At 64.5% G+C, this 227509-nt stretch carries 210 protein-coding genes, 3 rRNA genes, 1 other RNA gene and 1 riboswitch (2 of these 215 running past the window's edge); of the genes, 75 read left to right on the top strand and 139 right to left on the bottom strand.

Features of this window, described 5'->3' with window-relative positions; translation table 11 throughout:
• Positions 1–472: the start of a methyl-accepting chemotaxis protein gene (locus tag KT882_RS30755; protein ID WP_321170332.1), read on the bottom strand. Its footprint begins 1181 nt before the window's first position; only the first 472 of its 1653 coding nucleotides appear in the window; its start codon is at positions 470–472; the stop codon falls past the left edge of the window.
• Between the two features lie 229 nt (positions 473–701).
• On the opposite strand from KT882_RS30755, the gene KT882_RS07015 reads away from it, so the two are divergent.
• Positions 702–1619, top strand: coding sequence for an AEC family transporter (locus tag KT882_RS07015; protein ID WP_161071582.1), 918 nt, complete (start codon positions 702–704; stop codon positions 1617–1619).
• Between the two features lie 181 nt (positions 1620–1800).
• Here KT882_RS07015 and KT882_RS07010 read toward each other — a convergent pair whose 3' ends face one another.
• From KT882_RS07010 to rnpB, 3 genes are all read right to left on the bottom strand, one after another.
• Complete coding sequence (locus tag KT882_RS07010) at positions 1801–2079, bottom strand: acylphosphatase (protein WP_228895076.1); 279 nt, start codon at positions 2077–2079, stop codon at positions 1801–1803.
• Entirely contained in the window at positions 2079–3584 is a 1506-nt protein-coding gene (glpK, locus tag KT882_RS07005; RefSeq protein ID WP_228895074.1) for a glycerol kinase GlpK, read from the bottom strand. The genes KT882_RS07010 and glpK overlap by 1 nt, the downstream gene beginning before the upstream one ends.
• 29 nt (positions 3585–3613) lie before the next feature.
• Positions 3614–3953: RNase P RNA component class A (gene rnpB, locus KT882_RS07000), an RNA gene on the bottom strand.
• A 187-nt stretch (positions 3954–4140) separates the two neighbouring features.
• Between rnpB and KT882_RS06995 the strand changes: the two genes are divergently transcribed.
• Positions 4141–5850 (top strand): thiamine pyrophosphate-binding protein, encoded by a 1710-nt coding sequence (locus KT882_RS06995; RefSeq protein ID WP_228895072.1) that lies wholly within the window; start codon positions 4141–4143, stop codon positions 5848–5850.
• A gap of 63 nt (positions 5851–5913) precedes the next feature.
• Here the strand turns inward: KT882_RS06995 and KT882_RS06990 are convergent, their stop codons facing one another.
• Both KT882_RS06990 and KT882_RS06985 read right to left on the bottom strand, forming a co-directional pair.
• Positions 5914–6465 (bottom strand): hypothetical protein, encoded by a 552-nt coding sequence (locus KT882_RS06990; RefSeq protein ID WP_161071586.1) that lies wholly within the window; start codon positions 6463–6465, stop codon positions 5914–5916.
• A gap of 80 nt (positions 6466–6545) precedes the next feature.
• Positions 6546–7622: a porin gene (locus KT882_RS06985; protein WP_161071587.1), complete on the bottom strand. Its 1077-nt coding sequence runs from the start codon at positions 7620–7622 to the stop codon at positions 6546–6548.
• A 781-nt stretch (positions 7623–8403) separates the two neighbouring features.
• Here KT882_RS06985 and KT882_RS06980 point away from each other — a divergent pair.
• The 10 genes from KT882_RS06980 (at position 8404) to KT882_RS06935 (ending at position 19529) form a co-directional block, all read left to right on the top strand.
• Positions 8404–9345, top strand: a complete 942-nt coding sequence (locus KT882_RS06980; RefSeq protein WP_228895070.1) for a MerR family transcriptional regulator — start codon at positions 8404–8406, stop codon at positions 9343–9345.
• 107 nt (positions 9346–9452) lie between these two features.
• Positions 9453–10496 (top strand): signal recognition particle-docking protein FtsY, encoded by a 1044-nt coding sequence (ftsY, locus tag KT882_RS06975; RefSeq protein WP_161071589.1) that lies wholly within the window; start codon positions 9453–9455, stop codon positions 10494–10496.
• Positions 10497–10518: 22 nt separating this feature from the next.
• Entirely contained in the window at positions 10519–11202 is a 684-nt protein-coding gene (locus KT882_RS06970) for a cell division ATP-binding protein FtsE (RefSeq protein WP_161071590.1), read from the top strand.
• Entirely contained in the window at positions 11199–12113 is a 915-nt protein-coding gene (gene ftsX / locus KT882_RS06965) for a permease-like cell division protein FtsX (protein ID WP_161071591.1), read from the top strand. The genes KT882_RS06970 and ftsX overlap by 4 nt, the downstream gene beginning before the upstream one ends.
• 313 nt (positions 12114–12426) lie before the next feature.
• Positions 12427–13326: an RNA polymerase sigma factor RpoH gene (gene rpoH, locus KT882_RS06960; RefSeq protein ID WP_161071734.1), complete on the top strand. Its 900-nt coding sequence runs from the start codon at positions 12427–12429 to the stop codon at positions 13324–13326.
• 150 nt (positions 13327–13476) lie between these two features.
• A complete protein-coding gene (locus KT882_RS06955; RefSeq protein ID WP_187358641.1) occupies positions 13477–13920 on the top strand; it encodes a hypothetical protein in 444 nt (147 codons plus the stop codon).
• Positions 13921–13962: 42 nt separating this feature from the next.
• Positions 13963–15717 (top strand): gamma-glutamyltransferase, encoded by a 1755-nt coding sequence (gene ggt / locus KT882_RS06950; protein ID WP_228895068.1) that lies wholly within the window; start codon positions 13963–13965, stop codon positions 15715–15717.
• A gap of 61 nt (positions 15718–15778) precedes the next feature.
• Positions 15779–16456 (top strand): signal peptidase I, encoded by a 678-nt coding sequence (gene lepB / locus KT882_RS06945; protein WP_161071593.1) that lies wholly within the window; start codon positions 15779–15781, stop codon positions 16454–16456.
• The gene (locus KT882_RS06940; protein ID WP_228895066.1) at positions 16453–17187 is read left to right on the top strand and encodes an ABC transporter ATP-binding protein; all 735 of its coding nucleotides are present in this window, start codon (positions 16453–16455) and stop codon (positions 17185–17187) included. The genes lepB and KT882_RS06940 overlap by 4 nt, the downstream gene beginning before the upstream one ends.
• On the top strand, positions 17184–19529 hold the full coding sequence (locus KT882_RS06935) for a CPBP family intramembrane glutamic endopeptidase (RefSeq protein WP_228895064.1): 2346 nt from the start codon (positions 17184–17186) through the stop codon (positions 19527–19529). Before KT882_RS06940 ends, KT882_RS06935 begins: the two co-directional genes overlap by 4 nt.
• A gap of 7 nt (positions 19530–19536) precedes the next feature.
• On the opposite strand, the gene KT882_RS06930 is transcribed toward KT882_RS06935, so the two are convergent.
• Positions 19537–20343, bottom strand: a complete 807-nt coding sequence (locus KT882_RS06930) for an NAD-dependent epimerase/dehydratase family protein (RefSeq protein ID WP_161071596.1) — start codon at positions 20341–20343, stop codon at positions 19537–19539.
• A 48-nt stretch (positions 20344–20391) separates the two neighbouring features.
• The gene (garD, locus tag KT882_RS06925; RefSeq protein ID WP_161071597.1) at positions 20392–21954 is read right to left on the bottom strand and encodes a galactarate dehydratase; all 1563 of its coding nucleotides are present in this window, start codon (positions 21952–21954) and stop codon (positions 20392–20394) included.
• A 158-nt stretch (positions 21955–22112) separates the two neighbouring features.
• Here garD and KT882_RS06920 point away from each other — a divergent pair, with 158 nt between their 5' ends.
• The 5 genes from KT882_RS06920 to KT882_RS06900 all read left to right on the top strand — a co-directional run bounded on the left by KT882_RS06920 (position 22113) and on the right by KT882_RS06900 (position 30023).
• Positions 22113–22817, top strand: coding sequence for a FadR/GntR family transcriptional regulator (locus KT882_RS06920; protein ID WP_187358642.1), 705 nt, complete (start codon positions 22113–22115; stop codon positions 22815–22817).
• A 205-nt stretch (positions 22818–23022) separates the two neighbouring features.
• Positions 23023–25713 (top strand): TonB-dependent receptor, encoded by a 2691-nt coding sequence (locus KT882_RS06915; RefSeq protein ID WP_228895062.1) that lies wholly within the window; start codon positions 23023–23025, stop codon positions 25711–25713.
• Between the two features lie 29 nt (positions 25714–25742).
• Entirely contained in the window at positions 25743–26615 is an 873-nt protein-coding gene (locus KT882_RS06910; RefSeq protein WP_228895060.1) for a rhamnogalacturonan acetylesterase, read from the top strand.
• Complete coding sequence (locus KT882_RS06905) at positions 26612–28144, top strand: pectinesterase family protein (RefSeq protein WP_228895057.1); 1533 nt, start codon at positions 26612–26614, stop codon at positions 28142–28144. The genes KT882_RS06910 and KT882_RS06905 overlap by 4 nt, the downstream gene beginning before the upstream one ends.
• A gap of 19 nt (positions 28145–28163) precedes the next feature.
• Positions 28164–30023, top strand: a complete 1860-nt coding sequence (locus tag KT882_RS06900; RefSeq protein ID WP_161071601.1) for a glycoside hydrolase family 28 protein — start codon at positions 28164–28166, stop codon at positions 30021–30023.
• Positions 30024–30241: 218 nt separating this feature from the next.
• Here the strand turns inward: KT882_RS06900 and KT882_RS06895 are convergent, their stop codons facing one another.
• From KT882_RS06895 to KT882_RS06860, 8 genes are all read right to left on the bottom strand, one after another.
• Positions 30242–31117: an SMP-30/gluconolactonase/LRE family protein gene (locus tag KT882_RS06895; RefSeq protein ID WP_161071602.1), complete on the bottom strand. Its 876-nt coding sequence runs from the start codon at positions 31115–31117 to the stop codon at positions 30242–30244.
• Complete coding sequence (locus KT882_RS06890; protein ID WP_161071603.1) at positions 31105–32679, bottom strand: aldehyde dehydrogenase (NADP(+)); 1575 nt, start codon at positions 32677–32679, stop codon at positions 31105–31107. Before KT882_RS06890 ends, KT882_RS06895 begins: the two co-directional genes overlap by 13 nt.
• A gap of 15 nt (positions 32680–32694) precedes the next feature.
• Positions 32695–33606: a 5-dehydro-4-deoxyglucarate dehydratase gene (kdgD, locus tag KT882_RS06885; RefSeq protein ID WP_161071604.1), complete on the bottom strand. Its 912-nt coding sequence runs from the start codon at positions 33604–33606 to the stop codon at positions 32695–32697.
• 117 nt (positions 33607–33723) lie between these two features.
• A complete protein-coding gene (locus tag KT882_RS06880; RefSeq protein ID WP_161071605.1) occupies positions 33724–34467 on the bottom strand; it encodes a FadR/GntR family transcriptional regulator in 744 nt (247 codons plus the stop codon).
• A 235-nt stretch (positions 34468–34702) separates the two neighbouring features.
• Positions 34703–35284 (bottom strand): TerD family protein, encoded by a 582-nt coding sequence (locus tag KT882_RS06875; RefSeq protein WP_161071606.1) that lies wholly within the window; start codon positions 35282–35284, stop codon positions 34703–34705.
• Positions 35285–35299: 15 nt separating this feature from the next.
• Positions 35300–35995 (bottom strand): TIGR00266 family protein, encoded by a 696-nt coding sequence (locus tag KT882_RS06870; RefSeq protein ID WP_056398695.1) that lies wholly within the window; start codon positions 35993–35995, stop codon positions 35300–35302.
• A 2-nt stretch (positions 35996–35997) separates the two neighbouring features.
• Entirely contained in the window at positions 35998–36573 is a 576-nt protein-coding gene (locus KT882_RS06865; RefSeq protein WP_161071607.1) for a TerD family protein, read from the bottom strand.
• A gap of 89 nt (positions 36574–36662) precedes the next feature.
• Positions 36663–37709, bottom strand: a complete 1047-nt coding sequence (locus KT882_RS06860; protein WP_161071608.1) for a DUF475 domain-containing protein — start codon at positions 37707–37709, stop codon at positions 36663–36665.
• Positions 37710–37810: 101 nt separating this feature from the next.
• On the opposite strand from KT882_RS06860, the gene nhaR reads away from it, so the two are divergent.
• A complete protein-coding gene (gene nhaR, locus KT882_RS06855; RefSeq protein WP_161071609.1) occupies positions 37811–38722 on the top strand; it encodes a transcriptional activator NhaR in 912 nt (303 codons plus the stop codon).
• Between the two features lie 115 nt (positions 38723–38837).
• Positions 38838–40181: a hemolysin family protein gene (locus KT882_RS06850; protein ID WP_161071610.1), complete on the top strand. Its 1344-nt coding sequence runs from the start codon at positions 38838–38840 to the stop codon at positions 40179–40181.
• Between the two features lie 10 nt (positions 40182–40191).
• On the opposite strand, the gene KT882_RS06845 is transcribed toward KT882_RS06850, so the two are convergent.
• The 8 genes from KT882_RS06845 to KT882_RS06810 all read right to left on the bottom strand — a co-directional run bounded on the left by KT882_RS06845 (position 40192) and on the right by KT882_RS06810 (position 48212).
• Positions 40192–42453, bottom strand: a complete 2262-nt coding sequence (locus KT882_RS06845; RefSeq protein WP_228895055.1) for an EAL domain-containing protein — start codon at positions 42451–42453, stop codon at positions 40192–40194.
• A complete protein-coding gene (locus tag KT882_RS06840; RefSeq protein ID WP_228895054.1) occupies positions 42453–43013 on the bottom strand; it encodes a heme NO-binding domain-containing protein in 561 nt (186 codons plus the stop codon). The genes KT882_RS06845 and KT882_RS06840 overlap by 1 nt, the downstream gene beginning before the upstream one ends.
• Before the next feature lie 78 nt (positions 43014–43091).
• A complete protein-coding gene (locus tag KT882_RS06835) occupies positions 43092–44129 on the bottom strand; it encodes an AI-2E family transporter (protein ID WP_228895051.1) in 1038 nt (345 codons plus the stop codon).
• Between the two features lie 34 nt (positions 44130–44163).
• The gene (locus tag KT882_RS06830) at positions 44164–44751 is read right to left on the bottom strand and encodes an SCO family protein (RefSeq protein WP_161071614.1); all 588 of its coding nucleotides are present in this window, start codon (positions 44749–44751) and stop codon (positions 44164–44166) included.
• Positions 44752–44753: 2 nt separating this feature from the next.
• Positions 44754–45647, bottom strand: coding sequence for a heme o synthase (gene cyoE, locus KT882_RS06825; protein ID WP_161071615.1), 894 nt, complete (start codon positions 45645–45647; stop codon positions 44754–44756).
• Positions 45644–46879, bottom strand: coding sequence for a COX15/CtaA family protein (locus KT882_RS06820; protein WP_228895049.1), 1236 nt, complete (start codon positions 46877–46879; stop codon positions 45644–45646). Before KT882_RS06820 ends, cyoE begins: the two co-directional genes overlap by 4 nt.
• 9 nt (positions 46880–46888) lie before the next feature.
• Positions 46889–47437, bottom strand: a complete 549-nt coding sequence (locus KT882_RS06815) for an SCO family protein (RefSeq protein ID WP_161071737.1) — start codon at positions 47435–47437, stop codon at positions 46889–46891.
• A gap of 40 nt (positions 47438–47477) precedes the next feature.
• On the bottom strand, positions 47478–48212 hold the full coding sequence (locus tag KT882_RS06810) for an SURF1 family protein (RefSeq protein ID WP_161071738.1): 735 nt from the start codon (positions 48210–48212) through the stop codon (positions 47478–47480).
• A gap of 36 nt (positions 48213–48248) precedes the next feature.
• Between KT882_RS06810 and KT882_RS06805 the strand changes: the two genes are divergently transcribed.
• On the top strand, positions 48249–48452 hold the full coding sequence (locus KT882_RS06805; RefSeq protein WP_161071616.1) for a twin transmembrane helix small protein: 204 nt from the start codon (positions 48249–48251) through the stop codon (positions 48450–48452).
• Positions 48453–48628: 176 nt separating this feature from the next.
• Here the strand turns inward: KT882_RS06805 and KT882_RS06800 are convergent, their stop codons facing one another.
• From KT882_RS06800 to KT882_RS06770, 7 genes are all read right to left on the bottom strand, one after another.
• Positions 48629–49489, bottom strand: a complete 861-nt coding sequence (locus KT882_RS06800; protein WP_371869338.1) for a cytochrome c oxidase subunit 3 — start codon at positions 49487–49489, stop codon at positions 48629–48631.
• A gap of 9 nt (positions 49490–49498) precedes the next feature.
• Entirely contained in the window at positions 49499–49702 is a 204-nt protein-coding gene (locus tag KT882_RS06795; protein WP_056398627.1) for a DUF2970 domain-containing protein, read from the bottom strand.
• A gap of 12 nt (positions 49703–49714) precedes the next feature.
• Positions 49715–50257, bottom strand: coding sequence for a cytochrome c oxidase assembly protein (locus KT882_RS06790; protein ID WP_161071618.1), 543 nt, complete (start codon positions 50255–50257; stop codon positions 49715–49717).
• A 7-nt stretch (positions 50258–50264) separates the two neighbouring features.
• Complete coding sequence (locus KT882_RS06785; protein WP_223149313.1) at positions 50265–50381, bottom strand: cytochrome oxidase small assembly protein; 117 nt, start codon at positions 50379–50381, stop codon at positions 50265–50267.
• A gap of 2 nt (positions 50382–50383) precedes the next feature.
• Positions 50384–51994 carry a cytochrome c oxidase subunit I gene (gene ctaD / locus KT882_RS06780; protein ID WP_161071619.1) on the bottom strand — a complete coding sequence of 537 codons (1611 nt, stop codon included), beginning with the start codon at positions 51992–51994 and terminating at the stop codon, positions 50384–50386.
• Between the two features lie 16 nt (positions 51995–52010).
• Positions 52011–53234, bottom strand: a complete 1224-nt coding sequence (gene coxB, locus KT882_RS06775) for a cytochrome c oxidase subunit II (protein ID WP_161071620.1) — start codon at positions 53232–53234, stop codon at positions 52011–52013.
• A 258-nt stretch (positions 53235–53492) separates the two neighbouring features.
• Positions 53493–54425, bottom strand: coding sequence for a methyltransferase domain-containing protein (locus KT882_RS06770; protein ID WP_228895048.1), 933 nt, complete (start codon positions 54423–54425; stop codon positions 53493–53495).
• A 58-nt stretch (positions 54426–54483) separates the two neighbouring features.
• On the opposite strand from KT882_RS06770, the gene KT882_RS06765 reads away from it, so the two are divergent.
• The 3 genes from KT882_RS06765 to KT882_RS06755 are packed head-to-tail and all read left to right on the top strand — an operon-like array spanning position 54484 to position 56696.
• Positions 54484–55263: a ComF family protein gene (locus tag KT882_RS06765; RefSeq protein WP_161071622.1), complete on the top strand. Its 780-nt coding sequence runs from the start codon at positions 54484–54486 to the stop codon at positions 55261–55263.
• A gap of 35 nt (positions 55264–55298) precedes the next feature.
• Complete coding sequence (trmL, locus tag KT882_RS06760) at positions 55299–55769, top strand: tRNA (uridine(34)/cytosine(34)/5-carboxymethylaminomethyluridine(34)-2'-O)-methyltransferase TrmL (RefSeq protein WP_161071623.1); 471 nt, start codon at positions 55299–55301, stop codon at positions 55767–55769.
• Between the two features lie 60 nt (positions 55770–55829).
• A complete protein-coding gene (locus KT882_RS06755; protein WP_321170331.1) occupies positions 55830–56696 on the top strand; it encodes a transposase in 867 nt (288 codons plus the stop codon).
• A gap of 99 nt (positions 56697–56795) precedes the next feature.
• Here the strand turns inward: KT882_RS06755 and KT882_RS06750 are convergent, their stop codons facing one another.
• On the bottom strand, positions 56796–57278 hold the full coding sequence (locus KT882_RS06750) for an adenylyltransferase/cytidyltransferase family protein (RefSeq protein WP_161071625.1): 483 nt from the start codon (positions 57276–57278) through the stop codon (positions 56796–56798).
• Positions 57279–57290: 12 nt separating this feature from the next.
• Positions 57291–58481 carry a PilT/PilU family type 4a pilus ATPase gene (locus KT882_RS06745; protein WP_267478642.1) on the bottom strand — a complete coding sequence of 397 codons (1191 nt, stop codon included), beginning with the start codon at positions 58479–58481 and terminating at the stop codon, positions 57291–57293.
• 128 nt (positions 58482–58609) lie between these two features.
• Here KT882_RS06745 and KT882_RS06740 point away from each other — a divergent pair, with 128 nt between their 5' ends.
• Genes KT882_RS06740 through KT882_RS06730 form a run of 3 tightly spaced genes read left to right on the top strand, consistent with a single transcriptional unit; the run spans position 58610 to position 60852 of the window.
• The gene (locus KT882_RS06740; RefSeq protein WP_161071627.1) at positions 58610–59554 is read left to right on the top strand and encodes a hydrogen peroxide-inducible genes activator; all 945 of its coding nucleotides are present in this window, start codon (positions 58610–58612) and stop codon (positions 59552–59554) included.
• Between the two features lie 54 nt (positions 59555–59608).
• Positions 59609–60463 carry a 4-hydroxybenzoate octaprenyltransferase gene (ubiA, locus tag KT882_RS06735; RefSeq protein WP_161071628.1) on the top strand — a complete coding sequence of 285 codons (855 nt, stop codon included), beginning with the start codon at positions 59609–59611 and terminating at the stop codon, positions 60461–60463.
• 41 nt (positions 60464–60504) lie between these two features.
• Entirely contained in the window at positions 60505–60852 is a 348-nt protein-coding gene (locus tag KT882_RS06730; RefSeq protein WP_161071629.1) for a DUF883 family protein, read from the top strand.
• Positions 60853–60950: 98 nt separating this feature from the next.
• On the opposite strand, the gene proC is transcribed toward KT882_RS06730, so the two are convergent.
• Positions 60951–61820 carry a pyrroline-5-carboxylate reductase gene (gene proC, locus KT882_RS06725; protein WP_228895046.1) on the bottom strand — a complete coding sequence of 290 codons (870 nt, stop codon included), beginning with the start codon at positions 61818–61820 and terminating at the stop codon, positions 60951–60953.
• 67 nt (positions 61821–61887) lie between these two features.
• On the bottom strand, positions 61888–62601 hold the full coding sequence (locus tag KT882_RS06720) for a YggS family pyridoxal phosphate-dependent enzyme (RefSeq protein WP_228895044.1): 714 nt from the start codon (positions 62599–62601) through the stop codon (positions 61888–61890).
• A gap of 68 nt (positions 62602–62669) precedes the next feature.
• Between KT882_RS06720 and KT882_RS06715 the strand changes: the two genes are divergently transcribed.
• The 6 genes from KT882_RS06715 to KT882_RS06690 all read left to right on the top strand — a co-directional run bounded on the left by KT882_RS06715 (position 62670) and on the right by KT882_RS06690 (position 72479).
• Positions 62670–63713 carry a type IV pilus twitching motility protein PilT gene (locus KT882_RS06715; protein ID WP_161071632.1) on the top strand — a complete coding sequence of 348 codons (1044 nt, stop codon included), beginning with the start codon at positions 62670–62672 and terminating at the stop codon, positions 63711–63713.
• A 2-nt stretch (positions 63714–63715) separates the two neighbouring features.
• Positions 63716–64852, top strand: a complete 1137-nt coding sequence (locus KT882_RS06710; RefSeq protein WP_161071633.1) for a PilT/PilU family type 4a pilus ATPase — start codon at positions 63716–63718, stop codon at positions 64850–64852.
• An 8-nt stretch (positions 64853–64860) separates the two neighbouring features.
• Positions 64861–65346 carry a glutathione peroxidase gene (locus tag KT882_RS06705; protein ID WP_161071634.1) on the top strand — a complete coding sequence of 162 codons (486 nt, stop codon included), beginning with the start codon at positions 64861–64863 and terminating at the stop codon, positions 65344–65346.
• 48 nt (positions 65347–65394) lie between these two features.
• The gene (locus KT882_RS06700) at positions 65395–68844 is read left to right on the top strand and encodes an MHYT domain-containing protein (RefSeq protein WP_161071635.1); all 3450 of its coding nucleotides are present in this window, start codon (positions 65395–65397) and stop codon (positions 68842–68844) included.
• 17 nt (positions 68845–68861) lie between these two features.
• Entirely contained in the window at positions 68862–69857 is a 996-nt protein-coding gene (locus KT882_RS06695; protein WP_161071739.1) for an HD domain-containing phosphohydrolase, read from the top strand.
• 108 nt (positions 69858–69965) lie between these two features.
• Positions 69966–72479: a putative bifunctional diguanylate cyclase/phosphodiesterase gene (locus KT882_RS06690; protein ID WP_228895040.1), complete on the top strand. Its 2514-nt coding sequence runs from the start codon at positions 69966–69968 to the stop codon at positions 72477–72479.
• 54 nt (positions 72480–72533) lie between these two features.
• Here KT882_RS06690 and glcF read toward each other — a convergent pair whose 3' ends face one another.
• Genes glcF through KT882_RS06675 form a run of 3 tightly spaced genes read right to left on the bottom strand, consistent with a single transcriptional unit; the run spans position 72534 to position 76378 of the window.
• Positions 72534–73796 (bottom strand): glycolate oxidase subunit GlcF, encoded by a 1263-nt coding sequence (gene glcF, locus KT882_RS06685; RefSeq protein WP_161071637.1) that lies wholly within the window; start codon positions 73794–73796, stop codon positions 72534–72536.
• Between the two features lie 4 nt (positions 73797–73800).
• Positions 73801–74877, bottom strand: a complete 1077-nt coding sequence (glcE, locus tag KT882_RS06680; RefSeq protein ID WP_228895039.1) for a glycolate oxidase subunit GlcE — start codon at positions 74875–74877, stop codon at positions 73801–73803.
• A 10-nt stretch (positions 74878–74887) separates the two neighbouring features.
• Positions 74888–76378 (bottom strand): FAD-linked oxidase C-terminal domain-containing protein, encoded by a 1491-nt coding sequence (locus KT882_RS06675; protein ID WP_228895036.1) that lies wholly within the window; start codon positions 76376–76378, stop codon positions 74888–74890.
• A 97-nt stretch (positions 76379–76475) separates the two neighbouring features.
• Between KT882_RS06675 and KT882_RS06670 the strand changes: the two genes are divergently transcribed.
• On the top strand, positions 76476–77030 hold the full coding sequence (locus KT882_RS06670; RefSeq protein WP_161071640.1) for a cob(I)yrinic acid a,c-diamide adenosyltransferase: 555 nt from the start codon (positions 76476–76478) through the stop codon (positions 77028–77030).
• Positions 77003–79252 carry a hypothetical protein gene (locus tag KT882_RS06665; protein ID WP_228895034.1) on the top strand — a complete coding sequence of 750 codons (2250 nt, stop codon included), beginning with the start codon at positions 77003–77005 and terminating at the stop codon, positions 79250–79252. Before KT882_RS06670 ends, KT882_RS06665 begins: the two co-directional genes overlap by 28 nt.
• Here KT882_RS06665 and KT882_RS06660 read toward each other — a convergent pair.
• On the bottom strand, positions 79232–80131 hold the full coding sequence (locus tag KT882_RS06660; protein ID WP_228895032.1) for a LysR family transcriptional regulator: 900 nt from the start codon (positions 80129–80131) through the stop codon (positions 79232–79234). The genes KT882_RS06665 and KT882_RS06660 overlap by 21 nt on opposite strands.
• A 106-nt stretch (positions 80132–80237) precedes the next feature.
• Here KT882_RS06660 and KT882_RS06655 point away from each other — a divergent pair, with 106 nt between their 5' ends.
• On the top strand, positions 80238–81479 hold the full coding sequence (locus KT882_RS06655; protein ID WP_228895030.1) for an SGNH/GDSL hydrolase family protein: 1242 nt from the start codon (positions 80238–80240) through the stop codon (positions 81477–81479).
• A 51-nt stretch (positions 81480–81530) separates the two neighbouring features.
• On the opposite strand, the gene KT882_RS06650 is transcribed toward KT882_RS06655, so the two are convergent.
• From KT882_RS06650 to KT882_RS06630, 5 genes are all read right to left on the bottom strand, one after another.
• Positions 81531–82283, bottom strand: coding sequence for a M48 family metalloprotease (locus KT882_RS06650; RefSeq protein ID WP_228895028.1), 753 nt, complete (start codon positions 82281–82283; stop codon positions 81531–81533).
• Between the two features lie 69 nt (positions 82284–82352).
• Positions 82353–82880: a gamma carbonic anhydrase family protein gene (locus KT882_RS06645; RefSeq protein WP_228895026.1), complete on the bottom strand. Its 528-nt coding sequence runs from the start codon at positions 82878–82880 to the stop codon at positions 82353–82355.
• A 7-nt stretch (positions 82881–82887) separates the two neighbouring features.
• On the bottom strand, positions 82888–84768 hold the full coding sequence (dxs, locus tag KT882_RS06640; RefSeq protein ID WP_228895025.1) for a 1-deoxy-D-xylulose-5-phosphate synthase: 1881 nt from the start codon (positions 84766–84768) through the stop codon (positions 82888–82890).
• A gap of 2 nt (positions 84769–84770) precedes the next feature.
• On the bottom strand, positions 84771–85670 hold the full coding sequence (locus KT882_RS06635; protein ID WP_161071647.1) for a polyprenyl synthetase family protein: 900 nt from the start codon (positions 85668–85670) through the stop codon (positions 84771–84773).
• Positions 85667–85927, bottom strand: coding sequence for an exodeoxyribonuclease VII small subunit (locus KT882_RS06630; RefSeq protein ID WP_161071648.1), 261 nt, complete (start codon positions 85925–85927; stop codon positions 85667–85669). The genes KT882_RS06635 and KT882_RS06630 overlap by 4 nt, the downstream gene beginning before the upstream one ends.
• Before the next feature lie 325 nt (positions 85928–86252).
• Between KT882_RS06630 and KT882_RS06625 the strand changes: the two genes are divergently transcribed.
• The 3 genes from KT882_RS06625 to KT882_RS06615 all read left to right on the top strand — a co-directional run bounded on the left by KT882_RS06625 (position 86253) and on the right by KT882_RS06615 (position 89248).
• Positions 86253–87353, top strand: coding sequence for an aromatic ring-hydroxylating oxygenase subunit alpha (locus KT882_RS06625; protein ID WP_161071649.1), 1101 nt, complete (start codon positions 86253–86255; stop codon positions 87351–87353).
• A gap of 102 nt (positions 87354–87455) precedes the next feature.
• The gene (locus KT882_RS06620) at positions 87456–88379 is read left to right on the top strand and encodes a DMT family transporter (protein ID WP_161071650.1); all 924 of its coding nucleotides are present in this window, start codon (positions 87456–87458) and stop codon (positions 88377–88379) included.
• Between the two features lie 17 nt (positions 88380–88396).
• Positions 88397–89248, top strand: a complete 852-nt coding sequence (locus KT882_RS06615; protein WP_228895023.1) for a sulfurtransferase — start codon at positions 88397–88399, stop codon at positions 89246–89248.
• On the opposite strand, the gene KT882_RS30875 is transcribed toward KT882_RS06615, so the two are convergent.
• From KT882_RS30875 to polA, 5 genes are all read right to left on the bottom strand, one after another.
• Positions 89249–89548 (bottom strand): type II toxin-antitoxin system RelE/ParE family toxin, encoded by a 300-nt coding sequence (locus tag KT882_RS30875; protein ID WP_407682034.1) that lies wholly within the window; start codon positions 89546–89548, stop codon positions 89249–89251. It abuts the gene before it with no gap.
• Positions 89520–89786 (bottom strand): hypothetical protein, encoded by a 267-nt coding sequence (locus KT882_RS06610; protein WP_228895021.1) that lies wholly within the window; start codon positions 89784–89786, stop codon positions 89520–89522. The genes KT882_RS30875 and KT882_RS06610 overlap by 29 nt, the downstream gene beginning before the upstream one ends.
• Positions 89787–89860: 74 nt before the next feature.
• Positions 89861–90589, bottom strand: coding sequence for a ZIP family metal transporter (locus KT882_RS06605; protein WP_228895019.1), 729 nt, complete (start codon positions 90587–90589; stop codon positions 89861–89863).
• A 131-nt stretch (positions 90590–90720) separates the two neighbouring features.
• Positions 90721–91605: a dienelactone hydrolase family protein gene (locus tag KT882_RS06600; protein WP_228895017.1), complete on the bottom strand. Its 885-nt coding sequence runs from the start codon at positions 91603–91605 to the stop codon at positions 90721–90723.
• A 149-nt stretch (positions 91606–91754) separates the two neighbouring features.
• Positions 91755–94568 carry a DNA polymerase I gene (gene polA, locus KT882_RS06595; protein ID WP_228895016.1) on the bottom strand — a complete coding sequence of 938 codons (2814 nt, stop codon included), beginning with the start codon at positions 94566–94568 and terminating at the stop codon, positions 91755–91757.
• 139 nt (positions 94569–94707) lie between these two features.
• On the opposite strand from polA, the gene KT882_RS06590 reads away from it, so the two are divergent.
• The 3 genes from KT882_RS06590 to KT882_RS06580 are packed head-to-tail and all read left to right on the top strand — an operon-like array spanning position 94708 to position 96918.
• Entirely contained in the window at positions 94708–95103 is a 396-nt protein-coding gene (locus tag KT882_RS06590; protein WP_187358644.1) for a hypothetical protein, read from the top strand.
• A gap of 58 nt (positions 95104–95161) precedes the next feature.
• Positions 95162–96118, top strand: coding sequence for a homoserine kinase (locus KT882_RS06585; protein WP_161071656.1), 957 nt, complete (start codon positions 95162–95164; stop codon positions 96116–96118).
• Positions 96119–96132: 14 nt separating this feature from the next.
• Entirely contained in the window at positions 96133–96918 is a 786-nt protein-coding gene (locus KT882_RS06580; RefSeq protein ID WP_161071657.1) for a BPSS1780 family membrane protein, read from the top strand.
• Between the two features lie 46 nt (positions 96919–96964).
• On the opposite strand, the gene KT882_RS06575 is transcribed toward KT882_RS06580, so the two are convergent.
• The 18 genes from KT882_RS06575 to KT882_RS06490 form a co-directional block, all read right to left on the bottom strand.
• Positions 96965–99274, bottom strand: a complete 2310-nt coding sequence (locus KT882_RS06575; protein WP_228895015.1) for a UvrD-helicase domain-containing protein — start codon at positions 99272–99274, stop codon at positions 96965–96967.
• 54 nt (positions 99275–99328) lie between these two features.
• The gene (locus KT882_RS06570) at positions 99329–101557 is read right to left on the bottom strand and encodes a M56 family metallopeptidase (protein ID WP_228895013.1); all 2229 of its coding nucleotides are present in this window, start codon (positions 101555–101557) and stop codon (positions 99329–99331) included.
• A gap of 177 nt (positions 101558–101734) precedes the next feature.
• A complete protein-coding gene (locus KT882_RS06565; RefSeq protein WP_161071660.1) occupies positions 101735–102841 on the bottom strand; it encodes an S-(hydroxymethyl)glutathione dehydrogenase/class III alcohol dehydrogenase in 1107 nt (368 codons plus the stop codon).
• Between the two features lie 71 nt (positions 102842–102912).
• Positions 102913–103323 carry a response regulator gene (locus tag KT882_RS06560; RefSeq protein ID WP_161071661.1) on the bottom strand — a complete coding sequence of 137 codons (411 nt, stop codon included), beginning with the start codon at positions 103321–103323 and terminating at the stop codon, positions 102913–102915.
• On the bottom strand, positions 103323–103940 hold the full coding sequence (locus tag KT882_RS06555) for a response regulator (protein WP_228895011.1): 618 nt from the start codon (positions 103938–103940) through the stop codon (positions 103323–103325). The genes KT882_RS06560 and KT882_RS06555 overlap by 1 nt, the downstream gene beginning before the upstream one ends.
• 74 nt (positions 103941–104014) lie before the next feature.
• The gene (locus tag KT882_RS06550) at positions 104015–104644 is read right to left on the bottom strand and encodes an ANTAR domain-containing response regulator (protein WP_161071662.1); all 630 of its coding nucleotides are present in this window, start codon (positions 104642–104644) and stop codon (positions 104015–104017) included.
• A gap of 67 nt (positions 104645–104711) precedes the next feature.
• The gene (gene thiE, locus KT882_RS06545; RefSeq protein ID WP_161071663.1) at positions 104712–105350 is read right to left on the bottom strand and encodes a thiamine phosphate synthase; all 639 of its coding nucleotides are present in this window, start codon (positions 105348–105350) and stop codon (positions 104712–104714) included.
• A gap of 28 nt (positions 105351–105378) precedes the next feature.
• Positions 105379–106278 (bottom strand): bifunctional hydroxymethylpyrimidine kinase/phosphomethylpyrimidine kinase, encoded by a 900-nt coding sequence (gene thiD, locus KT882_RS06540; RefSeq protein ID WP_161071664.1) that lies wholly within the window; start codon positions 106276–106278, stop codon positions 105379–105381.
• On the bottom strand, positions 106275–107069 hold the full coding sequence (locus KT882_RS06535) for a thiazole synthase (protein ID WP_161071665.1): 795 nt from the start codon (positions 107067–107069) through the stop codon (positions 106275–106277). Before KT882_RS06535 ends, thiD begins: the two co-directional genes overlap by 4 nt.
• Positions 107070–107105: 36 nt before the next feature.
• Positions 107106–107309: a sulfur carrier protein ThiS gene (gene thiS / locus KT882_RS06530; RefSeq protein WP_161071666.1), complete on the bottom strand. Its 204-nt coding sequence runs from the start codon at positions 107307–107309 to the stop codon at positions 107106–107108.
• Between the two features lie 6 nt (positions 107310–107315).
• On the bottom strand, positions 107316–109196 hold the full coding sequence (gene thiC / locus KT882_RS06525) for a phosphomethylpyrimidine synthase ThiC (RefSeq protein ID WP_161071667.1): 1881 nt from the start codon (positions 109194–109196) through the stop codon (positions 107316–107318).
• 96 nt (positions 109197–109292) lie between these two features.
• Positions 109293–109395: riboswitch (TPP riboswitch) on the bottom strand.
• Between the two features lie 87 nt (positions 109396–109482).
• Positions 109483–109863, bottom strand: coding sequence for a hypothetical protein (locus KT882_RS06520; RefSeq protein WP_161071668.1), 381 nt, complete (start codon positions 109861–109863; stop codon positions 109483–109485).
• 123 nt (positions 109864–109986) lie between these two features.
• Positions 109987–110280 (bottom strand): hypothetical protein, encoded by a 294-nt coding sequence (locus KT882_RS06515; protein ID WP_161071669.1) that lies wholly within the window; start codon positions 110278–110280, stop codon positions 109987–109989.
• Between the two features lie 48 nt (positions 110281–110328).
• Positions 110329–110643: a hypothetical protein gene (locus tag KT882_RS06510; RefSeq protein WP_187358654.1), complete on the bottom strand. Its 315-nt coding sequence runs from the start codon at positions 110641–110643 to the stop codon at positions 110329–110331.
• Positions 110644–110695: 52 nt separating this feature from the next.
• Positions 110696–110923, bottom strand: coding sequence for a hypothetical protein (locus KT882_RS06505; RefSeq protein WP_161071670.1), 228 nt, complete (start codon positions 110921–110923; stop codon positions 110696–110698).
• Between the two features lie 183 nt (positions 110924–111106).
• Positions 111107–112336: a DUF4214 domain-containing protein gene (locus KT882_RS06500; RefSeq protein ID WP_228895009.1), complete on the bottom strand. Its 1230-nt coding sequence runs from the start codon at positions 112334–112336 to the stop codon at positions 111107–111109.
• 45 nt (positions 112337–112381) lie between these two features.
• Positions 112382–112726: a hypothetical protein gene (locus KT882_RS06495; protein WP_161071672.1), complete on the bottom strand. Its 345-nt coding sequence runs from the start codon at positions 112724–112726 to the stop codon at positions 112382–112384.
• Between the two features lie 170 nt (positions 112727–112896).
• Positions 112897–113325, bottom strand: coding sequence for a signal peptide prediction (locus KT882_RS06490; RefSeq protein WP_228895006.1), 429 nt, complete (start codon positions 113323–113325; stop codon positions 112897–112899).
• A gap of 146 nt (positions 113326–113471) precedes the next feature.
• Here KT882_RS06490 and KT882_RS06485 point away from each other — a divergent pair, with 146 nt between their 5' ends.
• Positions 113472–116270 carry a valine--tRNA ligase gene (locus KT882_RS06485; protein ID WP_161071673.1) on the top strand — a complete coding sequence of 933 codons (2799 nt, stop codon included), beginning with the start codon at positions 113472–113474 and terminating at the stop codon, positions 116268–116270.
• Positions 116271–116423: 153 nt separating this feature from the next.
• Positions 116424–116870, top strand: coding sequence for a DUF2147 domain-containing protein (locus tag KT882_RS06480; protein ID WP_228895005.1), 447 nt, complete (start codon positions 116424–116426; stop codon positions 116868–116870).
• A gap of 9 nt (positions 116871–116879) precedes the next feature.
• On the opposite strand, the gene KT882_RS06475 is transcribed toward KT882_RS06480, so the two are convergent.
• The 15 genes from KT882_RS06475 to tyrS all read right to left on the bottom strand — a co-directional run bounded on the left by KT882_RS06475 (position 116880) and on the right by tyrS (position 130172).
• Entirely contained in the window at positions 116880–117341 is a 462-nt protein-coding gene (locus KT882_RS06475; protein WP_161071675.1) for a YaiI/YqxD family protein, read from the bottom strand.
• Between the two features lie 11 nt (positions 117342–117352).
• Positions 117353–118744: a DUF4214 domain-containing protein gene (locus tag KT882_RS06470; protein WP_228895003.1), complete on the bottom strand. Its 1392-nt coding sequence runs from the start codon at positions 118742–118744 to the stop codon at positions 117353–117355.
• A 195-nt stretch (positions 118745–118939) separates the two neighbouring features.
• Complete coding sequence (locus KT882_RS06465) at positions 118940–119728, bottom strand: glutaminyl-peptide cyclotransferase (RefSeq protein ID WP_161071677.1); 789 nt, start codon at positions 119726–119728, stop codon at positions 118940–118942.
• Positions 119729–119774: 46 nt separating this feature from the next.
• Positions 119775–120542: an SDR family oxidoreductase gene (locus tag KT882_RS06460; RefSeq protein WP_161071678.1), complete on the bottom strand. Its 768-nt coding sequence runs from the start codon at positions 120540–120542 to the stop codon at positions 119775–119777.
• 140 nt (positions 120543–120682) lie between these two features.
• Complete coding sequence (locus KT882_RS06455) at positions 120683–121630, bottom strand: LysR family transcriptional regulator (protein WP_228895001.1); 948 nt, start codon at positions 121628–121630, stop codon at positions 120683–120685.
• A 16-nt stretch (positions 121631–121646) separates the two neighbouring features.
• Positions 121647–122702, bottom strand: coding sequence for a Holliday junction branch migration DNA helicase RuvB (ruvB, locus tag KT882_RS06450; RefSeq protein ID WP_161071680.1), 1056 nt, complete (start codon positions 122700–122702; stop codon positions 121647–121649).
• 16 nt (positions 122703–122718) lie between these two features.
• A complete protein-coding gene (gene ruvA / locus KT882_RS06445) occupies positions 122719–123297 on the bottom strand; it encodes a Holliday junction branch migration protein RuvA (protein ID WP_161071681.1) in 579 nt (192 codons plus the stop codon).
• A gap of 24 nt (positions 123298–123321) precedes the next feature.
• Positions 123322–123870: a crossover junction endodeoxyribonuclease RuvC gene (ruvC, locus tag KT882_RS06440; protein WP_161071682.1), complete on the bottom strand. Its 549-nt coding sequence runs from the start codon at positions 123868–123870 to the stop codon at positions 123322–123324.
• A 153-nt stretch (positions 123871–124023) separates the two neighbouring features.
• Positions 124024–125610, bottom strand: a complete 1587-nt coding sequence (gene purH / locus KT882_RS06435; RefSeq protein ID WP_161071683.1) for a bifunctional phosphoribosylaminoimidazolecarboxamide formyltransferase/IMP cyclohydrolase — start codon at positions 125608–125610, stop codon at positions 124024–124026.
• 97 nt (positions 125611–125707) lie between these two features.
• Complete coding sequence (locus KT882_RS06430) at positions 125708–125941, bottom strand: helix-turn-helix domain-containing protein (protein WP_056398400.1); 234 nt, start codon at positions 125939–125941, stop codon at positions 125708–125710.
• A gap of 42 nt (positions 125942–125983) precedes the next feature.
• Entirely contained in the window at positions 125984–127000 is a 1017-nt protein-coding gene (gene dusB, locus KT882_RS06425) for a tRNA dihydrouridine synthase DusB (RefSeq protein ID WP_161071684.1), read from the bottom strand.
• 171 nt (positions 127001–127171) lie between these two features.
• Complete coding sequence (locus KT882_RS06420; protein ID WP_161071685.1) at positions 127172–127813, bottom strand: histidine phosphatase family protein; 642 nt, start codon at positions 127811–127813, stop codon at positions 127172–127174.
• Between the two features lie 10 nt (positions 127814–127823).
• On the bottom strand, positions 127824–128474 hold the full coding sequence (locus KT882_RS06415; RefSeq protein ID WP_161071686.1) for a YbhB/YbcL family Raf kinase inhibitor-like protein: 651 nt from the start codon (positions 128472–128474) through the stop codon (positions 127824–127826).
• 13 nt (positions 128475–128487) lie between these two features.
• Positions 128488–128940, bottom strand: a complete 453-nt coding sequence (gene dtd / locus KT882_RS06410) for a D-aminoacyl-tRNA deacylase (protein WP_161071687.1) — start codon at positions 128938–128940, stop codon at positions 128488–128490.
• Positions 128937–130172: a tyrosine--tRNA ligase gene (gene tyrS, locus KT882_RS06405; protein WP_228895000.1), complete on the bottom strand. Its 1236-nt coding sequence runs from the start codon at positions 130170–130172 to the stop codon at positions 128937–128939. Before tyrS ends, dtd begins: the two co-directional genes overlap by 4 nt.
• Positions 130173–130328: 156 nt before the next feature.
• On the opposite strand from tyrS, the gene KT882_RS06400 reads away from it, so the two are divergent.
• Entirely contained in the window at positions 130329–131714 is a 1386-nt protein-coding gene (locus tag KT882_RS06400) for a M23 family metallopeptidase (RefSeq protein ID WP_161071689.1), read from the top strand.
• 117 nt (positions 131715–131831) lie between these two features.
• Positions 131832–132923, top strand: a complete 1092-nt coding sequence (locus KT882_RS06395; RefSeq protein ID WP_161071690.1) for an anhydro-N-acetylmuramic acid kinase — start codon at positions 131832–131834, stop codon at positions 132921–132923.
• Between the two features lie 110 nt (positions 132924–133033).
• Here KT882_RS06395 and erpA read toward each other — a convergent pair whose 3' ends face one another.
• The 6 genes from erpA to KT882_RS06365 all read right to left on the bottom strand — a co-directional run bounded on the left by erpA (position 133034) and on the right by KT882_RS06365 (position 138640).
• A complete protein-coding gene (gene erpA, locus KT882_RS06390; protein ID WP_161071691.1) occupies positions 133034–133399 on the bottom strand; it encodes an iron-sulfur cluster insertion protein ErpA in 366 nt (121 codons plus the stop codon).
• A gap of 56 nt (positions 133400–133455) precedes the next feature.
• Positions 133456–133800: a hypothetical protein gene (locus KT882_RS06385; RefSeq protein ID WP_161071692.1), complete on the bottom strand. Its 345-nt coding sequence runs from the start codon at positions 133798–133800 to the stop codon at positions 133456–133458.
• A 3-nt stretch (positions 133801–133803) separates the two neighbouring features.
• Positions 133804–134841 carry an N-acetyl-gamma-glutamyl-phosphate reductase gene (gene argC / locus KT882_RS06380; protein ID WP_161071693.1) on the bottom strand — a complete coding sequence of 346 codons (1038 nt, stop codon included), beginning with the start codon at positions 134839–134841 and terminating at the stop codon, positions 133804–133806.
• A 124-nt stretch (positions 134842–134965) separates the two neighbouring features.
• Positions 134966–135358 (bottom strand): 30S ribosomal protein S9, encoded by a 393-nt coding sequence (gene rpsI / locus KT882_RS06375; RefSeq protein WP_056398368.1) that lies wholly within the window; start codon positions 135356–135358, stop codon positions 134966–134968.
• Between the two features lie 9 nt (positions 135359–135367).
• Complete coding sequence (rplM, locus tag KT882_RS06370; RefSeq protein WP_056398365.1) at positions 135368–135796, bottom strand: 50S ribosomal protein L13; 429 nt, start codon at positions 135794–135796, stop codon at positions 135368–135370.
• Between the two features lie 654 nt (positions 135797–136450).
• A complete protein-coding gene (locus tag KT882_RS06365; RefSeq protein WP_228894998.1) occupies positions 136451–138640 on the bottom strand; it encodes an NHL repeat-containing protein in 2190 nt (729 codons plus the stop codon).
• A gap of 233 nt (positions 138641–138873) precedes the next feature.
• On the opposite strand from KT882_RS06365, the gene KT882_RS06360 reads away from it, so the two are divergent.
• Positions 138874–139296, top strand: coding sequence for an OsmC family protein (locus KT882_RS06360; RefSeq protein WP_093552311.1), 423 nt, complete (start codon positions 138874–138876; stop codon positions 139294–139296).
• Positions 139297–139393: 97 nt separating this feature from the next.
• On the opposite strand, the gene coq7 is transcribed toward KT882_RS06360, so the two are convergent.
• Both coq7 and KT882_RS06350 read right to left on the bottom strand, forming a co-directional pair.
• A complete protein-coding gene (gene coq7, locus KT882_RS06355) occupies positions 139394–140038 on the bottom strand; it encodes a 2-polyprenyl-3-methyl-6-methoxy-1,4-benzoquinone monooxygenase (RefSeq protein ID WP_228894995.1) in 645 nt (214 codons plus the stop codon).
• Between the two features lie 35 nt (positions 140039–140073).
• Positions 140074–140529, bottom strand: coding sequence for a hypothetical protein (locus KT882_RS06350; RefSeq protein WP_161071696.1), 456 nt, complete (start codon positions 140527–140529; stop codon positions 140074–140076).
• A 98-nt stretch (positions 140530–140627) separates the two neighbouring features.
• Between KT882_RS06350 and KT882_RS06345 the strand changes: the two genes are divergently transcribed.
• From KT882_RS06345 to KT882_RS06330, 4 genes are all read left to right on the top strand, one after another.
• Positions 140628–141407, top strand: coding sequence for an ABC transporter ATP-binding protein (locus KT882_RS06345; protein WP_161071697.1), 780 nt, complete (start codon positions 140628–140630; stop codon positions 141405–141407).
• A gap of 3 nt (positions 141408–141410) precedes the next feature.
• The gene (locus KT882_RS06340; RefSeq protein ID WP_228894993.1) at positions 141411–142607 is read left to right on the top strand and encodes an ABC transporter permease; all 1197 of its coding nucleotides are present in this window, start codon (positions 141411–141413) and stop codon (positions 142605–142607) included.
• A 167-nt stretch (positions 142608–142774) separates the two neighbouring features.
• On the top strand, positions 142775–143668 hold the full coding sequence (locus KT882_RS06335; RefSeq protein ID WP_161071699.1) for an ABC transporter ATP-binding protein: 894 nt from the start codon (positions 142775–142777) through the stop codon (positions 143666–143668).
• Between the two features lie 10 nt (positions 143669–143678).
• Positions 143679–147251, top strand: coding sequence for an ABC transporter permease/M1 family aminopeptidase (locus KT882_RS06330; protein WP_161071700.1), 3573 nt, complete (start codon positions 143679–143681; stop codon positions 147249–147251).
• On the opposite strand, the gene KT882_RS06325 is transcribed toward KT882_RS06330, so the two are convergent.
• Both KT882_RS06325 and KT882_RS06320 read right to left on the bottom strand, forming a co-directional pair.
• The gene (locus tag KT882_RS06325) at positions 147252–147671 is read right to left on the bottom strand and encodes a hypothetical protein (RefSeq protein WP_161071701.1); all 420 of its coding nucleotides are present in this window, start codon (positions 147669–147671) and stop codon (positions 147252–147254) included.
• A gap of 112 nt (positions 147672–147783) precedes the next feature.
• Positions 147784–149415 carry a methyl-accepting chemotaxis protein gene (locus KT882_RS06320; RefSeq protein WP_161071702.1) on the bottom strand — a complete coding sequence of 544 codons (1632 nt, stop codon included), beginning with the start codon at positions 149413–149415 and terminating at the stop codon, positions 147784–147786.
• A 307-nt stretch (positions 149416–149722) separates the two neighbouring features.
• Here KT882_RS06320 and KT882_RS06315 point away from each other — a divergent pair, with 307 nt between their 5' ends.
• Both KT882_RS06315 and KT882_RS06310 read left to right on the top strand, forming a co-directional pair.
• Positions 149723–150382, top strand: a complete 660-nt coding sequence (locus KT882_RS06315) for a hypothetical protein (RefSeq protein WP_228894990.1) — start codon at positions 149723–149725, stop codon at positions 150380–150382.
• The gene (locus KT882_RS06310; protein ID WP_161071704.1) at positions 150382–151101 is read left to right on the top strand and encodes a hypothetical protein; all 720 of its coding nucleotides are present in this window, start codon (positions 150382–150384) and stop codon (positions 151099–151101) included. The genes KT882_RS06315 and KT882_RS06310 overlap by 1 nt, the downstream gene beginning before the upstream one ends.
• Here the strand turns inward: KT882_RS06310 and KT882_RS06305 are convergent.
• Positions 151085–151501 carry a hypothetical protein gene (locus KT882_RS06305; protein WP_161071705.1) on the bottom strand — a complete coding sequence of 139 codons (417 nt, stop codon included), beginning with the start codon at positions 151499–151501 and terminating at the stop codon, positions 151085–151087. The two genes, KT882_RS06310 and KT882_RS06305, sit on opposite strands and share 17 nt — an antisense overlap.
• 149 nt (positions 151502–151650) lie before the next feature.
• On the opposite strand from KT882_RS06305, the gene KT882_RS06300 reads away from it, so the two are divergent.
• Both KT882_RS06300 and KT882_RS06295 read left to right on the top strand, forming a co-directional pair.
• The gene (locus KT882_RS06300; protein WP_161071706.1) at positions 151651–151839 is read left to right on the top strand and encodes a hypothetical protein; all 189 of its coding nucleotides are present in this window, start codon (positions 151651–151653) and stop codon (positions 151837–151839) included.
• Positions 151824–152132 carry a type II toxin-antitoxin system RelE/ParE family toxin gene (locus KT882_RS06295; RefSeq protein WP_161071707.1) on the top strand — a complete coding sequence of 103 codons (309 nt, stop codon included), beginning with the start codon at positions 151824–151826 and terminating at the stop codon, positions 152130–152132. Before KT882_RS06300 ends, KT882_RS06295 begins: the two co-directional genes overlap by 16 nt.
• 27 nt (positions 152133–152159) lie before the next feature.
• Here the strand turns inward: KT882_RS06295 and KT882_RS06290 are convergent, their stop codons facing one another.
• The 4 genes from KT882_RS06290 to KT882_RS06275 form a co-directional block, all read right to left on the bottom strand.
• Positions 152160–154859 (bottom strand): DNA topoisomerase III, encoded by a 2700-nt coding sequence (locus tag KT882_RS06290; RefSeq protein WP_161071708.1) that lies wholly within the window; start codon positions 154857–154859, stop codon positions 152160–152162.
• A 175-nt stretch (positions 154860–155034) separates the two neighbouring features.
• Positions 155035–155499, bottom strand: a complete 465-nt coding sequence (locus KT882_RS06285; protein WP_161071709.1) for a DUF494 family protein — start codon at positions 155497–155499, stop codon at positions 155035–155037.
• Between the two features lie 52 nt (positions 155500–155551).
• Positions 155552–156802, bottom strand: a complete 1251-nt coding sequence (gene dprA / locus KT882_RS06280) for a DNA-processing protein DprA (protein ID WP_228894989.1) — start codon at positions 156800–156802, stop codon at positions 155552–155554.
• 8 nt (positions 156803–156810) lie between these two features.
• Positions 156811–157911 (bottom strand): LysM peptidoglycan-binding domain-containing protein, encoded by a 1101-nt coding sequence (locus KT882_RS06275; RefSeq protein ID WP_161071711.1) that lies wholly within the window; start codon positions 157909–157911, stop codon positions 156811–156813.
• Between the two features lie 162 nt (positions 157912–158073).
• Here KT882_RS06275 and def point away from each other — a divergent pair, with 162 nt between their 5' ends.
• From def to KT882_RS06260, 3 genes are all read left to right on the top strand, one after another.
• The gene (gene def, locus KT882_RS06270) at positions 158074–158616 is read left to right on the top strand and encodes a peptide deformylase (protein ID WP_228894986.1); all 543 of its coding nucleotides are present in this window, start codon (positions 158074–158076) and stop codon (positions 158614–158616) included.
• A 65-nt stretch (positions 158617–158681) separates the two neighbouring features.
• Positions 158682–159641 carry a methionyl-tRNA formyltransferase gene (gene fmt / locus KT882_RS06265; RefSeq protein ID WP_161071713.1) on the top strand — a complete coding sequence of 320 codons (960 nt, stop codon included), beginning with the start codon at positions 158682–158684 and terminating at the stop codon, positions 159639–159641.
• Between the two features lie 3 nt (positions 159642–159644).
• A complete protein-coding gene (locus tag KT882_RS06260; protein ID WP_228894984.1) occupies positions 159645–160565 on the top strand; it encodes a LysR family transcriptional regulator in 921 nt (306 codons plus the stop codon).
• Here KT882_RS06260 and KT882_RS06255 read toward each other — a convergent pair.
• Positions 160562–160975: a tautomerase family protein gene (locus KT882_RS06255; protein WP_161071714.1), complete on the bottom strand. Its 414-nt coding sequence runs from the start codon at positions 160973–160975 to the stop codon at positions 160562–160564. The genes KT882_RS06260 and KT882_RS06255 overlap by 4 nt on opposite strands.
• A gap of 105 nt (positions 160976–161080) precedes the next feature.
• The gene (locus KT882_RS06250) at positions 161081–161899 is read right to left on the bottom strand and encodes a glycosyltransferase (RefSeq protein WP_228894982.1); all 819 of its coding nucleotides are present in this window, start codon (positions 161897–161899) and stop codon (positions 161081–161083) included.
• Between the two features lie 113 nt (positions 161900–162012).
• Here KT882_RS06250 and metH point away from each other — a divergent pair, with 113 nt between their 5' ends.
• Positions 162013–165795: a methionine synthase gene (gene metH, locus KT882_RS06245; RefSeq protein ID WP_161071716.1), complete on the top strand. Its 3783-nt coding sequence runs from the start codon at positions 162013–162015 to the stop codon at positions 165793–165795.
• 67 nt (positions 165796–165862) lie between these two features.
• Positions 165863–166249: an SPW repeat protein gene (locus KT882_RS06240; protein WP_161071717.1), complete on the top strand. Its 387-nt coding sequence runs from the start codon at positions 165863–165865 to the stop codon at positions 166247–166249.
• A gap of 104 nt (positions 166250–166353) precedes the next feature.
• Here the strand turns inward: KT882_RS06240 and KT882_RS06235 are convergent, their stop codons facing one another.
• The 10 genes from KT882_RS06235 to rsmB all read right to left on the bottom strand — a co-directional run bounded on the left by KT882_RS06235 (position 166354) and on the right by rsmB (position 176811).
• A complete protein-coding gene (locus KT882_RS06235; RefSeq protein ID WP_228894980.1) occupies positions 166354–167646 on the bottom strand; it encodes an ABC transporter permease in 1293 nt (430 codons plus the stop codon).
• An 8-nt stretch (positions 167647–167654) separates the two neighbouring features.
• Positions 167655–168629, bottom strand: coding sequence for an ABC transporter ATP-binding protein (locus KT882_RS06230; RefSeq protein WP_161071718.1), 975 nt, complete (start codon positions 168627–168629; stop codon positions 167655–167657).
• A 90-nt stretch (positions 168630–168719) separates the two neighbouring features.
• Positions 168720–170000: an EAL and HDOD domain-containing protein gene (locus tag KT882_RS06225; RefSeq protein WP_228894978.1), complete on the bottom strand. Its 1281-nt coding sequence runs from the start codon at positions 169998–170000 to the stop codon at positions 168720–168722.
• Positions 170001–170104: 104 nt separating this feature from the next.
• A complete protein-coding gene (locus KT882_RS06220; protein ID WP_228894976.1) occupies positions 170105–170893 on the bottom strand; it encodes a class II glutamine amidotransferase in 789 nt (262 codons plus the stop codon).
• 49 nt (positions 170894–170942) lie between these two features.
• Entirely contained in the window at positions 170943–171200 is a 258-nt protein-coding gene (locus KT882_RS06215; protein WP_161071721.1) for a BTH_I0359 family protein, read from the bottom strand.
• Positions 171201–171277: 77 nt separating this feature from the next.
• Positions 171278–171736, bottom strand: a complete 459-nt coding sequence (locus KT882_RS06210) for a P-loop NTPase family protein (RefSeq protein ID WP_228894974.1) — start codon at positions 171734–171736, stop codon at positions 171278–171280.
• Positions 171736–172455 carry a response regulator gene (locus KT882_RS06205; protein WP_161071722.1) on the bottom strand — a complete coding sequence of 240 codons (720 nt, stop codon included), beginning with the start codon at positions 172453–172455 and terminating at the stop codon, positions 171736–171738. The genes KT882_RS06210 and KT882_RS06205 overlap by 1 nt, the downstream gene beginning before the upstream one ends.
• Before the next feature lie 83 nt (positions 172456–172538).
• Entirely contained in the window at positions 172539–174842 is a 2304-nt protein-coding gene (locus KT882_RS06200; RefSeq protein ID WP_228894971.1) for a sensor histidine kinase, read from the bottom strand.
• A complete protein-coding gene (locus tag KT882_RS06195) occupies positions 174843–175415 on the bottom strand; it encodes a DUF4390 domain-containing protein (protein WP_228894969.1) in 573 nt (190 codons plus the stop codon).
• Positions 175416–175497: 82 nt separating this feature from the next.
• Positions 175498–176811 (bottom strand): 16S rRNA (cytosine(967)-C(5))-methyltransferase RsmB, encoded by a 1314-nt coding sequence (rsmB, locus tag KT882_RS06190; RefSeq protein WP_407682044.1) that lies wholly within the window; start codon positions 176809–176811, stop codon positions 175498–175500.
• 656 nt (positions 176812–177467) lie between these two features.
• Here rsmB and argS point away from each other — a divergent pair.
• The 7 genes from argS to KT882_RS06155 are packed head-to-tail and all read left to right on the top strand — an operon-like array spanning position 177468 to position 183657.
• Entirely contained in the window at positions 177468–179177 is a 1710-nt protein-coding gene (argS, locus tag KT882_RS06185) for an arginine--tRNA ligase (RefSeq protein WP_228894967.1), read from the top strand.
• Between the two features lie 22 nt (positions 179178–179199).
• Positions 179200–179904: an SPOR domain-containing protein gene (locus KT882_RS06180; protein WP_161071727.1), complete on the top strand. Its 705-nt coding sequence runs from the start codon at positions 179200–179202 to the stop codon at positions 179902–179904.
• Positions 179905–179914: 10 nt separating this feature from the next.
• Complete coding sequence (locus KT882_RS06175) at positions 179915–180586, top strand: thiol:disulfide interchange protein DsbA/DsbL (RefSeq protein ID WP_161071728.1); 672 nt, start codon at positions 179915–179917, stop codon at positions 180584–180586.
• 13 nt (positions 180587–180599) lie between these two features.
• Positions 180600–181379 (top strand): SDR family oxidoreductase, encoded by a 780-nt coding sequence (locus tag KT882_RS06170; protein WP_161071729.1) that lies wholly within the window; start codon positions 180600–180602, stop codon positions 181377–181379.
• The gene (locus KT882_RS06165; RefSeq protein ID WP_161071730.1) at positions 181376–182170 is read left to right on the top strand and encodes a biotin--[acetyl-CoA-carboxylase] ligase; all 795 of its coding nucleotides are present in this window, start codon (positions 181376–181378) and stop codon (positions 182168–182170) included. Before KT882_RS06170 ends, KT882_RS06165 begins: the two co-directional genes overlap by 4 nt.
• The gene (locus KT882_RS06160) at positions 182167–182946 is read left to right on the top strand and encodes a type III pantothenate kinase (RefSeq protein ID WP_161071731.1); all 780 of its coding nucleotides are present in this window, start codon (positions 182167–182169) and stop codon (positions 182944–182946) included. The genes KT882_RS06165 and KT882_RS06160 overlap by 4 nt, the downstream gene beginning before the upstream one ends.
• Positions 182947–182958: 12 nt before the next feature.
• On the top strand, positions 182959–183657 hold the full coding sequence (locus tag KT882_RS06155) for an SPOR domain-containing protein (RefSeq protein WP_161071732.1): 699 nt from the start codon (positions 182959–182961) through the stop codon (positions 183655–183657).
• Between the two features lie 9 nt (positions 183658–183666).
• Here KT882_RS06155 and KT882_RS06150 read toward each other — a convergent pair whose 3' ends face one another.
• From KT882_RS06150 to KT882_RS06125, 6 genes are all read right to left on the bottom strand, one after another.
• On the bottom strand, positions 183667–184860 hold the full coding sequence (locus tag KT882_RS06150; protein WP_308807701.1) for a septal ring lytic transglycosylase RlpA family protein: 1194 nt from the start codon (positions 184858–184860) through the stop codon (positions 183667–183669).
• Positions 184857–185972 carry a rod shape-determining protein RodA gene (gene rodA, locus KT882_RS06145; RefSeq protein ID WP_161071733.1) on the bottom strand — a complete coding sequence of 372 codons (1116 nt, stop codon included), beginning with the start codon at positions 185970–185972 and terminating at the stop codon, positions 184857–184859. The genes KT882_RS06150 and rodA overlap by 4 nt, the downstream gene beginning before the upstream one ends.
• A 9-nt stretch (positions 185973–185981) precedes the next feature.
• Positions 185982–188249 carry a penicillin-binding protein 2 gene (gene mrdA / locus KT882_RS06140; protein ID WP_228894964.1) on the bottom strand — a complete coding sequence of 756 codons (2268 nt, stop codon included), beginning with the start codon at positions 188247–188249 and terminating at the stop codon, positions 185982–185984.
• 20 nt (positions 188250–188269) lie between these two features.
• On the bottom strand, positions 188270–188782 hold the full coding sequence (mreD, locus tag KT882_RS06135) for a rod shape-determining protein MreD (RefSeq protein WP_161075338.1): 513 nt from the start codon (positions 188780–188782) through the stop codon (positions 188270–188272).
• On the bottom strand, positions 188779–189801 hold the full coding sequence (gene mreC, locus KT882_RS06130) for a rod shape-determining protein MreC (protein ID WP_161075337.1): 1023 nt from the start codon (positions 189799–189801) through the stop codon (positions 188779–188781). The genes mreD and mreC overlap by 4 nt, the downstream gene beginning before the upstream one ends.
• Positions 189802–189903: 102 nt before the next feature.
• Entirely contained in the window at positions 189904–190947 is a 1044-nt protein-coding gene (locus KT882_RS06125; protein WP_056398240.1) for a rod shape-determining protein, read from the bottom strand.
• A 274-nt stretch (positions 190948–191221) separates the two neighbouring features.
• On the opposite strand from KT882_RS06125, the gene gatC reads away from it, so the two are divergent.
• The 3 genes from gatC to gatB are packed head-to-tail and all read left to right on the top strand — an operon-like array spanning position 191222 to position 194499.
• Complete coding sequence (gatC, locus tag KT882_RS06120; RefSeq protein WP_228894961.1) at positions 191222–191521, top strand: Asp-tRNA(Asn)/Glu-tRNA(Gln) amidotransferase subunit GatC; 300 nt, start codon at positions 191222–191224, stop codon at positions 191519–191521.
• 11 nt (positions 191522–191532) lie between these two features.
• Complete coding sequence (gatA, locus tag KT882_RS06115; RefSeq protein WP_161075335.1) at positions 191533–193014, top strand: Asp-tRNA(Asn)/Glu-tRNA(Gln) amidotransferase subunit GatA; 1482 nt, start codon at positions 191533–191535, stop codon at positions 193012–193014.
• A gap of 24 nt (positions 193015–193038) precedes the next feature.
• Positions 193039–194499: an Asp-tRNA(Asn)/Glu-tRNA(Gln) amidotransferase subunit GatB gene (gatB, locus tag KT882_RS06110; RefSeq protein ID WP_161075334.1), complete on the top strand. Its 1461-nt coding sequence runs from the start codon at positions 193039–193041 to the stop codon at positions 194497–194499.
• Between the two features lie 233 nt (positions 194500–194732).
• On the opposite strand, the gene KT882_RS06105 is transcribed toward gatB, so the two are convergent.
• From KT882_RS06105 to pyrE, 3 genes are all read right to left on the bottom strand, one after another.
• A complete protein-coding gene (locus KT882_RS06105) occupies positions 194733–195590 on the bottom strand; it encodes an alpha/beta fold hydrolase (RefSeq protein ID WP_161075333.1) in 858 nt (285 codons plus the stop codon).
• Positions 195590–195961 (bottom strand): hypothetical protein, encoded by a 372-nt coding sequence (locus KT882_RS06100; RefSeq protein WP_161075332.1) that lies wholly within the window; start codon positions 195959–195961, stop codon positions 195590–195592. Before KT882_RS06100 ends, KT882_RS06105 begins: the two co-directional genes overlap by 1 nt.
• A gap of 109 nt (positions 195962–196070) precedes the next feature.
• Positions 196071–196736, bottom strand: coding sequence for an orotate phosphoribosyltransferase (pyrE, locus tag KT882_RS06095; RefSeq protein WP_161075331.1), 666 nt, complete (start codon positions 196734–196736; stop codon positions 196071–196073).
• A gap of 47 nt (positions 196737–196783) precedes the next feature.
• Here pyrE and KT882_RS06090 point away from each other — a divergent pair, with 47 nt between their 5' ends.
• Positions 196784–197557: an exodeoxyribonuclease III gene (locus tag KT882_RS06090; RefSeq protein ID WP_228894959.1), complete on the top strand. Its 774-nt coding sequence runs from the start codon at positions 196784–196786 to the stop codon at positions 197555–197557.
• A gap of 3 nt (positions 197558–197560) precedes the next feature.
• On the opposite strand, the gene KT882_RS06085 is transcribed toward KT882_RS06090, so the two are convergent.
• From KT882_RS06085 to KT882_RS06030, 12 genes are all read right to left on the bottom strand, one after another.
• Positions 197561–198469 (bottom strand): pseudouridine synthase, encoded by a 909-nt coding sequence (locus tag KT882_RS06085; RefSeq protein ID WP_228894956.1) that lies wholly within the window; start codon positions 198467–198469, stop codon positions 197561–197563.
• A 1-nt stretch (position 198470) separates the two neighbouring features.
• Positions 198471–199364, bottom strand: a complete 894-nt coding sequence (locus KT882_RS06080; RefSeq protein ID WP_161075328.1) for a M48 family metallopeptidase — start codon at positions 199362–199364, stop codon at positions 198471–198473.
• A gap of 50 nt (positions 199365–199414) precedes the next feature.
• The gene (gene metW, locus KT882_RS06075) at positions 199415–200026 is read right to left on the bottom strand and encodes a methionine biosynthesis protein MetW (protein WP_161075327.1); all 612 of its coding nucleotides are present in this window, start codon (positions 200024–200026) and stop codon (positions 199415–199417) included.
• Positions 200023–201120: a homoserine O-succinyltransferase MetX gene (gene metX / locus KT882_RS06070; RefSeq protein ID WP_228896552.1), complete on the bottom strand. Its 1098-nt coding sequence runs from the start codon at positions 201118–201120 to the stop codon at positions 200023–200025. Before metX ends, metW begins: the two co-directional genes overlap by 4 nt.
• A 126-nt stretch (positions 201121–201246) precedes the next feature.
• On the bottom strand, positions 201247–202992 hold the full coding sequence (ptsP, locus tag KT882_RS06065) for a phosphoenolpyruvate--protein phosphotransferase (protein ID WP_161075325.1): 1746 nt from the start codon (positions 202990–202992) through the stop codon (positions 201247–201249).
• 57 nt (positions 202993–203049) lie between these two features.
• Positions 203050–203319: an HPr family phosphocarrier protein gene (locus KT882_RS06060; protein WP_093552146.1), complete on the bottom strand. Its 270-nt coding sequence runs from the start codon at positions 203317–203319 to the stop codon at positions 203050–203052.
• 24 nt (positions 203320–203343) lie between these two features.
• On the bottom strand, positions 203344–203745 hold the full coding sequence (locus tag KT882_RS06055) for a PTS sugar transporter subunit IIA (RefSeq protein WP_161075324.1): 402 nt from the start codon (positions 203743–203745) through the stop codon (positions 203344–203346).
• Positions 203746–203755: 10 nt separating this feature from the next.
• On the bottom strand, positions 203756–204709 hold the full coding sequence (gene gshB / locus KT882_RS06050; protein WP_161075323.1) for a glutathione synthase: 954 nt from the start codon (positions 204707–204709) through the stop codon (positions 203756–203758).
• A 142-nt stretch (positions 204710–204851) separates the two neighbouring features.
• Entirely contained in the window at positions 204852–206153 is a 1302-nt protein-coding gene (gene gshA / locus KT882_RS06045) for a glutamate--cysteine ligase (RefSeq protein ID WP_161075322.1), read from the bottom strand.
• A 152-nt stretch (positions 206154–206305) separates the two neighbouring features.
• Positions 206306–207856 carry an ammonium transporter gene (locus tag KT882_RS06040; protein WP_161075321.1) on the bottom strand — a complete coding sequence of 517 codons (1551 nt, stop codon included), beginning with the start codon at positions 207854–207856 and terminating at the stop codon, positions 206306–206308.
• 13 nt (positions 207857–207869) lie between these two features.
• Complete coding sequence (locus KT882_RS06035; RefSeq protein ID WP_056398174.1) at positions 207870–208208, bottom strand: P-II family nitrogen regulator; 339 nt, start codon at positions 208206–208208, stop codon at positions 207870–207872.
• A gap of 12 nt (positions 208209–208220) precedes the next feature.
• Positions 208221–208979, bottom strand: a complete 759-nt coding sequence (locus KT882_RS06030; RefSeq protein WP_161075320.1) for a TorF family putative porin — start codon at positions 208977–208979, stop codon at positions 208221–208223.
• 240 nt (positions 208980–209219) lie between these two features.
• Between KT882_RS06030 and KT882_RS06025 the strand changes: the two genes are divergently transcribed.
• On the top strand, positions 209220–209462 hold the full coding sequence (locus tag KT882_RS06025; RefSeq protein WP_161075319.1) for an accessory factor UbiK family protein: 243 nt from the start codon (positions 209220–209222) through the stop codon (positions 209460–209462).
• A gap of 15 nt (positions 209463–209477) precedes the next feature.
• On the opposite strand, the gene KT882_RS06020 is transcribed toward KT882_RS06025, so the two are convergent.
• The gene (locus KT882_RS06020) at positions 209478–211298 is read right to left on the bottom strand and encodes a CHASE2 domain-containing protein (protein ID WP_228894954.1); all 1821 of its coding nucleotides are present in this window, start codon (positions 211296–211298) and stop codon (positions 209478–209480) included.
• Positions 211299–211308: 10 nt separating this feature from the next.
• Positions 211309–212181 (bottom strand): hypothetical protein, encoded by an 873-nt coding sequence (locus tag KT882_RS06015; protein ID WP_161075317.1) that lies wholly within the window; start codon positions 212179–212181, stop codon positions 211309–211311.
• Positions 212182–212379: 198 nt separating this feature from the next.
• Between KT882_RS06015 and KT882_RS06010 the strand changes: the two genes are divergently transcribed.
• From KT882_RS06010 to KT882_RS06000, 3 genes are read left to right on the top strand one after another with little or no spacing between them, the layout of a single operon-like run.
• Positions 212380–213900, top strand: coding sequence for a YifB family Mg chelatase-like AAA ATPase (locus tag KT882_RS06010; RefSeq protein WP_161075316.1), 1521 nt, complete (start codon positions 212380–212382; stop codon positions 213898–213900).
• Positions 213901–213941: 41 nt separating this feature from the next.
• On the top strand, positions 213942–214478 hold the full coding sequence (locus tag KT882_RS06005) for a hypothetical protein (protein WP_161075315.1): 537 nt from the start codon (positions 213942–213944) through the stop codon (positions 214476–214478).
• Positions 214479–214538: 60 nt separating this feature from the next.
• Positions 214539–214883, top strand: a complete 345-nt coding sequence (locus tag KT882_RS06000) for a DUF1840 domain-containing protein (RefSeq protein WP_161075314.1) — start codon at positions 214539–214541, stop codon at positions 214881–214883.
• A 48-nt stretch (positions 214884–214931) separates the two neighbouring features.
• Here the strand turns inward: KT882_RS06000 and rrf are convergent.
• From rrf to KT882_RS05985, 3 genes are all read right to left on the bottom strand, one after another.
• A 5S ribosomal RNA gene (gene rrf, locus KT882_RS05995) occupies positions 214932–215044 on the bottom strand.
• 134 nt (positions 215045–215178) lie between these two features.
• A 23S ribosomal RNA gene (locus KT882_RS05990) occupies positions 215179–218051 on the bottom strand.
• Between the two features lie 200 nt (positions 218052–218251).
• A 16S ribosomal RNA gene (locus KT882_RS05985) occupies positions 218252–219782 on the bottom strand.
• The 16S, 23S and 5S rRNA genes sit together here, the layout of an rRNA operon.
• A 532-nt stretch (positions 219783–220314) precedes the next feature.
• On the opposite strand from KT882_RS05985, the gene KT882_RS05980 reads away from it, so the two are divergent.
• The gene (locus KT882_RS05980) at positions 220315–222264 is read left to right on the top strand and encodes a sigma-54-dependent Fis family transcriptional regulator (protein ID WP_228894952.1); all 1950 of its coding nucleotides are present in this window, start codon (positions 220315–220317) and stop codon (positions 222262–222264) included.
• A gap of 17 nt (positions 222265–222281) precedes the next feature.
• Here the strand turns inward: KT882_RS05980 and KT882_RS05975 are convergent, their stop codons facing one another.
• The 4 genes from KT882_RS05975 to acs all read right to left on the bottom strand — a co-directional run.
• On the bottom strand, positions 222282–223265 hold the full coding sequence (locus KT882_RS05975) for an FAD:protein FMN transferase (protein ID WP_228894942.1): 984 nt from the start codon (positions 223263–223265) through the stop codon (positions 222282–222284).
• Positions 223262–225478, bottom strand: coding sequence for a 4Fe-4S binding protein (locus KT882_RS05970; RefSeq protein ID WP_228894940.1), 2217 nt, complete (start codon positions 225476–225478; stop codon positions 223262–223264). The genes KT882_RS05975 and KT882_RS05970 overlap by 4 nt, the downstream gene beginning before the upstream one ends.
• A 16-nt stretch (positions 225479–225494) precedes the next feature.
• The gene (locus KT882_RS05965; RefSeq protein WP_228894938.1) at positions 225495–226649 is read right to left on the bottom strand and encodes a porin; all 1155 of its coding nucleotides are present in this window, start codon (positions 226647–226649) and stop codon (positions 225495–225497) included.
• Between the two features lie 148 nt (positions 226650–226797).
• Positions 226798–227509 carry the 3' portion of an acetate--CoA ligase gene (gene acs, locus KT882_RS05960; protein WP_228894935.1) on the bottom strand. 1244 nt of this gene lie beyond the right edge of the window, so 712 of the gene's 1956 nt are visible here — the last part of the coding sequence; its start codon lies beyond the right edge, outside the window — the gene reads right to left on this strand; its stop codon occupies positions 226798–226800.

Genomic DNA, 227509 nt, shown 5'->3' with positions numbered 1-227509 from the left:
CGATCAGCTTGTTCGACTCGCCCCGTATCAAGGCCTTGGCGGCGGCGTCGTCATTGGCGCGGGCGGCGGCGCGTATCTTCACATCCTCGGCCATGTAGCGTTCCCACATGGCGACGAAGCCGGCATACAGCGCCTTCTCCTCCGGCGTGGCCAGCAGTTCGACATAGGCCGCCTGCATCTTGCCCAGCTCCACCAGGTCGGCCGCGATCACCTTGTCGTACTTGTCCATGTCGGCCTGCTCGGTCGAAATAATGTACTGGAACTCGCGGGTGCGCACGCGGGCGATCTGGGACTTGATGTCCTGCACCGCGCGCATGCTGGGCATCCAGCGCGAAGACAGCTCGCCGGCCGTGGCGTTGACCTGGGCCAGCTTGAGGATGGAAAACACGCCTACGCCCACCGTCAGCGCCAACACGGCGGCGAACGCCAGGCCCAGCTTGGTGGACAACTTGAGTCTTTTCAACCAATTCATATCATACCTTTTACATAACATTTTTTTCCAGAAGGAAACATGTTACTGCATAGCAAAATTTCCTGCTTATGTTGCGATGCAACATCGTAATATTTCACAATTGGCAAGCTACGTATATTCCACAGTTGGCAAATTCGTGAAATCCAGAATTCCAAATTGCTGCAATGCAGCAACCGGCAGAACAAACCGGCGCCGCCACGCCCTGACCGCCGCCGGTGTATGCTTCTGCATGCTTGCTTCCATCCTTCCCGTTTTCCTCATCATCCTGCTGGGCGTGGCCATCCGCCATTACGAATGGCTGCCCGAGGCCTTTTTCCCCTCGGTGGAAAAGTTCTCCTACAACATCGCCTTCCCCGCCCTGCTGTTCGCCGGCACGGCCCGCCTGAGCTTCGGCGGCGGCCAGGTGGGCGAACTGGCGCTGGCCACCCTGCTGCCGACCTTTATCATCATCGCGGTCGCGCTTGTGGCCATGCCCTTCGCGCGCGGCTTGCCGGACGCCAGTCGCTCCTCCGTGCTGCAGGGCGCCATGCGGCCCAACACCTATTTCGGGCTGGCCGTGTCCTCGCTGTTCTTCGACGCCAAGACCGCCGCGCTGGTGATGCTGGCGCTCGCGCTATGCCTGCCGGTGGTGAATATGCTGTCTATCGTCGCGCTGTCGTGGTGGAGCGGCAGCAAGACCGACTACGCCAAGGTGGCGCAGACGCTGGCGCGCAATCCCATCATCCTGTCCACGCTGAGCGGCATGCTGGTGAGTTTGTCCGGCGTGGCCCTGCCGCTGGCCTTGATGAACACGCTCGACATCCTCGGCAAGGCGGCGCTGTGCCTGGGCCTGGTCTGCGTGGGCAGCGGCCTGGTGTTTTCGCTGCAAGGCTTGCGGCCCGTGGCGCTGGGCTGGACCTCGGCGCTGAAACTGCTGCTGATGCCGCTGGTGGCGGCCAAAGTGTGCCTGCTGTTCGGCATAGGCGGGCCGGTGGCGCTGGCAGCGGTCTTCTTTTGCGCCCTGCCCACCGCGCCCAACGCCTACATCATGGCCCGGCAACTGGGCGGCGACGCCCGCCTGATGGCGGCGCTGATCACCCTGCAAACCCTGCTGGCGGCCGCCACCGTCCCGCTCAGCAAGAACTTCCTGCCGCTGCTGGGCGCATAGGGGCAGCAGCGGCAGGCGTGGCGCTTCAGGCGCGCACGCGCTCGAGCAATTCCGCCGTTGTCAGGATTTCGCTGGCATAGGTCGGGCCGTTGGACTCGTGCGCCGCGCGCACCCGGCACCGCGCGAGCGCGTATTAATCCTTGTAAATGTTCGCTTGGCGCCCAAGCCTAAGCTGGGGGGCTTATTGCGTCGGCAGAATCTTGAACTCGCGGCCGGGGGATGGCGGGGCTTCCAAATCGGTCACGGCGACCTGGTGCACGCGGGCGGCGGGCGGGCCGCGTTTGGACCATTCGATGATGGCCTCGACTGCCTGCGCATCGCCATCGACGGCGGCCTCGACGGAGCCGTCGCGGCGGTTGCGTACCCAGCCGGAGAGGCCCAGGGACTGCGCCTCGTCCGCGAAGGAGGCGCGGTAGCCGACGCCTTGCACGCGGCCTTCGATCAGCAGCTGTTTCGCCATCAGAGCGGCGCCTCCCAGCCCTTGGCGCGCTCGACGGCGCGGGACCAGCGGTCCAGCAGCGCGGCGCGCTGATCGGCGCCCATGGCGGGCTCGAAACGGCGCTCGCACTGCCATTGCGCGGCGATTTCTTCCTTCGATTCCCAGAAGCCGACCGCCAGCCCGGCCAGGTAGGCGGCGCCCAGCGCGGTGGTTTCCGTGACCTTGGGCCGCAGCACCGGCACGCCCAGCAGGTCGGCCTGGAACTGCATCAGCAGGTCGTTGCGGGCGGCGCCGCCGTCGGCCCGCACTTCGGTCACGGGGATGGCGCGGTGCGAGGCGGCCACGTCCTTCTGCATGGCGGCCAGCAGCTCGGCGCTCTGGTAGGCGATCGATTCGACCGCCGCGCGGGCGATGTGCGCGGCGGTGGTGCCGCGCGTCATGCCGGCCAGCGTGCCGCGCGCGTAAGGGTCCCAGTGCGGCGCGCCCAGGCCGGTGAAGGCCGGCACCAGCAGCACGCCGCCGCTGTCGGGCACGCTGCCGGCCAGCGCCTCGACGTCGCTCGATTGCTTGATGATCCCCAGGCCGTCGCGCAGCCATTGCACGGTGGCGCCGCCCATGAAGACGCTGCCTTCGAGCAGGTAGTCGGTGCGCCCGTCCACGCGCCAGCCCACGGTGGAGAGCAGGCGGTTGTGCGACACGGCGGCGTGCTGCCCCGCATGCATCAGCATGAAGCAGCCGGTGCCGTAAGTGTTCTTGACCATGCCCGGCGCGTGGCAGGCCTGGCCGAAGGTGGCGGCCTGCTGGTCGCCCGCTATGCCGGCCACCGGGATCTCGCCGCCGAACAGGGCCGCGCGCGTCACGCCAACCTCCTCGCTGGAGGACACCACCTGCGGCAGCATCTGCTCGGGAATGTCGAACAGCGCCAGCAGGTCGGCGTCCCAGCGCATCAGGTGGATATTGAACAGCATGGTGCGGGCGGCGTTGCTGACGTCGGTGACGTGCACGCCGCACAGCTTCCACGCCAGCCAGGTGTCGATGGTGCCGAAGGCCAGCGCGCCGTGGCGCGCCCGCTCGCGCGCGCCGGGAACGTGGTCCAGCAGCCATTTGATCTTGGTGGCGGAAAAATAGGCGTCCAGCTCCAGGCCGGTGCACTCGGCGATCAGCCTGGCCTTGCCGGCGGCGCGCAGCTGGTCGCAGATGTCGGCGGTGCGGCGGTCCTGCCAGACGATGGCGGGCGCGATCGGCTCGCCGGTCTTGCGGTCCCACACCACGGTGGTCTCGCGCTGGTTGGCGATGCCGATGGCCAGCACCTGCTGCGCATCGACATGGTGGTCGTGCAGCACCTTGCGGGCCACGGTGAGCTGGCTGTTCCAGATTTCGTTGGGATCGTGCTCGACCCAGCCGGGCTGGGGATAATGCTGCGGGAATTCCAGCGCCGCGCTGCCGTGGATTTGCCCCTGCTGGTCGAACAGGATGGCGCGCGAACTGGTGGTGCCCTGGTCAAGGGCCAGGATGTATTTCTTCATCGGCTAGTCCCCTAGCACTGCAGATTGTTAGTTGAAGCAAGCCGGTAGGCCGGATTTTGTTACGGCGCTCGCCCTTGCGGGTCCGCGCTATGACAGCCATTCCTCTAGGCGCTGGATTACTCCAGCGCTCAAGCTTTCTACCCGCACGCTCCGCGAGCAGCATCATCGCGTGCCTATTTGAAATTGCACCAGGTGGAGGTTACCGCGTTTCACCGTAACTTAATACGCTCGTCTCTGTGGCCCTATTCCTCGCCTTATACCTTGCGGCTTTCGACGGACGGCCGTTAACCGTCACCCCGCTCTATGGAGTCCGGACCTTCCTCCCGCCTTTGCATTGCTGCATCGGCCAGCGGCTGTCTGGCTTGCTTCGGGGCGTATTGTAACACGCCGCCCCCACCCGCCAAAAAGGGGTCAGGGTTGATTTTCCCGTATGAGAATATCAACCCGGAAAATCAACCCTGACCCCTTTTTGGAAATTTGATGTCGCCATTTCAAAAGCCGCAGGCGGTGGCTGGCCGTAGAATGCCGCATCACTTTCCCGCATAAAGGTCAGACCATGACGCATCCCTCCCGCACCGGTGGCCAGATATTGGTGGACGCCCTGAAGATCCACGGCGTGGACACCGCCTTCGGCGTGCCCGGCGAAAGCTATCTCGACGTGCTCGACGCACTGCACGAGTCCGGCATCCGCTTCATCATCAACCGCCAGGAGGGCGGCGCGGCATTCATGGCCGAGGCCTACGGCAAGATGACCGGCCAGCCCGGCATCTGCTTCGTCACGCGCGGCCCGGGCGCGACCAACGCCTCCATCGGCGTGCACACGGCCTTCCAGGACTCCACGCCGATGATTTTGTTCATCGGCCAGGTGGGCAGCGACTTCATGGACCGCGAGGCCTTCCAGGAAATCGACTACCGCCGCATGTACGGCCAGATGGCGAAATGGGTCGCGCAAATCGACCGCGCCGACCGCATCCCCGAATACATGGCGCGCGCCTTCCAGGTGGCCACCAGCGGCCGCCCCGGCCCCGTGGTGCTGGCCTTGCCGGAAGATATGCTGACCAATCTGGCCGCCGTGGCCGATACCGGCCGCTACCAGCCGACCCAGGGCGCGCCGTCGCAGCCGCAAATGGCCCAACTGCGCGCCATGCTGGCCGGCGCCAAGCGCCCGCTGGTGCTGCTGGGCGGCGGCGGCTGGAACGCGCAAGCCTGCGCAGACGTGCAGCGCTTCGCCGAGGCCAACGCGCTGCCGGTGGCCTGCGCCTTCCGCTTCCAGGATCTGCTCGACAACAACCATCCGCACTACGCGGGCGACGTGGGCATAGGCATCAACCCCAAGCTGGCCGCGCGCGTGAAGAATGCGGACGTGCTGATCGCCATCGGCCCGCGCCTGGGCGAGATGACCACCAGCGGCTACGAGCTGCTGTCCTCGCCGGTGCCGCGGCAGCGCCTGGTGCATATCCACGCCAGCCCGGAGGAACTGGGCAGCGTCTACCAGGCTGAACTGATGATCGCCAGCGGCATGCCGCAAGTGGCGGCCATGCTGGCGGAGATGGCGCCGGTGGACCCGGCCGCATGGCAGGGCAGCGTGGCCGAGGCGCGCGCCGAGTACGCGGCCTTCCAGCAGCAGCCTCCCATTTTCCAGGACGGCAAGGCGCCGCTGAACCTGTGGCAGCTGGTGCAGGACATGGACGCGCTGACCCCGGCCGATACCATCATCACCAACGGCGCCGGCAACTACGCCACTTGGGCGCACCGCTTCCATCGCTACGGCGGCATGCGCACCCAGCTGGCGCCCACCAGCGGCGCCATGGGCTACAGCGTGCCGGCCGGCGTGGCGGCCAAGATTATCGATCCGTCGCGCACCGTGATCACCTTTGCCGGCGACGGCGAATACATGATGAACGGCCAAGAGCTGGCCACGGCGGTGCAGTACCGCGCAGGTGTCATCATTATCGTGTTCAATAACAGCATGTTCGGCACCATCCGCATGCACCAGGAGAAGAACTATCCGGGCCGCGTGTCGGGCACGGAACTGCATAATCCGGACTTCGCGGCGCTGGCGCATGCCTATGGCGCGCATGGCGAGGTGGTGACGGAAACGGCGCAGTTCGCGCCCGCGCTGCAGCGCGCGCTGGACCATACGCGCGGCAAGAGCTTGCCGGCGGTGATCGAGCTGCGCTACGACGGCAACCTGATTACGCCGGGCGCCACGCTGGAGACCATACGCAAGAACGCGGAAGCGGCGTTGTCCGCTAAAACGGCTTAAACCGGCTCTGCGGCGGCGCGCGCTGCGGCGGGTTACGCGTTCCGCTAACCCGCCCTACCCGCCCTACGCCTGCTGGGGCTGCGGCGCGGCCTGCTTGACGGGGGCCTCGTGCGGCATCTTGGGCGTGGCGGGCGTCTCTTCTTCCGGCTCCAGCGGGGCCGGCTTGGGCGCGGGGCACGGTTTGCAGGCCGGCGCCGCGCGCCCGAAATCCTTCACCTTCTTTAAACGCGACGGCACGTCCGGCTGGCCGCAATAGCCGCCATCGAGCACCAGCGTGTCGCCATTGTCGGCGAACTTGCCGCTAATGGTGCGCTCCTCCTCGTCCACCTGCACGCTGAAATACATCTGCTTGCCGCGCGGGTCGAGGTTGACGTCGTGCGCCACCAGCGGCCAGCTCAGGCCGCCGGCGGTGAATTCATAGATCACCGTGTCCACTTCGGCAAAGCGCTGCAGGCTGATGCGCTGGCCGCCGAACTCGCCTGTTTCAGCATGCACGCACAAGTCCGAATACACGGCCATGCCGTAGCGGGGAAAGCCTTGCTGCGCCTTGGGCGCGGCGATCGCGGCACTGGCCGCCAGCAGGGAGAAACACGCGAGTTGATGGGCAATTTTCATGGCAGCAATTCTAGCACTGGAATAAAAAAACGGCGGCCCGCAGGCCGCCGTTCTCAGCATGTAACTCCGCTTACACGGAATTAGAAGGTGTGCTTGATGCCCACGTTGAATGCTTTGTCGCCCGAACCGGCTTCAGCGTTGTTACCAACGGTGTAGCTGGCGCCGCGCTTGTTCTTGATCTTGGCGTAAGCAACATAGGTGCTGGTACGCTTCGACAGGGCGTAGGAGTAGCCTACTGCCAGCTGGTTCGCATCGCGGTTGGCCACTTCGTTGTCATCCTTGTGGATGTACGAAGCGATCAGGGTGCCTGCGCCGCCGATAGGAGCGGTTGCGCCGATCAGCATGGTGTCGCTGTCTTTCGACGCGGCCACGGCGGTTGCGGTGAAGGCGGTTGGGTTAGGGATAGGCGACGAGCTTGGGCCTTTGTCGCTGCTGTACGCGAAGTAGCCTTTTACAACGTTGAAGTCGTAGTTGGCGGCGAACAGGGTGTTGTGCGCGTATTCGTTGTTCACCACTGGCGCGCCAGCTGCGGCAACGTCGTTGTTGCGGTTGTTGTAAGCCAGACGGGCGTTCAGCGGACCGTTGGTGTACGCCAGGGAGATGCCCAGTTGACGGCCAGCGTCGGCTTTCGACTGTTCGCCCACGCCGTATTGCGCTTCAACGTTGAAACCGTTGTAGGTTGGGGTCTTGTAGTTGACCGAGTTCGAGATACGCACGCTGGCGCCCGAAGCGGAGAACAGGTTCTTGGCGGAACCAGCCAGGCCAGCCTGGAACGGGTCGGCAACTTGCACCAGGGCGTTGTACATTGGGGTGTACTGGCGGCCCAGGGTCAGCGAACCGGCTTCTTTCGAAACCAGGCCAACGTAGGATTGACGCTGGAACAGGCCGGATGCGTCGCCCACGCCGGTGTCGGCTGCGAAGCCCGATTCCAGCAGGAACACTGCGGACAGGCCGCCACCCAGATCTTCGGTACCGCGGAAGCCGATACGGGAAGTGTTGGCAACACCACTGCTTACCTTCGTTACGTTACCTGCTTTGCCGCCACGCTCGGAGACCAGGCCGGCATCAACGATACCGTAGATGGTGACGTTCGATTGGGCAAAAGCAGCACTGCTCATTGCGCCCAGAACTGCGATGGAGATCAGAGTTTTTTTCATTACGAGTTTCCTTCAGTTTGTGTTGCAAAAATGGTAAAGCTGGAACTACGGCTCAATTCTTGTGCTTGTCTGCACCTGATGTTCAGGCGCCACACTTTATTTATGTTGTGACAGCAATCCCCGATTGCCACGCTGCGTATTCGGATAAGAAACGCGTCACTAATATAGGCTGCCGCTTGCTGTCGCCGGCTTCGTCACAGAGCGATACGCTCTGGAGGCGGCACTATACTGGCCGTTTGCTAATCCAGCAAGTGTTATGAATCGTCCAGTGCGCCCGGTGGCGTTACTTGCAAGCTGAACCAAACAGCATCATTTATACAGTAATCAGCGCCGTCCTGCATGGACTTGTTAGTTATAAGTAATTTCCACAATAGAATAGTCGGCGCCGCGCCGGCGGTCTCCCCGCCTCACACAGGCCTTGACTGCCCCGCCAAAAAGCCTATCGTTATATTAACGAGTTCGCCTCCCTCCGCCTTCCCATCCGCCTGCATATACAACACTCGCCAATCTTTTTTTTACAAAAATAAAGACTTTATTGTCCAATACAAAAGCTCGTCTAGGCACGGAATCGCGCCCTGAGTTCCTGCTTGTCCGCCTGTGTCGTGGACAAGCTTGGCTATCAGGCGGTTTGCCGGAAAAGCGCACGTCCGTACTGGACACTTTCTCTAACGAAACGATTGTAGAATGCAGTTCGCAAGCGGTTAAGCATCCGCCCGCACAGAAAGCGCGGCCACCCCGAACCAGTGGCCGCATAGGCACAATGAACACTGAGACTTCCTTTTTGACAGTTCCCAGCACCATCAGCGACGTTGAGCGCGACACCGGCGTGGCCAAAGAGACGTTGCGCGTCTGGGAACGGCGCTACGACTTCCCACAGCCGCTGCGCGATCCGTTTGGCGAGCGCGTCTACCCGACCGAGCAGGTGGTCAAGCTGCGCCTGGTGAAAAGGCTGATCGACCTGGGCTTCCGCCCCGGCAAGGTGATCCAGTACAGCCCCGAAGAACTGCAGGCGCTGGCCGAAAAGGCCGCCGAGGGCAACAAGACGCGCAGCCGCGCCCACCACCCGGAAATGCAGATCTATCTGGACTTGTGCAAATCGCACCAGATGGACGCGCTGCGCCGCAAGCTGTCGCAGGCGCTGCTGGTGATGGGCCTGAAGAGCTTCGTCATCGACCTGGTCACCCCGCTGACGGCCATGGTGGGCGACGCCTGGGCCTCGGGCCGCTTCGCCGTGTTTGAAGAACACCTGTTCGCAGAATCGCTGCAGATGGTGATGCGCAGCGCCATTTTCTCTGTACCGCAGGGCAACGCCAACAACAGCTCGGCGCCGCGCCCGCGCATCCTGCTCACCACGCTGCCACAGGAGCGCCACGGCCTGGGCCTGCTGATGGCCGAGGCGCTGTTCGCCGCCGAAGGCGCGCACGGCATTTCACTCGGCCTGCAGACCCCGGTGCCGGACCTGGCCGACGCCGCCCGCAGCCTGGGCGTGGACATCGTGGCGCTGTCGCTGTCGGCGTCCATGAATCCGCGCCAGGCGCTGGACGGCCTGAAAGAGCTGCGCGCGCGCCTGCCGGAGACGGTGGAAATCTGGGCCGGCGGCAACTGCTCGGCGCTGCGCAAGCGCCCGCCCGCCTTTGTGCGCGTGTTCCAGCTGCACGAAATCGGCGGCGGCATCGCCGACTGGCGCGTGCGGGTGCGCACCCAGGCCATGCCGCTGGGCTGATCGCCCGGCCGCGCTGCGGCTGGCGGCCGGCGCTCTGGTAGAATACTGGCAGTATTTCCCCGTCCGGCGCCGCCGGACCTTCGCTTGAAGCCCTCTACCGCACACCAATGTTCAGCTTCTTCAAGAAAAAACCTGTCCAGCCTGAGACTGCCTCCACCCTGCCCCCGGCAGCCGCCCCCGCCATTGCGCCCGCCGCCGCACCGACGCCGGACATGCCGCTGGCCGCGCCCAGCACCTCCGGCGCGGAACAAGACAAGCCCAACTGGATGGCCCGCCTCAAGGCCGGCCTGTCGAAAACCTCCGCCAACCTGTCCGTGCTGTTCGTCGGCGCCAAGATCGACGACGAGCTGTACGACGAGCTGGAAGCGGCGCTGCTGATGGCCGACGCCGGCATCGACGCCACCCAGTTCCTGCTCGACGCCCTCAAGCGCAAGGTCAAGGAAGACAAGCTGCTGGACGCGGCCGCCGTCAAGGCCGCCCTGAAAACCCTGATGATAGAGCTGCTGGCGCCGCTGCAAAAGCCGTTCGAGCTGGGCCGCCACCAGCCTCTGGTAATGATGATTTCCGGCGTCAACGGCGCCGGCAAGACCACCACCATCGGCAAGCTGGCCAAGCACATGCAGAGCCACGGCCAGTCCGTGCTGCTGGCCGCCGGCGACACCTTCCGCGCCGCAGCGCGCGAGCAGCTGATGGTCTGGGGCCAGCGCAACAACGTCACCGTCATTTCGCAGGAGTCCGGCGACCCGGCCGCCGTGTCCTACGACGCGGTGCAGTCGGCCAAGGCCAAGGGCATCGACATCGTCATGATAGACACGGCCGGCCGCCTGCCGACCCAGCTGCACCTGATGGAAGAGCTGAAAAAGGTCAAGCGCGTGCTGGGCAAAGGCCTGGAAGGCGCGCCGCACGAGACCCTGCTGGTTATCGACGGCAACACCGGCCAGAACGCGCTGGCGCAAGTGAAGGCCTTCGACGACGCGCTGCAACTGTCCGGCCTCATCATTACCAAGCTGGACGGCACGGCCAAGGGCGGCGTCATTGCCGCCATCGCCCGGGTGCGCCCGGTGCCGGTGTACTTCATCGGCATCGGCGAGCGCATCGAGGACTTGCAGCCCTTCAACGCCACGGAATTTGTCGAAGCCCTGCTGGGCTAAACGAAAAGGACAGCCCACGCCCATGATCGAATTCCAGCACGTTAGCAAACAATACTCGGCCGACGCCACCGCGCTGCGCGACGTGTCGTTCACGGTCAACAAGGGCGAGCTGGTGTTTCTGGCCGGCCCGTCCGGAGCCGGCAAGTCCACCCTGCTGAAGATGATCGCCGCCATGGAGCGCCCCAGTTCGGGACGCGTCATCGTCAACGGCCAGGACATCGGCAAGCTCAAGGCGGCCGGCGTGCCCTTTTTGCGCCGCAACCTGGGCCTGATCTTCCAGGAGCAGCGCCTGCTGGCCGACCGCTCCATTCTGGCCAATGTGATGATGCCGCTGATGGTCACCGGCCAGCCGCGCGCGCAGGCCGAGCAGCGCGCCCGCGCCGCGCTCGACAAAGTGGGCCTGGGCGAGCGCGCCAACGCCGCGCCGCTGGCCCTGTCCGGCGGCGAGCAGCAGCGCGTGTCGATCGCGCGCGCCATCGTCAACCGCCCGCAAATCATCCTGGCCGACGAGCCCACCGCCAACCTGGACCGCGCCAGCGCCGACCGCGTGCTCGACGCCCTGCGCGCCTTCCACTCGGTGGGCGTGACCTGTTTGATCTCCACCCACGACGACCACGTGCTGGCCGGCGCGGCGCGCGTGATCCACCTGAAACAAGGCCAGCTGCAAAACAACAGCGACGCGCCGCAAGCGGAGGTGGCCGCATGATCAGCTGGTTCCGTCAACACGGCTTCGCGCTGGGCGCCGCCCTGGTGCACCTGCGCAAGGCGCCCGGCAGTTTCCTGTTCAACATCCTGGTGGTGGCCATCGCCCTGGCGCTGCCCTTCATGGGCCTGACTCTGCTGGACAATGTGCGGCCGCTGTCCGAACAAATGTCGGTCGATCCCGAAATCAGCCTGTTCATGAAGCAGGACGTGGCGCGCGAGCAGTCCGCCGCCCTGGCCACGCCGCTGCGCGAGCTGATGAAGGACGCCAAAATCATCTTCGTGCCGCGCGAAAAAGCGCTGGACCAGCTGAAAGGCAAGAGCGGCCTGTCCGACGTGCTGGCCACGCTGGGCGAAAACCCGCTGCCCGACAGCTACATCATCAAGCTGGACGCCTTCCGCAGCGCCGCCGCCGGCCTGGACGTGGACACCCTGGCCGAGCAGATGCGCACCCTGCCCGGCGTGGACACGGTGCAGATCGACTCGGCCTGGGTCAAGCGCCTGGCCGCGCTGATCGGCGTGCTCAAGCTGGCCCTGCTGCTGCTGGCCGCCACCTTGGGCACGGTGGTGGTGGCGGTTGTGTTTAACACCATACGGCTGCAGGTGCTGACCCAGCGCGAGGAGATCCTGGTGTCCAAGTTGATCGGCGCGACCGACACCTTTATCCACCGCCCCTTTTACTACACCGGCGCGCTGCTGGGCCTGTGCGCGGGCGGCGCGGCGCTGGGCGCGGTGGCGCTGGCGCTGCAGCCGCTGAACAAGGCTATTGCCGAGTTCGCCCGCCTGTACGCCTCCGAATTCCAGCTCGCACCGCTCGAACCGCTGCCCATGGCCGGCCTGCTGGCCGTATCGGCAGCGCTGGGACTGGCCGGCGCCGTGCTGTCGGTGCAGCGCCATCTGGCCCGGCTGAACTGACAGCCGGCGTGCGTTCCCGCACAGTCCCCGCCCCCGCCCCCCACTACCCTGTATTAATTGACGATACGCAAACACCGTGCAGTTTGCCGTGCGTTTGCCAAAAGCCATCGAATAGAATCAGCCCATAGCATTACCGCTATCAGGGGCATAGCAACTGGCGATTGGCACTCTCCGATCGAGAGTGCTAATATATGTCCAACTGATGTCTGAACTCATGCACACAAGCAACATTAAGCTGAGTTTAAGAAGTGTCACGCAAGATGCAAGAATCCGAAACATTCCATGTTCGACGAGCGAGGAAACAAAAATGACTATGATGACCGCACCTGCCGCATTGGTACCAAGCAATAAAAATGCACTGGCATTGGGACTGGGATTCACTGGCAACCTGGGCAACCTGGACGCCTACATTTCTGCGGTCAACCGCCTGCCTATGCTCACGCCTGAAGACGAAAAGCGTCTCGGCCGCAACCTCAAAGAAAACAACGACCTGGGCGCCGCGCAGGAGCTGGTGCTGTCGCACCTGCGCCTGGTGGTGTCGATCGCGCGCGGCTATCTGGGCTACGGCCTGCCGCACGCCGACCTGATCCAGGAAGGCAATATCGGCCTGATGAAAGCCGTCAAGCGCTTCGACGCCGACCAGGGCGTGCGCCTGGTGTCGTATGCCATGCACTGGATCAAGGCCGAAATCCACGAATACATCCTGAAGAACTGGCGCCTGGTCAAAGTGGCCACCACCAAGGCCCAGCGCAAGCTGTTCTTCAACCTGCGCAGCCACAAGACCGGCCTGGACGCCATGTCGCCGGCCCAGATCGACAACCTGGCCAAGCTGCTGGACGTGAAGCGCGAAGAAGTGATCGAAATGGAAACGCGTTTGAGCGGCCGCGACATCGCCCTCGAATCGCCGACCGACGACGAAGACGACAAGTTCGCGCCCATCGCCTATCTGTCCTCCGAGCAGAGCGAGCCGACCCGTGTGCTGGAAGCCGAGCAAGTCACGCGCCTTCACTCCGAAGGCCTGGAAACCGCGCTGGGCAAGCTGGACGCCCGTTCGCGCCGCATCGTCGAAGCCCGCTGGCTGGCCAATGACGACGGCTCCGGCGCCACGCTGCACACGCTGGCCGCCGAGTTCGGCGTCTCCGCCGAGCGCATCCGCCAGATCGAAGCGGCCGCGCTGAAAAAAATGAAAGGCGCGCTCGCCGCCTACATGTAACGCTGCAGCAGCGCAAAGCGCAAAGAAGGGGGCAGGGTTAATTAAATTGGAAACAATTTAATTAACCCTGACCCCTTTTTGCTTTACAGCAAGCGTGCGCCGCACTGGATGTGTTTTAGCTAATATTTCCCTCTATAACGGAGAATAAATATGCAGCTCAGAATCATCAGCCTGCTGGCTTGCTTTGCCGGTTTTGGCATCGTCGGCGCTTGCAGCGTGGTGGCGCAGAATGGCGGAGGCTCGCCAACGCCTGCGCCCACGCCGCCGCGCAAGAGCGCCACCTATACACTGACCGCCGGCCAGACCGTGGCGCTGACGCCGGCTGCCACGTTGAAGCTGGAACGCATCAACGACAGCCGCTGCAAAACCGGCGCGGTGTGCGTGTGGGAGGGCTATATCAGCTACAGCTTTGTGCTAACCAGCAACGGCAACAGCAGCAACTTCGTGCTGTCGGAAAAAATGCCGAACGCCAGCAATAGCGCCACGCAGCAGGGCTTGCGCTTCACGCTGCAAGGGCTGGATCCGCCGGACCCGCCTGCGTTAAATGCTCCTGCGCCAACTTATCGGGTAAGCTTGCGGGTGGAAATTCCTTAGCCACCGCGCCACGCCGGCGCGCTTTGCCCGATAAGAGAGCCCATGACTTCGCCACATCGCCGCGCCCTTCCCTCCCTGCTGGTTTCCTCCATCATCATCACCATCGCCGCCGCGCCGGCTGCCTGGGCCAAGAGCCCGGTGGCCACCGGCACCGGCGGCGCGGCCGCCACCATCAGCGTGCAGGCCACGCAGTCGGCCATGACCATCCTGAACCAGGGCGGCAACGCGGTCGATGCGGCCGTGGCGGCGGCGGCCACGCTGGGCGTGACCGATCCCTTCAGCTGCGGCATAGGCGGCGGCGGTTTCATGATGATTTACCTGGCCAAGGACAAGCGCGTGATCACCATCGACCACCGCGAAATGGCGCCGGCCAATTTCAAGCCCACCATCTTCCAGCAGGACGGCAAGGAGCTGGACTTCGAGCAGACCGTGGCCAGCGGCATGTCGGTGGGCGTGCCGGGCACGGTGCGCGGCTGGCACGAGGCGCTGGAGCGCTACGGCTCCATGCCGCTGAAGAAGGTGCTGCAACCGGCCATTAAAGTAGCGGCGGACGGCTTCAAGGTGAACGCCAATTTCTCGCGTCTGGTGGCGTCCAACGAGGCCAAGTTCCAGCTGTTCCCGGCCACGGCCAAGCTGTACCTGAAGGACGGCAAGGCGCTGCCGGAAGGCAGCCTGCTGCGCAACCCGGACTTGGCCAAGGCTTACCGCGAACTGGCGGCGGGCGGCATCAAGGTGTTCTATGAAGGCAAGATGGCGCGCGCCATCGTCGATACGGTCAACAACCCGGGCGGCAAGGTGCGCGCGGGCGCCATGACCATGGCCGACCTGGCCAACTACGAGGCGCGCATCCGCCAGCCGCTGCGCTCCACCTACCGCGGCTACGATATCTACGGCATGCCCCTGCCCAGCAGCGGCGGCGTGGCGGTGGCCGAGGCGCTCAACATCCTGGAAGGCTACGACCTCAAGTCCATGCCGCGCGACAAGGTGGAGCATCTGTACCTGGAAGCCAGCCGCCTGGCCTTCGCCGACCGCAACGCCTACCTGGCCGATCCCGAATACCTGGAAGCGCCGGTGCAGGGCCTGATGAGCAAGGACTACGCCGCGCGCCGCCGCGAGCTGATCAACCCGATGCGCGCCGCCGCGCACGCGGACGCGGGCGATCCCTATCCCTTCCAGAACGACCAGAGCGTGCCGCTGCGCCCGGCCCAGTCCAAGCTGCTGGCCGAGGGCGCGCACACCACCCACCTGACCGTGTCGGACAAGGACGGCAACATCGTCTCCTACACCTTCACCATTGAATCCTGGGGCGGCAGCGGCATCACCGTGCCCGGCTACGGTTTCCTGCTCAACAACGAAATGACGGACTTCGATTTCAGCGGCCCGCATCCCAACGTGCCGGAAGCGGGCAAGCGTCCGCGCAGCAGCATGTCGCCCACGCTGGCCTTCAAGAACGGCAAGCCGGCGTTTTCGGTCGGCAGCCCGGGCGGCTCCACCATCATCACCACGGTGCTGCAAACCATCGTCAACCACATCGACCTGGGCATGAGCATGAGCCAGGCGGTGGACGCGCCGCGCCTGTCCGAACGCAACAATACCGCCACCAATATCGAGCCCGGCTACGCCGCCAGCGACGCCGCCAAGGCGCTGGAGAAATACGGCCAGCGCTGGAGCCCCGCGCAGGAGGAAATCGGCGCGGCCAACGCGCTGCTGTTCAATGCCGACGGCACGGTCACGGCGGTCAGCGAAGGCTGGCGCCACGGCGTGGGCAGCGCGCAAGTGCAGAAGCTGGGGCACTAAGCATGGTTTAAGAATCGCATCGGATGATGCGATGTCAACTTAACCACTCCGGAGAACCAAGATGAAAAGCTGGCTGCGCGCGAACAAGGGCTTCATCGCCTTCCTGATGCTGTTTGGCCTGTTCCGCACCGCCGTGGCGGACTGGAACCCCATTCCTTCCGCATCCATGCATCCCAACCTGCTCGAGGGCGACGTGGTGTTCGTGAACCGCCTCGCCTTCGACCTGAAAGTGCCGCTGACCGACGTGGTGGTGGCGCACTTGGGCGAGCCGCAGCGCGGCGACATCGTCACCTTCTCCTCGCCGCTGGACAAGACCCGCCTGATCAAGCGCGTGATCGCCCTGCCCGGCGACACCGTCGCCATGCAGAAGGACCAGCTCATCATCAACGGCCAGCCGGCCGGCTACAGCATGCCCGCCGACGCCGTCGAGGCGATCGAGCACGTCGGCAAGCTGCAGGCGCTGCAGCTGACCGAGAAATCCGGCGGCAGCGAACGCCGCATCCAGCTGCTGCCCCAAGTGACGAGCAGCCGGCGCGATTTCGCCCCGCTCACCATCCCCGCCGGCAGCTACCTGATGCTGGGCGATAACCGCAACAACAGCATGGACTCGCGCTACATCGGCCTGGTGCCGCGCGAGATGCTGATCGGCCGCGCCGTGCGCGTGCTGGTGTCGGCCGACATCGTCGGCAACTGGATGCCGCGCACCGAACGCTTCGGCATGGCGCTAGGCGGGCAATGATAGCGTTCCAGGGACTGTCGAAATCCTACGGCGGCTTTGACGCCGTCAAGCCGCTGTCGCTGACGGTGCCGCGCGGCGAGGTGTTCGGCTTCCTGGGGCCGAACGGCGCCGGCAAGACCACCACCATCCGCATGCTGATGGGCATCCTGGTGCCCAGCGCGGGACGGGTGCTGGTGAACGGCCTCGATTGCCACGCCGACGCGGCCGAGGTCAAGCGCCACGTGGGCTACTTGCCCGACACGCCGATTTTTTACGACTATCTGCGCGGGCGCGAAATCCTGCAGTTCGTGGCCGAAATGCACGGCTACTCGCGCTCGGAAGCGGCGGCGCGCGCGCACCGCCTGCTGCGCGAACTGGCGCTGGAGGACGTGACCGAGGAGTTCGCGGTGAACTACTCGCTGGGCATGAAAAAGAAGCTCGGCCTGGCCTGCGCGCTGGTGCATGATCCAAAAGTGCTGGTGCTCGACGAACCGATCAACGGCCTGGACCCGCGCGCCGCGCGCGACGTGCAGGAGCGCCTGATGGCGGCCGCCGCGCAAGGCACCACCATCTTTGTGTCGACCCACTTGCTGGATATGGCGGAGCGCATGTGCAGCCGGGTGGGCATTATCCATCGCGGCGCGCTGGTGGCCAGCGGCACGGTCGACGAGCTGCGCAGCGCGGCCTGCGCCGACGGCTCGCTGGAAGAAGTCTTCCTGAAGATCACCGACGAAGCCGGCGAGCGCGCATGAACGGGCGTTCGTCCGCCGGCGCCATCTGGCTGTTGGCGCGCCTGCGCCTGCTGCGCTTATTGAACATGACGGCCGCCGTCCAGTTCAGCGGTGGCAAGCGCAACGCCGAGGGCAAGAGCCGCGCCGCCTCGCGCGGCAAGAAAAGCAGCCGCTGGCTGCTGGGCCTTATCGTCGGTGCGGCCATGCTGTTCGCCTTTACCACCATGATGCGCACCTCCGTGCTCAATCTGCACTGCAAGTTCGACAGCACGCAGCGCTGCGTGAAGCTGGCCGCCACGCACTCGGCCGAACGCATGCACGAAATGGCCAGCGCCCATCTGCACGCCAATCACTTCAGTCCAGCGCTGGCCGCCGCCGCCACGCTGATGCTGCTGCTCATGTGGCTGGTGAGCTTTCTGCTGCCGCTGGCCAGCAAGGAAATGGCGCAGGCGGACTGGGACCTGGAGTGGCTAGTGACGCTGCCCGTCGAACGCGGCACGCTGCTGTGGGCGCGGGTTCTGGAACGCAGCATCGCCAACCCCACCGGCATCCTGGCGCTCTGGCCGCTGTGCATGGTGCTGGCCTGGTATGGCAATCATGGCGGGTGGGCGCCGCTGCTGGGCGCCGCCGCCGCGTTCGCGCTGCTGATGCTGGCGGCGCTGATGCGCACCCTGGCCGATACCGGATTGCGGCTCTCGCTGCCCGCGTCGCAATTGCGCAACCTGCAGGCGCTGGCGTCGGTGCTCAGCATGCCGCTGATGTATGTCGGGATCTCTTATTCGACGTGGTCCAACAATTCCTTCACGCTGGATTGGGCGCGCAGCTTTCCGGCATGGACCTTGTGGACGCCGCCCGGCCTGGCGGTGCAGGCGCTGACCGCCGCCACCACAACGGCAGCGCTGCAAGCCGCCGCGCTGCTGTGCGCGCAAGTGGGCGCGCTGCTGCTGGCCGGCATGGCGGTGCTGCGCCACCAGTTGCGCGGCGGCGTGCTCGCCAGCGGCGCGCGCGAGGCGGCCAGGCGCGGCAAGAGCGCAGCGGCGGCGACGGCAAGCCCGCAGCGCTGGCGAATCGGCACCGTGCTGCAGCGGCGCGAGCTGATGCTGCTCGGGCGCGACCGCAACTTCCTGGTCCAGAGCCTGCTGATTCCTGTCGTGCTGATCGTCAGCCAGCTGCTGGTAAGCGGCCGCTTCTCCAGCATCACGCTGCTGGGCCAGAACCAGCAGATGATGGCCGCCATCGCCTTCGGCATCGGCAGCTACGTGCTGCTGCTGTCAGCCTTCCAGTCCCTCAACACCGAGGGCAACGCGCTGTGGATGCTGTACACCTTCCCGCGCCCCATCAGCGCGCTGCTGAAGGAAAAGGCCCAGCTGTGGGGCGTGCTGGCCATGCTGTATCCGCTGCTGGTCTTCGCCATCGGCCTGGCTTACACGCCCAGCTTCAACTGGCCCCTGCTGGGCTACATCGCCATCGTGCTGGCCGGGATCCCCATCTACGCCCTGATCGCCGTCTCGCTGGGCGTATTCGCCAGCGACCCGCAAGCGCAGGAAACCCAGGCCCGCGTGCGGCCCGCCTACGCCTATCTCTACATGCTGCTGTGCGGCCTCTACACCTACGCCCTGTATGCCGGCGACTGGCTGCAGGCGCTGGCCATCATCATCCTGACCGCCGCGCTTGCGCTCGCGCTGTGGCAAAAAGCGCAGGACACGCTGCCCTTCCTGCTGGACCCCGGCGCCGCGCCGCCGGCCCGTGTCGCCTTGTCGGACGGCCTGATCGCCGCCATGCTGTTCTTCGTGCTGCAGCACCTCGTGGCCATGCTGATGGGCGGCGCGCCCGGCAGGCTGTCCACCGCCACATTCGCCTTCGCCATCGCGGGCGGCACGGTGTACGCGCTGGTGCGCTACCTGTACTGGCGCCACAAGACCGCCGGCATCCCGGTGATCTTCATCCGCCAGTCCGGCGCATGGGCGGGTACGGTGCATGCGCTGCCCGCCGCGCTGGCCGCGTGCGCCTTCGGCGCCTTGTATATGTGGCTGCTGCGCGACACGCCGTGGTGGCCGAGGCAGCGGCCGCACGGCCTGCACCTGGTGCTGCTGCTGACAGTACTGGCCGCACCGCTGTTCGAGGAGTTTATTTTCAGGGGCTTGATCTTCGGCGGCCTGCGGCGCCTGGGCGGCGCCCTGCCCGCTGCGGCGGCCAGCGCGGCGCTGTTCGCCATCGTGCATCCGGCCGTATCGATGGCGCCGGTGTTCGTGCTGGGGGTGTGTACTGCCTGGGCCTATGAACGCAGCAAGTCGCTGCTGGCCCCGATGCTGGTGCACGCCACCTACAACGCCATGGTGGTCGGCGTGCAGGTGGCGCTGTAGTGCGGACTTAGATGTACTGCGGGCCGTCGTTGACGAAGCCGCCGCCCTGGTAGGTGGTGGCTGCGTCGTCCTTGTCCGGATACACGCCGGTGTCCGGGAACAGGTGCTTGAACTGCTCCGAGCTGTCCTTGGGCTTGAAGCCGATGAAGGCGGCCTTGCTGTTGTCCCACCACACGGCTTCGTTGTTCGACTGGCCGTACAGGATGGCGTGGCCGACGCGCGGCGCCATCAGCGAGCAGCGCAGCGCTTCCACCAGGTCGTCGTAGCTCAGCCAGGTGCGCATCATGCGCGGGTTCTTCGGTTCCGGGAAGGACGAACCGATGCGCAGGCATACGGTTTCAATGCCGGTGCGGTCGAAGTAGTAGCGCGCCAGCTGTTCGCCGAACACCTTGCTGATGCCGTACATGCTGTCCGGGCGGGTCGGGCTGTCCGCGTCCAGCACCTCGGTCACCTTGTGGAAGCCGATGGCATGGTTGGAGCTGGCGAAAATGATGCGGCGGGTGCCTGCCTTGTGCGCGCCTTCGTACAGGTTGTACGTGCCCTGGATGTTGGCCGCCATGATGGCTTCGAAATTGCTCTCGGTGGAGATGCCGCCGAAATGCAGCACCGCGTCCACGCCTTCGAGCAGCTTCAGCACGGCAGGCTTGTCGGACAGGTCGCAGCGCACGATTTCCTCGCCTTCGCGCGCCTCGCCCATGTCGCCGATGTCGCTCAGGCGCACCACGTCCGCCCACGGCTTGATGCGGTCGCGCAGAATCTTGCCCAGTCCGCCTGCTGCGCCGGTCAGCAGGATGCGTTTAAATGGTTTGCTCATGTAAGGTCCACTCAGTCCAGTTGTACGATGTCGTATGATACTAGTAAATCAAGTCACCGGGGCCGGATTGAACAGCACGAGCGCGTTGTGCAGCTTCCATTGTTCAGCCCAGGTCTTGCGGCCGCTGGCCACGTCCAGCATCAGGCGGAACATTTCCCAGCCCACGTCCGCGATGCTCGCTTCGCCGCTGGCGATGCGGCCGGCGTTCACGTCCATCAGGTCGTGCCAGCGCGCGGCCAGCTCGTTGCGGGTGGCGACCTTGATCACCGGCACTTCGGCCAGGCCGTAAGGCGTGCCCCGGCCGGTGGTGAAAATGTGCAGATTCATGCCGGCCGCCACTTGCAGCGTGCCGCAGATGAAGTCGCTGGCCGGGGTGGCCGCGTAGATCAGGCCTTTCTGGGTCAGCTTCTCGCCCGGCGAAAGCACGCCCGAGATCGGCGAGCTGCCGCTCTTGACGATGGAGCCCATGGCTTTTTCAACAATATTGGACAGGCCGCCCTTCTTGTTGCCCGGCGTGGTATTTGCGCTACGGTCCACGCCGCCCCGCTTCAGGTACTGGTCGTACCATTCCATCTCGCGGATCATGGCGGCCGCCACTTCCTCGTTCACGGCGCGCGAGGTCAGCTGGTCGATGCCGTCGCGCACTTCGGTCACTTCGGAGAACATCACGGTGCCGCCGGCGCGCACCAGCAGGTCGGTGGCAAAACCGACGGCCGGGTTGGCGGTCACGCCCGAGAATGCGTCGCTGCCGCCGCACTGCACGCCCACCACCAGCTCGGAAGCGGGCACGGTTTCGCGGCGGCGCTTGTCCAGCGCCTGCAGGTTCACTTCGGCGGTCTTCATAATGGAGGCGATCATCGACTGGAAGCCGACGTGGCCCTGGTCCTGCAGGCAGACGTGGGCCGGATCGGCGCCGCCGCTGTTCTGGATGGGAATCGAGCCTTTCGGGAACAGGCGCGCCGGCTGCAGCTTCTCGCAGCCCAGGCTGACGACCATGGCCTGGCCGCCGAAGTTCGGGTTCAGGCTGATGTTGCGCACGGTGCGGATGGGAATATTGGCGCCGGGGGCGTCGATCGCCACGCCGCAGCCGTAGGTGTGCTCCAGGCCCACCACGTCGTCCACATTCGGGTATTTCGGCAGCAGCTCGGCCTTGATGCGCTGCACCGCGTGCTCCACCACGCCCGCCACGCACTGCACGGTGGTGGTGATGGCCAGGATGTTGCGGGTGCCCACGCTGCCGTCCGGATTGCGGTAGCCCTCGAAGGTGTAGCCCTCCAGCGGCTCCTGCGGCGGCGGCTTCACGGTGGCGATAGGCAGGCCGGTCAGCTCACGCGCGGCCGGCATCTCCACCTGCGCCTCGGCGATCCAGCTGCCCGCTTCGATGTCCAGCGCGGCGAAACCGATAGTTACGTTGTAGCGGATCACGGGATCGCCCTTGGCGAAGGCGCGCAAGGCGACCTTGTGCCCTTGCGGCACCGCTTCGCGCAGCACGAGGCCGTTCGGGAACACCGCCCCGGCGGGCAGGCCGCCGTCATTGACAACGATGGCTACGTTGTCGTTCTCATGCATGAGGATGTAGCGCGGGCTGTTCGCGCTCGGCTCGGTCGTCATTGTTTTACGTCCTTGTTGGTTACTTGCTTTATTACGTGCTGTGTTGCGTGCTATGCGATTCAGTATGGCAGAGAAAAAAAAATTTGGCTAGTCCAGATTGATTATTTGGTCAGACCACCTTAGAATGGCCTGACCAAACGAACACAGCGGAACCTGCCTTGATCCCTAAAAAATCCAGCTCGACCCCGGAAGCCGCCAGCCACGAGCCGCGCCTGTACCGTGTGGTGGCGGACCGCATCCAGCAATTGATCGCCGCCGAAGGCATTGCCGCCGGCGAGCGCCTGCCGTCGGAGCGCGACCTGGCCACCAAACTCAGCGTGAGCCGCGCCTCGCTGCGCGAAGCGCTGATCGCGCTCGAACTGGGCGGCGTGATCGAAGTGCGCGGCGGCTCCGGCGTGTATGTCAGCGCGCTGCCCGAGGCCGACGTGGCGCTGCCCGAAGCCGGCCCCGGCCCCTTTGAAGTACTGCACGCGCGCCGCCTGATCGAAGCGGAGATCGCCGCCATCGCCGCGCGCGTGGCCACGCCCGGCGACGTGGACGCCATCCTGAAAGCGGTGGAGCAGATGGAAGCGAGCCACGCCAACAAGGCCAGCAACGAACAGGCCGACCGCGCTTTCCACCTGGCCATCGCGCGCGCCACCGGCAACAGCGCGCTGGTGGGCGGCCTGGACTACCTGTGGAACCAGCGCGGGCGCCTGTGGCACAAGCTGAAAGAACATTTCCAGACCGAGGAACTGCGCCAGGAAACGCTGAAGGACCACCGCCGCATCCTGGAAGCGATCGCCGCCGGCGATCCGGCCGGCGCCAGGAAAGCCATGCGCTCCCACCTCGAACGCGTGACCCGCACCTTCTCGAGGGGATAAGCGCAGCAAGGCCAACGCAGTCCGGCACGCGCCTGTCCCGCAGAGGACAGCGCCCGGCAAGAACCCATTATCAACCGCCTGCGAGCTAGGCCGCGCCTCACCGCGCAGCCCTCCTCTCAGCGGCACGGAGCACGCGAGGTGCTCCACCCACGGCACGCAGCCATGCGCGCCGAACACTCAATTGAATCATCAGGAGACAAGCTTCATGAACACATACGACAAAGTGCAGCCGCGCTTGCTGCTTTCGTCCATCACCCTGGCGGTGCTGACGCTGATGAACAGCGCCACCGCACAGGAAATGCAACGCGTGGAAGTCACCGGTTCCAGCATCAAACGCATGGCCACCGAAGCGGCCCTGCCGGTATCGACCATCAAGGCGGAAGAATTCGCAGAGCGCGGCATGACCACGCTGGCCGACGTGATGATGGCGCTGCCGCAATCGGCCTCGCTGGCGCCGTCCAACGCAGGCTCGGGCACCAACATCAACCTGCGCGGCCTGGGCGTGAACCGCACCCTGGTGCTGCTGAACGGCCGCCGCCTGGCCAACGAAGCGATCGCCGACGGCTACGCCAACCTGGACGTGATCCCCATGAGCGCCCTGTCGCGCGTGGAGATCCTGCGCGACGGCGCCTCCTCCATCTACGGCTCGGACGCCATTGGCGGCGTGGTCAACTTCATCACCAAGCGCGACTTCGAAGGCGCCTCCGCCACCGCGCAATACATCCAGCCTGAGAAAAGCGGCGGCGGCGACGAACAGCGCCTGACCCTGACCGTGGGCAAGGGCAGCCTGGCCAAGGACGGCTGGAACGTGTACGCCAGCGTGGACATGCACCGCCGCAGCCGCCTGGCGCAGAAGGACCGCGCCGAGCTGAGCTCGACCGAACTGCTGACCAGCATCGGCCGCGCGCCCACGCTGGGCAGCGGCGGCAACGCCATGCCGGCCAACTTCACCACCGCCACCAACAAGACCGCGCAGAACCCCTACTTCGCATCCGGCTGCGTGGCGCCCTACTCCATCATCGGCGGCAAGAACACCTGCATCCTGAACAACCAGGAATACGGCACCGCGCTGCACGAGAACGAACAGCTCACCTTCTACGCGCGCGGCACCAAGCGCTTCAACGAAGACCACACGCTGAGCATCGACTACATGCGCGGCCAGGAATTCATCCTGGCGGCACGCAACCCGACCAACGCGGTGGCCGTCAACGGCGTCAACGCCACCCTGCCGTCCACCAGCAAATGGTATCCGGGCGCCAGCGGCGGCGTGCCTGCGGTGGCCGGCCTGAAAGGCGAGCCGCTGACCGTGACCTGGGCCGTGGCCGACTACGGCGTGGCCGTGCAGAAGGACAAGCAGGTCAACCAGCGTATCGCTGTGGCAGACGAAAACCGCTTCGGCGAGTGGGACGTGCGCACCGGCCTGGTGATCGGCGTGAGCGACCGCGAGAACTACTACGACAACGGCTTCTTCACCGGCCAGGGCCTGCTGGACGGCCTGAAATCGGGCGCGCTGAATCCCTTCGGCCTGCAGGACCAGGCCGGCCGCGACTACCTGAAATCGATCTCGGTGGACGGCCAGAAAAACCGCGACTCGCGCTCCACCTTCACCGGTGTCGACGTCAACGCCAGCCGCAGCCTGATGGAACTGGCGGGCGGCTCGATGGCCCTGGCGCTCGGCGCCGACATCCACCGCGACACCACGCGCGACGACAAGCTGGCGGTGCAGAATTCGGTCACCTACCTGAACTCGACCTCGTCGCACGGCGAAGGCGCGCGCAATGTGTACGCGGCGTTCGCCGAACTGGACGTGCCGCTGACCAAGCAGCTGAACCTGAACCTGGCCGTGCGCGACGACTATTTCAGCGACTTCGGCAACACCATCAACCCCAAGGCCAGCTTCCGCTACGAACCGTCGAAACAGATCATGTTCCGCGGCTCGGCCAACACCGGCTTCCGCGCGCCGACCCTGTTCGACGCCTACGGCTACCGCCTGCCCGGCGCCACCGGCAAGACCTCCGCCAAGTGGGACGACCCGCTGCTGTGCCCAGGCGGCAAACCAGGCGTGGCCGGCACCGGCACCGCGCTGCCGGGCTTCGTGGCCTCGGAAGTGTGCAACGTGGCGCTGCCCAAGCAAGTGGGCTCGAACGCCGACCTGCGTCCGGAAAAATCGCGCGGCTACACGCTGGGCGTGGTGGTGGAACCCATCAAGTCGCTCACGCTGTCGTTCGACTACTGGAACATCCGCATGAAGGACATGCTGGCCAACCTGCCGGAACAGGTCTACTTCACCGACCCGGCTAAGTACCAGTCGCTGATCGTGCGCAATCCCGACCGCACCATCAACTACATCAAGAACGTGACGATGAACCTGGGCGGCCAGAAGGCAGGCGGCATCGACGTCTCGGCCAGCTACGACTTCCCGCGCAGCGACTACGGCAACTTCAAGGTGCAGCTGGACGGCACCTACCTGACCCAGTTCGACAACCAGCTGGAGAAGGACAGCGAGTTCGTGTCCAACGTGGGCCGCTTCGGCCTGGCCAGCAACGGCACCACCAGCAGCCTGCCCATCATTACCTACCGCTGGAAGCACACGCTGAAACTGGGCTGGGCCAAGGGCGACTGGTCGGCGCAGATGACGCAGAACTACAACTCGAGCTACGAAGACCAGAATCTGGTGGCGCAGCAGTACTGGCGCGACATCGAGTCGTATAAAGTGTGGAACCTGACCACGTCGTACAAAGGCTTCAAGAACATCCAGATCACCGCCGGCATCACCAACCTGTTCGACACCAACCCACCGGTGACGAATCACAGCGGCTACGCCAACGGTTATCTGAGCAGCGCGGCCAGCCCTATCGGCCGTTCGTTCAATCTTCGCGGTACTTACAACTTCTGACCGTCCACGTCAGAAAACAGGAGCAGACGATGACCAGTAACTTCAACACTGGTTCCCGTCGCCACTTTGCCAGGGCCGCTGCGGCCCTGGCGCTGAGCACCGCCGCCCTCGTGGCGGCGGCGCCAGCTGCGATGGCGGCCGAGAACAAGCCTGTACGCTTCATCCTGGTGGGCGACTCCACCATGGCCAGCAACAGCGGCTACGGCGACGCGCTGTGCGCCCGCATCAGCCGCAGCGACACCTGCATCAACCTGGCCAAGGGCGGCCGCAGTTCCGGCAGCTTCCGCGCCGAAGGCCGCTGGGACGAAGTGCAAGGCCTGCTGCGCGGCTCGGCCGCCTATCGCGCCACCTATGTATTGATACAGTTCGGCCACAACGACCAGCCGGGCAAGCCCGGACGCTCGACCGATCTGGCCACCGAATTCCCCGCCAATATGGCGCGCTACGCGCGGGAAGTGAAAGCACTGGGCGGCGTGCCCGTGCTGGTGACGCCGCTCACGCGCCGCACCTTCAAGAACGGCGCACTGGAAAACAACCTGCTGCCGTGGGCCGACGCCATCCGCAAGGTAGCGGCGCAGGAAGGCGCGCCGCTGCTGGAGCTGAACGCGAAAAGCCACGCCGCCGTGCAAGCCATGGGCCAGGACGAAGCCGACACGCTTGCCGTGGTGCCGCGTCCAGCCGACTACCTGGCGCCGGCCGTGCTGCCGGGCTCCGTGCCAGCAGCAGCAAGCGGCGCAAACGCAGCGGCGGCGACCGAGCCGCAAGGCGCCGCCAAAACCGCCTTCGACCGCACCCACGTCGGCGCCAAGGGCGCAGCCTATTTCGCCCGCATGGTCGAAGCCGAGATGAAAGCCGTGATTCCCGCCGTGGCCGGCCAATTCCGCGCCGAGGGCCAGCAATGACGGCCCGCGCAGCGCGCCTGGCCGCGCTGATCGCCGCTCCGCTGGCCGTGCTGTTCGCCCAGCCGAGTGTCGGTCAGAGCCAGGCCCAGCCAGCCACGCCTGCGGCCGCAGACAGCAGCACCGCCGCGCGCGCCACGGCCAGCACCGGCACCGCGCGCCCGCAGCTGAGCGCCGCGCAGGCAGCGCAGTACAGCTATAGCGAAGTACTGAAATACGCCGGCCCGTCCGGCAATGAACGCATCGACCCGTGGGACCCGCTGGCCGACCCGCTGGCCAAAGGCGCCGCCTTCACGCCCACCTACATCGTGGACGCCGGCGCCAAGGCCGACGGCGTCAAGACCTTCAGCACCGTGCAAGCGGCCGTCAGCCGCGCCGCCGGCGCAGGCAAGGCCGAACGCGTCTACATCCTGATCAAGCCCGGCGTGTACAAGGAACTGGTCTACGTGCCCGCCGGCGCCGCCCCGATCACGCTGTACGGGGACGGCGCGGACGCCGCCGCCACGAAAATCACCGCCAAGCTGGACGCCGCCACCACAGGCGCCAGCTACACCGCCCAATACGGCGCCCAATTCGCCACCGCGGCGCCGTCCGTGCAAGCCATGCACGCCATCGTGAAAGAGCGCGCCGCAGCAGGCAACGGCAATGTCGGCACCTTCGGCTCCATGACCGTGTGGGTGCAGAACAACGGCTTCCAGGCCCGCAACCTGACCATAGAAAACGGCTACAACAAGGACACCGGCAACGCCCGCGAAGAATGCGGCGAACGCCCCTGCGGCAAGACCGACATCAACCCGCAGAAAAACGTGGTGCACCACCAGGCCGTGGCGCTGCAGGTGGAAGGCGCGGACAAAGTGCAGTTCGAGAACATCCGCCTGATCGGCTTCCAGGACACGCTGTTCCTGCGCGCCGCCGACACGCGCGTGACCGTGCGCAGCTTCTTCAACAAATCCTATATCGAAGGCGACGTCGACTTCATCTTCGGCGACAGCACGGCCTACTTCCATCAGACCGAAATCAAATCCCTGGGCGACCGCAGCACCTCCTACGTGGGCGCGCCCAACACCAACCACAAAACCCGCTACGGCCTGGTGTTCGACCACTGCCGCTTCACGCACGACGGCTCGCCGTTCGCGCTGGCGGGCAAGTTCTATCTGGCGCGCCAATGGTTCCACAACTCGCGCTGCACGCCCTACGGCAAGATCCCCCTGGCCGGCTACTCCTGCGTGATGGGGCAAACCAGCCAGTTCCAGTCCCCGGCCGGCACCATCACGCCCACGGTGCTGGAAACGGTGGGCAAAATGGCGGTGCTCAATTCCCGCATCGGCGCCCACATCAACCGCAACACGCCGTGGTCCGACTGGAACCGCAGCGGCACGCTGTCCTACCGCCCCGCGCAGTTCAACTCGGACGACTACTGGGCCAATCTGAAAGCGGCCGGCTTCGACCCGGCAAAGGACCTCGGCTACACCACGCAGCCCGCACCGGCGGACAGCTACCTGGCCGAATACAACAACACCTATGAGCAATAAGCACAGCAACGGAGACCGCATGAGCAAGCAAATCAACCAACAGCGACGCAGCCTGATGAAAGCCGCCTCCGCCACCAGCGCCGCGCTGGCCGGCGGCCTGCCCGCACTGGCCGGCGCCGCCACGGCGGTGGACCCGTGGGAGCGCGCGGCGGAAATCGTCAAGCGCCTGTCCAAGCCGCCGGTGTTCCGCAAGCAGGACTTCGACGTCACCAAATACGGCGCCGCCACCTGCAAGCTGGTCAAGGTCAAAGCCTGGAAATCGTTCGAGGAACAGGACGAGCTGAACACCCCCGCGCCCGGCTCGAAAGACTGCTACGCCGCCTTCGCCGCCGCCATCGCCGCCTGCAGCAAGGCCGGCGGCGGGCGCGTGGTCATCCCGGCCGGGAACTGGTACTGCGCCGGCCCCATCGTGCTGCTGTCGAACGTGAACGTGCACCTGAAAGCCGGCGCCCACATCTACTTCAGCAACCAGCCGGCCGACTACGCCAAATACGGCGATTTCGACTGCGGCAAGAACGGCAAGCTGTCGATCACGCGCTGGCAGAGCAACGACTGCCTGAACTTCTCGTCGCCGATCTACGCCTACGGCCAGGACAACATCGCCCTCACCGGCGAAGACTGGACCAGCATCATCGACGGCCAGGGCGGCGTGCCCTTCAACAGCAACGGCGACTGCTGGTGGACCTGGAAAGGCAAGACCCGCACCATGAACTCGGTGGCGGAAAACTCGGTGCCCAACTTCGGCCCGGGCAAACTGGCCGGCAATATCGAAAACCCCGCCAACCCGGCCTCGCTGGCCGAAGTGGCGCCCAATCTGACGGAAGAAGAACGGCTGCAGATCCAGGGCGCGGGCGGCAAATGGCGCGCCGACGAGCAGTACCTGCCGGCGCTGTCCGAAGCGGGCGTGCCGCTGGCGCGGCGCGTGTTCGGCCTGGGCCACTACCTGCGTCCGTCCATGGTGCACATCGTCAGCTGCACCAATGTGCTGCTGCAGGGCTACCAGGTGCAGCACACGCCGTTCTGGCAGCACCACCCGGTCCACTGCCGCAACATCGTCATCCGCAAAGTGCACGCCGTCAGCCACGGCCCGAACAGCGACGGCTTCGACCCGGAAGCGTGCGACCACGTGCTGATTGAAGGCTGCACCTTCGACGCCGGCGACGACTGCATCGCCATCAAGGCCGGCAAGAACCAGGACACGCAATTCGGCCCCTCGCAGAACATCGTGATCCAGGACTGCATCATGCACAGCGGGCACGGCGCGGTCACGCTGGGCAGCGAGATGGCGGGCGGCATCCAGAACGTCTACGCGCAGAACCTGGTGTTCGAGAACGTGCACTGGAAGACCAACCCGCTCAACACGGCGATCCGGCTGAAGACCAATCTGAACCGCGGCGGCTACCTGCGCAACTTCTACGTGCGCAACATCAGCATTCCGAACGGCGTGCAGACCAGCCCCTCGTTCTACGCCTCGCTGCCGGGATCGCCGATCCAGTCGCGCACGGTGGCCACGGCGGCGGGCGCGGTGGTGACCTTCGACTGCGACTACGCGCCCATTGCCGACACGGTACGCACCCGTCCACCGGTGGTGGACAACATCCACATCTCGAACGTCAAGGTGGGCAACGTCGCGGCCAAGGGCGGCAAGCAGGCCTCGTGCTACCAGGCCGTGGTAATACTGGGGCCGGTCGCCTCCGACTACAACGGCAGCGCGCCGATGCCGACGGTGGTGCCGGTGACCAACGTCACCATCAGCGACAGCGACTTCGGCACCCCGGCCAGCACCGAATCGCCCTGGTTCCTCTACAACGTCAAAGGCCTCAAGCTGAAAAACGTCACCATAGGCGGCACCGTCCACAACTCGGAACTCTCCGCCTAACCCTCCGCTTCTCCTACAAGCAGCCTGAGCCGCATTTCTTCTACTTCGGGGTCAGACCCCAACGAAGGAAAAAATGCGGCTCAGTCTGCTAAATCCTCCCGTTTTCCTACAAACGAGCTGAGCCGCATTCCACCGAATTCGGGGTCTGACCCCGGGGTTGGTGGGATGCGGCTCAGTTTGCTTGGGGCGAAAAAAAAGCGCCGATCGGCGCTTTTTGCTTAATCTTGGAACGGGGTCTCGACGACGCCCTTGACGCCGGGCCGCAGCAGTATCACCGCGCCGCCCCATTCCGCGTCTTCCGGCTTGCCGGAGGGGATGGAGGTGACCAGCAGCGTCTCCATGTCGGCGCCGCCAAAGGCGCACATGGAGGGCTTGGCGAACGGGACGTCGACACGGCGGTCGAACTTGCCGTCCGGCGTGAAACGCAGCAGGCAGCCGGCGTCGTTGGCGCAGGTCCAGTAGCCGCCTTCGGCGTCCACCGCTGCGCCGTCGGGACGGCCTACGTGCTGGTTCAGGTCGGCAAACACGCGCCGGTTCGACGGCTCGCCCGTGGCGGTGTCGTAGTCGAAAGCCCAGACCAGGCGGCTGCTCGGGTGGGAGTCGGACAAATACATCGTGCGTCCGTCCGGCGACCAGGCCAGGCCGTTCTGCGTGACCAGGCCCGACACCACAGGCGCCGACAAGCCCTGCTCCGCGCTGTAGCTATACAGCTCGCCGATGGCGCGCGCGGCCGACATGTCCATGAACATGGTGCCGCTCCAGAAACGCCCCTGGCGGTCGGTGCGGCCGTCGTTGAAGCGCATGCCCTCACCCAGCGAGGCGGGACGCGCGAGCCGGGTTTCCCCGGCCGACTCGCCCTCGCCCAGCTCCAGGCTGAACAAGCCTGTTTCCATGCCTGCGATCAGCCCGCCGCTGGCCTTGGGGGCCACGCAAGCCACCATTTCGGACGTGCTCCAGTAGCGCGCCGCGCCACTGCGCCCGTCCAGGCGCCAGACCCGCTTCGACACAATGTCCACCCAGTACCAGGCCGCGCTGTGCGCGTCCCAGACCGGGCTTTCACCGACCTTGCATGAAATATCGCTTACGCGTTCCATACCAGGTCGCCGTCTTCCACGCGCGGGATGGCCAGCGGGTTGCCGTCGGCCAGCGCGGCGGCCAGCAGTTCCGCCGGCACGTCCTGGTAGCTCACCGGACGCAGGAAGCGGTCGATGGCGGAGGCGCCAACCGAGGTGCTGCGGCTGTCCGAGGTGGACGGGAACGGGCCGCCGTGCACCATGGCGTGCGAGACTTCCACGCCGGTGCCGAAGCCGTTGAACAGCACGCGGCCGGCCTTGCGCTCCAGCGTAGGCAGCAGGCGCTTGGCGAAGGCCAGGTCGGCTGCGGTGGCGTGCACGGCGGCGGTCAGCTGGCCTTCCAGGTGTTCGGCCACGCGCACCACTTCGTCTTCATTGCGGCAGCGGATCAGCAGCGATGCCGGTCCGAAGATTTCGCCTTCCAGGTCCGGATTCGACAGGAAGGTTTCGGCGGCCACTTCGTACAGCGCGGCTTGCGCGCCGCATGGCAGGGCGCCGGTCTGGCCCTGGCCGACCAGCTTCACGCCTGGGATCGCGGCCAGCTTGGCCACGCCCGACGAGTAGGCCTGGTGGATGCCCGGGGTCAGCATGGTCTGCTGGGCCTTGGCGGCCAGCGCGGCGGCGACGCCTTCGGTGAAGGTTTGCAGCAGCGGGCCGTCCACGCCGATCAGCAGGCCTGGGTTGGTGCAGAACTGGCCGGCGCCCAGCGTCAGCGAATCGACGAAGGCTTGCGGCAGCTTGCTGTTTTCCAGTGCGCCTTGCAGCAGGAACACCGGGTTGATGCTGCTCATTTCAGCATACACGGGAATCGGCTCGTGGCGCGCTGCGGCGGTGCGCATCAGCGCGGTGCCGCCGGCGCGGGAACCGGTGAAGCCCACGGCCTTGATGGCCGGGTGCGCAACCAGGTTCTGGCCGACCGTGACGCCGGAGCCGATCAGCATCGAGAACACGCCTTCCGGCATATCGCATTCAATTGCGGCTTTCTGCACAGCGCGGGCCACCAGTTCGGAGGTGCCCAGGTGTGCCGAGTGCGCCTTGACGACGACTGGGCAGCCGGCCGCCAGTGCGGACGCGGTGTCGCCGCCGGCCACCGAGAAGGCCAGCGGGAAGTTGCTGGCGCCGAACACGGCGACAGGGCCCAGGCCGATCTTGCGCAGACGGATGTCCGAGCGCGGCGGGGTGCGGTCCGGCAGCTTCGAGTCCAGCGTGGCGGACAGGAAGCGGCCGTCGCGGACGACCTTGGCGAACAGGCGCAGCTGGTTGCAGGTGCGGCCACGCTCGCCTTCCAGGCGGGCTTGCGGCAGACCCGTTTCCTGCATCGCGCGCTCGATCAGCGCTGGACCGAGGTCCATGATGCGGTCTGCGATGGTTTCCAGGAAGCGGGCGCGTTGCTCCAATCCGGTTTCACGATAACGGTCGAACGCCTGTTCGGCCAGCGCGCAGGCTTGCTGCAGCTGCGCTTCGCCACCCAGCCCGAAGGCCGGTTCGATTTGCTCGTTGCGCGAAGGATCGATCGCCTTGATCGTGCCTTCCTGGCCGCGGACTACGTTACGGCCGATAATCATTTCACCGGATACTTGCATCACTACTCCTTAGGATTATTGCGCGCCCTGTGCGCGCATCAGTTTTTCCAGCATGGCGACTTCTTCTTCGGTCAGGTCGGTCAGCGGAGCGCGTACCGGGCCTGCGTCGTAGCCGGCCAGTTTGGCGCCCGCTTTGACGATACTGACGGAGTAGCCGGCCTTGCGGTTGCGGATCTCCAGGTATGGCAGGAAGAATTCGTCCAGCATCTTGTTCTGCGCAGCGTGGTCGTCGTTGGCGACAGCGTGGTAGAAGTCCATGGCCAGTTTCGGCATGAAGTTGAACACGGCCGACGAGTACACCGGCGTACCCAGCGCCTTGTAGGCGGCGGCGTACACTTCCGCGGTCGGCAGGCCGCCCAGGTAGCTGAAGCGGTCGCCCATGCGGCGCCAGATTTGCACCATCAGTTCGATATCGCCCAGGCCGTCCTTGAAACCGATCAGGTTAGGGCAGCGGTCAGCCAGGATCTCCAGCGAGTCGGCGGTCAGGCGGCACACGTTGCGATTGTAGACCACAACGCCGAAGTCCACCGAAGCGCACACTTCTTCCACGTGGCGGATCAGGCCGTCCTGGCTGGCTTCGGTCAGGTAGTGCGGCAGCAGCAGCACGCCTTGCGCGCCCAGGCGCTCGGCTTCCTGCGCGAAACCGATGGCGGCGCGGGTGGAACCGCCGGCGCCGGCCAGGATAGGCACTTTGCCTTTGCAGGTGTCGACCGCAGTCTTGATGACGTCGGTGTATTCGCCGTTGGTCAGCGAGAAGAATTCGCCGGTGCCGCCGGCGGCGAACAGCGCGCTGGCGCCGTAAGGGGCCAGCCATTCCAGGCGCTTGGCGTAGGTGTCGGCGCGGAAGTTGCCCTGCGCGTCAAAGTCGGTGACCGGGAAGGACAGCAGGCCGGACGAGAGGATGGTTTTAAGGTCATTAGGATGCATGTCTTCTTCTCCAGTTGGGGACTAAAAAGCGGCAAGGCGCCGTCTTGTTGTATGACATCGTACAACTATAATCAAAACGGGGCAAGCCTTTTGCGTGGCTTTTTGGTCTCTTATCCTTTAGGAAACATTGGCAGGCGTCACTTCCTGCTGGGCGCGGCGCAGGCGCTCGCGGCTGTTGCTCAAATGCGTGCGCATGGCGGCGCCCGCCGCATCCGGATCCTGGCGCTCGATGGCGCGGAAAATATTCTCGTGCTCGCGGTTCACGCCTTCCAGGTAGTGGGCCGGGTCGTCATGCGCCAGCTGCGCCGAATTGACGCGCGCGCGGGGGATGATGTGGGTGCCCAGGTCGGTCAGGATGTCGACGAAATAACGGTTGCCGGTGGCCTGCGCGATCAGCAGGTGGAACTGCACGTCGGCCTCGACCGAGCCGACGTCGAGGATGCGCTGCAGCGCCTCGCCCATGGCGGCCAGCTGCGCCGGGCTGCGGCGGCTGGCGGCCAGGCAGGCCGCTTCGGTTTCCAGGCTGATGCGCAGCTCCAGGATGGCCAGCACGTCGCCGATGGTGCGCACCGTGTCGGCCGAGATGCGCAGCGGCGCCGACGGCGGCTCCAGCACGAAGGTGCCGATGCCGTGCTTGGTCTGCACCAGGCCTGCCGCCTGCAGATGGGAAATCGCCTCGCGCACCACGGTGCGGCTCACGCCGTGCATCTCCATGATGACCGATTCGGTGGGCAGCTTGTCGCCCGGCTTGAGCTGGCCGCCGGTGATGCTGGCCGTAATGCTCTCCACCACGCCCTGCGCAAGATTGCGGTGGCGCTTCTTCGGCGGCTGGAGGGCGTTGGCGGCGGCGATGTCGTTCATGGCTGGCAGGTGTCAAATAGAACTTTGATTATAGCAGTTGTATGACAACCCTTCCCGTCCCTCCTTGCGACGCCGCCTGCGCCTGCATTCATTCCATCCGGTAATAAAAAAACGGCAGCCTGGAACAGGCTGCCGCGAAAAGGCGCGTGACATGGGGAACACGCACCGGGAAGCAAAAGGTCGGGGTGGGCGCCCTTCGGACCGGCCCTCGGGGCGCCCGGTACTACACTTGCTCTTACAGGTGCTGCGCGATCTGCGGCATCAGGTCGTCGAAGGTGCGGCCGGTGCCGTTTTCGCCGATGGCGTGCATCTTCCATTCGCCGTTGTGGCGGTACAGCTTGGCCATGATCTGCGCCGAGTGGCTGCCCTGCACCGACAAGTTGAAGCGCGCCACTTCCTTGCCGTCGGCCGCGTTGAGCAGGCGGCAGTAGGCGTTCTGCACTTGCGAGAAGTTCTGGCCGGTGAAGCTGTTCACCGTGAAGACGATGCTTTTCACATTGGCCGGCACGCTGCCCAGCGAGACGTTGACCTGCTCGTCGTCGCCGTCGCCGGCGCCGGTGCGGTTGTCGCCGCTGTGCGAGATGCTGCCGTCCTTGCTCTTCAGCTGGCGGAACCAGACCACGTCCAGCGGGCGGTTGTCGGTGTCGAACAGGATGCACGAGGCGTCCAGGTCCACTTCCGCGCTGCCGCCGCCGAAGCCGAAGAAGCCCTTGCTCTTGACAGCGTCCCAGCCCAGGCCCATCACCACGCGCGACAACGCGCTGCCGGCTTCCTTGTCCAGAGAGATCTTCTGGCCTTTTTCCAAATTGACTGACATAGCTAACTCCTAGTTTTATTGTCCGGTACCGCGCACCCAGCCCAGGAAGCCCTGGCGGCTGCGCGAACACACCAAAATCTTGCCCTGGCCCGAGAAGCGCAGGACCATGCCCTCGCCGCTGGTCTGGCTGTTCACCAGATTGCTCAGGAAACCGCCGCTTTGCGAGGTCGCCACCGACATCTCGTAGCGCAGCGAACTGTCCCAGCACACCACGTGCGAGTTATCGATCGTCACGTCCTTGCCCGGCTCCACTTCCAGCTGCGAGATCGAACCGAAGCCCGATACCGCCAGCTGGCCGCTGCCCTGCGTCTCCGTGATGAAGAAGCCGCCGCTCTGCGCAAACAGCGCATTGCCCAGGCTTTGCGTGCGCACCTTCAGCTCCACGCCGGAGGTGGCCGCCACGAAGGCGCCGTCGCTGATCATGTACTGGCGCGGACCGACGTCCACCACCTGCATCGCGCCGGGCAGCGTTGGCGACAGCAGGCAATCGCCGTTGCCGCGCACCGCTTCGATGTGCTGCTGGAAGAACGATTCACCGTTGGCAAAGGTGCGCATGATGGCGCTGCCGATACCGCCTGTGATCTTGCCCTTCAGCTCCAGCGCCGATTCCATCATCACCATGGCGCCGGACTCGCAGTAGATCTTTTCGCCCTGCCGCAGCGAGACGTGCAGGAAGGGATCGACATCCCCTGTAACGGTGAAGACCGGCATGCTTACACCGCGACGCCGAAGGACGAAGCCAGCGCGCCCAGGCCGCCTTTGTAGCCCTGGCCTACGGCGCGGAACTTCCAATCGCCGCCGTTGCGGTAGATCTCGCCGAACACCAGCGAGGTCTCGGTGGAGCCGTCTTCGGACAGGTCGAAGCGGGCGATCTCGGTGTTGCCGGCCGCGTTCACGCAGCGCACGAAGGCCTTCTGCACCTGGCCGAAGTTCTGGCGGCGGGCGTCGGCTTCGTGGATGGTGACGCAGACGGCGATGCGGTCCACTTCGGCCGGCACTTTCGACAGGTCGACAGTGACGGTTTCGTCGTCGCCGTCGCCCGCGCCGGTGCGGTTGTCGCCCGAGTGGGCCACCGAGCCGTCGCTCGACTTCAGGTTGTTGTAGAAGATGAAGTCATTGTCGGCGCGCACCTTGCCGTCGACCTTCAACAGGAAGGCGGAGCTGTCGATGTCGAACGCCGCGCCGTCCGTGTTGCGGATATCCCAGCCCAAGCCTACGATCATCTTGGACAGGCCCGGAGCTTCTTTGCTCAGATTAACGTTACCGCCTTTTTGCAGACTGATTGCCATGATTTGTGACTCCTAAAAGTAGTTGAACACCTTGCTGCATGCGCGGCGGGCCGGTGTTCTATGGGCGCGCCGCGTTTTCTTTACATCGCTCAGGCGGTGACGCCGAGCGCTTCCTGCTGTTTGCGGTGGCGTACCGACGACCAGATGGAGGCGCCGATGAAAGCCACACCGATCAGACCCGTGAAGATCTCGGGAATGTGGAACTTGATACTCGCCAGCATGATCACCGCCAGGATGCCGATGGCGTAGTGCGCGCCGTGCTCCAGGTAGACGAATTCGTCCAGCGTGCCCTTCTCGACCAGGAAGATGGTCATGGAGCGCACGAACATCGCGCCGATGGCCAGGCCCAGCATGATGATGACCACGTCGTTGGTGATGGCGAACGCGCCGATCACGCCGTCGAAGCTGAACGATGCATCCAGCACTTCCAGGTACAGGAAGCCGCCGATACCGCCGCGCTTGACCATGTCGCCCACGTTGCTGCCCTCTTCTTCCGATTCGAGCAGGCTGCTCAAGCCGTCAACCGCCACGTAGATCAGCACGCCCCACAGGCCGGCGATCAGCACGATCAGCTTCTGGCCTTCTTCCACCATGCCCAGGCAGGCCAGCAGCGCGCCTATGGTCACCATGACGGATACCGAGGACATCTTGCCCAGCGAGCCCAGTTTCTTCTCCACGTTGCCCAGCCAGTGGGTTTCCTTGTCCTTATCCAGCAGGAAGTTCAGGAACACCAGCAGCAGGAAGGCGCCGCCGAATGCCGCCACTTCAGCGTGGTGGTTGGTCAGGTGGGTGGAATACGCTTTCGGGTCGTTCAGCGCCAGCGTCCACACCTCGGCCATGCTGATGTCGGCGGCCACCGCCACGATCACCAGCGGGAACAGCAAGCGCATGCCGAACACGGCGATGATGATGCCCACGCCCAGGAACAGCTTTTTCCAGAACGCGTCCCAGGTCTTCAGCACGGAGGCGTTCACCACCGCGTTGTCGAAAGACAGCGATACTTCCATCACCGCCAGGATGGTGGCGATGCCCAGTGCCGTGAGCGCGCCGCCCCAGCCCGTATGTGTGTAGCCCCACCAGCCGGCGATTGCCAGGCAGATGAAGGAGACTATGAATGACACTCTGAAGTGTTTCATCTGTATTTCCTTTCTTATTGATGAATGTCATGGAGTGTAGAGAATTCCCTTGCATTAAAAAATAGAAGATAATCGAAGGATTACTTCGGAAAAGCAGAACCATGAAAACCGCAGGCATTAACTTCCGGCATCTATTTTTCTTCTGGAACGTGGCCAAGGAAGGCAGCGTCACGCGCGCCGCCGAGCGCCTCGGCCTGGCGGTGCAGACCGTCAGCACCCAGCTGGCGCAGCTCGACCAGCAGCTCGGCACGGCCTTGCTCACGCAGCAGGGCCGCCGTCTGGTGCCCACCGAGGCCGGCCGCGTGGCGCTCGACTATGCGGACCAGATCTTCCAGCTGGAAGACCAGCTGCAGCAGGCGCTGACGGACGTGGACGCGGGCCGCGTGCGGCTGGCGGTGGGCATCTCGGACTCGCTGCCCAAGCTGGTGGCCTACCGCCTGCTGGAGACCACCCAGCACCTGAGCCGCAAGGTCAAGCTGATCTGCATGGAGAACGAATTCGATTCCCTGCTGGCCGATCTGGCGCTGAACAAGCTGGACGTGGTGCTGACAGACCGCGCCGTGCGCGCCACGCCCAGCCTGCGCGTGTTCAGCCACCTGCTGCTGGAAAGCGGCATGCAGCTGTTCGGCGCGCGCAAGCTGGCGGTCAAGTACCGGCGCGGCTTCCCGCACAGCCTGAACGGCGCGCCGTTGCTGCTCCCCACCCGCAACAACGCGCTGCGCGGCCGCATCGACGCCTGGTTCGTGCAGCACGGCGCGCGGCCGGACGTGGTGGGGGAATTCGAGGACAACGCCATGCTCAACACTTTCGGCCGCAACGGCATGGGCCTGTTCTTCGCGCCCTCGGTGCTGGCGCACGATATCCAGGAGCAGTTCGGCGCCGTGCACGTGGGCGACGCGCCCGAACTGAAGGAGCAGTTCTACGCCATTTCCAACGAACGCAAGATCAAGCACCCGGCGGTGGAGGCCATCCTGGAGGCGCTGCACACGGGCGCGTTCAGCAGCGATATCTGACCGTCCGGCCGCGCCATCCCACCTCCCAGCCACCCCGGCGCCGGGCAATTTTGCGCCCGGATCGCCCGGGTCGGATAAGATGTAGGTTTCAACTACGGTCGCGCAAGCGATTTATATGGCTAATCTATTGCTGGTTCTGTTGGCGCTTTTCCTGGTCGCGCTGAACGGATTCTTTGTTGCCGCCGAATTCGGCATCGTCACTTTGCGCCGCACCCGCGTGCGCGCCATCGCCAAAACGCAGGGCCTGCGCGGCCGCATCCTGGCCAAGGTCCACGGTGAACTCGATGCGTATTTGTCGGCCTGCCAGCTGGGTATCACCCTCGCATCGCTGGGCCTGGGCTGGGTCGGCGAACCGGCTTTCGCCTCGCTGCTGGAACCTGTGTTCGGCGCCTTCGGCGTCACCTCCCCGCAGCTGATCCACGGCATTTCCTTTGTCTTCGCCTTCGTCACCATCTCCTTCCTGCACATCGTGGTGGGCGAACTGGCGCCGAAATCGCTGGCCATCCGCCTGCCAGAAGCGGTGGGACTGTGGAGCGCCATTCCGCTGTACGCCTTCTACTGGGCCATGTACCCGGCCATCTGGGTGCTCAACGCCAGCGCCAATATGGTGCTGCGCCTGGCCGGCCTGGCCGGTTCCGGCGGCCACGGCGACTCGCACTATTCCACCGATGAACTGAAGCTGATCCTGCGCACCAGCCAGCCCGGCGAAAAATTCAACAAGGACGAGCGCAACATCCTGGCCCACTCGCTGGACTTCAGCCAGCTGTCGGTGTCGGACCTGATGCGTCCCATCCACGAAGTGATCGCGCTGCACGCGGCCAAGTCCATGGACGACAATCTGCAAACCGTGGTGCGCAACCGCTTCAGCCGCTACCCGTATTACGACGAGGACGGCGAGACCGTGCTCGGTATGGTGCACCTGAAAGACCTGTTCTTCGCCGAGCAGTCCGGCAAGCAGATCACGTCGATGGCCCCCTTCCTGCGCCCGGTCGAGACCTACTCGGCGCGCACCCCTGCGCTGGAGCTGTTCCGCCGCTTCAAGGACGGTGCGCCGCACTTCGCGCTGATCGGCGAAAAAGGCAAGCGCCCGGTGGGCTTCCTCACGCTGGACAATCTGCTGGGCGCCATGGTGGGCGAGATCCACGACGAGTTCCGCCTCAACGAGAACGACTGGCTCAAGCAGCCGGACGGCGCCCTGGTCGGCAAGGCCAGCCTGCCCATCGTGTCGCTGGAGCGCGCACTGGGCCTGGACATCGAGAACGAGGAGATGGGCCTGGAGGACATCGAGTCCGTGGGCGGCATGGTGATGCTGAAACTGGGCGACATTCCGAAACAGGGCCAGCGCGTGGAGTTCAACGGCTTCGACATCGTCGTCAAGAAGATGAACGGCCCGCGCATCCTGCTGGTGAAGGTGATCCCGCGCCAGGCCCGCCACAGCGAGTCCGACGACCAGGACTGATCACACGGTTCTAGGAAGCCGCCCCGGCCTGGCGCTCGTACTGCTCGAAGGCGCTGGCCAGGGTCTCGAGCACGTGGGCGTCGTCGTCCGGCGCGGCGATGAATTTGTAGACCGCGCCCAGATTGATGGCGTCCGCCAGTCCGGCGGCGCTGTCGCCGCCCTCCGCCTCGCGCGTCAGCAGCACCCGCACCGCCGCCGGATACAGGCGCTTGATGCGCTCGAAGAAGTCCACCCCGCTGCGCCCTTCCGGCCCCCGTCCCGACAGCACCACCCCCACCTCGCGGCTGGCCAGCACCTCGTAGGCATCCTCCATTTTCAGCGCCGACAGCAGCTCGTAGGGCGTGCTGTCGAGCAGGCGGCGGAAATGCGCCTGCGTGCGCGGCTCATGGTCCACCAGCAGCACCGTGCGGCGCAGCTCCGGCTTGCGCTGCCCGGTCAGCGGCACCTCCAGCATGGCGCCGCTGCGCAGCATGGCCACGATGCCCGGCTCGGCCAGCGGACGGCTGAAATAATAGCCCTGGATTTCGTCGCAGCCGTGGCGCGCCAGCAGCTGCATCTGGCCCTCCGTCTCCACGCCCTCGGCGATGGCGCGCAAGCCCAGGCTGTGCGCCAGCCGTATCACCGCCGTCACGATGGAGCGGTCCTCCGGATCGCTGGCCATGCCGCGCGTGAAGGACTGGTCTATCTTCAGCTTGTCGACCGGGAAGCGCTTCAGATAACTCAGGTTGGAATAGCCGGTGCCGAAGTCGTCGATCGACATGGTGATGCCGATCGCCTTCAGGCGGTGCATCAGCGCGATCGACGCTTCCGGGTCCACCATGGACAGGCTCTCGGTGAGTTCGAATTCGATCAGGCCCGGCTCCAGGCTGTAGCGCGCCAGCGCGTCGCGCAGCACGGTTTCCATGTTCTGGTGCGCGAACTGGCTGGCGGCCACGTTCACCGCCACCGGCACCACCGGCACGCCGGCGTCCAGCCAGGCGCGCAGCGTGGCGCAGGCCTTGTCCAGCACCCAGCCGCCGATGGCGGTGATCAGATTGCTTTCCTCTGCCACCGGAATGAACTGCATCGGCGGCACCAGGCCCAGCTCGGGCGACTGCCAGCGCAGCAGCGCTTCCAGGCCGATCACCTTGCCGCTGGCCAGGTCCACCTGCGGCTGGTAGTGCAGCACGAATTCGTCGCGCTGCAGGGCGCGCATCAGGCCCTGCTCCAGCGTCACGCGCGCGTCCAGGCGCTGCTGCATTTCCTGGGTGAAGAACTGGAAGCCGTTGCGGCCGGCCTGCTTGGCGCGGTACATGGCGATGTCGGCCTGGCGCAGCAGGTTCTCGGCCTGGTCGCCGTCGTTCGGGTACAGGCTCAGGCCCATGCTGCCGGTGATGACGTGTTCCTGCCCGGCCAGCAGCACCGGCCGCGCCAGGTGCTCGCCGATACGCTCGGCGATCATGCCCGGCGTGGTCTCGCCCAGCGGACTGTCGAGCAGCAGCACGAACTCGTCGCCGCCCAGGCGGGCCACGGTGTCGAAGTCGCGCACGCTGTGGCGCAAGGTGGAGGCCACCACGCGCAGCAGCTCGTCGCCCACGGCGTGGCCCAGCGTGTCGTTGACCTGCTTGAACTTGTCCAGGTCCAGGAACACCACGGCCAGGCGCTCCTTGCGCCGCTCTGCGCGGCGGATGGCGTGCGCCAGGCGGTCCAGGAACAGCGCCCGGTTGGGCAGGCCGGTCAGCTGGTCGTGTGTGGCCTGGTGCTCGATGGCCTTCTCCTGCTGGCGGCGTTCGGTCACGTCGTGCGCCACGCTCATCACCGAGTCGGCGTTGTTGAACCACAGGCGGCAGCCGAAGTACTCCACGTCCACCAGCGCGCCATCCAGCCTCAGCAGCTGCAAGGCGCTGCGCGGCTGCTGCTGGGCCAGCGAGATGTCGTTATACGTGCCTTCTGCCAGCTGCGCATGGAACTCGGCGGGCACGCGCGCGTCGGCGTCCGTGCCGAGCAGGCTGCCGGCCGAGGCGGCGCCGAACAGGCGCTGCGCGGCCGGGTTCAGGAAGACGATCTTGCCGCCGGTGTGGATCCAGATGGCGTCCGGTATCAGCTCCACCAGCGAGCGGTAGCGCGCTTCGCTTTCTTCGATATGGCTATTGAGCTGGCGCAGGTTCTGGTTGATGTCGTACAGCTCGCGGCTTTTCTGCTCCAGCAGCGATTCCGCCTCCTTGCGCGCGGCGCGTTCGCGCAGCAGGCTGCGCGAGGCGACCGTGCTGACGGGTGCATCCGGCGGCTGCATCACGCCCCTGCGGCCGGCGCGGACACCAGGTGGAAGCGGGTGCGGTGCAGATTGCCCTCCATCGGCAGATCGGTGCGGGTGACGCTGATGGTTTCCTTGAAGTGGGCAATGCAGCCGTCGATCAGGCCCGCCGCCAGGTCGGCAAAGCCGCGCGGGGAGCTGTACATGAGCACCAGTTCGCCCGGCGCCGGACGCTCGCAGGGCAGCTTGGGCAGCTCGGCGTCCGGATAGAGCTTGCGCACTTCGACGTGGATCACGTCGTCGATGCGGCTCAGGAAGTCGTAGGTGTTGCTGGCGTCGGCGAACAGCGCCGGGTAGCCGACCGAGAAGCGCTGGAACAGGTGCTGGCCGAACAGGTGGATCAGCGCCGGAATGGCCAGGCCGCTGGCATTGGACAGCGCCACCACCAGCCGCACCAGCTCCGCGTGGTCGTAGGTGCCGACCGAGGTGTAGGCGCCGTCGTTGGGCAGATTGGCTTCGATGATGATGCGGTCCAGCATATCGAGCCCCATGCGGGCCTCGACCAGCTCCATGAATTCAGTGAATACCACGCCTTTCATACCGCCTCCCTGTCTCCAAAACAGCGCCAGTATAAAACGTGATTTAACAGTCTGTCGGACTGCGGATCCAGCCGCGCCTCAGAGCGTCTTGCCGGTCCAGTTGCGCAGCAGCCCCAGCGCCACCGCCAGCAGCGTCGGACCGATGAACAGGCCCACGAAGCCGAAGGCCAGCACGCCGCCCATGACGCCCAGCAGCACCAGCAGGAACGGCAGGCTGGAGCCGCGGCTGATGATCATGGGCTTGACCACGTTGTCCACGCCGCTGATGACGAATACGCCCCACACCAGCATGAACACGGCCCAGCCGGTGCTGCCCTGGTTGAACAGCCAGACCACGGCGCCGCCCCAGATCAGCGGCGGGCCGACCGGCACCAGCGAAAACAGGAAGGTGGCCACCGACAACAGCGCCACCGCAGGCACGCCGGCGATCAGGAAGCCGATGCAGGCCACCGCCGCCTGCGCCAGCGCGGTGCCGAGCAGGCCGTACATCACGCCGCGCACGGTGCGGCTGACGGTGTCCGCTACCTCGGGCGCGTGCTCGCCCATGATCTTGTCCATGCCCACGCGCAGCGCGCCCAGGATGGCGGCGCCGTCGCGGTACAGGAAGAAGCAAACGAAGGCGGCCAGGCTCACCTGCGCCACGCCGCTGCCCAGCACCACGCCGCTGCCCAGCAGGAAGTGGCGCGCCGGCTCCATATAGCGCTTGGCCAGCGCCACCAGCTCCTCGCGGCTGCCGATAATCTTGCGCACATAGGCGTCCGCCGCCTCGCCCACCATGGGGATGTCGCGCAGCCAGGACGGCGGCGTTACGGTGCCTTCGTCTATCGCCACGCGCAGGTGTTCATATACTTCACGCGCACTGTCGGCGATGTTCCAGGTGACCACGGCCAGCGGGAGGATAATGATGAGTATCAGCGTCAGCGTCATGACGGCGGCCGACAGCGTATGGCGCTGGCGGCAGCGCGTCAGCAGCATCTGGTACAGGGGCCAGCTGGAGATGGCGATGGCGGCGGCGAACAGGATCGCAGCCAGGAAGGGACGCAGCACCGCCAGGCAGCCGATCACCAGGAAGATGATCGCAGCCAGGCGGGTGTAAGGTTGAAAACGTTTTTCCATCGTGCCCCCAAATGTTGTATCGGGGGCTAGCTTATCAGGAAAGCAGCAGTTTCAGGTCGTGCGCAATGGGCGCGGGGCCTTGGCCATGGCGCAGGAACAGGCGGATCTTGCCGTTCTTGTCGAATACATAGCTGCCCGCCGTGTGGTCGATGGTGTAGCTGTCCGGCGTTTTGCCTTCCACCTTGTTGTAGATGACCTTGAACTCCTTGGCCACCTGCGCGGTCTGCTCGGGCGTGCCGTACAGGCCAATGAAGCGCGGATCAAAAGTGGGCGCGTACTGGGCCAGCAGCTCCTTGGTGTCGCGCGCCGGGTCCAGGGTGATGAACAGCACCTGCACCTGGTCGGCCAGCGGACCGAGTTCCTTCATGACGCCGGCCATCTCGGCCATGGTGGTCGGGCACACGTCCGGGCATTGGGTGTAGCCGAAGAAGATCACCACCGCCTTGCCCTTGTAGCTCTCCAGCGTGACCGGCTTGCCGGTGTGGTCGTTCAGCGAGAAGCCCTGGGCGTAGCTCAGGCCGGTCAGGTCGGTGTTCTTGAAGGCCAGGCCGGAACCGGGGGCCTGCTTCTGGCAGGCGCCCAATGCGAGCGCCATGCACAGTACTGCCAGGATTTTTTTCATGCTCAAATCTTCACGTAATGGTCCACCAGCAGCGCGGCGAACAGCAGGGACAGATAGATGATGGACCAGGTGAACGCCTTGCGCGCCACCAGGTCAGTGTAATGGCGGTGCACGCGCCAGCTATGCCACAGGAACACCACGTTCAACGCCACCGCGCTGACCAGGTAAATCAGGCCGCTCATCTTGACTGCGAAGGGCAGCAAGGTGGTGGCGGCCAGGGCGATGGAGTACAGCCAGACGTGGAAGCCGGTGAAGGTCATGCCGTGCGTGACGGGCAGCATGGGCAGGCCGGACTTGGCGTAGTCGTCGCGGCGGTACATGGCCAGCGCCCAGAAGTGCGGCGGGGTCCAGATGAAGATGATCATGACCAGCAGCCACGCCTGCATCGGCACGTCGTTGGCCACGGCGGCCCAGCCCAGCGCGGGCGGCATGGCGCCGGACAGGCCGCCGATGACGATGTTCTGCGGCGTGGCCGGCTTCAAGATCATGGTGTAGATGACGGCGTAGCCAACGAAGGTGACGAAGGTCAGCCACATGGTCAGCGGGTTGACCAGCGCGTACAGTATCCACATGCCCAGGCCACCGATCACGGTGGAGAACACGGCGGTCTGCGCCACCGTGATCTCGCCCTGCGCCATGGGTCGGCGCGCGGTGCGCGCCATGCGCGCGTCGATCTCGCGCTCGGCCAGGCAGTTGACGGCGAAGGCGGCGCCGGCCAGCAGCCAGATGCCGAAGGTGGCGGCCACCACCACGCGCCAGCTGGGCAGCTCGTCGGTGGCGAGGAACATGCCGATGACGGCGCAGAACACCGCCAGCTGCGTTACGCGCGGCTTGGTCAGCGCCCAGTACTGGGCAATGCGGTTGGTCTGTTTATGTAGGGCGGTCTGGGTCGTCATTGGTGGTGTCTGGCTGGCGCAGCGCCTTGCTGGGCCGTGTCGTGTTGGTGCTTAGCCCGATAGTTTAACATGGTCAGCAAAAGCACCAGCAGCGCCGCTCCGGCGTTATGCAGCACGGCGATCGCCAGGGGGAAGCTGAAATAAATGGTGGCCAGGCCGCTGGCCGTCTGCAGCGCCAGCACGGCGGCGATGCCGCGCGCCAGCCTTGCCATTCCGGCCATATTCCACGCGCGCCAGGCCGTGTAGCCGGCCAGCAGCACGACCACGAAGGCGAAGTTGCGGTGCACCCAGTGGATGGCGGTCAGCGCGGAGAAAGGCAGGTAGTGGCCGGCGGCCGTCTTGCCCAGTTCGCGCCACAGGTGGAAGCCGTGCTCGAAGTCCATCTCGGGCACCACCTTGCCCGCGCACAGCGGGAATTCGGTGCAGGCCAGCGTGGCGTAGTTAGTGCTCACCCACCCGCCCAGCGCCAGCTGGATCAGCAGCGCCAGGCCGGAGGCCAGCGCCAGCCAGCGTATGGTGCGCAGCACCGGCAGCGGGGCCGACGCCAGGTAGCGGCGCTGGCGCCGCTGCTGCTGTTCAGCGGCGGGCAGCAGCGACTGGTGCACCGTGTCCTGGCGGCAGCCGAACCACACCAGCATGGACAACAGCCCCATGCCCAGCAGCAGGTGGATGGTGACGATCACCGGCTGCAGCTTGAGCGTGACGGTCCACGCGCCGAACGCGCCCTGCAGGCAGACAAAGAAGAACAGCACCACCGGCAAGGCCGGCGCGTAGGCGCGGCGCATGCCGGCTGCGGCGACGGCGGCGGCGATATCGGCGCCGGCCTGCGCGGCCAGCTTGCCCGCCTTGCGCGACTGGATCAGCGCCACCGCCATCATGGCCACGATCAGCACGCCGATGCCCATGGCCAGGTAGCGGTGGATCATCTCCACCCAGGCCTTGAACAGCGTGACCGGGCCGCTGGGCTGCAAGGCCTCGGCGGCGGCGATGTCGGCATGCGCCAGGAAGGGATTGGCCAGGCCGTAGCAGCCCGGCCAGTCCGGGCAGCCCAGGCCCGAGTCGGTCAGGCGCGTGAAGGCGCCGAACACGATCAGGTCGAAGGTCAGGAACACGCTGATCCAGACCAGCTTGCGGTATTTGTTCTCGTCCGACGACACCCAGACCATAGACAGCGGCAGCAGCGCCACCAGCAGTCCTGTGACGGCCATCTGGGCCAGCGTGGTGTGATGCATAAGGTCCCCTCAGCCGATGGCCGAAGCCTTGAGCAGCTTGGCGATGTCCTTCTTCACCTTGCTCGGGTCGGGCTGTTTCGGGAAGCGCATCATCAAATTGCCCAGCGGGTCGATCAGGTAGATATGCTCGGCGGCCTGGCCGCCCTGCTCCACCGGCAGCCATTTGGTCACCGCCTCGGCCGGTGCGCGCAGCATGCGGGTGCCGTCGTTCACGCGCAGCAGTATGGTCTCCAGCGGCTGGTCGTCGGTGATCAGCCACACGCGCTCGATGCGCTCCATCTCCTTGCCCTGCATGGTGCGCAGCTGGCGCATGGCGAACAGCTGGTCCTGGCAGGCCTGCTGGCAGTCCGAGCCGCCCACCTTCAGCATGATCCACTTGCCCTTGTAGGCATCCAGCCCGGCAGGCTTGCCGTCCAGCGTGGCGCTGGCCATGGCCGGTATGGGATACTGGCGCGGGTCGATCAGCGCGCCGTAATTGGTGCGGCCTTCGGGCTTGATGAAGTAGTAGGTGATGTAGGACGCAATCAGCGGCGCCGCGCACACGGCCAGCACCGCCATCAGCTTCCAGCGTCCGCGGCTGCGCTGCGGCTGGCCCGGTTCAGTTTTGTTTTCCACGTCTATATCCTGTTACGACGAAAAAGAGAGCGGCCATGGCTGCCAGGGCGTACCACTGGAAGGCATAGCCGCGATGCTTGTCCACGCGCGAAGCGGGCGCCGGCCAGTCATGCGACAGGCCGCTGTCCTCCGCACCGGCGGGCGCGGTTTGTTCGATGATAAAAGGCTGCATGCGCAAGCCGCTGGCTTCGGCCACCCCGGCCGCCGTGGCGTTCTGCACGATGGCGCCGGGCTTGAGCGCGGGCGCCGTCCCCAGCTGCATCACATGGCCGGGATGCAGGCGCGCCACGCCCTCCAGCGTCACCTCCCCGGCCGGCGTGCCGTAGGGCGGCAGCTGCTCGCGCACCGCCATATTGCGCGGCAGCCAGCCGCGCGCCACCAGCACGTGCTGGTCCGAGCCGGCGATACGGAAGGGCATCAGCAGGTAGAAGCCCACGCCTTTGGCGGACGGGCGGTTGTCCAGGTAGAGCGGCCAGCCGGCCACAAACCGGCCGGTCACGCGCACGCGGCGGTATTCCATTCCGGCCGCCTCGGCCTCCGGCACGGCGGCGGCGCCCAGCATCAGCGGCGCGCCGGCCTGGCCCGCCTGCAGGCGCGCGTCGGCGGCGCTGGCCTCGGCCGCGCGGCGGCCCTGCCACTGGCCCAGCGAAACGCCCAGCGCCACCACCAGCACGGTGGCCGCAAAGGGCACCCATTTGAAGCGGAAGGCCATTACAATGGTGCCTCTATTCCGACCTGCGGCGCTGCCAATTCCATGAAAATCCTTGTTGCGATTGCCTTCATTCTGATCCTAGCCAGCCTCGGTTCGGCCTTGTACTACATGATGCGCCAAAAGGGCAAGAACGACCAGCGCATGGTGCGCTCGCTGGCCATGCGCGTGGGCTTCTCGATCGCGCTGTTCATCATTATCCTGGTGGCCAACAAACTGGGCTACATCCAGCCTACCGGCATCCGCTAGCGTTGGCGGGTTACGGCTGCGCCTAACCCGCCCTACGGTCTCGCTGCCGGAACGTAGGGCGGGTTAGCGCAAAGCGCGTAACCCGCCACGCCGCCAAGAAAAAAGCCGCGCGCGGGATGCACCTGCGCACGGCTTTTTTTCATTGCGGCGAACAGGGTCGCCGCAGATTATAGCGCTTACAACCAGTAGACGACGATGTACAGGCCCAGCCACACCACGTCCACGAAGTGCCAGTACCAGGCCGCGCCTTCGAAGCCGAAGTGGTGCTCAGGCGTGAAGTGGCCCTTCATGACGCGGAACATCACCACCGCCAGCATGATGGCGCCCATGGTCACGTGGAAGCCGTGGAAGCCGGTCAGCAGGAAGAAGGTGGAACCGTAGATGCCCGAGGTCAGCTTCAGATTCAGTTCGCTGTACGCGTGCATGTACTCGTACACCTGGAAGCACATGAACACGGCGCCCAGCGCCACGGTGGCGGCCAGCCAGCCCACGGTCTTGCCGCGCTTGCCCGCGATCAGCGCGTGGTGGGCGATGGTCAGGGTCAGGCCGGACAGCAGCAGCAGCGCGGTGTTGATGGTCGGGATGGGGAACGGACCCATGGCGGTGAACGACTCCACCACGCCGGCCGGGGTATTGCCCCACTGCGCGGCGAAGTCCGGCCAGATGAATTTATGGTCCAGGTCACCCAGCCAAGGCAGGGTGATGGCGCGGGCGTAGAACAGCGCGCCGAAGAAGGCGCCGAAGAACATCACCTCCGAGAAGATGAACCAGCCCATGGACCAGCGGTAGGAATGGTCGATGCGCTTGCTGTACAAGCCGCCCTCGGATTCCTTGATGGCGTCGCCGAACCAGAAGTACAGCACCGTCAGCGTGCACAGGATGCCGACGATGTTGACGGTGGAACCCCAGGAGGCGTCGTTGACCCAGGCCGACGCGCCTATCATGGTGATGAGCAGGGAAATGCCGGCCAGCATAGGCCAGCGCGAAGGACCAGGCACGAAGTAGTACGGTGCCGCGTTATGTGAACTCATCTTCATCTCCTAAAATTACTGTGAAACTACGAACTTCACTATTGTTATCAGCAAGCCGATGAACAGCGCGACGCCTATCAAGGCCGCGATGATGACGTGGAAGGGATTCAGCCTGGCCCCGTCCTGGTCAAAATCTTTCTTCCTGCGCAGGCCGAAAAACGACCAGATCACCGCTTTCATCGAATACATGAAAGAAGCTGTTTGCTTCTTCTCTTCCATCTTTGCCACCCCTTAATTGGAGGCCAGCCCTGCAATCTCGAAGAAGGTGTACGACAGCGTGATGGTCTTCACGTCCTTCGGCAGCGCCGGGTCGATAAAGAACACCACCGGCATCTGCCGCGCCTCGTTCGCCTTCATGGTCTGCTGCTTGAAGCAGAAGCACTCCACTTTCTTGAAGTACGGCGTCACGCTGTTGGGCGCATAGCTCGGTATCGCTTGCGCGTTCACCGTGCGCGGCTGCGTGTTGACCACTTCGTACACCACCGTGGCCAGCTCGCCCGGATGGACCTGGATGCTGCGCTGCGTGGCGCGGAAACGCCACGGGCCATGCGCATTGCTGTCCAGCTCCACCGTCACCAGGCGGCTGTTGTCCACTTGCGTGTTCTTCGGGTCCAGCGCCACCGTGCCGTCCTTCTGCGTGAGCATATTAATCCCGAGTACTTCGCAAATATGCTTGTACACCGGGATCAGCAGGTAGCCGAAGCCGAACATCATCACCGCGATGACGATCAGCTTGCGCAGCATGCGCAGGTTCTCGGCCTTGACGCTGCCCATGTTCACCTCAGCCCAGCCAGCTGCGCTTGACGAACACGGACACGAAGAACACCAGGGCGATCGAGCCCAGTATCAGCGCCAGCCTCAGATTGCTCTGCTTCTTGTTGCCGCGAGGATCGGCCATGATTATTTCACCTGCGGCGGCGTTTCGAAGGTGTGGAACGGCGCCGGCGACGGCACGGTCCACTCCAGGCCTTCAGCGCCGTCCCATGGCTTGTCGCCAGCGGGCTTGCCGCCGCGGATGGTCGGCAGCACCACGAAGAACAGGAAGAACACCTGGCTCAGGCCGAAACCAAAGGCGCCGATGGTGGCAATCGCGTTGAAGTCGGTGAACTGCGCGGCGTAGTCCGCATAGCGGCGCGGCATGCCGGCCAGGCCCAGGAAGTGCATCGGGAAGAAGGTGATGTTGAACGTGACCAGCGACAGCCAGAAGTGGGTCTTGCCCATGGTCTCGTTGTACATATGGCCGGTCCACTTCGGACCCCAGTAGTAGAAGCCGGCGAACAGCGCGAACAGCGAGCCCGCAACCAGCACGTAGTGGAAGTGCGCCACCACGTAGTAGGTGTCCTGCAGCTGGATGTCGATCGGGGTCACGGCCAGGATCAGGCCGGTGAAGCCGCCGATGGTGAACACGAAGATGAAGCCCACGGCGAACAGCATCGGGGTTTCAAAGGTCATCGAACCCTTCCACATGGTGGCGATCCAGTTGAACACTTTCACGCCGGTCGGCACCGCGATCAGCATGGTGGCGTACATGAAGAACAGCTGCGAGGTCACCGGCATGCCGGTGGTGAACATGTGGTGCGCCCAGACGATGAAGGACAGGATGGCGATGGACGCGGTGGCGTACACCATCGAATGGTAGCCGAACAGGGTCTTGCGGGCGAAGGCCGGGATGATCTGCGAGACGATGCCGAAAGCCGGCAGAATCATGATGTACACCTCGGGGTGGCCGAAGAACCAGAATATGTGCTGGTACATGACCGGGTCGCCGCCGCCGGCGGCGTTGAAGAACGAGGTGCCGAAGTGGCGGTCGGTCAGCGTCATGGTGATGGCGCCTGCCAGGACCGGCATCACGGCGATCAGCAGGTAGGCGGTGATCAGCCAGGTCCAGCAGAACATCGGCATCTTCATCAGCGTCATGCCGGGAGCGCGCATGTTCAGGATGGTGACGATGATGTTGATCGAGCCCATGATCGAGGACGCGCCCATGATGTGCATGGCGAAAATGCCCATGTCCATGCCGGGTCCCATCTGGGTCGACAGCGGCGCGTACAGCGTCCAGCCGGCGGCGGTGGCGCCGCCCGGCACGAAGAAGGAACCGGCCAGCAGCAGCGCCGCAGGCGGCAGCAGCCAGAACGAGAAGTTGTTCATGCGCGCAAAGGCCATGTCGGATGCGCCGATCTGCAGCGGGATCATCCAGTTGGCGTAGCCCACGAAGGCCGGCATGATGGCGCCGAACACCATCACCAGGCCGTGCATGGTGGTGAGCTGGTTGAAGAACTCAGGCTGGAAGAACTGCAGGCCGGGCTGGAACAGCTCGGTGCGTATCATCAGCGCCAGCACGCCGCCGGACAGCAGCATGGTGAAGGAGAACCACAGGTACAGCGTGCCGATATCCTTGTGGTTGGTGGCGAACAGCCAGCGGCGGAAACCGGTGGGGTGGTCGTGGGCGTGGTCATGGCCGTGGTCGTGGCCATGGTCATGCGCGTGTGCGTGATCGACAGTCGTGCTCATAATGTGCAGCTCCTAATTACTTGCGTGCAGCCAGGACTTCGGCCGGTTGAACGATGTTTTCGGCCGGCTTGTTCGACCAGCTGTTGCGGGTGTAGGTGATGACAGCCGCAATGTCGGTGTCCGACAGCTGCTTCCATGCCGGCATTTCGGCAGGGAACTTGCCCGACTTCTGACCGTTCAGCAGCACGTGGATCTGCGCCGCCTTCTCGCCGTTCACGACGGCCGAGCCGTCCAGCGCGGCGAACGCGCCCGGTACGCCCTTGCCGGTGGCCTGGTGGCACACCGCGCAGTTGGCCGAGTACACTTTCTCGCCCTTGGTTTTCAGCTCATCGATGGTCCAGGTCTTGGTTGGATCGTCGGCCAGCGCGGCCAGTTCCTTTTTCTTCTTGTCGGCCCAGGCGGTGTACTCCTCGGCGGTGACCACGCGCACCACGATAGGCATGAACGCATGGTCCTTGCCACACAGTTCCACGCAGGTGCCGCGATAGACGCCGGTGTGCTGCGCCTTGAACCAGGTGTCGCGCACGAAGCCGGGGATGGCGTCCTGCTTCACGCCGAAGGCGGGGATGGTCCAGGCGTGGATCACGTCGTTGGCGGTGGTGACGATGCGGATCTTCTTATTGACCGGCACCACCACTTCGTTGTCGACTTCCATCAGATAGGTGTCGCCGCGCTTTTCGGTCGGCGCCACGCCAGGCGAGCCCACTTGCGAGCGCGGGGTGGACAGGTTGGAGATGAAGGTGATGCCCTCGCCCTCGCCCTTCAGGTAGTCATAGCCCCATTTCCACTGCATGCCGGTGGCCTTGATGGTGATGTCGGCGTTGGAGGTGTCCTTCATGGCCACCACGGTCTTGGTGGCGGGCAGCGCCATGCCGATCACGATCAGGAAAGGCACGATGGTCCAGGCGATTTCCACCGCGGTGGACTCGTGGAAGGAGGCCGATTTGTGGCCCAGCGATTTGCGGTGCTTGAGGATGGAGTAGAACATCACGCCGAACACGGCGACGAAGATCACCAGGCAGATGATCATCATCAGGTTGTGCAGGCTGTAGATGTCCGCCGCGATGGCGGTAGCGGGCGCCTGCAGGTTCAGCTGGTTGACCAGGGGACCGCCGGTACCGCCGGTGGCCTTCGAGTATTCAGTAGCCGCTGCAGCCGTCTCCGCCGCCCAGGACGGGACTGCGGCGGCTGTCATCGACAGCGCGAGCATCAACGATTGAAATCGCTTTGCATGTTTCATGTTTTCCCCAACCACCCAAGAAATAATTAATATTTTTAAAGGCAGCCGTCCGATGTTCTGAATAGCCGCCGTACGCTACAACACCTAAAACCCCCCGACCCGTAATACTTATACAAGACGAAATGATGGCAAAATTAGTCAAGGATTATAGTCAACACCCCTAGGGGCATCAAGGAAATTATCTGTTACGCAAGCCCAAAGCGGCGTGCTTGGACCTTATTTGCCACATATGCGCAGCCGTATTATGGCCAGAGCGGCCTATTTAGAGGGCTTGCGCGGCAGGTCGAAGCGGATAATCGACTCGCCCTGGCTGGTGGTGCGCGGCGCGGGGCGGAACGCGTGGCCGTACAACACCTCGAAGGTCAGCCCCAGCTTGCCGTCCGGGCGGCGCTGGCGCTCCAGGGCCGCCAGCAGGGCCGCATGGCCGGCGCGGCCCAGCAGGCCACGGCGGCGCGTAGCCAGCGGATTGCCGCCCCAGGCGCGGGCGTCGGCCAGCAAGGCCTCGGGCGTGTCATAGGTGACGGTGATCTTCTCCATGTCCAGCACCGGGGTGGAAAAGCCCGCCTCCACCAGCTGGTCGCCGAAATCGTGCATATCCACGAAAGGCAGCGCGTGCGGGAACAGATCCACGTCGGCGAAGGCGGTGCGCAGCTCGGAAAAGGTATCCGGCCCGAAGCAGGAAAACATCAGCAAGCCCTCCACCCGCAGCACGCGGCGCCACTCGGCGAACACGCGGTCCGGCTGCGGATGCCAGTGCAGCGCCAGGTTGGACCAGACCAGGTCCATGCTGTGCAGCGCCAGCGGCAGCTCGGCGAAATCGGCGCAGGCCAGGTCCACCCCGGTCTTCGACGGCAGCAGCCTGCTGATCAGCTGATTCAGGCCGCCGCGCGGCGCCGGGCCGTTGGCGGCGCTGGCCGCGCGCGCCATGGCCTCGGACGCATCCACGCCCAGGATCTGGGCGGCGGCATACATTTTTTGCAACATGGGTAGATCCGCCCCCTCGCCGCAGCCCGCATCGAGCACCCGCTGCGGCACGATCTTCACCAGCTGCAGGCGGTCCTGCATGCGCGAGGAAACCTCGCGGCGCAGGAAATCGGACGGCGCAACGCGCTCCGGGCGGGAAAACAGCGCGCGCACGCGCTCGATATCGATGGGCGCGCTCAATTTAGGCGGCTTGGCGGGAACTTGCATGGTAATGACCGGATGGGTGAGATAATGGGCGCAGTTTACATGGTTAAGGCAAAGTGCGATGCCGAACGCCCAATCCAGGCCCGCCGCCACGCGGCCGGGCGCCCTGTCATGGCTGCCCGCCCTGCTGGCGCGCGCCGGGCACGCCCTGCTGCCGGGCGCCTGCGTGCTGTGCGGAGGAATCGCGGCCATCGGCACGCAAACCTGCCAGCCCTGCCATGCACAGATATTCGGCGCCATGCGGGCGCGCTGCCGCGTGTGCGCCAACCCGCTGCCGGGCGCCGGTGGGGCCGGCGATGCGGTGTGCGGCCGCTGCCTGTCGCATCCGCCCGCGTTCGACGCCACGGTGGCCGGCGCCGACTACGCCATGCCGCAGGACCAGCTGGTGCTGCAGCTCAAATTCGGCGGCCACCTGGCGCTGGCCGCGCTGTTCGGCCGGGTGCTGGCCGAAGCCGCGCTGGGCCAGCCCGGCTTTATCCGTCCCGCCGTGCTGTGCCCGGTGCCACTGGGTCCGCAGCGGCTGGCCGCGCGCGGCTACAACCAGGCGCTGGAAATCGCCCGCGCGCTGGGGCGGCGGCTGGACGTCACCGTGCAGCCGCGGCTGGCCGAGCGGGCGCGCGACACGTTGGCGCAAAGCCTGGTGCAGCCGTCCGAGCGGCGCGCCAACATCGCGCACGCCTTCGCGGTGCCGGACCGCGCGCTGGTTGAAGGGCGCCACATCGGCATCGTCGATGACGTCATGACCAGCGGCCAGACACTGGACGAACTGGCCGCCGCGCTCAAGCGGCACGGCGCGGCGCGCATCACCTGCCTGGTGTTTGCGCGCACGCCGCCGCATTAAAGTTAAAGCAATACATACGTAACAGGAGAAATGCAGTGTTCCACGTCGTACTAGTCAGCCCCGAAATCCCGCCCAACACGGGCAACGTGATACGGCTGTGCGCCAACACCGGCGTGCAGCTGCACCTGATCGAACCGCTCGGCTTCCCGCTGGACGACAGCAAAATGAAGCGGGCCGGGCTCGACTACCACGAATACGCCAACATGCAGGTGCACAAAAGCTGGGATGACTTCCTGGCCAGCGAGCAGCCCGAGCCTGCGCGCATGTACGCCATGACCACGCACGGCTCGTCGCCGTTCGCGCAATGCCGCTTCCAGCCGGGCGACTACTTCGTGTTCGGTTCCGAAACGCGCGGCCTCGACCCGGCGCTGCGCAACCGCTTCCCCGAAAGCCAGCGCATCCGCCTCCCCATGCGCCCCGACAACCGCAGCCTCAACCTCTCCAACACGGTCGCCGTGGTCGTCTTCGAAGCCTGGCGCCAGCACGGCTACGCCGGCGGCGCCTAAATCCCAGGCAGCCTGAGCCGCATTTCCCCCATTTCGGGGTCAGACCCCGAATTGGCGGAAATGCGGCTCAGCTTGATTGACGCAAACTTGCGGCAGCGCAAGGCATCGCTGGGTGATGGAGCATACATTGCTGCTATGAGCAGACCACTCCGGCCCCAGGCGTGCGGCGCCATCTATCATGTCACTTCGCGCGGCGTTCGCCGCATGCCCATCTTTGTCGATGCATTTGACTACAGCGTCTGGCTGGACGTGCTGGCCGAAGCGGCGGCGCGCTATACGCTGGTCATCCACGCTTATTGCCAGATGCCGAATCATTACCATTTGGTGGTGGAAACACCACTGGGCAATATTGCGGCCGGGATCCGCTATCTGAACGGCAAGTACTGCCAATATTTCAACCGCAAGCACAAGCATCTCGGCCATGTTTCGCAATGCCGATACAACGCCGAAATGATCGAGCGCCAGGCGTACTTGCTGGAACTGGCCCGCTACGTTGTGCTCAACCCGGTGCGGGCGCAGCTGGTGTCGGCGGCGGCGTCGTGGAAATGGAGCAGCCACCAGGCCCTGCTCGGCTACGTTCCCCTGCCGGCATGGCTGGACGGCGACTGGATACTGAGCCAGTTCGGCAACGGCACGCGCGAGCGGCATGTCGAGGCCTACACCGAATTCGTCGAACAGGGAATAGGGTTGCCCGATCCCTTGCGCCATCGCCGCAAAGGCGCCAAGCCCAGCGCACCCGCAGTCCCATCCCAGGCCACCGCCACGCCGCCCATCGACGCCTTCTTTGCCCGATTCTCCAGCCCGGATGAAGCCGCATTGCGAGCCTATCTGTCGTCCGCCTATTCAATACGCGCCATTGCCCAGCACTTGCGCATCTCTCCCCGCAGTCTGATGAGGTTGTTACGCCGCCTAGGGAAACTCCTATAGCTTTCCCTGCTATCCTACAAGCGGCCTGAGCCGCATTAACCGCCCCGGGGTCTGACCCCGAATGGGGGTGGGTGCGGCTCAGGTTGCTTGGGGGGGTGGTCAGCCGCCGAAGGTGCGCACCTTGGCCAGCAGCTTGGTGGTGGAGCGGTCGTGCTCGAAGTCGATCGCCACCGCCTGGCCGCCGTAGGCAATCACGGCCTTGCCTTCCGGGATGGCCGCCATGTCGTAGTCGCCGCCCTTGGCGTAGATTTCGGGCCGCGCTTCCTGCACCACCTCCAGCGCCGTGTCTTCGTCGAACGGCACCACCAGGCTGACCGATTCCAGCGCGGCCAGCACCGCCATCCGGTCGCCGCAGGCGTTCAGCGGGCGGTCGTCGCCCTTGCCCAGCCGCTTCACCGACGCGTCGGTATTGGCCGCCACCACCAGCGAGCCGCCCAGCGCGCGCGCCTGCGCCAGATAGGTGACGTGGCCGCGGTGCAGGATGTCGAACACGCCGTTGGTGAGCACCACCGGCTTGGGCAGGGCCGCCACGCGCGCGCTCAGCTCGGCGCGGCTGCAGATTTTTTCTTCGAATTGGGGCATAGGATCCGTAGGTTAATGGCCGGGCTCGGCGTCTTCTTCTTCCGCGTCGATTTGCATGCTCAGCTCGCCAACCGGCCGGCTGGCGCCGCCCTCGCCCGGCTCCTTGCGGTCGCCGCGCAGCTTGATCTGCAGCCGCAGGCCGTTGGCCGAGTCGGCGTTGCGCAGCGCTTCTTCGTAGGCAATGTAGCCCTTATTATAGAGCTCGTACAGGGCCTGGTCGAAGGTGCACATGCCCAGCTCGCGCGACTTGGCCATGATTTCCTTGATGGCGTGGAAGTTGCCCTTGAAGATCATCTCGGCAATCGTCGGCGTGTTGAGCAGTATTTCAATGGCCGCCTTGCGCCCCTTGCCGTCCTCGGTGCGCACCAGCCGCTGCGACACGATGGCCTTCAGATTCGACGACAAGTCCATCAGCAGCTGGTTGCGCCGCTCCTCCGGGAAGAAGTTGATGATGCGGTCCATGGTCTGGTTGGCGTTGTTGGCGTGCAGCGTGCCCAGGCACAAATGGCCGGTCTCGGCGAAGGCGATGGCGTGTTCCATGGTCTCGGTGTCGCGGATCTCGCCGATCAAAATCACGTCCGGCGCCTGGCGCAGCGTGTTCTTCAGCGCGTTGTGCCAGGAATGCGTGTCCACGCCCACTTCGCGGTGCGTCACCAGGCAGCCCTTGTTCTTGTGCACGTACTCCACCGGGTCTTCCACCGTGATGATGTGGCCGGCCGAATTGCTGTTGCGGTAGTCTATCATCGCCGCCAGCGTGGTCGACTTGCCCGAGCCCGTGCCGCCCACCACCAGCACCAGCCCGCGCTTGGTCATGATGACCTCCTTCAGCACCTCGGGCAGGTCCAGCTTTTCAAAATTCGGAATCTCGGAGGCGATGGTGCGTATCACCATGGCCACGTTCTGCTGCTGCATCAGCACGTTGACGCGGAAGCGGCACACGTCCGGCAGCGAGATGGCAAAATTGCATTCCATCTCGGCGGCGAATTCGGCGCGCTGCTTGTCGTTCATGATGGCCATGGCCAGCGCGCGCGTGACTTCGCCGGTCAGGCGCTGCTGGCTGAGCGGTTTCATCGCGCCCTGCGACTTGATGCTGGGCGGGAAGTCGGCGGAGATGAACAGGTCCGAGCCGCCAGTCTGGTGCATCACCTTGAGCAGCTTGTGGATGTAGGCCTGCGCTTCTTCATGGCCAAATGTGGATGACATGCTTGCCTCGCGATGGGGTGGTCGGGCAATTATAGCCATCCCCATACGCTACAATGTATTTTCTTGCGCTGGACAAACGTCCCGATTCCGGCATTGCGCCCAGCCATTGCCTGTGTTCAAATACATTTATGACACTGACCGAACTGAAATACATCGTTGCTGTTGCGCGAGCGAAACACTTCGGCCACGCCGCCGAAGCCTGTTACGTCGCCCAGCCCACGCTCTCGGTTGCCATCAAAAAGCTTGAAGACGAGCTCGGTGTCGTGCTGTTTGAACGCGGCGGCGCCGAAATTTCCGTCACCCCGCTGGGCGCGCAAATCGTGGCCCAGGCCGAGCGCGTGCTGGAGCAGACCGCCGCCATCAAGGAACTCGCCAAGCAGAACAAGGACCCGCTGGCCGGCCCGCTGCGCCTGGGCGTGATCTACACCATCGGCCCCTACCTGCTGCCGCCGCTGGTCAAGGCCATGATAGACAATGTGCCGCAGATGCCGCTCATCCTGCAGGAAAACTTCACCGTCAAGCTGCTCGAGATGCTGCGCCAGGGCGAGCTGGACGCGGCCATCATGGCGCTGCCGCTGCCCGAGCACGGCATGGCGCTGCAGGCGCTGTACGACGAGCCCTTCGTGGTGGCCATGCCGCGCCAGCATCCGTGGGCCGCGCGCAACAGCATCCCGGCCGAGGATTTGAAAACCGAAACCATGCTCCTGCTGGGCAATGGCCATTGCTTCCGCGACCAGGTGCTGGAAGTGTGCCCGGAGATGGCGCGCTACGCCTCGCCCGGCAACGGCATGCAGCGCACCTTCGAGGGTTCCTCGCTGGAGACCATACGCCACATGGTGGCCAGCGGCATCGGCCTGACCGTGCTGCCGCGCGCCTCGGTGCCGGACATGGCGGCCAAGGACGGCATGCTGCAGTTCCGCCCCTTCGACCAGCCCGAGCCTTCGCGCCGCGTGGTCATGGTGTGGCGCAAGAGTTTCACGCGCAAGGCCGCCATCGACGCCATCTGCACCGCCGTGGCCCAGTGCGCGCTGCCGGGCATCACGCCGCTGTGCCAGGACGAGCCTGCGGCATAGAGGCCGGGCTAGGGTCTATAATCGCGGTTTTCCCGTCTTCCGGTCCTGAACGCGATGAACAAGCTGCAGCTCTATTTCCGCCTGGTGCGCCTCGACAAACCCATCGGCACGGTGCTGCTGCTGTGGCCCACGCTGAGCGCGCTGTGGCTGGCCAGCGGCGGCGTGCCGGACTGGCGCCTGCTGTTCATCTTCTCGCTGGGTACCTTGCTGATGCGCTCGGCCGGCTGCGCCGTCAACGACTACGCCGACCAGGATTTCGACCGCCACGTCAAGCGCACCGCCGAACGCCCCATCACCAGCGGGCGCATCAGCGGCAAGGAAGCGCTGGCCCTGGCTGGCTTGCTGACCATACTGGCTTTCCTGCTAATCCTGCCGCTCAACGCGCTGACCAAGCAGCTCAGCGTGGCCGCCGTGATCATCGCCGCCACGTATCCGTATTTCAAGCGTTTCTTCGCCATTCCGCAGGCCTACCTGGGCATCGCCTTCGGCTTCGGCATTCCGATGTCCTTCGCGGCGGTGCAGGGCACGGTGCCGGCGGTGGCGTGGTGGCTGCTGGCGGCCAATGTCTTCTGGACCCTGGCCTACGACACCGAATACGCCATGGTGGACCGCGACGATGACCTGAAAATCGGCATCAAGACCTCGGCCATCACTTTCGGCAGCCACGACGTGGCCATCATCATGCTGTGCTACGCGGTTCACCTGGGCATGCTGGCGGCGGCGGGCCTCCAGTTCGGCCTGGGCTGGCCCTTCCACCTGGGGCTGGCGGTGGCGGCCGGACTCGCCGTCTACCACTACACCCTGATACGCGGACGCGAACGTGCGCCCTGCCTGGCCGCGTTCCGGCACAATAACTGGCTGGGGGCGGCAGTGTTTGCAGGCGTGGCGCTGGATTACGCGCTGCGCTGAGCCGGCCGCCCGGCTTATCCACCCAAGCAGAGAGGTTTTCCATGGACCAGACCACCACCCCAGCCAGCACCTTGCGCAGCGACGCCAGCGCCGACCGCGAACGCCTGCTGAACCACCTGCGCGATGCGGTCACCGACGCCGAGCAATGGCTGAGCACAGCCGTCAAGGACGCGCCCGCCGACGTTGAACACGCGAAAACGGCTTTCAAGGAAACCCTGCAGACCGCCAAGACCGATCTGCTCAGGCTGGAAGGCAGCATGCTGGCGCGCGGCAAGCTGGCCGCCAAGGCCACCGACAACTATGTGCACGAGCACCCCTGGGGCGCCGTGGCGGCCGGCGCGGTGGTCGGCATTCTGGCCGGCATGCTGATCGGCGCCACGCAGCGCTAGGCAGGTCGGCAGCCAGCTAACGCGTAGGGCGCGTAGGGCGCGTAGGGCGGGTTAGCGCAAAGCGCGTAACCCGCCAGAGCCGCCAGAACCGCCAGCGCCTAATCCGCCGCGCCGAACTCCACGCCCATTTCGCGGCCGCGCGCAGCCGCCGCCGCCATGGCGCGGCCGATCGCTTCTGCCACGCCGTCGGCGGCCATGCTGGTCAGCGCGGCATAGGTGGTGCCGCCCTTGGACGTCACGCGCTCGCGCAGCAGCGACACCGGCTCGTCCGATTGCGCCGCCAGCTGCGCCGCACCGGTGAAGGTGGCCAGCGCCAGCGCCTTGCCCTGCTCGGCGCTCAACCCCAGCTCCTCGGCCGCCTTCTGCATGGCCTCGATAAAGTAGAACACATAGGCCGGGCCGCTGCCGGACACCGCCGTCACCGCGTCGATCTTGGCCTCATCGTCCAGCCATACGGTGGCGCCGACGGCTTTCATGATGGCGTCCGCCGCCGCCTTCTGTTCCGCGCTCACGCCGGCCGATGCGGCCAGGCCGGTCACGCCCATGCCAATCAGCGCGGGCGTGTTCGGCATGCAGCGCACAATGGCGCGCCCGCCGCCCAGCCAGCGCGACAAGTCGGCCGCGCGTATGCCCGCCGCGATCGACAGCAGCAGCGGACCACCGCCCTCGCCGCCCGCCGCCGGCAGCAGCGGACGCAGCTGCTCGGCCACCTCGCGCATGCTTTGCGGCTTCACCGCCAGCACGATCACGTCCGCGCTGGCCACGGTCTGGTAGGCTGCGGGGTCCGGCGCCTGCTGCGCGCCGGGCAGCGCGCCCGAGGTGGTCACGCCGAACTGCGCGCTCAGCTTCTCCAGCGCGGCCGGGTTCGGATCGACCACGTGGATATTCGCGCCCGCCGTCAGCTTGCCGGCCAGGCCGGAGACCAGTGCCGCAGCCATATTGCCGCCGCCGATAAATGCAATTTTCATAAAGTCCCTTGTTGTGTCGCCGCGTGCGCGGTGCAGGCGCGCGCCGACATGGTTGTGTCGCCGCGTGTCATTGCGCGGCGTAGCTGCGCGCGCCGAAAATGGCGCTGCCCACGCGCACGATGGTGGCGCCTTCCAGCACCGCCGCCCGCATGTCGCCGGACATGCCCATGGACAGCGTATCGAGCGCAAAGCCCTGCGCGCGCAGCGCCTCGTACAGTTCGCGCACGCGGCGGAACGCCGCGCGCTGCTTGTCTACATCCTCCTCCGGCTCCGGGATGGCCATCAGGCCGCGCAGGCGCAGATTCGGCAGCCCGGCCACGGCCTGCGCCAGCGCCGCCACGTCCTCAGGCGCCGCCCCGCTCTTGCTGGCCTCCCCGCTGATATTCACTTGCAGGCAGATATTCAGCGGCGCCAGCCCGGCCGGCCGCTGCTCGCTCAGGCGCAGTGCGATCTTCTCGCGCTCCACCGTGTGCACCCAGTCGAAATGCTCGGCGATGGGCCGCGTCTTGTTGCTCTGGATGGGGCCGATGAAATGCCATTCCAGCGCCGGGTCCGGCACGGGCGTGGCCGCAGCCAGGGCGCGGATCTTGTCCACGCCCTCCTGCACATAGTTTTCGCCGAAGGCGCGCTGCCCCGCCGCCACCGCCTCCTGCACCGCATCTGCGCCGAACGTCTTCGAAACGGCCAGCAAGCGCACCGATTGCGGCGCGCGGCCGGCTTCGTGCTCGGAGGCAACAATTGTACTGATCACTGCTTGCAAGTTCTGGGCTATTCTGGACATAATCATTGAGCGGGCTGGTTGGGCCGGTTCCGCAGGCCTCCCCCCGAAACGCAGCACTGGGATTATAAATGGACATCTCCGAATTACTCGCATTCTCCGTCAAGAACAAAGCCTCCGATTTGCACCTGTCCGCCGGCCTGCCGCCCATGATCCGCGTGCACGGCGACGTGCGCCGCATCAATCTGCCGCCGCTCGAGCACAAGGACGTGCACGGCATGATCTATGACATCATGAATGACGGCCAGCGCAAGGCCTACGAGGAAATGCTGGAGTGCGACTTCTCCTTCGCCATTCCGGGCCTGGCGCGCTTCCGCGTCAACGCCTACAACCAGGAGCGCGGCGCGGCCGCCGTGCTGCGCACCATTCCGTCCAAGATCCTCACGCTGGAGGAGCTGAACGCGCCCAAGATCTTCGCCGAATTCGCGCTCAAGCCGCGCGGCCTGGTGCTGGTGACGGGGCCGACCGGCTCGGGCAAGTCCACCACGCTGGCGGCCATGGTCAACCACCTCAATGAAAACGAATACGGCCACATCCTCACCATCGAGGACCCGATCGAGTTCGTGCACGACTCCAAGAAATGCCTGATCAACCAGCGCGAAGTGGGGCCGCACACGCTGTCGTTCAACAACGCGCTGCGCTCGGCGCTGCGGGAAGACCCGGACGCCATCCTGGTCGGCGAGCTGCGCGACCTGGAAACCATCCGCCTGGCGCTGTCGGCGGCCGAAACCGGCCACCTGGTGTTCGGCACCCTGCACACCTCCTCCGCCGCCAAGACCATCGACCGTATCGTGGACGTATTCCCGGCCGAGGAAAAAGAGATGGTGCGGGCCATGCTGTCCGAATCGCTGCAGGCGGTCATCTCGCAGACCCTGCTCAAGACCAAGGACGGCTCCGGCCGCGTGGCCGCGCACGAGATCATGGTCGGCACGCCGGCCATCCGCAACCTGATACGCGAAGCCAAGATCGCGCAGATGTACTCGGCCATCCAGACCGGCAGCAATGTCGGCATGCAGACGCTGGACCAGAACCTGACCGAGCTGGTGCGCCGCAACGTGATCTCCTCGGCCGCCGCCCGCAACGCCGCCAAGATCCCCGACAACTTCCCGGGCTAAACATGGAACGCGACCAGGCATCCAAATTCATGTTCGACCTCTTGCGCCTGATGGTCAGCAAGAACGGTTCGGACTTGTTCATTACCGCCGGCTTCCCGCCGGCCATGAAGATAGACGGCAAGATGACGCCGGTGTCGGCCCAGCCGCTGACGGCGGCCCACACGTCGGATCTGGCCCGCTCCATCATGAACGACAAGCAGACCGCCGGCTTCGAGCTGACCAAGGAGGCCAACTTCGCCATCAGCCCCGGCGACCTGGGCCGCTTCCGCGTGTCCGCCTTCGTGCAGATGAGCGCGGTCGGCATGGTGCTGCGCACGATTAATTCGGCCATCCCCAAGCTGGAGGACCTGGGCCTGCCCGAAGTGCTCAAGGACGTGGTGATGTCCAAGCGCGGCCTGGTCATCATGGTGGGCGCCACCGGCTCGGGCAAGTCCACCACGCTGGCGGCCATGGTGGGCTACCGCAACGAGAACAGCTACGGCCACATCATCACCATCGAGGACCCGGTGGAGTTCGTGCACCCGCACCGCAACTGCGTGATCACCCAGCGCGAAGTGGGCGTCGATACCGACGACTGGGAAGTGGCGCTGAAGAACACGCTGCGCCAGGCGCCGGACGTGATCCAGATCGGCGAGATCCGCGACCGCCAGACCATGGACCACGCCATCGCCTTCGCCGAGACCGGCCACCTGTGCCTGGCCACCCTGCACGCCAACAGCGCCAACCAGGCGCTGGACCGCATCATCAACTTCTTCCCCGAGGAGCGCCGCCAGCAGCTGCTGATGGACTTGTCGCTCAACCTGAAGGGCATGATTTCGCAGCGCCTGGTGCCGCGCAAGGAGACCAAGGGCCGCGCCGTGGCCATCGAGATCCTGCTCAATTCGCCGCTGATCTCGGACCTGATCTTCAAGGGCCAGGTGCACGAGATCAAGGAGCTGATGAAAAAATCCCGCGAGCTGGGCATGCAGACCTTCGACCAGTCGCTGTTCGACCTCTACGAGGCCGACGCCATCAGCTATGAGGACGCGCTGCGCAACGCCGATTCCGTCAACGACCTGCGGCTGGCCATCAAGCTGGAAGGCAAGGCCGCCAAGACGCGCGACCTGTCGGCCGGCACCGAACACCTGAACATTATTTAAGGAAGCACATGAGCACAGTCTTCGACTTCAGCGCCGACACCCTGTCCGGCGCACCGGCCGACCTGGCGCAGTACCGCGGCAAGGTGCTGCTGATCGTGAACACCGCCAGCAAGTGCGGCTTCACGCCGCAGTACCAGGGCCTGGAGGCGGTGTACCAGCAGTTCAAGGACCAGGGCGCCGTGGTGCTGGGCTTCCCCTGCAACCAGTTCGGCGCGCAGGAGCCGGGTTCGGCCGACGAGATCGGCGCCTTCTGCGAAAAGAACTACGGCGTGAGCTTCCCCATGTTCGCCAAGGTGGACGTGAACGGCAGCGGCGCGCATCCGCTGTACCAGCACCTGAAGAAGGAGTCGCCCGGCCTGCTGGGCACCGAAGGCATCAAGTGGAACTTCACCAAGTTCCTGATCCGCAAAGACGGCACGGTTTACAAACGCTACGCCCCCACCACCAAGCCGGAAGAACTGGCGGACGATATCGCGCGCCTGCTGGCCGAATAAGTCCCGCACCGGCACTACCCCGGCGGGGCCATCCCCCGTCCGCACATTATGGTTATAGATTACCTGGCGCAGCTGTTCTCGCCGCCCGCCGATCCTTCGATGCTCACCTACGGGAAGTACGATCCCTGGCTGGTGGCGCTGTCCGTGCTGGTGGCCTCCTTCTCGTCCTGGATGGGCTTGCAGATGGCCGGCCAGGCCGGCAACGCCACCAGCGCGCGCCTGCGCCGCGCCGCGCTGCTGACCGGCAGCCTGGCGCTGGGCAGCGGCGTGTGGGCCATGCACTTCATCGGCATGCTGGCCTTCGACCTGTGCACCAGCGTCGATTACGACCGCTCCATCACCATCTGGTCCATGCTGCCCAGCGTGGCGGCGTCGCTGGTGGCGCTGTCGCTGATCAGCCGCCAGCGCATCGGCCGCTGGCAGCTGCTGGCCGGCGGCGTGCTGGTGGGCGCCGGCATCGGCACCATGCACTATGCCGGCATGGCGGCCATGCGCAGCGCCCTGGAGCTGCGCTACGACCCGGCCATGTTCGCGCTGTCCATCGTGGTGGCGGTGGCGCTGGCCACGCTGGCGCTGTGGGTGCGCTTCGGCCTGAGCGCGCTGCGCGACCGCCTGAGCAGCGCCGCGCGCCTGGCCATCGCCGGCGTCATCATGGGCTGCGCCATCGCCGGCATGCACTACACCGGCATGGCGGCGGCGCGCTTCGTCGGCACGGTGCCGCCCGGCACGGCCGGCGGCGTGAGCGACTCCATGTTCCTGGCGCTGGCCATCACGCTCATCACCGTGTCCCTCACCTTGCTGGTGATGTCGGCCAACGGCCTGCTGCGCTACCGCGCCCTGTTCTTCCAGCTGAGCCAGAGCGAATCGTGGATGCGCGCGCTGCTGGCCACCGCCGTGGACGGCGTGATCACCATGGAGTCGGACGGCACCATCCGCGAATTCAACGCGGCGGCCGAACGCATCTTCGGCTGGCGCCGCAACGATATCGTGGGCCGCAACATCCGCCTGCTGATGGCCGACCTGGAGCGCTCGCAGCGCGACGGCCTGCTCAGCCACCTGAACGACGGCAGGGAGGGCGTGATCGGCGAGAGCCAGGACGTGCTGGGCCTGCACAAGAACGGCAGCCATGTCCCGCTGCGCAATGCCTACGGCCATGCGCGCCTGGCCGACAAGGATTTATACGTGTGCTTCGTCACCGACATCAGCGAGCGCAAGGCCATGGAGCAGCAGCTGCGCGCCAGCGAGCAGCAGTTCCGCTCCCTGATCGGCAACATCCCCGGCATTTCCTACCGCAGCCTGATGGCGCCGGGCTGGCCCATGGTCTTCGTCAGCGCGGCGGTGGAGAACCTGACCGGCTACCCGGCCGCCGACTTCCTCGGCTCGCCGCCCAAGCGCAGCTTCGGCGACCTGATCCACCCCGACGACCACGAGCAGGTGGCGCGCGGCCTGGACGCGGCGGTGGAAAAAGGCGAGCCCTTCGTGCTCGAATACCGCCTGCTGCACAAGGACGGCAGCACGCGCTGGATGTGGGAGAACGGCAGCGCCATCTTCACCGAGCAGGGCAAGGTGCAGTGGCTGGACGGGGTGATCCTCGACATCAGCGGCCGCCGCACCATGGAGGAGGAGCTGCGCGCAGCCAAGGAGCGCGCCGAGCAGGCCGCCGCCGCGCGCGCCGCCTTCCTGGCCAATATGAGCCATGAAATCCGCACGCCGATGAATTCCATCCTCGGCTTCACCGACGTGCTGCTGCAGGGCGATCTGGCCAACGACCAGCGCCGCCACCTGAACACGGTGCGCAATTCGGCGCGCTCGCTGCTGCGCCTGCTCAATGAAATCCTCGACACGGCCAAGCTGGACAAGGGCGCGGTGGAGCTGGAGCTGGCCGACTACAACCTGCTGGCCCTGATCGACGAGCTGTCCTCCACCATGGGCAGCAACGCCAGCGCGAAAGGCCTCAAGCTGTCCATCGCCTACGACCCGGCCATGCCGCACTGCCTGCACGGCGACGAACTGCGCGTGCGCCAGGTGCTCAGCAATTTGCTGGGCAACGCCATCAAGTTCACCGACCGCGGCAACGTCACGCTGGCGGTGGCGCGCGAGAACGGCCCGGACGGCGACTGCGTGCACTTCATTGTTAGCGATACCGGCATCGGCATTCCCGCCAGCCGCCTGGCCGCCATCTTCGAGCCCTTCACCCAGGCCGACGCGTCGATGAACCGGCGCTACGGCGGCACCGGCCTGGGCACCACCATCTGCAAGCAGCTCGCCGAGCTGATGGGCGGCCAGATCTGGGCCACCAGCACCGAGGGCCATGGCAGCGCCTTCCACGTGGTGCTGCCGCTCACGCCGGCCGTGAACCTGCCGGCGCTGCAGCGCCAGGCGCCGTGCATCAAGCTGCCGCCGCTGAACATCCTGGCGGCCGACGACGTGCCGCAGAATCTGGAGCTGCTGACGCTGTTGCTGGGCAAGCAGGGCCACAGCGTCACCGGCGCCAGCGACGGCGCCATTGCCGTGCAGCTGGCCGCCGAAGGCCGCTTCGACGTGATCCTGATGGACGTGCAGATGCCGGACGTGGACGGCCTGGAAGCCACGCGCCGCATCCGCGCGCAGGAGGCGCAGCAGGGCCGCGGCCGCGTGCCCATTATCGCCATGACGGCCAGCGTGCTGGAGAAGGACCGCGAGGCCACCAGCGCGGCCGGCATGGACGGCTTTGCGCCCAAGCCGGTGGACATGCACGTGCTGGGCCGCGAACTGGCCATGGTGCTGGGCATAGACATCGCCGAGGAGGCCGCGCCGGACGCGGAGCAGTCGCTGCAGGTGCTCAACCACGCGCATGCGCTGCACCGCTGGGCCGGCGAGGAGCGCGCCTACCACCGCTCGCTGCGCAACTTCGCCGCCGAACGCGCGCAGGCCAGCGGCGACTTGCGCAGCCTGACCGGCGTGGGCACCGGCCATGGCGACGATGCGGCTGCGGCCGCCGACGCGGCCGGCCTGGCCCACCAGCTGAAAGGCGCGGCCGGCAACCTCGGCCTGGAACAGCTGGCCGCCGCGCTGGACCAGCTTGAACGCGCACTGCGCGACACGGACACCCCGGCAGACGCCGTGTCCGGCATGCTGGCGGCGGTGGAGCAGCGCCTGGCCGAGGCCATCACCGCCATCGGCGAGCTGCTGGCCGACGCGCCCCCGTCCGCCCTGCTGCCCACCCCTGCCCCCGTCACTGCCGATGCCGCATCGCGCCCGGCCAGCGGCGCGCCCGCAGCCCTGGACGAACAGCTGGTGCGCACCCTGGGCGCCACCTTGCAGCGCTCCATCGACAGCGGCGCCTTCGATGAAGCCACGATGGCGCAGCTGGCGCAGGCCCTGGCCTCGCACGTTGCGCCGCAGCGCCTGCACGAACTGCAGCAAGCCATTGACGATTTTGATTTCAGCGCGGCCCACGCGCGGCTGGAGGCGCTGCTGGCGTCCGTCCTGCCCGCGGCGGCCGGGAGCACAACATGACCCTCGCACCTGCACAAATGCACAGCGCCCCCAAGCGCCTGCCCGTCATCCTCGCCGTAGACGACGAATCCACCAACCTCCAGCTGCTGCGCCAGATCCTGCAGGACCGCTACAGCCTGCTGTTCGCCAAGGACGGCCCGCGCGCGCTGGAGCTGGCCGCCAAGGAGCAACCCGACCTGATCCTGCTGGACGTGATGATGCCGGACATGACGGGCTACGAAGTGTGCCGCCGCCTGAAGGCCGACCCGGCCACGGCCGGCATTCCCGTCATCTTCGTCACCGCCCTCACCGACAGCACCGACGAGGTGGACGGCTTCGACGCCGGCGCGGTGGACTACATCACCAAGCCGGTCAGCCCGGCCGTGGTGAAAGCGCGCGTGCGCCTGCACCTGTCGCTGGTGCGCCTGGATGAACTGAAAGCAAGCCGCCTGGAGATCGTGCAGCGCCTCGGCCTGGCCGCCGAATACAAGGACAACGAAACCGGCCTGCACGTGATCCGCATGAGCCACTACGCGCGCCTGCTCGGCATCGCGGCCGGCATGGACGAGGACGACGTGGACGACCTGTTCAACGCCGCCCCCATGCACGACATCGGCAAGATCGGCATTCCGGACCGCATCCTGCAAAAGCCCGCCAAGCTGGACGAGGACGAGTGGCGCGTCATGCAGACCCACCCCACCATCGGCGCGGACATTATCGGCCGCCACGCCACCGGCATGCTGGCCGTGGCCTGCCAGGTGGCGCAGAACCACCACGAAAAATGGGACGGCAGCGGCTACCCCAACGGCCTGGCCGGCGAGGCGATCCCGCTGGCCGCCCGCATCGTGGCGGTGGCCGACGTGTTCGACGCGCTCACCTCGGTGCGTCCCTACAAGCAGGCATGGACCGTGGAGCAGGCCTGCGACCATCTGCGCGCACAGCGCGGCCTGCATTTCGAGCCCCGGCTGGTGGACCTGTTCCTGACCCAGCTGCCGGCCGTCGCCGAGATCATGGAAAAATGGGCGGAACGTTAAAAAGGGATGTGCTTTATTTACTTTTACGTAATAATGGGAATAGGAACGATTTAGAGCTGGACGGAAACCATGCCACTGCTGGGGAAATTGCTGTCATTGTGGATGCGCATGGGAATCTACGCGAGGCTGTTCGTCCCTATCTTTTTGCTAGTCACCATCATCATCAGCGTGCGCTATACGCTGCTGACCGAATCCGAATCAGCCGCCGCGCGCCAGCGCTATGAAGTGGAAGCGCAGCAGCTTGGCCAATACCTGGCCGCGGCTCTCAGGCCGCTGCAACGCGAACAGAACGAGAACGCCATCTCCGCCCTGCTGGCCGGCGCAGCAGCGCAGAATCCCGACCTGGCACTGGTGCGCTGGGAGCACGCAGGCGGGCAAGCCCGCGCCGCAAGCGACCCGGACCTGCCCGGCATCGCCCATCCTGCCTGGCTGGGACCGGCCATCGCCATCGAACCGCTGTATCTGAACCTGCGCGTCCCGCTGCGCAGCGGGAGTGAATCCACCCCGGGCGCCAACGCGGCGCCCCATGCCGCCACCGGCACCCTGTCGCTGTGGTTCCGTCCCACCCAGCCACTCAACCGCGTGTGGCGCGCGCTGCGCCAGCAGGCCATTATCTCGGCGCTGAACGTGGTCACCATCTTCGTGCTGCTTGGGCTGCTGGTCTACCTGAACCGCCGCATGCAGCTGCGCCTGGAGAACGCCACCAGCCGGTTCCAGAACGGCGAACTGGGTGTGCGCATGCCGGTTGCCGGCTCGCTCGAAGCGCGCGCCATGGCCACCACCTTCAACAGCATGGCCAGCCAGGTGCAGGCGCTGGTGCATTCGCTGCAGGACCAGAAGGAGCGCATTGAAGTCACGCTGGCCTCCATCGGCGACGCCGTCATCACCACCGGACTCGATGGCCGCATCGGCAGCATGAACGAAGCGGCGCAGCAGCTCACCGGCTACAGCGAGGAACAGGCCTGCGGCAAGCAATTGCAGGCGGTGTTCACGCTGGCCAACAACTTCGGCCACCAGGCGCTCAAGCGCACCATGCACAGCATCTGCGCCGGCGGCGCGGCGGTACGCGCCAAGAACCAGACCCTGCGCCAGCCCTCCGGCGCCAGCTTCGTCATCGAATACACGGTGGCGCCCATCCGCCGCAACGGCCACGGCGAAGCAGGCGCGGTGCAAGGCGCCGTGCTGGTGTTCCGCGACGTGAGCGAGAAAAAGCAGCTGATCCAGCAGATGTCCTGGCAAAGCCAGCACGATCTGCTGACCGGCCTGCCCAACCGCAGCGCCCTGGCGGCGCGCTTCGAGCACGAGCTGGAACTGGCGCGCGAGCAGGCCGGCGGCGCCACGCTGGCCGTGTGCATGCTGGACCTGGACCACTTCCAGCAAGTGAACGAGCGCGGCGGGCATGCGCTGGGCGACGAGATCCTCAAGCAGGCCGCAGGCCGCCTGCACAGCTTTGCAGGCCCGCGCCACTACGCGGCGCGCCTGGGCGGCGACGAATTCGTGTTGCTGCTGCCGGACCAGCCCGGCCAGGGCGCCGTCGAGCACGCGCTGGCGCAGCTGATGGCGCTGCTGGCCAGGCCCTACCATTGCGAGACGCAAACGCTGTCGGTGCCTGCCAGCGCCGGCGTGGCGCTCTACACCGGCGGCGATATCAGCGCCGACAGCCTGCTGCGCCAGGCCGACCAGGCGCTGTACCAGGCCAAGCTCACCGGCCGCAACAAGGTGCACTACTTCGACGCGCATCTGGACGAGGAAGTGCGCACCCACCACAACCGCCGCACCGAAGTGCGCGCCGCCCTGCGCGCCGGGGAACTGTGCCTGTTCTACCAGCCCAAGCTGGACATGCGCGCCGGGCGCATCATCGGGATGGAAGCGCTGCTGCGCTGGCGCCATCCTCTGCGCGGCATCGTCGGGCCGATGGAATTCCTGCCGGTGGTGGAGCACACCGATCTGATCGTGGAGATCGGCGACATGGTGCTGCGCCACGCGCTGCGCCAGCTGGAGGTCTGGCGCGCCAGCCATCCAGGCTGGGTGGTCAGCGTGAACATCGCCGCGCGCCACTTCCAGCGCACCGACTTCGTGCCGCGCCTGACCGCCATCCTGGCCGAATTCCCCACCGTGCCGCCGCGCATGCTGGAGCTGGAGATACTGGAATCATCCGCGCTGGCGGACATCGGCCACGTGCGCGCCATCATGCTGGAATGCCAGGCGCTCGGCATCCGCTTCGCGCTGGACGACTTCGGCACCGGCTATTCATCCATGTCCTACCTGAAGCGCCTGCCGGCCGAAGTGCTGAAGATAGACCAGAGCTTTGTGCGCAATATGCTGGTGGACCGTGACGACCTGCACCTGGTGTCGGCCGTGATCGGCCTGGCGCGGGCTTTCAACCGCAGCGTGATCGCCGAAGGCGTGGAGACCGTGGAGCACGGCGCCCAGCTGATGCGGCTGGGCTGCGAACTGGCGCAAGGCTACGGCATCGCGCGCCCCATGCCGGCGGACGACGTGCTGGACTGGACCGCCAATTTCGCCTCCACGCCCGCCTGGCAGCGCGCCGCGCTGCTGCCCATCGACGGCATGAACGGCGCCCCCAGCATCCCCAGCACCGCACTGCCCGCGGTCCCGTAACGGCGGGTTACGCGGGTACCCCGCTAACCCGCCCTACGGTGATTGTAGGGCGGGTTAGCGCGTAGCGCGTAACCCGCCATCCGCCAGCGCCTGATCGATCAGCTCAATCCAATGCTGCACCGGCGTCTCGGTGCCCGACTGCAGATGCGTCAGGCAGCCGATATTGGCCGACACGATCTTCCGCGCCCCGGTCGCCTCCAGATTCTCCACCTTGCGGTCCCGCAGCTGCTTGGACAGCTCCGGCTGCAGCATCGAATACGTGCCCGCCGAACCGCAGCACAAATGGCTGTCCGCGCACAGCACCACATCCACGCCGACCGCGCGCAGCACGCCCTCCACCTTGCCGCGTATCTGCTGCCCATGCTGCAAAGTGCACGGCGGATGGAAGGCCACGCGCTCCGCGATGCGTCCGCCCATGCGCTGCGCCAGCTCCGCCTCAAAGGCCGGCATCACCTCGCTCAAATCCCTGGTCAGCTCCGAAATGCGCTGCGCCTTCTCAGCATAAGCCGCGTCATGCGCCAGCAAATGGCCATACTCCTTGACGGTCACGCCGCAGCCGGACGCCGTCATCACGATGGCCTCCACCGGCGCCGCGCCAGCCTCGCCCGACACGTAGGGCCACCACGCATCCACATTGCGCCGCATATCATCCAGCCCGCCATCCTGGTCGTTCAGATGGTAGCGCAGCGCGCCGCAGCAGCCCGCCTTGGGCGCCGCGATCAGCTGCACGCCCAGCGCATCGAGCACGCGCGCCGTGGCCGCGTTGATATTCGGCGCCATGCCCGGCTGCACGCAGCCCTCCAGCATCAGCATGCGGCGCGCATGGGTGCGCGAGGGCCGCCTGCCGGCCGCCGCTGCGGGCGGCAGCTTGTCCTGCAAGGCCGGCGACAGCAAAGGCCGGACCATGCGCCCCATCGCCAGCGCAGGCGTGAACAGCCAGCGGCGCGGCAAAGCCTCCTTCAGCACATAGCGCTTCACGCGCTCGGCCAGCGGACGCTGCACACGCTGCTCCACCACCTTGCGGCCGATGTCGGCCAGGCGGCCGTACTGCACGCCGGACGGACAGGTGCTCTCGCAGTTGCGGCAGGTAAGGCAGCGGTCCAGGTGCAGCTGCGTCTTCTGCGTCACGGGTGCGCCTTCGAGCACCTGCTTGATCAGGTATATGCGGCCGCGCGGGCCATCCAGTTCATCGCCCAGCAACTGGTAGGTGGGGCACGTGGCGGTGCAGAAGCCGCAATGCACGCAGGCGCGCAGGATGGCCTCCGCCTCGTCGCCGTCGCGCGTGTTCTTGATGAAGTCTGCCAGATTGGTTTGCATAGTTTTACATGCGGCCCGGGTTGAATATCCCGGCCGGGTCGAAGGCCTGCTTGAGGCGCTGGTTGATCGTAGCCACGGCCGGCGCCATCGGATGGAAAGCGCCGGGGCGCTTGTCGTCTGCACGGAACAGCGTGGCGTGGCCGCCGGCCGCAGCCACGCTGCGGCGGATGTCCTGCGCCGCGTCCGCGCTGGCGGCAGGGTCGACCTTCAGCCAGCGCTGCGCACCGCCCCACTCGATCAGCTGCTCGCCCTTAAGGATGATGGCGCTGGCCGCAGGCGGCACCGAGAGCCGCCACAGCGCGCCGCCCTCGAAATAGCTATGCGTCTGATCGCGCAAGCCGTTCCAGAACAGCGCCGCCTCCGCATCGTCCACGCGGCCGCCGCCCATGCGCAGCAGCGCCGCGCGCACCGCAGCCTCCGCACCGGACAGGCGCAGCGTCAGCACGTCCTGGTGCCAGCAGCTGGCCGACACCGGCAAAGGCTGGCCCGCCCATTCATTCAAGCGCCGCAGCGCCTCGATCTCGCTCATGCCGAAGCGCAGCGTGGCCTCGCACACCGGCAGCGGCAGCACCTTGAGCGACACCTCGAGTATCAGCCCCAGCGTCCCCATCGAGGCCGCCAGCAGGCGCGACACGTCATAGCCCGCCACGTTCTTCATCACCTGCCCGCCGAAGCTGAGCACCTCGCCCTTGCCGTCCATGAGCTTCGCGCCCAGTACGAAATCGCGCACGCCGCCAGCGCTGGCGCGGCGCGGACCGGCCAGGCCGCTGGCCACTACGCCGCCCATGGTGGACGCCTCGCCGTAGCGCGGCGGCTCGAACGCCAGCATCTGCGCGTTGGCGGCCAGCAGCGCCTCGACTTCAGCCAGCGGCGTACCGCAGCGCACCGTGATCACCAGTTCGGTCGGTTCATAATCCACCACGCCGGTGTAGGCGCGCGTATCGAGCACGGCCCCAGCGGAGGCAGCAGTGGCTGCGTTGCCATACCAGTCCTTCGTGCCGCCGCCGCGCACGCGCAAAGGCGTGCCCGCTTCAACGGCCGCCAGCACCTGGTTGCGGAATTGTTCTACGATCGCTTGCAAGATAACTCCGTTAAAAACGCGGCAGGCCCGCGTGCGGCAGCACACCCGCCGTCACGCGCATTTTGCCGAACTCCGCGCAGCGGTTCAATGTGGGAATGGCCTTGTTCGGATTGAGCAGCATGGCCGGATCGAAGGCACGCTTCACGCTGAAGAAGGCCTCCAGCTCGGCGGGCTTGAACTGCACGCACATGGAATCGATCTTCTCTATGCCCACACCATGCTCGCCGGTGATGGTGCCGCCCACTTCCACGCACAGCGCCAGTATCTCCGCGCCAAAGGCCTCGGCGCGGTGCAGCTCGTCCGGCTGGTTCGCGTCGAACAGGATCAAGGGATGCAGATTGCCGTCGCCCGCGTGGAACACATTGGCGCAGCGCAGGCCGTACTTGGCCTCCATCTGCTCGATGCCGATCAGCACCTGCGCCAGGTTCTTGCGCGGGATGGTGCCGTCCATGCAGTAGTAGTCCGGCGAGATGCGGCCCGCCGCCGGGAAGGCGTTCTTGCGTCCGGACCAGAACTTGAGACGCTCCGCCTCGCTGCGCGAAACCTGGATGGCGCTCGCGCCGGCAGCTTCCAGCACCGCAGTCATGCGCGCGATCTCCTCCTCCACTTCCTCCTGCGTGCCGTCCGCCTCGCACAGCAGGATGGCGGCGGCGTCGGTGTCGTAGCCCGCCTTGACGAAGGGCTCGACCATGCGCGAGGAGGTGCGGTCCATCATCTCCAGCCCGGCCGGGATGATGCCGGCCGCGATCACCTTGGCCACCGCGTTGCCGCCGGTGACCACGTCGTCGAACGAAGCCATGATCACGCGCGCGCAGGCCGGCTTGGGCACCAGCTTCACCGTCACCTCGGTGACGATGCCCAGCATGCCCTCCGAGCCGATAAAGACCGACAGCAGATCCAGGCCCGGCGCATCCAGCGCCTCGCTGCCCAGCTCCACCACATCGCCCTCCAGGGTGGCCACGCGCACGCGCAGCACGTTGTGCACCGTCAGGCCGTATTTCAGGCAGTGCACGCCGCCCGAATTCTCCGCCACGTTGCCGCCTATGGTGCACGCGATCTGGGACGAGGGGTCCGGCGCGTAGTACAGCGCATGCTGCGCCGCCGCCTCCGAGATCGCCAGGTTGCGCACGCCGGGCTGCACCACCGCCGTGCGCGAGTAGGCGTCCATGCGCACGATCTGGTTCATGCGCGCGGTCGACAGCACCAGGCCGTCGGCGATCGGCATGGCGCCGCCGGACAGGCCGGTACCCGCGCCGCGCGGCACGATGGGCACGTTCATGTCCCGGCACACCTTGAGCACGGCCAGCACTTCCTGCTCGCTGGCGGGCAGCGCCACGATCATGGGCGGCTGGCGGTAGGCCGCCAGACCGTCGCATTCATAGGGTTTGGTGTCTTCCAGCGCGGACAGGATGCTGGCTGCCGGCAGCACGGCGCGCAGGGCGGCCGCAACGCTGTGCTGGCGCTCGGCCGTGAAGGCCGGCATGGGGGAGGCTATGGTCATGGGTGGAAAGCATATCGCCGATGAAGCACTGATTGTAAGGCACCCGGCCTGAATTTATCGTATGCTCGCTGTCATTCCAGACATTAGGGGCAATACCATGGGCAACCGACTCTCGAAAATCGCTACCCGCACCGGCGACAACGGCACCACCGGCCTGGGCGACGGCAGCCGCACCAGCAAGGACAGCCTGCGCATCCACGCCATCGGCGACGTGGACGAGCTGAACTCCAACCTGGGCCTGCTGCTGTGCGAAGCCATGCCGGACGACCTGCGCGACGAGCTGGTCGGCTTCCAGCACGACCTGTTCGACCTGGGCGGCGAGCTGTGCATTCCGGGTTATCAGATGATCAAGGAAGAGCATGTGGAAAAGCTGGACGCGCTGCTGGCCAAGTACAACGCCACCCTGCCCGCGCTGACCGAGTTCATCCTGCCGGCCGGCTCGCGCGCCGCCGCGATCGCCCACGTCTGCCGCACCATCTGCCGCCGCGCCGAGCGCAGCATCGTCACGCTGGGCAACGCCGAGCCCATCCACGAGCACCCGCGCCAATACGTGAACCGCCTGTCCGACCTGATGTTCGTGCTGGCCCGCGTGCTGAACCGCTACGCCGGCGGCGGCGACGTGCTGTGGCAGCACGAGCGCAAGAGCCGCTGATCAAACAGCTGTTGAATTTTCCGGGTCATGCGCATTGCCTTATTCATAAGTTGTTGATAGGATGGAGTATTGCCTTCAATCAACTTTCCTCCATGCCCCGTCCTTTCCTGTCCCTATGCGTGCAACTCTGCGCCGCGTGTGTTCTTTCCTCGGCCGCCGCAGCGAACCTGGACGGCCTGGCCAAGCGCAGCTGGATCAAGGTCGATAGCCCGAACTTCAGCATCGTCACCGATCAGCCCGAAGCCGTCGCCCTGCGGGTAGTGACCGACATGGAGGCATTCCGCCACTTCAGGCGCGAGTACGGCACCCTGAAGGCGCTTGAGCTGTCCAAGCCGCTGCCCATACTCGCCTTGGGCGAGGATGCCTTTGCCGAAATCGGCTTTCCCGCAACGTGGGCAGGCGTCTTCCAGCTCGACCTGCAAGGCTACTCAGCGGTCGCCAATATCGGCGACTATATGCGCGGCAGCAAGACCGACAACTGGCCGCGCACGGTCCTGCTGCACGAGTATTTCCATTTCCTGTTGCGCATGTCGGAACGGACATTCGCCTACCCGCACTGGGTGGATGAGGGCATGGCGGACTACTGGGCCACATTCAATGTCAACGGGCCAACCATCCGCCTGGGAGACCGCGTCACAAGCGATGGCGGCAGCCGCGACCACGGCCTCTACAACCACCTCGGCCGCCTTTCGCTCGACATGCAAACGACGTTCAATACCGTCGACCTTACACTGGAAGGCAGCTCGCGGGCCGATCACTACGATCTGAGCCGCTTCTACTCGGCCGCATACTTCGCGGTGCACTATTTCAATTCCACTGACGCCTTGCGCGCATCGCTGGCCAGATACGTCACATTCATCAATCGCGGCTACCGCCAGGACCGGGCTGCGGCGCTGGCTTTTCAACAGTCCTACGCGGAGCTGAACAAGGCGATTGCGAAATACGCCTCCCTCCACCTGACGGCGCAGGTCATGACCTATCGGCATGGCGACTTCGTATTCCCCAAGATTTCCCCTTCCGTCACCCGGCTCGATACGCCCGGCCTGTATGCGCAGCTTGCACGCATCCTTCCCAACCACAAAATTTCGCGTGCAGACCTGGAAAAACTGCTCACCAGGAACCGCGAACTGAATCAAGACGACGCCGACGCCAACCTTCTCCCACTGCTGCACGGCCTGGAAAGCAGCACGGCAGGCGCGGCCCTGGAGCAGCGTTTTCCGAAACATCCCATGCTGTTGACGCTGCGCGCCGACATGCTGCGGGGGCAGGCCGAACACATGAAGGACCAGGGCGAAGCCGGCTGGCCGGCCATCGCCTACAAGGCCCGCGACTACTACCGCAAAGCGATCCGCATCGATGCAGGCTATCCCGCACCGTATAACGGCCTGGGACTGCTGTATCAGCTGCTGCCGGCCAGCGAACCGCTGCAGGAAGCGGTGGCGGGCTTCGATACCGCATCGATCTACACGCGCGAGCCGGAGACCTTCAGGCAACTGGCAGGTGTATTCCTGCGCATGGGTAAACCGATGGAAGCACTGGACGCCTTGCGCAGCGCGGTGGCGTTCAGCAAGCCCTCCTTGCTCGGTCCCGAAGCGCTACTACTCGACAATGTCGAATTGCTGAACGACCTGGCCGGCGAGGCGAAAGCCACGGCCACGGGACTCGAATACGCCGGCGGCACACGCTACACCGGCGCCGTCAGCAACGGCAAGCCGGACGGCATGGGCAAAATCAGCCTGCCGAACGGATCGTACTACGAAGGGCCGTTCGTGCAAGGCGTCCCTCATGGCAAAGGAAAACTGGCCAGCGACTCGGGGCTGGTCTACCTCGGGGAATTCGACCGTGGATACGGGCGCGGCCAGGGGGAAGTCAGCTACCCGTCCGGCAGCGAGGCCATCTCTTACAAGGGCCAGGTGGACTATATGCGGCCATCCGGCAAAGGCGAACTGGTGACCAAAACGGGCCGCTACATGGGCGGTTTCGAGGATGGCAACATGCACGGCGCGGGCGAGTTCACGGCAGCAAAAAAACCGGTAACGCTGAGCGGCGCCTGGCGGCGCGGCGGCTTCGAATGGGCGGCAACGGATGGCATAGTCTTCAACGGACCTGCGGACGCGAACGGCCTGCGGCACGGAAAAGGCACATGCCGGGGAACCGACGCCAGCGACATACCCACACCGTGCGTATTCAAAGAAGGCAAGCTATTGTTCGCCGCTGACTGAAGCGAAGCGCGCCTGCAGAAAGTCCATAAACAGGCGCGCGCGCAGCGGCTGGTGGCGGCGGGAGGGATAGAGCAAGTTGAGGTCTTGCGTTGCCCCTTGCCAGGCGGGTAGCACGCGGGTGAGTTTGCGGCTTGCCAGCAGGTCCTGCACCAGCCAGCCAGGGCACAGGCCGATGCCGCCGCCCATGGCAAGGCTTTCGCGTATCGCCAGGGCATTGTTGACGCGGTAGCGGCCATGGGTTTGCACCTGGACGCTGCGCTCGCCGTTGTGCAGTTCGACAGTGCCGCCCGTGCTAAGCCAGGCGAAGCGGATAACTTCATGCGCGGCCAAGTCTTCGGGCTGGCGCAGCTTGGGATGGCTTTTCAGATAGCCCGGCGACGCCACCAGCCAGCGCGGTGAACTGCCGATCTTGCGGGCGATGGCGTTGGGCGGCAGCTCGCTACCGAGCCGCAGGGCGACGTCGACGCCCTCTTCCACCAGATCCACCATGCGGTCGTTCAGTATCAGCTCTATTTCCATGCCGGGGTATTGCGCGAGGAATTCCTGCACCAATGCGTTCAGGCGGAACTGTCCCAGCGCGACCGGGGCATTCACGCGCAGCAGGCCGGATGCGGTTTGCGTTTCGCCGCGCGCGTCGGCCACGGCTTCGGCATAGTCTTCCAGCACGCCTTTGCTGCGCTCGTAGAAGCGCTGGCCTTGCACGGTGGGCGACAAGCTGGAGGTGCTGCGCTCCAGCAGCCGCACGCCCAGGCTGTCTTCCAGCGCGGCGACGATCTTGCTGACGGTGGGCTGGGTGGTGCCGTGTTCGCGCGCAACGGCGGACAAGCTGCCCAGTTCGACGGCACGCACAAAGTATTGCAGGGAGCGGATGGTGTCCATGCCAGGCCTTCATTCGATATTGGAATGAAGCATAGTCCATTTTGGCCACTTCCGCATGATAGTGGAATGAATGAAGATGGCTGCACACTTACTCAAGGAGCAGACCATGTTGAAGACTTTGACCACCATCGGCTTTGCAGCCGCCGTCGCTCTGCCCGCCGTGGCGGAAGAGCAGTGGCAGACCAGCTGGTACGCGGCGCCGCAGCCGGGCTGGGATGCGGGCTTTGCGCTGCCGACCAATATCCCGCTTAGCCTGCAGGATCAAACCGTGCGCGAGACGCTGCGCCTCAGCGCGGGCGGGCAGCGGGTGCGCGTGGTGCTGTCGAACCGCTATGGCACGGAACCACTGGTGATAGGCGAGGCGCGGCTGGCGCGCGCTGCCGCCGGAGCCGCCGCCGGAGCATCGCACGCCATCACTGCGGCGCCGGCGGGCGTCCTGACCTTTGGCGGCCAGCGCTCGGTGACGGTGCCGCCCGGGCAGCAGGCGGTCAGCGATGCGCTGGATTTCAGCGTGCGCCCGCTTGAGCGGCTGAGCGTATCAACTTACTTTCCGCAGCGCACCCTGCCCTCCACCTTTCACTGGGGCGCGCAGCAGACGGGATTTATCGCCAGCGGCAACCAGACTGCGGCGCAGCAACTGCCTGGCGCAGAGACGCTGCAGGGACGCCTGTTTCTGACCGCTGTCCATGTGAGCGGCGGCGCGGACGGCGGCACCGTGGTGGCGCTGGGGGATTCGATCACGGACGGGAATGGCTCGACGCCGGATCACGACCGCCGCTGGCCGGACTATCTGGCCCGGCTGGCGGTGGCGCGCGGCGCGAATGCCAGCGTGGCGAATGCCGGGATTTCAGGGGCGCGCGTACTGGCCGACCGCATGGGCGAGCGCGCGGCGGCGCGTTTTGAGCAGGATGTGCTGGCCCAGCCGGGCGTGCGCAGCGTGATCGTCGCGCTGGGCATCAACGATATCGGCTGGCCGGCCAGCGCCTTTGCGCCGCATGATCCTGCCATGGAGGCGGAAATGCTGATCGCGGGCTACCGCAAGCTGATCGAACGCGCCCATGCAAACAAGGTGAAGGTGATAGGCGCCACCATGGCGCCGTTCGAGAACGCGCTGCAAGGCACGCCCCTGTCGGACCATTACAGCCCGGCCAAGGACGCCGTGCGGCGCCAGGTGAACGACTGGATACGCAGCAGCGGCGCCTTCGACGGAGTGGTGGACTTCGATGCGGTGCTGCGCGACCCCGCGCGTCCGTCCCGCCTGCTGCCGGCATTCGACTCGGGCGACCATTTGCACCCGGGCGACGCGGGCTATGAAGCAATGGCAAAAGCCGCGTATCAGGTTTTGTAAGGCGGGTTAGCGGAGCGTAACCCGCCATGAGCCGTCGAGACGCATGGCGGGTTACGGCTCCAGCAGCCGGGCCATGCCGCGCGACATGCTGATGCGCGAGGCGTGCGAGGGGTGGCTGGCGATCAGCGGCTCGCCGGGGCCGTCGTCGGCATCCGCGTCGGCCAGCTTGCGGTAGAAACTGAGCATGGCGGAGGCAGGCCAGCCGGCGCGGTGCGCGATCACCATGCCCAGCTGGTCCGCCTCGCGCTCCTGCATGCGCGACAGCCCGGCCAGGCGCAGCTGCAATGACAGGTCGCTGTCCAGCCGCAGCATCACCACGTCGACCGGCACCAGCGGGCGGTACGCCAGCTGCGCTTCGGACAAAAACTCGCGGGAGTGTTCAGCGATGGCGTGCGCCACCTCGTGCGCCAGCAGCACCGCCAGCTCGCTGTCGGTCAGCGCCAGCCGCCGCACAAAGCCGGCGCCCACCAGCAGCTTGCCGCCGGCCAGGCAGACCGCATCGATATCCGCTGCACCGGCCAGGTGCACCTCCCAGGGCCAGTCCGCCGCTTCCGGCTTCAGTTCGATGGCGGCGGCGATCAGCGTGGCGCTGACGTAGCGCAGGCGGTGCAGCAGCGTGCGGTCGGCATCGAGCTTGCCGGCGGCGGCCAGGTCCACCACCTGCTCGATATAGCGGTCTTCCATGCGATCGACGACTTCGTCCGCGCCAAAGCGCAGTTCCTGCCAGCGGCCGGAATCCGGCACCTGGGCTTGCGCGCCGGCGCACAGCAGCCATCCGGCCAACAGCATAGCGAGACCGCGCATGACGCCCCCTCATTGGAATAAACCGTTTATACCAATATAGGAGAGCGCGGGCGCAGCCGCAAGAAGGACTTACTTGTTGTAGTTGTTTTTAACGCGGACGTAGTGCTCGGCCGAGTACTTCAGCCAGGTGATTTCCGCTTCGGTGAGCTTGCGCACGCGCTTGACCGGGCGGCCCACGTACAGGTAGCCGCTTTCCAGCACCTTGCCCGGCGAGACCAGGCTGCCGGCGCCCACCATGACGTGCTTTTGCACCACCACGTCGTCCATGACGATGGAGCCCATGCCGATCAGGCATTCGTCGCCGATCTCGCAGCCGTGCAGGATGACGGAATGGCCTATGGTGACGTAGTTGCCTATCTTGAGCGGCGAGCCGTCCGGCTTGGCCGGGTTCTTGTGCGAGACGTGGCCCATGGCGAAGTCCTGCACATTGCTGCACTCGCCGATGGTGATGCGGTTGACGTCGCCGCGCAGCACGGTGTTGCACCAGACCGAGGAATCGCGGCCGATGCGAACGTCGCCGATCACTTGCGCAGTGTCGTGCAGGTAGACGCCCTCGCCCAGTTCGGGCGAGGTGTCGAGGTAGGAACTGACTGGCATGCTGAAACTATCCGTTATTGACGACCAGGCGCGGCTCGCCGTTGCCGTCCGCGTCCAGGAAGCGCGCCTTGATGGACGCTGCGATGCCGCCCGCGTCCAGGCCCACGCTGGCCAGCAGCTTGGCCGGATCGCCGTGGTCGATGAATTTGTCCGGCAGGCCCAGCATCAGCACCGGCTTGATGATGCCCTCGGCGGCCAGCGCCTCGGCCACGGCGGAACCGGCGCCGCCCATGATGCAGCCCTCTTCCACCGTCACGAAGTAATCATGCTCGGCGGCCAGCTGCTTGACCAGTTCCACGTCCAGCGGCTTGACGAAGCGCATATTGGCGACCGTGGCGCCCAGCTGCGCGCCCGCCGCCACCGACGGCGCCACCATGGAGCCGAAGGCCAGGATGGCGATCTTTTCGCCCTTGCGCTTGATCTCGCCCTTGCCGATCTCGATCGAGGTCAGCGCCGGTTCGATGGCCGCGCCTATGCCCGCGCCGCGCGGATAGCGGATCGCAGCCGGACCTTCGTAGTGGTAGCCGGTGGTGAGCATCTGGCGGCATTCGTTTTCGTCCGACGCGGCCATCACCACCATGTTCGGGATGCAGCGCATGAAGGCCAGGTCGTAATTGCCGGCGTGCGTGGCGCCGTCCGCGCCCACCAGGCCGGCCCGGTCAAGCGCAAAGGTCACGTCCAGGTTTTGCAGCGCCACGTCGTGGATCAGCTGGTCGTAGCCGCGCTGCAGGAAGGTGGAGTAGATCGCCACCACCGGCTTCAGGCCTTCGCAGGCCAGGCCCGCGCCGAAGGTGACCGAGTGCTGCTCGGCGATGCCGACGTCGAAATAGCGGTCCGGATATTCCTGCTCGAAGCGCACCATGCCCGAGCCTTCGCGCATGGCGGGCGTAATGCCGACCAGGCGCTTGTCCGCCTTGGCCATGTCGCACAGCCAGTTGCCGAATACTTCGGTGTAGGTGATCTTGCCAGCGGGCGCAGGCTTGATGCCTTCGGCCGGATTGAATTTCGGCGTGCCGTGGTAGAGCACCGGCTCGGCCTCGGCCAGCTTGTAGCCCTGGCCCTTCTTGGTCACCACGTGCAGGAACTGCGGACCCTTTAGCTTTTTGATGTTCTCCAGCGTCGGGATCAGCGATTCGAGGTCGTGGCCGTCGATGGGGCCGATGTAGTTGAAGCCGAACTCCTCGAACATGGTGGCCGGGACCACCATGCCCTTGGCGTGTTCCTCGAAGCGCTTGGCCAGCTCCAGCACGGGGCCGGGCAGCACCTGCTTGCCCACGTTCTTGGCGGCTGCATAGAACTGGCCGGACATCAGGCGCGCCAGGTAGCGGTTCAGCGCGCCCACCGGCGGCGAGATCGACATGTCGTTGTCGTTCAGGATCACCAGCAGGTTCACGTCGTCCTGCACGCCCGCGTTGTTCAGGGCCTCGAAGGCCATGCCTGCGGTCATGGAGCCGTCGCCGATGACGGCGATGGCGTGGCGGTGCTCGCCCTTGATCTTGGCCGCCTGCGCCATGCCCAGCGCGGCCGAGATGGAGGTCGACGAGTGCGCCGTGCCGAAGGTGTCGTATTCGCTTTCCACGCGGCGCGGGAAGCCGGAAATGCCGTCCAGCTGGCGCAGCGTATGCATCTGGTTGCGGCGGCCGGTCAGGATCTTGTGGGTGTAGGTCTGGTGGCCCACGTCCCACACGATGCGGTCGTGCGGCGTGTTGAAGACGTAGTGCAGCGCCACGGTCAGCTCCACCGTGCCCAGGTTGGACGACAGGTGGCCGCCGGTCTTGGAGACCGAATCGAGCAGGTAGTTGCGCACCTCGTGCGCAAGCGGCGTGAGTTGGGTGCGCGCCAGCTTGCGCACGTCTGCCGGGTCGTTAATATTTTCGAGCAAATTCATTCTTAAGCCTTCCGCTGCACGATCAAATCCGCGAGTTCGCGTAAGCGCATCGCTTGTTCACCAAACGGCGCGAGCGCTGCGTGCGCGTCCAACCGCAATTGTTCCGCCAGCACGCGCGACGGTTCCAGGCCCAGTATCGAAACATAGGTCGGCTTGTTGTCGGCGGCGTCCTTGCCGGCCGTTTTGCCCAGCGTGGCCGAATCGGCGGTGGCGTCGAGCACGTCGTCCACCACCTGGAAAGCCAGGCCGATGGCGCGCGCGTAGGCGTTCAGCGCCGCCAGTTCGGCCTCGTCCAGTTCCTTGCCGGCCAGCGCGCCCAGCACCACGGACGCGCGCAGCAAGGCGCCGGTCTTCAGCTGGTGCATGCGTTCGAGCTGCTCCAGCGTCAGGCTCAGGCCCACGCTGTCCAGATCGATGGCCTGGCCGCCGCACATGCCGGCCGAGCCGGACGCGTGCGCCAGCAGGCGCAGCATGGCCGCCAGGCGGGCGGGCGGCAGCCCGGCCACTGCGGCGGCGTCGGCCAGCACCAGGAAGGCCTGCGATTGCAGCGCGTCGCCCACCAGCAGCGCGGTCGCTTCGTCGTAGGCCACGTGCACGGTGGGTTTGCCGCGCCGCAGTTCATCGTCGTCCATGCAAGGCATGTCGTCGTGCACCAGCGAGTAGGCGTGGATCATTTCAACGGCGGCGGCGGCGCGGCTCAGCACCGCCGCATCCGCGCCGAACAGCGCGCCGGCGGCGTACACCAGCAGCGGGCGCACGCGCTTGCCGCCGCCCAGCAGCGCGTAGCGCATCGCCTCGTGCAGCTTGGCCGGTTCGGCGCCGGCGGCGGGCAGGTAGCCGTCCATATCCTGCTCCATGCCGGCCTGGATGGTCTTCATCCAATCCTGGAAGGACGCGCTCATGCCAGCTCCTCCGTGTCCGCGAAGGGCTTCAGCATGCCGCCTTCGAGCACCTTCACCTGCGTTTCCACCTTGTCGAGCTGGCCGGCGCAGTATTTCACCAGTTCCGAACCGCGCGCATAGGCCGCGACGGACGCTTCCAGCGGCAGCTGGCCCGCCTCCATTTGCGTCACCAGTTGCGCCAGCTCCGCCATGGCTTCCTCGAAAGAGGCCGGCGGCGGCAGCACAGGGGCGGATTCAGCGTTCAATTTCTTAGACATAAGCACTCAAATCAGTAAGGCCGGACGGCGTTCAGGGGCCGCCAGCCCAGTTTAGCCCGTTATTTTAGATCAAACCATCCAATGCAGTGGAATTAACAGTTGGCCAAGTGAGCGCGCCGGGGACGCGGTGTTGCAAATCAGTCCACCCTATCGGGACGGCAATCCGCGGCAATCCACCCGCGGACCACCTTAACACAAGCGGAAGATGGGCATTTCACGTTATAATCGCCGGTTCTGTCCGAAATACCGTTTCAAAAACTGAATTCAGGTCTTTACGGATTCTGTCTCTTCTTGGTTTGCAGCACATTAATTAAGGGGGGTTGGGATGTCCGATCTGGCTACCCACGCCAAGCTAGCGCGCTCCAACGCGCAACTTCCGGTTAACGTCTACTTTGACGAAACGCTACTGCAGCGTGAAATGCAGCAACTGTTCAAAGCCGGCCCGCGCTATATCGGGCATGAGCTGATGGTGCCGAACACCGGCGATTTTGCGACCCTCGTTTCCGAAAACGAAGGGCGTATGCTGGTGCGCAACGCCAACGGCCTGGAAGTGCTGTCCAACGTCTGCCGCCACCGCCAGGCGCTGATGTTCAATGGGCGCGGCAACAGCAGCACCATCGTCTGCCCGCTGCACCGCTGGACCTACGACCTGAAAGGGGAGCTGATCGGCGCGCCGCACTTCCCCGAAACGCCATGCCTGAACCTGCCCAAGACCAAGCTGCAAAGCTGGAACGGCCTGCTGTTCGAGCAGAACGGCTACAACGTCATGGAAAAGCTGAAGGAGATGTCGGTCACCAAGGACCTGGACTTCAGCGGCTATATGTTCGACCACGTGGAAGTGCACGAGTGCGACTATAACTGGAAGACCTTCATCGAGGTCTACCTGGAGGACTACCACGTCGAGCCCTTCCACCCCGGCCTGGGCAGCTTCGTCAACTGCGAAGACCTGCGCTGGGAATTCGGCGCCGACTACAGCGTGCAGACCGTGGGCGTGAACCGCAGCCTGCGCAAATCCGGCTCGCCGGTGTACGAGAAATGGCACGAGCAGGTGCTCAAGTTCCGTGGCGGCGAGCCGCCGGAATACGGCGCCATCTGGCTCACGCTCTACCCCAACATCATGGTGGAGTGGTATCCGCACGTGCTGGTGGTGTCCACCCTGTGGCCGGACGGCCCGCAGAAAACGCGCAATGTGGTGGAGTTCTACTATCCTGAAGAAATCGTGCTGTTCGAGCGCGAGTTCGTGGACGCCGAACGCGCCGCCTACATGGAAACCTGCGTGGAGGACGACGAAATCGCCCTGCGCATGGACGCCGGGCGCAAGATCCTGATGCAGCGCGGCGAAAACGACGCCGGCCCCTACCAGTCGCCCATGGAAGACGGCATGCAGCACTTCCACGAGTGGTACCGCAGTAAAGTAACGCTGTAAGTGTAGGGCGGGTTAGCGGCAGCGCCGCGTAACCCGCCACAGCGCCGCCGCATCGCAAACATGGCGGGTCACGACCCGCCCTACGGAAAGACACTGCCGCCTATGCAATCGCTTTGGATGCTGTTTGCCAGTTTCATGTTCGCCGCCATGGGCGTGTGCGTGAAACTGGCCTCGGAAATCTACACCACCTCCGAGATCGTGCTGTGCCGCGGCGTGATCGGCGTGACGGTGCTGTTCTGCATGATACGCATCCAGGGCGGCAGCCTGAAGACCGGCATGCCGCTGGCCCACCTGTGGCGAGGCTTCATCGGCGTCATTTCCCTGTGGCTGTGGTTCTACGCCATCGCCAAGCTGCCCCTCGCCACCGCCATGACGCTGAACTACATGGCGCCGATCTGGATCGCCGTCTGGCTGTTCATGCACGGCTGGTGGCACGCCAAGAACCGCATTGAATGGCCCCTGATACTGGCCGTGTTCATGAGCTTTGTCGGCGTCACCCTGCTGCTGCAGCCGGCCTTCAACTCCCATCTGTTCGGCCCCACGCTGGTGGCGCTGGGCTCCAGCGTGCTGTCGGCCATGGCCTATATGCAGGTGCGCAAGCTGGGCCTGGCGGGCGAGCCGGAATACCGCGTGGTGTTCTATTTCTCGATTGGCAACCTGATCGCCGGCGTGGCGGGCAATATCCTCGAAGCGGGCAGCGGCCCGGTGGTATGGCACGCGGTCGACACCTGGCAGAAATTCTTCCTGATGCTGGGCATAGGCCTGTTCGCCACCGCCGCGCAAATGGCCATGACGCGCGCCTACCGCGTCGGCAAGACGCTGGTGGTGGCCAATCTGCAGTACACCGGCATTGTGTTCTCCAGCTTCTGGGGCGTGATGGTGTTCAACGACTCTTTCGACTGGCACAGCTGGCTGGGCATAGGCATTATTCTCGCCTCCGGCATCGCCGCGACGTTTTACAATACCCGCAGTACGGAACGCGGCAAGGCCATCGCCACGACCGATCCGATTGCCAGCGAAGTATAAAAAACAAAAGGAGCGCCATGTACACCACCCTGATCGACGCCGCCGGCCTGGCGCAGCACCTGACCGACCCGGACTGGGTCATCCTGGACTGCCGCCATGACCTGATGAATCCGAACGCGGGCCGCGACGGCTACGCCATCGGCCATATCCAGAACGCGCAATTCGCCAGCATCGACGACGATTTGTCCGGCCCGAAGAGCCCGGCCGGCGCGCAGTTCACCGGCCGCCATCCGCTGCCGGAGCGCGGCGCGCTGATCGAAACCCTGCGCGGCTGGGGCATCAGCGACAGCACCCAGGTGGTGGCATACGACGCACACGGCGGCATGTTCGCTGCGCGCCTGTGGTGGCTGCTGCGCTGGATAGGCCACCCGGCGGTGGCGGTGCTGGACGGCGGCATGGCCGCGTGGCAGTCGCAGGGCCTGCCGCTGGTGACGCCGGTGGCGCAGCGCGCGCGCGGCCACATCACCGAGCGCCCTACGCTGACGCATACCGTGACCGTGGCGGACGTGGTGGAGAACCTGGGCACCCACCGCCGCACCGTGGTGGATGCGCGCGCGGCGGACCGCTACCGGGGCGAGAACGAGACCATCGATCCGGTGGGCGGCCACATACCGGGCGCGAAGAACCGCTTCTTCAAGGACAACCTGCAGCCGGACGGCCGCTTCAAGCCAGCGGCGCAGCTGAAACAGGAATTCGCGCCGCTGTTCGGCAGCGCATCGGCCGCCATCATGCAATGTGGCTCGGGCGTGACGGCCTGCCACAACCTGCTGGCGATGGAAGTGGCGGGTCTGCACGGCGCCGCGCTGTATCCCGGCTCCTGGAGCGAATGGTGCGCCAACCCCGCCCGCCCGGTCGCCACCGGCGCCTGATCAGGACCGCTTGCGGCGCTGCCTGTACCAGCGGACAACAAGCACCGTGCCTTGTATGATTTGGTACTCCAATGTATGACCGGTTTTGGGAATCGCAAAAGACCTGACTTTGACATCTGCCGTGGGAGTCCCCAAGCTTGGCTGGGTGGCCAATAGGGCAAGAGCCTGAGTCACCCGGCGCTCAAAGATGGCATGGGTCGCATCGTCCTGCATGGCAATGCGGCACAATGTCGCGTTATACGATTTTTGTGCACCGGATGTCCATCGCGCCTTATTTTGCGTTTGAAGGCTGTTTGGCATACAACTCAACTCTAAGCCGAGCTTCGTCCATTACCTCCTTATGCGGAATGGTGCACCCATCCGCAAACTCTTGCTCAGCAAGTAACGACGCCTGCACGCATTCCTCGCATTCCTCGAAACCATCCCGCTGAACGTAATACAACATGTCCAACGGCGTCCGCCCGCCAAGCGCGGCCAGGCGCTCGAGGCGCTCGCGGTCGGATGGGGACAGGGCTTGCAGGTCTTGTTCGGTAGCCATGATTGCCTCCTTGGCGGCCAAAACACCACCTTAGCACAGGGCGGACCGCGCGGTTTGCGCGGCCGCAAGCGCTTTTAGTGGCGGTGCGCGGTGAGGAAGAGGACGATGGCGACGCCGGCGGCGATCAGCAGCACCTGGGGCACGGTTTCGCGCAGGGTGGCGCGGCGCTGCATCTGCGGCATCAGGTCGCTGACGGCGATGTAGATGAAACCGGACGAGGCGAACACCAGCACGTAAGGGATCAGATTGCTGGCCTGGTCCAGCGTGTAGTAGCCCAGCAGGCCGCCGGCGATCGCCATCATGCTGCACAGCAGATTGTAGATGTAGGCGCGCGTACGCGAGAAGCCCGCGTTCAGCAGCACGATGAAGTCGCCGATCTCCTGCGGAATCTCGTGCGCGATAATCGCCAGGCCGGTCACCAGGCCCAGGCCGGGGTCGGCCAGGAAGGCCGCCGCGATCAGGATGCCGTCGGTGAAATTGTGCATGCCGTCGCCGACCAGTATCATCCAGCCCGCCTTGCCGGCCTCGCGCTTGTCGTGGCCATGGTGGTGGTGGTGGCCGTCGTGCTCGTGGTGGTGCGAGTGGCGCAGGATGGCCAGCTTCTCCAGCATGAAGAAGGCCAGCAGCCCGCCCAGCAGGGTGGCAAACAGCGTGCGCGGGTCGGCGTTCGACTCAAACGCCTCCGGCAGCGCGTGCAGCAGCGACGTGGACAGCATGATGCCCACCGACAGGCTGACCATGCGCTCGACCACCTTGGACAGCAAGGTAAACGAGAAAATGGCCGCAGCCGTCAGGCTGATCACGCCGCCTATAGTGGTGGCCAGCAGTATGGAAATGAGTGTGGAATCGATTTTATAACCTCGGACTGCCTTGGAACGCTACGCAAAACTGCGCAAACCGGGCATTTTACCGCCCGGCCCGGTTTCCTGCTCAGTTATGCAACGCCGTTGGCCTTGAACCAGGCGACGGCACGCGCGAAACCGTCCTTGGCGTCGGCTTCGTTGTAGCTGGGACGGTAGTCCGCGTGGAAGGCGTGGCCCGAGTTCGGGTAGACCACAAACGTGGATTTGGTGTTGCCGGCCGCCGCCAGCGCCGCTTTCAGCTTGTCCAGCGATTCGACCGGGATGCCGGTGTCCTTGGCGCCGTACAGGCCCAGCACCGGCGCCTTGATCTTGTCCGCCACGTCGATAGGCTGCGCGGGGTTGATCGGCGTCTTGTCGCCCACCACGCGGCCGTACCAGGCCACGCCGGCCTTCACGTTCGGGTTGTGCGCGGTGTACAGCCAGGTCTGGCGGCCGCCCCAGCAGAAGCCGGTGATGCCCAGCTTGTCGGTGTTGCCGCCATTGGCCTTGGCCCAGGCCACGACGGCGTCCAGGTCGGCCAGCACTTCGGTGTCCGGGGTTTTGCCGACGATGTTTTTCATCAGCTCGGCCTGGGACGGCGCCTTGGTGGCGTCGCCCTGGCGCACGAACAGGTCCGGCGCCAGCGCCAGGTAGCCCAGCTTGGCGAAGCGGCGCGCCACGTCGGCGATGTGCTCGTGCACGCCGAAGATTTCGGAGATCACCAGTATCACGGGCAGGCCGGTCTTGCCGGCGGGCTGCGCGCGGTAGACCGGCACGGCGGTGCCGTTCACCGTCACCGTGACGGTGCCGGCGGTCAGGCCTTCGGTGTCTGTCTTGACCACGTTCTGCGCCACCACCGGCAGCGCGGCGGCGGCAAAGCCGGTGCCCAGCGCCACTTTCAGGAAGTCGCGGCGGGGTACGCCGTCGTTCAGGTGCTTTTCGTTCAGGCTTGCTGCGTCGTTCAACAAATCTTTCATCAGTCCCCTCCAGTGGTTACAACAAAATGTGCGGCGGCGCTGGCGGGTTACGGCGGCGCCTAACCCGCCCTACGCATATGACGGCGTCGCGGCATTGGTTGCGACGTCGCGACAGGGCGTAGGGCGGGTTAGCGTAGCGTAACCCGCCGTTAGTGCGCCTCCTCCCAGTTCTTCCCTACCCCGACCTCGGCCAGCAGCGGCACCTTCAGCTGCGCCACGCCGGCCATCAGCTGCGGCAGCTTCTCGCGCACCAGCGCCAGCTCGTCGTCGGGCACTTCCAACACCAGTTCATCGTGCACCTGCATGATCATCTTGGTTTTCAGCTGGTCTTTCTCCAGCCAGTCCTGCACCGCGATCATGGCCAGCTTGATCAGGTCCGCCGCCGTGCCCTGCATCGGCGCGTTGATCGCGGCGCGCTCGGCGCCCTGGCGGCGCGGGCCGTTCGGCGAATTGATCTCCGGCAGCCACAGGCGGCGGCCGAACACGGTCTCCACATAGCCCTTGGCCTTGGCCTGCAGGCGCGTATCGTCCATGTACGCCTTCACGCCGGAGAAGCGCGCGAAGTAGCGGTCGATATAATTCTGCGCGGCGGCGCGGTCTATGCCCAGGTTGCCCGCCAGGCCGAAGGCGCTCATGCCGTAGATCAGGCCGAAGTTGATCACCTTGGCGTAGCGGCGCTGCTCGCTCGTCACGTCCGCCGGCGCCACGCCGAAGATCTCGGCGGCCGTGGCGCGGTGGATGTCCTCGCCCTCGGCGAAGGCGCGCAGCATGTTCGCGTCTTCCGAGATGTGCGCCATGATGCGCAGCTCGATCTGCGAATAGTCGGCCGACACGATATGGCTGCCCGGCGGCGCCACGAAGGCTTCGCGGATGCGGCGCCCTTCGGCCGTGCGGATGGGGATGTTCTGCAGATTGGGATCGTTCGACGCCAGGCGCCCCGTCACCGCCACCGCTTGCGCGTAGTTGGTGTGCACGCGGCCGGTGGCCTTATTGATCATCAGCGGCAGCTTGTCCGTGTAGGTGGACTTCAGCTTGGCCATGCCGCGGTATTCCAGCAGCACCTTCGGCAGCGGATAGTCCTCGGCCAGCTTTTGCAGCACTTCCTCGTCGGTGGACGGCGCGCCGCTCGGGGTCTTTTTCACCACCGGCAGCTTCAGCTTCTCGAAGAAGATCTCGCCGATCTGCTTGGGCGACCCCAGGTTGAAGGGCTGCTCGGCTAGTTCGTGCGCCTTGGCTTCCAGTTCCACGATACGTGCGCCCAGTTCGGCCGACTGCGTCTTGAGCAGCGCGGCGTCTATCATCACGCCGTTGCGCTCTATCTTCTGCAGCACGATGGCGGTCGGCAGTTCGATCTGGCTGTAGATGTGCTCCAGCTTCGCATCCGCAGTGACGTTGCCATGCATGGCCAGGTGCAGGCGCAGCGTGATGTCGGCGTCTTCCGCCGCGTACTCGGTGGCGCGGCCGATTTCCACCTGGTCGAAGGTGATCTGCTTGGCGCCCTTGCCGCACACGTCCACGAAGGGAATGGTGGTGTGGTTCAGGTGGCGCAGCGCCAGGCTGTCCATGTCGTGCGTGCGGTGCGACTCGAACACATAGGACTGCAGCAGCGTGTCGTGCACGATGCCGCGCAGCGCCACGCCGTGGTTGGCGAAGATGTGCGCGTCGTATTTCAGGTTCTGGCCCACTTTGGCCTTGGCGGCGTCTTCCAGCCAGGGTTTCAGCTTGTCCAGCACCAGCTCGCGGCTCAGCTGCTCCTGCACGCCCTGGTAGCTGTGCGCCACCGGGATGTAGCAGGCCAGGCCAGGCTCGGTGGCCAGCGAAATGCCGACCATTTGCGCCGTCATCGGCTCCAGCGAGGTGGTTTCCGTGTCCACGGCGGTCAGCTCTGCGGCGTTGATGCGCGCGATCCAGGCGTCCAGCTGGGCTTCGGTGAGCACGGTTTCGTAGTTCACGCTGGCGGGCGCGCTGGCGGCGGCGAACAGGTCGCCATTGGCGCCGCCGGCGGCGATCGCGCCGTCCGGCGCAGCGCCGGCACCGGAGCCATTGCCGGAGGCTGCGGCCGGAGCGCCTGCGCCGCCGGCGCCGATGGGCGCGGACGGCGTCATGCCGCCCAGTTCGCGCAGCAGGGTCTTGAAGCCGTATTTGCCGAAGAAGGCCAGCAGCGCTTCCTTGTCCTCGCCCTTGGCCACCAGCGATTCGGAAATCGACATCATGTGCGCGGCCAGGTCGCAATCGGTTTTCACGGTGATCAGCTCGCGGCCCTTGGGCAGCCACCCCAGCGCCTGGCGCAGGTTCTCGCCCACGGCGCCGGTGATTTTCTCCGCATTGGCCATCACGCCGTCCAGGCTGTCGTAAGCGGTCAGCCACTTCAGCGCGGTTTTCGGGCCGCACTTGGCCACGCCCGGCACGTTGTCGACCGTGTCGCCGATCAGGGTCAGGTAGTCGATGATGCGGTTGGGCGGCACGCCGAACTTGGTCAGCACGCCCGCCTCGTCCATTTTCTCGTTGGTCATGGTGTTGATCAGCATGACGTTGGGGTTGACCAGCTGCGCCAGATCCTTGTCGCCGGTGGACACCACCACGTCCAGCCCCACCTTCACCGCGTCCACGCACAGCGTGCCGATCACGTCGTCCGCCTCCACCCCCTCCACCATCAGGATGGGCCAGCCCATGGCGCGCACCGCCTCGTGGATAGGCTCGATCTGCAGGCGCAGGTCGTCCGGCATGGAGGCGCGGGTGGCCTTGTATTCCGGGTACATATCGTCGCGGAAGGTCTTGCCCTTGGCGTCGAACACGCAGGCGATGTAGGCGGCGGGGAAATCGGCGCGCAGGCGGCGCAGCATGTTGACCATGCCGTGCATGGCGCCGGTCGGATGGCCGTCCGGACTGCGCAGGTCGGGCAGCGCGTGGAAGGCTCGGTAGAGATAGCTGGAACCGTCAACCAGCAGCAGGGTCTTTTGCATATTAGAAAATTAAGCGTTCCGGCGTTATAACAATGTAGTCGGCCATTATCGCAGACTATTTTAAAACCGGAACCGTGTCGGTTTGTTACAATGGGCACATACAGAATCTAGCTATTCACTTAACAGGGCGGTATACATCATGCGTGCATCCATAATCTGGCCAGTCCTCATTCTCGCCCTGAACAGCGTCGCCCAGGCTCAAACGCCTTCGGCCGCGCCCCCCAAACTCGACAAAATCGAAGAAGTTGACACGCCGATCACGGTTACCACCAAGCCGGCCAACGAACGCAAGATCACGGAGAAACGCGAAGGCGGCCGTGTGACCGAGGCCAAAGTCAAGAGCGGCCCGAGCACCTACACCGTCAAGGCGCAGAACACCAGCAGCACCACGGCCCTGCCCGGCGACGCCGCCGGCTCGGCCAACCGTGGCCCGCAGTGGACCGTGATGGAATTCGACATCGGCAAGAAAAAGACCAAGCAGAAGGAAGGCGAAGCGGCCGACGACACGCCGGCCCCGCCGCCCGCCAAGCCCTGAGCCTGCGCTGGTCCGCGACTTTCTTGCTCCCGCAGCTTACTTAAACAAACCTCTACTCATGGCAGTTTTTACCCCGGTCAGCCTGGATGACGTCAGCCAGTGGATCACGCAATTTCCTCTCGGCAAACCGGTCGCGATCAAAGGCATCGCGTCCGGCATCGAAAACAGCAACTTCTTCCTCACGACCGAGCGCGGCGAATATGTGCTCACGATCTTTGAGAACCTGTCTTTCGAACAACTCCCCTTCTATTTGAACCTGATGCGCCACCTGGCCGACCGGGGCGTGGCCGTGCCCGCGCCGATCGCCAACGCGGACGGTCAGCTGGTGGTGCCGCTGCACGGCAAGCCGGCCTCCATCGTCACCAAGCTGGTGGGCAAGTCGCAAATGGACCCGCAGCCGGTGCATTGCGCCGAAGTGGGCGCCATGCTGGCGAAAATGCACGTGGCGGCGCTGGACTACACCGGCACGCAGCCCAATCTGCGCGGCCTGGACTGGTGGAACTGGGCCACGCCGCAAGTGCTGCCCTTCCTGTCCGACGCGGAAGCGCACCTGCTGCGCGCCGAGATGCATTTCCAGGAAGCGTTCTACGGCTGCGACACTTACAAGCAGCTGCAGCAAGGCCCGGTGCACGCCGACCTGTTCCGCAACAACGTCATGTTCGACGGCGACAAGCTCACCGGCTTCTTCGACTTCTACTTCGCCGGCTGCGACAGCTGGCTGTTCGACGTGGCGGTGACGGTCAACGACTGGTGCATCGACCTGGACACGGGCGTGCTGGACACGGCGCGCGTGCGCGCCATGCTGGACGCCTACCATGCCGTGCGCCCCTTCACCGAGGCGGAGCAGACCGCATGGCAGCCCATGCTGCGCGCCGGCGCGCTGCGCTTCTGGCTCTCGCGCCTGTACGACCTGCACCAGCCGCGCGAAGCGGAGATGCTCACGCCGCACGACCCCACGCACTTTGAACGCATCCTGCGCGAACGCATCGCCGTAGCCGCACCAGCACTGTACTGACACTGAAAACCGATATGGGCAAACTTCCCGCAAGCACCGGCTGGCTCTGGATCAAACAGGGCTACGGCATGTTCAAGCAGCAGCCAGGCAACCTGACGTCGCTGGCCATGCTGTACGCCATGCTGAATCTGCTGCTTAACATCGTGCCCTATATCGGCCCGCTGGCCTGGGTGATCCTGACCCCGGTGTTCTCGGTAGCGTTAATACAGGCTGGCGCCGACGTGGAGCAAGGCAAGCGGGTAACACCGAAACTGCTGACGGTAGGCTTCCAGAAGCCGGCCTTCGGCAAACTGGTGGCGGTGGGCCTGCTGTACATGGCTGCCGCTGCGCTGGCCATCGGCCTGGCCACGCTGGCCAGCGACGGCATGCTGATCAAGCTGCTCACCGGCCAGGTGCCGCACAACTCGCCGGAAGCGCGCGACGCCAGCCTGGGCGGCGCCTTCCTGGTCATTATGGCGGCCGGCATTCCGGCGGCCATGGCCTTCTGCTTTGCCGCGCCGCTGATCTACTTCCAGAAAATGGGCGTGGGCAAGTCCATCTTCTTCAGCTTCTTCGGCGTATGGCGCGCGTTCAAGACCTTCGCCGTTTTCCTGATCAGCATGTTCGGCCTGATGCTGCTGCTGTCGCAGACCGTGGCCCTGCTGTTCGGCCGCACCCCCGCCTTGTATATGATGGTGATGCAGGTGGTGCTGGTGCTGTTCTCGGTGCTGTTCCACTGCTCGCTGTACGCCAGCTACCGGCAAATCTTCGGCAGCCCGGTACAGCCGCAGGACCCGCAGGAAAACCAGCCACAGGAATAAGCAATCCGTAGGGCGGGTTAGCCCGCAGGGCGTAACCCGCCAGACGTCAGCGTCCCAGCCGCTCCAGCTTCGCCACGCTCAAATCCAGCACCTTCATACCGTGGCTGCCGAAGTTGATCTGTGCGCGGCAGTTGGCGCCGCTGCCTTCGATGTTGACGATCACGCCTTCTCCGAATTTGCCGTGCGAGACCGCCTCGCCGATGCGCCAGCCGCTGCCGCCGCCGGCTTTCTGCGCCATGCGCTGGGCCAGGGCGTTGTCGCTGCCCAGGTTCAGCGGCGCGTCGTCCCAGGCCGACTTCTTGTTGGCGAACCAGTGCGACTGCACCTTGGGCGACAGCCACTTCAGCGATTCCTCAGGCAGCTCGTCGAAGAAGCGCGACTTCATGTTGTAGCGGGTCTGGCCGTGCAGCATGCGGGTCTGCGAGAAGCACATGTACAGGCGCTTGCGCGCGCGCGTGATGGCCACGTACATCAGGCGCCGTTCCTCCTCCACGCCGCCGTCCTCTTTCGAGCTGCTCTCGTGCGGGAACAGGCCCTCTTCCAGGCCGGTGATGAAGACGTTGTCGAACTCCAGGCCCTTGGCCGAGTGCACCGTCATCATCTGCAGCGCGTCCTGGCCGGCTTGCGCCTGGTTGTCGCCCGCTTCCAGCGAGGCGTGCGACAGGAAGGCCGACAGCGGCGACATCACCGTGGCCAGCGGCGCGTCCGCGTCCAGTATCTCGATGCCGTCGGCGTTGACGATGGGCGCGCCGGCCTGCGCGTCCGCGCGCGGTCCCAGGTGCGCCGGGGCGCCCTGGCCATAGCCTTCTTCGGACACGAAGTGCGTGGCCGCGCTCACCATCTGCTCCAGGTTCTCGACGCGGTCCGCGCCTTCTTTCTCGGTGGCGTAATGGCTCAGCAGCGTACTGCCTTCCAGCACCACGCGCACCAGTTCGGGCAGCGCCATCTGCTGCGTTTCAAAGCGCATGCCTTCTATCATCTTGACGAAGCCGGACAGCGAGCTGCCCGCCTTGCCCGACATATACGGCACCGCCGCGTACAGCGAAATGCCGTACTGCTGCGCCGCGCCCTGCAGGTTCTCGATGGTGCGCACGCCGATGCCGCGCGTGGGGAAGTTCACCACGCGCAGGAAGGCCGAGTCGTTGTGCGGATTGTCCATCAGCTGCAGATAGGCGATGGCGTGCTTGACCTCGGCGCGCTGGAAGTAGCGCAGGCCGCCGTACACATGGTAGGGAATGCCGGCCGAGAACAGCGCATGCTCGATCACGCGCGACTGCGCGTTGGAGCGGTACAGCACCGCCACTTCGCTGCGCGAGGCGCCTTCGGCGATGAGGTTCTTGGTTTCCTCGATAATCCACTGCGCTTCCTGCAGGTCCGAGCTGGCCTCGTACACGCGCACCTGTTCGCCGTGCCCGGCGTCGGTGCGCAGGTTCTTGCCCAGGCGCTTGCTGTTGTTGGAGATCAGCATATTGGCCGAGTCCAGGATGTGGCCGTGCGAGCGGTAGTTCTGCTCCAGCTTGATCAGGTTCTGGACGTTGAACTCCTGCTCGAAGGCGCGCATATTGCCCACATTCGCGCCACGGAAGGCGTAGATGCTCTGGTCGTCGTCGCCCACCGCAAACAGCGCGCTGCGGGCCTGGCTCTGGCCCTGGCCGGACAGCAGCTTGAGCCACTTGTACTGCAGGTCATTGGTATCCTGGAACTCGTCCACCAGGATGTGCTTGAAGCGCTGCTGGTAGTGCTCGCGCAGCGGCTGGTTGCGGCTCAGCAGCTCGTAGCTGCGCAGCAGCAGTTCGGCAAAATCCACCACGCCTTCGCGCTGGCACTGGTCGTCGTACAGGCCGTACAGCTCCACCATCTTGCGCTCGGCGGGGTCGTGGGCTTCCACGTCGCCGGCGCGCAAGCCCGCGTCCTTGGCGCCGTTGATGAAGTACATCACCGACTTGGCCGGGAACTTCTCGTCGTCGATATTGAAGGCCTTCAGCAGGCGCTTGATGGCCGACAGCTGGTCCTGCGAATCAAGGATCTGGAAGGTCTGCGGCAGGGCCGCGTCACGGTAGTGGGTGCGCAGCAGGCGGTTGCACAAGCCGTGGAAGGTGCCTATCCACATGCCGCGCGTATTGATCGGCAGCATGGCCGACAAGCGCGTGAGCATTTCCTTGGCGGCCTTGTTGGTGAACGTCACCGCCAGGATGCCGGCCGGCGATACCTGGCCGGTCTGGATCAGCCAGGCTATGCGGGTGGTCAATACGCGGGTCTTGCCCGAGCCGGCGCCGGCAAGGATGAGGGCGCTTTGGGCTGGCAGCGTAACAGCGGCCAGTTGTTCGGGGTTGAGGTTGTGGAGGAGATTTTGCATCCCGTGATTATACCGGGGCGGCGCGCGCCCCGGTGCAAAACACTGGATATCCAATCAGCCCTTGGGCGCTGGGACCGCTTCGGCCTGGCCGTTGCGCACGGCTTCCTGGATCAGCGCACGCACGGTCTGGTCGGCTTCGCGGCTCAGGCGGCCTTGCTCCCGGCCCAGCTCGCCCATCTTCTGGCCCAGCTCCTTCATGGGCTTGCCTGCTTCGCGCATTTCCGCACTCAGCGCCTTCATTGGCTCCTGCTTGAGGGCCATTTCCGCGTGCATTTTTGCAAACTCGGCAGTCAGCTCCTTCATTTGCTTCTTGAAGGGCTCCATTTCCTTTTTCAGGGCCGCCATTTCGCGCTGCAGGGCCTCGCGGTCGGCGCCGGCTTCACCGTTGCGCTCCATCCGGCGCCCCACCGCTTCCATCTTGCGCGCCACGGCTTCCTGCTCGCGCGCCACTTGCTCGATCCTGGCGTGCGGCATACCGCGCTCCTGGCGCTCGGCCTGGTCGGACATCGCGCGCATTTTCTCGCCCAGCACGGCCATGGCCTTGCTGTGCTGCTCCATCTCCTTGCTTTGCTCTTTCATTTTCTGATCCATCGCGTCGGCCGGCGCCCAGGCGGCGTTGACCTTGGCCAGCAGTGCGGGATCCTTGATCAGCCAGGCCTGGCTACCGTCGCGGTACCAGATGAAGTCGCCCTTCACGGCGCCTTCCAGGCGGCTCAGTTCGGCCATGTCGTTGCGGCCGGAATAGATCGACTTGTAGCCGTCGCCGCGCCGGATGGCGTAGGCTTCCTTGGCGTTGTTGTTCATGGTCAGGCGGCCGAAGGTCATGCGGATGCGCCCGGGAGTGTGCGGGGCAGCCTGCTCGTCGGCCTGCATGGGCGCCGGCGGGGCCGGCGGCGCAGCCGGGGCTGCTGGAGCTGCCGGTGCGGCGGGGGCTGCTTTCGCTGCCGGAGCAGCCGGAGCCGCTGGGGCTGCCGGTGCGGCGGGGGCTGCAGGAGCAGCCGGGGCAGCCAAAGCCACCAAGGCGGCGGGAGCGGGACGGGCGGCAAGCGCGGGACGCGGTGCTGGCATCGGAGCGGCTGCGGGCGCCGGGGCCGGGACTGGAGCGGCGTCCGGCACTGGCGGCACCGGCGCGGCGGCCGCGAGCATCATCGGCTGGGCAACGGCAGGCACCGGCGGCACGGCAGGCAGGGACTTGGGGGCGGCGGGCGCGTCAATAGCGGGCACGGCAGGAGCTGCCGGCGCGTCAACGGCGGGCGGCTGCGGGGCGGCGTGGGCGTACAGCACGGCGCAGGCGGTGCACAGGCCAAGCAGGGGCGCGGCAATCTTCCAGCTCAGCGGCTGGCTGTCTGGGCGGACCAGACGTTTGATACGGGACATGAGGTTTCCTCCTTGAGCCCCCAGCGCAGGCTGGGGGGTAGCGAACTGGAAGCGGTCCAGTTCGGACAATGCAAGGGCCAGGCGCCGCGGTTCGCCGAGCGTGCTTGCGGCTAAATCATCTGCAATCTGCTCCCGTTCGTCGCGGATGTGCCGGGACAGCATCCACACGCTCGGGTGGTAAAACAACAGTATCTCGATCGCGCTCTGCACCAGGTTCACCAGGTAGTCATGGCGCTTGATATGGGCCAGTTCGTGCGCCAGCAGCGCTTCCAGAAGATCGGCCGGCATGCCGGTCAGCAGCGACGCGGGCAGCAGCACCACCGGCTTCCAGCAGCCCGCCGTCATGGGCGAGTCCAGGTGGTCCGCCACGGCCAGCCGCACCGGACGGTCCAGCCCGAGACGCAGCGCCAGGCGGTCCAGGCGCTGCTGCCAGTGGGCATTCGGCACGGCCTGCGCCTCCAGCGTGCGCTCGCGCACCCAGAGCAGGCCCAGCGACAGGCGCACCGTCATGAACGCGGCCCCGCTGGCCCACAGCAGCACCAGCCAGGGCAGCTGGCGCTGCAGCATGTATTGCCAGGAAATGAGTTGGTCGCCATCCATGAGCACGGGCACGCCCAGGCCAGCGGATGCCGCGCCGGCAGGAGCGGCCGCCATCAGCAGCGCGGCGGGATGGGCGGCGGGCGCGGCGCTGGCCGCGTCCAGCAGGCGCCAGACGATACCGGCCAGCGGCAGCGCGGCGCACAGCAGCAAGGCGCCGCAGGCAACCGCGTAGCGCGCCTGGGGACGGGCGTTGCGCAGCAGTTGCAGCGCCAGTGTCGCCGCCCAGCCGATCAGCAATCCCTGCCACACAAAGTGCAGCAGCGACCAGCCTATGGCAGGCATCAGCAGGGACAGCAACTCGGCCATGAATAACTCCTTGAAATATGCAATGTAGATTAAATGATCTAGAACTCTCTGTCTAGAACTTTTTTTCTACTTCCAGCCGTGACGGCGTCAGCATGAATGTAGCGGCGGGCGCCGCCAGGAGCGAGGGATTTGCGACAGAACGCCGCCTGCGCGGAGCAGGCGGCAAAAATGCGGAGTTTAGAACTCGACCACGGAACGGATCGACTCGCCGGACTTCATCAGGTCAAAGCCCTTGTTGATGTCTTCCAGCTTCAGCTTGTGGGTGATCAGGTCGTCGATATTGAGCTTGCCTTCCATATACCAGTCGACGATCTTCGGCACGTCGGTGCGGCCGCGCGCGCCGCCGAAAGCGGAGCCCTTCCACACCCGGCCCGTCACCAGCTGGAACGGACGGGTGGAGATCTCCTGCCCCGCCGCCGCCACGCCAATGATGATGGACTGGCCCCAGCCCTTGTGGCAGCACTCCAGCGACTGGCGCATGGTGGTGGTGTTGCCGATGCACTCGAAGCTGTAGTCGGCGCCGCCGTCCGTCAACTGGACGATGGCGTCCACCACGTTTTCCACCTTGGTCGGGTTGATGAAGTGCGTCATGCCGAACTTGCGCGCCATCTCTTCGCGCGCCGGGTTGATGTCCACGCCGATGATCTTGTCGGCGCCCACCATCTTGGCGGCCTGGATCACGTTCAGGCCGATGCCGCCCAGGCCGAACACCACCACATTGGCGCCCGCCTCCACTTTGGCGGTGAACAGCACGGCGCCCACGCCGGTGGTGACGCCGCAGCCGATGTAGCAGACCTTGTCGAACGGCGCGTCCGAGCGGATCTTGGCCAGCGCGATCTCCGGCACCACGATGTAGTTCGAGAAGGTGGACGTGCCCATGTAGTGGAAGATGGGCTTGCCGTCGATGGAGAAGCGGCTGGTGGCGTCCGGCATCAGGCCGCGGCCCTGGGTGGAGCGGATCGACTGGCACAAGTTGGTTTTTTGCGACAGGCAGAATTTGCACTGGCGGCACTCCGGCGTGTACAGCGGAATGACGTGGTCGTCCTTCTTCAGCGATTTCACGCCCGGACCCACGTCCACCACCACGCCTGCGCCCTCATGGCCCAGGATGGCGGGGAAGATGCCTTCCGGGTCGGCGCCGGACAGGGTGTAGTAGTCGGTGTGGCAAATACCGGTGGCCTTGATTTCCACCAGCACTTCGCCCTCGCGCGGGCCGCCCAGCTCCACTTCCTCGATGGTCAGCGGAGCGCCGGATTTCCATGCAACGGCTGCTTTGGTTTTCATGCTTGTTTCCTGTGTACGTTGGGGATTGCCCTGATAAGCGGGATACCCGAATCATAACAAGGAAAACAAGATTACACCGGCAATAAGGCCAACCCCTGTTCCGGCCTTTCGTCCCACAGGCGGCGCAGCTGGCCGGCCAGGCGCAGCGGTTCGAGCGGCTTGGCGATGATGCCGGCCGCGCCGGCCGCCACGTAGCGCGCCATTTCACCGGCCGACACCGCGCCGGTGACGAACATGGCCGGCGTATGGCACAGGTGCGGTATGCTGCGCAGCTGCGCCAGCGTGGCCACGCCGTCCATGCCGGGCTCCTGCACGTCCAGCAGGATCAGATCGGGATGAAAGTCAGCCCCCAGGCGCAATGCCGCCAGGCCCGAACTGCACTCGCGCACCTTGAAATTGCCGATCACTTCCAGCGCCATCTTGGCCACGCCGCGCACGTGCGGGTTGTCTTCAACATACAGTATGCTGTTCAGCACGCCCATCAGGTGGCCTCCTCTTGCAGGATCACCGGCTCTATGCCCAGCAGATGGGACACGGTGCGCCAAAGCTGGCGCGGCGAGGTCCAGGGCTTGGGCAGGAAGGCGTGCGCCTGCAGGCGCAGGCCGGGATGGCGGGCCGAATACAGCAGCACCGGCATGCGTTCCCGGCGCTGCCGCAGCTGCTCCAGCAGCACCGTGCCGTCGCCATCGGGCAGGTCCGGATCGAGTACCACCAGCGCGTAGCTGGCCTGCTCCACCTTGCCCAACGCCTCGGCCAGCGTGGCCACGTGCACCACTTCCGTTTCCGGCACCAGCAGCGTGGCCAGCACCAGCGCAGCGTCGCTGTCGCCGTCAACGTGCAGCACACGCGGCACTTCGGTGACCAGGGCCGCCAGCTCTTCCATCACGTCACCGATTGCGTGCAGATTGTCCTTCATCTTCTTTTCTCCGCCCGCAGCCAAGGCGGCTGCGGTTTGCTTGTTGCGCAGTGCCTGAAGCCAGAAGGCGCGCGCGCACAGCAGCGGCGGGGCCGTATCGATGGATTCAGGGTGCAAGGTCGGCGGAGCTGGGCCGAAATTCAGATACAGCGGCAGGGAGCGGGCGGCTGCAAGAGGAAGCAACGGGGCGGTTCAGGACCCCGTGCTTGTGGATACAAGTTTAGCGTATTTCGGGCGAAACGGTTTTATTTTCGGACTTATTTTTTCAGCCGTGCACTAAACGCAGCATGCAAACCATTCAATGTTTCCTCGGCCGTCAGCAGCTGGTCGGCAATCTCGTTGATCTTGCGGCGGCTGGAACGCGCATGGTCGCGCAGCACCTCGAACGCGGTGTTGCGGTCGGTCTGGAACTTGCACATCAACAGGCCGACGGCCAGGCTGGTCTCGCGCCCGGCGGCCAGCGCCGCATTCAGATTCAGTTCGGTGCGGCGCAGCTGGCGGATTTCGTCGGCGCGCGCCAGACCGGCTTCGAAGGCCGGCATCAGGTGCTGCTCGTCGACCGGCTTGACCACAAAGCCAACCGCGCCGTAAGCGGCGGCCTGCTTGGCCGCGTCGCTGTCGCCGCGTCCGGACAGGAACATGAACGGCACCGAGGTGTTGCGGTTGAGCTGCTTGGCCAGTTCCAGGCCGGACATGCCGGGCATGTGGATGTCGAGCAGCGCCATGTCCGGTTCGCGCTCGGCCACCTGGGCCAGCGCCTGGTCGGCCGAATAGGCCAGCACCGTGTCGTAACCGGCATGGTGCAGCACTTCGCTAAGGAAGGCGGCCAGCAACTGGTCGTCGTCAACTATCAGTATCAGGCGCTTCGCCGGGGTGGGTGCATTCATTGTTCGCAACCTTGAGCGGAAGATAATGCAACCGATTATAAGACGATCGCGCCGCGCCGGCGCGAATTTATTCGCTGATGAATTCTTCCACGGCTTCAGCCAGGAACAGCGCGTTGAAATCGCGCACCGCCTGGGCCGGGTCTTCCACCATGTAGACGCCGCTCACGGCCGCCACCATGTGCGCCCCGCGCGCCACCAGCGGCGCGGCGTTCTGCGGCGTCATGCCGCCGATGACCACGCGCGGCAGGTGCACGCGCCGGCGCGCCTCGTCCAGTATCTCGGGCTGCGTGGTGACGGCATACTGCTTCACGCGCGACAGGTAGAAGCCGCCGAAGGCGACGTAGCTGGCGCCGGCTTCCTGCGCGTCGAGCGCCAGCTGCATCTCGCCGTAGCAGGAGGCGCCGATGATGGTGTCCGGCCCGAGCAGCGCGCGGGTCTGGGCGATGCGGGCGTCGGTGCCGCCGAGGTGGATGCCGTCCGCGCCGATCAGCAGGCACAGGTCGACATGGTCGTTGACGATGAAGGGCACGCCGTAGCGGCGGCACAGCGCCAGCAGCTCCGCGCTCTGCTTCATGCGCAATTCGGGGCTGGCATCCTTGTGGCGGTACTGCAGCATGGCCACGCCTTCGGCCAGCGCCTGTTCGGTGACGTCGAGCAGGCGGGCGGTGTCGTCCCAGTTGGGGGTAACCAGATAAAGTCCTTGCATGATGGTCTCTCTTTGATAGTTGTAGTGACTAGCGTTGTGGAATGCGCTGGCCGGGCGCGATGGCAAAGGCGGCGGCCAGCGCGCCATGCGTGTAGTCTTGCGCGCGCGCCAGCGCCTGCTGCATCGGAACGCCTTGCGCCAGCAGGCCGGCGGCAGCGGCGGCCAGCGTGCAGCCGCTGCCGTGGAACTCGCCGGGCAGGCGGGCCCAATGCCAGGCCCGCTCCTGCCCCGGCGTCGGCGCGGCGCTGAACCAGCGGTTGATGACGGTGTCGCCGCCGCCATGGCCGCCCGTGACCAGCACGTGGCGGCAGCCCTGCCCCAGCAAGACCCGCGCAGCGCGCTGCGAATCCGCATCGGCGCCGGCGGGTGACTCGGCGGCGCCGGCCGCCGCATCCGCCGCTTCCGCCGTGCTGCCGGTGCGCGCCAGCGCCAAAGCTTCCGGCCCGTTGGGCGTGATCAGCGTGACCAGAGGCAGCAGCGCCGCCAGCGCCTGCACCGCGTCGCCGCGCGAGAGCAGGTCGCCGTGGCCGCTTGCCAGCACGGGGTCGAGCACGACGGGCAGCGTATCGCCCGCTCCGGCGCGCAGTTCGGCGCGTAGTTCGGCGATCACCTGCGCTATGGCGCGCGCGTTGGCGGCGCTGCCGGGGATGCCGATTTTGACCGCATCCACCGTCACCCTGGCTGCCAGCGCGCGGGCCTGGCGCAGCACCACATCCGGCTCCACCGGCAGCACTTCGTACACACGGTCATTGTCCTGCACCGTGAGCGCGGTGATGACCGGCAGCGCATGCGCACCCTGTGCACGTATCGCCAGGATGTCGGCAGCGATGCCGGCGCCGCCCGACGGATCAGCGCCGGAAAACACCAGCACGCAGCGCCTCCGCGCATTCGGCCCGCCCGCATCCGCAGCGGCAGCGCTCACCGTCATACCATCCTGCCCGCCATCGGCGACGACGGCGAGGCCGCGAACTTGCGCGCAATGCGCCCGGACAGGAAGGCTTCACGCCCAGCCTGCACGCCCAGCTTCATGGCTCGCGCCATGCGCACCGGATCCTGCGCGCCGGCAATGGCGGTATTCATCAGCACACCGTCACAGCCCAGCTCCATCGCGATGGCCGCATCCGACGCCGTGCCGACGCCCGCATCCACCAGCACCGGCACCTTGGCCTGCTCGATAATCAGCGACAGATTCCATGGATTGAGTATCCCCATGCCGGAGCCGATCAGCGACGCCAGCGGCATCACCGCCACGCAGCCGATATCCTCCAGCATGCGTGCCTGGATAGGATCGTCGCTGCAATAAACCATCACATCGAAACCATCCTTCACCAGCTCCTTCGCCGCCACCAGCGTCTCCGGCATATTGGGGAACAGGGTCTTCTCGTCGCCCAGCACCTCCAGCTTCACCAGCTTGTGGCCGTTGAGCAGCTCGCGCGCCATTTGCAGCGTGTAGACCGCGTCCTTGGCCGAATAGCAGCCGGCGGTGTTGGGCAGGATGGTGTACTGCGACGGCGGCAGCACGTCCAGCAAGCTGGGCGCCTTCGGGTCCTGGCCGATGTTCACGCGGCGGATCGCCACCGTGATGATTTCAGCGCCCGCCGCGTCGGTCGCCTCGCGGGTCTGCGGCAGGTCTTTGTATTTGCCGCTGCCCACCAGCAGGCGGGAGGTGTAAGTCTTGCCTGCAATGGTCAGCAGGTCTTCATTTTTCAGGTCACGCATTTTCAATCTCCAATTTTTTTGTTTGACACGCCGCGCTCAGCCACCGCCGATGGCGCGCACGATGTCCACTTTGTCCTGCGCCTGCAAGGTGCGCCCGCCCCAGGCCTGGCGCGGCACCACGCTGCGGTTCACAGCCAGCGCCAGCGCCTGGTGCGCCAGCCCCAGCTCCTCCACCAGCGCCTGCAGGCTGTATTGCGGCGGCACGCTGCGCGCCTCGCCGTTCAGTTCAATCGCGATCATGGCGGGTCAAGCCTTGCTGTAGAGCTGCGCGCCCTTCTTCACAAACTCCACAGCCTTCTCCTGCATGCCCTGCGCAGCGTACTCGCGCACCTCCTGCGTGATCTTCATCGAGCAGAAATGCGGGCCGCACATGGAACAGAAATGCGCCACCTTGGCGCTGTCCTTGGGCAGCGTCTCGTCATGGAAAGAGCGCGCCTTGTCCGGATCGAGGCCGATGTTGAACTGGTCTTCCCAGCGGAACTCGAAGCGCGCCTTGGACAGCGCGTTGTCGCGGATCTGCGCGCCCGGATGGCCTTTCGCCAGGTCCGCCGCGTGCGCCGCGATCTTGTAGGTGATGATGCCGTCCTTGACGTCGTCCTTGTTCGGCAGGCCGAGATGCTCCTTGGGCGTGACGTAGCACAGCATGGCCGTGCCGTACCAGCCGATCAAGGCCGCGCCGATGCCGGAAGTGATATGGTCGTAGCCCGGCGCGATGTCCGTGGTCAGTGGTCCCAGCGTGTAGAACGGCGCTTCGCTGCACTGATCCAGCTGCAGGTCCATATTCTCTTTGATGAGCTGCATGGGCACGTGGCCCGGGCCTTCTATCATCACCTGCACATCGTGCTTCCAGGCGATCTGCGTCAGCTCGCCCAGCGTCTTCAGTTCGCCAAGCTGCGCCTCGTCGTTGGCGTCGTAGATGGAGCCGGGACGCAGGCCGTCGCCCAGGCTGAAGGACACGTCGTAGGCCTTCATGATTTCGCAGATCTCTTCGAAGTGCGTGTACAGGAAGGACTCCTTGTGATGCGCCAGGCACCACTTGGCCATGATGGAGCCGCCCCGCGACACAATGCCCGTCAGGCGCTTGGCCGTCAGCGGCACGTAGCGCAGCAGCACGCCGGCGTGGATGGTGAAGTAGTCCACGCCCTGCTCCGCCTGTTCAATCAGCGTGTCGCGGAAAATCTCCCAGGTCAGGTCTTCTGCCTTGCCGTTCACCTTCTCCAGCGCCTGGTAGATCGGCACCGTGCCGATAGGTACGGGGCTGTTGCGGATGATCCATTCGCGCGTTTCGTGGATATGCTTGCCGGTGGACAGATCCATCACATTGTCGCCGCCCCAGCGGATGGCCCAGGTCATCTTCTCCACTTCCTCGCCGATGGACGAGGTGACGGCCGAGTTGCCGATGTTGGCGTTGATCTTGACCAGGAAATTGCGGCCGATGATCATCGGCTCCACTTCGGGGTGGTTGATATTGGCCGGGATAATGGCGCGGCCACGGGCGATTTCCTCGCGCACGAATTCGGGCGTGATCTCGGCCGGGGTTGCGGCGCCATAGTTCTGGCCCGGATGCTGGCGGCCCATCATTTCCGCCATGCGTTCACCCATGGGGCCGGACGCTTTCAGCTCCGCCAGGTACTCCTTGCGGCGCATGTTTTCGCGGATCGCCACGAACTCCATCTCGGGCGTGATGATGCCCTGGCGTGCGTAGTGCATTTGCGTGACATTGCCGTTTGCCTTGGCGCGGCGCGGCTTGCGGGTCAGGTTGAAACGCAGCTCGGCCAGCGCGGCGTCGTTCAGGCGCTCCTTGCCGTAGTCCGAAGTCGGGCCGTCCAGCTCCTCGGTGTCATCGCGCTCCAGTATCCACGGCAGGCGCGGCGTGGCCAGGCCGGAGCGGATATCGATCTGCACGTCCGGGTCGGTGTACGGGCCGGAGGTGTCGTAGACGTAGATGGGCGGGTTCTTCTCGTGGCCGAAGCTGGCCGGGGTGTCGGACTGCGAGATCTCGCGCATGGGCACGCGGATATCCGGGCGGCTGCCCTCGACATAGAATTTGCGGGAATTCGGCAGCGGCGCGATGGCCGCGCTGTCCACTTCAGCGGTGGCGGACAGGAATTTCGGGTTGGCGTTCATTTGGCTCCTTTGTTGGCTACAGGAGCCAGCAAAGGAGGTTCGGCAAATACCCGGCTGCGGCGCGCAGTCCCCAAAGTACGGGCGCGCGGCGTGGCGGGTGGAGGCCTAAAGCTTCCCTTCGCTGGCATTATCCAGATCAGGTTCGGAGGGTATTTCTCACCCGCGCCGCTTTCGCAACGCAGGACCCCTAGCGTGTGCCGCCTTGCGGCAGCGGTTTGAATTATACATGGCCCGCGAACGCAGGCAACATTGATTCGAAACTAAACTTTTTTATTGCACCGCAGGCTCAGCGCGATACGCTGCAGCGGGCAATGCGGTCGATCGAGCCGCTCCACAAGCCACGGTGGCCGCGTTCCTTGGCGACGAACTTTCCTTCCACCGAGGCGTAGCGCAAAGTTTTGCAGCGCAGCTCGGGGCTGTCCTTGGCGAAGGTGACCCACAGGCCGTTGCGCAGGATGCCGTGGTCGTAGTCGTCGCGGTGCAGGTAGATTGCATCGCCATCGAACTCGCGCACCAGGTAGCCGCTCACGCGGATTTGCTTGCCGTCGAAGCGCGCGGGGTTTGCGATCAGCTCTATCAGGGACACGTCCTGCGGCGGGCGCGCCGCCGGTGCGGCCTGCGCCGCCATTGCCGCCGCCATCATCAGGGCCGCTACGATTGTCTTCACCACCAAACTCCATCCATCTGTTCAAAATGCGATGATAACCGAGCGTGGCGGCGTTACGGCGCACATCCTCAAGCAGACGAAAAAAAGCCCCGCCGAAGCGGGGCTCCAGGCAAGCGCCGGAAATTACTTCGCGGCTGGCGCAGGTGCGGCTGCGACGGCTGGTGCTGCGGCAGGCGTAGCGGCGGCTGGCGTGGCGGCGGCCTTCTCAGCATGCTTGCCATCCTTGGCGTGCGATTTCTCTTTCGACTTTTCGGCCTTCTCGGTCTTCACCACTTCCTTGCTTTCCTTGGCTTCCGCTTTCACCACTTTGGCTTCCGCCTTGGCCGACGGCGCTGGAGCAGCGGCAGGAGCCGGGGTTTGAGCGAAGGTAGCGGTTGCGAACAAGCCGGCGATCAGGGTAGCGATAGTCTTGGTCATGATATTTTTTCCTTGGTCAGTATATGAATGGTTTGTTCGGTGCTGCGATTACTTGGCGGCCGGAGTGGTGGCCGAAGCGACGACCGGGGCTGCTGGTGCTGCTGGTGCTGCGGCCGGGGCGCTTGCGGTTTTTTCCGCCGGCTTGGCTGCGGCTTTGCTGTGGTGCGTGCCCTTGGCGGCTTTCTTGTGTTCTTTCGCAGGTTCCGCTTTCACATCGGTCTTCGCGGCTTCCTTGGTTTCCGCTTTCGCGGCAACCGCCTCGGTCTTGGCGGAAGGCGCTGGCGCGGCTGCAGGCGCCGGGGTTTGTGCGAAAGCTGCGGTTGCGAACAGGCCGGCGATCAGGGTAGCGATAGTCTTGGTCATGGTGTATTCCTCTGTAATGATATAAACGGTTTATTTAGTTAACTTTTACTGCTTACTTCGTTGCAGGGGCGGCTGGCTTTGCCGCTTCCTTGACTTCTTTATGTTCTGCCTTGTGCTCTGCTTTGTGTTCTGCTTTGACTGCGGCTTTGGTTTCCACTTTTACTTCGGTCTTGGCTACCGGTGCTGCTGGAGCGGCGGGCGCCGTTGCTGGTGCGGAGGCCTGTGCAAACGCAGCGCTAGCGAACAGTCCGGCGATCAGGGTAGCGATTACTTTTTTCATTTTTCAGTCCTCTTTCTAGTTTGTGGTTTCGTGCACATTTGCCGTGTCACTGAGCAGAAAACGCGGCCCGGTTTCATGCAGTTGACGGGCTTTACACGCGCTTACAACTTGCGGTAATTGCTTACAGTTAGCCAAAAAAAATCCCCGCCGAAGCGGGGATCCATTTTCGGCAAGCAGGCCGGGTCAGGCAAACGGCGTGTAAGAGATCCCATTCTGAATAGCGCCAATGACCTGCAACTGGTTCTCCGCACTTTCGCTGAAGCTCACCAGCATGTCGGCATAGGCCAAACCATTCTTGACGGAGTTGCTCCAATATTCGAGTCCGCCCTGGTCCGGCGCGCGGTGCAGCACATTGGCGTACAGCTTGGAGATAAACGCGTCGGCCGACAGATTGGCGCCGTACATACCCTGGAATTCGGCGCTCCCAATAAAGCTGCCTGCAACGTCCCGCATACTGCTGCCGGCATCCAGCACCGCCATCCAATAGCCCAGGCCACCGATGTCCGGCGTGCGGTTGAGCGCCGCCTGATACACGCGGTAGGCCATGCCCGCGTTGCCGGCGATATCAAAGGCAAGCGCGCCGTCGGCAAATTTCACGCGTTCGATATTGCCCGTCATGTCGATGCTCTGGCTGCCGTTCAGCGATGAAACGTTGAAGCCAGCAGCAGTCTTGGCGATCGCGTAGGTGGACTTTGCACCGCTGTACTTCAGCACATCGACGCCGCTGCCGCCATCAATGCGGTGGGAGCCCGACAGCACCGATATCACGTCGTTGCCCGCGCCCGCATCCACATGCAGCTGCCCGCCACCGCCGCCGATCGTGACGGTGTCGTTACCCGTGCCAGCCATGATCCACGCATCGCCGTATATCCGCGCCGGCAGGTTGAGGCTGATGGTGTCATTCCCGGTAAAGAGCGCGCTGTTTGCCAGCATGCTGGAATCGATTACCTGGCTGGCGCTCAGCGGCGCCGACAGCCCCGTGAGGCGCTCATAGCTGCCGTCGCGGTATTCGGTGACATAGGAGGACATGACGCCGCTCACCGATGAATGGCTCAGTCCCTGCGCAATGGTCAGCGAATTGCCGCTTACCTGGAAATCGCCCGCAATGGTGGTCGATGCCATCACCTTGTCGGCGGTCAGCACAAGCTTGGACAGTGTGCCGCTGACATCGCCGCTCGGGGTGGAGTTCAGCAGCCCGTTGAACTGGATGCCCACGTTGCCGAACTGCTGGTTGTAGTCGGCCGAATACGAAGGCAATATCGTGGTGATTTTGAACGCGCCGGCAAGGCGCACTTCAATGCCGGTGGCGGTCGCCGTGCAGCTCAGCGCATTGGGATTGGACAGCGTAACGCCAGTGCACACTGAATAGTAGTTCTGCTCCTCACCCACTGCGTGGCTGACACCGCTAGGCAAAAAAAATCCCCGCCGAAGCGGGGATGCACCTCAGGTTCGACAGTCTTACTTGGCTGGCGCGGCAGGGACGGCGGCGGTTTCAGCTGCCTTGACTTCCTTGGCCGCCTTGGCGTGCGCCTTGGCTTTCGATTTTGCAGACTTCTCATGCGCCTTGGCTTTTTCGACTTTGGCGTCGGCCTTGGCACTGGCCACATCGGCGTTGGCGCTGGCTACGGTTTTGGCTTCCTTGGCGTCGGCTTTCACAACTTCCTTGGTTTCCTTGGCTTCGGCTTTCACAACCTTGGCTTCGGCTTTCGCCGCTGGCACAGGCGATGCGGCAGGGGCTGGGGTTTGGGCGAAGGCTGCGGTAGCGAACAGGCCGGCGATCAGGGTAGCGATGGTCTTGGTCATGATGTAATCCTCTTTAAATTGATATAAACGGTTTAGTTTGTTACCACGAAGTTTCACTCATCCACTTCAGTTCCAGGGCAGCTGGTTTTGCCGCGTCTCTGGGCAGAAAACGCGGGCCGGAAGGCCGCAGTTGACGAGCCTTACACGTGCTTACAACTTGCTGTATTTGCTTACAGGTGGACTTCTTTGGCCCGCGCCTGCACTTCGAAGCGGTTGTCGAGGTAGGCGCGCCGGCCGCGCAGCATCTGCCACAGGCTTTCCAAGGGATAGGCCAGCAGGAAGGGCGCTCCCCACCGCTCGTACTGGCGGACGTGTTCATGCTCGTGCAGCCGCAGGCGCTCCAGGTCCGCGCGCGTGGCGCCGATGACCACGTGGCCGAAGGTGATGGCGACGAAAGGCAGCTTGCGCAGCCAGCCGGCTTCCGCGCGCGCCGACAGCGCAATCTCGGCCACGCCGTCCACGGCCCGCATCCTCGCGCCAAACAGGAACGCGGGCGAAGCCAGGCAGATACCGACGGCAGTGCACGGCGCCGCCCAGCCATAGCGCAGGCAGCGCAACGCCCACCGCACTGCGGCGTAGCGGCTTTCCGGCGGTTTCAATGGCGTTGCGCCCACGGTGGCGGCCTTTCATTATCAATATGGCACATATTATGTGCGAAATATTGTGCACTGCGGCGCTGGCGGCATGCACTGGCGGCATTGCCCCTTTATAATGGTCGTTTTCGCCTACAACACAGCCCAACATCATGGAATTAGCCAAGTCTTTCGAGCCCGCCGACATTGAACAGTTCTGGCGCAGCGAGTGGGAGAAGCGCGGTTACTACGCCGCTTCGCTCGACCTGTCCAAGCCCTCCTTCAGCATCCAGCTGCCGCCGCCGAACGTCACCGGCACGCTGCACATGGGCCACGCGTTCAACCAGACCATTATGGACGGCCTGACCCGCTACCATCGCATGCTGGGCCATAACACCGCCTGGATCCCCGGCACCGACCATGCCGGCATCGCCACCCAGATCGTGGTGGAGCGCCAGCTGGACGCGCAGAAGATCTCGCGCCATGACCTGGGCCGTGAAAAATTCATCGAAAAAGTCTGGGAGTGGAAAGAGAAATCCGGCTCCACCATCACCGGCCAGATGCGCCGCATGGGCACCTCCCCTGACTGGGCACGCGAATACTTCACCATGGACGAGCCGCGCTCGAAAGTGGTGTCCGAAGTGTTCGTGCGCCTGTTCGAGCAAGGCCTGATCTACCGCGGCAAGCGCCTGGTCAACTGGGACCCGGTGCTGGGCACCGCTGTGTCGGACCTGGAAGTGGCGTCGGAAGAAGAAGACGGCTCCATGTGGTACATCAAGTACCCGCTGGCCGACGGCAGCGGCTTCCTGACCGTGGCCACCACCCGTCCTGAAACCATGCTGGGCGACGTGGCCGTGGCCGTGGACCCGACCGACGAGCGCTACCAGGCGCTGGTCGGCAAGATGCTCAAGCTGCCGCTGTGCGACCGCGAAATTCCCGTCATCGCCGACTCCTACGTGGACAAGGCCTTCGGCACCGGCTGCGTGAAGATCACCCCTGCGCACGACTTCAACGACTACGCGGTAGGCCAGCGCCACAAACTGGAAATGATCACCATCCTGACGCTGGACGCCAAGATCGCCGACAACGCGCCGGCCGCCTACGTGGGCATGGACCGCTTCGCCGCCCGCAAGCAGATCGTGGCCGACCTGGACGCGCAAGGCCTGCTGGAGCAGGTCAAGCCGCACAAGCTGATGGTGCCGCGCGGCGACCGCACCGGCGTCGTTATCGAGCCGATGCTGACCGACCAGTGGTTCGTCGCCATGAGCAAGCCTGCCCCTGAAGGCACCTTCAACCCGGGCAAATCGATCACCGACGTGGCGCTGGAAAAAGTGGCCAGCGGCGAGATCAAGTTCGTGCCGGAGAACTGGAACACCACCTACAACCAGTGGCTCAACAACATCCAGGACTGGTGCATCTCGCGCCAGCTGTGGTGGGGCCACCAGATCCCTGCGTGGTACGACGAGCAGGGCAACATCTTCGTGGCGCGCACCGAAGCCGAAGCCGTGGCCAAGCAGCAGGCGGCCGGCAGCACCGGCGCCCTGCGCCGCGACAACGACGTGCTCGACACCTGGTTCTCGTCCGCGCTGGTGCCCTTCTCCACCCTGGGCTGGCCGGAAGAAACGCCTGACCTGAAGGCCTTCCTGCCGTCGTCCGTGCTGGTGACCGGCTTCGACATCATCTTCTTCTGGGTGGCGCGCATGGTCATGATGACCGCGCACTTCACCGGCAAGGTGCCGTTCAACACCGTGTACGTGCACGGCCTGGTGCGCGACTCGCAAGGCCAGAAGATGTCCAAGTCCAAGGGCAACACGCTGGACCCGATCGACCTGATCGACGGCATCGGCATCGAAGCCCTGGTGGAAAAACGCACCACCGGCCTGATGAACCCGAAGGCGGCCGAGAAGATCGCCAAGGCCACGCGCAAGGAGTTCCCGGAAGGGATCGCCGCCTACGGCACGGACGCGGTGCGCTTCACGATGGCGTCCTACGCCTCGCTGGGCCGCAACATCAACTTCGACCTGGGCCGCTGCGAAGGCTACCGCAACTTCAGCAACAAGCTGTGGAACGCCACCCGCTTCGTGATGATGAACACCGAAGGCAAGGACTGCACCGCGAGCGAAGCGGACCTGTCGCAAGCCGACAAGTGGATCATCTCGCTGCTGCAGAAGGCCGAGGCGGACGTGGTGAAAGGCTTCGAAGACTACCGCTTCGACAACATCGCCAGCACCATCTATAAGTTCGTATGGGACGAGTACTGCGACTGGTACCTGGAACTGGCCAAGGTGCAGGTACAGAACGGCACCGAAGGCCAACAGCGCGCCACCCGCCACACGCTGCTGCGCGTGCTGGAAGTGGTGCTGCGCATGGCGCATCCGATCATCCCGTTCGTGACCGAGGAACTGTGGCAGGCCGTGGCCCCACTGGCAGGCAAGGACAGCGCCGGTCAATCCATCATGACCCAGCAATACCCGCTGCCCAACCTGGCCAACATCGACGAGGCGGCCGAAGCCTGGATGGGCGAGCTGAAAACGCTGACCGACGCCACGCGCAACCTGCGCGGCGAAATGAAGCTGGCGCCGTCGCTGCGCGTGCCGCTGATCGTGGAAGCATCCTCGCCGGACGACAAGGCGCGTCTGGCCGTGTACGCGCCCTACATCCAGGCGCTGGGCAAGCTGGCCGACGTCACCATCGTCGACACGCTGCCCGAGACCACGGCGGCCGTGTCCATCGTCGGCACCACCAAGCTGATGCTGAAAGTGGAAATCGACGTCGCGGCCGAGCGCGAGCGCCTGTCGAAAGAGATCGCCCGCATCGACGGCGAGATCACCAAGGCCAGCACCAAGCTGTCCAGCGAAAGCTTCGTTGCACGCGCCCCGGCGGCCGTCGTCGCCCAGGAAAAAGAACGCCTGGCCAACTTCACCGCCACCATCGAAAAGATGCGCGAACAACTGGCCAAGCTGCCGGCATAAGCTAGCGCCCCCCAAAAAAAGGGGTCAGGGTTGATATTCCCAAGCGGGAATATCAACCCTGACCCCTTTTTTTGTTGCCGCACGAAATAGTACGACTATTCTATTAATTGGCGCTACACTCGTCGGACAAACATAACTTTTGGAGACAAGCTTATGCGTAACTGGATCAAAGCCGGCGCCCTGGCCGCCGCCGTCGTCATGGCGCCTGCCTTTGCCGATGATGGCTCGCCGGTCGGCCTGTGGAAAAATATCGATGACGTGAGCGGCAAGCCGAAGGCGCTGATACGCATCAGCGAAAGCAACGGCGTGTTGCAGGGCAAGATAGAAAAGCTGTTCCGCCCCGCCGACCAGGAGCAGAATCCCAAGTGCGACAAGTGCACCGACGCGCGCAAGGACCAGCCTATCCTGGGCATGGTGTTCATGTCCGGCCTGAAAAAAGACGGCGACGAGTACACCGGCGGCGAGATCCTCGACCCGGACAACGGCAAGGTCTACAAGAGCAAGATGGAACTGGCCGACGGCGGCAAGAAGCTGAAAGTGCGCGGCTATATTGGCGTGCCGATGCTGGGCCGCTCGCAGACCTGGCTGCGCCAGGAGTAAGCAGGAAAATCAGCCGCGGCTGGCCGCCTTCACCTTGGCCAGGTGGCGGTCCAGCGCGTTGGCGAAACTCTGGCGGTCCGACTGGCTGAACGGCGCGGGGCCGCCGGTGTCGACGCCGCCGCTGCGCAGCTCTTCCATGAAGGCGCGCATGGTCAGCATCTGGGCGATGTTGTCCACGGTGTAGAACTCGCCGCGCGGGTTCAGCGCCAGCCCGCCCTTCTTCAGCACGTCCGACGCCAGCGGGATGTCGGCGGTGACGACCAGGTCGCCCGGCGCCAGCAGGCGCACGATTTCCTGGTCCGCCACGTCCGCCCCGGACGGCACTTGCACCGAGCGCACAAAGCGCGACGGCGGCACCCGCATCAGCTGGTTCGCCACCAGCGTCACCTGCATCTGCGTGCGCTCGGCCACCCGGTACAGGATGTCCTTGATCACGGCCGGACAAGCGTCCGCGTCCACCCAAATTTGCATGCACTGCTTTCTTAGTAGGGAATATAGGCGATGCCGTGCTCGATCGAGCCGATGACTTGCGCCATGTTCTCAGCGCTCTCGCTGAAGTCGACCAGCAACTGCGTCCGCATGGCGCCATTGTCCAGCGCACGCACCCAGAAGTCCAGCCCGGCTTGCTCGGGGTTACGGTGCAGCACATTGTGGTACAGCTCCGTCACGAATTGCTGGTTCGGCTGCGCGGTGCCGTACAGGCGGGTGAACTCCTGGCTGCCCAGGAAGGAAGCGGCCACGTCGCGCAAGGCGAGCCCGGCATCGAGATGCGAGATCCAGTAGCCCAGGCCGGGCAAGTCGGGCTGGCGGTCGAACGCGGCCTGGTACAGGCGGTAGGCCTGGCCTGCGTTGCCGTCCGCGTCCAGCGCTATGGTCTGGTCGGAAAACGCCACCCGCTCCACATTGACCAGCGCATTGCTGATGCCCCGGCCGTCCGTGACGAGATAGCCGCCGCCGGATTTGCGCAGCGTAAAACCGGTGCTGGCCTCCGCGTACGCCACTTCGTCCAGCCCTGCGCCGCCCTGGATGACGGTGGGGCCGGGCACGGGGCCGCTCACCGGCGCATCACCCGGCACTTCGGCGGGCACGCCGTCCCGCACCTCGAAGCGGGTGTTGATGCCCATGGCGGCAAGCTGGGCCGCAGTGTATTCCCTCGCGTTGCCGCTCTGGTCGGTGACCACCGCGCTCAGCAAGTTGTAGACGCCCAGCCCGGTTTCCGCCAACAGCGTGCCGGTATAGGCGGCGGAGTTCAGCGTGCCGTCGTAGAAGGTGTCGCTGCCGCCCACGAAGCCGCCGATGGAAACCGCCGGGCCGGTAAAAGTGTCCAGGTAAAAATCGCGGTCGAAGAACAGATCCACACCGGCCACGCCGCTGCCGGCGCCGTCCTGCGCATGGGCGGTAAAGCTGAGCTGCTGGGCGCCGCCGCTGATGTCCACCAAGCCCGGCAGCACCAGTCCGGTCAGCTCAGGGGCCGTGGCGTCCGCCACGCCGCCGGTAATGGTGACCGCCGTATTGAAGCCCATGGCGGCCAGGTCGCTGTCGAAATAGTGCTTCACATTGCCGGCCATGTCGTAGACCGCGACTTCGTAGATGCGGTACACGCCGGGAGGCGTGGCGGCGCCGACCGGGAACACATAGCTGGCGGAGCCGTCGCTCAGCGGGTCCGCACTGCCCGGTGCGCCTATCATGATGGCCTGGCTGGGGCCGAGCGGGGAGATAAGGGACTGCTGCATCCAGACTTGCGCCCAGCCGGGGCCGGAGCCGCCGGTTTCATCGCGCGCGTCCACGCGCAGCGACAGGTTGCGCGCACCAGCGCTGAGGTCCAGCGTGGATGGCATGGAAAAGCTGACGAGACGGGGCGGGGTAATGTCCATGGAAGGGTCCGTTCAAACTGAAGAGGCGGCGGCCGCTGCCGGCCACAATAGTGCCATGCGGCAATACTCAGCAGACTAACCGGCTGCACCACAACATTCAATGGCGGACGGACATTACCAATTGTCACTGTCGCCAGCCGCCCACACCGCGCTGTGCGCGGAGTTGGCGAGGCGCTATTACCTATTGCAACTTCGTTATTTACGTTTCAGTTCAATTTCGAACAGCTTGGGCCATAGCTTTCCGGTTACAAAGAGGCGGCGCTTGGCGCTGTCGTAGGCGATGCCGTTGAGGACGTTGTCGCTGCCGGACTCGATGCCGGCCTTGGCGGCCAGGCCGCTCAGGTCTATCCAGCCCATCACGCGGCCGCTGAAGGGGTCGATGCGGGCGATCTTGTCGGTCTGCCAGATGTTGGCGTAGATCTGCCCTTCCACCCATTCCAGCTCGTTGATCTGCGTGACCGGCTCGCCGTCGGCGGTAACGCGGATGCGACGGGTCTGCTGCATGGTTTTCGGATCCAGCACGCGGATGTACGCGGTGCCGTCGCTCATGTAGAGCCGTTCGCCGTCCGTGGCCAGCGCCCAGCCTTCGCCGGGGTAGCTGAAGGTCTGCTTGAGCTGCAGGGTCTCGCTGTCGAAGATGAAGCCGGTCTGGCTGGTCCAGGTCAGGCCGATGATGACGTTGCCCACGGCGGTAATGCCTTCGCCGAAGAACTGCGCCGGGATATCGGTCTTCTGCAGTACCTTGCCGGTTTCCAGCGCCACCTTGCGCACCGAGGAGCGGCCGTTCAGGCCCGTGCTTTCGTACAGGATGCCGTTCTGGAACAGCAGCCCCTGCGTGAAAGCCTGCGGGTCGTGCGGGTAGCTGTGCTTGATTTCGTAGCCGTACACAGGCACAGCGGCCTGTGCAGTGGCCAAGGAGGCAAACAGCGCCAGGCCCGCTGCGGCCAGGCGCCCTACTACTTTGGTGCTGCTCCAACTTTGCATGGTCATTCCGTGGCGGATCAATAAACCATGCAGTATAACGCCAGCCTCAGTTTGCCTGCTTGGTCGGCATGACCACCACTTGCATCAGGTTCACGCGCGGCGGCTGCGCGGCCAGGAAGCCCACCACTTCGGCCACGTCCTCCGGTTGCAGGAACTCGATGTTCCTGGCGGCGTCGGCCAGCCAGTCCAGCACGCCCTGGTGGGTGACGTGGCTTTGCAATTCCGTGGCGACGATGCCCGGCTCTATCATGGACACGCGGATGTTTTTCTGGCCCAGCTCCACGCGCATATGGCGCGTCAGGTGGCTGACGTAGGCCTTGGTGGCGCTGTACACGGCGAAGTAGGGATAGATGTACTGGCCGGCGATGGACGAGGTGTTGATCAGGTCCACGGTCACGCCCTGCTCCGCCGCCTGCTTCAGCTGCGGCACGAAGGCGTGGATGATGCGCATCACGCCGTCCACGTTGATGTCGATCTGGCGGCTCCACTCCTCCAGCTTGTTTTCCTCGATGGCGCCGGGCAGCATCAGGCCGGCGTTGTTGAAGACCAGGTTGGCAGGTCCCCAGGCGGCCAGCACGGCGGCGGCGGCGGCATCGATGGAAGCCTGGTCGGTCACGTCGACCGCCAGCGCCATGGCGGTGCCGCCGGCCTGCTCGATCTCGGCCACCAGGCGGTCCAGCGCATCCTTGCGGCGCGCCAGCACGGCCACTTTGGCGCCGCGCGCGGCCAGCAGCCTTGCGGTGGAAAGGCCGATGCCGCTGGAGGCGCCGGTAATGACGGCCACGCGACCGGACAGTTGGGTAGCTTGGTTCATGCTGTTCTCCTTGAGGTTCAATGCCGGCGATGCGGCGACAGGGAGAACTTTATATTTTCAAGGACAACCAAAGTAGTCCCAAAAACCCGATTGAAAGACAACTGCGAGTTGTTAATCAATCGGCGCCAACGTAGGGCGGGTTAGCGGGCAATGCCCGCGTAACCCGCCAGCTCCGCGCCCGGCACCGAGAACACCGTACTGCCCTGCAAGCGCTCCACGGCAAAATCGATAAAGCGCCGCACCCGGCCCGGCATATCGGCGCGCTGCGGATAGTAGAGATGCAAGCCCATGCGCTCGCTGACCGTGGACACCAGCAGCGGCACCAGCTCGCCGCTGCGCAGCGGCGCGGCGGCGTTAATGCTGTCCACCTGCCCTATGCCCATGCCGGCCAGCACGGCGTGCATGTCCGCCTCCGGATCATTGCTGCACAGGACGGTGGGCATGTGCTGGAACACGGTGCTGCCGTCCACCTCGAATTCCCACGGCATGGCGCGCCCGCTGCCGGGCTGGCGGTAGGCCGTGCAGCGGTGCGACTGCAGCTCCGCGATGCTGCGCGGCGCGCCATGCCGGGCCAGGTAGGCTGGCGTGGCGCAGACGATCTGCTGCACCGGGAAGAGCGTGCGCCCTATCACTTGCAGGTCCGGCGGATTGCCGGCGCGGAAACCGACGTCGATGCGTTCATCCACGATATCGCTGAAGCCCTCCGACAGCAGCAGCTCGAACTGGATCAGCGGGTAGCGCTGCTGGAACTCGGCCAGCAGCGGCATCAGCACCTTGCGGCCCACCGCGCCGGGCGCGGTGATGCGCACCACGCCCTGGTCGTCCTGTGCCGCGCTGCGCGCCTTGCTGAGCGCGCCGACCAGCCCGTCCAGGCCGGGCTTGACGGACTCCAGCAGGCGCTGGCCTTCTTCGGTGAGGGTGCTCTTGCGGGTGCTGCGGTGGAACAGGCGCACGCCCAGGTGCTGCTCCAGCTGGCGTATGGTCTTGCTGACCGCCTGCGGCGTGGTGCTCTGCGCTTCGGCGGCCCGGTTGAAGCTGCCCAGTTCGGCAGCCCGCACAAAGGTGGCGATGGCGCGCAGTTCGTCCATCAGGCGGCGGCCTTGGCTACAGGTCCCACAGCTCGCCGTTGGGATTGGTGCGCGGCGGCGTGACGCCGAAGTGCTTGTAGGCCGCCGGCGTGGCGACGCGGCCGCGCGGCGTGCGCTGCAGATAGCCTTGCTGGATCAGATAAGGCTCCAGCACGTCCTCGATGGTGTCCGCTGCCTCGCCGATGGCGGCTGCAAGATTGCCGATGCCGACCGGGCCGCCGCCGAATTTGTACAGCACCGCCTCCAGCAGCTTGCGGTCCATCACGTCGAAGCCGACGGTGTCCACGTCCAGCATCACCAGCGCGGCGGCGGCCACTTCGCGCGTGATGTCGCCGTTGCCCTTCACTTCGGCGTAGTCGCGCACGCGGCGCAGCAGGCGGTTGGCGATGCGCGGCGTGCCGCGCGCGCGGCGGGCGATTTCAGCCGCGCCTTCCACGTCCATGCTGGCCTTGAGCAGCGCGGCGCTGCGGCTGACGATCTTGGTCAGTTCCGGCACGGTGTAGAACTCCAGCCGCGCCACGATGCCGAAGCGGTCGCGCAGCGGATTGGTCAGCATGCCGGCGCGCGTGGTGGCGCCCACCAGGGTGAAGGGCTGCAGGTCCAGCTTGACGGAACGCGCGGCCGGGCCTTCGCCTATCATGATGTCGATCTGGTAGTCTTCCAGCGCCGGGTACAGGATCTCCTCCACCACCGGCGACAGGCGGTGGATCTCGTCGATGAACAGCACGTCGTTCGCTTCGAGATTGGTGAGGATGGCGGCCAGGTCGCCCGGGCGCTCCAGCACCGGGCCGGAAGTCTGGCGCAGGTTCACGCCCATTTCGCGCGCGATAATGTTGGCCAAGGTGGTCTTGCCCAAGCCGGGCGGGCCGAACAGCAGCGTGTGGTCCAGCGCTTCCTTGCGGTTGCGCGCGGCCGAGATGAAGATCTCCAGCTGGTCGCGGATCTTGGCCTGCCCGACATATTCATCGAGGTGCTTGGGGCGCAAGGCGCGTTCGATGGCCTCCTCGTTCGGCGACGAAGGCGCGGCGTCGATAATGCGCTGCTCGGTGAAATTGTCGGTCTGGATGCTCATTGCTTAGTATTTACCATTAACCCTTGGACAGCGCTTTCAGCGCCTGCTTGATGCCGTCCGACACGCCGGCGCCGGCGGGAACGGTCTTCAGCGCCAGCAGCGCTTCCTTGTCAGAATACCCCAAAGCGATCAGCGCGTTCAGGATGTCGGACTGGGAGTCGTGCACCGGATGCGCGCCGCCCGCGCCGAGGTCCGCGCCCAGCTTGCCCTTCAGCTCCAGCAGCAGGCGTTCGGCGGTCTTCTTGCCGATGCCGGGCACTTTCACCAGGCGGCCGGACTCCTGCAGCGTGACGGCTTGCGCCAGGTCCGCGATCGACATGCCGGACAGGATGGACAGCGCCATGCGCGCGCCTATGCCGCTGATCTTGATCAGCTGGCGGAACACCGCGCGTTCCTCGGCGTTGCCGAAGCCGAACAGCAGGTGCGCGTCTTCGCGGATGGCCTGGTGGGTAAACAGCACCACCTTCTCGCCCACGCCGGGCAGGTTGTAGAAGGTGCTCATGGGCACGTCGACTTCGTAGCCTACGCCTTGCACGTCAACCAGCAGTTGCGGGGGATTTTTTTCAAGCAGGATGCCGGAGAGACGTCCGATCATGGGTTGTAACCTTAGTGAGTGGGTTTAATCGACCAGGCGGCCACGGCGCATGCGCAGGCCGGCCAGCGGGCTGGCCGCCGTGCCGCCCGCCAGGCTGATCAGGGCCAGCGCATCGTAGCTGTTGGCATGGCAGATGGCCACGCCGAGCGCGTCGGCCGCGTCCGAGCCGGGCAAGCCGGGCAGCGCCAGCAGGCGCGCCACCATGTCCTGCACCTGGGCCTTGTCGGCCTTGCCGGTGCCGACCACGGCCTGCTTCAGCTGCGTGGGCGAGTATTCCGCCACGCTCAGGCCATTGCTGACCAGCGCGCAGATGGCCGCGCCACGCGCCTGGCCCAGCAGCAGGGTCGATTGGGGGTTGACGTTGACGAAGACTTTTTCGATGGCCGAGCAGTCCGGCTGGTAGGTGGCAGCGACTTCGCTCACGCCGTCCAGGATGACTTTCAGGCGGGCCGGCAGGTCGCCTTCGCCGGATTTGATGGTGCCGGACGCGATATAGCGCAGCTTCGCGCCCTGTTTGTGGATGACGCCAAAGCCGGTGGTGCGCAAACCTGGGTCGATGCCGAGAATAATCATGCTCGGATTGTACATCAACAACATGGCTGGCAAGCAGCAAAAGCTGTATATAAGCACAGTGCAATAAAAACAGGGCCGGACAGGTTTCCCCATCCGGCCCTGAGCCAGCTCGTAGGGCGGGTTAGGCGGCACGCCGTAACCCGCCATGCATGATTAATGACGGAAGTGGCGGGTGCCGGTGTACAGCATCACCACGCCGCGCTCGTCGGCGGCGTCGATCACTTCCTGGTCGCGCATGGAGCCACCCGGCTGGATCACGCAGGTGGCGCCTGCGTCCACCACCACGTCCAGGCCGTCGCGGAACGGGAAGAAGGCGTCCGAGGCCACGACCGAACCGGTCAGGGTCAGGCCGGCGTTCTGCGCCTTGATCGAAGCGATGCGCGCGGAGTCGATGCGGCTCATCTGGCCTGCGCCCACGCCCAGCGTCATGTTGTTGCCGCAGAAGACGATGGCGTTGGACTTGACGTACTTGGCCACGCGCCAGGCGAACATCAGGTCCTGCAGCTGCTGCTGGGTAGGCTGCAGCTTGGTGACCACTTTCAGGTCGGCCAGCAGCACGTTTTTCGAGTCGGCCGACTGCACCAGCAGGCCGCCGCCCACGCGCTTGAAGTCCATCGCGTTGACGCCGTTGCCCAGCGGAATTTCCAGCAGGCGCACGTTCTGCTTGGCCGACAGGATCTGCTTGGCTTCAGCGGTGAACGACGGCGCGATCAGCACTTCCACGAACAGCTTGGCCAGTTCGGTGGCGGCGGTGCCGTCCACTTCCACGTTGAAGGCGATGATGCCGCCGAAGGCCGAGGTCGGGTCGGTCTGCAGCGCGCGCTTGTAGGCGTCGGCCGCGTTGGCGCCCAGCGCCACGCCGCATGGATTGGCGTGCTTGACGATCACGCAGGCTGCCGACTGGTCGAAGCCACCCATCGATTTCACGCATTCCCACGCGGCGTCCGCGTCGGCGATGTTGTTGTACGACAGTTCCTTGCCCTGCAGCTGGGTGTAGCTCGCCAGCGCGCCGGCCACCGGCGCCAGGTCGCGGTAGAACGCGGCCGACTGGTGCGGGTTTTCGCCGTAGCGCATGTCCTGCACTTTTTCAAAGTGCGCGTTCAGCGTTTGCGGATAGGCGGCGCGGTTGGCGTGCGAACGGTCCGGACCCAGGCTGCTCAGGTAGCTGGCGATGGCGCCGTCGTACTGCGCGGTGTGCGCGTACACCTTCTTGGCCAGCATGAAGCGGGTTTCGTAGGACACATAGCCGGGCGCGTTGTCGGTGGTCTTCATCTCAGCCAGCACCTGGCCGTAGTCGGCCGGGTCGCAGATCACCACCACGTCCTTGTGGTTCTTGGCCGACGAGCGCAGCATGGCCGGGCCGCCGATGTCGATGTTCTCGATGGCGTCGTCCAGCGTGCAGCTGTCTTTTGCCACGGTAGCCTGGAAGGGATACAGGTTCACCACCACCATGTCGATGGTGGGAATGCCGTGCTCTTCCAGCTTGGCCATGTGCTCGGGGAAATCGCGGCGCGCCAGGATGCCGCCGTGGACTTTCGGGTGCAGCGTCTTCACGCGGCCGTCCAGCATTTCCGGGAAGCCGGTGTAGTCGGCCACTTCGGTCACGGGCACGCCATTGTCGGCCAGCAACTTGGCGGTGCCGCCGGTGGACAGGATGTTGACGCCCATGGCGGACAGGGCGCGGGCGAAGTCCAGAACGCCGGTCTTGTCGGAAACGGAGATGAGAGCTTGTTTAATCATGGCTGTGGCTAGGTTGTTGAGTATTCTGTGGGACAAAGGTCAACGCGCCGGCCGCACGGGCCGGTCACAGCCATGCAAGCCGGGACGTCAGCGGACCTTACAGCAGGCCGTGCTCCTGCAATTTCTTTCGCAGGGTATTGCGGTTGATGCCCAGCATTTGCGCGGCATGCGACTGGTTGCCGTCGGCGCGGGTCATCACGACTTCGAGAATGGGACGTTCCACGGTCAGCACGACCATGTCATAGATGTTCGACGCCTGCTGCTCGCCCAAATCGTTGAAGTAATCTTCCAGCGATTTCTGGACGACTTCCTGAATGCTTTCTTTGCTCATTTTTATATATTTCTGCTAATTGATCTGCCACGCCGGCGCCGTTCAGGCGGCCAGCATTTCTTCGGCGAGGCGGTATTGTAACCGCTCGCCATACTTCCATTGCGATTCGAAGAATTCTTTAACCGACTGCAACTGTTCCTGCGTGGACTCCAGGCGGTTCATGCGCTGGCGGAATTCCTCGCCGCCTTCCAGGTCGCGCACATACCAGCCGATGTGCTTGCGCGCCGTCAGCATGCCCTTGCGCTCGCCGTAAAAAGCGTAGTGCGCCTGCAGGTGCTCGTCCATCAGCTGGGCCACTTCGGCCACCAGCGGCGCGGGCAGATGCGTGCCGGTGCGCAGGTAATGGTCGATCTCGCGGAAAATCCACGGGCGGCCCTGGGCGGCGCGGCCCACCATGACGGCGTCGGCGCCGGTCTTGTCCAGCACGAAGCGGGCTTTTTCCGGGGACGTGATGTCGCCGTTGGCCACCACCGGGATGCCGACCGAGGCCTTCACGGCGGCAATGGTGTCGTACTCGGCGTCGCCGGTGTAGCCGTCGGCGCGGGTGCGGCCGTGCAGGGTCAGCATCTGGATGCCGGCCTGCTCGGCGATGCGGGCGATGCGCAGCGCGTTCTTGTTTTCGCGGTCCCAGCCGGTGCGGAACTTCAGCGTCACCGGCACGTCCACCGCGCCCACCACCGCGTGCAGGATGCGCTCGACCAGGTCCTCGTGCGGCAGCAGGGCCGAACCGCACCAGTTGTTGCACACCTTCTTGACCGGGCAGCCCATGTTGATGTCGATAATCTGTGCACCTTTGTCAACATTGTGCTTGGCGCACTCGGCCAGTTCCTGCGGATCGGAGCCGGCGATCTGCACCGCCTTCGGCTCCATTTCGCCGGCATGGTCGAGCCGGCGCGCGCTCTTTTCCGAAGCCCACACGCGCGGGTTCGAGGCCGCCATTTCCGACACCGCATACCCGGCGCCCAGCTCCTTGCAAAGCTGGCGGTAAGGCCTGTCCGTCACGCCCGCCATAGGGGCGACGAAGACATTGTTACGGAGGATATGCGGACCGATTTGCACTGGGTAAGCCTGAAAATGAACGGGGAAACCGTCTATTCTAACCGAAGGACTGCTCAAATAATAAGCACTATTTATTCTGATTCCCGTGCTTGTGCAGCTTGGCAGTTATGAAACTGCCTTTCCGTGTGGAATTTATAAGCACGGGTGTGCTGCCGCGCCGGCGGCGGCAGCTTAAACGATGTCGTCCAGGACGAGCTGTTCGAGGTGGGCGGTTTCGCCCCAGCTTTGCAGCGCCAGCTTGCCGTTGGCAAAAGTGAAACGGTTGATGCTGGCGTTCTTCACCTGGAAATCGCGCGGGCTTTCCAGCGTCATGCCGGTGGCGGCGCGGTAGGCGCACTCCAGCACGCCGCCGTGGGCGACGATGGCGATGGTCTGGCCAGGGTGGCGCACGGCCCAGGCGGCGATGCCGTCCGTGCAGCGGTGGAAGAACTGGCGGAAGCTTTCGGCCACGCGCTCGCCGGCCGGCGGCACGGCGTCGATGTCGCGCGCCTGCCAGGCGGCGAACTCGGCCGGATAAGTGCGTTCAATGTCGGCGTACAGCATGCCCTCGAACACGCCGTAGCAGCGCTCGCGCAGCTGCACGTCCTGCTGTACGGTGCGGTCCGGGCCGGCCACCGCCTGCGCGGTCTGCAGCGCGCGCTGCAAATCGCTGGCGATAATGGCGTGCAGCGGCTCGGCGGCCAGCGCACGCGCCAGGGCGTCCGCCTGGCGCCGCCCTTCCGGGTTCAGGGGAATGTCGATGTGGCCTTGCAGGCGGCGCACGGCGTTCCACGCCGTTTCGCCGTGGCGTATCAATAAAATACTGGTAGTCATGTAAGCCTGGTTAGCGCGCCCGAGGATTCAGGCTGTAGACGCCGATGATTTGTGCTTCGTCCAGTATGTGGCCGCGCATGGCGGCGCAAGCCTGCTGGCCGGTGAAACGCCCCTCCACGGGCAGGCGCGGCACATCCAGCGCATACAGCCGGAACACATAATGGTGCGCCAGCAAGTCATTCCACGGCGGGCAGGGGCCATCATAACCGAAATAGTCGCCCGCCATGGCCGGGTCGCCGGCGAACCAGTCGGTGTAGTCGTTCAGGCCTTGCCGCAGCGGATGGCCGGCACCGTCCAGCACGGCCAGCTCGATATCGGGTCCGGGTTTGCCCCTGGCCGTCACACCGTCGGCCAGCAGGCCTGCGGGGATACCCCCCAGCGCGGGCGGAATATCGGCCAGCGCCCAATGGAAGAAGTCGGCGCGCGCGTCGGACGCGTCCAGGGTGTGCCCCTCGCGGTTGACCTTGGCCGCGTCGGCCGGGGCGTCGCCGTCTATGCACACCAGCAGCAGGGACTCGGTGCCGTTCGGCACCTCGCTCCAGGCCAGGTGCGGGTTGCGGTTGGCCGCGAGGCGGATGCCGCCCTGCGGGTCCGGCTCGGCAAAGGCAAACTCGGCGGGGATGACGCCGCCGTTCTTGAAAGAATCACTCCACAGTTTCACCGCCGCCCCCGCTTTATTGTTTCTTCGGTTCAACCTGCAACCAGAACGTGACCGGGCCGTCATTCGTCAGCGACACCTTCATGTCGGCGCCGAACCGGCCGGTGGCCACTTGCGGATGCTTGAGCCTGGCCTGCTGCACAAAGTACTCGAACAGCCGCGCGCCGTCCGCCGGCGCGGCGGCCGGCGTGAACGAGGGGCGCGTGCCGGACTTGGTGTCCGCCGCCAGCGTGAACTGCGGCACCAGCAGCAGGCCGCCGGCCACGTCGGTCACGCTGCGGTTCATCTTGCCCGCCTCGTCCGCAAACACGCGGTAGCCCAGCAGCTTGTTCAGCAGGGCGTCCGCCTCCTTCTCGGTGTCGCCGCGCTCGGCGCACACCAGCACCATCAGGCCGGCGTCGATGGCGCCGATCAGCGCGCCATCCACCACCACGCCCGCGCTGCTGACCCGCTGCAGCAGCCCTATCATGCCGTCAAGGTGACGCGCGCGAACTTGCGCTTGCCCACTTGCAGCACGAAAGTACCGGCGTCCAGCTTCAGCGCCTTGTCGCTGATGACCGTGCCGTCCACGCGCACGCCGCCCTGGTCCACCATGCGCGCCGCTTCCGACACCGAGGCGCACAGGTTGGACTGCTTGAGCAGCTGGGCGATGCCGGCCGGCGCGCCGGCCAGGGTGATTTCCGGCACATCGTCCGGAATGCCGCCCTTGGAACGGTTGACGAAGTCGGCCAGCGCGTCCTCGGCCGCCTGGCGCGAATGGAAGCGCTCGACGATTTCCTGCGCCAGCGCCACCTTGGCGTCGCGCGGGTTGCCGCCCTGCTCCACCGCCTTTTTCAGCGCCGCTACCTCTTCGATCGATTTCCACGACAGGAGTTCGTAGTAGCGCCACATCATCACGTCGGAAATGCTCATGATCTTGGCGAACATGTTATTGCCCGGCTCGGTGATGCCGATGTAGTTGTTCTTCGATTTGGACATTTTTTCAACGCCGTCCAAACCTTCCAGCAGAGGCATGGTCAAAATGCACTGAGGCTCCTGGTCCCAGTCCTTTTGCAGCTCGCGGCCCACCAGCAGGTTGAATTTCTGGTCGGTGCCGCCCAGCTCCAGGTCGGCCTTCAGGGCCACCGAGTCGTAGCCCTGCATCAGCGGGTACAGGAATTCGTGCACCGAAATCGGCGTGCCGTTCTTGAAGCGCTTGGTGAAGTCGTCGCGCTCCATCATGCGCGCCACGGTGTAGCGCGAGGCCAGCTGGATCATGCCGCGCGCGCCAAGCGGGTCGCACCACTCGGAGTTGTAGCGGATTTCGGTCTTGGCCGGATCGAGCACCAGCGAAGCTTGCTTGAAGTAAGTGGCGGCGTTCGCTTCGATCTGCTCGCGCGTCAGCGGCGGACGGGTGGCGTTGCGGCCGGACGGGTCGCCGATCATGGAGGTGAAGTCGCCGATCAGGAAGATCACCTGGTGGCCCAGGTTCTGCAGCTGGCGCATTTTGTTCAGCACCACGGTATGACCCAAGTGCAAATCCGGCGCGGTTGGGTCCAGGCCCAGCTTGATGCGCAGCGGTACGCCGCTCTGTTCGGAACGCGCCAGTTTCTGCGCGAATTCGGTCTCGATCAGCAGCTCGTCGACGCCGCGTTTAGTGATGACCAGGGCTTCCTGCACGCGGTCGGACAGCGGCAGAGCGGGTTGGGTTGCAGTTACCATAGGGGGAGCACAATTCTCGTGAAAATGTAGGATGAGTCCGATAGTTTGATATAATTCGCGATCCCATCAATCTTGCCGCATGAAAACTCGATAAGACGACAACTATAAAAATATCAAAGTTCGGAACAGTTCAAGCGGTAAATTTTAACTGATTGCATGAACCCTATAAACAAATTCACAAGCCAAGGCTTGGTCAACTTGCTAGGTTCGACGCGCAAGGCGCGCATCATGAGTGCATCGGCAATCTTTCTTGCTGTGTGCGCCTTTGGTGCGGCCGGCGTGGCGCCGCTAGCGCCAGACGCGGCGGACCTACCGGTCAAGTCGGTCTCCACCACCCTTGAACTTCCGAACATCTCCGCGCAAATCGGCGCCCTCGAGCAGCAAGAATCCACCGAAAAATACGTCCACGAAGAACGCATCCGCGCCGGCGACACGCTGGCCGCGCTGATGACCCGTCTCGGCGTGGAGGACGACGCCGCCGAAACCTTCATCAAGAAGGACAAGGTCGCCAAAGGCGTGATGCAGCTGAAGACCGGCAAGAAGGTCCAGGCGCAGACCGACGAAAACGGCAACCTGGTGTGGCTGCGCGCCACCGTGGTGGACGGCAAGGACATCCCGGTCAAGAACATCCTGGTCAGCCGCAAGGGCGACGGCTTTGTCGCCAGCGAAGAAGCGGCCAAGCTGGAGCGCCGTGTGGAAATGCACACCCGCACCATCAACTCCTCGTCGCTGTACGCGGCCACCGACGCCAGCAACGACGGCGCCAAGCTGCCGGACTCCGTGGTGCGCCAGATCGTGGAAATGTTCTCCACCAATATCGACTTCCGCTCCGACCTGAAGCGCGGCGACCATTTCAACGTGGTCTACGAAACGTTCTGGCAAGACGGCGAATTTATCCGAGCGGGCCGCATCCTGGCGGGCGAATTCACCAACCGCGGCACCACCTACCAGTCGGTCTGGTTTGAAGATCCCAGCAGCAACCAAGGCGGCGGCTACTACAGCTTCGACGGCAAGTCCCTCAAAAAAGCCTTCCTGAAATCCCCCCTGGAATTCTCCCGTATCTCCTCCGGTTTCTCGATGCGCGTGCACCCCATCTCCGGCAACTGGAAAGCCCACAAAGGCATCGACTTCGCGGCCGCCACCGGCACCCCGATCCGCGCCTCCGGCGACGGCGTGGTGGACTTCGCCGGCACCCAGGGCGGCTATGGCAACCTGGTGGTGCTCAAGCACTGGGCCAACTACACCACCGCCTACGCCCACATGAGCCGCTTCGCGCCTGGCCTGAAAAAAGGCAGCAAGGTCAGCCAGGGCGACGTGATCGGCTATGTCGGCACCACCGGCTGGTCCACCGGCGCCCACCTGCACTACGAATTCCGTGTCGGCGGCGAAGCCAAGGACCCGAACAAGCTCAACGTGCAAGCGCAAGCCCCGCTGACCGCAGCCGAGCTGAACCGCTTCAAGACCGTCTCCGGCGACATGATGCACCGCTTCGCGCTGCTGCGTCCCACCAACGCCAACGCCTCCAGCCTGGCCGCCAAATAAGCCGCTGCGCGCGGCCCACGCAAAAAGGGGTCAGGGTTAATATTGCTTGCAATATTAACCCTGACCCCTTTTTCGCTGTGGTGAGGCACAATAGCGGCACACTATTGGAGGATGTTGATGAGCCTGTATATCGGTTTGATGTCGGGGACCAGCCTGGATGGGGTGGACGGCGTGCTGGTGGATTTCTGGGGCGGTGCGGCGCGCACCATGGCGGCGGCCTATGTGCCGTTTCCGCCGGCGCTGCGCGAGGAGCTGATGGCGCTGCAGGCGGCCAGCCCGAACGAGCTGGAGCGCGAGGCGCTGGCGGCCAACACGCTGGCGGAGTATTACGCGCAGTGCGTGGCCGAGGTGCTGGCGCAGACCGAGATGAAGCCGGCCGACGTGCGCGCCGTGGGATCGCATGGGCAGACCATACGCCATCGCCCCGAGCTGGGCTTTACGCGCCAGACCGGCAACCACGCGCTGCTGGCCGAGCTGTGCGGCATCGACGTGGTGGCGGACTTCCGCAGCCGCGACGTGGCGGCCGGCGGCCAGGGCGCGCCGCTGGTGCCGGCCTTCCACCAGGCCATGTTCAGCGTGCCGGGCAAGACGCGGGTGGTGGCCAATATCGGCGGCATCGCCAATATCAGCGTGCTGCGCGGCGACGGCAAGGCCACCGGCTTTGATACCGGCCCCGGCAATGTGCTGATGGACAAGTGGATCGCCCGCCACCAGGGCAAGGCCTATGACGCCGACGGCGCTTGGGCGGCGTCCGGCACCGTGATCCAGCCGTTGCTGGACGCCATGCTGCGCGAGCCTTACTTCGCCCTGCCCGCGCCGAAAAGCACGGGCCGCGACCTGTTCCACGGCGACTGGCTCGATACGCAGCTGGCGCCCTTTGCCTCGGCTGCGCCGCAGGATGTGCAAGCGACGCTGACCCAGCTGACCGTGCTGTCGCTGGCGCAGGCGATCAAGGAGCATGCGCCCAGGACGGAGGCGGTGTATATCTGCGGCGGCGGCGCCTACAACGGCGTGCTGATGCGCAATCTTGCGGTGGAATTGGGCGTGCCGGTGGAATCGACCGACGCGCTGGGCGTGGCGCCGAACCGGATGGAAGCGCTGGCCTTTGCCTGGCTGGCGTTCCGCTTCAACGAGCGGCTGGCGGGGAATCTGCCTGCCGTGACGGGAGCGCGGGGCGAACGGGTGCTGGGGGCGCTGTATCCGCGCTGAGATTGGCGGGTTACGCTGCGCTAACCCGCCCTACGCCGGGTATGCGGATCTGCGGGTATGCGGAACCGTAGGGCGGGTTAGCGGCAGAGCCGCGTAACCCGCCGTGCCTCTTAGGCCGAGAACGACGAACCGCAGCCGCAGGTCGAGGTGGCGTTCGGGTTCTTGATGACGAATTGCGCGCCTTCCAGGTCGTCCTTGTAGTCGATTTCCGCGCCGATCAGGTACTGGTAGCTCATGGAGTCGATCAGCAGCTGCACGCCGTTCTTGTCCATGGTGGTGTCGTCTTCGTTGACGATTTCATCAAACGTGAAACCGTACTGGAAGCCCGAGCAGCCGCCACCCTGCACGAATACGCGCAGTTTCAGGTCTGGATTGCCCTCTTCTTCGATCAGCTGCGCAACTTTCTGCGCGGCGCTGTCGGTGAATACGATAGGGACCGGGATTACTTCGTCTTGCACTTCGGCTACTGCATTCATGTGCTACTCCTAAAAATTCATACGGCCATTATAGACCTTAGTCCGGACTCATGCTGTCAAGGCTTGATTTCCTGTACGGGCTTTGGTTCCGGGGCAACAATTTTTGCTTCCTGGCCCGGCAGCGGCAAGCCGGCTTTCTTGACGATGGCCTGCAGCGCGTCGCGCTCGGCGGTCATTTGCGCCAGTTCGGCCTGCACCTGCGCCAGCTGCTGCTCCGGCGTGGGCGCGCCCCGGCTGACGCCAAAGATGCGTCCGCCCAGGTCCACGCCCCATACCAGCAGCACGCCGCCCAGCGCCAGCACCACGGCCACGCCGGCGATGCGCGCCAGCAGCGGCGCTTTGCGTTCCACCAGGACGGTGGGCGGGGCCGAGGCGCCGCTGCCCTGCCATTTTTTCGCCACTGTTTATGGCATCAGGGCGATGTTGTCCAGGCCCATGCCTTCTTCCAGGCCGAACATCAGGTTCATGCACTGCACGGCCTGGCCGGATGCGCCCTTGACCAGGTTGTCCTGCACCACCAGCACGATGACGGTGTTGCCGTTGTCCGGACGGTGCAGCGCCAGGCGCAGCGTGTTGGCGCCGCGCGTGCTGCGGGTTTCCGGGTGCGAGCCGAACGGCATCACGTCCACGAAAGGCTGGTCCTTGTAGGCGTCTTCGAACAGGGCCTGCAGTTCCTCGTTGCTCACGTCCTTGGTCAGGCGCGCGTACAGCGTGGAGTGCATGCCGCGTATCATCGGCACCAGGTGGGGCGTGAAGATCAGGTTGACCTTGTCGCTGCTGAAACGCTGCAGCTGGGCCACCGTCTCCGGCGTGTGGCGGTGGCCGGACACGCCGTAGGCCTTGAAGTTGTCGCTGGACTCGGAGAACAGGATGCCGATCTCGGCCTTGCGGCCCGCGCCGGACACGCCGGACTTGCAGTCGGCGATCAGGTTGCCCGCGTCGATGATGCCGGCCTTGAGCAGCGGCACGAAGCCCAGCTGCATGGTGGTCGGGTAGCAGCCCGGGTTGGCGATCAGCTTGGCGGCCTTGATGTCTTCGCGGTTCAGCTCCGGCAGGCCGTACACGGCCTCCTCGATCAGTTGCGGCGCGGTATGGGGAATCTTGTACGTCTTTTCAAATACGGCCTGGTCCTTGATGCGGAAGTCCGCCGCCAGGTCGATCACTTTCACGCCGGCTTTCAGCAGCGCGGGCGCCTGCTCCATGGCCACGCCATGCGGGGTGGCGAAGAACACCACGTCGCACTGGGCCAGGTCGACCTTGTCCGGCGCCGAAAACGCCAGCTTGACGCGGCCTCGCAGGGAAGGATACATGTCAGCCACCGGCAAGCCGTCCTCTTTGCGCGACGTAATCGCCGTCAGCTGCACTTGAGGGTGGACGGCCAACAATCGCAGCAGTTCCACTCCGGTGTATCCGGTGCCGCCGACGATGCCAACTTTGATCATGTTCTTTCCTTGGGAGTTAAATAAAGAGGGGACGCCCATTTTAGCAGGGCTGAAAAAAAGCCGCCCGGCGTACCGGGCGGCTTTCTCGCCAGCATGCGCCGCAGCGCACGCTGTATGAAGCAAATTAACGCTTCGAGAATTGCTTTGCGCGACGTGCTTTGCGCAGACCAACTTTTTTACGCTCAACTTCGCGAGCATCGCGAGTGACGAAGCCGGCACGTGCCAGGTCGCCCTTCAGAGCTGCATCGTAGTCGATCAGTGCGCGGGTGATGCCGTGACGAACAGCACCAGCCTGGCCGGACTCGCCGCCGCCGTGTACGTTGACTTTGATGTCGAAACGTTCAACGTTGCCGGTCAGTTCCAGTGGTTGACGGATGACCATCAGGCCGGTTTCGCGGGAGAAGTACTCAGCCGCTGGCTTGCCGTTAACGATGATTTGGCCAGTGCCTGCCTTGATGAACACGCGAGCCACTGCACTCTTGCGACGGCCGGTGCCGTAGTTGTAGTTACCGATCATGTCAGTTCCTTAGATTTCGAGTGCTTTAGGTTGCTGAGCAGCGTGTGGGTGCGAACCCTCGGCGTATACTTTCAGCTTCTTGATCATGGCGTAGCCCAGTGGGCCTTTAGGCAGCATGCCCTTGACAGCCTTTTCGAGAGCACGGCCTGGGAAACGCTGTTGCATTTTCAGGAAGTTGGTCTCGTAGATGCCGCCTGGGTAGCCCGAGTGACGGTAGTAGGTCTTCTCGGTTGCTTTGGTACCGGTCACGCGCAGTTTGCCTGCGTTGATGATGACGATGAAGTCACCGGTGTCGACGTGAGGGGTGAACTCTGGCTTATGCTTGCCGCGCAGTCGGCGTGCCACTTCGCTGGCAACACGGCCGAGGACTTTGTCCGTCGCGTCAATCACGAACCAATCGCGCTGGACTTCATGGCCCTTAGCGGAAAAAGTTTTCATGTTATGACTTTCTGTGAAAGATAAAAACGCTCATCTGGTGGTTCCGCCCCGGTGTTGCAGCGGACGCATCCTTGTTGTTTACTTTCCCTGAGCGAACGGGAAAGCCGGCAATTATAACCCCTGGCGGCCACGCCCGTCAAGCCGACTTTGGTCTGGCAGGACGTACGCTGGCTGCACCCGGCCTCGCACTGCTCTAAAGACAAGCCCCTTCGCCCTTCGCTCGGGGCGCACTCCCGGAAGCGCTCGAAACGGAGTCGGCGTATCATCGCCTCCTACCGTTTGCATGGCTGGTTAAAATATCTGAAGTGCCAGGCCTGTTATCACCAAAACCGCCCCAATAGTCCCCAACAAAGAAAACCAGACTGGACTGTCGACTTTCTGAATAGCAGATAAATTCTCTTTGCGGACATGCCAAAGCGCAATCACATCATCGGTGCTGCACAAGGCGACGTAAATCGAAAATCCGATATTTACCAAGCCATGCCCAGGCTTCCCACCGAGAACAGACGCAACCCCGGAATACAAAATGAAAATTGACAATGTTCGAAGGAAAACTTTACAAATGCGAATCTTATTTAATTTCATTTTCTAGTAAGGCTTTGATTTCGAGGGGACAAGTCAGCACTGAAGCAGATACAACCACAAACACCTCGATCAGTAGCTATACACGTTCACGACGTTGAAGGTGGTGTCCGGCACGTAGACGTTCCCCTTGTGGGCATAGATAAAGAACGGCATCCACACGCCGCCCGCCTCCGGATATTTCTTGAACACCAGATCGCCCGTCTTGTACGTCAGCGTGTTTTCGCCGATCTTGAACACCTTCAGCGCGCGGTTCACCAGGTCGTTGACGATGAGGTTGTCGTCCTCGTCGATGCACAGGCTGGCCGGGAGATAGAATTTTTCATAATCTTTCTCCAGGTCGTCGCAATAGCCGGCTTGGCCGTAGCTCCACAGGCTCTTGCCGTCGCGGCCGAACACGCGGATGCAGTTGTTGAACTGGTCGCACACGAACAGGCGGTCCTGCGTATCCACGTCCATGTCGCACGGCGTGAACGAGGCCAGCGGCTTGCCGTCCTCCTCCCACACGAAATTCCGGACGAAGCTGACGATGCCGGTGGCCTGCAGCTGCCACTGGGAGATGCGGTTGTTGAGCGAATCGGCAATATAGATCTCGCCGTGGCTGTTCACCGTGATGCCTTGCGGCGCCTTCAGCGTGCCCTCGCCGCCCACGCCTTCGCGGCCGAAGGGCACGCCGTAGTTCAGCAAATGCCCGTTCGGTCCGTACTGGTACATGGACACCGTGCACATATTGAAATTGGTGATGAAGATCAGCGGCGTGCCGGGGCAGACCTGGCCCAGCAGCGGCTGCGACGGGTAGTAGGCCGTCATGGCGATGTCGCCGGGCGTGAAGAAGCCGCGCACCATGTCCTGCAGCTGCGCATAGGGATTGACGGCGGTGTTGAAGGTCTTCAGGCACCAGTTGCCGGAATCGATGTTGTACGAGGACGTGCCCACATGGGCCAGCGGATCCAGCCCGGCGGGCTTGAGCACGTGGTCGTACCAGTACTGGTAGACGCCGGCCGCGGTCTTGGCCCAGCCGTCCCACCAGTTGCGGGCCGGTAGCACGCCATCGCCCTTGCGGTTGGGGTCGACACGGATCACCGAGGTCATGCAGTTGAACTGCGAGGTGGCCAGGGCGCGGGAGGCGTTGTCGCGGCGGTGGCCCACGGTGTCGAGCAGCACGGCCACGGTGGGCAGGCTGTCGTCGATGATGTTGATGCTCACATGCAGCACCGTCGAGGCGAACGGCTCGCTGATGTAATAGGTGTTCTTTTCCTTGCCGGCGCAGATCTGGTAGGGGCCGACAAAGACGCGGTCTTCCAGCGCACCGTAGATCAGGTCGGTATAGGAATGCACCGGCTCGGGCTCGTGGTTCCACATGGGCAGCATGCCCATCACCTTCTCCTGCAGCTTGCCTTCCGGGTTGTAGACCATGATGGAGTTTTCCACCTGGCCCGGCACGAAGACGTAGTCGTCGATCACGCACACCGAGCGCATCACGTTGAACTTGCCGATGCCGGTGGGCTGGCCGAAGCCGTGCAGCAGCGCGGTTTCCTTGGTGGCCTGCACGATTTCGTTCTTGATGGGCCAGGCCGTGTCTATCTTCAGGATTTCGTAGTAGCCGGTGTTGGCCAGGTAGAGGTTGCCTTTCGAGTCGCTGGCCAGTCCCTGCGGCCACAGCAGTTCGTGGGTGCTGTCCAGGTCTTGCACGGCGCGGAACTGCAGCACGAAGTCGCCTTCCAGCGTAAATTTCACGCAGCGGCTGCGCACGTCGCCCTCGGTGTGGAAGAACTCGTCGGCCACATAGATGTAGTGCTCGCCGTCCGCTTCCTTGATCACGGTGATGCCGTTGGGGTCGGACAGCGGCAGGAAGTTTTTGCTGGCGACATTGCCGAAGGCGAACTGGAAGTCCGCGCTGTGCTCATCGTATTCAAACGCCACCACGCGGCCATTGCCCATGTCGGTGCAATACATGATGTCGTCGGTGGGATGCGGGCACAGGTGGAAGGGCATGAGCAGGCGCTGGTCCAGGCCGGTGCTGCCCGGGATGCCGTCGATCACATGCAGCAGCGTGCCGAAGTCGGCGGTGAAGACCAGCACGCGGCTGTTGCCGGTGTCGCACACCCAGACGTGGTTGTAGTTGTCGCGCGCAACGCCGACCGGGGAATTCATGGTGAAGTCGTCCGGCAGCTCGCCGCTCTTGGTCATGCCGGGCAAGGCCAACTCGCCGTAGTGGCACAGGTGCTTGAAACCGGTCTCGGATGCAGTCATGTTGTTCATGGTACCTACCTGTATGAAAGGGATAGATGGAGAAGCGGACGCGCATCAGTATGCGAGATTGCGTGGCTGACGGCAATAATTATGTTGCAGTGCATTGCAGATGAATACCCACTGGCGATTGGCTCTTTTTCAGCGGAAGATGCGGCACCGCAACAAGGAGTAGATGCTGGCGCAAAGCGCGGCCGGCTTTGCTCCATTACAATAGTGGCAAAGTTTTTTTACGGAGAGATGAAATGGAATGCAAAGTCAGCTGGAACGGCCCGTCCGGGATGAGTTTCTTGGCCCAGACCGGCTCCGGCCACCTGGTGAATATGGACGGGGCGCCGGAGGGCGGCGGCCACAACCTGGCGCCGCGCCCGATGGAGATGGTGTTGCTGGGCACGGGCGGCTGCACCGCCTATGACGTGGTGCTGATCCTGAAGCGCGGCCGCGAAGACGTGCGCGGCTGCGACGTGACGCTGAAGGCTGAACGCGCCGATACCGATCCGAAAGTGTTCACCAAGATCCATTTCCACTTCACCGTGACCGGCAAGAACCTGAAGCAGACCACGGTGGAGCGCGCGGTGTCGCTGTCGCACGACAAGTACTGCTCGGCGTCCATCATGCTGGCCAAGACTGCCGAGATCACGCATTCCTACGAGATCGTGGAAGGCTGAGATGGCGGGTTACGCTACGCTAACCCGCCCTACGCAATGGTCCGGAATTTGGTGAATTCGTAGGGCGGGTTAGGGCGGAGCCCGTAACCCGCCGGCATTAAATGTAATACGCGGTACTGGTCATCAGCTTGCCCATGGCCGTCATGGCCAGGCGCGCCGGCAGGGGCGCGGTTTCCGCCCCCATCTCCTGCGCGGCGGCGCCGTGCGCCACCTCGTCCACCCGCATCTGCTCGACAATGGCGCGCGACTTGGCGTCCTGCGGCGGCAGCTTGTCCAGGTGGCTGGCCAGATGCGCCTCCACCTGGCGCTCGGTCTCCACCACAAAGCCCAGGCTGCGCGCGTCGCCCAGCACGGCTGCCACCGTGCCCAGCGCATAGGCGCCCGCATAAAACAGCGGATTGAGCACGCTGATCTGCGAGCCCAGCTCGCCCAGGCGCTGCGCGGTCCAGGCCAGGTGGTCCTCTTCCTCGCGCGAGGCAACTTCAAACTGCCGGCGGATCTCCTCGCTGCGCGCAAAGCGCCCTTGCGAGTTGTACAGCGCCTGCGCCATCACTTCGCCCACGTGGTTCACGCGCATCAGCCCGGCGGCGTGGCGCTGCTCGGACTCGCTCAGCGCCGCATCGGCCGCATGTGCGGCGGGATTCGGGCGCGAGGCCGAGGCCACGCCAGCCACCACGCGCAGCGCCTTGTCGGCGCTGGCAATGAAACGGTCCAGTGGAGTATGGAAATGGTTTGCTGCCATGGTGTTCTGCTCAAGCTGGTTCAGAAGGCACCATTTTACACCCCGCCCTCCCTCTCCTCGCGCAGGATGCGCTGGCGCTCTATCCAGTCCGCCACCGGCCCGCGCACGTCGATGCCGGACAAATCCTTGGCCACGCCCAGGTTCAGCCCCAGCAGGAAGGGAATGCTGTCGACCGGCACCGCGTCGCAATAGTCGCTGAAGGCGCGCAGGAAGCGCGCAGACTCCACCACCTTGATCACCTTTTCGCCGCTCAGGTACTGCAGGATGCTGGTGATGCTGTGGCCCTTGCCAATGGCATGGTAGATGAAGCGGTTGTATTCCTTGTCCAGGCGCTTGAAGTCCAGGGTCTCCTTGGTCATCAGTCCGGACAGGTAATGCAGGCCCAGCGCCACCCGGAAGAAACCGGTGGCTTCGGACACGGTGGTGCCGCAGCGCGTTACCGCGAGGATCTTTTCCTTGGTGGCTGTGTCGATCAACAGACTGTTTTTCATAGTGGCACGACTATAGCAAGACAAAACCATTTTGTATCTTGCATGTGAGAATTTTGGCATGCTACCCTTGCTCACCATATTTACAACAGGACAATAAAATGCTCGCAGTTCAGGGCTTGGCCAAGCGCTTCCAGCTGCCCCGGCAGAAGGGCGCCGCGCCGGCCACGCGCGACCCGCGCGGCCACGACGGCTGGTTCCACGCGGTGCGCGACGTGAGTTTCAGCTGCGCGCCCGGCGAAGTGCTGGGCCTGCTCGGCCCCAACGGCGCCGGCAAGACCACCACCCTGCGCCTGCTGTCGACCGCGCTCAAGGCGGACGCCGGCAAGGCCCTGGTGAACGGCGTGGATCTGCTGCAACAGCCGCTGCTGGCGCGCCAGCAGATCGGCTTCCTGTCCGGCTCAACCGGGCTGTACGGGCGCCTGACGGCGCGCGAGAACGTCGAGTATTTCGGCCGCCTGCACGGCATGGACAGCGCCCACCTGAAGCGCCGCTGCGATTATCTGTTCGAGCTGCTGCAGATGCAGGACTATGGCAGCAAGCGCGCCGACCAGCTCTCCACCGGCATGAAACAGAAGTGCGCCATCGCCCGCACCGTGGTGCACGAGCCACAGATTGTGATCCTGGACGAGCCCACCACCGGCCTGGACGTGATGTCCTCCAAGATCCTGCTGGACTTCATCGCCAGCTACAAGGCGCTGCGCATTCCGCTGGTGTTCTCCACCCACCACCTGCACGAGGTGGAAAAACTGTGCGACCGCGTCTGCATCATCAACCACGGCAAGACCGCCTTCAACGGCACGGTCGATGAGCTGCGCCACCTGGGCGGCAGCGCCGACCTGTACGACGCCTTTATCGGCGTCATCAACCGCGAGGACTGAGCCATGTGGACCATTTACCTCAAGGAAATCCTGGAGCTGGCGCGCGACCGCAAGACCTTTATCTTCACCGTGCTGATACCGGTGCTGGCCATGCCGCTGATCATGGGCGGCTTCAGCTATGTGTCCACCAATCTGTTCAACAAGGCGCGCACCGCCGAGCTGACCTACGCCATGTTCGGCAAGGAATACGCGCCCGGCCTGGCGCAGCGTTTCACGGCCGAGCGCGGCTTCCGCGAAGTGCCGCTGGCCTCGCCCGAGCAGATCCGCAACGCCATCGACAAGGACGTGATCAAGTTTGCGCTGGTGATCCCGCCGGCCTACCAGCAGCGCCTGCAAGGCAAGGAGCAGGCCAGCGTGGCGCTGCACTACAACAGCGCGGTGAGCATGGACGTGATCCGCAAGCGCGTGTCGGCCGAGCTGGACGCGGTCAACGCCGAGCTGCGCGAGCACGAGCTGTCCGCGCTTAACCTGAGCAAGAAGCAGCTCCGCTTCGCCCTCAATCCCGTCATGCTGGAGGAGCGCTCCACGGCGGGCAAGCGCGAGCAGATGGGCGCCGTGCTGGGCGGCCTGCTGCCCTACTTCCTGCTGATGGGCTGCCTGATGGCAGCCATGTACCCGGCCATCGACATGGGCGCCGGGGAAAAGGAACGCGGCACGCTGGAAACGCTGCTGCTGGCGCCGGTGCCGCGCAGCTCCATCGTGCTGGCCAAATTCCTGGTGCTGTTCAGCATAGGCCTGACCTCGTCCCTGCTCATGGTGGGCAGCATGAGCGTGCTGCTGTTCGCCTTCGGCAGCGCGGCGCCGGCCGGCGTGGCCGCCATGGTCAGCTCCATCGGCGCGCTGGACATGGCCATGCTGGCGCTGATGCTGGCGCCCACCGCCGCCATCTTCGCCTCGGTGCTGCTGTCGCTGTCCATCTACGCCAAGAGCTACAAGGAGGCGGCCGGGCTGATCTCGCCGCTGATGCTGCTGTCCCTGCTGCCGGTGATGGTGGCCCTGCTGCCGGGCGTGGAACTGAACTGGCTGTGGGCCATGGTGCCGCTGACCAATGTGGCGCTGGCCATGAAGGAACTGGTCAAGGGCACCATGGACTACCGCATGTTCGCCGTGATCCTGGTGTCGAGCGCGGTCACGGCAGGCGCGCTGCTGGCCCTGTGCCGCTGGTGGTTCAGCCGCGAACAAGTGCTGTTCCGCAACTAGCCGCACGCGGTTCGCCCGGTAGCCCGTTCCCCGCTTTGGGCGCTCTGGAACCCTGATTTTGCCGACTGTCGCAATGAAGCCACCGCTCAGCGGCAATTTCAATACAATGCCAACATTGAATAGTGGTATGTCCTGTTGCGGTGCAGCAGGACACGACAGGAGTCAGCATGGAATTACGCATTCGCAATTTGTCCAAGACTTACGCCAACGGGGTGGTGGCGCTGGACAATATTTCGCTCACGATACCGGCCGGGATGTTCGGCTTGCTGGGGCCTAACGGCGCCGGCAAGTCCACCCTGATGCGGACGCTGGCGACGCTGCAGGAATGCGATTCCGGCTCGGTCTTCCTGGGCGAGCTGGACGTGCTGGACGAGAAGGACGAAATCCGCCGCCTGCTGGGCTATCTGCCGCAGGACTTCGGCGTCTATCCCAAGGTGTCCGCCTACGAGCTGCTGGACCATTTCGCGGTGCTCAAAGGCCTGTCCAGCCGCGCCCGCCGGCGCGAAGTGGTGGACGGCCTGCTGCAGCAGACCAATCTGTTCGAGGTGCGCCACCAGAAGCTGGGCACCTTCTCGGGCGGCATGCGGCAGCGCTTCGGCATCGCCCAGGCGCTGCTGGGCGACCCGAAACTGATTATCGTGGACGAACCCACGGCCGGCCTGGACCCGCAGGAACGCGTGCGCTTCCACAACCTCCTGTCCGACATCGGCGAAGACCGCACCGTGATCCTGTCCACCCACATCGTCAGCGACGTGGCCGACCTGTGCGCCAATATGGCCATTATCAACAAGGGCCATCTGCTGCTCACCGGCCAGACCCAGCAGCTGATCGACGACATCAGCTGCAAGATCTGGGCGCGCTTCGTGGACAAGCGCGACCTGCAGCAGTTCCAGACCCGCCATGCCGTGATCTCGACCCGTCTGCTGTCCGGCCGCACGCTGATCCACGTCTACAGCGACGACGATCCGGGCGACGGTTTCGAGGAAGCCATCGGCGACCTGGAAGACCTGTACTTCGCCACCATCGCCGGCCGCCACAACGCCGCCGACAGCTGCGATTAAGGCGGCCAACATGCTTGCCATCGCCTTGTTCGAAGCGCGCCAGCGCCTCAAGCTGCTGTCCACCTGGGTTTATTTCGGCATGTTTTTGCTGCTGGCCATGCTGTGGATGGCGGCCGCCGGCGGCGTGTTCAAGGAAGCCGTGGTCACCTTCGGCGGCCGCGTGTTCATCAACGCCCCGCGCTCCATCATGTTCACCGCCAGCTTCCTCGGCTGCCTGGGCGTGATCGTGGTGGCCGCCATGATGGGCCGCTCGGTGCAGCAGGACTTCGAATATGACATGCACCACTTCTTCTTCAGCGCGCCCATCCGCAAGTACCAGTACATGCTGGGCCGCTTCATCGGCGCCTACCTGACCTTGGCGGTGGTGTTCGCGTCCATCCTGCTGGGCGCCTGGCTGGGCACCTTCATTCCCGGCGTCGATCCAGAACGGCTGGGCAATCCGCCGCTGGCGGCCTGGCTGATACCCTACTTCGTCACGCTGCTGCCCAATCTGTTCATCTTCGGCGCCATCTTCTTCGTGCTGGCCGCGCTCACGCGGCGCATGCTGCCGGTCTATATTTCCAGCGTGGTGATGCTGATCGGCTACATCGTCGCCCCCGGCCTGGCGCGCGACCTGGACTACAAGACGCTGGCCGCGCTGATCGACCCCTTCGGCACCGCCGCCGCCATCAACCTGACCGAATACTGGCCCATCGCCGAGCGCAACACGCGCCTGGTGCTGCCGGAAGGCGTGTACCTGCTGAACCGCGTGATCTGGACCTCGTTCTCGGTGGTGGTGCTGTTGCTGGGCTACTGGCGCTTCCGCTTTGTCAGCAGCATAGACAGCGGCAAGGCCGACGCGCGCGGCGACGCCGAACCGCAGTTGCGCATCAGCCAGGCGGCCAGCCACACGCACGAGGCGCCGGACTTCAAGTCGCGCAGCCTGGGCCTGCTGCTGCTGAAAAACATCTACCTGAACCTGCGCGAAACCGTGAAGAATGTCTACTTCCTGGTGATCGTGCTGGCCGGCGTGCTGACCATGTTCGCCGGCGCGCTGGACATGGGCTCCATGTACGGCACCAAGACCTACCCGGTCACCTACATGGTGCTGGAAATGGTGTCGGAAACCTTCGCGCTGTTCATGCTGGTGCTCACCACCTTCTACGCGGGCGAGCTGGTGTGGCGCGAGCGCGAGAACCGCATGGCGCAGATGCTGGACGCGCTGCCGGTGCCAAGCTGGCTGCCGCTGCTGTCCAAGCTGTTCGCGCTGATCGGCCTGCAGGCGCTGCTGATGCTGGTGGTGATGTTGTGCGGCATGACGATACAGATCTTCCACGGCTACTTCCAGCTTGAACCCGGCTTGTACTTCCAGCACCTGTACACCGTGCAGCTGCCGTCCTACGCGCTGGTGGCGGTGCTGGCGATTGCCGCGCAGGTGCTGATCAACCACAAATACATGGCGCACTTCGCCATGATCCTGTACTACGTAGCCAGCATCACCCTGCCCTCGCTGGGGATGGAACATCCCATGCTGGTGTACGGCACCTCGCCCAGCTTCGTCTACTCGGCCATGAACGGCTACGGCCACTACCTGGTGCGCGAGCGCTGGTTCGAGCTGTACTGGAGCGGCGCGGCGCTGATCCTGGTGGTGCTGTCGCTGCTGTTCTGGGCGCGCGGCAACAACACCGAATGGCGCCAGCGCGTCTCGCTGGCGCGCCATGCGCTGACCATGCCGGTGCTGGCCTCGCTGGCCCTGGGCGTGAGCATCTTCCTGGGCGCCGGCGGCGTGCTGTTCTACAACCTGCACATCGCAAACAACTACAAGTCCGCCTACCGCCAGCTGGCCGAGCGCGCGGACTATGAACGCAAATACAAGCAGCTGGCCGATGTGGCGCAGCCGCGCATCACGGACGTGCGGCTGGGCGTGGCCATCGAGCCGGAAAAGCGCCGCCTGCAGGTGAAGGGCCGCTACATGCTCGAGAACAAGAGCGCGCAGCCCATCAGCGAAATCTACGTCACGCAGGACACGACGGCCGACATGCAGCCGCTGCGCTTCGGCCAGGTGGCGCACCTGAAAACCAGGGATGAGCAGCTGGGCGTGTACAGCTACACCCTGTCCACGCCGCTGGCGCCGGGCGCGCGCATGCCGCTGGAATTCGAACTGGTGTACGCGCCCAAGGGCATCCTCGGCCTGGGCCAGGACACGCCGGTGGTGGGCAACGGCACCTTCTTCAACAACACCAAGCTGCCGCACATCGGCTACCAGCGCCAGGCCGAGCTGACCGATCCGCGCGACCGCAAGCGCCACGGCCTGCCGGCGCAGGAACGCGCCCTGCCGCGCGACGATCCCAAAGGCCTGGCCAACAACTACATCGGCAGCGACGCCGACTGGGTGACCTTCGACGCCGTGGTCAGCACCAGCGCCGACCAGACCGCCGTGGCGCCCGGCACGCTGGAAAAGGAATGGAAAGCCAAGGGCCGGCGCTACTTCCACTACAAGATGGACAAGCCCATCCTGAACTTCTACGCCTTCCAGTCGGCCCGCTACGCCGTCAAGCATGACTGGTGGCAGGACGTGGGCATCGAAATCTACTACCAGCCCGGCCACGAATACAATCTGGACCGCATGGCCAAGGGCGTGAAGGACGCGCTGGAGTACTACACCAGGAACTACAGCCCCTACCAGCACAAGGTGGTGCGCATTGTGGAGTTCCCGCGCTACGCCGCGTTCGCGCAGTCCTTCCCGAACACCATCCCGTATTCGGAAAGCGTGGGCTTCATCGCCAAGGTGGACGACAAGAACCCCAAGGACGTGGACTACCCCTTCTACGTGACGGCGCATGAAGTGGCGCATCAATGGTGGGCGCACCAGCTGGTGGGCGGCGACACGCGCGGCGCCACCGTGCTGAGCGAAACCCTGTCCGAGTACTCGGCGCTGATGGTGATGAAGAAGCAGTACGGCGCCGACAAGATGCGCCGCTTCCTGCGCTACGACCTGAACCACTACCTGATGGGCCGCGCGCTGGAGAACAAGAAGGAGCTGCCGCTGGCGGACAACGAGAACCAGCCCTACATCCACTACCGCAAAGGCAGCCTGGCCATGTACCAGCTACAGGACATCCTGGGCGAGGAGCGGGTGAACGGTGTGCTGAAGGGCCTGCTGGCGCAGCACGCCTTCCACACCGCGCCCTACCCCAGCGTGACGGTGCTGGTGGATGCGCTGCGCAAGATTGCGCAGCCGGACCAGGCTTACCTGATCGACGACCTGTTCAACGCCATCGTGCTGCACGACAGCCGCGCGCTGAGCGCTACGGCGCGCAAGCGTCCGGACGGCAAGTATGAGGTGACGCTGAAAGTCCACGCCAGCAAGCTGCGGGCGGACGAACTGGGCGCCGAGAAGGAAATGCCGATCCGCGACCTGATCGACGTGGGCGTGGACGACAAGGACGGCAACAGCCTGCTGCGCGAGCGCAAGCTGGTAACGCAAAAGCAAGCCACTTACACGCTGGTGGTCAGCGGCCGCCCGGCCAGGGCGGGCATCGATCCGGACAACAAACTGATCGACCGCAAGCCGGACGACAATATGATCGCCGTGGAGCAGTGATTACCTGAGCAGCATGGCCTTGCGGTAAGGCGCGATGGGCGGCTTGGGGAACTGCACCGCCGCGTAGGACTGGCGGAAGCAGGCCGCCTTGCCGTTTTCCACATCCGTCACAGTGCTGATGACTTTGCCGTTCGCGTCCAGCAGCAGCATGATGGTGACCGGATACTTGGACTTGCCGTGGCAGTTGCCGCGCTCGTCCAACTTCTGCGCGTTGTTGAAGGCGATGGACTCTTCCTCGTACTTGCTGACTTTCGGATTCGGGAACTGGGCGTTGAATTTCGCCATTTCCGTGGTGAACTCGGGGTTCTTCGGCGACGGCGCCTCGTCCTGGGCGGCGCTGGAGCCGGTCGGCGAGGTCTGGCAGGCAGCCAGCAGCAGGGCAGCGCACAAGGCGCTCAGTTTCAAGAAGGTATTTCGCATAATTTCTCCCAAAGCATGGTGTTGTTGTCACACTCTACACAGTTTGGGATTTATGCAGCGCACGCTGCAGAGCTGGCGGGTTACGCAGTACGCGCGTAACCCGCCAACCATATCAAGCGCTCAGGCGCAGCGCCTGCTGGTTCGCGGCGCGCGGCGCCACGGCGGCGGACTTGTGCAAAGTCAGCGCCGGCGCATGGCTGTACGGCTCGGACAACTTGAACACGCTCACCACGTCCGCCAGCGATTCCGCCTGCTCCTCCAGCGCGCCCGCGGCAGCGGCGGCCTCTTCCACCAGCGCCGCATTCTGCTGCGTCACATGGTCCATCTGGATAATCGCCTCATTGACCTGCTCGATGCCGGCGCTCTGCTCCATGCTGGCCGAGGTGATTTCGCCCATGATGTCGGTCACGCGCTTGATGCTGTCCACCACTTCGCTCATGGTCATGCCGGCCTGTTCGACCAGCTTGCTGCCGTTCTCAACCTTGCCCACCGAGTCGTCGATCAGCACCTTGATTTCCTTGGCGGCGGCGGCGCTGCGGTGCGCAAGGTTGCGCACTTCGCTGGCCACCACCGCAAAACCACGACCCTGTTCGCCTGCACGGGCGGCCTCTACGGCGGCGTTCAGCGCCAGGATGTTGGTCTGGAAAGCAATGCCGTCGATCACGCTGATGATGTCGACAATCTTGCGCGCCGAAGCATTGATCGATTCCATGGTGTCCACCACTTCGCCCACCACCTCGCCGCCGCGCTCGGCGACGTGCGACGCGGCCACGGCCAGCTGGTTGGCCTGGCGCGCATTGTCGGCGTTCTGCTTCACGGTCGAGGTCAGTTCTTCCATCGACGAGGCGGTCTCCTCCAGGCTGCCGGCCTGCTGCTCGGTGCGGCTGGACAGGTCCTGATTGCCGGCGGCGATCTGATGCGAGGCGGTGGCGATCTGGTCGGTGCCGGAGCGCACTTCGCTGACGATGAGCACCAGGCCGTCGTTCATGGTTTTGAGCGCCTGCAGCAACTTGCCGGTTTCGTCGCGGCTGTCGATCACGATATCGCTGCGCAAGTCATTGGCGGCCACGGCGGTGGCAACGTCCACGGCGCGGCGCAGCGGACGGGTGATGCCGGTGGTCAAACGCCAGGCGCACAGGCCGCCCAGCGCCAGCACGGCGGCGGCGAAGGCCAGCATGAAGCGGCGGTTTTCCTGGTAGCTGGCGTCGATACGGGCCGCGTTGGCGTCGATGCTCTGGCGCTGCATCACCAGCAGGCCGCTGAGCGCATCCAGATAGGCCTTGCCGTCGGGGATGAAATTCTTTTCCAGCAGCGCGGCGGCTTCCTCGAACTTGTCTTCCTTCTTCAGCGCAACAATGCCGTCGCGCGAGGCCACATAGCGCTTGCGCGCGGCGATCATGGTGGCGAACAGCTGCTTTTCCTCGTCGCTTTCGAGCAGCGGCTCAACCTTCTTTTGCAGCTCGTTCACTTCGCTGGAGGAAGCGGCGGCGTCGGCGGCAAAGAAGGGACCGAGGCTGGCGTCGCTGGACTTGGAAATGGCGGTGGTGCGGCGCACGCTGGTGTGGATCAGGCGGTACCAGTCAGAGATCATGCGTTCCTTGGCCAGCGGCTGCTGCATCATTTCGCTGGTGGCTTCGGCCACGGCCTGCATATGGCTCAGGCCTATCCAGGTCATCAGCATAGTTAGCAGCAAGACAAGTCCAAAGCCGCCGGCGAGGCGGGTACCGATTTTCAGGTTTTTCATTTTTTCTCTCGAACAAAAAAGTGGGACACAGGCGGACAAGCCGCGCCCCGGCTGAAAACAGGTGCCAGTGCGTCCATGGGAAACTACGATTGCAACAATGAGACAGCGTGCTGCTTGTGATAAAAAGCAACACTTAGTATTGACAGAACTGCTAGGGAAGGATAGGAGTGTAACACGGAGTTAAAATTAGTGCCTCGTGGAAACTACGTAGACGCGGACGCAAGCAGGGCTGTACGCTCCGCGTGCGCCCGAATACCATTACGGTATGAAAACATTCATCCATACCAGATGGCCGCGCGCAGCGGCAATGACTGCCGCCGCCTGCCTTCTCGCCGTTCAGGCAATCGCGGCCGGCCCCACTTTCGGCACCCACGGCATGGCGCTGTTCGGCGGCAAGGAGGGCTTGTACGCCTCGCACCTGCCCATGTTCCATGCGCCGCACGATTACCAGGTGGTGCTGCAAGTGCACGTGGCGGACGCCAGGCTGGACGCGGCGCTGAAAGGCCGGCTGGACGGCAAGACCGCGCTGTGGACCGTGGACCCGGAAAAATTCGAACTGGACAGGCTGGCGCCGGACGCCGCCTCGCCCCTGCGCCAGTTCAAGGCTGATCTGGTGCTCGGCCATTTCGAGCAAGGCGGCAAGACACAGTACAGGGCTGCAACATTGGTGGTGGATAAAGTCTTGCTGTTCCGGCCACTCTCGCCAGCCGAAAAAACAAACTCCACGGCAACTTATGTGCAAATTGGCAACGGCAAACAGCGTTACCTCATCAAGGAGATCGACAGCCGTCCCGATTTCGATCATATTGTTTCTTACCGTGCAGCATCGCATGCGCCATACGCACCGGCCACCATCGCCAAGAACGGCATGGCCGAACCGGACGCCAAAGCGCTCGCCGCCGCGCTGCAGGCAACGCCGTCCGCCATACGCGGCACGGTCTACTTCTATACCGACGACTTGCGGTGATGACAGTTCCTGCGATCTATCAAGGCTTGTGGCGGCGCACCGGCATCTGGCGCAGCAATGGCACCAGCGACCTGAGCACTCAGGTGTGGTGGTTCCAGTCCGCCAGCTTCCATATCGACCTGCGCATTCCGATCGACCGCCCGTCGCTGGACAGCCGCGCCCAGCTGGCGACGCTTGCGCCGGCGCAGCTGGCCCGTTTCAGCGCGCAAACCGGCTTTGCCGGCACTACCGTGGTGGCGGGCGAGCGCTGCGAATGGCGGCCCGAGATCGCCTTCCCCGCTCTCAGCGCCGAACTGGACGCGGGCTGGATGCGTTTCGACAGCGAGGACGCGGTCCACGAAACCGGCATTGACGCCAGCTACGATGAAGACTGGGTACGCATGGCGGGCGCGCCGATGCGCGGCGTGCGGCTGGTGCCGGTTGCGGCGGCGGGCGGCGCAGCGGTCGCCTACCTGATTATCGGCGAGCACTGGATGGCCTGGGCTTGCGGCAGCCCCGGCGACGCCTACTCCCCGACCACGCCGGACGCCAGCTCATGGGGCGAGTTCACGGTGCTGCACAAAGGCGGCGGCTGGCGCATTGCCGGCTCCAACTGCGCCTGGAAGGAAGGCCAGGAAGTGCCCGGCGCGGACGCGCTGGCCACGCAGCAGTTTTCGCCGGACGGCATCACCACCCTGCCCTTCGCCGACGGCCACTGGCGCGTCACGTCGCTGGCATAGGCGTTTCCAGCAACTCCGGCCACGCACACAGCAGCAAAAGCCAGACGGTGAAAGCGCTGAGCACCACCGCCAAAGACGTTGGCGGAAACTGGATCGGGCTGGTCATCAGCTTCGCCCAGGCCGCAAGCGGCACCAGCAGCAGCGCGAACGTGGCGCCCCGATAGGCGCGCTCCCGAGACCGGGCCCGCCACCCCACCGCGAACATCACAAACCCGGACGCCAGCAGGCACGCGCCGCCGATCACCAATACCATCATCTGCCACGGTGACGCCGTCGCCTCCTCGGAAGAAAACGCGTTGAGGACCAGCGCCAGCGGAATGGAAACAAAGAGCATGCCAAAGCCCAGAAGTGCGCAGCACAAGCGCGTGCAAATAACGGCAACCGAAGCGAAGATTTTCATTAGCTGTCCCTGATGATGTGAATCATGCAAGCATAGGGACGGCCTGTGAAGCCATGATGCGCTGCGTGTGAACCCTGCCGATTTAAGCAAGGTCAAAGTCCGAACCGGCCAGTTATACTAAAGTCATACAACGCACTGGGAGCATAGAAATGTCCACCGCCAAGCAGGAAATCATGAACTTGCTCGCGACCATGCCTGACGACTGCTCATTGGAAGACATCCTTTACAAGCTATACGTCATAGCCGAAATCAAGAGGAGCGACGACCATGTTGATGCCCACGGCACCATTTCGCACACTGAAGCGGAACGGCGGCTCAATAAATGGCTAAATCCGTAATTTGGTCTGAAAAAGCAATCGACGACCTCAACTCAATCGCCCACTACATTGCGCGCGACTCTACGCAAAATGCTTCGGCGGTTGTCAAAAAAATTCTGGCTACGGCGGCTAGCCTTAGCCAGTTTCCCCACTTGGGCGCCATCGTGCCTGAACTTGCCGATCCGGCGATACGCGAACGCAAAGTATTCCGCTACCGCATCATCTATCGGGTGCGCGCATCGGAAGCTCTTATCCTTGCCGTACTTCACAGCAGGCGCAGCTTCGTGTCGCTGCGCCGCAGGCTAAGGGAATAAAAAACGGGACCCGAAGGTCCCGTTTGCTTATTCCGCTGTGGCGGCGGCTTTTTTGGCGGCTGGCTTTTTGGCGGCCGGCTTGGCGGCGGCTTTTTTCGCGGCCGGCTTGGCTGCAGCTTTTTTCGCTGCCGGCTTCGCGGCGGCTTTCTTGGCCGCCACTTTCTTGGTCGGCGCCGCCGCTACCGCGGTTTCGCCTTCGGCGCCTTCCGCTTCGTCCGCCTTGCCCGCTTTCGGCTTGGCGCCCGGCTTGGCTTTGCGCTCTTCGAACTCGAAGCTGATCTTGCCGTCCTTGCCCTTGGTCAGGAAGGCCTTGAACGGACGGCGCGTGCGCTGCGAGACGAAGCCCGGCAGCAGATCGGTCTTGCCGTCGTTGAGCAGCTTGCTCATCTGCTCGGGCAGGATCTCCTGCTGCAGGATGATGCGGCCGCTGCGGAAGTCGCAGGTCTTGGGCTTGGCGACGCTGTGCTCGCACACATAGGCCAAGCCCATTTCGTACACATTGGCGGCGCATTTCGGGCACGGGCCGACCGGGGTCTGGCCGGTGAAGTCCACGCCTTCGCCGTCCTCGCCACCTTCGTCGTTCTGGCCAAAGTCGAACTCCAGCTTGAAGTTGCTGATGTCCTCGTCGCGCACGATGCGCAGGATGGCGGCGAACGGGCGGCCCATCTTGGAACGGAAGCCTTGCAGCGGACCGATGGTACGGTTCTTCAGCAGTTCTTCAACTTCCGCGATTTCAAACTGGCGGCTGCCCGGCGTTTTGCTCATCGAGAACTCGCACTTGGTGCAGGCGAAACGGCGGTAGTTCTCTTTCACCACGCTGTTGCAGTTCGGGCAAGGCGTGACCAGGGTGGCATAGTCGCCCGGAATGGTGTCGTTGTCGTATTCCTTGGCGCGCTTGACGATGATTTGCGTCATCTGGGCGATTTCGCGCATGAATTCCTCGCGCGAGATGCGTCCCTTTTCCATTTGCGACAGCTTGTATTCCCACTCGCCGGTCAGCTCCGGCGCCGTCAATTCGTTCACGCCCAGGCCGCGCAGCAGCGTCATCAGCTGCGACGCCTTGGCGGTCGGGATCAGTTCGCGGCCTTCGCGCAGCAGGTATTTCTCGCCCAGCAGGCCCTCGATAATGGCGGCGCGCGTTGCCGGCGTGCCCAGGCCTTTGCCGGCCATGGCGTCGCGCAGTTCGTCGGAGTCGACCAGCTTGCCCGCGCCTTCCATGGCGGACAGCAGCGTCGCTTCCGAGTAGCGCGCAGGCGGCTTGGTGACCAGGCCGTTCGGCGTGACCTTCTCGGTCTTGACCTTCTCGCCCTTGGCGACCGGCACCAGCATGCCGCTGCCTTCCTTGTCGTCGTCGCCGGCCGCGTCCTTGCCGTAGATCGCCATCCAGCCGGCGTTGGTCATGACCTTGCCTTCGGTCTTGAACTGGTGGCCGGACACTTCGGTGTAGCGGGTGGTGACCTGGAACTCGGCGGCCGGGAAGAACACGGCCATGAAGCGGCGCGTCACCAGGTCGTACAGTTTCTGTTCCGGCTCGGACAGGTTCTTCGGTGCGATGCCGGTCGGAATGATGGCAAAGTGATCCGAGATCTTGGTGTTGTCGAAGATGCGCTTGTTCGGCTTGACCCAGCCCTTGCTCAGGATCTGCTTGGAGAAGGTGTGGTAATTGTGGTTCTCGCCCAGCACGCCCAGCACTTCCTTGACGGTGTCCAGGTAGTCTTCCGGCAGGTGGCGCGAATCGGTACGCGGGTAGGTCAGCACCTTGTGCTTCTCGTACAGCGCCTGGGCCAGGCCCAGCGTGTTCTTGGCCGAGAAGCCGAAACGGCCGTTGGCCTCGCGCTGCAAGCTGGTCAGGTCGAACAGGCCGGGCGCCATCGAGGTGGTCGGCTTGGACTCTTCGGTGACATTGCCCTGCTTGCCGCGGCAGGCCAGCGCGATGCTGTCGGCGGCGGCCTTGGACCACAGGCGCTCGGCGCGTTTTTCCGGGTCGTGCTCGTCCTTCTTGAAGCCGGTGTCCATCCAGCGGCCTTCGTACACGCCGGCTGCGCAGATGAACTCGGCGCGCACTTCCCAGTAGTCGCGCGAGACGAATTTCTTGATCTTTTCTTCGCGCTCGACCACGATGGACAGGGTCGGCGTCTGCACGCGGCCCACGGTGGTCAGGTAGAAGCCGCCCTCTTTCGAGTTGAACGCGGTCATGGCGCGGGTGCCGTTGATGCCGATCAGCCAGTCCGCTTCCGAACGGCAGCGCGCGGCGTCCGCCAGCGGCAGCATTTCCTCGTCCGAGCGCAGGCTGTTGAAGCCTTCGCGGATGGCGTTGGGCGTCATCGACTGCAGCCACAGGCGCTGCACCGGCTGCTTGGCCTTGGCGTTCTGCGCAATCAGGCGGAAGATCAGCTCACCTTCGCGGCCCGCGTCGCATGCGTTGATCAGGCCGGTGACGTCCTTGCGTTTGATCAACTTGTTGAGCACTTTCAGGCGCGACTCGGTCTTGGCGATCGGATTCAGCGCGAAGTACGGCGGGATCATGGGCAGGTGGGCAAAGCTCCACTTGCCGCGCTTGACGTCGTGCTCTTCCGGCACCGCGATTTCCAGCAGGTGGCCGACGGCCGAGGACAGCACGTAGTCGTCGGACTCAAAGTACTCATCGTGCTTGGTAAAGCCGCCCAGCGACTTCGCGATATCGTTCGCGACAGATGGCTTCTCGGCGATGATGAGGGTTTTGCTCATATTTTGTATTCTCTTGTTTTTTTACTCTGGATTTGGCGCAGCATGCGCATCATACAGAACATTCTTATACCGCATGCTGAACTTTTGCAATCCCGCCAGGGTTGCTTCGGCTTGGCGGCACGGCGCTGCAGAGGGTGGTCTTGCGGTGCGCAAGCGGGGAACAACGGGAAGCGTGTCAGTGCAGCAGGCGCGGCATTTGATCTTCATCGGAACCGAACAGGTCGTCAAACATCAAGGCGTCCGGCTCCTTGCCCTGGCTCCACAGCAGCATCAGGACGATGACTTTCAGCTTGCCCAGCGACACCGGCACTTCCTCCAGCGCCAGCGCACGTTCGATGACGATTTCACGCTGCAGGGGCGACAGCACCTGGGCGCTTTCCAGGAACTGGATAAAGCCGATGGCGGCGGTGCCCAGCGCGTCCTGCTCCTCCTCCACATAGTAGCGGGTGCCGGTGGAGGCGGCCGTCAGCGTCTGTTCGACTCCCGCCATTTCATTCAGGTCGGTGAGCCAGACCAGCGCTTCGGAGATCTCCTCGTCGTCGAAACCGACGGCCGACAGTTTCCTTGCCAAGGCGGCCGGTTCCGGGCACGCATCGGGGCGGTAATAAGTCTCGTAGAGATAAACAAGGATGTCGAACATGGCGCTACTCTAACAGTTAAGAACGGCGAAACACAAGCCCTGCACCGCATCGTCACAGGCCCCGGCGGTGCAGGCGCTGAAAAATTCCTCCCGGCAATCGCTCGACCAGGCCGGCCAGTTCCAGCGCCAGCAGATGGCTGTGCGCGTCGGCGGCGGACAGGCCGGCCCGCAGCGCCAGCGCGTCGGCCGGGGCCGGATCATGCCCGAGCGCCAGCAGCAGCGCCTCCAGCTCGGCGCGCAGCTGCACGGTGGCCTGTTGCCGCTCGGCGCCGGCGCCCCGGGGCGCATCCGGCAACATATCCTCCAGCACGTCGGCGGCGGTTTCGACCAGCTTGGCCTGGCCGGCCCGTATCAGCGCGTGGCAGCCCTTGCTCAGCGTGGCGTGGATGGAACCGGGCACGGCGAACACCTCGCGGCCCTGGTTGAGCGCGTAGCGCGCGGTGATGAGCGAGCCCGACTGCGCCGCCGCCTCGATCACCAGCACGCCGCGCGCCAGGCCGCTGATGATGCGGTTGCGGCGCGGGAAATTGTCCGGCAGGGGCGGCGTGCCCAGCGGATATTCGCTGACGATGCAGCCTTCGGCGGCGATGCGCAGCGCCAGCTCGCGGTTGCGGGCCGGATACAGGCGGTCGATGCCGGTGCCCAGCACCGCCACCGTGCCGGCGCCCTCCGGTCCGGCCGCCAGCCCGCCCGCGTGGGCTGCCGCGTCTATGCCCAGCGCCAGCCCGGACACGATCACCAGCCCGGCGGCCGACAGTGCGGCGGCGAAGCGGTCCGCATTCTCCACGCCCTGCACGCTGGCGTTGCGCGCGCCGACGATGGCGGCCGCCGGCCGGTACAGCAGTTCGCGCCGCCCTCTTGTATACAGCAGCAGCGGCGCGGCGGGGATCTGGCGCAGCTGGGGCGGAAAAGCGGGATCGTCCAGCGCCATCAGCGCGTGGCCGGGCTGTTCCAGCCAGCGCAGCGTGGCGTCCGCCAGGCGCCCGGCCTCGTCCAGCAGCGCGGCCGGGGGCGAGCGCAGCGCCTGCACGGCGGGAGCGACCAGGCTGCCAGCAAGCACTTCGGCCAACACGCGGTGCAGATCGCCGGGCTCGGCCTGGAAAACGCGGTCGGGATGGGAAAATTCGGCGATCAGCTCGGCGCCGGCGGTCACGCCCACGCCGGGCGTAAGCTGCAGCCGCAGCCAGCTGGCGATGGCCGCGCGGCCCAAGACCCGGGGCGCGGCAAGGGCTGGCCCCGGGCCTGCGACGGCGGGGCTGGCGGCAGGCTGGCTGCCGCTGGCGGGGGGATCCGTGGCTTGCACGGCGCGGTTTACTCCGGCGATTTGGCGACGTCGCCCACTTCCACTGGCGCCGTTACCTGCATGATCAGGCCGTAAGAAATATGCTTGAACACGCGGAAGATAAACAAGCTGCCCACTTCCTCATCCGGCAGCTTGACCTGCGGATTCCCCATGTTGAGCCAGCCTTTGCTGGCGCCTGGATCGGTCACCGTCTGTCCCCTATGGTACAGCTGCAGCACAGAACCGATATCGAGTCCGTCAAGCTTTCCGCGATTAATGCTGACCACCTGGTTCTGGCCCGCATGGCTCACGCCGCCGTAAATAGCCACCACGGCCGCGTCCACCTTGCGCTCCGGCGGGTGCGGAACATAGTTCTGCATAGGCGTGGGCGGGGACTGCATCAGCAGATCGCCCTTGCCCATTTCCTCTTTGGCGGTGGCCACGATAAAGGTGTGCACTTCGGAACCGGGCTTGGCGGCGGTCTGCAGTTTGAGCGTGCCTAAATAGAACGCTTCCTGGCCGATGACGGCCTTGGTGACCGGATCCTTCAGCGGCTTGCCCGGGCGGAACACCTGGAAGGAGGTGCCATCCTTCAGGTCGCCGCGCACATAGGCTTTCTCGTCCTTGCCCAGGAAAACGTGGCCTTCCTGCGCCGCAATGATGCGCGGCGCATTCTTCAGCTCGTCGTCTTCGATAATCAGCGGCTGGGTGAGGAAGGGTTCGATGTCGCCGGTCGGGATGGACTGCACGGCGTCCTTGCCCAGGCCTTCCATGCGCAGCTGGGGCGACAGCCGCAGCGCGGACGGATCGCCGGCCCCGGCGCCCTCGCCCACCCGGCTGCCCAGGCGCAGGCGGCCTGCGGCGCGGTCCAGGTAGACGATCTGGCCCGGATAAATCCAGTGCGGATTGCGGATTTCCTCGCGGTTCATGCCCCACACCTGGGGCCAGCACCAGGGGCGCTCCAGGAAACGCCCGGAAATACCCCACAGCGTATCGCCGCGGACCACCACGTGCTGGTCCGGCGCATTCGGCCGGAATTCGCAGTTCATGGATTGCGCAGAGGCCGCCGTGGCACTGGAAATAAGCGTCGCGATCAACAGGCGTGCGCCGACTGTGCTAAAATTTTTCATTAAGATGTCCGTTAAAGGCGGGCATGGACGAAAGGCTGGATCGCGACCTGAAGGTTGCCCTGCTGAATCAAATTCTGCCCATAATACCCTGAACTAGCAAGAGAAACCACGCTGCGCAGCAGGGTGCGCCTGTTGCATTTTTAAGTCACACCACGAATCCGCATGTCCATACTGAATATCCTCCGCTATCCCGACCCGCGCCTGCACAAGATTGCGCAGCCCGTCACCGCCTTCGACGCGCGCCTGGCCAAACTGGTCGCCGACATGGCCGACACCATGTACGAGGCGCCCGGCGTGGGCCTGGCCGCCACCCAGGTGGACGTGCATGAGCGCGTTGTCGTCATCGACACCTCGGAAGACAAAAGCCAGCTGATCGCCTTCATCAACCCGGAAATCATCTGGTCCAGCGAAGAGCGCACCGTGTACGACGAGGGCTGCCTGTCGGTGCCCGGCGTGTACGACGGCGTGGAGCGTCCTTCCAAAGTGAAGGTGCGCGCCTTCGACGTGAAGGGCGAGCAGTTTGAACTGGAAGCGGACGGCCTGCTGGCCGTGTGCATCCAGCACGAAATGGACCACCTGGTGGGCAAGGTATTCGTGGAATACCTGTCGCCGCTCAAGCGCAACCGCATCAAAACGCGCATGATGAAGGAAGAACGCGGCATCGCGCGCGAAAAAGCGCTGCGGGAACAAGGCCGCCGCATCTGATTTCCCACATGGCCGGCACAGTCCGGCCATGTCAGTTTTTAGTGCCACCTCAAGAGGACAATAGAATGAAAATAATCTTCGCGGGCACACCCGAATTCGCAGCCGTGGCGCTGCAAAGCCTGCACGAGGCGGGGTTTGAGATCCCCCTGGTGCTGACCCAGCCCGACCGCCCCGCCGGACGCGGCATGCATCTGCACCCGTCCGCCGTCAAGCAATATGCCGTGGCGCACAATATTCCCGTGGCGCAGCCGCTGTCGCTGCGCATGGACAGCAAGGACCCGCAGCGCGCCGCCGAAGCCAAGCAAGCCCATGAGCTGCTGATGGCGACCGACTACGACGCGATGGTGGTGGCCGCTTACGGCCTGATCCTGCCGCGCAGCACGCTGGACATCAAGCCCTGCATCAACATCCACGGCTCGCTGCTGCCGCGCTGGCGCGGCGCCGCGCCCATCCACCGCGCCATCGAGTCGGGCGACGCGGAAACCGGCGTCACCATCATGCAGATGGAAGAAGGCCTGGACACCGGCCCCATGCTGCTGATCGAGCGCCTGCCCATCGGCCCGCAGGACAGCACCGGGGTACTGCACGACAAACTGGCCGCCATGGGCGCGCGCATGATCGTCAAGGTGATGCAGAAGATGGACAGCGGCATCGTGGAAGCGGTGCCGCAGCCGGAAGCGGGCGTGACCTACGCCGCCAAGATCAGCAAGGAGGAAGCTGCGCTGGACTTCAAGCAGTCCGCGCGCGAGATCGGCCGCAAGATCCGCGCCTTCAATCCCTTCCCCGGCGCGCATGGCGACGTGAACGGCGTCACCATCAAGCTGTGGGGCGCGGAAGTGCTGGACGCGGACAGCTCGGCGCCTGCCGGCCAGGTGCTCGCGGCCGACGCGCAGCACGGCATCGTGGTGGCTTGCGGCGGCGGCGGTTCGCTGCGCCTGACCGAGCTGCAAAAGCCGGGCGGCAAGCGCCTGCCGGCTTCCGAGTTCATCAAGGGCTTCGCGCTGGATGGCTTGCGCTTCGCCTGAGCGGTGAGCGAGCCTGCGCGCATCGACCAGCTGGCTGCGCTGCGCGCCCTGCGCCGCGTGGTCGAACTGGGCAGCTTCACGGCTGCCGCCGAGGCGCTGGGCCTCAGCCACACCGCCGTCTCGCGCCAGATCAAGCAGCTGGAGGCCCACCTCGGCGCCCAGCTGCTGAACCGCACCACGCGCCGCTTCGCCCTCACCGACGCCGGCAAGCAATACTACGAAGCCAGCCGCCAGATCCTCGACGCCCTCGACGACGCCGACCGCGCCGTGACTGCGCAGCAGGCGCGTCCTTCCGGCACCCTGCGCATCAACGCGCCCATGGCCTTCGGCACGCTGGAGCTGGCCGCCTGGCTGTCCGCCTTCATGGCGCAATACCCTGAATTGACAGTGGACCTGGTCTGCAACGACCGGATCGTCGACCTGATCGAAGACAGCTTCGACGTCGCGCTGCGCCTCACGCGCGGCCTGCCCGACTCCACGCTGATCGCCAGGAGACTGGCCGACAGCCCGCTGCTGCTGGCCGCCAGCCCGGCCTACCTGAAGCAGCATGGCGCGCCGCGCACGCCGGCCGAGCTGGCGCGGCACAACTGCCTGGTCTACACGCAGGCGCAGCACCCGCGCATATGGACTTTCCGCAGCCCCGGCGGCGGCGAGGAGAGCGTGAATGTGCAAGGCAACCTGCAAGCCAACACCAGCGTCGCCCTGCGCGCCGCCGCGCTGGCCGGCCTGGGCATCATCAGCGCCGCCTCCTTCATCGTGCATGAAGACGTGCAGCGCGGCGCCTTGACCGCGCTGCTGCCGGACTACCCGCAGCGTCCGCGCGAACTGTACGCTCTCTACCCGCAGAGCCGCCACCAGTCCCCGAAAGTCCGCGCCTTCATCGACTTCGCCACCGCTCACTACCGCGGGCGCGGCTGGGCCTAGGCTTCGGCCGGCGCCATCGACTTCTTCACCGCGCGGTATTGCTGGGTGAGGCCGCCGTAGCCCCAGGCGGCGGGGCGGGCGTCGTCGATGTGGACGTAGCTGACCTCGTGCAGCGGTCCCAGCAAGCCTGCCATTTCTTCGAACACGGCCTTGATGTATGCCGCCTTTTCGCTGGCGGTGTTGGTTTCGTCGGTGATTTTGATGTCGAGGAAGAAGCTGGCTTTCTCCTGCTGCGCCAGCGAAGCGGCGCCGATGTACCAGTGCTGCGGCTCCACGTGCGAGATGGCGATGGAAGTGAGCGGCTGCGCCTTGTGCAGGATGTCATTGGTCAGACGCAGCAGAATGGCGGCGGCGCGCTGCGATTGCCCGGCGCTGGCCGGCGTGGAAAGGGTGAGGTTCAGGATGGGCATGGCGCTACTCCTACGAGTGGTTAAGGTGTAGCCATGGTAGGCCGCCCTCCCCACCCGCACCAGCCATGCCGGCGCACAGGATTTGTGCGCGCCGCGCACGCCGGCTTACGGCTTCAGCTGGCGGATAGGAGAAACGCGCGGGAACACGTGGCCCCGGCTGCGCACTTCCTTGTTCCAGTCCTGGTTGGCCTGGTGCAGCGCCGCGTCGTAGTAGCCGCGCCCGTGGTCCAGGTGCAGGCTGACGATGGAGTGGCGCGCGCGCACGCCCCGCACGCCGATGTTGTTCAGCCTCAGGCCGATGTTCAGGTCTTCGCCGCCGTAGGCCATGCTCTCGTCGAAGCCGCCCACTTCCAGCACGTCGTGCCGCCACGCGCAGCTATTGGCGCCGCTGAAGGCGTTGCGCGGGGAGAGGAAGTCGTAGAAGCGCTGCAGGCGCGGATTGCGCAGCAATCGGTTGCGGCTCTTGTCGAAGCCCGGGATGGCGCTCAGGAAGCCGTAGTCGAACAGGCGCTGGTCCAGGATGGCGGGCCGCAGGTCGTTATTCAGGTGGTAGGCCTCCGGCACGCTGATATGGCTGCCGCCCGCCAGGAAAGCCCCCGGGCGGCTTAGCCGCAGATAGGTGTCGACAAAGTCGTCGCGCGGGATGCAGTCGCCGTCGGTGAACAGCAGCAGGTCGCCGCTGGCTTGCAGGATGGCCTTGTTCAGGGCGCGGCATTTGCCGAAGCCACGGTGCTCCTGGGTCAGGTGGATCAGCGGCAGGCCCAGGTGGCGGCAGTTTTCCACCGCCTCGGCAATCTCGGGGAACTCGCCGTCCTGGGACACGATGATCTCGTCCGGCATGCGGGTCTGGGCGGCGTAGCCGGTCAGGACGAACTCCATTTCGCGGCGCTTTTTGTGCGCGGAGATGATAACGGTTATCTTCATGGCGCAATGTTACCGGAAAATGCCTCTTATGCTGCCGATGCTGCAATGCCGTATAATTTTAGACCCGGTATTGTCTTCTCAGCCTCCCTTCAGCCACGTCGCGAAAGTACGAAATGAACAACAAAGCCAGCCAGCCACGCTACTCCAAGACCGAAGCGCAATTGCGCGAGATGCTCTCCAAGCGCATCATGTTCCTGGACGGCGCGATGGGCACCATCATCCAGCAGTACAAACTGGATGAAATGGCTTACCGCGGCGGCCCCACCGGCCGCTTCGCCGACTTCGCAGCGCCCGCCGACAGCGGCGCGCGCGAGCTGTTCGTCAAGGGGAACAACGAGCTGCTGACGCTGACGCAGCCGCAGGTGATCCAGGAAATCCACGAGCGCTACCTGGCCGCCGGCGCCGACCTGATCGAAACCAACACCTTCGGCGCCACCTCCATCGCGCAGGACGACTACCACATGGGCCACCTGGCCTACGAGATGAACGTGGAAGCGGCCAAGCTGGCCAAGGCCGCCACCGCCAAGTACAGCAGCGCCGACAAGCCGCGCTTCGTGGCCGGCGCGCTCGGCCCGACGCCGAAGACCGCGTCCATCTCGCCGGACGTGAACGACCCCGCCGCCCGCAACGTGACCTTCGACCAGCTGGTCGCCGCATACTACGAGCAGGTGCGCGGCCTGGTCGACGGCGGTTCCGATGTGCTGCTGGTGGAAACCATCTTCGACACGCTGAACTGCAAGGCCGCGCTGTTCGCCATCGACCTGTACTTCGAAGAGCGCCCGGAGCAGGAGCGCCTGCCCCTGATGATCTCGGGCACCGTGACCGACGCCTCCGGCCGCATCCTCTCCGGCCAGACCGTGCCGGCCTTCTGGAACTCGGTGCGGCACGCGCGCCCGCTGACCATAGGCCTGAACTGCGCGCTGGGCGCCGCCCTGATGCGCCCCTACGCCGAAGAGCTGTCGCAGATCGCCGACACCTTCGTCTGCATCTACCCGAACGCCGGCCTGCCCAACCCGATGAGCGACACCGGCTTCGACGAGCTGCCGGCCGACACCTCCGCCCTGCTGCGCGAGTTCGCCGACGCGGGCTTTATCAACATGGCCGGCGGCTGCTGCGGCACCACGCCCGACCACATTGCCGCCATCGCCAAGCTGCTGGCCGAGACCCAGCCGCGCGCGCTGCCGGAAGTGAAGGTCGCCCAGCGCCTGTCCGGACTGGAGCCCTTCACCATCGACGACGACTCGCTGTTCGTCAACGTGGGCGAGCGCACCAACGTCACCGGCTCGAAAGCGTTCGCGCGCATGATCCTGAACGAGCAGTACGACGAGGCGCTGTCGGTGGCGCGCCAGCAGGTGGAAAACGGCGCCCAGGTCATCGACATCAATATGGACGAAGCAATGCTCGATTCGCTGGCCGCCATGACGCGCTTCCTGAACCTGATCGCGTCCGAACCGGACATCTCGCGCGTGCCCATCATGATCGACTCCTCCAAGTGGGATGTGATCGAGGCGGGCCTGAAATGCGTGCAGGGCAAGGCCATCGTCAACTCCATCTCGATGAAGGAAGGCCTGGAGGAGTTCATCCGCCAGGCGAAACTGTGCCGCCGCTACGGCGCCGCCGTCATCGTCATGGCCTTCGACGAGAAGGGCCAGGCCGACACCTTCGAGCGCAAGATCGAAATCTGCGAACGCGCCTACAAGGTGCTGACCGAGCAGGTGGGCTTCCCGCCGGAAGACATCATCTTCGACCCGAACATCTTCGCCATCGCCACCGGCATCGAAGAGCACAACAACTACGCGGTGGACTTCATCAACGCCACCCGCTGGATCAAGGACAACCTGCCGCACGCGAAGATCTCCGGCGGCGTGTCCAACGTGTCCTTCTCCTTCCGCGGCAACGACCCGGCGCGTGAAGCCATCCACACCGTGTTCCTGTACCACGCCATCAAGGCCGGCATGACCATGGGCATCGTCAACGCCGGCATGGTGGGCGTGTACGACGACCTGCCGGCCGAGCTGCGCGAGCGCGTGGAGGACGTGGTGCTGAACCGCCGCGAAGACGCCACCGAGCGCATGATCGAAATCGCCGGCACGCTGAAGGCCGGCGGCAAGGCGCAGGAACAAAACCTGGAGTGGCGCAACGCCATCGTGGAGAAGCGCCTGGCGCACGCGCTGGTGCACGGCATCACCCAGTTCATCACCGACGACACGGAAGAGATGCGCCAGCAGGTTCTGGCTTCCGGCGGCCGTCCTATCCACGTGATCGAAGGCCCGCTGATGGACGGCATGAACATCGTCGGCGACCTGTTCGGCCAGGGCAAGATGTTCCTGCCGCAGGTGGTGAAATCGGCGCGCGTGATGAAGCAGGCCGTGGCCCACCTGATCCCTTACATCGAGGAGGAGAAGAAGGCCGAGGAAGCGCGCACCGGCATCGTCGCCAAGCCAAAGGGCAAGATCGTCATCGCCACCGTGAAGGGCGACGTGCACGACATCGGCAAGAACATCGTGTCCGTGGTCCTGCAGTGCAATAACTTCGAGGTGGTGAACATGGGCGTGATGGTGCCCTGCTCCGAGATCCTGGCGCGCGCCAAGCTGGAAAACGCCGACATCATCGGCCTGTCCGGCCTGATCACGCCGTCGCTGGAGGAAATGGCCCACGTGGCCAAGGAGATGCAGCGCGACGAGCACTTCCGCATGATGAAGATCCCGCTGCTGATCGGCGGCGCCACCACCAGCCGCGCGCACACCGCCGTGAAGATTTCGCACAACTACGAAGGCCCGGTGGTCTACGTGCCGGACGCTTCGCGTTCCGTGTCGGTGGCGCAGTCGCTGCTGACGCCGGAGAGCCGCGACCAGTACATCGCCGAGATAGAGCAGGACTATGTGCGCATCCGCGAACAGCACGCCAACAAGAAGGCGCTGCCGACCGTATCGCTGGCCGCCGCGCGCGCCAACAAGGCCAAGCTGGAATTCAAGCCGCTCAAGCCCAAGTTCATCGGCCGCCGCGTGTTCAAGAACGTGGACCTGGCGCTGCTGGCCAACTATATCGACTGGGGTCCGTTCTTCCAGACCTGGGACCTGGCCGGTCCCTTCCCCGCCATCCTCACCGATGAAGTGGTGGGCGAAGCGGCCAGCAAGGTGTTCGAGGAAGGCCAGGCGCTGCTGAAGAAACTGATCGACGGCCGCTGGCTCACCGCCAACGGCGTGGTCTCGCTGCTGCCCGCCAACAGCGTGAACGACGACGACATCGAAATCTATACCGACGACGAGCGCGAGACCGTGGCCTTCACCTACTACGGCCTGCGCCAGCAGGGCGTGAAGCCCATCATCGACGGCGTGCAGCGCCCGAACCAGTGCCTGGCCGACTTCATCGCGCCCAAAGAGTCCCGCATCAAGGACTACATCGGCATGTTCGCCGTGACCTCCGGCCTGGGCATCGAGAAGTACGAGCAGCGCTTTGAAGACGCGCACGACGACTACTCGTCCATTATGCTCAAGGCGCTGGCCGACCGCCTGGCCGAAGCCTTCGCCGAATACATGCACGAGCGCGTGCGCAAGGACCTGTGGGGCTATGCCGCCGACGAAGGCCTGAGCAACGAGCAGATGATCGCCGAAGAATACGCCGGCATCCGCCCGGCGCCGGGCTACCCTGCCTGCCCCGAGCATACGGTGAAGGCCGACATGTTCAAGGTGCTGCAAGCGGAAGAGATCGGCATGGAGCTGACCGAGTCGTTCGCCATGTTCCCCGGCGCCGCCGTGTCCGGCTTCTACTTCGCGCATCCGCAATCGAAGTACTTCACCGTCGGCAAGATCGGCAGCGACCAGTTTGAAGACATGGTTGTCCGCCGCGGCATCGACAAGGCTGAACTCGAACGCTACCTCGCGCCTAACCTGTAAAAAAAACGGGAACCTTTGCGCGCTGCGATGGCCTAAGCATGGAGTTAACCACTTCAACGGAGGCCATATGGAAAACGCAGTTGCAATCAAACGCTGGCAGGATCAGCTGATCCTGCTGCTCGGTTTGTGGCAGTTCATTACGCCCTGGGTGTTTGGCTACGGCATCCCGTCGCAGCTGGCGTGGAACGCTTTCGTGACCGGCGCGGTCATGGCGGCGCTGGCCGCGTTTGATCTGTACAAGACCTATTTCTGGGCGGTTGTGCTGAACCTGCTGGTTGGCGTCTGGGTGGCGGTGTCGCCCTGGGTGCTGGCGCGGGCCGAGCAGATCACCGTGCCGCAAGAGGCCATGTGGAACAACCTCATCGTCGGCGCGGCGGTTGCCGTGCTGGCGCTGTGGGAGATGCGCACGGATCCGGAGTTGCGCACGCATTGGCCGGGTGCGGCGCATCCGTGACCGTGGCGGAGCTTGGCGGGTTACGCGCCCAGGCGCTAACCCGCCCTACGCAATCGCTGGTGCATCGTAGGGCGGGTTAGCGCGGAGCGCGTAACCCGCCGGTTTCACTGGTCGCGGCGGAATTTCCAGATGGCGAGGCCGGCAAACACGGCGGCAAAGGCAAGCTGCACCGCCATGGGGCCAAGCGCGCCTTCCATGCCGAGGCCGCGCCACGTTACCGCGTCAAAGCCGTCCACCGCCCAGCGGGTGGGGATGGCGATCGTCAGCTGCTGCATCCACGCGGGGAAGACGAAGGACGGCACCCAGGCGCCGCCCAGCATCACCATGATCAGCGTGGCGAACACCGCAATGCCGCGCGCGGCTTCCGGCGTCTTGCCGAAGGCGGCGATCAGCAGGCCGAAGCCTGCCGTCATCAGCGCGAAGCACAGCCCCACGCCCACGAAGCCCAGCGGGTTGGCAATCTGCACCTTGAAGATCAGCATGGCGCACAGGAAGATGGCCACCAGCAGGCCGGAGGCGATCACGGCGGCCGATATGGCGCGCGCCAGCAGCACCGTGGTCAGCGATACCGGCGCGGCCAGCAGCCGGCTCCAGATGCCCATGCGGCGCGCCAGCAGGATACCTATGCCCATGTCCACGCCCATGAACAGGATGAACTGCACGCTCATGCCCGCAAACGAGTGCGCGTAGCCGTTGTACTTGGGACCAGAGCTGAGCGCCTCGTCCTTGGTGGCGAAGGGCATGCTCAGGCCGGGCTTGGCCTTGGCGCCGTCCGCGCCGTCCTGCGCAGGCTTGGCCTGCTCGGTTTTCTGGAACTTGCGCACGCTGGCCAGCATGTCGCGCAGTTCGGGATTGCCCTTGCCTTTCGCAGTCTCCTGCTCCAGCTCGAGCAGGCTGGTGTCCATGAACTTGGCGCCCGTGTCGCCGCCGAACATTTCCGCGCTGACGATCTGCATCACCTGCTGCGTGAGCATGCCTTTCACCATGGCCAGCGTGGTCGATTGCGAGGGGTCGTAGAACACCGGGATCTCCGGCTTGTTCCCCGCACTGAACAGCGCTTTGCCTGCGGCGTCGCCGAAGCCTTGCGGAATCACCACGGCCACGGTGAGCTTGCCGGAACGGACCCTGGCTTGCGCCTCTTCCAGCGGCAGTTCAATGATGCGCAGCGTGGCGTCCGCCTTCAGGCCGTCGGCAATCTTCACGCCGACCGGGCTGCTGTCCTGCAGCACCAGGCCGACGTCGATCTTGCCGGTCTTGGAATCGCCGCTGCCGCCGAACAGGGAGCCGAAGAAGGCAGCCAGCACGATGGGCAGCATCAGGTTGATCAGCAGCGCGCGCTTGTCGCCGAGGTAGAGGATGAGGTCTTTGCGGACCAGTGCGAAAAATGCGGTCATCATGGTCCTTTTCAGTCGCGCAGGCTGCGGCCGGTGAGGTTGAGGAAGATGTCTTCAAGATTGGTCTTGGCGGTGGCGAAGTGCTGCAGGGCGCAGCCCTGCGCGTTCAGCCAGGCCAGCACGGAAGCCGCGTGCGCGGTAGCGGCCAGGCCGATTTCCAGCACCGGGCCGCCCTCGCCGGCCTGGCTGCCCAGCTCGCGCACGGCGCTCACGCCCGGCAGGCTGCGCAGGCCGGCGAGCAGCTCGGCCATGCGCTCGGCCGCCAGCGGCTGCGCCAGTTCGGCACGCAGCGCCGCTTGCGCGGGCAGGCGGCGGTACAGGTCGGCCGGGCTTTCATCGGCCAGCACTTTGCCGTGGTCGATGATGACGATGTGGTCGGCCAGCCGCTCCACTTCCTCCATGTAGTGGCTGGTGTAGATCAGCGCCATGCCCTTGGCCTTGAGCGCTTCCAGCGTGTCGAAGATGGCGTTGCGGCTTTGCGGATCGACGCCCACGGTGGGCTCGTCCAGGATCAGCAGCTTGGGTTCGTGCAGCAGCGCTGCGGCGATATTGAGGCGGCGCTTCATGCCGCCGGAGAAGGTGGATGGCTTGTCGGCAGCGCGGTCCGCCAGGCGCACCATGTCCAGCGCCTGCGCGCAGCGCTCCTTGAGCAGCGCGCCTTTCAGGCCGTACAGCGCGCCGAAGAGCTTGAGGTTTTCCAGCGCGGACAGGTCTTCATACAGCGCCAGGTCCTGCGGCACCAGGCCGATCTTGAGCTTGGCGCCGGTCTGGCCCTGGGCCATGGCCTCCCCTTCCAGCTCGACGCTGCCGCTGTCGCTGCGCAGCAGGCCGCAGATCATGCTGACGGTGCTGGACTTGCCGGCGCCGTTGGGGCCGATCAGGCCGACGGTCTGGCCGTGCCGGACCTGGAAATTCACGCCGTCGACCGCGAGGCGGCCGCCGTAGGATTTGCTGAGTTGATTGACGCTGAGCAGGACTGAAGTCATGGCGCGGTGCGATCCGTTAATAAGATCGCAAGCTTATCGCGCCTGTTAGCCTTCTAGCAAGTGACAAGTGTCATGACTTGTTGTGACAAGTCACAATGCGTAGCGCACCACGTTGTCGCTCCACTCGAACGCCGCCATTTCCAGTTCCACCAGTTCGTCGGTGGAGACGGCCAGGTCGCGCAGCGTGGGCACGATCTGGTGCTCCAGCTCCTCGATCTGTTCGATGGATTCGGCCAGCTTGAGCAGGTCGCCGAAGAAGCCGCCACGGAACATCAGCGCATCCTGCACCTCGTCGATGACGGGGATCTGGGCCAGGATTTCGGACATGGGGATGCCGAACAGCGTATCCATCAGCGACATGATGCCAACCGTGAAGGCGATGTCGGCGCAGTGGCGCTGGCTGGGGCGCAGCTTGAGCGCCAGCAGCTCCAGCAGGCGGCCGCGCGTGGTGGCCAGCATCAGCAGCGGCGTCATGCTGTGGCCGCGCTTGCTCGGTTCTGCGTACAGCATGATTTGCAGCCAGCGCTGCAGCTGGCGGCGGCCCAGGATGGTCACGGCCTGGCTCAGCGAGTCGATGCGCTGGCGCGCGCCCACGGCAGGCGTGTTCACCAGGCGCAACAGGTTCAGCGCCAGCGACACGTCGCGCTTGATGGCGCGTTCGATTTCCAGGTTGTCCGCTTCCGACGTCACCAGGGTCATCAGCTCCATCACGGCCAGCTGCGACGGCGACAGTTTCTTGCCGCTCATGATGACCGGCTTGGCAAAGTAATAGCCCTGGAAGTAGTCGAAGCCCAGGTCCAGGCAGTGCTTGAACTCCTCGCGGGTTTCCACTTTTTCGGCCACCAGCTTCTTGCCGTCCTGCTTGAAGCGCGGCGCCAGCTTCATCAGGATGGGCAGCGGCGTGTCGCGCATGCTCATCTTGACGTACTCGATCATGGGCATCAGCGACTGCACATTGCCGGTTTCGCCGGTCACGTCGTCCAGCGCGAAGCTGAAGCCGTGGCTCACCAGCTCGGCCATGCGCTTGAGCACCGGCGGCGTGGCTTCCATGGTTTCCACGATTTCCAGCACCACTTTTTCGCGCGGCAGGAAACCGAAGATGTCGCTCATGATGACGTCGGCATCGACATTGACGAAGCCGAGCGCGTCGCCGATCACTTTTTCCATGCCCAGCTGGGAGGCGTGGGCAATCACGGACGCGGTGGCGCCGATGTCGCTGACGATGTTGGCCGGCCCGACGGGCGCGTTGCGGAACAACAACTCATAACCGAACAACGCCTGATTGCGGTCCAGCATAGGCTGACGGCCAAGATAGAACTCACGCACACGCAAATTCCTGGAGGCCGAACTAGTAGGCGAAAGGTCGATCATGGAAGGGTCCGTCTCAGTTCAGGGAACAATGGTGCCAAATGGCAACTAACCCGCTGTTTTACGCGGTTTTACCTGATATTTTGGCATCATTCACGCATGTTGTCTCAAACAATTTTCGCGTTACCTGGCGCATCAGGTATTCCATCGAGAAATACTTTCAGTTCACCGGGCACAAACGCCGTCCATTGCTCGTTCGTTGTCAGCGGCTGGGTGACGATAATGGCCACGCGGTCGTCCGGCGTGGTGACCTCGGAAAAGTCCACGGTCACGTCCTCGTCGGACAATTCGGCGGTCAGGAAGGGATATTGACGCACCAGGTAATACAGATTGGTGGAGCAGTGCGCGTACAGTTCGTTGCCGCTGGCCAGCAGCATATTGAAGGTGCCGTGCGCGGCGATACCGGCCACCAGCTCTTCCAGCACGCCGCGCAGGGCGGCCCGTTCGGGGCGCTGGTCGCCAAAACGGGCGCGCAGCGTCTGCAGGATGTAGCAGAAGGCCCGCTCGCTGTCGGTGTTGCCGACCGGGCGGAAAGCACCGTCCAGCACGGGATGGAATTCCTTCAGGTCGCCGTTGTGGGCGAACACCCAGTAGCTGCCCCACAGCTCGCGCACGAAGGGATGGCAGTTCTCCAGCGCCACCTGGCCTTGCGTGGCCTTGCGGATGTGCGCGATCACGTTGCGCGACTTGATGGGGTAGTTCTTGATCAGCTCGGCGATCGGCGAGGCGATGGCGGCCTGGTGGTCGACAAAATGGCGCACGCCGGCGCCCTCGAAAAAGGCGATGCCCCAGCCGTCATGGTGGGTGTCGGTGCGGCCGCCGCGCATGGCGAAGCCGGTGAAACTGAACACAATGTCGGTCGGGACATTGCAGTTCATGGCTAGTAATTGGCACATAGTAAGGGAGAATCTGCAACAGACTCTCACCTTACCATGCCTGCGGCCTTTAATGCAGCAGCACGGGCTGGCTCATCAGGGACTCGTAGCTGCCGAGGAATTCGTCGACTTCCTCCATGGTGGGCTCGCTGGCAATCAGCTGGGTGACGTCGCGCCGGAAGCTTTGCGCCAGCACGCCCGCGATGAAGATCTCGCGCTTGCAGCCTTTGTCCACAATTTCATAGCCGCCAAAACGCAGGGCCTCCAGGTCGCGGTCCGCACCGAATTCAACCACGCTGTACTGCTCGCTGTTGTAGATCAGGTTCATTTGGCTTCCTTCACGCTAGAGGCGGAAGCTCATGTGTTCCGCCGGTCCATATTGAAGTGGGGACCGGGCGCCGCTTTTCAAGCCTGGGCTTGCAAATCGGTATCCAGGTCCAGCAAATCGCCATACGGAGCTTGCTGCAGCATGCTGCGCAACTGGTCCACATGCTCCGCATTTGCCAGGCTGATGAACAGCTGCGCTGGCGGACGGCGCAGCAGACGGTTCAATGTTACTCGCAAAACGAGATTTCCTGCGCAGCACAAACAGCCGGGAGCGATGCGCTGCACATTCAGGCCTGTTTCGGGGGAGGAGATAAGGGGGGAATTGGCGTCCGCCAGGCCTTCCAGAATTACAGCGGACTGCGCGGCGGACTGCGCGGCCGCCATATTGGCGAGCGCGGCGGCGATGGCCGCTTCGCGCACAGCCGCGCGCGGGCCGGTCACCAGCGTGACGCGGGTACGCGCGGCCGCAGCGGGCGATGGCGGACCGCCCGCGCCGGCCCCGGCTGCGCCGGGAGCGGCATCGGCGGCGCTGGCCATTATTGGTTCTTCTTGGCCAGCTTGCCCGGCTCCACGCCCAGCTGCTTGAGCTTGCGGTACAAGTGGGTGCGTTCCAGGCCGGTCTTCTCCGCCACCCGCGTCATGCTGCCGCCTTCGCGGCCCAGGTGGTGCTCGAAATACATGCGCTCGAAGGCGTCGCGCGCTTCGCGCAGCGGCAGGTCGAACGACAGGTTGAACATATGGCCCTCGCCCGCCGTGGCGCCCGCGCCGCGCACCGAGGCGTGGGCTTGCGGCATGGCGGCGCTGAACGGCGCGCCGGCGGCGACCGCGCCGTCTTCCGGCGGCGGCGCCACGGCCGGACGCGGCGCCAGCGACGGCGAACGCACGGTTTCCTGGGCGCGCGTCAGGCCTGCTTGCACTGCCTTCAGCAGTTTCTGCATGGCAATTGGCTTTTCCAGGAAATTCAGCGCGCCGATGCGCGTCGCTTCCACCGCCGTATCGATGGTGGCGTGGCCGGACATCATAATGACGGGCATGGTCAGCAAGCCGTCGCGCTGCCATTCCTTCAGCAGCGTCACGCCGTCCGTGTCCGGCATCCAAATGTCGAGCAGGACCAGATCCGGCGCGCCTTGTGCACGCGCCTCGCGCGCCTGCTGCGCGTTTTCGGCAAGCTGTATTGCGTGTCCCTCGTCGCTCAAAATTTCCGAGAGCAACTCGCGGATACCCATTTCATCATCCACTACCAGAATGTTTGCCATCTATCCCTGCCTTTTTTTCATTCGCCGGTCATGCTGACATTGTAAGCCTGCATGCTAGCAATTATTTTATTAGTCTTCCAATATTATGCCAACTGCACCGGCGCCAACTTTAACAGCAAAATCAGTACCGAAGCGCCACTTCTATCGACATGGTTCTGGATATCAATCCGTCCCCCATGCTCGTCGATAATCTTTTTCACCATCGCCAGCCCCAAACCGGTGCCGCGCGCCTTCGACGTCACATACGGTTCAAAGGCGCGCGCCAGGATTTTGGGCGCGAAGCCGGGGCCGTTGTCCGATATCGCCAGGCGCACCGCGACGCGGGTGCCGCCGTCTGCGCTCTGGTAATGGATGGCCTCGGTGACGACGTCGATGCGCGGCGCCACGCCGGCGGGCGGCTGGTCCAGCAACGCATCTTGTGCATTCTGCAGTAAATTATGGATCACCTGGCGCAGCTGGGTGGCGTCGCCCATCACCAGCGGCAGCTGGGGCGCCAGCGCCAGGTGGATGATGTCGCTGGCCTCGCCGCTCAGGTACAGGTTCAGGATCTCTTCCACCAGCGCGTTCACGTCCAGCGGCTCGAGCACGGCCGGCGGGGTCTTCGCGTAGTCGCGGAAGTCGTCCACCATGCGCTTCATGGCGGCCACCTGGTTGACGATGGTGGTGGTGGCCTTGTTCAGCAGGTCCACGTCGTTCTGCATTTCCAACTTGGATTCCAGCTTCATCTGCAGGCGCTCGGCCGACAGCTGGATGGGCGTCAGCGGGTTCTTGATTTCATGCGCCAGGCGGCGCGCCACCTCGCCCCAGGCGATCGAGCGCTGGGCCGAGATCACGTCGGTGATATCGTCGAACACCACGATGTAGCCGCTGCCGTTTTCCACCGGCAGGCGCGAGCCGCGCGTCAGCAGGGTCAGGTCATGCTCGTCCGGATTGGCGCTGTTGGCCGGGCGCGGAATTTCAATCTGGCGCTGCCAGTGCAGGCGCTGCACATTGCGGCCCGCCGCCGAGTGCGCGCTCTGCGCCGAGAACGCCGCCACGATGGCGCCTGCGAACTCCTGCAGGCCGTCGATTTCGGTCAGCTGCTGGCCTATCATGGTCACGCCCGCGTGCTGCAGGATGCGCTCGACCGAGTCGTTGCAGCTGACCAGGCGGAAGTCCCCGTCCAGCACCATCACGCCGGCCGACATATTGCCCAGCACGGACTCCAGGTGGGCCTTGGCGTTCTGCAGCGCGGCGCGGTTCTTGTCGACGGCGATGCGCGCGTCCGACAGCTGGCGCGTCATGGTGTTGAACGACTGCGTCAAGGTGCCCAGCTCGTCCGAACTGGCCACGATGGGGCGCGGCGACAGGTCGCCGCCGGCCACCGCGCGCGTGCCCTCGGCCAGCAGCAGCAGCGGCTGGGCCAGGTCGTTGGCGATCAGGAAGGCCGCCGCGATGGCGCCGAACACGGCCAGCAGCAGGGTCAAGGTCAGCGTTTCGATATACATCTTGCGCAGGCCCACGCGGGCCACGAAGCGCTCCTTGTATTCGCTGTAGGCGGTGCGCAGCGTTTCGCCGTTGGCGGCCAGCTTGGGCGGCACGGCCTGGATAATCTGCAGGAAGCGCGGCGCCAAGTGGGTGCCGTTGGGCTGCACCGGGTCCGGTATGGCCAGCAGCACGCGCACGCGCAGCACGTTGGAGGCGTCCGGCACCGGCGGCGGCGGCGCGCCCACGCGGTCGTCGCGCAGTTCGCTGCCGCCCTCGGCCTGGGCATAGGAGTCCTCGTTCTTGGCCACCGCCAGCATGGGCGCATTGGGCAGGTCGGCCGACAGGTTGATGCGCTGCGGCCCGGTGGCCGACACGATCAGCCCGCCTTCGGCGTCGACGATGATGGCGCTCTGCGTGCCGGGATGGGTCTTGACGAAGCGCGCCAGGATGGCCGGCGCGGCGTAGAACTGTTCTTCGGCCAGCAGGCTGGCGGTTTTCTTGCTTTGGCTGTTGAGGTCGGCCACCGCCTTGTCGAGCGCGTCGCGGCCCAGGGTCAGGCCGGCGTCCAGCGCCTCCTCGATGCGCACGTTGAACCAGGAATCAATCGAGTGGGACACGAACTGCACCGACACCAGGAAGATCACCAGCCCGGGCAGCACGCCGATGGCGGCGAACAGCAGCACCAGCCGCGTCATCAGCTTGGAGCCGAACTTGCCGGCCCGGTAGCGCGAATACAGGCGGAACAGCGACACGCCCACCAGCACCAGCAGCGCCACGGCGACCGCCGCGTTCAGGCCCAGCAGCCAGCCGTAGTAGCGGTCGAACAGGCCGGAGTTGTCGGACGCCGAGGCCAGCAGGAACAGCAGGATGCTGACCGCAGCGCCGGCAACGACGAACAGGTACCGCAAGGCCGGTCTCACTTATTCAGCCCTGTACAGGAAGGTTTTCTTGTTCGACGCCAGGCGCCACTCGCTGTTGTTGAACGCGTTGACCTGGATGGGCTTGGGCAGGTAATCGCGGTCCATGCCCATGCGCAGCGTGACGTTGTAGACCTCGCCCACCTTGAGCGCGCCGCGCGGCGCCACCACCCAGCGGCTGGGCCGGCGTATCAGGAACAGCGCGTCCTCCAGCGTCGGGAAGCTCTGCCGCACATTGCCGACCGGGCCGACGTGGTACTGGCGCGTGAGCACGTTGTAGGAAATGCTGAAAGTGCGTTTAACGCGGACGGCCTTCTCGTCCACCCAGTACCAGCGAGGGCGGGTGAATTCGATTTCGGTGGTGAAGTACAGCGGCATGCCGTACAGCAGCGCGTCTTCCAGGCCGTGGTTCAGTTCGAAGGAATAGGCGGCCGACAGGCGGTAGCCCTCCTCCGCCGCCTCGATGGTGGCGCGGGTGATTTCAACGGTTTCCTCCGACGCGCGCGCGGGCGACAGCGCGCAAGCGAACATCAGCAGCAACTGCCAGGCGAGGAGTCGAAAAAAACGTTGCGTCACAAGTGGGCCGGTACTAAATATATCCGTCGGGAATAGCGCGAAAAATTGGGCAAAACATGGAGTCGCTACGCTTATGCGCCGTTCACGCATTTTTCTGGAACAAGGCGTAGAACAGTCCATCATGATCCTGTTCGGCACTGCCGGTGGGCAGCAATTGACCGGGCGCATCGAGACGGGTGGCGCCGTGACGCACCGCGAAGGCGGCCGCCTGCGCCTCGGATTCCTGCGGCCACAACGAACATGTCACGAACAGCAATTTACCATTGGGGGCAAGCATCTGCCAAAGGTTGTCGAGAATTTTGGCGGAAAGTGTTGCAAGTTGGAGCGCGTCGCCCTTGCGGCGCAGCCAGCGGATATCCGGGTGGCGGCGCACGATGCCGGACGCGGTGCACGGCACGTCGGCCAGGATGCGGTCGTAGGCCTGGCCGTCCCACCAGTCCGGATGCTGGGCGTCGGCCGCCTTCATGGTAGCGTGCAGGCCCAGGCGCTCCAGGTTCTCGCCCACGCGCAGCAGGCGCTTGGCGTCCGCGTCGAGCGCGGTCACGTCGGCGTCGGCCAGCTCCAGGATGTTGCAAGTTTTACCACCTGGCGCGGCGCAGGCGTCCAGCACGCGCATGCCGTCCTGGACATCGAGCAGCTGCGCGGCCAGCTGGGCCGCCGCGTCCTGCACCGAGACCACGCCGTCGTCGAAGCCGGGGATCAGGTGCACGCCGACCGGCTTGGCCAGGCGCACCGCCTGCGGGCCGATCTGCGCGGCGGCGATGCCGGCCTGCTCCAGCCTGGCCAGGTAGTCGGCCACCGTGCTGCGGCGCAGGTTCACGCGCAGGGTGAGCGGCGGCGGCTGGTTGCCGGTGCTGAGCACGGCTTGCCACTGGTCCGGATAGGCGGTGCGCACCGCGTCTATCCACCACTGCGGGTAATTCCATTTGGCCACCGGCTGCAGCGCGGCCGCGGCCAGCAGCTCGGCGCGCTCGCGCTGGAAGCGGCGCAGCACGGCGTTGACCATGGGTTTGGCGCGCTCGGTGTCCGGGTGGGCCCAGGCGGCGCTGACGGTCTGGTCGACCACGGTGAACTGTTCGTAGGCGGCGCTGCCGTCGGCGTCCTTCTGCATCAGCGGCAGGGCGCAGGCCAGCAGGGCAGCCACCAGCGGCTCGGGCGCTTTCGGCGCCATCATGGCGATCAGCGCGTCGCTATGGCCCAGCGCGCGCATGGCGCGGTAGGCGATGTCCTGCATGGCGCCGCGCGCCTGCGGGATGGCGTTGGTGCTGGCGAACACGCCGGCCAGCGCCTGCGGCAGCGCCATGCCGGTGCGCACCTGGGCCACGGCGGTGGCCGCGCCCAGCAGGGCGAAGGCCAGCGAGTCATGGCGCAAATCGGTCTGGAAATTGACTTGCAGCGCAGGCTTCAGGTCGCGGTGGTGGCTCTCGCGGAACTCCGGCTTGGGGCGCGGGGCCGCAAATTTGGGCTCGGGCGCCGTCTTGCGCTGCTTGGGCGCGGCCTTGGCCCAGACCGAAGCCGCGGTCTCGGCCGGTTCGCCGGAAGCCGGACGCGGCGTTGCAGGACGGGCCGGCGAGCCGGACTGGCCACCGGCGGCGGCCGGCTTGGCCGGCCAGGTCTTGGCGCCGCCGGCGGCGGCCGGCTTGGCATACGCCGGTTTGCCGGCTGCGGATTTGCCGGGAGCGCCCTTGTAAGGTGCCTTGCCGGCAGCGGTCTTGGCCGGTGCGGCAGGGGTTTTCAGTTTCAGGACTGGGCGCTCTTTGGTCATCTTGTTATTTCCGTAATGGCTCGCGTCCGCCCATGGCAGGGCCGAGCGGCCCGCCGGGCCGCAAAAATCGCGGAATTGCTATAAAGGTGAGATTGTAACCGGGTTGTGGACAACTCAGGCTAAAGCCATGTCGGCTTGCATCTGGTTCAAACGTTTGCTCCCCCTTGCAAACCAGTATAATTACCGCTGTTTGGCCGGGGCGCACGCTGCCGGCCGTTTCGCTTCAAAACCGCTTTTACAAGCGCATTAACCAGATACTTAGCGCGGCCCAGCCGCCACCTACGCACATGCTCGCCCAACAGAAACAAGAGATCACCGCCCTGTTCAACGCCGCCCTGGCGCCCATCCTCGACGGCTCCGGCGTCACCGCCAATGTCGTGCTGGAGCGCCCGCGCGATGCGTCGCACGGCGACGTGGCCTGCAATATCGCCATGCAGCTGGCCAAACAGCTGAAGATGAACCCGCGCGAACTGGCCACCAAGCTGGTCGCCGCGCTGCTGGACAATCCGGACGGCAAACACATCGTTGCCGCCGCCGAGATCGCCGGTCCGGGCTTCATCAACCTGCGCGTGACGGACGCGGCCAAGCAGGCCGTCGTGAAGTCCGTGCTGGCGCAAGGCGCGCAGTTCGGCGGCAGCGACGTGGGCAACGGCAAGAGCGTAATCATTGAATTCGTGTCCGCCAACCCGACCGGCCCGCTGCACGTGGGTCACGGCCGCCAGGCGGCGCTGGGCGACGCGCTGTCTTCGCTGTTCACCTCTCAAGGCTACGCGGTCACCCGCGAGTTCTACTACAACGACGCCGGCGTGCAGATCAAGACCCTGGCCACCTCGGTGCAGGCGCGCGCGCGCGGCTTCAAGCCGGGCGACGCCGAATGGCCCGAGTCGGCCTACAACGGCGACTACATCCAGGACATCGCGGACGACTTCCTGGCCAAGAAAACCGTATCGGCTTCGGACGGCGCTCCCGCCACCGCCTCCGGCGACGTGGACGACCTCGAATCCCTGCGCGCCTTCGCCGTGACCTATCTGCGCAACGAGCAGGACATCGACCTGCAAGCCTTCGGCGTGAAGTTCGACAACTACTACCTGGAATCGTCGTTGTACAAGGACGGCAAGGTGAACGCCGCCGTGGAAGCGCTGCAGAAAGCCGGCGTGACCTACGAGCAGGAAGGCGCGCTGTGGCTGAAAACCACCGACTACGGCGACGACAAAGACCGCGTGATGCGCAAGACCGACGGCACCTACACCTATTTCGTGCCGGACGTGGCCTACCACATCGTCAAGTTCCAGCGCGGCTTCGACCAGGCCATCAACATCCAGGGCTCCGACCACCACGGCACCATCGCGCGCGTGCGCGCCGGCCTGCAGGCGGTGAACATCGGCATCCCGAAAGGCTATCCCGACTACGTGCTGCACAAGATGGTCACCGTCATGAAGGACGGCGCCGAGGTGAAGATCTCCAAGCGCGCAGGCTCCTACGTGACCGTGCGCGACCTGATCGAATGGTCGGGCGGCGGCGACACCACCAAGGGCCGCGACGCAGTGCGTTTCTTCCTCATCTCGCGCAAGGCGGACACCGAATTCGTGTTCGACGTGGACGTGGCGCTGAAAACCTCGGACGAGAATCCGGTGTATTACGTGCAGTACGCCCACGCGCGCATCTGCCGCATGCTGGAACAGTGGAACGGCGACGAAGCCAAGCTGGCCAATGTCGACCTGTCGCCGCTGACCGCGCCGTCGGAAGCGACGCTGCTGGCCGCGCTGGCCGCCTACCCTGAAGCGCTGGCGCGCGCGCAGGCCGAACTGGGCCCGCACCAGGTGGCGTTCTACCTGCGCGACCTGGCCGCAGCGCTGCACAGCTTCTACTTCGCCGAACGCGTGCTGGTGGACGACGAGGCGACCAAGCTGGCGCGCCTGGCGCTGATGGTGGCGACCCGCCAGGTGCTGCGCAACGGCCTGGCGCTGATCGGCGTCTCCGCTCCGAACAAAATGTAAATCGCTTAGGGTATCCCGCACAATGAGTTTCCGTCCCACTTCTTTGCAGCGCCAGCGCGGCAACACGCTGGTTGGCATCATCATCGGCCTGGTTATCGGCCTGGTTATCGCGGTCATCGTGGCATTGGTGATCACCAAGGGTTCGACGCCATTCACCGACAAGTCCGGCAAAACGGGCAAGGCGGCGGAACCGACTGCGGGACAGATCTCGGATCCCAACAAGCCGATGTACGGCAACAAGGAAGCCGCGCGCGAAGCGGCGCGCGACCTCGCGCGCGACCCGAACGCAGCGGCGCCCGCCGCGCCGGCGGTCCCGGCCGCGCCAGCAGCTCCTGCTGCGCACACCACGCCGGCCGCGCCGGCAAAACCGGCGACCGATGAACTGCAGCAGGTGGTGGACAAGATAGAAGCGGCCAGCAAGAAGCCCGGCGCCACCAACGTGCAGCCCACCGTGGCCGCACCGGCTGCAGCTGCGGCGGCAGGCGAAGAGAAGTACGTATATTATCTGCAGGCGGGCGCCTTCCGCGAAGTGGCGGACGCCGAAAATGCGCGCGCCAAGCTGGCCCTGCTGGGCTTCGAGGCGACCGTGTCCGACCACACCAACAGCACCGGCGTGCTGCACCGCGTCCGCATGGGCCCCTACAATCAGGTGGAAGCAATGAACAAAGTACGCGGCAAGCTGTCGGAAAACGGCATCGACGTGGCCGTCGTGCGCAATCAAAAATAAGGAATCGAGCATGCGTATCCTGAAGCAGTTGTTGAGCGTAGTAGCAATGTGCAGCGCGGCCTTTGGCGCCGCCGCGTCCCCGGCCGCACCGATCAGCGGCGTGGAGTACCAGACCCTGCAAACCGCCCAGCCCACCGACACCGGCAAGAAGATCGAAGTCATCGAGTTCTTCGCTTACTACTGCCCGCATTGCAACAACCTGGAACCGCAGCTGGAAGCCTGGGTCAAGAAACAGGGCGACAACATCGTCTTCAAGCGCGTGCACGTGCCGCGCGACGAAAGCGTGCTGCCGCAGCAGAAGCTGTTCTTCACGCTGGAGGCCATGGGCCTGCTGCCGCAGTACCACAAGAAAGTGTTCAACGCCATGCACGTGGAACGCAACCGCCTGAACCGCGACGAGCAGGTATTCGACTGGGTGGCGGCCAACGGCATCGACCGCCAGAAGTTCATCGACACCTACCGCTCCTTCGGCGTGCAAGCCAAAGTAAAACGCGCCGACGGCATGATGGACTCGTACAAGATCGACTCCTGGCCTACGCTGATCGTGGACGGCCGCTACCAGGCTTCGCCGCACCTGGCCGCTTCCGGCATGCAGGGCAACCCTAGCGAAACCGAGCTGCAAACGGCTGCGCTGCAGGTCATGGACTTCCTCGTCGCCAAGGCGAAAGCGGAAAAGAAATAAGCATGGGCCGCCGTTGAAACGCGTATTCATCACCGGCGCGTCCAGCGGCATAGGCGCAGCCCTGGCGCTGCGCTATGCACAGCACGGCGCCACGCTTGGCCTGCTGGCCCGGCGCGGCGAATCGCTGCAAGCGCTGATCGCCACCCTGCCCTCCCCTGAAAAGCACCGCGCCTACGCCGTGGACGTGCGCGACCACGCCGCCATCCGCGCGGCTGCCATGGACTTCATCGAATACACCGGCGGCGCCGACATCGTCATCGCCAACGCCGGCATCTCGCACGGCACGCTGACCGAACACGCGGAGGATCTGCCGGTGTTCGAGGCCATTATCGCCACCAACCTGAACGCCACCGTGGCCACCTTCGCGCCCTTTATCGCCGCGATGAAGCTGCAGAAAACACCCGCGCGCCTGGTGGGCATAGGCAGCGTGGCGGGCATACGCGGCCTGCCCGGCGCGGCGGCCTACAGTGCCTCCAAGGCGGCGGTGATCAGCTACTGCGAATCGCTGCGGCTGGAAATGAAACCGCACGGCATAGACGTGGTGACCATCGCGCCGGGCTACATCGATACCCCGATGACGCAGCGGAACGCCTACCCCATGCCCTTCCTGATGGCGCCGGAAAAATTCGCGGCGGCGGCGGTGCGCGCCATCGAGCGCGGCAACAGCTATGCGGTGATTCCCTGGCAGATGGGGGTGGTGGCCAAGCTGCTGCGCATGCTGCCGAACGGCGTCTACGACCTGGCCTTCGCCAAAGCGCCGCACAAGGCGCGTCTGAACAATAAAGCACCATGACTCTGCAACTCTCCCCGGCCGCGATTGCGCGCCATTGCGCCGAGTGCGCCAACCACGTGGCGATCGAAGTGGTGGCCGAAACCGGCTCCACCAATGCGGACCTGCTGCAGCGCGTGGGCACGCCGGGCGCCATGAGCGGCCCGGTGCTGCTGATCGCCGAACGCCAGACCGCAGGCCGTGGCCGCGCCGGCCGCCCCTGGCTGTCCGCGCCCGGCTCCACGCTTACTTTTTCGCTGGCGTGGCGCTTCAAGGGGCCGCTGCAGAACCTGGCCGGCCTGCCGCTGGCGGTGGGCGTGGCGCTGGCCGAAGCCATGACCGTGCTGGGCGTGCCGGTGCAGCTGAAGTGGCCCAACGACGTGATGAAGGACGGCGCCAAGCTGGCCGGCATCCTGGTTGAAACGCAGGCCGCGCAGGACGGCGCCATCTGGGCCGTGATCGGCGCGGGCATCAATCTGCTGATGCCCGACCAGCTGGAGGCGGATATCGGCCGCGAAGTGGCGTCCGCGCCCTGGCTGGCCAAGATGGAGCGCAACGAGCTGATGGCCGCGCTGCTGAACCGCCTCTCTTCGGTGCTGGCCGAATTCGACGACACCGGATTTGCCGCCTTCACCGAGCGCTGGAACCGCCTGCAAGCATGGCACGGCCAGCCGGTGCGCATACTCGACCATGGCGAAACCCTGCACGAAGGCCTGAGCGCCGGCGTGGACGGCTCCGGACGGCTGCTGCTGGACACGGCCCAGGGCCGCGTGGCAGTGCTGTCGGGCGACGTGTCGCTAAGGCTGGCGCCATGATGCTGCTGATCGACGCGGGCAATACCCGCATCAAGTGGGCGCTGGCCGCTCCCGGCGCGGCGCTGGGCGACTGGCTGGACTGCGGCGCCCTGATGCATGCGGACGCCGCGCAGCTGCCCGCCGCCTTGCAGGCCGCCGCTGCCGCACAGGCCACAGGGGCTGCAAACAACGCCATCACCCGCGTACTGGCCGCCAACGTGGCCGGCGCCGCCGTGCGCGGCCAGATCACGGCAGCCCTGGCCACGCTGGCCATCGGCGAAGACGCCATCGACTGGTTCGCCTCCGTGCCCGAGCGCGCGGGCGTGAAAAACGGCTACCGCAATCCCGCCCAGCTGGGCTGCGACCGTTTTGCCGCCGCCATCGGCGCGCACGCGCTGGCGCCTGGGCAGGCCGTCATCGTGGCGAACTGCGGCACCGCCACCACCATCGACGCGGTAACGGCGGACGGTGTCTTCCTCGGCGGGATGATCTTGCCCGGCCTGGGCCTGATGGCCACTTCGCTGGCGCGCAACACGGCGCAGTTGCCGCAGATAGCGCAAGGCGGTAAGCTGCCGTCTGGATTCGCCGACAACACCGACGACGCCATCCTGAGCGGCCTGCTGGCGGCGCAGGCGGGCGCCATCGAACACGCATGCGCGCTGCACCGCGCCCAGGCCTGCCTGATCTCGGGCGGCGCGGCGGCGTATATCGCGCCTGCCCTGCCGGCGCAGATTCCGCACCGCCTGGTGGACAATATCGTGCTGATCGGATTACAAGCTGCCGCCGGCAGCGCCTGACATGGAACGCCCGTGCTGAAACTCATCTTCTGGTTGCTGCTTGCTGTGAACGGCGCCCTGTACGCCTACGGACAGGGTTATCTCGGCCATTTCAGCGGCAACGAACGCGAGCCTGCGCGCCTGAAGAATCAGCAGAATGCGGACAAGCTGGCGCTGATCCCGGCCGCCAAAGCCAATGCCGCAGCAGCCGCGCTCAAGCCCGCCGCCCCTGCTACAGCGGATACCCCGGCGGAGAAAAAAACGGAAACCGTGGCCTGCTATGAAGTGGGCAATTTCGTGCTGGCCGATGCGCGCCGCTTTGAAGCGGCCGTGGCGCCGCTGGACCTGGGCGACCACCAGGCCCGCCGCAACATGCCCGGCACTGAGGTCTCCAGCTACATCGTGCATATCCCGTCGCAGGGCAGCAAGGAAGGCGCCGATAAAAAAGCGGCCGAGCTGCGCGGACTGGGTGTGAGCAATTACTTCATCATGGCGGACAATCCGGCCATGCGCTGGGCTATTTCGCTGGGCGTGTTCAAGACGGAAGCGGCGGCGCAGAACCAGCTGGCCATGCTGCAGAAGCAAGGCGTGCACAGCGCCCGCGTGGCGCCGCGCATGAGCGGCAGCAAGCTGCTGGCGTTCCAGTTCCGCGATATCAGCGCCGACGTGAAGGCGCAGCTGGAGGGCAAGCTGAAGGCCTTCCCAAGCCAGGAAGGCCGCAGCTGCAAGTAATCCGGCAGATTAGCGCTGGATAATCAGGGGCTTCAGGCCCATCGCCGGCGGCAGCCCCGGTATGGCCTGCGCCGCTTCCTGGCGCGTGGCATACGGGCCAGCATACAGGCGGTGCACATCGCCGGAAGGCACAATCTCAAGACCGCTCAAACCGCCGTCCATCGCCAGCTTGGCGCGCACGGCTTCGGCGTTTTCCTTGCGGCCGTATGCACCCAATTGAAGATAGAAGCCGCCCGCAGCGGCAGGCGTCGTCATTGCCGCAGGCGACACGGCGGCCGGCATGGCGGCGCCTGCCTGCGGCGTCAGGATCAGCGGCGCGGCGCGCGGCATGGCCTGCAAGGGCTGCGGCATCTGGCTGGCAAGCGCCAACGCGGGTGCGGCGCTTTCCGGCCCGGACGGCACGGCGGCCACGCTGGCGGTGGCCACGGCAGCGCCGGACGGCGGCGACGGATACAGCATGGCGGCCGTCTCCGACGGCGCGCGCGGCTTGGGCTTGTTCTCGGGCTTGGGCTCCGGCTGCGCGGCGGCGGCCTTCTGCTGACTGCGCTCGGCGTTGAACCGGTCCACGTCCGCAGGCAGAATGCGTTCCACCTCCAGCTGGTGGCTGCCTTTGCCCAGCAATCCCAGCTTCAGCGCGGCAGTATAGGAAACGTCAATCACGCGCGTCGAATGGAAGGGACCACGGTCGTTGATGCGCACCACCACCTGGTTGCCGTTGTCCAGATTCGTTACCTTGGCGTAGGAAGGAATCGGCAGCGTGGGATGGGCTGCGGACATTTTGTACATGTCGTAGATTTCACCGGACGAGGTGCGCTGGCCGTGGAACTTCTTGCCATACCAGGTGCCCAGGCCGCGCTGCACAAAGGTCTTGTTCGGGTCCGTAATCGGCGTATAGGTTTTGCCGAACACCACATAAGGCTTGCTGTTGCGCGGATTGAGCGGCTCATTGCGCACTTCCGCATCCGGCGTCGCCATCAGGTTGGGCGGCGGGTTCTCGCCCGGGCCGTCGTCCTGGTAGTAGCCGCCGCGCCCCGAGCCGGCAGGCGGCAGCACAGGCACGCCGGGCTCCGGTTTGGCCGCCGGCTTGGCGGCAGGCGCGGGACGGGCTGCAGGCGCAGACGCGGGCTGCTGCGGCGCGGTGCCGCAGCCGGCCAGCGCCAGCAGCGCCGCCAGCGCCAGGCCATAAACGGCGCGGCGCATCATGTCTGCACCAGCTTGCGGTGGCGCTGGATGCTCATCAGAATGCCCGATGCAAGGCCCAGCGTCAGCAGCGCGGTGCCGCCGTAGCTCATGAACGGCAGCGGCACGCCCACCACCGGCAGGATGCCGCTGACCATGCCCATGTTGACGAATGCATAGGTGAAGAAAATCATGGTGACCGCTCCCGCCAGCAGGCGCGTGAAGAAGTTGGGTGCGTTCGCGGCGATCATCAGGCCGCGCCCGATCAGCAGCAGGTACAGCATCATCAGGAACAGATTGCCCATCAGCCCGAACTCCTCGGAGTAGACCGCGAAAATGAAGTCGGTGGTGCGCTCGGGGATGAATTCAAGGTGGGCCTGCGTGCCCTCTTTCCAGCCCTTGCCCATCATGCCGCCGGAGCCGACGGCAATGGTGGACTGGATAATGTGGAAGCCCTTGCCGAGCGGGTCGGTGGTGGGATCGATCAGCGTCATGATGCGCTCGCGCTGATAGTCGTGCATCAAAGACCAGGCCACTGGCAAACTGGCCCCGGCGGCAATGGCCAGCGCCACGATAGCCTTCCACGACAGCCCCGCCAGGAAGATCACGCAGAAGCCGGCCATGACCACCAGCAGCGCCGTCCCCAGGTCGGGCTGGCGCGCAATCAGGAACACCGGTATCAGCAGCAGCACTGCGGCAATGGCGTAGGAATGCCAGCGCAGCGTGCCCTGGCGCTGCTGGAAGAACCACGCCAGCATCAGCGGCACGGCGATCTTGGCAAACTCGGAAGGCTGGATGTCCACCACGCCGATATGCAGCCAGCGCCGCGCACCGAGCTTGATGGTGCCGGCCACCGCCACCGCCAGTAGCAGCGAGACCGTAACCACGTAGGCGGGCAGCGCCACGCGCATCATCATTTGCGGCGACACGTTCGCCACCATCCACATCATCAGGAAGGACATGCAGATGTTGCGGACCTGGTCTTCAATCTTGCCCGGAATGCCCATGCTGGCCGACACCAGCGTGACCAGGCTGGTCGACAGCAGCAGCGTGATGATGAGCATCAGCGGACCGTCGAACACGGTCAGGTAAGGTTTCATGCGGCGCCACAGCGAGCGCCTTTCGTTAATACGCATACGCGTCCCTTATTCTTTCTTGCGCGGCTGCGCTGGCGGCGCAGGCGGCGTTACGGCTGGCGGCGGCGCATGCGGCTGCGCGCCGGGCGGCAGCACGGCGGCATGCTTGCGCTGCGCCGCGGGAGCCTGCGGCGGCGGAGTCTGGATCAATGGCGGATTCTGCGGCGGCTGCGGCTTGGCCGGCGCCACGGCAGGCTTGCCCGCCGCGCCCGGCGCTGCGGCCGGCGCACCAGCGGGAGCGCCAGGCTGCGCGCCGGCGGCCGCTGCTGCGCCAGCGGCGGCAGGGGCGGCCGGAGCGGCGCCGCCCGCAGCGCTGCGCTGTTCGTTGATGACGGCAGCCGCTTCTTCGTCGGCCGGATCGAGCACCGGCTCGAAGGCTTCCGCGTCTTCCTTAGGCACCTTGGTGGTGTCCTTCTCCGGCGTCTTGCCCAGCAAGTAGTAGTCCAGCACCTTGCGCGCGATAGGCGCGGCCACCGCGCCGCCGAAGCCCGCATTCTCCACAATCATGGCCAGCACGATCTTCGGTTTCTCCGCCGGGGCAAAGGCCGTGAACCACGCGTTGTCGCGCAGGCGCTCGTCGATCTTGGCCGCATTGTACTTCTCGTTGGCCTTGATGGCCACCACCTGCGCCGTACCGGTCTTGCCGCCCACGGCGTAGCCGGCGTTGGTGAAGGCGCGGTAAGCGGTGCCGCCCGGCTCGCTGGTCACGCCCACCATGGCGTCCTTGATCAGGTTGATGTTTTCCTGCTTGAGCGGGATGCGGTAGCTTTCCTTGGGCACGGTCAGCGTGCGCGCGCGGGTAGCGCCGTCCTCGACGATCTTCACCAGGTGCGGCTTCATCACCACGCCGTTATTGGCCAGGATAGACACGGCCTGCGCCACCTGCAACGGCGTGTAGGCGTTGTAGCCAGAGCCGTTGGCGATGGAGATGGTGTCGCCGCCCACCCACTTGCCCGCCTGCGGATTTTTCTTGAAGCGGTTGCGCTTCCATTCCTGCGAAGGCAGTACGCCGGTCTTCTCGTTATCGAGGTCGATGCCTGTGGGCTGGCCGAAGCCGAAGGGCTTCATGAAGTCGTGAATGGCGTCGATGCCCATGTCGCGGCCCAGAACGTAGTAATAGGTATTGCAGGAGACGACGATGGACTTGCGCAGGTCCACCGTGCCGTGGCCGCCCACCACGTCGTCGCGGAATTTGTGCGCGCCGAGATAGAAGAAGCCCGGATCGCCTATCGCCTGGCTGGGCGTGCGCTTGCCCAGTTCCAGCGCGGCCAGCGCCATGAAGGGCTTGAAGGTGGAGCCCGGCGCATAGGTGCCGGACAGCGGGCGGTTCAGCAAAGGACGGTCCAGCGAGGTATTCAGTTCGTTCCAGCTTTGCGAGTCGATGCCGTCCACGAACAGATTGGGGTCGTAGCCGGGGCGCGATACATAGGCCAGGATGTCGCCGGTTTCCGGCTCGATGGCCACCAGCGCGCCGCGCCATTCGCCGAACGCTTCCTCCACCACCTGCTGCAGCTTGATGTCGATCGACAGTATCAGGTTGTTGCCCGGCGTGGCCGGCGTGCGCGACAGGGTGCGCACCGCACGCCCGCCGGCCGATACTTCCACTTCCTCGTAGCCGGTAACGCCGTGCAGCTGCTTCTCGTAGCTCTTTTCCAGGCCTTCCTTGCCGATATGCTCGGTGCCCTTGTAGTTGCGCGCGTCATCGCCCGCCTCGATCACCTTCGCTTCGCTCTGGTTGATGCGGCCGATATAGCCCAGCACATGCGAAGCCGTTTCGCCCAGCGGATACTGGCGGAACAGGCGCGCCTGGATTTCCACGCCGGGGAAGCGGAAACGCTGCGCCGTGAAGCGCGCCACTTCCTCGTCCGACAGGCGCGTGCGCAGCGGCACGCCTTCGAAGCTCTTGGTTTCTTCCAGCAGGCGCTTGAAGCGCTTGCGGTCCTTGGTTTCCACCGACACCAGCTTGGACAAGTCGTCGATCACCTGCTCCAGCGGCACGCGCAGCTTGGACGGCGTGATCTCCAGCGTGTAAGCCGAGTAATTGCTCGCCAGGACCACGCCGTTGCGGTCCACGATCAGGCCACGGTTGGGCACCACCGGCACGAAGGCGATGCGGTTCTCCTCGGCCTGCGTCATGTAGTGGTCGTGGTGCAGCACTTGCAGCCAGATGAAGCGTGCCAGCAGCAGCCCAAAGCAGACGAACACCAGCAGGCCGAGCGCCGACAGGCGCAGCCGGAACAGCTGCAGTTCGCGTTCTGTATTCTTTAGTTCAGTCATTGCAGGGTGAGGTCCAACCGCTAGATTGGACGCGTGTGGTCTTTATCCACGGCGCGGCGCTGCGGCGCGAGCAGCAGCATGGAGATCACTGGCCACAGCACCACGGCCACGGCGCTTTCGATGAAATACCAGAAGCCGGGGAATTTGCCGGACACGAAGAAGCGCACCAGCAGCTGCACCGACTGCGCCATGAGCAGCAGCGGGAACACGTGGACCGCTTGCGTCATCATCGGGAACCACAGCACGCGGCGGTGCATCATGATGGCGAAGTAGGACAGCAGCGTATAGGCCAGCGCATTTTCGCCCAGCAGCGTGGCGTCATGCACGTCCATCAGCAGGCCGAGGAAGAAGGCGGTGCCGATGCCAACCTTGCGCGGCTGGTGCACGCCCCAGAAGACCAGCGTGAGCGCCACGAAGTCCGGCGCGCCCACGAAGTGGCCCCAGGGCAGCAGGTTAAGCAGGAAGGCGCAGAACAGGCTGAAGGCAATGAACAGCGGGCTGACCGGCAGCAGAATATAGTGGGGGCGATTCATCGCGCGTCTTTCTTAGGTTCGGCGGCAGGTGCAGCTGCCGGTGCCGCTGCTGCCGGCGCGGCGGCAGGCGTGGCGGCCGGCGTGGCCGCTGCGGCAGCGGCGGCGGCTGCTGCTGCCTCCTTCGCGGCGGCCTTGCCCTTCTTGGCCGGTTTGATCGGTTCCTCTTCCGGCGGCCGTGGCGGCAGGTCCGGCGGCGACATCAAGATCAGCAGCTGGCGGTGGTTCTGGATGCCGGCCAGCGGCTGGCACACCACGCGGCCAAAGGCCCCGTTGCCGTTGTTCTCCACTTGCGACACGCGCGCCACGGCCAGGCCGGCCGGGTACACGCCGTCGATGCCGGAGGTGATCAGGATATCGCCCACCTGCACGTCCGCATTGGGCGCCATGAAGCGCAGGTCCAGCTGGCCGGACTGGCCGCGTCCATACGCCACGCTGCGCAAGCCGTTGCGCAGCAGCTGCACCGGAATGGCCTGCTCCTTGTCGGTTAGCAGCGTCACTTCGGAGGTGAACGGGAACACCCGCGTCACCTGCCCCACCACGCCCTGGTTGTCGATCACCGGCAGGCCCAGTTGCACGCCCGCCTGCGCGCCCCGGTCCAGCACCACCTTGCGGCTGGCGCTGTCGCGCGCGTCGTACAGGATCTCGGCCAGCATGGACTTGCCCGGCACGTGGCCGCGCGCGTCCAGCAGCTTGCGCAGCTGGGCGTTTTCCGTGCTGTGGAGCTGCGCCTGCTGCAAAGCCTGCGCCGTGGCGATCTGCTGCTGGCGCAGCTCGCGCACCTGCTTTTCGAGCGAAGACAGCGAGGAGAAATAATCGCCGACGCCGTAGATCGCGTCGCGCGGCATGAGGGCCGCCATTTGCAGCGGATAAAGCACCGTGCCCACCACCTGCCGCACCGCCGTCAGCGCGTGCATGCGCGCGTCGGCCAATAGCAATGCGATCGAAATGCAGGCGAACAGCGTCATCTTGACGCGTGCGGACGCGCCTTGTTTAAAGAGTGGCGGAGGACTGTATTCCATGACTTCCAATAAATCAGGCGCTCGCGCGCCACCACGGCCTTAGCCTGAAAAAACCAGCTTAAAAAGCAGAGGGGCGGCTCCTGGCCGCCCCGCTTACTCAGATCATTCGTAGGAGAAGATGGAGCCCAGCTGGTCCATCCGCTCCAGCGCCATGCCGGAGCCGCGCACCACGCAGGTCAGCGGGTCTTCCGCCACCAGCACCGGCAGGCCGGTCTCCTCCATCAGCAGGCGGTCCAGGTCGCGCAGCAGTGCGCCGCCACCGGTCAGCATCATGCCTTTTTCGGCGATGTCCGCGCCCAGTTCCGGCGGGGTCTGCTCCAGCGCGTTCTTCACGGCCGAGACGATGTTGTTCAGCGGGTCGGTCAGCGCTTCCAGGATCTCGTTGGACGAGATGGTGAACGAACGCGGAATGCCTTCGGACAGGTTGCGGCCCTTGACTTCCATTTCCTTCACTTCGGAACCCGGGAAGGCGGAACCGATGGCCTTCTTGATCGCTTCGGCGGTCTGTTCGCCGATCAGCATGCCGTAGTTGCGGCGGATGTAGTTGACGATGGCTTCGTCGAACTTGTCGCCGCCCACGCGCACGGAGCCCTTGTACACCATGCCGCCCAGCGAGATGATGCCCACCTCGGTGGTGCCGCCGCCGATGTCGACCACCATGGAGCCGGTGGCGTCGGAGACCGGCAGGCCGGCGCCGATTGCGGCGGCCATCGGCTCTTCAATCAGGTACACCTGCGAGGCGCCGGCGCCCAGCGCCGATTCGCGGATCGCGCGGCGTTCCACCTGGGTCGAGCCGCAAGGCACGCAAATAATGATGCGCGGCGACGGGCGGAAGAATTTGGAGTCGTGCACCATGCGGATGAACTGCTTCAGCATCTGCTCGGTCACGGTAAAGTCGGCGATCACGCCGTCCTTCATCGGGCGGATCGCCTCGATGTTGCCGGGAACCTTGCCCAGCATCTGTTTTGCTTCCTTGCCGACCGCCTGGATGGTCTTCTTGCCGTTAGGACCGCCTTCCTGGCGGATTGCAACTACCGACGGCTCGTCCAGCACAATGCCGGAGCCGCGTACATAAATCAGGGTGTTGGCCGTGCCCAAGTCAATGGCCAGATCGGTGGAAATATACCTGCGTAAAAAACCAAACATGAGTATCCTGTGGCGCGTTGCCCGCACGCGCGGGCAGTTATAGGGAGTATCCGTGGAAGCGGCGGCGGCCTGTGCAACAGGTGCATGGCGCCAGCTACGCATCAACCCGCCATTCTACCTTATAATTCCAATGTTATTTACCAATAATCCACTCTAAAGTGCGAGGCCGCAACGCGTAAATTACGCGGTAATTGCCGGGTTTTCAAGGTCAAATAGCCGGATTTACAAGTTCTTTATCAATACTACAACCGCGCGGTCCGCCGCGCCTCTCGCCATGTCCCTGACACTATCCGACGTAAAACGCATCGCCAACCTGGCACAACTGGAAATGAGCGAAACCCAGGCGGGAACCGCCCTGGAACAGCTGAACGGCATTTTCGCGCTGGCCGAGCAGATGCAGGCCGTGGACACCGCCGGCGTCGCTCCTCTGAGCCACCCGCTGGCGGCCCACATGAACATCACCCTGCGCCTGCGCGAGGACGTGGCCACCGAGCCGAATCGCCGCGAACATTATCAAAAGGTCGCGCCGAAAACCGAAGATGGCCTGTATCTGGTACCAAAAGTGATTGATTAAGAATAATGTCCATGCACACCAAAACCATTAAAGAGCTATCCACGCTCCTGCAGAACAAAGAAATTTCCGCCACCGAACTGGCGACGCATTTCCTGGACCGCATAGAGAAAAGCGAGCTGAACGCCTTCCTGCACGTGGACCGCGCACTGACCCTGGCGCAAGCGGCCGAAGCCGACGCGCGCATCGCCGCCGGCACCGCCACCCCGCTGACCGGCGTGCCGATCGCGCACAAGGACATCTTCGTGACCCAAGGCTGGCGTTCGACCGCCGGCTCGAAGATGCTGGCCAACTACGTCAGCCCCTTCGACGCGACCGTGGTGCAGAAGTTCAACGCGGCCGGCATGGTCACGCTGGGCAAGCTGAACTGCGACGAATTCGCCATGGGCTCGGCCAATGAGAACTCGGCCTTCGGCCCGGTGAAAAACCCCTGGGACCACGCAGCCGTGCCGGGCGGCTCGTCGGGCGGTTCCGCCGCCGCCGTGGCCGCGCGCCTGGCGCCGGGCGTGACCGGCACCGACACCGGCGGCTCGATCCGCCAGCCGGCCGCCTTCTGCGGCATCACCGGCATCAAGCCGACCTACGGCCGCGTGTCGCGCTTCGGCATGATCGCCTTCGCCTCCTCGCTGGACCAGGGCGGCCCGATGGCCCAGACCGCCGAAGACTGCGCCCTGCTGCTGAACGCCATGGCCGGTTTCGACGAGCGCGACTCCACCAGCCTGACGCCCGAGCAAGGCGGCGTTGAGGAAGACTTCGGCCGCGACCTGAACCAGCCGCTGGCCGGCCTGCGCATCGGCGTGCCGAAAGAGTACTTCGGCGAAGGCCTGGCGGCCGACGTGGAAGCGGCCGTGCGCGCCGCGCTGGCGAAATACGTGGAACTGGGCGCGACCCTGGTCGACATTTCGCTGCCGAACACCGCGCTGTCGATTCCCGCCTATTACATGATCGCCCCGGCGGAAGCCTCGTCCAACCTGTCGCGCTTCGACGGCGTGCGCTTCGGCCACCGCGCCGACGGCTACAAAGACCTGCAGGACATGTACAAGAAGACCCGCGCCGAAGGTTTTGGCCCGGAAGTGCAGCGCCGCATCATGGTGGGCACCTATGTGCTGTGCCACGGCTACTACGACGCCTACTACCTGAAAGCCCAGCGCATCCGCCGCCTGATCGCGCAGGACTTCGAAGCCGTGCTGAGCGGCCCGAACGCCGTCTGCGACGTCATCATGGGACCGGTTGCCCCTACCGTGGCCTGGGACCTGGGTTCCAAGTCGGACCCCGTGGCCAACTACCTGGCCGACATCTACACCCTGTCCACCAGCCTGGCCGGCCTGCCCGGCATGTCCATCCCTTGCGGCTTCGGCCAGGGCGACAAGAACGGCAAGCGCCCGGTCGGCCTGCAGATCATCGGCAACTATTTCGCCGAAGCCAAGCTGTTGAACGTGGCACACCAGTTCCAGCAAGCAACCGAGTGGCACAAACAAGCCCCGAGCGGCATCTAATCCCTTACTTGAGAGAACAGAAATATGGAATGGGAAGTCGTCATCGGTATTGAGAACCACGTGCAGCTCACCACCGAATCCAAAATCTTCAGCGGCTCGCCGATCAAATTCGGCGCCGAAGCCAATACCCAGGCCAGCCCGGTTGACCTGGCGCTGCCGGGCGTGCTGCCGGTCATGAACAAAATGGCCGTGGACCGCGCCATCCGCTTCGGCCTGGCCGTGGGCGGCAAGATCGCGCCGCAGTCCATCTTTGCGCGCAAGAACTACTTCTATCCTGACTTGCCAAAAGGCTACCAGATCAGCCAGTTCGAAGACCCAGTGGTCATCGGCGGCGCACTGACCTTCGGCTACGAGAAGGATGGCAAATTCGTCACCAAGACCGTCAACCTGACCCGCGCCCACCTGGAAGAAGACGCAGGCAAGTCGCTGCACGAAGACTACCAGGGCATGTCGGGCATCGACCTGAACCGCGCCGGCACCCCGCTGCTGGAGATCGTCTCCGAGCCGGAAATCCGCAGCGCGGCCGAAGCCGTGGCCTATTGCAAGGCGCTGCACGGCCTGGTGATGTGGCTGGGCGTTTGCGACGGCAATATGCAGGAAGGTTCTTTCCGCTGCGATATTAACGTGTCCGTCCGTCCTAAAGGCGCGACCGAATTCGGCACCCGCTGCGAAATTAAAAACCTGAACTCCTTCCGCTTTATCGAAGAAGCCGTTCACGTTGAGGTACGCCGCCAGATTGAATTGATCGAAGACGGCGGCACCGTGGTGCAAGCCACCCGTTTGTACGATCCGGATAAAAAAGAAACCCGCCAGATGCGCAGCAAGGAAGACGCGCAGGATTACCGTTATTTCCCCGATCCGGATCTGCCGCCGCTGGCTATTTCGGAGGACTGGATTGCGCGCGTAAAAGCGGATATGCCGGAACTGCCGGGTGTTATGCGCACGCGCTTTATTGAAGAATATGCGTTGCCGGAATATGACGCGCTGGTATTGACCGCCTCCAAAGCCATGGCGGTTTATTTTGAATCCGTGGTGGCAAAAGCCGGCAAGGAAAATGCCAAAGCTGCAGCCAACTGGTTGATGGGCGATGTTTCCTCCACGCTGAACCGTGAAAATACGGAGATTGGCTCAGCGCCGGTAAAACCGGAGCAATTGGCCGCCATGCTGAAGCGTATTGCCGACGGCACCATTTCCAACAAGATCGCAAAAGAAATCTTTGCGGCCATGTGGGAAGCCAATTCGCCGGATGAAAACCTGGTGGATGCAATTATTGACGCCAAGGGCCTGAAACAGATTTCGGATACCGGCGCGCTGGAAGCCATTGTGAATGAAGTATTGGCCGCCAACGAGAAATCGGTGGAGCAATACCGTGCAGGCAAGGAAGCGGCCATTAACTCGCTGATCGGCCAGGCCATGAAAGCGTCCAAGGGCAAAGCAAATCCGGCACAGCTGACCGAACTGTTGAAACAGAAGCTGGCTGGCTGATATTCATTCAGCTGAAATGCAAAAGGCGCCTGCGGGCGCCTTTTTTTATTGGCGGCTCTGGCGGGTTACGCGCGTTGCGCTAACCCGCCCTACGAATTCCGCAGTTATCGCTGGGATGGACGTAGGGCGGGTTAGCGGAGCGTAACCTGCCACTTTTGAGCACAATCGCGCCAACATCTGGCATGAAATGGCCGAACAAAGCCGCTCAAAGGCAGGGCGTCTACTATGGGAGCTCAGGAACCGATGCGGGGCTGCATCCAGTCCAGGATATCGGCGAAGATTTCTTCGCGATTGGACTCGTTGAAATTCTCGTGGTAATTCTTCAGCTGGTAGCTATAGCGCAGCAGATTGCCATCTATCGAGGTCAGTATGGTTTCCGCCGCCTTGGCGTCGGCCAGCTTGTCGTCGCCCGCAACCACCGCGAATAAAGGATAGCGCCAGCCGGCCATTTTCTCGGCCAGCCCTTTTTGCGCTTCGCTTAACGCATGGCCAAACCGCACCGTCAATTCCGTGGCGCGGGTGCCGTCGCTTTCATCGGCATAATGGCGGGCCGTAATTGCCGCGTCGTGCGTCAATACATCGGTAAACGACGCCAGCGGCACTTTCATGCGAGGCACCAATCGGGCCAGCAGGCCGGACATTTTCTGCAGCAGCGGAGAAATCCGCACCGCATTCACATAATACGGGGAAGATAATATGAACCCCTGCACCTCATCGCTGCGGCGCAGGCGTTCCAGGCCGAATTTGGTGGCAATTAACGCCCCCATCGAATGCCCCATAATAAATATGGGAAGATCCGGATAATTCTTCTTTACCCACTGCAGAAACAGCTCTGCCTCGTCGAGAAAAATATCAAAGTCGGGAATATCGGCGCGGCGCTTGCCGTCGTGCCCGCACATATCAAAACTGGCGGTGGCAATGCCGTGGCTGCGGAAATACAGCGCGGGAGTAACATAATCGCCGGCATGCGCCATTGCGCCATGCAGCGCCATAATAACGGCGCGCGGCTGCGAAGGTTCCCAGACATGAATGGCGCGTTCCGCCCCGCCCCGTCCTTTAAACCGGGCCAGCCTGTCTTCGGAAAAGCGCATCAGGATGCAATACTGAGCGTAATGCCCATCTCTATCAGCAGATTCAATTCCGCCAAAGAGAAATCCAGCGTGGGAGCGCCGGGAGTGGCGTCGCCGACGTAGGCGATGCGCAATTCTGCTTCGATATTCGACGCAGTGAAGGAAATGCCGCGTGCCTGGCATTCCATCAGAAAGCCGTGCACTTGTTTCAGCAGGGTCATCGGATTCTTGTCCGTGCCCAGGTTGACATAGAAGCCGGCATCGATGCGCACACGGCCGTCCGGCCGCACATCGCCCTTCTTCCAGTCGCTATCCGGTTCAGCCGGAAGACCGTCGCGCACGTCGGCCAGCGCCTGGCTGTCGCCGTACACCTTCAGCGTTGCAATATTCATTGTTGCCCCATCATCAATGTTACGGCAAAGAAAACACAGTCTAGCATATGCTTGCGCACTGTAAAGCGCGGCGCACCGGCGCGCCGCGCAACCGTGGTTCGCTGTGGTTTTATGCCACGCCGTACTGGGCGCGGTAAGCCGCCACCGCTTCTTTATATTGCTGCAAGGCTGGATCGGCTGTAGCACCGGACAGATAGGTGAACAAGTCGTCCAGGTTGCCGATGGAGATGACCGGGATGCCGTAGGTCTGCGCCACTTCCTGCACGGCGGACAGCTCGGACATTACGCCGTCCTTGGCGCCGCGCTCCATGCGGTCCAGCGCGATCAGCACGGCGGCCGGTTCGGCGCCGGCGGCGCGTATCATGGCCACCGATTCGCGCACCGAGGTGCCGGCCGAGATCACGTCGTCGATAATGACAACCTTGCCTTGCAGCTTGGCGCCGACGATGGTGCCGCCTTCGCCGTGGTCCTTGGCTTCCTTGCGGTTGAAGGCGAAGGAGGTGTTGCGGCCCTTGCCGGCCAGCGCCACCGCCGTGGCGGACGCCAGCGTGATGCCTTTGTAGGCAGGGCCGAACAGCATGTCGAACTGCACGCCGGAGTCCAGCAGGGTCTGCGCGTAGAACTGGGCCAGCTGGGCCAGGGTGGCGCCCTCATGGAACAGGCCGGCGTTGAAGAAGTAAGGCGACTGGCGCCCCGCCTTGGTGGTGAACTCGCCAAAACGCAAAACTCCCGTTGCCACGGAAAACGCGATAAACTCTTGCCGTAAATTTTTCATAATGCCTCGTCAGTAGTAAGTGCCTGTATTTTAATCCCTGTGCCCCTATGCCAAAAATCATTTCAGCAAATCTGAACGGTATCCGTTCCGCCGCCACCAAAGGCTTCTTCAACTGGATGGCAACGCAAGATGCCGACTTCGTCTGCGTACAGGAGCTAAAAGCGGTCGCCACCGACATGACGCCCGAGTTCCTGAACCCCGGCGGCTACCACGGCCATTTCCACTACGCCGAGAAGAAAGGCTATTCCGGCACCGGCGTTTACAGCAAGATCGAGCCCGATGCGGTGATGATAGGCTTTGGTAGCCAGGAGTTCGACGCGGAAGGCCGCTACGTGCGCTGCGACTTCGGCCCGCTGACGGTGATTTCGGTCTACTGCCCGTCCGGCTCGTCCGGCCCGGAGCGCCAGGAAGCCAAGTTCCGCTTCATGGACTTGTTCATCGAACACCTGAAGCAGCTGCACGCGGAAGGCCGCGAAGTGGTGATCTGCGGCGACTGGAATATCGCGCACCACGAGATCGACCTGAAGAACTGGAAGGGCAACAAGAAGAATTCCGGCTTCCTGCCGGAAGAGCGCGCCTGGATGACGCGCGTGTTCGACGAAGTTGGCTATGTCGACGTGCATCGCGGCCTGGACAAGCGCGAAGAACAGTACACCTGGTGGAGCAACCGCGGCCAGGCATACGCGAAGAACGTGGGCTGGCGTATCGATTACCACGTGGCAACCAAAGGCATCGCCAGCAAGGCGCACCAGGTGGCCATCTACAAGGACGAGCGCTTCTCCGACCACGCGCCGCTCATCATCGACTACCACGCCGACTAAGCACTAAAGGCTGCGGCGGCTTTCGTAATGGCGGACGCCGCCGCTCACCGGGTCCGGGAAGGTAATCGAGCGCGCCAGCAGCTTGAGCGGCTGCGACACGTCGTCCTGCTTGCACGGCAGGGCCACCGGATAGAAGGCGTCGTTCACGATGGGCACGCCGAGCGAGGCCAGGTGCAAACGCAGCTGGTGCTTGCGGCCGGTATGCGGCCACAGCCGGTATAAGGTGGCGTCTTCCCGGTGTTCGATCACGTCGATCACCGTTTCCGAATTCGGCTCGCCCGCCACTTCCTTCATCACAAAGAATTTCTCGCCATCTTCCATGCGGCTGCGGTAGGTAAAGGGGAAATCGCGTCCGTGCAGGCGCGGCGCCAGCGCCTCGTACTCCTTCAGCACTTCCCGCTTCTGGAACAGCGACTGGAAAGCGCCCCGGCTGGCGATATTGGACGAAAACACCACCACGCCGGCGGTCTCGCGGTCCAGGCGGTGGATGGGCGTGAGGTCCTGCAGGCCGGTGCTCTTTTTCAGGCGCACCAGCAGCGTCTCCTGCAGGAAGCGGCCGCCCGGCGTCATTGGCAGGAAATGAGGCTTGTCCACCACCAGCAGATGCTCGTCCTGGAACAGGATCTCCTCCTTGAAGGGGATGGGCGTTTCGGCCTGCTCCAGTTCGCGGTAGTAGAAGATGCGCATGCCGCGCCGGTAGCGGCTGGACGGCTCCAGGCGGCGGCCTTCGCCGTCCACCACTTCGCCGCGCGCCATGCGGTCGCGCCACGCGGCCTCGGTCACGGCCGGATAGCGCGCCAGCAGGAAGGACAGCATGTCCGGCCAGTCCCCCTCCGGCAGCCACAGATAGCTGGGGGCCACGCCGTCCCGGACCGGCAGCGGCGCGCCTGGCTTGGCTTGCGTGGGCGGCATCTCAGTTCGGCGCAGGCGTGGTGCTGTACGGCGGCAGCGCGGACTGCTGCACGCCCTTGGCGCGCGCGTACACCGGCATGACCAGCGGCAGCGATTCGCTCATGCGCTGGATGCGCTCCTTGCCCGCCGGGTGGGTGGAGAAGAACGCCGGCGGCGCGCCGGAACTGGCCTTGCCCATTTTTTGCCACAGTACCTCGCCGGCGCGCGGATCGAAGCCGGCGCGGGCCGCCAGGTCCATGCCGACCAGGTCCGCCTCGCGCTCGTCGTCGCGCGAATACTTGAGCGCCCAGCCCTTGGTGAACAGGTCGCTGCCGACTTCGCCCAGGCGCGGATCGACGCCGAAGTAGGCGGACAGGCCGGCGCCGAGCAGGCGCGAACCCACCGACGTGACGGTGGTCTTGCCTGCCTGCTCGCGCGCATGTTCGCGCAGCGCGTGCGCGATTTCATGGCCCATCACCATGGCCACTTCGTCGTCGGTCAGGTTCAGTTTGGACAGGATGCCGGTGTAGAAGGCGATGCGCCCTCCCGGCATGCAGAAGGCGTTGACGGTGGGCGCATCCAGCAGGTTGACCTGCCACTTCCAGTTGGCCGCGTCCGGATTCCAGCGCGTGGCGAAGGGCACGATGCGGCGCGCGATGGCGCGCAAGCGCACCACGCGCGGATCGCCGTCGGGCAGCAGCGCGCCCTTCTTCTGGGCCTCGCTCATCAGCTGCAGGTATTGCTGCTTGGACTGCGCGTCGAACTGCTCGGCGCTGGCCAGGCCGCGGAACCTGGACATGCTTTCGACGGGAATGCCATCCTGCGCAGGCGCGGCGGCAGCGGCGGGCAGCGTAGCCAAGCCGGCGCTGCAGACTACCAGCGCCAGCATGGCGGCGTTGAAATTCAGGCGTTTCATGGTGTGCTATTCCAAAGACTTTATCGGCGCTAGCATACAATAAAGCACCGTCAATGCGCAGCCTTCTTGCGCAGCCGGAATACGGCCAGTTCGCCACGCAGGTTCGGCAGCACCGTGACGATTTTGCCTTCGGCCAGCGCCACGCACTCCATCACCTCCAGCCCCACCTCCTCCGCCAGCTCGCGGAAGTCGCTGATGGTGGCGCAACGCACATTGGGCGTGTCGTACCACTCGTAAGGCAGCGATTCGGATACCGGCATGCGGCCCTTCAGCAGCGCCACGCGGTGCGGCCAGTAGGCGAAGTTGGGGAAGGAGACGATGGCCTCTTTACCCACGCGCACAATGTCGCGCAGCAGCGGCTCGACGTGCTTCATCATCTGCAGCGAGGACAGGCACAACACCGTGTCGAAGGAATTGTCGCCGAACAGGCCCAGGCCGTTCTCCATGTCGTGCTGGATCACCTGCACGCCGCGCTTGGTGCTCTCCAATACCTTGTCGTCGGCGATCTCGATGCCGTAGCCACTGCAGCGCTTGTCGCTCTGCAGATAGTCCATCATCACGCCGTCGCCGCAGCCCACGTCCAACACGTGCGCGTCCTTGCCCACCCAGTGGGCGATAAAGGCCAGGTCCGGCCGCGCGCTGCTCAAATCGTCAAAAGTCATGCCTGTTCCTTCCAAACCCGTTCGTAATAGGCGCGCACCATGTTCATATAACGCTCGTCCTCCAGCAGGAAAGCATCGTGGCCGTGCGGCGCGTCGATCTCGGCGTAGGTCACTTCGCGCCGGTTGCTGATCAGCGCCTGCACGATTTCGCGGCTGCGCTCAGGCGAGAAGCGCCAGTCGGTGGTGAAGGAAGCCAGGAAGAACTTGGCCTTGGTGGCCGCCAGCGTCTTGGCCAGGTCGCCGCCGTGGCGGCGCGCCGGGTCGAAGTAGTCCAGCGCCTTGGTAATCAGCAGATAGGTGTTGGCGTCGAAGTATTCGGAGAACTTGTCGCCCTGGTAGCGCAGATAGGATTCGATCTCGAAGTCCACGCCGAAGCCGAACTTGTAGTCCTCCACGCCGCGCAGCTTGCGGCCGAATTTCTCGGCCATGTCGTCGTCCGACAGATAGGTGATGTGGCCTATCATGCGCGCCACTTTCAGTCCGTTCCTCGGCACCACGCCGTGCTCGTAGAAGTCGCCGCCGTGGTAGTCCGGGTCGGTCAGGATGGCGGTGCGGGCCACGTCGTTGAAGGCGATGTTCTGCGCCGACAGCTTGGGCGTGGAGGCGATCACCACGCAATGGCGCAGGCGGTCCGGGTACATGATGGACCAGGCCAGCGCCTGCATGCCGCCCAGCGAACCGCCCATGACGGCGGCAAATTGCGCAATGCCCAGCTGGTCGGCCAGGCGCGCCTGCGCCGCCACCCAGTCCTCCACCGTGACGACGGGGAAGGCGGCGCCGTAAGGCTTGCCGGTGGCCGGGTTGTTGTGCATCGGGCCGGTCGAGCCGAAGCAGGAGCCCAGGTTGTTCACGCCGATGACGAAGAAACGGTCCGTGTCGAGCGGCTTGCCGGGACCGACCATATTGTCCCACCAGCCCACGTTCTTGGGCTGGTCGGCATACACGCCGGCCACGTGGTGGGAGGCGTTCAAAGCGTGGCACACCAGGACCGCGTTGGATTTGTCCGCGTTCAGGGTGCCGTAGGTTTCATACATGAGCATATAGTCGCGCAGCTGTGCGCCGCTTTGCAGCTGCAGCGGCTCCGCGAAATGCATGGTTTTCGGCGATACGATTCCTATGGAAGGCATGGGTGGTCAGAATAAATACTGCGCGGCCCCACGGGCCAATAATCAATGCGGAACCGCGAGGATGGGTTCCGCAGGCTTGCTTTGTTGTTAGCGTTACATCGCCTGCAGTGCGGCCACGGCGTCGGCGATGGCGCCCGGCTCCATCGAGCGCAGTACCTTGCGGGTCTGCGGCACGATGCGCGCCAGGTCGCTGTTGAGGATCTCCTGCTTGACCGACAGCAGCTGCGCCGGATGCATGGAGAACTCGCGCAGCCCCATGCCCAGCAGCAAACGGGTGAGCTTGACGTCGCCCGCCATTTCGCCGCACACGGCCACGTCGATGCCGGCCTTGTGGCCGGCCGAAATGGTCATGGCGATCAGTTGCAGCACTGCGGGATGCAGGGGATTGTAAAGGTGCGCCACCTCATAATCAACCCGGTCGATCGCCAGCGTGTACTGGATCAGGTCATTGGTGCCGATGGACAGGAAGTCCATGCGCTTGACGAACATCGGCAGCGCCAGCGCGGCGGCCGGAATTTCGATCATGGCGCCAACCTCCACATTGGCGTCGAACTTCACGCCGGCGTCGCGCAGCTGGCCCTTGGCCTGCTCTATCATGGCAAGCGACTGGTCGATCTCGAAGGCGTGCGCCAGCATCGGTATCAGGATGCGCACCTTGCCGAAGGCCGAGGCACGCAGGATGGCGCGCAGCTGGCTCAGGAAAATCTGCGGCTCGGCCAGGCAGTAGCGGATGGCGCGCAGGCCCAGCGCCGGATTGAGCGCGGTGTGCTCGGCCTGGTCCAGCGGCTTGTCCGCGCCGATGTCCAGCGTGCGGATGGTGACCGGGCGGCCCTTCATGGCCACCACGGCTTTCTTGTACTGCTCGAACTGCTCGTCCTCGGTCGGGATGCGCGCGTCGCGCCCCATGAACAGGAACTCGGAGCGGAACAGGCCGACGCCGTTGGCGCCGGACTCCATGGCCGACTCGCAGTCCTCCGGCAGTTCGATATTGGCCAGCAGCGTAATGGCCGTGCCGTCCTTGGTGACGGCGGCGGTTTTCTTCAGCTTGTTGAGCTTTTTGCGCGCGCGCGCCTGCGTCATCTGGCGCTCGCGGTACTGCTCCAGCACCAGCGCGCTCGGATTGGCGATCACCACGCCGGCGTCGCCGTCGATGATGATCCAGTCGTCCTGCTCGATCAGCGTGGAGGCCTGCGACATGCCGACGGCCGCCGGAATGTCCAGGCTGCGCGCCACGATGGCGGTGTGCGAGTTCTGGCCGCCCACGTCGGTGACGAAGCCGATAAAGGAGCGGTCGCGGAACTTGAGCATGTCGGCCGGCGAGATGTCGTGCGCCACCACGATCATCTGGGCCTGGAAATCGTCCGCGTCGCCGGGGCTGCGGGCCTGCAGCGGCTCGCTGCCCATCAGCACCTTCAGCACCCGCTCGGCCACCTGCTGGATATCGGCCTTGCGCTCGCGCAGATAGGGATCTTCAATCTCGTCGAACTGCGCCGACAGCTCGTCGATCTGGGTCAGCAGCGCCCACTCGGCGTTGTAGTGCCGGGTGCGGATGATGTCGAGCGGCGCTTCGGAAATCAAGGGGTCCGACAGGATCAGCACGTGCACGTCGATGAAAGCGCCCAGTTCCGTCGGCGCGTCCTGCGGCAGTTCGTTCCACAGCGTTTGCAGCTCGCGGTGCACGGTGGCCAGCGCTTCCTGCAGCCGCAGCACTTCCGCCTCCAGGCGTTCCTCCGGCACCAGGTAGTGCTTGACGTCCAGCGCCGCCGGCGCCAGCAAATGCGCGCGCCCGATGGCGATGCCGCGCGAAACAGGAATACCGTGTAGGGTGAACGATGCCATGGGCGGGCCTGTCAGAAAACGGAGGGATTGCTGCGTAGCGCTGCGGTCGTCCGGCATTTACTCGCCTTCGCCGAACTTGTCGTTCACCAGTGCGGACAGGGCGGCGATGCAATCGCCTTCATCGGCGCCGTCGGCCTCCAGCATGACTTTGGCGCCCTTGCCGGCGGCCAGCATCATCACGCCCATGATGGACTTGGCGTTGATGCGGCGGGCATTGCGTGTCAGCCAGACATCGCTTTTATACTTGGCTGCCAGTTGGGTGAATTTGGCGGAAGCGCGGGCATGCAGGCCCAGCTTGTTGATAATTTCGAGTTCTTGCTGAATCATTTTTATAGTCGTCTCAAAATAGGGTTAAACCACCCTGATCCGGTTGTCCACCCTTACCGCGCCGCTCTGGGCGCCGGCCAAGGCCATTTCCACTACCACGTCCAGCGTATCGCGGCGGTAGGTGATGGCGCGCAGCAGCATCGGCAGGCTGATGCCCGCTATCACCTCGACCCGGCCCGCGTCGGCCAGCTTGTTGCAGCAATTGGCGGGCGTGCCGCCTTTCACGTCCGTGATGACCAGCACGCCGTCGCCGGCGTCCAGGCGCTTGATGGCGGCGGCCGCCAGCGCCTGCACTTCCTCCAGGTCCTGGTCCGCCATCACGTCGATCGCCTCCAGCCGCTCCGTCACGCCCCGGAACACGTGGTTGCAGGCCGCGATGAAAGCCTGCCCCAGCGGCGCGTGGGTCATAAGCAGTATGCCTACCATATTCGCCTTCTTATACCTGGGCTGCCTGGCTATGCGCCTCGACCGCATCGATGAACATGGCCGCGACCTGGAAACCGGTCTGCTCCGTGATCTCCTGGAAGCAGGTCGGGCTGGTGACGTTCACTTCCGTCAAGTTTTCGCCAATGACATCTAATCCTACCAGCAACAGTCCCCGCGCCGCCAGTACCGGGCCCAGGGTTTCGGCAATTTCCAGGTCGCGCGCGGTCAAAGGCTGGGCCACGCCGGTGCCGCCGGCTGCCAGGTTGCCGCGCACTTCGCCGGCCTGCGGGATGCGCGCCAGCGAGTACGGCACCGGCTTGCCGCCGATCACCAGGATGCGCTTGTCGCCCTTGACGATGTCGGGAATGTAGCGCTGGGCCATGATGGTGCGCTTGCCGTTGTCGGTCAGCGTTTCAATGATGGCGCCCAGGTTCAGGCCGTCGGCCTTGACGCGGAACACGCCGGCGCCGCCCATGCCGTCCAGCGGCTTGAGGATGATGTCCTGGTGCTGCTGGTGGAAGGCGCGCAGGCGCGCCTCGCTCGAGGCCACCAGCGTGGGCGCGGTGAACTGCGGGAACTGGGCGATGGACAGCTTTTCGTTGTGGTCGCGGATGGCGGACGGGCGGTTGAACACGCGCGCGCCCTGCTTCTCGGCCAGCTGCAGCAGATAGGTGCCGTAGACGTATTCCATGTCGAACGGCGGGTCTTTGCGCTGGATCACGGCGTCGAAGGCGTCCAGGCGGGTTTCCTCTTGCGGCTCGGCGCGGAACCAGTCGTGGGCGTCGCCGGTCAGGGTGATGCGCGACACCAGCGCCGTCACGGTGCCCTCGTTCAGCGCCATGTCCTTCTGTTCAAAGGCATACAGCGCGTGGCCGCGGCGCGCCGCCTCCACCATCATGGCGTAAGTCGAATCCTTGTAGGTCTTAAAGCCTGCCAGCGGATCGGCAAGGAATGCAATTTTCATGGGCGCGTCCAGTCGGAGTAATGCCTGATTTTAGCCGAGTTTGCAATGGCGGGTTACGGCGTGCCGCCTAACCCGCCCTACGGCATCCGGATCGGCGACGGTTCGTAGGGCGGGTTAGGCGCAGCCGTAACCCGCCAACGCGTCAATAAACCTCGGGATTCGGATCGGTGCGTTCCATCTCCAGCGACGCGGCCAGCAGCGCCAGGCGCGCCACCACACCGTACACGTAGAAACGGTTAGGCGCCGCCGTCCCCGGCTTGGCCTTCAAATCCGGCACCGCGTGCTGCTGAGCGAACGCCAGCGGCACAAACTGCGAGCCCGGCGCGTTCAGGTTCTGCTCCACGCCGCGCTCCGCGTGCACGCGGTAGTACCCGCCCACCACGTAGCGGTCTATCATGTAGACCACCGGCTCGGCCACCGCATCCTTGATGCTCTCGAAGGTCGGCACGCCCTCCTGGATATTCAGGTCCGACACCACGCGCCCGTCCTTCACCACCGACATCTTGTTGCGCTGCGCCGCCGACAGGTCCTTCAGCTCGGCCGCGTCGCGGATCGAGATGATGCCCTTGCCGTAGGTGCCCGCGTCCGGCTTGATGATGACGAAGGGCTTCTGGTCCTTGATGCCGTATTCCTTGTACTTCTTGCGGATCTTGGCCAGCACCGCGTCCACATTGGTGGCCAGGCAATCCAGCCCTTCGCCGCTGTCGAAGTCCACCCCGCCGCATTTGGCGTGGAAGGGATTGAGCATCCACGGGTCCACGCCAATCAGCTTGCCGAACTTCTTCACCACCTCGTCATAGGCGGTGAAATGGTTGCTCTTGCGGCGCAGCGCCCAGCCGGCGTGCAGCGGCGGCAGCAGGCTCTGCTCGTGGATGTTCTGCAGGATGTCCGGTATGCCGGCCGACAAGTCGTTGTTGACCAGGATGGTGCACGGGTCGAAATCCTTCAGGCCCAGGCGGCGGCCGTTGGCCGAGCGCACCAGCGGCTCGATCACCAGCATGTTGCCGTCAGGCAGCGCCAGCGGCGTCGGCTGGGTGATGTCCGGGGACAGCGAGCCCAGGCGCACGTGCAGGCCGGTCTGGCGGAAGATCTGCATCAGGCGCGCCACGTTTTCCAGGTAGGTCGGATGACGGTCGTGCACTTCCGGGATCAAGAGCAGGTTGCGCGCGTCCGGGCAGTACTTGTCGATGGCGGCCATGGCGGCCTGCACCGACAGCGGCAGCATTTCGCTGGCCAGGTGGTTGAAGCCGCCCGGGAACAGATTGGTGTCCACCGGGGCCAGCTTGTAGCCGGCATTGCGCAAGTCCACCGAACAATAGAACGGCGGCGTATGTTCCTGCCACTCGAGGCGGAACCAGCGCTCAATGGCCGGCGTGGCGGCCAGGATTTTTTCTTCGAGGTCGAGCAGCGGTCCGGTCAGGGCCGTGACGAGGTGGGGAACCATGGCTACATCCTTAACAACTGGGGAAACTGTCTAATCTTACCGCGCGAGCTCACCAAATCGGGGCAAAAACGCCAATTTAAAGGCCGGAAATGCAAAAAGGCGCCCTTTCGGGCGCCTTTTACTGCATTTTTACTGAAAAAACACGTGCCAGCTTAAGCGTGGTACGCGGACTCGCCATGGCTGGTGATGTCCAGGCCTTCGCGTTCCTCTTCTTCCGGTACGCGCAGGCCGATGGCGATGTCCACCAGCTTGTAGGCGATAACCGAAATCACGGCCGACCACAGGATGGTGATGCCGACTGCGGTCAGCTGGGTGATCACTTGGCCGCTGATGGAGTAGTCAGCCGAAGCCTTGTTGGCCACGTAGTCGAAGATGCCCTGGCCGCCCAGGGAAGGAGCAGCGAACACGCCGGTCAGCACCGCGCCCAGGATACCGCCCACGCCGTGCACGCCGAACACGTCGAGCGAGTCGTCGGCGCCGATCAGGCGTTTCAGGCCGTTCACGCCCCACAGGCAGACGATGCCGGCCAGCAGGCCGATCACCAGTGCGCCCATCGGACCGACAAAGCCGGCTGCCGGGGTGATGGCCACCAGGCCGGCCACTGCGCCGGACGCGCCGCCCAGCATGGATGGCTTGCCCTTGGTGATCCACTCGCCGAAGACCCACGACACGGTGGCGCAAGCGGTTGCCAGCAGGGTGTTGATGAAGGCCAGCGCGGCGATGTCGCCCGCTTCCAGGGCCGAACCGGCGTTGAAGCCGAACCAGCCCACCCACAGCAGCGAAGCGCCCACCATGGTCATGGTCAGCGAGTGCGGCGCCATGGATTCACGGCCGTAGCCGACGCGCTTGCCGATCATGATGGCGCCAACCAGGCCGGCCACAGCGGCGTTGATGTGCACCACGGTGCCGCCGGCGAAGTCCAGCGCACCTTTCTGGAAGATGAAGCCCGCTTTCGCGCCTTCAACAGCGGCGGTGGCGGCGTCCTTGATCGCGTCCGGACCGGTCCAGAACCAGACCATGTGGGCGATAGGCAGATACGAGAAGGTGAACCACAGCACCATGAAGGCCAGCACGGCGGTGAACTTGGCGCGCTCGGCGAAGGCGCCGACGATCAGGCCGCAGGTAATGGCGGCGAAGGTGCCCTGGAAGGCCACGAAGACGAACTCAGGAATCACGACGCCCTTGCTGAAGGTGGCCGCCACGCTGAACACGCCCTTGACCGGATCCCAGATGCCGTTCAGGAACAGGCGGTCGAACTTGCCGTAGAAGGCGCCGCCTTCGGTGAACGCCAGCGAGTAGCCGTAGATGCACCACAGCACGATGATCACGGCGAACACCATGAACACCTGCAGCAGCACGGACAGCATGTTTTTCGAGCGCACCAGGCCGCCGTAGAACAGGGCCAGGCCAGGGATGGTCATCAGGATCACCAGCAGGGTGGCGACGAACATCCAGGCGGTGTCGCCCTTGTTCGGCACCGGAGCTGGCGCGGCAGGCGCTTCGGCCGGCGCAGCTGCTGCCGGCGCGGCGGCGGGTGCTGCCGCAGGCGCGGCGGCGGCCGGCGCCGCTGGCGCGGAGGCGGCAGCTGCGCTGGCGGCAGGTGCATCGGCAGGCTTGGCATCTTGCGCGTAGCCCGGCAGCGCCGCGCTAAAGGCAAACAGGACAGCGGCCCCGGCCAGCAATTTTGTTATGGTTTTCTTCATTTCAAAGTTCCCCTTAGAGAGCGTCGTTGCCGGTTTCGCCGGTACGGATACGGACAACCTGTTCCAGGTTGTAGACAAAGATCTTGCCGTCGCCGATCTTGCCGGTGCGGGCCGCGCCTTCGATCGCTTCGATGGCCTGCTCCACTACCGCGTCGTCCACCGCCGCTTCGATCTTGGTCTTGGGCAGGAAGTCGACCACGTATTCAGCACCACGGTACAGTTCGGTGTGGCCCTTCTGGCGGCCGAAGCCCTTCACTTCGGTCACGGTAATGCCTTGCACATTAATCGCCGACAAAGCCTCGCGGACCTCGTCCAGCTTGAAGGGCTTGATAATGGCGGTAATCAGTTTCATGGGGTGCCTCGCTTAGAAAGTTTTGGAAACGGTCAGCACAGCGCCCATCTTGGCCAGATCTTTGCCATTGCGCGGCGAGGTGTAGACATCGGTGCTGGCCTTGACGGCCGCCAGCGCAACAGTAACCACGCCGTAATCCTTGGTCACGCCCACTTTCCAGTCGGTGTAGCTGGAAACGCTGTTGTGCTTCACGTTCTGGCGGCCCACGTGCAGGTTGAGGATGTAGCCGTCCTGGATTTCCTGGTTGACGGAAGCGTCGAAGTAGCCGCTGTTCTTGCTGTCGGCAAAGCCGAACAGATTGGTGGTCGAGCGCGAGTATTTCAGCGTGGCCGGGCCATAGCTGATGGCGCCGTACAGTTCGAAGGTGTTGGCGCTAGGATGCAGGCCGTTGGACGGGTAGAAGTAGTACAGGCCGCCCACGTCGTAGCTGAAGCCGCCGCCGATGTCGCCGCGCTTGCCGCCGTAGATATCCCATTCCAGGTTCACGTCGCCGCCCGCATCGTCGATCCACTTGATGCTCGACGCCCAGGTGCCGGCGTAGAAGCCGGTTGGATTGTTAACCCAGTCCGCGCCGGCTTGCAGCGCAGGCTTGAGGCGGGTCTGGGAAATGCCGCGATAGCGATAGTCGGTGGTCAGTGCCACGTTGTAGGACACTTCGTTATCCGGTTTCGCCGCTGGAGCGTCTTCCGCACGGGCCAGACCGGCTCCCAGGCTAGCCATCGCGAGAGTGATTGCTGCTGCAAGAGTCAGGTGCTTGGTCATGTATTTCATGGCGATATCCTTTAGTTTGAACTTTTGGAGCGGTTGCGGTTTAAAATCCAGGCTAAGCCTAAGCGTTCACTACCTCTTTAGCAGAATGCGTGCCAGCTGACTTCATGCAAGCTTGTTAGATAGTTAGCGGGAATTACAGGAATGGCAGCGCGGCAGAGAGAGTATTCCGCACCATATTAATGCTTAATTTACTGGCATCGCACCGGGATGGTGCGAAAACACATCAATCTAGGAAACATCATGGACATGAACAACTTCTTCAATGACTTGCAAGGCAAGATCAACCAGGCCATCGAGAGCTCGCCGGCCAAGGATATCGAGAAAAACGTGAAATCGATGATGACCCAGGGCTTCGCCAAGCTGGATCTGGTGACGCGCGAGGAGTTCGACATCCAGGCGCAAGTGCTGGCCAAGACGCGCGCCAAGCTGGAGCTGCTGGAAGCGCGCCTGGCGGAGCTGGAAGCGAAGCTGCCGCCGCAGTAATACGGAGTAGCCGCCTCAGGCGCCGGCCGCCTGCGGGTCCCAGCCGTAGACCGGCACCGCGCTATGCCCTTTCAAGCCATGCTCGCCCAGCGGCGACAGCATGGCGGCGCCGTCCGGCCCCAGCCGTTCGGCCACGGCGCCCGAGCAGATAATGGGATAGCCCAGCTGCTTGCACAGCCCCTCCAGCCGCGACGCCACATTCACCGTGTCGCCGATGGCCGTGTATTCGTGCCGGTGGCTGGAGCCGATATAGCCTATCACCGCCGGCCCGCTATGCAGGCCTATGCCCATCGCCAGCTCGGCCTTGCCTTCGGCGCGCAGCTCGGCGTTCAGCTGGGCCAGTTCGGCCAGCATGTCGCGCGCGGCCTCCAGCGCCGCCTTCTCCGGGCTGGGCAATTCATTGGGCGCACCAAAAAACGCCATCATGCCGTCGCCGATGAATTTATCCACCGTGCCGCCATGCTTGTGCACCATGGAGGTGATGCGGCCGAAATAGCGGTTCAGCAGCGCCACCACCTGCTCGGCTGGCAGCAGCTCGCTCATGCTGGTGAAGTTGCGGATGTCCGAGAACAGCACGCACACCTCCACCTTGGCGCCCTGCTTGCGCGCGTCCACCCCGCCCTCCACGATTTGCTGCATCACCTGCGGGCTGACATAGCCGGAGAAGGTGCGGCGCAGGCGCTGCTTTTCGCTGAAGTTGCGCCAGCCCTGGTCCGCCGAGCGCGACAGCACAGCCAGCCACAGGCTGGCCAGCATGGCGCTGGGCGCAATCCACAAACCCTGGCGCAGCAGGATATTGCTGGCCGCCAGCAGCGCCGCGCTGGCCAGCATGGCCAGCAGCACCTTGCGCGCCACCGCCGCATGGAACCAGAACAGCGCGCCGGCCGCCGCCATGCCCCAGGCCCAGGCCGGCCCCAGCGGCTGGATCAGCCCCTGGTTGAGCATGCTGCGCACGGCCTGCGCGTGCACCAGCACGCCCGGCAGCCGCCGCCCCTCGCGCCAGGCCGCAATCGCGGCCGGCAGGTTCAGCAGGTCGGTGTCGTCCTGCACCGTGCCCACCAGCACCGCCTTGCCGGCAAACATGGCGCGCAGCTGCTCCTTGCCGCCGCGCTCGGCCAGGCGCAGCACCTCCTGCAGCGGCAGATAGCGGAAAGCGGGGCCGATCTGGTAATTGATCAAGCCGCTCCATTGCTGGCGCTTGCCCATGGCCGCGCTGATTTCGCTGGACAGGGTGTAGGTGCTGCGGTCCGGCAGGCAATTCCAGCCGGGGTCGGGATAGCGCCGGATGCGGGTGTCGTCATCGCTGCAGAACAGCGCCGAGGCCAGCGCCTGCACGCCGTCCTGCTGGGTATTGAGCACAGCGGCGTAGTCGAGCTGGATGTCGCGGTAGTGGCTGCGTTCCGTGTCCCACACCTTGGCCAGCACCAGCTTGCTGCGCGGCAGCGTGCGCATCAACCCCGCCAGCAGAGTGCGGTGGAAGTCGAAGTCCGGCTCGTGTGCCGAGATCAGGGTGTCGAAACGCTTTTCCGGCAGCACCAGGTCGAGCGCGATCACGCGCGCGCCCGCTTCGCTGGTGGCGTCCAGGAAGGCGGCCAGGTAGCGGTGGCTCAGGGTCAGCGGTTCTTCCACCGTATCCAGGAAGGCCTCGTCTATGCCCACCAGCACCACGTCGGTCTGCACCGGCTGCGGGAACCAGGCGCGGTTCAGGGCGAACTGGGCGTCCAGCAGGCGCTGGTCCAGCGCCGGGGCGGCCAGCAGTGCCAGCAGCGTGCACAGCGCCAGCGCGGCGGCGTTGATGCCGGCGGCGGCCAGCCTGGCGGACGGGTGCGCAGCCACAGTGGCGGAACTAGCGCGCCATGGTGTGGGCGGTGGTCAGGTCCGGGCGCTGGGCGGCGATGTCGCGCCAGACCTGGCGCGCCTCGTCCAGCATCTGGCGGTCGCGCAGGATGGCGGCGTACAGCACCCACTCATCCACCGCCGCGCCCGCGCCGGGCTTGAGCGCGCGCATGGCGTCGGCATCGGCCTGGGCGGCCACCGTGAAGTCGGCCGCTGCCGAGCGCTGCTGGCCGTCGGGCGCCGTATAGCTGACGGTCCAGCGGTATTCCTTGCCTGCCGCCAGCGTGGTGCCGGGCGGCAGATCCCAGGTCGAGCCTTCCACTGTGGCCTTGGCCACCACGCGTTCCGGCGCTTCGGTCAGGATCAGCTGGAAACTGGCCGGTTCGGGCACGCTCCACTGGAAGCGGGGCCGCGCCCCCAATTGCACGCTGCGGTTGATCGGCGACTGGATGGCGATTTCCTGGCCCAGCGAGCGCATCTTGAACGCCGCCGCCCCCATGTTCGGATGCACGGCGGCGGCCACCACTTTTTCCGCCAGCGACTTGGTGGTGGCAGGCGTGCCGTTGAGCACTTTCACGCCGTCCTCGCCGACCTCGGCCAGCACCGGCCCCACCAGCTGGTAGATCAGCTTGGCGCCGTAATGCGACAGCGAGGCCTTGCTGCCGGCCTCCAGCTTGAACTGCGCGCCCGGCTTGATATAGCTGAGCAATTGCAGCTTGCTGGAGCGTCCGCTGCGCAGCAGTTCGCCGCTGCCCTGCACGTCCAGCACCATGCCGACCACGTCGTCCGGACCGGCGGCGCGCGCCGCGCCGGCCAGCATCAGCTGGCATAGCACCAGCAAGAAAGCGCTGCAGATATGGGCGGCGCGGAGCGATTTGCACATGATAGACCCCCTTAATGAATAAGGCATGCGTAGGAATTCTCTTACAACTTTCTACCAAGTCTATGCTCGTCCGCAAACAGGCGCAATCAACTTTGTGGCAATAACGACATTGCGACGCCGCCGCCTTGCGCGGCCTCAAAAACACGGGCTGGGCAGCGCGCTAAGATAGTCAATCGCCTGGCCGCCGAGGGGAAACGCATGAGTCTCGCCGTACTGAGAAGCCGCGCGCTGGCGGGCATGGAGGCGCCCGAAGTCAGCGTCGAAGTCCACCTGGCGAACGGCTTGCCCGCCTTCGCCATGGTGGGTTTGCCGGAAACCGAAGTGAAGGAGGCGCGCGACCGGGTGCGCGCGGCGATCCAGAACGCCGGCTTCGAGATGCCGGCCCAGCGCATCACCGTCAATCTGGCCCCGGCCGACCTGCCCAAGGAATCGGGCCGCTTCGACCTGCCGATCGCGCTCGGCATCCTGGCCGCGTCCGGCCAAATTCCCACTACGCCTCTACGCGACTATGAATTCGCCGGCGAGCTGTCGCTGTCGGGCGAGCTGCGGCCGATACGCGGTGCCCTGGCCATGACCTACGCCATGCACCGCAGCGCCCGCAGCAAGCGGCGCGCCTTCATCTTGCCGCTGGCCAACGCCGACGAGGCGGCGCTGGTAGGCGATGCGCTGATCTACCCGGCCACGTCGCTCACGCAGGTGTGCGCCCACTTCGCCCACCGGGGCGACGGCAGCGGTGCACTGCAGCGCCACCAGCCTGCCGCGCCAGCACTGGCGCCGGATTATCCGGACCTGTCCGACGTCAAAGGCCAGGCCGGCGTCAAGCGCGCGCTGGAAGTGGCGGCGGCCGGCTGCCACAGCGTGCTGCTGGTCGGTCCGCCGGGCACAGGCAAAAGCATGCTGGCCGCGCGCTTCCCCGGCCTGCTGCCCGCCATGACGGATGAAGAGGCGCTGGAAGCGGCGGCGGTGCAATCGCTCAGCGGCAATTTCGATGCCGGCAGCTGGAAGGCTCGTCCATTTCGTGCTCCTCACCATACCTCGTCCGGCGTGGCGCTGGTAGGCGGCGGCAGCGTGCCCCATCCGGGAGAAATTTCCATGGCGCACAGGGGCGTGCTGTTTCTCGACGAGCTGCCCGAATTCGACCGGCGCGTACTGGAAGTGCTGCGCGAGCCGATGGAATCGGGCAAGGTCACCATCTCCCGCGCCGCCCACCGCGCCGACTTCCCGGCCCGCTTCCAGCTGCTGGCGGCCATGAATGGCTGCCCCTGCGGCTACCACGGCCATCCCAGCGGAAAATGCCACTGCCCGCCGGACGTCATCCTGCGCTACCAGGGCAGGATATCGGGGCCGCTGCTGGACCGCATGGATCTGCTGATCTCGGTCCAGCCGCTCTCTCCGGACGAACTCGAAGCGCCGGCGAACGGCGAAACCTCGGCCGTGGTGGCCGCGCGCGTGCAGCAAGCCTGGAGTATCCAGCAGGCCCGCCAGGGCAAAACCAATCAGCTGATGGGCACGCGGGACATCGAACGGCACTGCAAGCTGGACCGCGAAGGCCGGGCCGTGCTGCGCGACAGCATGCTCAAGCTGCACTGGTCGGCGCGCGCCTATCACCGCGTGCTGCGGATGGCGCGCACCGTTGCCGACCTGGACCATTCCTCCGCCATCACGGCCCACCACGTCAGCCAGGCCATCCAGTTCCGCCGCGCCCTGCTCGATATGTAGCGCCGATGGCGGACACGCTTGCCGCCTGATACCATCACCTTATGGATACCAAAATCACCACTGCCGTTCGCGCGGCCCTGGGCGCGGCGCTGGCCTGTGCCGCACTCGCCGCCTGCAGCCCCAAATTCGACTGGCGCGACTTCCGCAGCACCGAAGCGCCCTATGCCGTGCTGTTCCCGGCCAAGCCGGCGACGCACACGCGCAGCATCAATCTGGGCGGCGCCACCGTGAACATGCAGATGGCGGCGGCGGAAGTGGACGGCGTCACCTTTGCCGTGGGCGCCGCCGAAATGGCCGATGCCGCCCAGGCCCAGGCTGCGGTTGCCGCCATGAAAACCGCCATGGTCGCCAATATCAACGGCACCATCACCACCGAAAAACTGGCCGCAAAGCAAGGCCAGCAGCCGCAAGCGATAGAAGTGGATGCAAAGGGATCGCGCAACGGCGAAGCGCTGCGCATGGTCGGGCGCTTCATTGCCAGCGACAAACGGGTCTACCAGCTGATCGTGGTGGGCCGGGACAAGCACATGCTGAACGACGAGATCGAGATGTTCATGCGCTCGTTCAAGCCGAACTGATGTGCGCGGATGAAAGTCGTGTTATCGTTTGAACACGCACAACAAGAGTGGGGAAACGCCATGATCACATTCAAATCCAAATCCTCTCCAGCGGTCATGATGTACAAGGAACATGCCGAGCGCATACTGGAACTGCTGAACAAGAGTCCCACGCGCGGCGTAATCACGGCGGCGGAAGCGGCGGGCGCACTGGCTGCGCTGGAGCATGAAGTTGCGCTCAGCAAGCTTCACCCCGACCAGGACATAGAGCACCACCACGACAAGACCCACTCGACAGCCGCGCTGGACGACGACGAGCCGCTGACGGAAAAACAGCACATCGGCTTCGCCACCCGCGTGTTTCCCCTGCTGGAAATGCTGCGCGCCGCCATTTCTGACGGCCATGACATTGTTTGGGGCGTATAGACGAAAAAAAGCCCGCTAGTTCACTAGCGGGCTTTTTTAATATAACTAGCCTGACGATAACCTACTTTCACACTGGTTGCAGCACTATCATCGGCGCAAAATCGTTTCACGGTCCTGTTCGGGATGGGAAGGGGTGGGACCGATTTGCTATGGTCATCAGGCTTTGACTTGTAGCCTTGCGACGCTGATGCGTCGCAATAGCTTAAAACTTGGAAGAATTCAGATTTATTAGTAGCGATTGCGTATCAACATACGCACAACATGCGCACTTCTCGCCTATAACCATCAATGTTATAGGGACAAGCCTTACGGGCAATTAGTACTGGTTAGCTTAATGCATTACTGCACTTCCACACCCAGCCTATCAACGTCCTGGTCTCGAACGACCCTTCAAGGAGCTTAAAGCTCCGGGAAATCTCATCTCAAGGCAAGTTTCCCGCTTAGATGCTTTCAGCGGTTATCTCTTCCGAACTTAGCTACCCGGCAATGCCACTGGCGTGACAACCGGTACACCAGAGGTTCGTCCACTCCGGTCCTCTCGTACTAGGAGCAGCCCCCTTCAAATTTCCAACGCCCACGGCAGATAGGGACCAAACTGTCTCACGACGTTTTAAACCCAGCTCACGTACCACTTTAAATGGCGAACAGCCATACCCTTGGGACCGGCTACAGCCCCAGGATGTGATGAGCCGACATCGAGGTGCCAAACTCCCCCGTCGATATGAACTCTTGGGAGGAATCAGCCTGTTATCCCCAGAGTACCTTTTATCCGTTGAGCGATGGCCCTTCCATACAGAACCACCGGATCACTATGTCCTACTTTCGTACCTGCTCGACTTGTCGGTCTCGCAGTTAAGCACGCTTATGCCATTGCACTATCATCACGATGTCCGACCGTAATTAGCGTACCTTCGAACTCCTCCGTTACACTTTAGGAGGAGACCGCCCCAGTCAAACTGCCTACCATGCACTGTCCCCGATCCGGATCACGGACCAAGGTTAGAACCTCAAACAAACCAGGGTGGTATTTCAAGGTTGGCTCCACGAGAACTGGCGTCCCCGCTTCAAAGCCTCCCACCTATCCTACACAGATTGGTTCAAAGTCCAATGCAAAGCTACAGTAAAGGTTCATGGGGTCTTTCCGTCTAGCCGCGGGTAGATTGCATCATCACAAACACTTCAACTTCGCTGAGTCTCGGGAGGAGACAGTGTGGCCATCGTTACGCCATTCGTGCAGGTCGGAACTTACCCGACAAGGAATTTCGCTACCTTAGGACCGTTATAGTTACGGCCGCCGTTTACTGGGACTTCAATCAAGAGCTTGCACCCCATCATTTAATCTTCCAGCACCGGGCAGGCGTCACACCCTATACGTCCACTTTCGTGTTTGCAGAGTGCTGTGTTTTTATTAAACAGTCGCAGCCACCAGTTTATTGCAACCCTTTCGCCCTACTGAAGTAAATCAGCCAAGCTACCGGGGCGTACCTTTTCCCGAAGTTACGGTACCAATTTGCCGAGTTCCTTCTCCCGAGTTCTCTCAAGCGCCTTAGAATACTCATCTCGCCCACCTGTGTCGGTTTGCGGTACGGTCTCGTATGACTGAAGCTTAGAGGCTTTTCTTGGAACCACTTCCGATTGCTACGTGAACAAGTTCACTCGTCCCACTCCCTTGAATTACGCGCCCGGATTTGCCTAAGCGCCTTCTATGAAGCAGAAACTGACTATTCCAACAGTCAGACAACCTTCCGCGATCCGTCCCCCCATCGCATCATACGACGGTGCAGGAATATTAACCTGCTTCCCATCAGCTACGCATCTCTGCCTCGCCTTAGGGGCCGACTCACCCTGCTCCGATGAACGTTGAACAGGAAACCTTGGGCTTACGGCGTGGGGGCTTTTCACCCCCATTATCGCTACTCATGTCAGCATTCGCACTTCTGATACCTCCAGCATCCTTTACAAGACACCTTCGCAGGCTTACAGAACGCTCTCCTACCATATCCTTGCGGATATCCGCAGCTTCGGTGACTGGCTTAGCCCCGTTACATCTTCCGCGCAGGACGACTCGATCAGTGAGCTATTACGCTTTCTTTAAATGATGGCTGCTTCTAAGCCAACATCCTGACTGTTTTAGCCTTCCCACTTCGTTTTCCACTTAGCCAATCTTTGGGACCTTAGCTGGCGGTCTGGGTTGTTTCCCTCTTGACGCCGGACGTTAGCACCCGACGTCTGTCTCCCAAGCTCGCACTCATCGGTATTCGGAGTTTGCAATGGTTTGGTAAGTCGCGATGACCCCCTAGCCATAACAGTGCTCTACCCCCGATGGTGATACTTGAGGCACTACCTAAATAGTTTTCGGAGAGAACCAGCTATTTCCAAGTTTGTTTAGCCTTTCACCCCTACCCACAGCTCATCCCCTAATTTTTCAACATTAGTGGGTTCGGTCCTCCAGTGCGTGTTACCGCACCTTCAACCTGGCCATGGGTAGATCACTTGGTTTCGGGTCTACACCCAGCGACTGGCGCCCTGTTCGGACTCGATTTCTCTACGGCTCCCCAATCTGGTTAACCTTGCCACTGAATGTAAGTCGCTGACCCATTATACAAAAGGTACGCAGTCACGGAACAAGTCCGCTCCTACTGTTTGTATGCACACGGTTTCAGGATCTATTTCACTCCCCTCCCGGGGTTCTTTTCGCCTTTCCCTCACGGTACTGGTTCACTATCGGTCGATTACGAGTATTTAGCCTTGGAGGATGGTCCCCCCATATTCAGACAGGATTTCTCGTGTCCCGCCCTACTTGTCGCATACTTAGTTCCACACGTCGCATTTCGTGTACGGGGCTATCACCCGCTATGGCCGCCATTTCCAGAGCGTTCCACTATGCGTCATGCTAAATCATGCAGGCTCATCCCATTTCGCTCGCCACTACTTTGGGAATCTCGGTTGATTTATTTTCCTGCAGCTACTTAGATGTTTCAGTTCGCCGCGTTCGCTTTGCATGCCTATGTATTCAGCATGCAATGACCTATAAGGCCGGGTTTCCCCATTCGGAAATCCTCGGATCAAAGCTTGTTTGTCAGCTCCCCGAGGCTTATCGCAGACTTCTACGTCCTTCATCGCCTGTAATCGCCAAGGCATCCACCATGTGCACTTATTCACTTGTCCCTATAACATTGATTCCTTGCGACTAACAAAGAACCGTTACAAAGCAAGAAGTACTACGTTGTTGCGTTTGTTGATACATACAATCACTACCCTCGTTCAATCTTGCGATCAAACGAAAATAATAAATCTTTACTTCTTCCAAATTTTTAAAGAACGAAACAATCGATAAGTGTGAGCGCTTGGCGTGGTGCCTACTCTAGAAAGGAGGTGATCCAGCCGCACCTTCCGATACGGCTACCTTGTTACGACTTCACCCCAGTCACGAATCCTACCGTGGTAAGCGCCCTCCTTGCGGTTAAGCTACCTACTTCTGGTAAAACCCGCTCCCATGGTGTGACGGGCGGTGTGTACAAGACCCGGGAACGTATTCACCGCGACATGCTGATCCGCGATTACTAGCGATTCCAACTTCATGCAGTCGAGTTGCAGACTACAATCCGGACTACGATACACTTTCTGGGATTAGCTCCCCCTCGCGGGTTGGCGGCCCTCTGTATGTACCATTGTATGACGTGTGAAGCCCTACCCATAAGGGCCATGAGGACTTGACGTCATCCCCACCTTCCTCCGGTTTGTCACCGGCAGTCTCATTAGAGTGCCCTTTCGTAGCAACTAATGACAAGGGTTGCGCTCGTTGCGGGACTTAACCCAACATCTCACGACACGAGCTGACGACAGCCATGCAGCACCTGTGTGAAGGTTCCCTTTCGGGCACTCCCCAATCTCTCGGGGATTCCTTCCATGTCAAGGGTAGGTAAGGTTTTTCGCGTTGCATCGAATTAATCCACATCATCCACCGCTTGTGCGGGTCCCCGTCAATTCCTTTGAGTTTTAATCTTGCGACCGTACTCCCCAGGCGGTCTACTTCACGCGTTAGCTGCGTTACCAAGTCAATTAAGACCCGACAACTAGTAGACATCGTTTAGGGCGTGGACTACCAGGGTATCTAATCCTGTTTGCTCCCCACGCTTTCGTGCATGAGCGTCAATCTTGACCCAGGGGGCTGCCTTCGCCATCGGTGTTCCTCCACATCTCTACGCATTTCACTGCTACACGTGGAATTCTACCCCCCTCTGCCAGATTCTAGCCTTGCAGTCTCCATCGCCATTCCCAGGTTGAGCCCGGGGATTTCACGACAGACTTACAAAACCGCCTGCGCACGCTTTACGCCCAGTAATTCCGATTAACGCTTGCACCCTACGTATTACCGCGGCTGCTGGCACGTAGTTAGCCGGTGCTTATTCTTCAGGTACCGTCATTAGCTCCGGATATTAGCCGAAACCGTTTCTTCCCTGACAAAAGAGCTTTACAACCCGAAGGCCTTCTTCACTCACGCGGCATTGCTGGATCAGGCTTGCGCCCATTGTCCAAAATTCCCCACTGCTGCCTCCCGTAGGAGTCTGGACCGTGTCTCAGTTCCAGTGTGGCTGGTCGTCCTCTCAGACCAGCTACTGATCGATGCCTTGGTAGGCCTTTACCCTACCAACTAGCTAATCAGATATCGGCCGCTCCAGGAGCACAAGGCCTTGCGGTCCCCTGCTTTCATCCTTAGATCGTATGCGGTATTAGCGTAACTTTCGCTACGTTATCCCCCACTCTTGGGTACGTTCCGATATATTACTCACCCGTTCGCCACTCGTCAGCGGAGCAAGCTCCCTGTTACCGTTCGACTTGCATGTGTAAAGCATGCCGCCAGCGTTCAATCTGAGCCAGGATCAAACTCTTCAGTTCAATCTCTGTTTAAAGTCATTGCTGACTTGGTCGCCCTTCAAAATAACTGACGATTCCTTCTTTCGAAGGTCACGTTTGTTTTTCGTTGAGCGTTTAAATAATTTGAGTTTCGCAGCTTGCGCTGCGGGCCCCATCATCAAACGCCCACACTTATCGATTGTAAATTTTTAAAGAATTCTGCGTTGTTGCTGAAGCGTTTTGTTCAGCAGCAGAGAGATGAGATTATGAGGCGTTTCGTTTAAACCGTCAACCCCTCATTTTCCTACTCCCCTGCGCTACGTATGCTCAGCAGCGCGGGGACAGAACTATAGCAAGCCACAGTCCCATAGGCAAGCCCTATTTCGCGGCGGTTCAGGTTCATGTAAGCAGGTGGCATCAGGCTTGCTAACAGCAAGGGAACGGCACGGCTAACGGCCCTGCCGGGGCATTTGCTCCGTTTTATCTGTGCCAGAACGGAACATGTGCTCAAATAAGGAACACCCGGCAAACACAAAAACGCCGCATCAGACGGCCCATTGCAGGAATCGGAGACATGTACCAGCCAACCGCCACCAGTGCCGCTCCAGAAATGGCCGGCATCATCACCACTTCGCACGAGCGCTCGCTCGCCTATGGACTGTGCCCGGAGAGCCGGCAGGACTTCGGCACCATCGCCCGCAACGATCTTGCTCTGCTTATAGAGAAGAACAAGATGCTGCACACCCACGCCCTGCCCGCCATGGAGACGCTGTACCAGCAAATCATCAACACCCATAATATGGTGCTGCTGACGGATGCGGACGGCGTGATCCTGCACTCCCTGGGCGACGCCGACTTTCTGGAGAAGGCCAACCGGGTGGCGCTGCAGCCCGGTGCGGCCTGGTCCGAGGAATGCCGGGGCACCAACGCCATCGGCACGGCCATCGCCGAAAAGAGCGCGGCGCTGGTGCACGCGGACCAGCACTATATGCATGCGAATCATTTCCTCACCTGCTCCGCCGCGCCAATTACCGACCACCACGGCAACGTGGTCGGGGTGCTGGACGTGTCCGGCGACCAGCGCAGCTATCACAAGCACACCATGGCGCTGGTGCGCATGTCCGCGCTGATGATAGAGAACCAGCTGTTCTCGGCCGCGTTTGAAGATGCGATCACGCTGCATTTCCACACCCGACCGGAGTTCATTGGTACGCTAATGGAAGGCATCGCCTCGTTCACTCCGGGCGGGCGCTTCCTGTCCGCGAACCGTAACGGGCTGTTCCAACTGGGGCTGAGCTACGCCGCGCTGCAGACCCACACCTTCAATTCGCTGTTCGGTCTTCCCGTGTCCGCCCTCTTCGACCACTACCGGACCGCGGCGCCCAGCCTGCTAGACTTGTGCATGCACAACGGCGTGCGGGTATCCGGCCGCGCCCAGCTGCGCTTGGCCAGCAGCCGCTTCCAGCACGTGCTGGCGGCGCCTCAGGACGGAGAGCCCGCGCCGCGCCCTGCGGCTCCGGCATCGCCCATGCATGCGGCCAATGCAGCGCGCAAGCTTTCCGGTCTGCGCTACCTGCGCACCGGCGACCCGCAGCTGGAACTGGTGATCGACAAGGTAACGCGGGTGCTGGGCAAGGATATCCCCATCATGATCATGGGCGAGACGGGAACCGGCAAGGAACTGCTGGCCCAGGCCATACACAACGATTCGCCCCGCGCGCAAGGGCCGTTCATCCCCGTCAATTGCGCCTCCATTCCGGAAACGCTGATCGAGTCCGAACTGTTCGGCTATGAAGACGGCGCCTTCACCGGCGCGCGCAAGAAGGGCGCGGTGGGCCGGATTCTGCAAGCGAACGGCGGCACGCTGTTCCTGGACGAGATAGGCGACATGCCCTACAGCTTGCAGGCGCGGCTGCTACGCGTGCTGCAGGAGCGCATGGTCACGCCGCTGGGCAGCAGCAAGTCCATTCCGGTGAATGTGGAAGTCATTTGCGCCACCAACCACAATCTGCGCGAGCGTATTGCGAACGGTTTGTTCCGCGAAGACCTGTATTACCGCCTGAATGGCCTGGTGGTGAAACTGCCGCCGCTGCGTGAACGCACCGACCTGGAAACGGTGGTGAAAAAGATCATCGCCATCGAGTCCGGCAGCACGCGCTACACGCTGGCGCCGGAAATGCTGGAACTGTTCCGCTGCCACAAATGGCCGGGCAACTTCCGCCAGCTCACCAATCTGCTGCGCACGGCCATTGTGATGGCGGGGGACGAGTACGAAATCTCGCAGCGGCATATGCCGGACGACTTCCTCGACGATATCGCAGCCGCCGGACCCTGCGGTGAATCGCTGCAAGGCGCGGGAGAACACGGCGGCCTCCTGCCTGCCGGCGGTGCGCGGCTGGAGGATGTGGAGCACTCCCTGATCCAGAAGACGCTGGCAACGCATGGCGGCAACGTGTCGGCCACGGCGCGGGCGCTGGGCGTGTCCCGCAATACCATTTACCGCAAGATGCCGCACCTGAAATAAGCCGCTGAGCTGCGCAGTCATGCCGGCACCGCCGCCGCAGCGAAACCGGGCGAGCGGCGCGCGTTGCCCTGCTTGTCCACCGTGAGCAGATCGATGCCGGGCAGACGGCCTGCCAGCGCGTGGGACTTCTTCACACCCATCACCATGAAAGCGGTCGACAAGCCGTCCGCCAGCAGCGCGGAAGGCGCCAGCACGGTTACGCCGGCCAGTTCCGGCGGCGAATCGCCCCGTTCCGGATCGAAGATATGGTGGTGCACGCGGTCCTGGGTGAACACGGCCTCATAGTCGCCCGAGGTGGCGATGCAGCGGTCCCGCGCCAGCACGATGTCGGTGCAGGACTGCGAATCGCGCGGGTCGCGGATGCCAAGCGCCCATAGCTGGCCCGGCGCCTTCATGCCGCTGGCGGCGAATTCGCCCGTGTCCAGCAGGGCGTTGCGGATGCCGTGGCGGCGCAGTGCGGCCAGCGCCAGGTCGGCAGCATAGCCCTGCGCCAGGCCGTTGAGGGTAATGCTCATGCCCGGCAGCAGAAAACGCGCCTCGCTGCGCCTGAACGACAGGTTGCGCCAGCCCACGCGGGAGCGCGCCTGGCGCAGCACCTGTGCGTCCGGCAGGAGGCCGCGCTGCGCCGCTTCGCTGTAGGCCAGCCATAGCGGCTGTACCGTGACGTCGAAGGCGCCGTCGGTCAGCTGGGACAAGGCGCGGGCCTGGGCCAGCACCACCAGCAGCCGTGCGTCAGGCTCGGTCAGCGCACCGTCGCGGTTCAGGCGGAACACCTGGCTGGCGGGATGGTAGATCGACATCAGCTTGTCCACCGCCTGCGCTTCATGCAAGGCTGCGGCCATGGCCGCCTGTGCCTGCGCGCCATCGTCGTGGGCCACCGTGACGGTGATGGTGGTGCCGAAAGCCTGCGCGGCGGCCTTGTGCAGACGCGCAGGCGGCGATGCGGCGCCAGCGCCGGCCAGCAGGCCCATGGATGCGGCCAGTACGGTTCTTCGTTTCATGATGTCTGCTCTTTCGCGTCGGCGCGCGCAATGGGGATGAAGTTGCTGCGCTTGCGTTCCATCAGCAGCGGTGCGCACTTGTCTTCGCTGTCGTGGATGACGACGCAGTCCAGGCACTGGAAACATTCGCCGTAGTCGACCGTTCCCGCTGGCTGAATGGACTGGTAGGCGCAGCGGTGGCGGCAGGTCTGGCAGGGCTGGCCGCATTCGGCCCGGCGCGGTAGCCAGTCGAACAGGCGGACGCGCCCCAGCAGGGCCAGGCAGGCGCCCAGCGGGCATAGATAGCGGCAGAAGAACTTGAACCAGAAGGCGCTGAGCAGCACCAGCCCGGCCGCATACGCCACGTAGGGCCAGCTCCGCACGAAGCCGAGCGTGATGGCGGTCTTGAACGGTTCCAGCTCGACCAGCCGCTCCTGCCAGAGCGCCGCAGGGGCCGCGATGGCGGCGCTGGTAGCGCTGCTGGCGATAAGCACATTGATGGCAATGGCGGCAAGCGCGGCGAACTTCAGCCATTTGAGACGCACGTCCGCGCTGCTGCGCAGGCGTATCTGCGGCAAGCGCAAAACGCGGCCCAGATGCGCACTGAATTCCTGCAGCGCGCCGAAGGGACACAGCCACCCGCAGTAGGCGCCTCGTCCCCATGCCAGCAGCGCAGCCAGCGCGAACACCCACACCAGCAGCGTGGCGGGGTCAAACATCAAATACGCCAGGCTGCGGCCGGCGGCCAGCGCCTGCATTGCACCGGCCACGTTGACGATGGAAAGCTGGGCCTGAGCCCAGTAGCCGACGAAGCCCGCAGTGAACAGCAGGTAGGCGATGCGGAAGCGCTGCAGCCGCTTGCCGTTCGCCGCGAGCCGCCGCTGCAGCATCAGCGCGCCAGCCAACGCCAGCAATCCGGCGCTGAGTATGCCCAGCTCCCAGGCACGCGCGCGCCACACACTGCCCCAGGATTTCTCGTCGGCGGCGCCGGCAATGTAGTAGCGCTGAGGCAGCCGGTATTGCAGCGCCAGCTCGCGCGTGATCCGTTCAGGGAAAACGATGCCCTTGCTGCGCGTGAGCGGCAGCGCGAAGTCCAGTGGCAGGCCAGGGTCCAGGCCGGCCTGGGCGATCACGCGGAACGCGGCCACGCGCGCGCCGCCAAACGCGGCTGGCTCCTTCAAGGTGAGATCGAGGTCGAGATCGCGCAGCTCCAGCGGCAGGCCCTGCTGCTTCAACACCAGCCGGTCCGGCACGCTGCCGCGCACGAATTCGTCCGGCATCAGCGTGTAACGGCCCGACCAGATGGCCAGCAGCGCATGGTCGCCAGGTTCCAGGCGTGCTTGCAGCTTGTTCCAGCTGCGCGGCGACAGCAGCGAGCGGCCCACAGCAGGCACCGACACATAAGCCATGCGCAAGTCGAGGAACACGCCGTCCGGATCGCGCAGCGCCTCCGCATCCAGGGCGGCGCCCGGCGTGCCCTTGAACAGTGCCTCGGCTTCCCGGTTCGGCACGCGGAGCTGCTGCAGCACGCCCTGCGCCACCATGCGCTCCAGGCTAAGCACCTCGTCCACGTCCTCCCGCACGCGGGCGGCCAGCGAGGGATCGCGCCCGGCGGCAAAGCCCAGGCGGGCACGCGCCACCTTCAACGCAGCCGATAAAACACTTTGATTGATGATGCGCACCGAGGCGGTGGCTTTCGCCACGCCGTCCAGATGCACATCGCGCGCGCTGCCGCTCTTGTCGTCCTTGCCGCCGATGCGGATCGAGCTGGCCAGCGGCACGCCCTTGTACTGCGCCAAAAACTGCCGCAACGGCGGTTCGCCCAGCCCTTCGAGGAACACCGGTTCGTGCTGCGACAGCAGCGACACGCCGATGAATTTTCCCTTTGCGTCCAATGCCACCAGCAGGTTGGGGGGCACTCCCGCAAAGCCCGGCACCGGCGCCAGATCGGCAGACTCGAAAACATAGCCCGCCAGCTCGGTGGCCGTGGCGTTCTGGCGGTACAGCGGCCATACCGGCAGTTCCGCGTCGCGTTCTCCCACCATCAGCGGCGCGGGAAACAGCTGCGCCACGGCGGCGCGGTCCAGCTGCCCCGCCTCCGCCGGCACGGGCAGCGCAAGCGCAGCGGCCAACGCCACTGCTGCCGCCAACGCCAGCAGCGAGCAATGCCGCAGCCGGCGCGCGCAGTGCCGCCATGCTTGCGGCCGCGCCTGCAGAATATCCGCCTGTGCCATGAACGCGCCGCTCCCGTCAGAAGAAGATGATGCCGCCCAGCGAGGCGCCATTCATTTTGGCTTCATTGCCGTTGAAGCCTTTGGAGCGGGTCTGCCCTACTTCGCCCACCAGCGTGATAGCGCTGTTGAGCGTGTAGTAAGCGCCCAGCGTGAGATTGGCGTTCGACTTCAGGCCGCCCGTACCGGTGGTGTTGTCGCTGTTCTTGCTGATGCCGTAGCCCAGGCCCAGCTTCATCTTGCCGGTGGCCTTGTAGGTACCCTGCACGAAGTAATTGCGCGCCGTGGTGTTGCCCTGGTCCGCATCGGACAGCACGCCGAGGCCTTTTCCGCCCTGCACATTGGCCAGCAAGCCGAGCGCGCCTTCGCTGTACGACGCTCCGGCCTCGAAGGCGTTCATGGTGAAGTCCTTGACGCCCGCCGTGACCGATTCGAACTTCTGGGTCTTCGCGCCCAGCCAGGCTTTGGCGCCGCCGCCGCTCCACGTCAACTGGCCCTGCAATTGCGGACTGGTCTTGGTCGAGTACAGCGAAGGCGTGAGCAGCGGCGTGTCTGACACGGGGCTCACCAGCGCAACATCGACACCGAAGCCCGCGCTTTTCGGCGAGCTGTATGCGATCTGGCCGTAGTAGCCCACGTAGCTGTAGCCGGCGCCGATGTGGCCCAGCGTGACGCGGCCGCGCTGCGTCGCCTGCACCGGTGCGCCGGCGCCGATCAGCGTCATGTCGCCGAAGATGGCGCCTGCGCCGAACAGGCCGTTGTCGCGCCCCATCTTGATGGTGCCCATCTCCGCAGTGCCGAAGGTGAAGTAAGCCTGGCGCACGTCCACGCCGCTGTTCTGGCTGATGGCGCTGTCGGTAGCGGTGGCGTGGTACATGCCGATCAGCGCCTTGACGTCATAGCCGCCCAGGTTGGAGCTGGCGGAAGTGACCAGGCCATTCGGCAGCAGGCCGTTGCCGATGGTGCTGCGGTCGTCCTGTCCGCCGCAGCCCAGGCCCTTGCTCGCCAGCGCCAGCCCGCCCACCGCATTGCCGGAGCAGGATACCTGCGTGTAGTAGGCGTTGACGATGCCGCCCACGCCCACGGTCCAGTCGCCGGCTTTGAAATCCACTGCGCCCGCGTGCTGCGCCGTGAACGCCGCTGCAACCATGCCACCCATGATGATCTTCTTCATTACTGTCTCCCTTGTTTTAGTACATCGATTGATGTATCCCTACAAGGGCAATTAGCGTGCCGAGCCCGCTTCACTGGGAAGGGCCTGCGGCGCGCTGCGCTGGCTGTGCCAATACGGACCAGAAGCGCGCCGCAGGTGTCCCTATTTTCTACACCGCCTTTGCCAGCTGCTCAAGGATGGCGGGGTTCTCCAGCGTGGACACGTCCTGCGTCACGACCCCGCCCTGGGCCAGCACGCGCAGCAGGCGGCGCATGATTTTTCCCGAGCGTGTCTTCGGCAGATTGTCGCCGAAGCGCACCTCCCTGGGCTTGGCGATCGGGCCGATTTCTTTTGCAACCCAGTTGCGCAACTCCTGCGCCAGCGCCGTGGCGTCCGCGCCGCCGGGCCTGTCCTTCTTCAAGACCACGAAAGCGCAGATCGATTCGCCCGTGGTGTCGTCCGGCTTGCCGACCACGGCCGCCTCGGCCACCAGAGGATGCGCCACCAGCGCCGATTCGATCTCCATCGTTCCCATGCGGTGGCCCGAGACGTTGAGCACATCGTCGATGCGGCCGGTGATGGTGAAGTAGCCGGTGTCCTTATCGCGTATGGCGCCGTCGCCCGCCAGGTACAGTGCGCCGCCCAGCTCCTCGGGGAAATAACTGGCCTGGTAGCGCTTCGGATTGTTCCAGATGGTGCGTATCATCGACGGCCACGGACGCTTGACCACCAGGATGCCCCCCTGCCCGTCCGGCACGTCCTGCCCCGCCTCGTCCACCACGGCGGCCATAATGCCGGGCAGCGCCAAGGTGCACGAACCCGGCACCAGCGGCGTGGCGCCCGGCAGCGGCGTAATCATGTGGCCGCCCGTCTCGGTTTGC

It is taken from the genome of Pseudoduganella aquatica, assembly GCF_020865585.1.
GTDB classification, from domain to species: Bacteria; Pseudomonadota; Gammaproteobacteria; order Burkholderiales; family Burkholderiaceae_D; genus Rugamonas; species Rugamonas aquatica_A.
This window is presented reverse-complemented; position numbering and strand designations above follow the sequence as displayed.

Excerpts from the sequence above, each read along its gene's own strand:
- KT882_RS06015 (WP_161075317.1), bottom strand. The coding sequence starts at position 212,181 with ATGTGCAAATCGCTCCGCGCCGCCCATATCTGCAGCGCTTTCTTGCTG.
- KT882_RS06970 (WP_161071590.1), top strand. The coding sequence starts at position 10,519 with ATGATCGAATTCCAGCACGTTAGCAAACAATACTCGGCCGACGCCACC.
- metH (WP_161071716.1), top strand. The coding sequence starts at position 162,013 with ATGAACAACAAAGCCAGCCAGCCACGCTACTCCAAGACCGAAGCGCAA.
- ubiA (WP_161071628.1), top strand. The coding sequence starts at position 59,609 with ATGAACAAGCTGCAGCTCTATTTCCGCCTGGTGCGCCTCGACAAACCC.
- proC (WP_228895046.1), bottom strand. The coding sequence starts at position 61,820 with ATGAAAATTGCATTTATCGGCGGCGGCAATATGGCTGCGGCACTGGTC.
- KT882_RS06025 (WP_161075319.1), top strand. The coding sequence starts at position 209,220 with ATGGACATGAACAACTTCTTCAATGACTTGCAAGGCAAGATCAACCAG.
- mreC (WP_161075337.1), bottom strand. The coding sequence starts at position 189,801 with ATGGAATACAGTCCTCCGCCACTCTTTAAACAAGGCGCGTCCGCACGC.
- KT882_RS06745 (WP_267478642.1), bottom strand. The coding sequence starts at position 58,481 with ATGTCATCCACATTTGGCCATGAAGAAGCGCAGGCCTACATCCACAAG.
- KT882_RS06675 (WP_228895036.1), bottom strand. The coding sequence starts at position 76,378 with ATGACCATAGCCTCCCCCATGCCGGCCTTCACGGCCGAGCGCCAGCAC.
- pyrE (WP_161075331.1), bottom strand. The coding sequence starts at position 196,736 with ATGAAAAATTTACGGCAAGAGTTTATCGCGTTTTCCGTGGCAACGGGA.
- KT882_RS06995 (WP_228895072.1), top strand. The coding sequence starts at position 4,141 with ATGACGCATCCCTCCCGCACCGGTGGCCAGATATTGGTGGACGCCCTG.
- KT882_RS06085 (WP_228894956.1), bottom strand. The coding sequence starts at position 198,469 with ATGCCGCCCACGCAAGCCAAGCCAGGCGCGCCGCTGCCGGTCCGGGAC.
- KT882_RS06905 (WP_228895057.1), top strand. The coding sequence starts at position 26,612 with ATGACGGCCCGCGCAGCGCGCCTGGCCGCGCTGATCGCCGCTCCGCTG.
- KT882_RS06325 (WP_161071701.1), bottom strand. The coding sequence starts at position 147,671 with ATGCGAAATACCTTCTTGAAACTGAGCGCCTTGTGCGCTGCCCTGCTG.
- mrdA (WP_228894964.1), bottom strand. The coding sequence starts at position 188,249 with ATGACTGAACTAAAGAATACAGAACGCGAACTGCAGCTGTTCCGGCTG.
- KT882_RS06840 (WP_228895054.1), bottom strand. The coding sequence starts at position 43,013 with ATGAAAGGCGTGGTATTCACTGAATTCATGGAGCTGGTCGAGGCCCGC.
- thiC (WP_161071667.1), bottom strand. The coding sequence starts at position 109,196 with ATGAACGCCAACCCGAAATTCCTGTCCGCCACCGCTGAAGTGGACAGC.
- KT882_RS06590 (WP_187358644.1), top strand. The coding sequence starts at position 94,708 with ATGCGTGCATCCATAATCTGGCCAGTCCTCATTCTCGCCCTGAACAGC.
- KT882_RS06815 (WP_161071737.1), bottom strand. The coding sequence starts at position 47,437 with ATGGCGGTGCTGGCCGTGTGCGCGGCGCCGCTGATTGCGTCCTACATC.
- KT882_RS06320 (WP_161071702.1), bottom strand. The coding sequence starts at position 149,415 with ATGAAAAACCTGAAAATCGGTACCCGCCTCGCCGGCGGCTTTGGACTT.
- KT882_RS06770 (WP_228895048.1), bottom strand. The coding sequence starts at position 54,425 with ATGCAAGTTCCCGCCAAGCCGCCTAAATTGAGCGCGCCCATCGATATC.
- KT882_RS06305 (WP_161071705.1), bottom strand. The coding sequence starts at position 151,501 with ATGAAAATCTTCGCTTCGGTTGCCGTTATTTGCACGCGCTTGTGCTGC.
- KT882_RS06560 (WP_161071661.1), bottom strand. The coding sequence starts at position 103,323 with ATGGGCGTGCTGAACAGCATACTGTATGTTGAAGACAACCCGCACGTG.
- KT882_RS06610 (WP_228895021.1), bottom strand. The coding sequence starts at position 89,786 with ATGGCTACCGAACAAGACCTGCAAGCCCTGTCCCCATCCGACCGCGAG.
- KT882_RS06655 (WP_228895030.1), top strand. The coding sequence starts at position 80,238 with ATGTTGAAGACTTTGACCACCATCGGCTTTGCAGCCGCCGTCGCTCTG.
- KT882_RS06125 (WP_056398240.1), bottom strand. The coding sequence starts at position 190,947 with ATGTTTGGTTTTTTACGCAGGTATATTTCCACCGATCTGGCCATTGAC.
- KT882_RS06240 (WP_161071717.1), top strand. The coding sequence starts at position 165,863 with ATGGAAAACGCAGTTGCAATCAAACGCTGGCAGGATCAGCTGATCCTG.
- KT882_RS06080 (WP_161075328.1), bottom strand. The coding sequence starts at position 199,364 with ATGAAACGCCTGAATTTCAACGCCGCCATGCTGGCGCTGGTAGTCTGC.
- KT882_RS06795 (WP_056398627.1), bottom strand. The coding sequence starts at position 49,702 with ATGGAAGAGAAGAAGCAAACAGCTTCTTTCATGTATTCGATGAAAGCG.
- mreD (WP_161075338.1), bottom strand. The coding sequence starts at position 188,782 with ATGAATCGCCCCCACTATATTCTGCTGCCGGTCAGCCCGCTGTTCATT.
- garD (WP_161071597.1), bottom strand. The coding sequence starts at position 21,954 with ATGACGACCGAGCCGAGCGCGAACAGCCCGCGCTACATCCTCATGCAT.
- ftsX (WP_161071591.1), top strand. The coding sequence starts at position 11,199 with ATGATCAGCTGGTTCCGTCAACACGGCTTCGCGCTGGGCGCCGCCCTG.
- KT882_RS06210 (WP_228894974.1), bottom strand. The coding sequence starts at position 171,736 with ATGGCCAGCGCCGCCGATGCCGCTCCCGGCGCAGCCGGGGCCGGCGCG.
- KT882_RS06715 (WP_161071632.1), top strand. The coding sequence starts at position 62,670 with ATGGACATCTCCGAATTACTCGCATTCTCCGTCAAGAACAAAGCCTCC.
- KT882_RS06335 (WP_161071699.1), top strand. The coding sequence starts at position 142,775 with ATGGAATTACGCATTCGCAATTTGTCCAAGACTTACGCCAACGGGGTG.
- KT882_RS06645 (WP_228895026.1), bottom strand. The coding sequence starts at position 82,880 with ATGCCAGTCAGTTCCTACCTCGACACCTCGCCCGAACTGGGCGAGGGC.
- KT882_RS06250 (WP_228894982.1), bottom strand. The coding sequence starts at position 161,899 with ATGAAGATAACCGTTATCATCTCCGCGCACAAAAAGCGCCGCGAAATG.
- KT882_RS06580 (WP_161071657.1), top strand. The coding sequence starts at position 96,133 with ATGGGCAAACTTCCCGCAAGCACCGGCTGGCTCTGGATCAAACAGGGC.
- erpA (WP_161071691.1), bottom strand. The coding sequence starts at position 133,399 with ATGAATGCAGTAGCCGAAGTGCAAGACGAAGTAATCCCGGTCCCTATC.
- KT882_RS06705 (WP_161071634.1), top strand. The coding sequence starts at position 64,861 with ATGAGCACAGTCTTCGACTTCAGCGCCGACACCCTGTCCGGCGCACCG.
- rodA (WP_161071733.1), bottom strand. The coding sequence starts at position 185,972 with ATGCGTATTAACGAAAGGCGCTCGCTGTGGCGCCGCATGAAACCTTAC.
- def (WP_228894986.1), top strand. The coding sequence starts at position 158,074 with ATGTCCATACTGAATATCCTCCGCTATCCCGACCCGCGCCTGCACAAG.
- rpoH (WP_161071734.1), top strand. The coding sequence starts at position 12,427 with ATGATGACCGCACCTGCCGCATTGGTACCAAGCAATAAAAATGCACTG.
- KT882_RS06955 (WP_187358641.1), top strand. The coding sequence starts at position 13,477 with ATGCAGCTCAGAATCATCAGCCTGCTGGCTTGCTTTGCCGGTTTTGGC.
- KT882_RS06805 (WP_161071616.1), top strand. The coding sequence starts at position 48,249 with ATGAAAATCCTTGTTGCGATTGCCTTCATTCTGATCCTAGCCAGCCTC.
- dxs (WP_228895025.1), bottom strand. The coding sequence starts at position 84,768 with ATGAATTTGCTCGAAAATATTAACGACCCGGCAGACGTGCGCAAGCTG.
- KT882_RS06300 (WP_161071706.1), top strand. The coding sequence starts at position 151,651 with ATGTCCACCGCCAAGCAGGAAATCATGAACTTGCTCGCGACCATGCCT.
- ptsP (WP_161075325.1), bottom strand. The coding sequence starts at position 202,992 with ATGGCATCGTTCACCCTACACGGTATTCCTGTTTCGCGCGGCATCGCC.
- KT882_RS06360 (WP_093552311.1), top strand. The coding sequence starts at position 138,874 with ATGGAATGCAAAGTCAGCTGGAACGGCCCGTCCGGGATGAGTTTCTTG.
- KT882_RS06790 (WP_161071618.1), bottom strand. The coding sequence starts at position 50,257 with ATGGGCAGCGTCAAGGCCGAGAACCTGCGCATGCTGCGCAAGCTGATC.
- KT882_RS06230 (WP_161071718.1), bottom strand. The coding sequence starts at position 168,629 with ATGACTTCAGTCCTGCTCAGCGTCAATCAACTCAGCAAATCCTACGGC.
- KT882_RS06585 (WP_161071656.1), top strand. The coding sequence starts at position 95,162 with ATGGCAGTTTTTACCCCGGTCAGCCTGGATGACGTCAGCCAGTGGATC.
- KT882_RS06430 (WP_056398400.1), bottom strand. The coding sequence starts at position 125,941 with ATGAGCAAAGAAAGCATTCAGGAAGTCGTCCAGAAATCGCTGGAAGAT.
- KT882_RS06010 (WP_161075316.1), top strand. The coding sequence starts at position 212,380 with ATGAGTCTCGCCGTACTGAGAAGCCGCGCGCTGGCGGGCATGGAGGCG.
- KT882_RS06915 (WP_228895062.1), top strand. The coding sequence starts at position 23,023 with ATGAACACATACGACAAAGTGCAGCCGCGCTTGCTGCTTTCGTCCATC.
- KT882_RS06935 (WP_228895064.1), top strand. The coding sequence starts at position 17,184 with ATGAACGGGCGTTCGTCCGCCGGCGCCATCTGGCTGTTGGCGCGCCTG.
- KT882_RS06930 (WP_161071596.1), bottom strand. The coding sequence starts at position 20,343 with ATGAGCAAACCATTTAAACGCATCCTGCTGACCGGCGCAGCAGGCGGA.
- coxB (WP_161071620.1), bottom strand. The coding sequence starts at position 53,234 with ATGAAACATGCAAAGCGATTTCAATCGTTGATGCTCGCGCTGTCGATG.
- KT882_RS06215 (WP_161071721.1), bottom strand. The coding sequence starts at position 171,200 with ATGAACCTGATCTACAACAGCGAGCAGTACAGCGTGGTTGAATTCGGT.
- KT882_RS06290 (WP_161071708.1), bottom strand. The coding sequence starts at position 154,859 with ATGAGCAAAACCCTCATCATCGCCGAGAAGCCATCTGTCGCGAACGAT.
- KT882_RS06455 (WP_228895001.1), bottom strand. The coding sequence starts at position 121,630 with ATGGACGAACTGCGCGCCATCGCCACCTTTGTGCGGGCTGCCGAACTG.
- KT882_RS06505 (WP_161071670.1), bottom strand. The coding sequence starts at position 110,923 with ATGAAAAAAGTAATCGCTACCCTGATCGCCGGACTGTTCGCTAGCGCT.
- KT882_RS06845 (WP_228895055.1), bottom strand. The coding sequence starts at position 42,453 with ATGCAGCCGCCGGATGCACCCGTCAGCACGGTCGCCTCGCGCAGCCTG.
- KT882_RS06985 (WP_161071587.1), bottom strand. The coding sequence starts at position 7,622 with ATGAAAAAAACTCTGATCTCCATCGCAGTTCTGGGCGCAATGAGCAGT.
- KT882_RS06235 (WP_228894980.1), bottom strand. The coding sequence starts at position 167,646 with ATGATGACCGCATTTTTCGCACTGGTCCGCAAAGACCTCATCCTCTAC.
- KT882_RS06835 (WP_228895051.1), bottom strand. The coding sequence starts at position 44,129 with ATGGAAAAACGTTTTCAACCTTACACCCGCCTGGCTGCGATCATCTTC.
- KT882_RS06060 (WP_093552146.1), bottom strand. The coding sequence starts at position 203,319 with ATGATTCAGCAAGAACTCGAAATTATCAACAAGCTGGGCCTGCATGCC.
- KT882_RS06205 (WP_161071722.1), bottom strand. The coding sequence starts at position 172,455 with ATGGCAAACATTCTGGTAGTGGATGATGAAATGGGTATCCGCGAGTTG.
- KT882_RS06820 (WP_228895049.1), bottom strand. The coding sequence starts at position 46,879 with ATGCATCACACCACGCTGGCCCAGATGGCCGTCACAGGACTGCTGGTG.
- KT882_RS06750 (WP_161071625.1), bottom strand. The coding sequence starts at position 57,278 with ATGCCCCAATTCGAAGAAAAAATCTGCAGCCGCGCCGAGCTGAGCGCG.
- glpK (WP_228895074.1), bottom strand. The coding sequence starts at position 3,584 with ATGAAGAAATACATCCTGGCCCTTGACCAGGGCACCACCAGTTCGCGC.
- KT882_RS05970 (WP_228894940.1), bottom strand. The coding sequence starts at position 225,478 with ATGGCACAGGCGGATATTCTGCAGGCGCGGCCGCAAGCATGGCGGCAC.
- KT882_RS06180 (WP_161071727.1), top strand. The coding sequence starts at position 179,200 with ATGAGTTTCCGTCCCACTTCTTTGCAGCGCCAGCGCGGCAACACGCTG.
- KT882_RS06315 (WP_228894990.1), top strand. The coding sequence starts at position 149,723 with ATGACTGCCGCCGCCTGCCTTCTCGCCGTTCAGGCAATCGCGGCCGGC.
- KT882_RS06635 (WP_161071647.1), bottom strand. The coding sequence starts at position 85,670 with ATGAGCGCGTCCTTCCAGGATTGGATGAAGACCATCCAGGCCGGCATG.
- KT882_RS06865 (WP_161071607.1), bottom strand. The coding sequence starts at position 36,573 with ATGGCAATCAGTCTGCAAAAAGGCGGTAACGTTAATCTGAGCAAAGAA.
- KT882_RS06850 (WP_161071610.1), top strand. The coding sequence starts at position 38,838 with ATGGCTAATCTATTGCTGGTTCTGTTGGCGCTTTTCCTGGTCGCGCTG.
- KT882_RS06990 (WP_161071586.1), bottom strand. The coding sequence starts at position 6,465 with ATGAAAATTGCCCATCAACTCGCGTGTTTCTCCCTGCTGGCGGCCAGT.
- KT882_RS06565 (WP_161071660.1), bottom strand. The coding sequence starts at position 102,841 with ATGAAAACCAAAGCAGCCGTTGCATGGAAATCCGGCGCTCCGCTGACC.
- KT882_RS06255 (WP_161071714.1), bottom strand. The coding sequence starts at position 160,975 with ATGCCCATCCTGAACCTCACCCTTTCCACGCCGGCCAGCGCCGGGCAA.
- KT882_RS06090 (WP_228894959.1), top strand. The coding sequence starts at position 196,784 with ATGCCAAAAATCATTTCAGCAAATCTGAACGGTATCCGTTCCGCCGCC.
- KT882_RS06890 (WP_161071603.1), bottom strand. The coding sequence starts at position 32,679 with ATGCAAGTATCCGGTGAAATGATTATCGGCCGTAACGTAGTCCGCGGC.
- KT882_RS06765 (WP_161071622.1), top strand. The coding sequence starts at position 54,484 with ATGCCGAACGCCCAATCCAGGCCCGCCGCCACGCGGCCGGGCGCCCTG.
- KT882_RS06535 (WP_161071665.1), bottom strand. The coding sequence starts at position 107,069 with ATGCGTGACCTGAAAAATGAAGACCTGCTGACCATTGCAGGCAAGACT.
- cyoE (WP_161071615.1), bottom strand. The coding sequence starts at position 45,647 with ATGACGACCCAGACCGCCCTACATAAACAGACCAACCGCATTGCCCAG.
- KT882_RS06895 (WP_161071602.1), bottom strand. The coding sequence starts at position 31,117 with ATGGAACGCGTAAGCGATATTTCATGCAAGGTCGGTGAAAGCCCGGTC.
- KT882_RS07010 (WP_228895076.1), bottom strand. The coding sequence starts at position 2,079 with ATGGCGAAACAGCTGCTGATCGAAGGCCGCGTGCAAGGCGTCGGCTAC.
- ftsY (WP_161071589.1), top strand. The coding sequence starts at position 9,453 with ATGTTCAGCTTCTTCAAGAAAAAACCTGTCCAGCCTGAGACTGCCTCC.
- KT882_RS06870 (WP_056398695.1), bottom strand. The coding sequence starts at position 35,995 with ATGCCGGTCTTCACCGTTACAGGGGATGTCGATCCCTTCCTGCACGTC.
- KT882_RS06225 (WP_228894978.1), bottom strand. The coding sequence starts at position 170,000 with ATGATCGACCTTTCGCCTACTAGTTCGGCCTCCAGGAATTTGCGTGTG.
- KT882_RS06365 (WP_228894998.1), bottom strand. The coding sequence starts at position 138,640 with ATGAACAACATGACTGCATCCGAGACCGGTTTCAAGCACCTGTGCCAC.
- KT882_RS06730 (WP_161071629.1), top strand. The coding sequence starts at position 60,505 with ATGGACCAGACCACCACCCCAGCCAGCACCTTGCGCAGCGACGCCAGC.
- KT882_RS06030 (WP_161075320.1), bottom strand. The coding sequence starts at position 208,979 with ATGAAATACATGACCAAGCACCTGACTCTTGCAGCAGCAATCACTCTC.
- KT882_RS06350 (WP_161071696.1), bottom strand. The coding sequence starts at position 140,529 with ATGAAAAACAGTCTGTTGATCGACACAGCCACCAAGGAAAAGATCCTC.
- KT882_RS06175 (WP_161071728.1), top strand. The coding sequence starts at position 179,915 with ATGCGTATCCTGAAGCAGTTGTTGAGCGTAGTAGCAATGTGCAGCGCG.
- KT882_RS06690 (WP_228895040.1), top strand. The coding sequence starts at position 69,966 with ATGGGAATCTACGCGAGGCTGTTCGTCCCTATCTTTTTGCTAGTCACC.
- gshB (WP_161075323.1), bottom strand. The coding sequence starts at position 204,709 with ATGAAAATTGCATTCCTTGCCGATCCGCTGGCAGGCTTTAAGACCTAC.
- KT882_RS06785 (WP_223149313.1), bottom strand. The coding sequence starts at position 50,381 with ATGGCCGATCCTCGCGGCAACAAGAAGCAGAGCAATCTGAGGCTGGCG.
- thiE (WP_161071663.1), bottom strand. The coding sequence starts at position 105,350 with ATGCAAGGACTTTATCTGGTTACCCCCAACTGGGACGACACCGCCCGC.
- KT882_RS06285 (WP_161071709.1), bottom strand. The coding sequence starts at position 155,499 with ATGTTCGACATCCTTGTTTATCTCTACGAGACTTATTACCGCCCCGAT.
- polA (WP_228895016.1), bottom strand. The coding sequence starts at position 94,568 with ATGCAAAAGACCCTGCTGCTGGTTGACGGTTCCAGCTATCTCTACCGA.
- argC (WP_161071693.1), bottom strand. The coding sequence starts at position 134,841 with ATGATCAAAGTTGGCATCGTCGGCGGCACCGGATACACCGGAGTGGAA.
- KT882_RS06330 (WP_161071700.1), top strand. The coding sequence starts at position 143,679 with ATGCTTGCCATCGCCTTGTTCGAAGCGCGCCAGCGCCTCAAGCTGCTG.
- KT882_RS06000 (WP_161075314.1), top strand. The coding sequence starts at position 214,539 with ATGATCACATTCAAATCCAAATCCTCTCCAGCGGTCATGATGTACAAG.
- KT882_RS06470 (WP_228895003.1), bottom strand. The coding sequence starts at position 118,744 with ATGGACATTACCCCGCCCCGTCTCGTCAGCTTTTCCATGCCATCCACG.
- KT882_RS06035 (WP_056398174.1), bottom strand. The coding sequence starts at position 208,208 with ATGAAACTGATTACCGCCATTATCAAGCCCTTCAAGCTGGACGAGGTC.
- KT882_RS06220 (WP_228894976.1), bottom strand. The coding sequence starts at position 170,893 with ATGTGCCAATTACTAGCCATGAACTGCAATGTCCCGACCGACATTGTG.
- KT882_RS06165 (WP_161071730.1), top strand. The coding sequence starts at position 181,376 with ATGACTCTGCAACTCTCCCCGGCCGCGATTGCGCGCCATTGCGCCGAG.
- ctaD (WP_161071619.1), bottom strand. The coding sequence starts at position 51,994 with ATGAGCACGACTGTCGATCACGCACACGCGCATGACCATGGCCACGAC.
- KT882_RS06860 (WP_161071608.1), bottom strand. The coding sequence starts at position 37,709 with ATGAAACACTTCAGAGTGTCATTCATAGTCTCCTTCATCTGCCTGGCA.
- glcF (WP_161071637.1), bottom strand. The coding sequence starts at position 73,796 with ATGCAAACCAATCTGGCAGACTTCATCAAGAACACGCGCGACGGCGAC.
- KT882_RS06275 (WP_161071711.1), bottom strand. The coding sequence starts at position 157,911 with ATGAAAAATTTTAGCACAGTCGGCGCACGCCTGTTGATCGCGACGCTT.
- KT882_RS06310 (WP_161071704.1), top strand. The coding sequence starts at position 150,382 with ATGACAGTTCCTGCGATCTATCAAGGCTTGTGGCGGCGCACCGGCATC.
- rplM (WP_056398365.1), bottom strand. The coding sequence starts at position 135,796 with ATGAAAACTTTTTCCGCTAAGGGCCATGAAGTCCAGCGCGATTGGTTC.
- KT882_RS06340 (WP_228894993.1), top strand. The coding sequence starts at position 141,411 with ATGTGGACCATTTACCTCAAGGAAATCCTGGAGCTGGCGCGCGACCGC.
- KT882_RS06940 (WP_228895066.1), top strand. The coding sequence starts at position 16,453 with ATGATAGCGTTCCAGGGACTGTCGAAATCCTACGGCGGCTTTGACGCC.
- KT882_RS06880 (WP_161071605.1), bottom strand. The coding sequence starts at position 34,467 with ATGAACGACATCGCCGCCGCCAACGCCCTCCAGCCGCCGAAGAAGCGC.
- rpsI (WP_056398368.1), bottom strand. The coding sequence starts at position 135,358 with ATGATCGGTAACTACAACTACGGCACCGGCCGTCGCAAGAGTGCAGTG.
- KT882_RS06495 (WP_161071672.1), bottom strand. The coding sequence starts at position 112,726 with ATGACCAAGACCATCGCTACCCTGATCGCCGGCCTGTTCGCTACCGCA.
- KT882_RS06620 (WP_161071650.1), top strand. The coding sequence starts at position 87,456 with ATGCAATCGCTTTGGATGCTGTTTGCCAGTTTCATGTTCGCCGCCATG.
- metX (WP_228896552.1), bottom strand. The coding sequence starts at position 201,120 with ATGCATTTCGCGGAGCCGCTGCAGCTGCAAAGCGGCGCACAGCTGCGC.
- KT882_RS06150 (WP_308807701.1), bottom strand. The coding sequence starts at position 184,860 with ATGATGCGCCGCGCCGTTTATGGCCTGGCGCTGGCGGCGCTGCTGGCG.
- KT882_RS06005 (WP_161075315.1), top strand. The coding sequence starts at position 213,942 with ATGGATACCAAAATCACCACTGCCGTTCGCGCGGCCCTGGGCGCGGCG.
- KT882_RS06800 (WP_371869338.1), bottom strand. The coding sequence starts at position 49,489 with ATGAAGATGAGTTCACATAACGCGGCACCGTACTACTTCGTGCCTGGT.
- KT882_RS06400 (WP_161071689.1), top strand. The coding sequence starts at position 130,329 with ATGAACCCTATAAACAAATTCACAAGCCAAGGCTTGGTCAACTTGCTA.
- ruvC (WP_161071682.1), bottom strand. The coding sequence starts at position 123,870 with ATGATTATTCTCGGCATCGACCCAGGTTTGCGCACCACCGGCTTTGGC.
- KT882_RS06485 (WP_161071673.1), top strand. The coding sequence starts at position 113,472 with ATGGAATTAGCCAAGTCTTTCGAGCCCGCCGACATTGAACAGTTCTGG.
- KT882_RS06480 (WP_228895005.1), top strand. The coding sequence starts at position 116,424 with ATGCGTAACTGGATCAAAGCCGGCGCCCTGGCCGCCGCCGTCGTCATG.
- ruvA (WP_161071681.1), bottom strand. The coding sequence starts at position 123,297 with ATGATCGGACGTCTCTCCGGCATCCTGCTTGAAAAAAATCCCCCGCAA.
- KT882_RS05980 (WP_228894952.1), top strand. The coding sequence starts at position 220,315 with ATGTACCAGCCAACCGCCACCAGTGCCGCTCCAGAAATGGCCGGCATC.
- kdgD (WP_161071604.1), bottom strand. The coding sequence starts at position 33,606 with ATGCATCCTAATGACCTTAAAACCATCCTCTCGTCCGGCCTGCTGTCC.
- KT882_RS06105 (WP_161075333.1), bottom strand. The coding sequence starts at position 195,590 with ATGCGCTTTTCCGAAGACAGGCTGGCCCGGTTTAAAGGACGGGGCGGG.
- KT882_RS06755 (WP_321170331.1), top strand. The coding sequence starts at position 55,830 with ATGCGGCTCAGCTTGATTGACGCAAACTTGCGGCAGCGCAAGGCATCG.
- ruvB (WP_161071680.1), bottom strand. The coding sequence starts at position 122,702 with ATGAGCATCCAGACCGACAATTTCACCGAGCAGCGCATTATCGACGCC.
- lepB (WP_161071593.1), top strand. The coding sequence starts at position 15,779 with ATGAAAAGCTGGCTGCGCGCGAACAAGGGCTTCATCGCCTTCCTGATG.
- KT882_RS06660 (WP_228895032.1), bottom strand. The coding sequence starts at position 80,131 with ATGGACACCATCCGCTCCCTGCAATACTTTGTGCGTGCCGTCGAACTG.
- coq7 (WP_228894995.1), bottom strand. The coding sequence starts at position 140,038 with ATGGCAGCAAACCATTTCCATACTCCACTGGACCGTTTCATTGCCAGC.
- metW (WP_161075327.1), bottom strand. The coding sequence starts at position 200,026 with ATGACTTTTGACGATTTGAGCAGCGCGCGGCCGGACCTGGCCTTTATC.
- KT882_RS06600 (WP_228895017.1), bottom strand. The coding sequence starts at position 91,605 with ATGAAAGATTTGTTGAACGACGCAGCAAGCCTGAACGAAAAGCACCTG.
- fmt (WP_161071713.1), top strand. The coding sequence starts at position 158,682 with ATGAAAATAATCTTCGCGGGCACACCCGAATTCGCAGCCGTGGCGCTG.
- KT882_RS06695 (WP_161071739.1), top strand. The coding sequence starts at position 68,862 with ATGCACAGCGCCCCCAAGCGCCTGCCCGTCATCCTCGCCGTAGACGAC.
- KT882_RS06460 (WP_161071678.1), bottom strand. The coding sequence starts at position 120,542 with ATGAACCAAGCTACCCAACTGTCCGGTCGCGTGGCCGTCATTACCGGC.
- KT882_RS06720 (WP_228895044.1), bottom strand. The coding sequence starts at position 62,601 with ATGTCCAGAATAGCCCAGAACTTGCAAGCAGTGATCAGTACAATTGTT.
- gatC (WP_228894961.1), top strand. The coding sequence starts at position 191,222 with ATGTCCCTGACACTATCCGACGTAAAACGCATCGCCAACCTGGCACAA.
- KT882_RS05975 (WP_228894942.1), bottom strand. The coding sequence starts at position 223,265 with ATGAAACGAAGAACCGTACTGGCCGCATCCATGGGCCTGCTGGCCGGC.
- KT882_RS06160 (WP_161071731.1), top strand. The coding sequence starts at position 182,167 with ATGATGCTGCTGATCGACGCGGGCAATACCCGCATCAAGTGGGCGCTG.
- KT882_RS06700 (WP_161071635.1), top strand. The coding sequence starts at position 65,395 with ATGGTTATAGATTACCTGGCGCAGCTGTTCTCGCCGCCCGCCGATCCT.
- dtd (WP_161071687.1), bottom strand. The coding sequence starts at position 128,940 with ATGATAGGGCTGCTGCAGCGGGTCAGCAGCGCGGGCGTGGTGGTGGAT.
- thiD (WP_161071664.1), bottom strand. The coding sequence starts at position 106,278 with ATGACGGTGAGCGCTGCCGCTGCGGATGCGGGCGGGCCGAATGCGCGG.
- KT882_RS06515 (WP_161071669.1), bottom strand. The coding sequence starts at position 110,280 with ATGACCAAGACTATCGCTACCCTGATCGCCGGCTTGTTCGCAACCGCT.
- KT882_RS06830 (WP_161071614.1), bottom strand. The coding sequence starts at position 44,751 with ATGAAAAAAATCCTGGCAGTACTGTGCATGGCGCTCGCATTGGGCGCC.
- KT882_RS06875 (WP_161071606.1), bottom strand. The coding sequence starts at position 35,284 with ATGTCAGTCAATTTGGAAAAAGGCCAGAAGATCTCTCTGGACAAGGAA.
- thiS (WP_161071666.1), bottom strand. The coding sequence starts at position 107,309 with ATGATCGCGATTGAACTGAACGGCGAGGCGCGCAGCGTGCCGCCGCAA.
- KT882_RS06055 (WP_161075324.1), bottom strand. The coding sequence starts at position 203,745 with ATGGTAGGCATACTGCTTATGACCCACGCGCCGCTGGGGCAGGCTTTC.
- KT882_RS06740 (WP_161071627.1), top strand. The coding sequence starts at position 58,610 with ATGACACTGACCGAACTGAAATACATCGTTGCTGTTGCGCGAGCGAAA.
- KT882_RS06100 (WP_161075332.1), bottom strand. The coding sequence starts at position 195,961 with ATGAATATTGCAACGCTGAAGGTGTACGGCGACAGCCAGGCGCTGGCC.
- KT882_RS30875 (WP_407682034.1), bottom strand. The coding sequence starts at position 89,548 with ATGCCAAACAGCCTTCAAACGCAAAATAAGGCGCGATGGACATCCGGT.
- gatA (WP_161075335.1), top strand. The coding sequence starts at position 191,533 with ATGCACACCAAAACCATTAAAGAGCTATCCACGCTCCTGCAGAACAAA.
- nhaR (WP_161071609.1), top strand. The coding sequence starts at position 37,811 with ATGAAAACCGCAGGCATTAACTTCCGGCATCTATTTTTCTTCTGGAAC.
- argS (WP_228894967.1), top strand. The coding sequence starts at position 177,468 with ATGCTCGCCCAACAGAAACAAGAGATCACCGCCCTGTTCAACGCCGCC.
- KT882_RS06900 (WP_161071601.1), top strand. The coding sequence starts at position 28,164 with ATGAGCAAGCAAATCAACCAACAGCGACGCAGCCTGATGAAAGCCGCC.
- KT882_RS06550 (WP_161071662.1), bottom strand. The coding sequence starts at position 104,644 with ATGAATGCACCCACCCCGGCGAAGCGCCTGATACTGATAGTTGACGAC.
- KT882_RS06465 (WP_161071677.1), bottom strand. The coding sequence starts at position 119,728 with ATGCAAAGTTGGAGCAGCACCAAAGTAGTAGGGCGCCTGGCCGCAGCG.
- KT882_RS06475 (WP_161071675.1), bottom strand. The coding sequence starts at position 117,341 with ATGCAAATTTGGGTGGACGCGGACGCTTGTCCGGCCGTGATCAAGGAC.
- KT882_RS06420 (WP_161071685.1), bottom strand. The coding sequence starts at position 127,813 with ATGACTACCAGTATTTTATTGATACGCCACGGCGAAACGGCGTGGAAC.
- KT882_RS06395 (WP_161071690.1), top strand. The coding sequence starts at position 131,832 with ATGAGCCTGTATATCGGTTTGATGTCGGGGACCAGCCTGGATGGGGTG.
- KT882_RS06710 (WP_161071633.1), top strand. The coding sequence starts at position 63,716 with ATGGAACGCGACCAGGCATCCAAATTCATGTTCGACCTCTTGCGCCTG.
- KT882_RS06295 (WP_161071707.1), top strand. The coding sequence starts at position 151,824 with ATGGCTAAATCCGTAATTTGGTCTGAAAAAGCAATCGACGACCTCAAC.
- KT882_RS06650 (WP_228895028.1), bottom strand. The coding sequence starts at position 82,283 with ATGCGCGGTCTCGCTATGCTGTTGGCCGGATGGCTGCTGTGCGCCGGC.
- KT882_RS06670 (WP_161071640.1), top strand. The coding sequence starts at position 76,476 with ATGGGCAACCGACTCTCGAAAATCGCTACCCGCACCGGCGACAACGGC.
- KT882_RS06575 (WP_228895015.1), bottom strand. The coding sequence starts at position 99,274 with ATGCAAAATCTCCTCCACAACCTCAACCCCGAACAACTGGCCGCTGTT.
- KT882_RS06910 (WP_228895060.1), top strand. The coding sequence starts at position 25,743 with ATGACCAGTAACTTCAACACTGGTTCCCGTCGCCACTTTGCCAGGGCC.
- KT882_RS07015 (WP_161071582.1), top strand. The coding sequence starts at position 702 with ATGCTTGCTTCCATCCTTCCCGTTTTCCTCATCATCCTGCTGGGCGTG.
- gshA (WP_161075322.1), bottom strand. The coding sequence starts at position 206,153 with ATGGTTCCCCACCTCGTCACGGCCCTGACCGGACCGCTGCTCGACCTC.
- KT882_RS06570 (WP_228895013.1), bottom strand. The coding sequence starts at position 101,557 with ATGGCCGAGTTGCTGTCCCTGCTGATGCCTGCCATAGGCTGGTCGCTG.
- KT882_RS06345 (WP_161071697.1), top strand. The coding sequence starts at position 140,628 with ATGCTCGCAGTTCAGGGCTTGGCCAAGCGCTTCCAGCTGCCCCGGCAG.
- KT882_RS06615 (WP_228895023.1), top strand. The coding sequence starts at position 88,397 with ATGTACACCACCCTGATCGACGCCGCCGGCCTGGCGCAGCACCTGACC.
- KT882_RS06630 (WP_161071648.1), bottom strand. The coding sequence starts at position 85,927 with ATGTCTAAGAAATTGAACGCTGAATCCGCCCCTGTGCTGCCGCCGCCG.
- tyrS (WP_228895000.1), bottom strand. The coding sequence starts at position 130,172 with ATGGTAACTGCAACCCAACCCGCTCTGCCGCTGTCCGACCGCGTGCAG.
- KT882_RS06625 (WP_161071649.1), top strand. The coding sequence starts at position 86,253 with ATGTCCGATCTGGCTACCCACGCCAAGCTAGCGCGCTCCAACGCGCAA.
- ggt (WP_228895068.1), top strand. The coding sequence starts at position 13,963 with ATGACTTCGCCACATCGCCGCGCCCTTCCCTCCCTGCTGGTTTCCTCC.
- gatB (WP_161075334.1), top strand. The coding sequence starts at position 193,039 with ATGGAATGGGAAGTCGTCATCGGTATTGAGAACCACGTGCAGCTCACC.
- KT882_RS05965 (WP_228894938.1), bottom strand. The coding sequence starts at position 226,649 with ATGAAGAAGATCATCATGGGTGGCATGGTTGCAGCGGCGTTCACGGCG.
- KT882_RS06510 (WP_187358654.1), bottom strand. The coding sequence starts at position 110,643 with ATGACCAAGACTATCGCTACCCTGATCGCCGGCCTGTTCGCAACCGCA.
- KT882_RS06040 (WP_161075321.1), bottom strand. The coding sequence starts at position 207,856 with ATGAAGAAAACCATAACAAAATTGCTGGCCGGGGCCGCTGTCCTGTTT.
- purH (WP_161071683.1), bottom strand. The coding sequence starts at position 125,610 with ATGATTAAACAAGCTCTCATCTCCGTTTCCGACAAGACCGGCGTTCTG.